Annotated in this window: 210 protein-coding genes, 1 tRNA gene and 1 pseudogene (1 of these 212 only partly in view); 130 read left to right on the plus strand and 82 right to left on the minus strand. The window is 72.4% G+C overall.

Annotated elements, in window-relative coordinates; all coding sequences use genetic code 11:
* The first annotated feature begins 172 nt into the window (after positions 1–172).
* The 4 genes from ACZ51I_RS15095 (at position 173) to hutH (ending at position 4478) form a co-directional block, all read left to right on the plus strand.
* Complete coding sequence (locus ACZ51I_RS15095) at positions 173–961, plus strand: enoyl-CoA hydratase/isomerase family protein (RefSeq protein ID WP_468875671.1); 789 nt, start codon at positions 173–175, stop codon at positions 959–961.
* A gap of 108 nt (positions 962–1069) precedes the next feature.
* A complete protein-coding gene (locus ACZ51I_RS15100; RefSeq protein ID WP_468875673.1) occupies positions 1070–2332 on the plus strand; it encodes a GGDEF domain-containing protein in 1263 nt (420 codons plus the stop codon).
* An 83-nt stretch (positions 2333–2415) separates the two neighbouring features.
* Positions 2416–2856, plus strand: a complete 441-nt coding sequence (locus ACZ51I_RS15105) for a hypothetical protein (RefSeq protein WP_468875675.1) — start codon at positions 2416–2418, stop codon at positions 2854–2856.
* Positions 2857–2936: 80 nt separating this feature from the next.
* Positions 2937–4478 (plus strand): histidine ammonia-lyase, encoded by a 1542-nt coding sequence (hutH, locus tag ACZ51I_RS15110; protein WP_468876817.1) that lies wholly within the window; start codon positions 2937–2939, stop codon positions 4476–4478.
* Between the two features lie 65 nt (positions 4479–4543).
* Here hutH and ACZ51I_RS15115 read toward each other — a convergent pair whose 3' ends face one another.
* Positions 4544–4813 (minus strand): hypothetical protein, encoded by a 270-nt coding sequence (locus ACZ51I_RS15115; protein WP_468875677.1) that lies wholly within the window; start codon positions 4811–4813, stop codon positions 4544–4546.
* A gap of 111 nt (positions 4814–4924) precedes the next feature.
* Between ACZ51I_RS15115 and ACZ51I_RS15120 the strand changes: the two genes are divergently transcribed.
* Together ACZ51I_RS15120 and ACZ51I_RS15125 are read left to right on the plus strand one after the other, a co-directional pair.
* Positions 4925–5263 carry a hypothetical protein gene (locus ACZ51I_RS15120; protein ID WP_468875679.1) on the plus strand — a complete coding sequence of 113 codons (339 nt, stop codon included), beginning with the start codon at positions 4925–4927 and terminating at the stop codon, positions 5261–5263.
* Between the two features lie 236 nt (positions 5264–5499).
* Positions 5500–6768, plus strand: a complete 1269-nt coding sequence (locus ACZ51I_RS15125) for a L,D-transpeptidase (RefSeq protein WP_468875681.1) — start codon at positions 5500–5502, stop codon at positions 6766–6768.
* A 58-nt stretch (positions 6769–6826) separates the two neighbouring features.
* On the opposite strand, the gene ACZ51I_RS15130 is transcribed toward ACZ51I_RS15125, so the two are convergent.
* Positions 6827–7699: a helix-turn-helix domain-containing protein gene (locus tag ACZ51I_RS15130; protein WP_468875683.1), complete on the minus strand. Its 873-nt coding sequence runs from the start codon at positions 7697–7699 to the stop codon at positions 6827–6829.
* A 128-nt stretch (positions 7700–7827) separates the two neighbouring features.
* Here ACZ51I_RS15130 and ACZ51I_RS15135 point away from each other — a divergent pair, with 128 nt between their 5' ends.
* On the plus strand, positions 7828–8880 hold the full coding sequence (locus ACZ51I_RS15135) for an NAD(P)-dependent alcohol dehydrogenase (RefSeq protein ID WP_468875685.1): 1053 nt from the start codon (positions 7828–7830) through the stop codon (positions 8878–8880).
* A 94-nt stretch (positions 8881–8974) separates the two neighbouring features.
* Positions 8975–9334, plus strand: coding sequence for a DUF1330 domain-containing protein (locus tag ACZ51I_RS15140; RefSeq protein ID WP_468875687.1), 360 nt, complete (start codon positions 8975–8977; stop codon positions 9332–9334).
* 15 nt (positions 9335–9349) lie between these two features.
* On the opposite strand, the gene msrA is transcribed toward ACZ51I_RS15140, so the two are convergent.
* Positions 9350–10012, minus strand: coding sequence for a peptide-methionine (S)-S-oxide reductase MsrA (gene msrA, locus ACZ51I_RS15145; RefSeq protein WP_468876819.1), 663 nt, complete (start codon positions 10010–10012; stop codon positions 9350–9352).
* 71 nt (positions 10013–10083) lie between these two features.
* On the minus strand, positions 10084–11193 hold the full coding sequence (locus ACZ51I_RS15150; RefSeq protein WP_468875689.1) for a hypothetical protein: 1110 nt from the start codon (positions 11191–11193) through the stop codon (positions 10084–10086).
* Between the two features lie 72 nt (positions 11194–11265).
* On the opposite strand from ACZ51I_RS15150, the gene ACZ51I_RS15155 reads away from it, so the two are divergent.
* Positions 11266–12420 carry a cystathionine gamma-synthase gene (locus ACZ51I_RS15155; protein WP_468875690.1) on the plus strand — a complete coding sequence of 385 codons (1155 nt, stop codon included), beginning with the start codon at positions 11266–11268 and terminating at the stop codon, positions 12418–12420.
* A gap of 211 nt (positions 12421–12631) precedes the next feature.
* On the opposite strand, the gene ACZ51I_RS15160 is transcribed toward ACZ51I_RS15155, so the two are convergent.
* The 3 genes from ACZ51I_RS15160 to ACZ51I_RS15170 are packed head-to-tail and all read right to left on the minus strand — an operon-like array spanning position 12632 to position 13903.
* On the minus strand, positions 12632–12883 hold the full coding sequence (locus ACZ51I_RS15160; protein WP_468875692.1) for a hypothetical protein: 252 nt from the start codon (positions 12881–12883) through the stop codon (positions 12632–12634).
* Positions 12880–13350, minus strand: coding sequence for a sigma factor-like helix-turn-helix DNA-binding protein (locus ACZ51I_RS15165; RefSeq protein WP_468875694.1), 471 nt, complete (start codon positions 13348–13350; stop codon positions 12880–12882). The genes ACZ51I_RS15160 and ACZ51I_RS15165 overlap by 4 nt, the downstream gene beginning before the upstream one ends.
* Before the next feature lie 31 nt (positions 13351–13381).
* Positions 13382–13903 (minus strand): MarR family winged helix-turn-helix transcriptional regulator, encoded by a 522-nt coding sequence (locus tag ACZ51I_RS15170; RefSeq protein WP_468875696.1) that lies wholly within the window; start codon positions 13901–13903, stop codon positions 13382–13384.
* Positions 13904–14052: 149 nt separating this feature from the next.
* Between ACZ51I_RS15170 and ilvA the strand changes: the two genes are divergently transcribed.
* From ilvA to ACZ51I_RS15185, 3 genes are all read left to right on the plus strand, one after another.
* Positions 14053–15282, plus strand: a complete 1230-nt coding sequence (gene ilvA / locus ACZ51I_RS15175; protein WP_468875698.1) for a threonine ammonia-lyase — start codon at positions 14053–14055, stop codon at positions 15280–15282.
* A gap of 126 nt (positions 15283–15408) precedes the next feature.
* Positions 15409–16425: an ATP-binding cassette domain-containing protein gene (locus ACZ51I_RS15180; protein ID WP_468875700.1), complete on the plus strand. Its 1017-nt coding sequence runs from the start codon at positions 15409–15411 to the stop codon at positions 16423–16425.
* Positions 16422–17276: an ABC transporter permease gene (locus ACZ51I_RS15185; RefSeq protein WP_468875702.1), complete on the plus strand. Its 855-nt coding sequence runs from the start codon at positions 16422–16424 to the stop codon at positions 17274–17276. The genes ACZ51I_RS15180 and ACZ51I_RS15185 overlap by 4 nt, the downstream gene beginning before the upstream one ends.
* A 103-nt stretch (positions 17277–17379) precedes the next feature.
* On the opposite strand, the gene greA is transcribed toward ACZ51I_RS15185, so the two are convergent.
* Positions 17380–17877 carry a transcription elongation factor GreA gene (gene greA / locus ACZ51I_RS15190; RefSeq protein ID WP_190155071.1) on the minus strand — a complete coding sequence of 166 codons (498 nt, stop codon included), beginning with the start codon at positions 17875–17877 and terminating at the stop codon, positions 17380–17382.
* A 190-nt stretch (positions 17878–18067) separates the two neighbouring features.
* The gene (locus ACZ51I_RS15195) at positions 18068–18469 is read right to left on the minus strand and encodes a DUF4307 domain-containing protein (RefSeq protein WP_468875705.1); all 402 of its coding nucleotides are present in this window, start codon (positions 18467–18469) and stop codon (positions 18068–18070) included.
* A 98-nt stretch (positions 18470–18567) separates the two neighbouring features.
* On the opposite strand from ACZ51I_RS15195, the gene mca reads away from it, so the two are divergent.
* The 4 genes from mca to ACZ51I_RS15215 all read left to right on the plus strand — a co-directional run bounded on the left by mca (position 18568) and on the right by ACZ51I_RS15215 (position 22573).
* On the plus strand, positions 18568–19449 hold the full coding sequence (mca, locus tag ACZ51I_RS15200) for a mycothiol conjugate amidase Mca (protein WP_468875707.1): 882 nt from the start codon (positions 18568–18570) through the stop codon (positions 19447–19449).
* Positions 19442–19684, plus strand: a complete 243-nt coding sequence (locus ACZ51I_RS15205; RefSeq protein WP_468875709.1) for a hypothetical protein — start codon at positions 19442–19444, stop codon at positions 19682–19684. The genes mca and ACZ51I_RS15205 overlap by 8 nt, the downstream gene beginning before the upstream one ends.
* Positions 19685–20019: 335 nt before the next feature.
* Positions 20020–20403 carry a rodlin gene (locus tag ACZ51I_RS15210; RefSeq protein WP_468875711.1) on the plus strand — a complete coding sequence of 128 codons (384 nt, stop codon included), beginning with the start codon at positions 20020–20022 and terminating at the stop codon, positions 20401–20403.
* Between the two features lie 142 nt (positions 20404–20545).
* Positions 20546–22573, plus strand: a complete 2028-nt coding sequence (locus tag ACZ51I_RS15215) for a thioredoxin domain-containing protein (protein WP_468875713.1) — start codon at positions 20546–20548, stop codon at positions 22571–22573.
* Positions 22574–22621: 48 nt separating this feature from the next.
* Here the strand turns inward: ACZ51I_RS15215 and ACZ51I_RS15220 are convergent, their stop codons facing one another.
* Positions 22622–23668 carry an LCP family protein gene (locus ACZ51I_RS15220; protein WP_468875715.1) on the minus strand — a complete coding sequence of 349 codons (1047 nt, stop codon included), beginning with the start codon at positions 23666–23668 and terminating at the stop codon, positions 22622–22624.
* A 151-nt stretch (positions 23669–23819) separates the two neighbouring features.
* Here ACZ51I_RS15220 and ACZ51I_RS15225 point away from each other — a divergent pair, with 151 nt between their 5' ends.
* Entirely contained in the window at positions 23820–24023 is a 204-nt protein-coding gene (locus tag ACZ51I_RS15225) for a hypothetical protein (RefSeq protein WP_468875717.1), read from the plus strand.
* A 193-nt stretch (positions 24024–24216) separates the two neighbouring features.
* Complete coding sequence (locus ACZ51I_RS15230; RefSeq protein WP_468875719.1) at positions 24217–24450, plus strand: chaplin; 234 nt, start codon at positions 24217–24219, stop codon at positions 24448–24450.
* Between the two features lie 81 nt (positions 24451–24531).
* On the opposite strand, the gene ACZ51I_RS15235 is transcribed toward ACZ51I_RS15230, so the two are convergent.
* Positions 24532–25989, minus strand: coding sequence for a carboxylate--amine ligase (locus ACZ51I_RS15235; RefSeq protein ID WP_468875721.1), 1458 nt, complete (start codon positions 25987–25989; stop codon positions 24532–24534).
* 306 nt (positions 25990–26295) lie between these two features.
* Here ACZ51I_RS15235 and ACZ51I_RS15240 point away from each other — a divergent pair, with 306 nt between their 5' ends.
* Entirely contained in the window at positions 26296–27729 is a 1434-nt protein-coding gene (locus ACZ51I_RS15240; RefSeq protein ID WP_468875723.1) for a glycoside hydrolase family 26 protein, read from the plus strand.
* Positions 27730–27761: 32 nt separating this feature from the next.
* On the opposite strand, the gene ACZ51I_RS15245 is transcribed toward ACZ51I_RS15240, so the two are convergent.
* Genes ACZ51I_RS15245 through ACZ51I_RS15280 form a run of 8 tightly spaced genes read right to left on the minus strand, consistent with a single transcriptional unit; the run spans position 27762 to position 37277 of the window.
* Complete coding sequence (locus ACZ51I_RS15245) at positions 27762–28910, minus strand: GNAT family N-acetyltransferase (RefSeq protein ID WP_468875725.1); 1149 nt, start codon at positions 28908–28910, stop codon at positions 27762–27764.
* Positions 28907–29623, minus strand: a complete 717-nt coding sequence (locus ACZ51I_RS15250; RefSeq protein WP_468875727.1) for a YveK family protein — start codon at positions 29621–29623, stop codon at positions 28907–28909. The genes ACZ51I_RS15245 and ACZ51I_RS15250 overlap by 4 nt, the downstream gene beginning before the upstream one ends.
* On the minus strand, positions 29620–30765 hold the full coding sequence (locus tag ACZ51I_RS15255) for a glycosyltransferase (protein WP_468875729.1): 1146 nt from the start codon (positions 30763–30765) through the stop codon (positions 29620–29622). The genes ACZ51I_RS15250 and ACZ51I_RS15255 overlap by 4 nt, the downstream gene beginning before the upstream one ends.
* Positions 30762–31490: a polysaccharide deacetylase family protein gene (locus ACZ51I_RS15260; protein ID WP_468875731.1), complete on the minus strand. Its 729-nt coding sequence runs from the start codon at positions 31488–31490 to the stop codon at positions 30762–30764. The genes ACZ51I_RS15255 and ACZ51I_RS15260 overlap by 4 nt, the downstream gene beginning before the upstream one ends.
* Positions 31459–33288 carry a lipid II flippase MurJ gene (locus ACZ51I_RS15265; RefSeq protein ID WP_468876821.1) on the minus strand — a complete coding sequence of 610 codons (1830 nt, stop codon included), beginning with the start codon at positions 33286–33288 and terminating at the stop codon, positions 31459–31461. Before ACZ51I_RS15265 ends, ACZ51I_RS15260 begins: the two co-directional genes overlap by 32 nt.
* Before the next feature lie 34 nt (positions 33289–33322).
* Entirely contained in the window at positions 33323–34654 is a 1332-nt protein-coding gene (locus tag ACZ51I_RS15270; RefSeq protein ID WP_468875733.1) for an O-antigen ligase family protein, read from the minus strand.
* Positions 34655–34656: 2 nt separating this feature from the next.
* A complete protein-coding gene (locus ACZ51I_RS15275) occupies positions 34657–36114 on the minus strand; it encodes an exopolysaccharide biosynthesis polyprenyl glycosylphosphotransferase (protein ID WP_468875735.1) in 1458 nt (485 codons plus the stop codon).
* Positions 36111–37277 (minus strand): glycosyltransferase family 4 protein, encoded by a 1167-nt coding sequence (locus tag ACZ51I_RS15280; RefSeq protein WP_468875737.1) that lies wholly within the window; start codon positions 37275–37277, stop codon positions 36111–36113. Before ACZ51I_RS15280 ends, ACZ51I_RS15275 begins: the two co-directional genes overlap by 4 nt.
* 950 nt (positions 37278–38227) lie before the next feature.
* On the opposite strand from ACZ51I_RS15280, the gene ACZ51I_RS15285 reads away from it, so the two are divergent.
* The 3 genes from ACZ51I_RS15285 to ACZ51I_RS15295 all read left to right on the plus strand — a co-directional run bounded on the left by ACZ51I_RS15285 (position 38228) and on the right by ACZ51I_RS15295 (position 39866).
* Positions 38228–38494, plus strand: a complete 267-nt coding sequence (locus ACZ51I_RS15285) for a hypothetical protein (protein WP_468875739.1) — start codon at positions 38228–38230, stop codon at positions 38492–38494.
* Positions 38495–38805: 311 nt separating this feature from the next.
* Positions 38806–39282 (plus strand): hypothetical protein, encoded by a 477-nt coding sequence (locus ACZ51I_RS15290; RefSeq protein ID WP_468875741.1) that lies wholly within the window; start codon positions 38806–38808, stop codon positions 39280–39282.
* A gap of 293 nt (positions 39283–39575) precedes the next feature.
* A complete protein-coding gene (locus ACZ51I_RS15295) occupies positions 39576–39866 on the plus strand; it encodes a chaplin (protein WP_468875743.1) in 291 nt (96 codons plus the stop codon).
* A gap of 78 nt (positions 39867–39944) precedes the next feature.
* Here the strand turns inward: ACZ51I_RS15295 and ACZ51I_RS15300 are convergent, their stop codons facing one another.
* Both ACZ51I_RS15300 and ACZ51I_RS15305 read right to left on the minus strand, forming a co-directional pair.
* Complete coding sequence (locus ACZ51I_RS15300; protein WP_468875745.1) at positions 39945–40811, minus strand: tyrosinase family protein; 867 nt, start codon at positions 40809–40811, stop codon at positions 39945–39947.
* The gene (locus tag ACZ51I_RS15305; protein WP_468875747.1) at positions 40795–41211 is read right to left on the minus strand and encodes a tyrosinase family oxidase copper chaperone; all 417 of its coding nucleotides are present in this window, start codon (positions 41209–41211) and stop codon (positions 40795–40797) included. Before ACZ51I_RS15305 ends, ACZ51I_RS15300 begins: the two co-directional genes overlap by 17 nt.
* 172 nt (positions 41212–41383) lie before the next feature.
* On the opposite strand from ACZ51I_RS15305, the gene ACZ51I_RS15310 reads away from it, so the two are divergent.
* The 3 genes from ACZ51I_RS15310 to ACZ51I_RS15320 are packed head-to-tail and all read left to right on the plus strand — an operon-like array spanning position 41384 to position 43599.
* Positions 41384–41887 (plus strand): DUF5949 family protein, encoded by a 504-nt coding sequence (locus ACZ51I_RS15310; protein WP_468875749.1) that lies wholly within the window; start codon positions 41384–41386, stop codon positions 41885–41887.
* 22 nt (positions 41888–41909) lie between these two features.
* Positions 41910–42554 (plus strand): vitamin K epoxide reductase family protein, encoded by a 645-nt coding sequence (locus ACZ51I_RS15315; protein ID WP_468876823.1) that lies wholly within the window; start codon positions 41910–41912, stop codon positions 42552–42554.
* Between the two features lies 1 nt (position 42555).
* Positions 42556–43599, plus strand: coding sequence for a glycoside hydrolase family 26 protein (locus ACZ51I_RS15320; protein ID WP_468875751.1), 1044 nt, complete (start codon positions 42556–42558; stop codon positions 43597–43599).
* Here ACZ51I_RS15320 and ACZ51I_RS15325 read toward each other — a convergent pair.
* Positions 43585–44187: a TetR/AcrR family transcriptional regulator gene (locus ACZ51I_RS15325; RefSeq protein ID WP_468875753.1), complete on the minus strand. Its 603-nt coding sequence runs from the start codon at positions 44185–44187 to the stop codon at positions 43585–43587. The two genes, ACZ51I_RS15320 and ACZ51I_RS15325, sit on opposite strands and share 15 nt — an antisense overlap.
* Positions 44188–44204: 17 nt before the next feature.
* Positions 44205–44891 (minus strand): PAQR family membrane homeostasis protein TrhA, encoded by a 687-nt coding sequence (gene trhA / locus ACZ51I_RS15330; protein WP_468875755.1) that lies wholly within the window; start codon positions 44889–44891, stop codon positions 44205–44207.
* Positions 44892–45087: 196 nt separating this feature from the next.
* Between trhA and ACZ51I_RS15335 the strand changes: the two genes are divergently transcribed.
* A complete protein-coding gene (locus ACZ51I_RS15335; protein ID WP_468875757.1) occupies positions 45088–46908 on the plus strand; it encodes a phosphoenolpyruvate carboxykinase (GTP) in 1821 nt (606 codons plus the stop codon).
* A gap of 240 nt (positions 46909–47148) precedes the next feature.
* On the opposite strand, the gene ACZ51I_RS15340 is transcribed toward ACZ51I_RS15335, so the two are convergent.
* The gene (locus ACZ51I_RS15340; RefSeq protein ID WP_468875759.1) at positions 47149–47541 is read right to left on the minus strand and encodes an SCO4983 family protein; all 393 of its coding nucleotides are present in this window, start codon (positions 47539–47541) and stop codon (positions 47149–47151) included.
* A gap of 130 nt (positions 47542–47671) precedes the next feature.
* Positions 47672–48883, minus strand: coding sequence for a pyridoxal phosphate-dependent aminotransferase (locus ACZ51I_RS15345; protein ID WP_468875761.1), 1212 nt, complete (start codon positions 48881–48883; stop codon positions 47672–47674).
* A gap of 137 nt (positions 48884–49020) precedes the next feature.
* Between ACZ51I_RS15345 and ACZ51I_RS15350 the strand changes: the two genes are divergently transcribed.
* Complete coding sequence (locus ACZ51I_RS15350) at positions 49021–49506, plus strand: hypothetical protein (RefSeq protein ID WP_468875763.1); 486 nt, start codon at positions 49021–49023, stop codon at positions 49504–49506.
* 111 nt (positions 49507–49617) lie between these two features.
* Positions 49618–51042 carry a polyprenol phosphomannose-dependent alpha 1,6 mannosyltransferase MptB gene (mptB, locus tag ACZ51I_RS15355; protein ID WP_468875765.1) on the plus strand — a complete coding sequence of 475 codons (1425 nt, stop codon included), beginning with the start codon at positions 49618–49620 and terminating at the stop codon, positions 51040–51042.
* Positions 51043–51095: 53 nt separating this feature from the next.
* On the opposite strand, the gene ACZ51I_RS15360 is transcribed toward mptB, so the two are convergent.
* Together ACZ51I_RS15360 and ACZ51I_RS15365 are read right to left on the minus strand one after the other, a co-directional pair.
* A complete protein-coding gene (locus ACZ51I_RS15360; RefSeq protein WP_468875767.1) occupies positions 51096–52673 on the minus strand; it encodes an N-acyl-D-amino-acid deacylase family protein in 1578 nt (525 codons plus the stop codon).
* 21 nt (positions 52674–52694) lie between these two features.
* Positions 52695–53960 (minus strand): alanine racemase, encoded by a 1266-nt coding sequence (locus ACZ51I_RS15365; RefSeq protein WP_468875769.1) that lies wholly within the window; start codon positions 53958–53960, stop codon positions 52695–52697.
* Between the two features lie 192 nt (positions 53961–54152).
* On the opposite strand from ACZ51I_RS15365, the gene ACZ51I_RS15370 reads away from it, so the two are divergent.
* From ACZ51I_RS15370 to ACZ51I_RS15380, 3 genes are read left to right on the plus strand one after another with little or no spacing between them, the layout of a single operon-like run.
* On the plus strand, positions 54153–55184 hold the full coding sequence (locus ACZ51I_RS15370; protein WP_468876825.1) for a sugar kinase: 1032 nt from the start codon (positions 54153–54155) through the stop codon (positions 55182–55184).
* Positions 55181–55954: an IclR family transcriptional regulator gene (locus tag ACZ51I_RS15375; protein ID WP_468875771.1), complete on the plus strand. Its 774-nt coding sequence runs from the start codon at positions 55181–55183 to the stop codon at positions 55952–55954. Before ACZ51I_RS15370 ends, ACZ51I_RS15375 begins: the two co-directional genes overlap by 4 nt.
* The gene (locus ACZ51I_RS15380; RefSeq protein WP_468875773.1) at positions 55951–56361 is read left to right on the plus strand and encodes a RidA family protein; all 411 of its coding nucleotides are present in this window, start codon (positions 55951–55953) and stop codon (positions 56359–56361) included. Before ACZ51I_RS15375 ends, ACZ51I_RS15380 begins: the two co-directional genes overlap by 4 nt.
* Positions 56362–56418: 57 nt before the next feature.
* Here ACZ51I_RS15380 and ACZ51I_RS15385 read toward each other — a convergent pair whose 3' ends face one another.
* Positions 56419–57771, minus strand: coding sequence for a M14 family metallopeptidase (locus tag ACZ51I_RS15385; protein ID WP_468875775.1), 1353 nt, complete (start codon positions 57769–57771; stop codon positions 56419–56421).
* Positions 57772–57991: 220 nt separating this feature from the next.
* Here ACZ51I_RS15385 and ACZ51I_RS15390 point away from each other — a divergent pair, with 220 nt between their 5' ends.
* Positions 57992–59305, plus strand: coding sequence for a serine/threonine-protein kinase (locus ACZ51I_RS15390; RefSeq protein ID WP_468876827.1), 1314 nt, complete (start codon positions 57992–57994; stop codon positions 59303–59305).
* 58 nt (positions 59306–59363) lie between these two features.
* Here the strand turns inward: ACZ51I_RS15390 and ACZ51I_RS15395 are convergent, their stop codons facing one another.
* Positions 59364–61085, minus strand: coding sequence for a chitinase (locus tag ACZ51I_RS15395; protein ID WP_468875777.1), 1722 nt, complete (start codon positions 61083–61085; stop codon positions 59364–59366).
* 341 nt (positions 61086–61426) lie between these two features.
* Here ACZ51I_RS15395 and ACZ51I_RS15400 point away from each other — a divergent pair, with 341 nt between their 5' ends.
* The 12 genes from ACZ51I_RS15400 to ACZ51I_RS15455 all read left to right on the plus strand — a co-directional run bounded on the left by ACZ51I_RS15400 (position 61427) and on the right by ACZ51I_RS15455 (position 70897).
* Positions 61427–62326, plus strand: coding sequence for a hypothetical protein (locus ACZ51I_RS15400; RefSeq protein WP_468875779.1), 900 nt, complete (start codon positions 61427–61429; stop codon positions 62324–62326).
* Positions 62327–62411: 85 nt separating this feature from the next.
* Positions 62412–63131, plus strand: coding sequence for a Flp pilus assembly protein CpaB (gene cpaB, locus ACZ51I_RS15405; protein WP_468875781.1), 720 nt, complete (start codon positions 62412–62414; stop codon positions 63129–63131).
* A gap of 7 nt (positions 63132–63138) precedes the next feature.
* Positions 63139–64395, plus strand: coding sequence for an AAA family ATPase (locus ACZ51I_RS15410; protein ID WP_468875783.1), 1257 nt, complete (start codon positions 63139–63141; stop codon positions 64393–64395).
* A 3-nt stretch (positions 64396–64398) separates the two neighbouring features.
* Positions 64399–64764, plus strand: coding sequence for a TadE/TadG family type IV pilus assembly protein (locus ACZ51I_RS15415; protein WP_468875785.1), 366 nt, complete (start codon positions 64399–64401; stop codon positions 64762–64764).
* Positions 64761–65153 carry a TadE/TadG family type IV pilus assembly protein gene (locus tag ACZ51I_RS15420; protein ID WP_468875787.1) on the plus strand — a complete coding sequence of 131 codons (393 nt, stop codon included), beginning with the start codon at positions 64761–64763 and terminating at the stop codon, positions 65151–65153. Before ACZ51I_RS15415 ends, ACZ51I_RS15420 begins: the two co-directional genes overlap by 4 nt.
* A complete protein-coding gene (locus ACZ51I_RS15425; protein ID WP_468875789.1) occupies positions 65150–66493 on the plus strand; it encodes a CpaF family protein in 1344 nt (447 codons plus the stop codon). Before ACZ51I_RS15420 ends, ACZ51I_RS15425 begins: the two co-directional genes overlap by 4 nt.
* Positions 66494–66747: 254 nt before the next feature.
* Entirely contained in the window at positions 66748–67695 is a 948-nt protein-coding gene (locus ACZ51I_RS15430; protein WP_468875791.1) for a type II secretion system F family protein, read from the plus strand.
* A gap of 13 nt (positions 67696–67708) precedes the next feature.
* Positions 67709–68596: a DUF5936 domain-containing protein gene (locus tag ACZ51I_RS15435; RefSeq protein WP_468876829.1), complete on the plus strand. Its 888-nt coding sequence runs from the start codon at positions 67709–67711 to the stop codon at positions 68594–68596.
* Between the two features lie 195 nt (positions 68597–68791).
* Positions 68792–69004: a Flp family type IVb pilin gene (locus ACZ51I_RS15440; RefSeq protein WP_468875793.1), complete on the plus strand. Its 213-nt coding sequence runs from the start codon at positions 68792–68794 to the stop codon at positions 69002–69004.
* Positions 69005–69015: 11 nt separating this feature from the next.
* Positions 69016–69675, plus strand: a complete 660-nt coding sequence (locus ACZ51I_RS15445) for a pilus assembly protein TadG-related protein (protein WP_468875795.1) — start codon at positions 69016–69018, stop codon at positions 69673–69675.
* Positions 69676–69688: 13 nt separating this feature from the next.
* Entirely contained in the window at positions 69689–70261 is a 573-nt protein-coding gene (locus ACZ51I_RS15450) for a hypothetical protein (protein ID WP_468875797.1), read from the plus strand.
* Positions 70262–70270: 9 nt separating this feature from the next.
* The gene (locus ACZ51I_RS15455; protein WP_468875799.1) at positions 70271–70897 is read left to right on the plus strand and encodes an OmpA family protein; all 627 of its coding nucleotides are present in this window, start codon (positions 70271–70273) and stop codon (positions 70895–70897) included.
* Here the strand turns inward: ACZ51I_RS15455 and ACZ51I_RS15460 are convergent.
* The gene (locus ACZ51I_RS15460; protein WP_468875801.1) at positions 70894–71814 is read right to left on the minus strand and encodes a hypothetical protein; all 921 of its coding nucleotides are present in this window, start codon (positions 71812–71814) and stop codon (positions 70894–70896) included. The genes ACZ51I_RS15455 and ACZ51I_RS15460 overlap by 4 nt on opposite strands.
* Before the next feature lie 122 nt (positions 71815–71936).
* On the opposite strand from ACZ51I_RS15460, the gene ACZ51I_RS15465 reads away from it, so the two are divergent.
* On the plus strand, positions 71937–72386 hold the full coding sequence (locus ACZ51I_RS15465; protein ID WP_468875803.1) for a hypothetical protein: 450 nt from the start codon (positions 71937–71939) through the stop codon (positions 72384–72386).
* Positions 72387–72416: 30 nt separating this feature from the next.
* Positions 72417–73517: a mannosyltransferase family protein gene (locus ACZ51I_RS15470; RefSeq protein WP_468875805.1), complete on the plus strand. Its 1101-nt coding sequence runs from the start codon at positions 72417–72419 to the stop codon at positions 73515–73517.
* Here ACZ51I_RS15470 and ACZ51I_RS15475 read toward each other — a convergent pair.
* The gene (locus ACZ51I_RS15475) at positions 73489–73860 is read right to left on the minus strand and encodes a DUF192 domain-containing protein (RefSeq protein WP_468875807.1); all 372 of its coding nucleotides are present in this window, start codon (positions 73858–73860) and stop codon (positions 73489–73491) included. The genes ACZ51I_RS15470 and ACZ51I_RS15475 overlap by 29 nt on opposite strands.
* A gap of 40 nt (positions 73861–73900) precedes the next feature.
* On the opposite strand from ACZ51I_RS15475, the gene ACZ51I_RS15480 reads away from it, so the two are divergent.
* Both ACZ51I_RS15480 and ACZ51I_RS15485 read left to right on the plus strand, forming a co-directional pair.
* Positions 73901–74638 (plus strand): prepilin peptidase, encoded by a 738-nt coding sequence (locus ACZ51I_RS15480; protein ID WP_468876831.1) that lies wholly within the window; start codon positions 73901–73903, stop codon positions 74636–74638.
* 25 nt (positions 74639–74663) lie between these two features.
* The gene (locus ACZ51I_RS15485) at positions 74664–76163 is read left to right on the plus strand and encodes a DUF2079 domain-containing protein (RefSeq protein ID WP_468875809.1); all 1500 of its coding nucleotides are present in this window, start codon (positions 74664–74666) and stop codon (positions 76161–76163) included.
* 378 nt (positions 76164–76541) lie between these two features.
* Here the strand turns inward: ACZ51I_RS15485 and mgrA are convergent, their stop codons facing one another.
* The gene (mgrA, locus tag ACZ51I_RS15490) at positions 76542–77579 is read right to left on the minus strand and encodes an L-glyceraldehyde 3-phosphate reductase (protein ID WP_468875811.1); all 1038 of its coding nucleotides are present in this window, start codon (positions 77577–77579) and stop codon (positions 76542–76544) included.
* A 110-nt stretch (positions 77580–77689) separates the two neighbouring features.
* On the opposite strand from mgrA, the gene ACZ51I_RS15495 reads away from it, so the two are divergent.
* From ACZ51I_RS15495 to ACZ51I_RS15515, 5 genes are all read left to right on the plus strand, one after another.
* Entirely contained in the window at positions 77690–78451 is a 762-nt protein-coding gene (locus ACZ51I_RS15495; RefSeq protein ID WP_468875813.1) for an isoprenyl transferase, read from the plus strand.
* Positions 78452–78770: 319 nt separating this feature from the next.
* On the plus strand, positions 78771–80096 hold the full coding sequence (locus ACZ51I_RS15500; RefSeq protein WP_468875815.1) for a PhoH family protein: 1326 nt from the start codon (positions 78771–78773) through the stop codon (positions 80094–80096).
* A gap of 378 nt (positions 80097–80474) precedes the next feature.
* A complete protein-coding gene (locus ACZ51I_RS15505) occupies positions 80475–81191 on the plus strand; it encodes an aggregation-promoting factor C-terminal-like domain-containing protein (protein WP_468875817.1) in 717 nt (238 codons plus the stop codon).
* Between the two features lie 125 nt (positions 81192–81316).
* Positions 81317–82747 carry an AI-2E family transporter gene (locus ACZ51I_RS15510; RefSeq protein ID WP_468875819.1) on the plus strand — a complete coding sequence of 477 codons (1431 nt, stop codon included), beginning with the start codon at positions 81317–81319 and terminating at the stop codon, positions 82745–82747.
* Positions 82744–83418 carry a hypothetical protein gene (locus tag ACZ51I_RS15515; RefSeq protein ID WP_468875821.1) on the plus strand — a complete coding sequence of 225 codons (675 nt, stop codon included), beginning with the start codon at positions 82744–82746 and terminating at the stop codon, positions 83416–83418. The genes ACZ51I_RS15510 and ACZ51I_RS15515 overlap by 4 nt, the downstream gene beginning before the upstream one ends.
* Positions 83419–83470: 52 nt before the next feature.
* Here ACZ51I_RS15515 and ACZ51I_RS15520 read toward each other — a convergent pair whose 3' ends face one another.
* Both ACZ51I_RS15520 and ACZ51I_RS15525 read right to left on the minus strand, forming a co-directional pair.
* Positions 83471–84004 (minus strand): alkyl hydroperoxide reductase, encoded by a 534-nt coding sequence (locus tag ACZ51I_RS15520; protein ID WP_030222466.1) that lies wholly within the window; start codon positions 84002–84004, stop codon positions 83471–83473.
* A 12-nt stretch (positions 84005–84016) separates the two neighbouring features.
* The gene (locus tag ACZ51I_RS15525; RefSeq protein WP_468875824.1) at positions 84017–84571 is read right to left on the minus strand and encodes a peroxiredoxin; all 555 of its coding nucleotides are present in this window, start codon (positions 84569–84571) and stop codon (positions 84017–84019) included.
* A 133-nt stretch (positions 84572–84704) separates the two neighbouring features.
* Here ACZ51I_RS15525 and ACZ51I_RS15530 point away from each other — a divergent pair, with 133 nt between their 5' ends.
* Positions 84705–85679, plus strand: coding sequence for a hydrogen peroxide-inducible genes activator (locus ACZ51I_RS15530; protein WP_468875826.1), 975 nt, complete (start codon positions 84705–84707; stop codon positions 85677–85679).
* Between the two features lie 137 nt (positions 85680–85816).
* Here ACZ51I_RS15530 and ACZ51I_RS15535 read toward each other — a convergent pair whose 3' ends face one another.
* Genes ACZ51I_RS15535 through ACZ51I_RS15545 form a run of 3 tightly spaced genes read right to left on the minus strand, consistent with a single transcriptional unit; the run spans position 85817 to position 89390 of the window.
* Positions 85817–88189, minus strand: coding sequence for an FtsX-like permease family protein (locus tag ACZ51I_RS15535; RefSeq protein WP_468875828.1), 2373 nt, complete (start codon positions 88187–88189; stop codon positions 85817–85819).
* Positions 88186–88869, minus strand: a complete 684-nt coding sequence (locus tag ACZ51I_RS15540; protein WP_468875830.1) for an ABC transporter ATP-binding protein — start codon at positions 88867–88869, stop codon at positions 88186–88188. The genes ACZ51I_RS15535 and ACZ51I_RS15540 overlap by 4 nt, the downstream gene beginning before the upstream one ends.
* Positions 88866–89390 (minus strand): PadR family transcriptional regulator, encoded by a 525-nt coding sequence (locus ACZ51I_RS15545; RefSeq protein WP_468875832.1) that lies wholly within the window; start codon positions 89388–89390, stop codon positions 88866–88868. The genes ACZ51I_RS15540 and ACZ51I_RS15545 overlap by 4 nt, the downstream gene beginning before the upstream one ends.
* A gap of 289 nt (positions 89391–89679) precedes the next feature.
* On the opposite strand from ACZ51I_RS15545, the gene ACZ51I_RS15550 reads away from it, so the two are divergent.
* Positions 89680–91899 carry a transglycosylase domain-containing protein gene (locus tag ACZ51I_RS15550; protein WP_468875834.1) on the plus strand — a complete coding sequence of 740 codons (2220 nt, stop codon included), beginning with the start codon at positions 89680–89682 and terminating at the stop codon, positions 91897–91899.
* Positions 91900–92025: 126 nt separating this feature from the next.
* On the opposite strand, the gene ACZ51I_RS15555 is transcribed toward ACZ51I_RS15550, so the two are convergent.
* The 3 genes from ACZ51I_RS15555 to ACZ51I_RS15565 all read right to left on the minus strand — a co-directional run bounded on the left by ACZ51I_RS15555 (position 92026) and on the right by ACZ51I_RS15565 (position 96573).
* Positions 92026–94077 (minus strand): SpoIIE family protein phosphatase, encoded by a 2052-nt coding sequence (locus ACZ51I_RS15555; protein ID WP_468875836.1) that lies wholly within the window; start codon positions 94075–94077, stop codon positions 92026–92028.
* 311 nt (positions 94078–94388) lie between these two features.
* Positions 94389–95054: a cytidylyl-2-hydroxypropylphosphonate hydrolase gene (gene fomD / locus ACZ51I_RS15560; RefSeq protein WP_468875838.1), complete on the minus strand. Its 666-nt coding sequence runs from the start codon at positions 95052–95054 to the stop codon at positions 94389–94391.
* A gap of 118 nt (positions 95055–95172) precedes the next feature.
* Positions 95173–96573: a class II fumarate hydratase gene (locus tag ACZ51I_RS15565; RefSeq protein ID WP_468875840.1), complete on the minus strand. Its 1401-nt coding sequence runs from the start codon at positions 96571–96573 to the stop codon at positions 95173–95175.
* A 107-nt stretch (positions 96574–96680) separates the two neighbouring features.
* Here ACZ51I_RS15565 and ACZ51I_RS15570 point away from each other — a divergent pair, with 107 nt between their 5' ends.
* On the plus strand, positions 96681–98210 hold the full coding sequence (locus ACZ51I_RS15570) for a ricin-type beta-trefoil lectin domain protein (RefSeq protein ID WP_468875842.1): 1530 nt from the start codon (positions 96681–96683) through the stop codon (positions 98208–98210).
* A 71-nt stretch (positions 98211–98281) separates the two neighbouring features.
* Here the strand turns inward: ACZ51I_RS15570 and ACZ51I_RS15575 are convergent, their stop codons facing one another.
* The 3 genes from ACZ51I_RS15575 to ACZ51I_RS15585 all read right to left on the minus strand — a co-directional run bounded on the left by ACZ51I_RS15575 (position 98282) and on the right by ACZ51I_RS15585 (position 101499).
* Positions 98282–98923 (minus strand): lipoprotein, encoded by a 642-nt coding sequence (locus ACZ51I_RS15575; protein WP_468875844.1) that lies wholly within the window; start codon positions 98921–98923, stop codon positions 98282–98284.
* Positions 98924–98957: 34 nt separating this feature from the next.
* Entirely contained in the window at positions 98958–99587 is a 630-nt protein-coding gene (locus ACZ51I_RS15580; RefSeq protein WP_468875846.1) for an HAD family acid phosphatase, read from the minus strand.
* A 238-nt stretch (positions 99588–99825) separates the two neighbouring features.
* Positions 99826–101499: a fumarate hydratase gene (locus tag ACZ51I_RS15585; RefSeq protein WP_468875848.1), complete on the minus strand. Its 1674-nt coding sequence runs from the start codon at positions 101497–101499 to the stop codon at positions 99826–99828.
* Positions 101500–101872: 373 nt separating this feature from the next.
* On the opposite strand from ACZ51I_RS15585, the gene ACZ51I_RS15590 reads away from it, so the two are divergent.
* Together ACZ51I_RS15590 and ACZ51I_RS15595 are read left to right on the plus strand one after the other, a co-directional pair.
* Positions 101873–102592, plus strand: a complete 720-nt coding sequence (locus tag ACZ51I_RS15590; protein ID WP_468875850.1) for a DUF1707 SHOCT-like domain-containing protein — start codon at positions 101873–101875, stop codon at positions 102590–102592.
* Between the two features lie 145 nt (positions 102593–102737).
* Entirely contained in the window at positions 102738–103109 is a 372-nt protein-coding gene (locus ACZ51I_RS15595; protein ID WP_030692804.1) for a WhiB family transcriptional regulator, read from the plus strand.
* A 93-nt stretch (positions 103110–103202) separates the two neighbouring features.
* On the opposite strand, the gene glpX is transcribed toward ACZ51I_RS15595, so the two are convergent.
* Positions 103203–104237: a class II fructose-bisphosphatase gene (gene glpX / locus ACZ51I_RS15600; RefSeq protein ID WP_468875853.1), complete on the minus strand. Its 1035-nt coding sequence runs from the start codon at positions 104235–104237 to the stop codon at positions 103203–103205.
* A 117-nt stretch (positions 104238–104354) separates the two neighbouring features.
* Here glpX and ACZ51I_RS15605 point away from each other — a divergent pair, with 117 nt between their 5' ends.
* Positions 104355–104888, plus strand: a complete 534-nt coding sequence (locus tag ACZ51I_RS15605) for a DUF4245 domain-containing protein (RefSeq protein ID WP_468875855.1) — start codon at positions 104355–104357, stop codon at positions 104886–104888.
* Between the two features lie 63 nt (positions 104889–104951).
* Here the strand turns inward: ACZ51I_RS15605 and ACZ51I_RS15610 are convergent, their stop codons facing one another.
* From ACZ51I_RS15610 to ACZ51I_RS15625, 4 genes are all read right to left on the minus strand, one after another.
* On the minus strand, positions 104952–105542 hold the full coding sequence (locus ACZ51I_RS15610) for a malonic semialdehyde reductase (RefSeq protein WP_468875857.1): 591 nt from the start codon (positions 105540–105542) through the stop codon (positions 104952–104954).
* A 171-nt stretch (positions 105543–105713) separates the two neighbouring features.
* The gene (locus ACZ51I_RS15615; protein ID WP_468875859.1) at positions 105714–105974 is read right to left on the minus strand and encodes an exodeoxyribonuclease VII small subunit; all 261 of its coding nucleotides are present in this window, start codon (positions 105972–105974) and stop codon (positions 105714–105716) included.
* Between the two features lie 53 nt (positions 105975–106027).
* Complete coding sequence (gene xseA, locus ACZ51I_RS15620; RefSeq protein WP_468875861.1) at positions 106028–107245, minus strand: exodeoxyribonuclease VII large subunit; 1218 nt, start codon at positions 107243–107245, stop codon at positions 106028–106030.
* Positions 107246–107317: 72 nt separating this feature from the next.
* Positions 107318–108670 carry an APC family permease gene (locus tag ACZ51I_RS15625; protein WP_468875863.1) on the minus strand — a complete coding sequence of 451 codons (1353 nt, stop codon included), beginning with the start codon at positions 108668–108670 and terminating at the stop codon, positions 107318–107320.
* Positions 108671–108724: 54 nt separating this feature from the next.
* On the opposite strand from ACZ51I_RS15625, the gene ACZ51I_RS15630 reads away from it, so the two are divergent.
* Both ACZ51I_RS15630 and ppgK read left to right on the plus strand, forming a co-directional pair.
* Positions 108725–109768 carry a 4-hydroxy-3-methylbut-2-enyl diphosphate reductase gene (locus tag ACZ51I_RS15630; protein ID WP_468875865.1) on the plus strand — a complete coding sequence of 348 codons (1044 nt, stop codon included), beginning with the start codon at positions 108725–108727 and terminating at the stop codon, positions 109766–109768.
* Between the two features lie 49 nt (positions 109769–109817).
* Positions 109818–110561, plus strand: coding sequence for a polyphosphate--glucose phosphotransferase (gene ppgK, locus ACZ51I_RS15635; RefSeq protein ID WP_468875867.1), 744 nt, complete (start codon positions 109818–109820; stop codon positions 110559–110561).
* A 16-nt stretch (positions 110562–110577) separates the two neighbouring features.
* On the opposite strand, the gene ACZ51I_RS15640 is transcribed toward ppgK, so the two are convergent.
* Positions 110578–111306, minus strand: coding sequence for a DUF6542 domain-containing protein (locus ACZ51I_RS15640; RefSeq protein WP_468875870.1), 729 nt, complete (start codon positions 111304–111306; stop codon positions 110578–110580).
* Between the two features lie 161 nt (positions 111307–111467).
* Here ACZ51I_RS15640 and ychF point away from each other — a divergent pair, with 161 nt between their 5' ends.
* Positions 111468–112556, plus strand: a complete 1089-nt coding sequence (gene ychF / locus ACZ51I_RS15645; RefSeq protein ID WP_468875872.1) for a redox-regulated ATPase YchF — start codon at positions 111468–111470, stop codon at positions 112554–112556.
* Between the two features lie 123 nt (positions 112557–112679).
* On the opposite strand, the gene ACZ51I_RS15650 is transcribed toward ychF, so the two are convergent.
* A complete protein-coding gene (locus ACZ51I_RS15650) occupies positions 112680–113003 on the minus strand; it encodes a hypothetical protein (protein ID WP_468875874.1) in 324 nt (107 codons plus the stop codon).
* A gap of 234 nt (positions 113004–113237) precedes the next feature.
* On the opposite strand from ACZ51I_RS15650, the gene ACZ51I_RS15655 reads away from it, so the two are divergent.
* Together ACZ51I_RS15655 and ACZ51I_RS15660 are read left to right on the plus strand one after the other, a co-directional pair.
* Positions 113238–115883: an AfsR/SARP family transcriptional regulator gene (locus tag ACZ51I_RS15655; RefSeq protein WP_468875876.1), complete on the plus strand. Its 2646-nt coding sequence runs from the start codon at positions 113238–113240 to the stop codon at positions 115881–115883.
* Positions 115884–116012: 129 nt separating this feature from the next.
* A complete protein-coding gene (locus ACZ51I_RS15660) occupies positions 116013–116780 on the plus strand; it encodes a DUF4232 domain-containing protein (RefSeq protein WP_468875878.1) in 768 nt (255 codons plus the stop codon).
* Positions 116781–116903: 123 nt separating this feature from the next.
* Here ACZ51I_RS15660 and ACZ51I_RS15665 read toward each other — a convergent pair whose 3' ends face one another.
* Positions 116904–118028, minus strand: a complete 1125-nt coding sequence (locus tag ACZ51I_RS15665; protein WP_468875880.1) for a threonine synthase — start codon at positions 118026–118028, stop codon at positions 116904–116906.
* Between the two features lie 182 nt (positions 118029–118210).
* Here ACZ51I_RS15665 and ACZ51I_RS15670 point away from each other — a divergent pair, with 182 nt between their 5' ends.
* Both ACZ51I_RS15670 and ACZ51I_RS15675 read left to right on the plus strand, forming a co-directional pair.
* Positions 118211–119785, plus strand: a complete 1575-nt coding sequence (locus tag ACZ51I_RS15670; protein ID WP_468875882.1) for a S8 family peptidase — start codon at positions 118211–118213, stop codon at positions 119783–119785.
* A gap of 113 nt (positions 119786–119898) precedes the next feature.
* Entirely contained in the window at positions 119899–121080 is a 1182-nt protein-coding gene (locus tag ACZ51I_RS15675) for a DUF4190 domain-containing protein (protein WP_468875884.1), read from the plus strand.
* A 186-nt stretch (positions 121081–121266) separates the two neighbouring features.
* On the opposite strand, the gene ACZ51I_RS15680 is transcribed toward ACZ51I_RS15675, so the two are convergent.
* Positions 121267–122601: a glycoside hydrolase family 18 protein gene (locus ACZ51I_RS15680; RefSeq protein WP_468875886.1), complete on the minus strand. Its 1335-nt coding sequence runs from the start codon at positions 122599–122601 to the stop codon at positions 121267–121269.
* Positions 122602–122811: 210 nt separating this feature from the next.
* On the opposite strand from ACZ51I_RS15680, the gene ACZ51I_RS15685 reads away from it, so the two are divergent.
* From ACZ51I_RS15685 to ACZ51I_RS15705, 5 genes are all read left to right on the plus strand, one after another.
* Entirely contained in the window at positions 122812–123564 is a 753-nt protein-coding gene (locus ACZ51I_RS15685) for a GntR family transcriptional regulator (protein ID WP_041131058.1), read from the plus strand.
* A 533-nt stretch (positions 123565–124097) separates the two neighbouring features.
* Entirely contained in the window at positions 124098–124277 is a 180-nt protein-coding gene (locus tag ACZ51I_RS15690; RefSeq protein ID WP_468875889.1) for an SPOR domain-containing protein, read from the plus strand.
* Between the two features lie 65 nt (positions 124278–124342).
* Positions 124343–124825: a (deoxy)nucleoside triphosphate pyrophosphohydrolase gene (locus ACZ51I_RS15695; protein ID WP_468875891.1), complete on the plus strand. Its 483-nt coding sequence runs from the start codon at positions 124343–124345 to the stop codon at positions 124823–124825.
* 143 nt (positions 124826–124968) lie between these two features.
* Positions 124969–125391, plus strand: coding sequence for an ATP-binding protein (locus ACZ51I_RS15700; RefSeq protein WP_468875893.1), 423 nt, complete (start codon positions 124969–124971; stop codon positions 125389–125391).
* Between the two features lie 144 nt (positions 125392–125535).
* Positions 125536–128106: a SpoIIE family protein phosphatase gene (locus ACZ51I_RS15705; protein ID WP_468875895.1), complete on the plus strand. Its 2571-nt coding sequence runs from the start codon at positions 125536–125538 to the stop codon at positions 128104–128106.
* A gap of 35 nt (positions 128107–128141) precedes the next feature.
* Here the strand turns inward: ACZ51I_RS15705 and ACZ51I_RS15710 are convergent, their stop codons facing one another.
* Together ACZ51I_RS15710 and ACZ51I_RS15715 are read right to left on the minus strand one after the other, a co-directional pair.
* Complete coding sequence (locus tag ACZ51I_RS15710) at positions 128142–128852, minus strand: PspA/IM30 family protein (RefSeq protein WP_468875897.1); 711 nt, start codon at positions 128850–128852, stop codon at positions 128142–128144.
* 44 nt (positions 128853–128896) lie between these two features.
* On the minus strand, positions 128897–131014 hold the full coding sequence (locus tag ACZ51I_RS15715) for a TPM domain-containing protein (RefSeq protein ID WP_468875899.1): 2118 nt from the start codon (positions 131012–131014) through the stop codon (positions 128897–128899).
* Between the two features lie 140 nt (positions 131015–131154).
* Between ACZ51I_RS15715 and ACZ51I_RS15720 the strand changes: the two genes are divergently transcribed.
* The gene (locus ACZ51I_RS15720) at positions 131155–132174 is read left to right on the plus strand and encodes a glycoside hydrolase family 18 protein (RefSeq protein WP_468875901.1); all 1020 of its coding nucleotides are present in this window, start codon (positions 131155–131157) and stop codon (positions 132172–132174) included.
* Between the two features lie 89 nt (positions 132175–132263).
* Positions 132264–133040 (plus strand): transglutaminase domain-containing protein, encoded by a 777-nt coding sequence (locus tag ACZ51I_RS15725; RefSeq protein WP_468875903.1) that lies wholly within the window; start codon positions 132264–132266, stop codon positions 133038–133040.
* On the opposite strand, the pseudogene ACZ51I_RS15730 reads toward ACZ51I_RS15725, so the two are convergent.
* Both ACZ51I_RS15730 and ACZ51I_RS15735 read right to left on the minus strand, forming a co-directional pair.
* A pseudogene (locus ACZ51I_RS15730) lies at positions 132959–133240 on the minus strand (fumarate reductase/succinate dehydrogenase flavoprotein subunit); the annotation flags it as partial. The gene ACZ51I_RS15725 and the pseudogene ACZ51I_RS15730 overlap by 82 nt on opposite strands.
* A gap of 14 nt (positions 133241–133254) precedes the next feature.
* On the minus strand, positions 133255–133482 hold the full coding sequence (locus ACZ51I_RS15735) for a hypothetical protein (protein WP_468875905.1): 228 nt from the start codon (positions 133480–133482) through the stop codon (positions 133255–133257).
* Between the two features lie 248 nt (positions 133483–133730).
* Here ACZ51I_RS15735 and ACZ51I_RS15740 point away from each other — a divergent pair, with 248 nt between their 5' ends.
* From ACZ51I_RS15740 to ACZ51I_RS15800, 13 genes are all read left to right on the plus strand, one after another.
* Positions 133731–136145 carry an ABC transporter family substrate-binding protein gene (locus ACZ51I_RS15740; protein ID WP_468875907.1) on the plus strand — a complete coding sequence of 805 codons (2415 nt, stop codon included), beginning with the start codon at positions 133731–133733 and terminating at the stop codon, positions 136143–136145.
* Positions 136146–136417: 272 nt separating this feature from the next.
* Complete coding sequence (typA, locus tag ACZ51I_RS15745; protein WP_468875909.1) at positions 136418–138319, plus strand: translational GTPase TypA; 1902 nt, start codon at positions 136418–136420, stop codon at positions 138317–138319.
* Positions 138320–138797: 478 nt separating this feature from the next.
* Positions 138798–140438 (plus strand): peptide ABC transporter substrate-binding protein, encoded by a 1641-nt coding sequence (locus ACZ51I_RS15750; protein ID WP_468875911.1) that lies wholly within the window; start codon positions 138798–138800, stop codon positions 140436–140438.
* 170 nt (positions 140439–140608) lie between these two features.
* Positions 140609–141541 (plus strand): ABC transporter permease, encoded by a 933-nt coding sequence (locus ACZ51I_RS15755; protein WP_468876833.1) that lies wholly within the window; start codon positions 140609–140611, stop codon positions 141539–141541.
* On the plus strand, positions 141534–142487 hold the full coding sequence (locus ACZ51I_RS15760; RefSeq protein WP_468875913.1) for an ABC transporter permease: 954 nt from the start codon (positions 141534–141536) through the stop codon (positions 142485–142487). Before ACZ51I_RS15755 ends, ACZ51I_RS15760 begins: the two co-directional genes overlap by 8 nt.
* A 14-nt stretch (positions 142488–142501) precedes the next feature.
* Complete coding sequence (locus ACZ51I_RS15765; protein WP_468875915.1) at positions 142502–143560, plus strand: ABC transporter ATP-binding protein; 1059 nt, start codon at positions 142502–142504, stop codon at positions 143558–143560.
* Complete coding sequence (locus ACZ51I_RS15770; RefSeq protein WP_468875917.1) at positions 143553–144641, plus strand: ABC transporter ATP-binding protein; 1089 nt, start codon at positions 143553–143555, stop codon at positions 144639–144641. The genes ACZ51I_RS15765 and ACZ51I_RS15770 overlap by 8 nt, the downstream gene beginning before the upstream one ends.
* Before the next feature lie 194 nt (positions 144642–144835).
* Positions 144836–146464, plus strand: coding sequence for a peptide ABC transporter substrate-binding protein (locus ACZ51I_RS15775; RefSeq protein WP_468875919.1), 1629 nt, complete (start codon positions 144836–144838; stop codon positions 146462–146464).
* Positions 146465–146558: 94 nt separating this feature from the next.
* A complete protein-coding gene (locus ACZ51I_RS15780; protein WP_468875921.1) occupies positions 146559–147482 on the plus strand; it encodes an ABC transporter permease in 924 nt (307 codons plus the stop codon).
* On the plus strand, positions 147475–148470 hold the full coding sequence (locus ACZ51I_RS15785; RefSeq protein ID WP_468875923.1) for an ABC transporter permease: 996 nt from the start codon (positions 147475–147477) through the stop codon (positions 148468–148470). The genes ACZ51I_RS15780 and ACZ51I_RS15785 overlap by 8 nt, the downstream gene beginning before the upstream one ends.
* 6 nt (positions 148471–148476) lie before the next feature.
* Positions 148477–149460, plus strand: coding sequence for an ABC transporter ATP-binding protein (locus ACZ51I_RS15790; protein WP_468875925.1), 984 nt, complete (start codon positions 148477–148479; stop codon positions 149458–149460).
* Positions 149453–150505, plus strand: coding sequence for an ABC transporter ATP-binding protein (locus tag ACZ51I_RS15795; protein WP_468875927.1), 1053 nt, complete (start codon positions 149453–149455; stop codon positions 150503–150505). Before ACZ51I_RS15790 ends, ACZ51I_RS15795 begins: the two co-directional genes overlap by 8 nt.
* Positions 150506–150695: 190 nt before the next feature.
* Positions 150696–151634, plus strand: coding sequence for a hypothetical protein (locus ACZ51I_RS15800; RefSeq protein ID WP_468875929.1), 939 nt, complete (start codon positions 150696–150698; stop codon positions 151632–151634).
* Positions 151635–151647: 13 nt separating this feature from the next.
* Here the strand turns inward: ACZ51I_RS15800 and ACZ51I_RS15805 are convergent, their stop codons facing one another.
* Positions 151648–153807: a S9 family peptidase gene (locus tag ACZ51I_RS15805; protein ID WP_468875931.1), complete on the minus strand. Its 2160-nt coding sequence runs from the start codon at positions 153805–153807 to the stop codon at positions 151648–151650.
* A gap of 177 nt (positions 153808–153984) precedes the next feature.
* Here ACZ51I_RS15805 and ACZ51I_RS15810 point away from each other — a divergent pair, with 177 nt between their 5' ends.
* The 4 genes from ACZ51I_RS15810 (at position 153985) to ACZ51I_RS15825 (ending at position 157836) form a co-directional block, all read left to right on the plus strand.
* Positions 153985–154179 carry a hypothetical protein gene (locus ACZ51I_RS15810; RefSeq protein WP_468875933.1) on the plus strand — a complete coding sequence of 65 codons (195 nt, stop codon included), beginning with the start codon at positions 153985–153987 and terminating at the stop codon, positions 154177–154179.
* A 35-nt stretch (positions 154180–154214) separates the two neighbouring features.
* Positions 154215–155105: an N-acetyl-1-D-myo-inositol-2-amino-2-deoxy-alpha-D-glucopyranoside deacetylase gene (gene mshB / locus ACZ51I_RS15815; RefSeq protein ID WP_468875935.1), complete on the plus strand. Its 891-nt coding sequence runs from the start codon at positions 154215–154217 to the stop codon at positions 155103–155105.
* Positions 155102–155473 (plus strand): DUF6113 family protein, encoded by a 372-nt coding sequence (locus tag ACZ51I_RS15820; RefSeq protein ID WP_468875937.1) that lies wholly within the window; start codon positions 155102–155104, stop codon positions 155471–155473. The genes mshB and ACZ51I_RS15820 overlap by 4 nt, the downstream gene beginning before the upstream one ends.
* Before the next feature lie 176 nt (positions 155474–155649).
* Positions 155650–157836 (plus strand): peptidoglycan binding domain-containing protein, encoded by a 2187-nt coding sequence (locus ACZ51I_RS15825; RefSeq protein ID WP_468875939.1) that lies wholly within the window; start codon positions 155650–155652, stop codon positions 157834–157836.
* 79 nt (positions 157837–157915) lie between these two features.
* Here the strand turns inward: ACZ51I_RS15825 and ACZ51I_RS15830 are convergent, their stop codons facing one another.
* The gene (locus ACZ51I_RS15830; RefSeq protein WP_468875941.1) at positions 157916–158140 is read right to left on the minus strand and encodes a hypothetical protein; all 225 of its coding nucleotides are present in this window, start codon (positions 158138–158140) and stop codon (positions 157916–157918) included.
* A gap of 288 nt (positions 158141–158428) precedes the next feature.
* Positions 158429–158791 (minus strand): DUF1304 domain-containing protein, encoded by a 363-nt coding sequence (locus ACZ51I_RS15835; RefSeq protein WP_468875943.1) that lies wholly within the window; start codon positions 158789–158791, stop codon positions 158429–158431.
* Positions 158792–159211: 420 nt separating this feature from the next.
* Here ACZ51I_RS15835 and ACZ51I_RS15840 point away from each other — a divergent pair.
* Positions 159212–159286 (plus strand) — tRNA-Ala (locus tag ACZ51I_RS15840).
* Positions 159287–159418: 132 nt separating this feature from the next.
* Here ACZ51I_RS15840 and ACZ51I_RS15845 read toward each other — a convergent pair.
* A complete protein-coding gene (locus ACZ51I_RS15845; RefSeq protein WP_468875945.1) occupies positions 159419–160297 on the minus strand; it encodes an NAD(P)-dependent oxidoreductase in 879 nt (292 codons plus the stop codon).
* A gap of 107 nt (positions 160298–160404) precedes the next feature.
* On the opposite strand from ACZ51I_RS15845, the gene ACZ51I_RS15850 reads away from it, so the two are divergent.
* Positions 160405–160974, plus strand: coding sequence for a TetR/AcrR family transcriptional regulator (locus ACZ51I_RS15850; protein ID WP_468875947.1), 570 nt, complete (start codon positions 160405–160407; stop codon positions 160972–160974).
* 255 nt (positions 160975–161229) lie between these two features.
* Here the strand turns inward: ACZ51I_RS15850 and ACZ51I_RS15855 are convergent, their stop codons facing one another.
* Together ACZ51I_RS15855 and ACZ51I_RS15860 are read right to left on the minus strand one after the other, a co-directional pair.
* Positions 161230–162156 (minus strand): transglutaminase family protein, encoded by a 927-nt coding sequence (locus tag ACZ51I_RS15855; protein WP_468875949.1) that lies wholly within the window; start codon positions 162154–162156, stop codon positions 161230–161232.
* A complete protein-coding gene (locus ACZ51I_RS15860; protein WP_468875951.1) occupies positions 162153–163154 on the minus strand; it encodes a GNAT family N-acetyltransferase in 1002 nt (333 codons plus the stop codon). The genes ACZ51I_RS15855 and ACZ51I_RS15860 overlap by 4 nt, the downstream gene beginning before the upstream one ends.
* Positions 163155–163266: 112 nt before the next feature.
* Here ACZ51I_RS15860 and fdxA point away from each other — a divergent pair, with 112 nt between their 5' ends.
* Together fdxA and dapC are read left to right on the plus strand one after the other, a co-directional pair.
* Positions 163267–163587 carry a ferredoxin gene (fdxA, locus tag ACZ51I_RS15865; RefSeq protein ID WP_015035968.1) on the plus strand — a complete coding sequence of 107 codons (321 nt, stop codon included), beginning with the start codon at positions 163267–163269 and terminating at the stop codon, positions 163585–163587.
* 82 nt (positions 163588–163669) lie between these two features.
* Complete coding sequence (gene dapC / locus ACZ51I_RS15870; protein WP_468875954.1) at positions 163670–164767, plus strand: succinyldiaminopimelate transaminase; 1098 nt, start codon at positions 163670–163672, stop codon at positions 164765–164767.
* 62 nt (positions 164768–164829) lie between these two features.
* Here the strand turns inward: dapC and ACZ51I_RS15875 are convergent, their stop codons facing one another.
* On the minus strand, positions 164830–165276 hold the full coding sequence (locus tag ACZ51I_RS15875) for an ATP-binding protein (RefSeq protein ID WP_468875956.1): 447 nt from the start codon (positions 165274–165276) through the stop codon (positions 164830–164832).
* A gap of 429 nt (positions 165277–165705) precedes the next feature.
* Positions 165706–166647: a VldE C-terminal domain-containing protein gene (locus tag ACZ51I_RS15880; RefSeq protein WP_468875958.1), complete on the minus strand. Its 942-nt coding sequence runs from the start codon at positions 166645–166647 to the stop codon at positions 165706–165708.
* A 37-nt stretch (positions 166648–166684) separates the two neighbouring features.
* On the opposite strand from ACZ51I_RS15880, the gene dapE reads away from it, so the two are divergent.
* A complete protein-coding gene (dapE, locus tag ACZ51I_RS15885) occupies positions 166685–167788 on the plus strand; it encodes a succinyl-diaminopimelate desuccinylase (protein WP_468875960.1) in 1104 nt (367 codons plus the stop codon).
* 75 nt (positions 167789–167863) lie between these two features.
* Positions 167864–168613, plus strand: a complete 750-nt coding sequence (locus tag ACZ51I_RS15890; protein WP_468875962.1) for an LOG family protein — start codon at positions 167864–167866, stop codon at positions 168611–168613.
* Between the two features lie 49 nt (positions 168614–168662).
* Here ACZ51I_RS15890 and folP read toward each other — a convergent pair whose 3' ends face one another.
* Positions 168663–169523: a dihydropteroate synthase gene (gene folP / locus ACZ51I_RS15895; RefSeq protein ID WP_468875964.1), complete on the minus strand. Its 861-nt coding sequence runs from the start codon at positions 169521–169523 to the stop codon at positions 168663–168665.
* Positions 169524–169626: 103 nt separating this feature from the next.
* Here folP and ACZ51I_RS15900 point away from each other — a divergent pair, with 103 nt between their 5' ends.
* Complete coding sequence (locus ACZ51I_RS15900) at positions 169627–169956, plus strand: hypothetical protein (RefSeq protein WP_468875966.1); 330 nt, start codon at positions 169627–169629, stop codon at positions 169954–169956.
* Positions 169953–170537, plus strand: coding sequence for a DNA-3-methyladenine glycosylase I (locus ACZ51I_RS15905; protein ID WP_468875968.1), 585 nt, complete (start codon positions 169953–169955; stop codon positions 170535–170537). Before ACZ51I_RS15900 ends, ACZ51I_RS15905 begins: the two co-directional genes overlap by 4 nt.
* Before the next feature lie 180 nt (positions 170538–170717).
* Here the strand turns inward: ACZ51I_RS15905 and chcB are convergent, their stop codons facing one another.
* Positions 170718–171521 carry a 2-cyclohexenylcarbonyl CoA isomerase gene (gene chcB, locus ACZ51I_RS15910; protein WP_468875970.1) on the minus strand — a complete coding sequence of 268 codons (804 nt, stop codon included), beginning with the start codon at positions 171519–171521 and terminating at the stop codon, positions 170718–170720.
* 312 nt (positions 171522–171833) lie between these two features.
* On the opposite strand from chcB, the gene ACZ51I_RS15915 reads away from it, so the two are divergent.
* Positions 171834–172001, plus strand: coding sequence for a DUF3117 domain-containing protein (locus ACZ51I_RS15915; RefSeq protein ID WP_009997451.1), 168 nt, complete (start codon positions 171834–171836; stop codon positions 171999–172001).
* A gap of 92 nt (positions 172002–172093) precedes the next feature.
* Here the strand turns inward: ACZ51I_RS15915 and ACZ51I_RS15920 are convergent, their stop codons facing one another.
* Positions 172094–172759: an O-methyltransferase gene (locus tag ACZ51I_RS15920; protein ID WP_468875972.1), complete on the minus strand. Its 666-nt coding sequence runs from the start codon at positions 172757–172759 to the stop codon at positions 172094–172096.
* A gap of 141 nt (positions 172760–172900) precedes the next feature.
* On the opposite strand from ACZ51I_RS15920, the gene sigE reads away from it, so the two are divergent.
* From sigE to ACZ51I_RS15945, 5 genes are all read left to right on the plus strand, one after another.
* Positions 172901–173659 (plus strand): RNA polymerase sigma factor SigE, encoded by a 759-nt coding sequence (gene sigE, locus ACZ51I_RS15925; RefSeq protein WP_468875974.1) that lies wholly within the window; start codon positions 172901–172903, stop codon positions 173657–173659.
* On the plus strand, positions 173656–174597 hold the full coding sequence (locus tag ACZ51I_RS15930) for an anti-sigma factor family protein (protein ID WP_468875976.1): 942 nt from the start codon (positions 173656–173658) through the stop codon (positions 174595–174597). Before sigE ends, ACZ51I_RS15930 begins: the two co-directional genes overlap by 4 nt.
* A 75-nt stretch (positions 174598–174672) precedes the next feature.
* Positions 174673–176439, plus strand: coding sequence for a S1C family serine protease (locus tag ACZ51I_RS15935; RefSeq protein ID WP_468875978.1), 1767 nt, complete (start codon positions 174673–174675; stop codon positions 176437–176439).
* Positions 176440–176527: 88 nt separating this feature from the next.
* Positions 176528–176962 carry a sec-independent translocase gene (locus ACZ51I_RS15940; protein WP_468875980.1) on the plus strand — a complete coding sequence of 145 codons (435 nt, stop codon included), beginning with the start codon at positions 176528–176530 and terminating at the stop codon, positions 176960–176962.
* 74 nt (positions 176963–177036) lie between these two features.
* Complete coding sequence (locus ACZ51I_RS15945; RefSeq protein ID WP_468875982.1) at positions 177037–177642, plus strand: hypothetical protein; 606 nt, start codon at positions 177037–177039, stop codon at positions 177640–177642.
* A 64-nt stretch (positions 177643–177706) separates the two neighbouring features.
* Here the strand turns inward: ACZ51I_RS15945 and ACZ51I_RS15950 are convergent, their stop codons facing one another.
* From ACZ51I_RS15950 to ACZ51I_RS15960, 3 genes are read right to left on the minus strand one after another with little or no spacing between them, the layout of a single operon-like run.
* Positions 177707–178840, minus strand: coding sequence for an Mrp/NBP35 family ATP-binding protein (locus ACZ51I_RS15950; protein ID WP_468875984.1), 1134 nt, complete (start codon positions 178838–178840; stop codon positions 177707–177709).
* Between the two features lie 44 nt (positions 178841–178884).
* Positions 178885–179448, minus strand: coding sequence for a DUF1003 domain-containing protein (locus tag ACZ51I_RS15955; RefSeq protein ID WP_468875986.1), 564 nt, complete (start codon positions 179446–179448; stop codon positions 178885–178887).
* Positions 179438–180709: a magnesium transporter MgtE N-terminal domain-containing protein gene (locus ACZ51I_RS15960; protein WP_468875988.1), complete on the minus strand. Its 1272-nt coding sequence runs from the start codon at positions 180707–180709 to the stop codon at positions 179438–179440. Before ACZ51I_RS15960 ends, ACZ51I_RS15955 begins: the two co-directional genes overlap by 11 nt.
* Before the next feature lie 290 nt (positions 180710–180999).
* Here ACZ51I_RS15960 and ACZ51I_RS15965 point away from each other — a divergent pair, with 290 nt between their 5' ends.
* On the plus strand, positions 181000–181758 hold the full coding sequence (locus tag ACZ51I_RS15965; protein ID WP_468875990.1) for a hypothetical protein: 759 nt from the start codon (positions 181000–181002) through the stop codon (positions 181756–181758).
* Here ACZ51I_RS15965 and ACZ51I_RS15970 read toward each other — a convergent pair.
* Both ACZ51I_RS15970 and ACZ51I_RS15975 read right to left on the minus strand, forming a co-directional pair.
* Positions 181755–182261, minus strand: a complete 507-nt coding sequence (locus ACZ51I_RS15970) for a hypothetical protein (protein WP_468875992.1) — start codon at positions 182259–182261, stop codon at positions 181755–181757. The genes ACZ51I_RS15965 and ACZ51I_RS15970 overlap by 4 nt on opposite strands.
* 25 nt (positions 182262–182286) lie before the next feature.
* Positions 182287–183414 carry a magnesium and cobalt transport protein CorA gene (locus tag ACZ51I_RS15975; protein ID WP_468875994.1) on the minus strand — a complete coding sequence of 376 codons (1128 nt, stop codon included), beginning with the start codon at positions 183412–183414 and terminating at the stop codon, positions 182287–182289.
* A 420-nt stretch (positions 183415–183834) separates the two neighbouring features.
* Here ACZ51I_RS15975 and ACZ51I_RS15980 point away from each other — a divergent pair, with 420 nt between their 5' ends.
* The 4 genes from ACZ51I_RS15980 (at position 183835) to ACZ51I_RS15995 (ending at position 187173) form a co-directional block, all read left to right on the plus strand.
* Positions 183835–184419: a suppressor of fused domain protein gene (locus ACZ51I_RS15980; RefSeq protein WP_468875996.1), complete on the plus strand. Its 585-nt coding sequence runs from the start codon at positions 183835–183837 to the stop codon at positions 184417–184419.
* Between the two features lie 237 nt (positions 184420–184656).
* Complete coding sequence (locus ACZ51I_RS15985) at positions 184657–185295, plus strand: DUF6758 family protein (protein ID WP_468875998.1); 639 nt, start codon at positions 184657–184659, stop codon at positions 185293–185295.
* A gap of 130 nt (positions 185296–185425) precedes the next feature.
* A complete protein-coding gene (locus tag ACZ51I_RS15990; RefSeq protein WP_468876835.1) occupies positions 185426–186289 on the plus strand; it encodes a PHP domain-containing protein in 864 nt (287 codons plus the stop codon).
* 278 nt (positions 186290–186567) lie between these two features.
* A complete protein-coding gene (locus ACZ51I_RS15995; protein WP_468876000.1) occupies positions 186568–187173 on the plus strand; it encodes a MarC family protein in 606 nt (201 codons plus the stop codon).
* Between the two features lie 101 nt (positions 187174–187274).
* Here ACZ51I_RS15995 and ACZ51I_RS16000 read toward each other — a convergent pair whose 3' ends face one another.
* Positions 187275–187427 carry a hypothetical protein gene (locus ACZ51I_RS16000; protein WP_190154918.1) on the minus strand — a complete coding sequence of 51 codons (153 nt, stop codon included), beginning with the start codon at positions 187425–187427 and terminating at the stop codon, positions 187275–187277.
* A 175-nt stretch (positions 187428–187602) separates the two neighbouring features.
* Between ACZ51I_RS16000 and ACZ51I_RS16005 the strand changes: the two genes are divergently transcribed.
* Positions 187603–188532: an NYN domain-containing protein gene (locus tag ACZ51I_RS16005; protein WP_468876003.1), complete on the plus strand. Its 930-nt coding sequence runs from the start codon at positions 187603–187605 to the stop codon at positions 188530–188532.
* Here the strand turns inward: ACZ51I_RS16005 and ACZ51I_RS16010 are convergent.
* On the minus strand, positions 188516–189418 hold the full coding sequence (locus ACZ51I_RS16010) for an alpha/beta hydrolase (protein ID WP_468876005.1): 903 nt from the start codon (positions 189416–189418) through the stop codon (positions 188516–188518). The two genes, ACZ51I_RS16005 and ACZ51I_RS16010, sit on opposite strands and share 17 nt — an antisense overlap.
* A gap of 89 nt (positions 189419–189507) precedes the next feature.
* Positions 189508–192111: a DEAD/DEAH box helicase gene (locus tag ACZ51I_RS16015; RefSeq protein WP_468876007.1), complete on the minus strand. Its 2604-nt coding sequence runs from the start codon at positions 192109–192111 to the stop codon at positions 189508–189510.
* A 486-nt stretch (positions 192112–192597) separates the two neighbouring features.
* Here ACZ51I_RS16015 and ACZ51I_RS16020 point away from each other — a divergent pair, with 486 nt between their 5' ends.
* Positions 192598–193320 carry a ferritin-like fold-containing protein gene (locus ACZ51I_RS16020; RefSeq protein ID WP_468876009.1) on the plus strand — a complete coding sequence of 241 codons (723 nt, stop codon included), beginning with the start codon at positions 192598–192600 and terminating at the stop codon, positions 193318–193320.
* Between the two features lie 70 nt (positions 193321–193390).
* Here ACZ51I_RS16020 and ACZ51I_RS16025 read toward each other — a convergent pair whose 3' ends face one another.
* The 4 genes from ACZ51I_RS16025 to ACZ51I_RS16040 all read right to left on the minus strand — a co-directional run bounded on the left by ACZ51I_RS16025 (position 193391) and on the right by ACZ51I_RS16040 (position 195227).
* Positions 193391–193660, minus strand: a complete 270-nt coding sequence (locus tag ACZ51I_RS16025) for a hypothetical protein (RefSeq protein ID WP_468876011.1) — start codon at positions 193658–193660, stop codon at positions 193391–193393.
* A gap of 167 nt (positions 193661–193827) precedes the next feature.
* Positions 193828–194055 carry a DUF3107 domain-containing protein gene (locus ACZ51I_RS16030; protein ID WP_468876013.1) on the minus strand — a complete coding sequence of 76 codons (228 nt, stop codon included), beginning with the start codon at positions 194053–194055 and terminating at the stop codon, positions 193828–193830.
* 132 nt (positions 194056–194187) lie between these two features.
* Positions 194188–194847, minus strand: a complete 660-nt coding sequence (locus ACZ51I_RS16035) for a TetR/AcrR family transcriptional regulator (RefSeq protein WP_073809023.1) — start codon at positions 194845–194847, stop codon at positions 194188–194190.
* Between the two features lie 164 nt (positions 194848–195011).
* Positions 195012–195227: a hypothetical protein gene (locus ACZ51I_RS16040; protein WP_468876015.1), complete on the minus strand. Its 216-nt coding sequence runs from the start codon at positions 195225–195227 to the stop codon at positions 195012–195014.
* Positions 195228–195367: 140 nt separating this feature from the next.
* Here ACZ51I_RS16040 and ACZ51I_RS16045 point away from each other — a divergent pair, with 140 nt between their 5' ends.
* The 12 genes from ACZ51I_RS16045 to moeZ all read left to right on the plus strand — a co-directional run bounded on the left by ACZ51I_RS16045 (position 195368) and on the right by moeZ (position 209808).
* Entirely contained in the window at positions 195368–196333 is a 966-nt protein-coding gene (locus ACZ51I_RS16045) for an alpha/beta fold hydrolase (RefSeq protein ID WP_468876017.1), read from the plus strand.
* A gap of 8 nt (positions 196334–196341) precedes the next feature.
* A complete protein-coding gene (locus ACZ51I_RS16050) occupies positions 196342–197658 on the plus strand; it encodes a DUF3152 domain-containing protein (protein ID WP_468876019.1) in 1317 nt (438 codons plus the stop codon).
* A 101-nt stretch (positions 197659–197759) separates the two neighbouring features.
* Positions 197760–197855: an Ms4533A family Cys-rich leader peptide gene (locus ACZ51I_RS16055; RefSeq protein ID WP_468876021.1), complete on the plus strand. Its 96-nt coding sequence runs from the start codon at positions 197760–197762 to the stop codon at positions 197853–197855.
* A 154-nt stretch (positions 197856–198009) separates the two neighbouring features.
* Positions 198010–199737, plus strand: a complete 1728-nt coding sequence (locus ACZ51I_RS16060; RefSeq protein WP_468876023.1) for an ABC transporter substrate-binding protein — start codon at positions 198010–198012, stop codon at positions 199735–199737.
* On the plus strand, positions 199734–200711 hold the full coding sequence (locus tag ACZ51I_RS16065) for an ABC transporter permease (RefSeq protein WP_468876025.1): 978 nt from the start codon (positions 199734–199736) through the stop codon (positions 200709–200711). Before ACZ51I_RS16060 ends, ACZ51I_RS16065 begins: the two co-directional genes overlap by 4 nt.
* The gene (locus ACZ51I_RS16070; protein WP_468876027.1) at positions 200708–201697 is read left to right on the plus strand and encodes an ABC transporter permease; all 990 of its coding nucleotides are present in this window, start codon (positions 200708–200710) and stop codon (positions 201695–201697) included. Before ACZ51I_RS16065 ends, ACZ51I_RS16070 begins: the two co-directional genes overlap by 4 nt.
* Positions 201694–203358 carry an ABC transporter ATP-binding protein gene (locus ACZ51I_RS16075; RefSeq protein WP_468876029.1) on the plus strand — a complete coding sequence of 555 codons (1665 nt, stop codon included), beginning with the start codon at positions 201694–201696 and terminating at the stop codon, positions 203356–203358. The genes ACZ51I_RS16070 and ACZ51I_RS16075 overlap by 4 nt, the downstream gene beginning before the upstream one ends.
* 190 nt (positions 203359–203548) lie before the next feature.
* A complete protein-coding gene (locus ACZ51I_RS16080; RefSeq protein WP_468876031.1) occupies positions 203549–205177 on the plus strand; it encodes a glycosyltransferase in 1629 nt (542 codons plus the stop codon).
* On the plus strand, positions 205170–206708 hold the full coding sequence (locus tag ACZ51I_RS16085; RefSeq protein ID WP_468876032.1) for a hypothetical protein: 1539 nt from the start codon (positions 205170–205172) through the stop codon (positions 206706–206708). The genes ACZ51I_RS16080 and ACZ51I_RS16085 overlap by 8 nt, the downstream gene beginning before the upstream one ends.
* 142 nt (positions 206709–206850) lie before the next feature.
* The gene (locus ACZ51I_RS16090) at positions 206851–207822 is read left to right on the plus strand and encodes an NAD-dependent epimerase/dehydratase family protein (RefSeq protein WP_468876034.1); all 972 of its coding nucleotides are present in this window, start codon (positions 206851–206853) and stop codon (positions 207820–207822) included.
* Positions 207810–208556 (plus strand): spherulation-specific family 4 protein, encoded by a 747-nt coding sequence (locus tag ACZ51I_RS16095; protein WP_468876036.1) that lies wholly within the window; start codon positions 207810–207812, stop codon positions 208554–208556. The genes ACZ51I_RS16090 and ACZ51I_RS16095 overlap by 13 nt, the downstream gene beginning before the upstream one ends.
* 73 nt (positions 208557–208629) lie before the next feature.
* Complete coding sequence (gene moeZ, locus ACZ51I_RS16100) at positions 208630–209808, plus strand: adenylyltransferase/sulfurtransferase MoeZ (RefSeq protein WP_468876038.1); 1179 nt, start codon at positions 208630–208632, stop codon at positions 209806–209808.
* 63 nt (positions 209809–209871) lie between these two features.
* On the opposite strand, the gene ACZ51I_RS16105 is transcribed toward moeZ, so the two are convergent.
* Together ACZ51I_RS16105 and ACZ51I_RS16110 are read right to left on the minus strand one after the other, a co-directional pair.
* Positions 209872–211449: an alpha/beta hydrolase gene (locus tag ACZ51I_RS16105; RefSeq protein ID WP_468876040.1), complete on the minus strand. Its 1578-nt coding sequence runs from the start codon at positions 211447–211449 to the stop codon at positions 209872–209874.
* 61 nt (positions 211450–211510) lie between these two features.
* Positions 211511–214150 (minus strand): lysylphosphatidylglycerol synthase transmembrane domain-containing protein, encoded by a 2640-nt coding sequence (locus ACZ51I_RS16110; RefSeq protein ID WP_468876042.1) that lies wholly within the window; start codon positions 214148–214150, stop codon positions 211511–211513.
* Between the two features lie 159 nt (positions 214151–214309).
* On the opposite strand from ACZ51I_RS16110, the gene ACZ51I_RS16115 reads away from it, so the two are divergent.
* From ACZ51I_RS16115 to nudC, 6 genes are all read left to right on the plus strand, one after another.
* Entirely contained in the window at positions 214310–214675 is a 366-nt protein-coding gene (locus ACZ51I_RS16115; RefSeq protein ID WP_468876044.1) for an MGMT family protein, read from the plus strand.
* Positions 214676–214878: 203 nt separating this feature from the next.
* Positions 214879–218349: an ATP-dependent helicase gene (locus tag ACZ51I_RS16120; protein ID WP_468876046.1), complete on the plus strand. Its 3471-nt coding sequence runs from the start codon at positions 214879–214881 to the stop codon at positions 218347–218349.
* Positions 218350–218434: 85 nt separating this feature from the next.
* Positions 218435–219265 (plus strand): hypothetical protein, encoded by an 831-nt coding sequence (locus ACZ51I_RS16125; protein ID WP_468876048.1) that lies wholly within the window; start codon positions 218435–218437, stop codon positions 219263–219265.
* A 60-nt stretch (positions 219266–219325) separates the two neighbouring features.
* Positions 219326–222805, plus strand: coding sequence for a UvrD-helicase domain-containing protein (locus tag ACZ51I_RS16130; RefSeq protein WP_468876050.1), 3480 nt, complete (start codon positions 219326–219328; stop codon positions 222803–222805).
* Between the two features lie 9 nt (positions 222806–222814).
* Positions 222815–224233, plus strand: a complete 1419-nt coding sequence (locus ACZ51I_RS16135; protein ID WP_468876052.1) for a dipeptidase — start codon at positions 222815–222817, stop codon at positions 224231–224233.
* A gap of 35 nt (positions 224234–224268) precedes the next feature.
* Entirely contained in the window at positions 224269–225237 is a 969-nt protein-coding gene (gene nudC, locus ACZ51I_RS16140) for an NAD(+) diphosphatase (RefSeq protein WP_468876054.1), read from the plus strand.
* A 64-nt stretch (positions 225238–225301) separates the two neighbouring features.
* On the opposite strand, the gene ACZ51I_RS16145 is transcribed toward nudC, so the two are convergent.
* Positions 225302–225544: a mycoredoxin gene (locus ACZ51I_RS16145; RefSeq protein WP_030688646.1), complete on the minus strand. Its 243-nt coding sequence runs from the start codon at positions 225542–225544 to the stop codon at positions 225302–225304.
* 146 nt (positions 225545–225690) lie between these two features.
* Here ACZ51I_RS16145 and ACZ51I_RS16150 point away from each other — a divergent pair, with 146 nt between their 5' ends.
* Positions 225691–226410: the 5' end (the start) of an ATP-dependent DNA helicase UvrD2 gene (locus ACZ51I_RS16150; RefSeq protein ID WP_468876057.1), read on the plus strand. The gene runs 1461 nt beyond the window's last position; only the first 720 of its 2181 coding nucleotides appear in the window; its start codon is at positions 225691–225693; the stop codon falls past the right edge of the window.

A 226410-nucleotide genomic window follows, 5' to 3' on the forward strand; every position in this document is an offset into this window, starting at 1 on the left:
GGAGGCAAAGAGACGACAAGCGCCGTTTTGTGGCTCACCGGTGGGGAGGGGTTCCTGTTTTTGGGGTTGTTTTTTTACAACCCCTTCCCCTTTCCCCCCCCAGGCCCTAGGATCTCCCGGTGAACGTCTGTTAACAGCCGTTAACAGGTCCGAACCGGGAGGGTGTGCGGTCATGTCCGAGCAGCGCTTTGGTGAGTTCGTGGTGATCCGGAAGGACGGTCACGTCGCGGAGCTGGTCCTCGACCGGCCCAAGGCCATGAACGCCGTCTCCTCCGAGATGGCCCGCTCCATCGGCGCCGCCTGCGACGCCCTCGCCGCCGACCCCGAGGTCCGCGTCACCGTCCTGACCTCCTCGAACGACCGCGCCTTCTGCGTCGGCGCCGACCTGAAGGAGCGCAACTCCTTCACCGACGCCGAGCTCGTCCGCCAGCGTCCCACCGCCCGCGCCGCCTACACGGGCGTCCTGGAGCTGCCGATGCCGACCGTCGCCGCCGTGCACGGCTTCGCCCTCGGCGGCGGCTTCGAGCTGGCGCTCGCCTGTGACGTCATCGTCGCCGACGCGACCGCCGTCGTCGGCCTCCCCGAGGTCTCCGTGGGCGTGATCCCGGGCGGCGGCGGTACGCAGCTGCTCCCGCGGCGGGTGGGCGCGGCGCGCGCCGCCGAGCTGGTCTTCACCGCCCGCCGGGTGGAGGCGGCCGAGGCGCGCGAGCTCGGCCTCGTCGACCTCCTGGAGGAGGACGCGCGGACGGCGGCCCTGGAGCTCGCCGGGCGGATCGCGGCGAACTCCCCGGTCGGCCTGCGCGCCGCCAAGAAGGCGATGCGGCTCGGTCAGGGCCTGGACCTGCGGGCGGGCCTGGAGGTCGAGGACGCGGCCTGGCGTTCGGTGGCCTTCTCCGGGGACCGGGCGGAGGGCGTGGCGGCCTTCAACGAGAAGCGGAAGCCGAACTGGCCGGGCGAGTAGGTCTTCGGAGCCGGTTCCACGCGCGTGATTTTTGCCATTTTGTATCAAATGTGACTTACCGTGACGTCTCGAAAGGGAAAACGGATCAAACCTCCCTAAGCTGGAGGAATGGGTGAGGACGTGCGGCTGCGGGCCGTAGTGGCGCTGGCGCAGGGGATGGCGGCGGCGCACGCTCCGCGCGAGTTCTGGCGGGCCGCGGCGCTCGGGGCCTGCGAGGGGCTCGCCGGGAGCTTCGCCGCCCTGTCCGTCTGGGAGCGGGACCACGGCCGTCTCAAGGTCCTGGTGAACGCCGGGAGGCGGGCCGCGGGCGAGGAGGAGTTCCCGGACTCGGAGACGTACCCGGTGCACCAGTTCCCCGAGATCACCGAGTTCCTGCACGAGCAGTGGGCGGGCGGCGGCGAGCCGGACGCCTGGGTGGAGACCGCCACCGACGCCCTCCCGACCGGCCGGGTGATGGGGCTGCGGCGACGGGGGCGCGGCTGCTGCGTGGTCGCTCCGATCGTGCTGCACGGGCGTGCGTGGGGCGAGCTGTATGTGGCCCGCCCGCCGGAGGCGAAACCTTTCACCCGCGCGGACGCCGGTTTCGCGACCGTCCTGGCGGCGGTCGTCGCCGCCGGCATCGCCCAGGCCGAGCGCCTGGAGGAGGTCCGCAAACTGGCCTTCACCGACCCGCTGACGGGCCTGGCCAACCGGCGGGCCGTCGACACCCGTCTGGACGAGGCGATCGAGCGCTACCGGGCGGACGGCTCCGTGGTGAGCCTCATGGTCTGCGACCTGAACGGCCTCAAGCACGTGAACGACACCCACGGCCACGCGGTCGGCGACCGCCTCCTCGAACGCTTCGGCTCGGTCCTCTCCCGCTGCGGCGCCATGCTCCCCGGCGCCCTCGCGGCCCGCCTGGGCGGCGACGAGTTCTGCCTCCTCACCGTCGGCCCGACGGCGGACGAGGTCGTCGCGGTCGCGGAGGAGCTGTGCGTACGGGCGGCGGAGCTGGAGCTCGGCGAGGGCGTCGCCTGCGGGGTCGCGTCCACCGGCGACCCCATCGGGCCGCTCAAGTCGGCCCGCCGTCTCTTCCGGCTCGCCGACGCCGCCCAGTACCAGGCCAAGGCCGCCCGTTCGAGGAAACCCGTCGTCGCGGGCCGCGACGGCACGGTCATCCGCCTCGCGGACGCGCCCCCCGGGGCCCGTGACCGCCGCCGCTTCCGCGACGCGCCCCCCATGGAGCCGCCGGAGCCGGCGGCGGTGGATCCGGGGCCGCCGGACCCGGCCCCGGTGGATCCGGGCCCCGGGGCCCGGCCCGTGGAGCCCCCGGGCGAGGCGCCGACGGAGACGGCCCTCCGTCCCGGGGATCCCCCGCAGGCGGACCGGTGAGGCGGGGCCGGCGCCCTGCTACTCACCGGACATGAGTACCCGCGCCCTGTCCGGGCCCGGAGGTGGGGCGGAAGACTCGCCGCATGGAACAGAACGCAGGACGCCACTCCGGACAGCACACGCGGCCGACGAGGCGGGCACTCCCACTCCTCCTCCTGACGGCCCTTCTCGCCGCCGGGGCCTGGGCCGCCTGGCTGGGCTGGGACCAGCACCGCGACGAGCACCCCGACGGATCGGTGAGCGGCCCGTACGAGACCTGGCAGGTGGTGGGCCTTGCGCTGACCCTGCTCGTGCCGGTGTGCTGGGCGGCGGCCCGGCGGCAGGCCCCCGCGGCCGTGCTCGGCACCACGGCCGGCCTGACCGCCGCCGCCTTCCTGGACTGGTCGGACGACGCCAGTGGCCTCTTCGTGATCGGGGCGGGCCTGGTCATGGCGGGCACCCTGGCGGCCACCTCCGCCGTCTCCCTTCTGACCGCCCTCGTGACGGGATCCCTCGGCAGGGGCGGAACGGCCGGCGCCCGGTAAGGGACAACCCTCCGTCGGGCCGGTGACGAAGTCCCCTAGTGACATGTCGGTCTTCAATCCGTAGGGTGCTGAATATGGATATGCAGACAGTCGTCCTCGGCACGTCCGGCACGACCCCGCAGGACGTCATCGACGTCGCCCGCCACGGCGCCCGCGTCGAGCTGTCGACCGAGGCCGTGCGCGCCCTCGCCGCCGCCCGGGAGATCGTCGACGCGCTCGCCGCCAAGCCCGAGCCCGTGTACGGGGTCTCCACCGGCTTCGGCGCGCTCGCCACCCGGCACATCAGCCAGGAGCTCCGCGCCCAGCTCCAGCGCAACATCGTCCGCTCGCACGCCGCCGGCATGGGCCCGCGCGTCGAGCGCGAGGTCGTGCGCGCCCTGATGTTCCTCCGGCTCAAGACCGTCGCCTCCGGGCACACCGGCGTCCGCCCCGAGGTCGCCCAGACCATGGCCGACGTGCTCAACGCCGGTATCACCCCGGTCGTCCACGAGTACGGCTCGCTCGGCTGCTCCGGCGACCTCGCCCCGCTCTCCCACTGCGCCCTCGCGCTCATGGGCGAGGGCGACGCCGAGGGTCCCGACGGCGTGGTCAAGCCCGCCGGAGAGCTCCTCGCCGCCGCCGGCATCGCCCCCGTCGAGCTCAAGGAGAAGGAGGGTCTCGCCCTCCTCAACGGCACCGACGGCATGCTCGGCATGCTGATCATGGCCCTCGCCGACCTCGACACCCTCTACAAGTCGGCCGACATCACCGCCGCCCTCTCCCTCGAAGCCCTCCTCGGCACCGAGAAGGTCCTCGAACCCGAGCTGCACGCCATCCGCCCGCACCCCGGCCAGGCCGCCTCCGCCGCCAACATGCTGGCCGTGCTCAAGGGCTCCGGCCTCACCGGTCACGCCCAGGCGGGCGAGGCCCCCCGCGTCCAGGACGCCTACTCGGTGCGCTGCGCCCCGCAGGTCGCCGGCGCGGGCCGCGACACCCTGGCCCACGCCCGGCTCGTCGCCGAGCGCGAGCTCGCCGCCGCCGTCGACAACCCGGTCGTGCTGCCCAGCGGCGAGGTCCGCTCCAACGGCAACTTCCACGGCGCCCCCGTCGCGTACGTCCTCGACTTCCTCGCGATCGCCGCCGCCGACCTCGGCTCCATCGCCGAGCGCCGCACCGACCGGCTCCTCGACAAGAACCGCTCGCACGGCCTCCCGCCGTTCCTCGCGGAGGACGCCGGCGTCGACTCGGGCCTGATGATCGCCCAGTACACGCAGGCCGCCCTGGTCAGCGAGATGAAGCGGCTCGCCGTCCCGGCCTCCGCCGACTCCATCCCCTCCTCCGCGATGCAGGAGGACCACGTCTCCATGGGCTGGTCCGCCGCCCGCAAGCTGCGCACCGCGATCGGCAACCTCAACCGCATCATCGCGGTCGAGATGTACGCCGCCACCCGCGGCATCGAGCTCCGCGAGGGCCTGACCCCGGCGCCCGCCTCGCAGGCCGCCATCGACGCCCTGCGCGCGGCCGGCGTCGAGGGCCCCGGCCCGGACCGGTTCCTCGCCCCCGACCTGGCGGCCGCCGACGCCTTTGTACGCGAAGGGAAGCTGGTCGCCGCCGTGGAGCCGGTCACCGGTCCGCTGGCGTAACGACGAGAGGTACGAAAGGGCCGCCCCCGACCGCCGGGGCGGCCCTTCGCCGTACGCCTGCCGCGTCAGAAGGCGCGGCCCCGGCGCCGCATCGCCAGCGCCACGAAACCCGCCCCGACCCCCAGGAACCCCGTACCGCCGAGCACATACGGCGTGGCGTCCCCGCCCCCCGTCTCGGCCAGGCGCCCGTCGTCCGTGAGCGGCCCTTCCCGGGTCACCCCGATCCGCGCCCCGCCCTGCTGGTCGGTGGCGTTCGCGGACGGCACGAACCACAGGGCGCACAGCAGCGTCCCCGCGACGGTGGCGGTCAGCAGTGGGCGTCGGGCGGCGGGCACGGAAATTTCGATCCCCCTTGCGGAAACCGCGAATTGGTCGGTGCGCCGATGCTACGGAACACAGCGGGTCGCGGGAAAGCCGAGGGCCCCCGGCCCCCTACGCTCCGAGTCATGAGTACTTCTGAGACCACACGCTATGTCCGTCTTCGCGTCGATGTCGTCCTGGAGATCGACGGACCCGCCGAGCTGACCGAGGCCGCCGAAGCCCGGATCGACACCGACGAGTTCATGCCCGAGGAGGAGCGGGCGCACGCGCGCGAGGCGGCGCGCGAGGACAGCGCCGAGGCGCTCGCCTACCTCGTCGAGCCCTTCGAGCTGATCCGCGACGTCCCCGGGATCGAGATGGTCCAGGCGTCCTGGAGCAGCGAGGAGATCGAATACGACCCCGATGCGCTGGAGTGGGACCTCGGCGAGGAAGATGGGGACGAGGAAGACGACGACCAGCCGTAAGGCGGGCCTCCGCACGGTTCGCGGGCCCCGGGACGCCGTCCCGGGGCCTTCTCGCGGCCGGCCGTGGCCCGTCACGGTTTTTCGCGGCATCCCGGGAACCGGACACCCGGCCACGCGCGTGTGGACGAGTGGTGTTCCCCGTGGATCAGTGGCATTGCCCACAAACCCTCCGGGTACGGAACCGGACGGGGCGTCATGGGCGTTCATAAGAAGAAGTTGGCAGGGAACCGGCGACGATGGAGAAGCGTGTGATGACGGTCGGCAAGCGCCGCAGGAGCCTGGCGGCCGCGGCCGCGGTGCTCAGCGGCGTACTGATGCTCTCGGCGTGCGACGACGGGGACAAGGACGGCAGTGCCTCCGGGTCCGCGACGCCGCAGTCACAGGCCCAGGTCGACGAGGCGGCCGCGCAGAAGACCTCCAAGGCGCAGATCACGATCTCGCCGAAGAACGGCGCCCAGAACGCCTCCATCAACAACGACGCCAAGGTCACCGTGACCGAGGGCAAGCTCACCGAGGTCACCATGACCTCGGCCGAGGGTGCCGCGGTCAAGGGCGAGATAGCGGCCGACGGGCTCAGCTGGAAGCCGAGCGAGCAGCTCAAGCGGGCCACGGTCTACAAGATCGCCGCTACCGCCACCGACGCGGAGGGCCTGGCGGCGCACGAGAACTCCTCGTTCACCACCGTCTCGCAGGCCAACAGCTTCATCGCCAACTACACGCCCGAGGCGGGCTCGACCGTCGGCGTCGGCATGCCGGTCTCGATCAACTTCAACAAGGCGATCAGCGACAAGAAGGCCGTCCAGAGCGGCATCACGGTCTCCTCCAGCTCCGGCCAGGAGGTCGTGGGGCACTGGTTCAATTCGACGCGTCTCGACTTCCGCCCCGACGCGTACTGGACCGAGGGCTCGACCGTCACGCTGAAGCTGGACCTCGACGGCGTCGAGGGCGCGGACGGCGTCTTCGGCGTCCAGCAGAAGACCGTCACCTTCACGATCGGCCGCAACCAGGTCTCCATCGTCGACGCCGCCGCCAAGACCATGAAGGTCCAGCAGGACGGCAAGACGATCAAGACCATCCCGATCTCCGCCGGCTCCCCGGAGAACACCACCTACAACGGTCAGATGGTGATCTCCGAGAAGTTCAAGGAGACCCGGATGAACGGCGCCACCGTCGGCTTCACCGACGACGACGGCAAGGGCGAGTACGACATCAAGGACGTGCCGCACGCCATGCGCCTGTCCAGCTCCGGCACCTTCATCCACGGCAACTACTGGGGCGCGCGGTCGATCTTCGGCAGCGTGAACACCAGCCACGGCTGCGTCGGCCTCGCCGACGTGAAGGGCGCCGGCGACCCGAACCAGATGGCCGCCTGGTTCTTCGACCACTCGCTCATCGGCGACGTCGTGGTGGTCAAGAACTCCAACGACAAGACGATCAAGCCGGACAACGGCCTCAACGGCTGGAACATGAGCTGGTCGGAGTGGAAGGCCGGCTCGGCCGTCTGACCCAGGCGCAGAAAGCAGAGGCCCCCTCCCGCCCGGGAGGGGGCCTTCGCGTCACCCCTTACGGCTGTTCCCGTACGTCGACGGTCTCGTCCACACCCCACTGCGCGAGCAGCCGCAGCGCGTCCGCCGAGGGCGTCCCCGGCTCCGCGTGGTACGTCACGAGCACCAGGTCCGGATCGCCGCCGGACACCTTCAGCGTCTCGTACGCCAGCGTCATCTCGCCCACCAGCGGATGCCTCAGCCGCTTCGTCCCGTGCCCCTTGTCGGCCACCGTGTGCGCCGCCCACAGCGAGCGGAACTCCTCGCTCTTCACCGACAGCTCGCCCACCAGCGCGAGCAGCTGCGGATCGTCCGGGTAGCAGCCCGCGTACAACCGCAGCACGCTCACGACCTCGGTCGCCTTGCACTCCCAGTCGAGGTAGAGGGACCGCGCGTTCGGGTCGAGGAACACCATCCGGGCCATGTTCCGCTCGTGCGGCTCCCAGGCGGCGAAGTCGCCGAGCAGCGCCCGCGCCATCCGGTTCCAGGCCAGCAGGTCCAGACGGCGGCCGAGGACCATGGCCGGCACGGTGTCCATCGAGTCGATGAGCTGGGTGATCCCCGGCCGGACCTGCTGCGGACGCGCGATCGCCGCCCGCTGCCGCTTCTTCACCGTCGGCTTCGCCAGATGCGTCAGATGCGCCCGCTCGGTGTCGCTCAGCCGCAGGGCGCGCGCGATGGAGTCCAGCACCTCCATGGAGACGTTCCGCCCGTTGCCCTGCTCGAGCCGGGTGTAGTACGCCACGGACACCCCGGCCAGCTGCGCGAGCTCCTCGCGGCGAAGGCCCGGCACCCGCCGGTGCCGCCCGAACTCGGGCAGACCGACGTCCTGCGGCTTCAGCCGGGCCCGGCGGGAGCGCAGGAATTCACTGAGTTCGCCACTGAGGTCCATACCGCCCCATTATCGCCGCCGGGCCGTGCGGACGGACGTACGTTCCTGACCCTGCCAGTGGTAGGCACGCCGGACGTAGGCAGAACAGGTGGCTGGGTGACGCCGCCGCCCTCCGGCAGGCTTGACCCATGACCACGAACGTGACCACCGTCCCCGCGTACGCCGCACCCGCCGCCAACGCCCCGCTGGAGCGCACCACCGTGCCGCGCCGGCCCGTCGGCGAGCACGACGTCCTCATCGAGATCAAGTACGCCGGAATCTGCCACTCCGACATCCACCAGGCCACCAACGGCTGGGGCGAGGGCATCTTCCCGATGGTCCCCGGCCACGAGATCGCCGGAATCGTCGCCGAGGTCGGCCCCGGCGTGACGAAGTTCCAGGCGGGCGACCGCGTCGGCGTCGGCTGCTTCGTCGACTCCTGCCGGGAGTGCGAGTACTGCCGGCGCGGTCTCGAGCAGTACTGCGTCAACGGCATGACGGGCACGTACAACGCGCTCGACAAGAACGGCGAGCCGACCTACGGCGGCTACTCCACCCACATCGTCGTCGACGAGAACTACACCCTGCGCATCCCCGAGGGCATCGGCCTCGACGAGGCCGCCCCGCTGCTCTGCGCCGGCATCACCCTCTACTCCCCGCTCGCCCACTGGCAGGCCGGCCCCGGCAAGAAGGTCGCGATCGTCGGCCTCGGCGGCCTCGGTCACATGGGCGTCAAGATCGCCCACGCGCTCGGCGCCGAGGTGACCGTCCTCAGCCAGTCGCTGCGGAAGCAGGAGGACGGCCTCGAGCTGGGCGCCGACCACTTCCACGCGACCAGTGACCCGGAGACCTTCACGAAGCTCGCCGGCACCTTCGACCTGGTGATCTCCACGGTCTCGGCGCCGCTCGACTTCGACGCCTACCTGAGCCTGGTCAAGACGGACGGCGCCCTGGTGAACGTCGGCGCCCCCGAGGAGCCCGTCAAGGTCGGCCTCTTCTCCCTCATCGGCGGCCGCAAGACCCTCGCCGGCTCGATGATCGGCGGCATCGCCGAGACCCAGGAGATGCTGGACTTCTGCGCCGAGCACGGCCTGGGCGCCGAGATCGAACTGATCCGCGCGGACCAGATCAACGAGGCGTACGAGCGGGTCGTGAAGAGCGACGTCCGCTACCGCTTCGTGATCGACACGGCGACCATCTGACGCACCACGGCGGCCGACGCGGCCGACGCACGCGGCCGGGGCATGACCTCCGGGGTAATCGACCCCGGAGGTCATGCCCCGGCACGCTGTCATCATGACCGCATACGCCATCGGAAACCTGCACCCGAAGCCCGTCCTCGACGAGGAGATCTTCGTCTACATGGAGCGGATCCAGGCCACCCTCGACCCCTTCGGCGGCCGCTTCCTCGTCCACGGCGCCCCGGCCCGCGAGGTCCGCGAGGGCAGTTGGCCGGGCGCCCTCGTGATCATCGGCTTCCCGACGTACGAGAACGCCCGCGCCTGGTACGACTCCGAGCCGTACCAGGCACTGATCCCCCTCCGCACCCGGCACATGGCCGGAGACATCCTCCTGATCGAAGGGACCCCGGACGGGTACGACCCGGCGGCGACGGCGGCCCGGCTGCGGGCCGCGGCGAACGGGCCCGCGGACTGACGCCCGACCCCGCCCCTACTCCGCCTTCGCGACGCCGATCGGGCAGGACAGGCCCGTACCGCCGATGCCGCAGTAGCCCGCCGGGTTCTTGTCCAGGTACTGCTGGTGGTAGGCCTCGGCCGGGTAGAAGGGGCGGGTCTCGTCGGCCGGGAGGACGTGGGTGGTGATCTCGCCGTAGCCGGAGCCCGTCAGGACCTTCTGGTAGGCCGCGCGCGAGGCCTCGGCCCGCTCCGCCTGGGCGGGGGAGTGGGTGTAGATCGCCGAGCGGTACTGCGTCCCGACGTCATTGCCCTGACGGAAGCCCTGCGTCGGGTCGTGGGACTCCCAGAAGAGCTTCAGGAGCGACTCGTACGAGACCTTCGACGGGTCGAAGACGACGCGGACGACCTCGGTGTGCCCGGTGAGCCCGGAGCAGACCTCCTCGTACGACGGGTTCGGCGTGAAGCCGCCCTGGTAGCCCACCAGGGTCGTCCACACGCCCTCGGTCTGCCAGAACTTGCGCTCGGCCCCCCAGAAACAGCCCAGCGCGAAGTCGGCGACCTCCAGGCCCTCCGGGTACGGGCCGAGGAGCGGATTGCCGAGGACGGTGTGCCGCTCGGGCACGGAGAACTCCGGCTCGGGACGGCCACGCAGGGCCTGGTCGGGAGTGGGGAGGACGGGGGTGCGGGACAGGAACATGCTGCATCTCTCCTCGACGGTCGGCAGCAGCGTCAACATGCCGGCGCCGCACCTGATTCCCCGGGCGCCCGTCAGCGCGGCAGCGTCGCCGGCGTGCCGCCGTTCGCCTCGTAGCCCGCCACCGCCAGGTTCCGGAAGACCGTGTACTCCGCCGCCGGGTCGCCGCTCAGCGTCCACGGGACCGCGCCCACGTGCCCGTCGACCCGCACCAGCTGGTGCATCGCCTCCGCCCAGCGCTGCGAGCGCACCAGGAACCAGACGAGCAGATGGCGGACGTGCGCCAGCATCGGGTCGTCGGGGCGGGCCGAGTGGACCGCGTACAGCGCGCCGTCCACCGCCTTCGACACCACCGCCGTACGCCAGAAGTCCTGCACGAGCACCACGTCCGGCACGTGCTCGAACACCGCGAACAGCGGCAGCGCGGCCAGCAGCGAACCCCGCGGGGCGCGCGCCGCGGCCGTCGTCGCGAAGTGGTCGGCCTCCTCGCGCGAACCGTGCCACTTCTCGCACCAGTAGTGCAGCGCCGCCAGATGCGCCCCCATGTGCTCCGGCGCCCGGTCGATCACCTCCGCCCACACCTGGTCGAACCGCTCGTGGCCGTACCCGAGTCCACGCGCCACCGCGAGCCGCGAGACGTACGGCACCGGGTCGCCCGGGGCGAGCAGCGCCGCCTCCTCCGTGACCTTCAGCGCCTCCTCCAGGATGATCCGGAAGTCGTCCGTCCCGGCCGCCGAGGACCGCCACGCCTGCTGCACCAGGAACTCGGCGTGCACCGCCGCCCCGCCCGCGTCCTCCGGCGCCTCCGCCCGCCAGCTCCGCAGCCACGCGCCGCCGACGCCCGGCCGCTCCTGGAGTTCGAGGGAGGCCGCGCCCGCGAACGCCTGGACGCGCTGCCAGCGCACCTCGCCCTCCTTGCCGGTGGCGGCCAGCAGCCGCGAGGCCGCCCGCCAGTCCTGCGTGGCCTGGACGACGTCGAGGACGTGCAGGAGCTCGTCGTCGGCGCCCGGCAGCCGCACGTCCAGCTCCTCCTGCCGCACGAAGCCGTACGCCTCCGGGTCCGCCGCGTCCGGCGCCCCCGGCGCGACCTGCCGGATCCCACCGCCGCCCCGCCGGCGCAGCACGTAGGGACCGAGGACGCCGAACAGCAGGCCGAGCGCGATCAGGAACCAGAGAATCTCCATGTGTCCATTGTCCAGGACACCGGATGAGACGATCGAGGCGGCGGGAGGCGTACGGGACTACGCTCCTGACCCATGAGCGACCAGCACTCCCATCAGAGCTTCGAGACCCGCGCGATCCATGCGGGCAACACCGCCGACCCGCTGACCGGCGCGGTCGTCCCGCCCATCTACCAGGTGTCCACCTACAAGCAGGACGGCGTGGGCGGGCTGCGCGGCGGTTACGAGTACAGCCGCAGCGCCAACCCCACCCGTACCGCCCTGGAGGAGAACCTCGCGGCCCTGGAAGGCGGCCGCCGCGGTCTCGCCTTCGCCTCGGGTCTCGCCGCCGAGGACTGCCTGCTGCGCACGCTCCTCGCGCCCGGCGACCACGTGGTCATCCCGAACGACGCCTACGGCGGCACCTTCCGGCTCTTCGCCAAGGTCGTGGAGCGCTGGGGCGTGGACTTCTCCGTCGCGAACACCTCCGACATCGACTCGGTGCGCGACGCGGTCAACGACCGTACGAAGCTGATCTGGGTCGAGACCCCGTCGAACCCGCTGCTCGGCATCACCGACATCGAGGCCGTCGCCGGCGTCGCCCGCCAGGCCGGCGTGAAGCTCGTCGTCGACAACACCTTCGCCTCGCCCTACCTCCAGCAGCCGCTGGCGCTCGGCGCGGACGTCGTCGTGCACTCGCTCACCAAGTACATGGGCGGCCACTCCGACGTCGTCGGCGGCGCCCTGGTGACCGCGGACGAGGCGCTCGGCGAGGAACTCGCCTACCACCAGAACGCGATGGGCGCGGTCGCCGGGCCGTTCGACTCCTGGATCGTCCTGCGCGGCATCAAGACCCTCGCCGTGCGCATGGACCGGCACGGCGAGAACGCCGAGAAGATCGCCGAGATGCTGACCCAGCACCCGAAGGTCACCCAGGTCCTCTACCCGGGCCTCCCGGAGCACCCCGGGCACGAGATCGCGGCCAAGCAGATGCGGTCGTTCGGCGGCATGATCTCCTTCCGCGTCCAGGGCGGCGAGGACGCGGCGGTCGAGGTCTGCAACCGCGCGCAGCTCTTCACCCTCGGTGAGTCGCTGGGCGGCGTCGAGTCCCTCATCGAGCACCCGGGCCGGATGACCCACGCCTCCGTCGCGGGCTCCCTCCTCGAGGTCCCGGCCGACCTGGTCCGCCTCTCGGTGGGCATCGAGAACGTCGAGGACCTGCTCGCCGACCTGCGCCAGGCGCTGGGCTAGGGCGTGTTTCGAAAGTCCCGTCTGCGCGGCGGCGCCTGGCACGCACGCTCGCCGCGTTGTCGGGACCGCCCTCGTACGCCCCGTACGAGGGCGACCCTCCGCCTTGCGATCGCACGCACCAGACACCGCCGCGCCCGCCCTCCGGGCGGACGACGCCACTTTCGAAACACGCCCCAGCGGAACCTCTGGTGACGGCCGGGACGTCCGGCCGTCACCAGCCTTCCAGCGGCGGGGTCGTCTCCGCCGGGGGGACCTCCCACGGGCGGGTCAGCGACGCCCACACCACGAAGGCGAGCACGGCGACCGTGCCGAGGGCCCAGAGCACCCGCCGGATCCGCCGCGCGTGCCGGAGCCGACGGGCCCCGCGCGCGGCCGCCCGCAGCGCGAGATCGCCGGGGACCGGTGGATGCGGGGTGTCGAGCAGCCGCCGGACCGCCGTCTCCTTGTCCTCGTACCGGCTCACGCGGCGGCCCCGGCGGCGCCCCGGGCGGCCGCTCTCAGCGTGGCGACCGCACGGGCGCACACGGCCCGGACGCGGGACTCGGACAGGCCGAGCAGGGCCGCGACCTGCTCCTCCGCCACCCCCTCGTACAGCCGCAGGACGACGACGAGCCGCTCCTGCGGGGAGAGCGCGGCAAGCACCCCGCCCTGCCCGCCGTGGTGCCGCCAGGCGGTGCGCGCGAAGCGTGCGGCGAGGTCGCGGCGCGCGAGGTCGTACGGATCCTCGTCGCGCAGCCGGTCCCACAGGGCGTACGTGTGGGCGAGGGCGGCGGTCAGCAGGGCCTGGGCGCACGGGTTGTGGGCGCGGGTCTCGGCGGTGAGCAGCGTCGCGGCGTGCAGCAGCCGGCCCGCCGCCCCGGCCACGAACGCCTCGAACTCCCGGGTGCGGTGGGCGTGTTGGGCGCCCCGGCCGCGCTGCTGCTCTCGCACCTCCTCATCTGAGGACAGCGCGGGTGCGGGGTCAAGAGGTCTGCGCGGACTCCGTCCCGGCCGGTGCGTGGCCCGCGTGCGCCGACTGGCGTGCGGACAGGGCGGTGTTGAAGCGGGTGAGCAGCGTGCAGAACGACTCCCGCTCGGCCGGCGTCCAGCCCTCCGTGACCTCGGCCATCAGCTGGCGGCGCGAGGAGCGGACCTCCTCCAGGCGCGCGAGACCGCGGGGCGAGAGCTGGAGGACGACCGCCCGCCCGTCCTCCGGGTGCGAGGTCCGCTTCACCAGGCCGGTGTCGACGAGCGGGGCGACCTGGCGGGTCACCGTGGAGGAGTCGATGCCCATGCCCGCCGCGAGCGCCTTCACCCCCATCGCGCCTTCCTGGTCGAGGCGGTTGAGGAGCAGATAGGCCGCGCGGTCCATGGAGTTGCGCAGCTGGCCGGTGCCGCCGAGGCGGGTCTGCTCGGCGCGGCGGGCGAAGACGGCCACCTGGTGCTGGAGGGCATCGAGGAGACCGGGGTCGAGCGCAGTCGTCATGTCCTGAGAATTGGGCATGGCTGTGGGTCTCTCTCGTGCGGGGGTGGTCGGTCGGTGGGGGACAGAGTACGCGGCCCCGCCGGGGTCCGTACCGGCGCTGCGCAAACCCGTTCGGCGGCCCCTCCGCCGGGCGGTCACGGGGCCCGTGAGCTGCGAGACTTGCTGTCATGAGCTTCCGTACGCCAGACCCCTTGCACCGGTTGATGCTCGACGACGTGCGAGGGGCGCAGAAGATGCTGGCCGGGGTGGCCAGGATGACGGCGCTGGAGGGCAGTCGCCATCTGTCCTCGCTGGTGGGAGCCCCGGTCCACCTCAAGTGCGAGAACCTCCAGCGGACGGGTTCCTTCAAACTGCGCGGGGCGTACGTACGGATCTCGGGGCTGCGGCCCGAGCAGCGGGCGGCGGGCGTCGTCGCGGCCTCCGCAGGCAACCACGCGCAGGGCGTCGCGCTCGCCTCGAAGCTGCTCGGCGTGCACGCCACCGTCTTCATGCCGGTCGGCGCCCCGCTGCCCAAGGTCGCGGCGACCCGCGAGTACGGCGCCGAGGTCCGGATGCACGGCCACGTCGTCGACGAGACCCTCGCGGCGGCGGAGGAGTACGCCCGGGAGACCGGCGCGGTCTTCATCCACCCCTTCGACCACCCCGACATCATCGCCGGGCAGGGCACGGTCGGCCTGGAGATCCTGGAGCAGTGCCCGGAGGTGCGGACGATCCTCGTCGGCATCGGCGGCGGCGGGCTCGCGGCCGGCATCGGGCTCGCGGTGAAGTCGCTGCGCCCGGACGTCAAGGTGATCGGCGTCCAGGCGGAGGGCGCCGCCGCCTACCCGCCCTCGCTGGCCGCCGGGCACCCGGTGGTGATCGACGCGCCGGTGACGATGGCGGACGGGATCAAGGTCGGGCGGCCCGGCGACGTGCCGTTCGCCGTGATCCAGGAGTACGTCGACGAGGTCCGTACGGTCTCCGAGGACGCGCTCTCCTCGGCGCTGCTGCTCTGCCTGGAGCGGGCGAAGCTGGTGGTCGAACCGGCCGGCGCTAGCCCGGTGGCCGCCCTCCTCACCGACCCGGCGTCCTTTCGCGGGCCGGTGGTGGCGGTCCTCTCCGGCGGGAACGTCGACCCGCTGCTGCTCCAGCGGATCCTGCGGCACGGCATGGCCGCCGCGGGCCGCTACCTGAGCCTGCGCCTGCGCGTCACGGACCGGCCGGGGGCGCTCGCGACCCTGCTCGCCGTCCTGACGGTGGTCGACGCGAACGTCCTGGACGTGGGTCACGTGCGGACCGATCCGCGCCTCGGCCTGACGGAGGCGGAGGTCGAGCTGCACCTGGAGACGAAGGGCCCGGAGCACTGCCGGGAGGTGGCGGACGCGCTGCGGGACGCCGGGTACACGGTGCTCGGCTGACACCCGCGGCGAACCGCCCGGCCCACACCCTCGCCGTGTGGCCCAGGTCACGGATTCACCGGGCGGGAGCCGCCGCGGACTCCTAGGATCGGTAGGAAACGCCCGAATCTCCCGGGGAGTATCCACATGCCAGGCGCGATATACGCCGAGGGTCTGGTGAAGACCTTCGGCGACGTACGAGCTCTGGACGGGGTCGACCTGGACGTGCCGGAAGGCACCGTCCTCGGTCTGCTCGGCCCGAACGGCGCGGGGAAGACGACCGCCGTGCGGGTCCTGACGACGCTGATCAAGCCCGACAGCGGCCGGGCCCTCGTCGCCGGGATCGACGTCCTCAAGCACCCCAACGAGGTCCGCCGCTCGATCGGCCTCTCCGGCCAGTTCGCGGCCGTCGACGAGTACCTCACGGGCCGCGAGAACCTCCAGATGGTCGGCAGGCTCTACCAGATGAAGGCGAAGGCCGCGAAGGAGCGGGCGGGCGAGCTGCTCGAACGGTTCCACCTCGCCGACGCCGCCGACCGGCCGGCCAAGACGTACTCGGGCGGCATGCGCCGCCGCCTCGACCTCGCCGCCGCGCTCGTCGTCTCCCCGCCGGTCATGTTCATGGACGAGCCGACCACCGGTCTGGACCCGCGCAACCGGCAGGAGCTCTGGGACGTCATCAAGGAGCTCGTCGCGGGCGGTACGACCCTGCTCCTCACCACCCAGTACCTGGAGGAGGCCGACCACCTCGCCCACGACATCTGCGTCGTCGACCACGGCCGGGTCATCGCGCGCGGCACCTCCGACCAGCTCAAGGCCCGGACGGGCGGCGAGCGCGTCGAGGTCGTCGTGCACGAGCCGGAGATGATCACCGGCGCCCGCGACGTCCTCGCCCGCTACGGCATCGCGGGGACCGGCCACGGCGAGGTGTCCGTCGAGAACCACACCCGCAAGCTCACCGTCCCCGTCGCCGGCGGCGCCAAGCTGCTCGCCGAGGTCATCCGCGACCTGGACGCGGTCGGCGTCGAGATCGACGACATCGGCCTGCGCCGCCCGACCCTCGACGACGTCTTCATCTCCCTGACCGGCCACGCGGCCGACCGGGGCGAGGAGGACGAGCAGGCGGCCGGGGGCAGGACGAGCCGGAAGGAGGCCGTGAAGTGACCACCACCCTGGGGCCGGCCGACCGGCTCACCGCCCCGCGCCCGCGCGGGGGGATCGTCCAGTCCGTCAGCGACTCGCTCGTGATCGCCCGCCGCAACCTGATCAGGATGTCCAGGATCCCCGAGATGATCATCTTCGGGCTGATCCAGCCGATCATGTTCGTGGTGCTGTTCAGCTACGTCTTCGGCGGCTCGATGCAGATCGGCGATTCGACCTCGCCGAACGTCTACCGCGAGTTCCTGATGGCCGGCATCTTCGCCCAGACCGTCACCTTCGCCACGGCCGGGGCGGGCGCGGGCATCGCCGACGACATGCACAAAGGCCTGATCGACCGCTTCCGCTCCCTGCCGATGGCCCGCGGCGCGGTCCTCACCGGGCGCACGCTGGCCGACCTGGTCCAGACGACGCTGACCCTCGTCGTCCTCGCGATCGTCGCCCTCCTCGTCGGCTGGCGCATCCACGAGGGCGTCCCGAAGGCGCTGGGCGCCTTCCTCCTCCTGCTGCTCCTCGGCTACGCCTTCTCCTGGATCGGGGCGCTGATCGGCCTCTCGGTCCGTACCCCCGAGGCGGCGACCTCGGGCGGCCTGATCTGGCTCTTCCCGGTCACGTTCATCTCGATCGCGTTCGTGGACTCCAGCAAGCTGCCCTCCTGGCTCCAGCCCATCGCCGAGTGGAACCCGTTCAGCGCGACGGTCCAGGCCTGCCGGGAACTCTTCGGCAACCCCGGTGTCTCGACCTCCGACGCCTGGCCGATGCAGCACCCGGTGTGGGCCTCGTTCCTCTGGTCGGTCCTGATCATCGCGGTCTTCCGGACGCTGTCGGTCCGCAAGTACCGCTCGGCGACGGCCTGAGCCCGACCCTCCGGGCTGCCTGCCGGGCCTCCGGGTACGACGAAGGGCCGACCCCTGGTGGGGTCGGCCCTTCGTTCGGGAAGCGCGGCTCGGGAAGCGCGGCTCAGCCGGTGTACGGCTTGGCGCTGAGGATCTTCACCGTGGCCTTCTTGCCGTTCGGCAGCTCGTACTCCGCGTCCTCGCCGACCTTCTTGCCGTTGACGCCGACGCCGAGCGGCGACTGCGGCGAGTACGTCTCGATGTCGTCGCTCGCGTACTCGCGGGAGGCGAGCAGGAAGTCCAGCGTGTCGTCCTCGTCGCCGTCGAAGGCGATCGTGACGACCATGCCGGGCGCGACGACGCCCTCTTCGGCCGGGGCCTCGCCGACCTTGGCGTGCTCCAGGAGCTGAGTGAGCTGGCGGACGCGGAGCTCCTGCTTGCCCTGCTCCTCCTTGGCCGCGTGGTACCCGCCGTTCTCGCGCAGGTCGCCCTCTTCGCGCGCCGCCGCGATCTTGGCGGCGATCTCGGTACGCGCGGGACCAGTCAGGTACTCAAGCTCGTCCTTGAGCTTGGTGTACGCCTCCTGGGTGAGCCAGGTGACGTTGTCGCTGGTCTGGGTCACGGGTGCTCCTCGTAGGTACTGGGAATACAAAGCATCGCCCTACACGGGAAAGCGGTGCGGTCCCGGGCGGGCGAAACCACGAGCCTAACAATGAGTGGCGAAAAGCGGGAGGACAAAAACCATCAAGATGGCGTCTTCCCAGGTCACGACAGTGACTCGCCGGGACTCGACACCCCGTCCCTACCCACCGCTACCGCGCCGTACACCCGATGAGCTGGGCACTCGTCGCGCGGGCGGTCGTACGGAGCGAGAAGACGCGGTCCACCCGGGTCGCCGGGTCGTCGATCCGGACGTCCTTGCGGGCCACCTCGGCCCCGTCCTCGGAGAGCGAGCGCAGCGTGCAGACGCCCTTGACGCCCGCGTCCTTGCGGATCTCCAGGTGCACCTGGACCTCGTCGGCGCTCACCACGTCGAATTTGATCATCTCGGCGCTGATCTTGCTCTCGACGACGTAGTGCCAGCCGAACCAGCCCATCAGACCGAGGAAGAGGACCCCGAGCACCGCACCGGTGATCTTGAGCTTGCGGTCGGCCCGCTCGTCCGCCGAGCGCCCGTAGCGCCCCTCGGGCAGCTGCTCTCGCACCGCGCTCATGGGGGATCCTCTCGAAGCCGGGGGTGGCGGAATTTTCCCTCCCCCGATTCCGTCACTATAGAGACCACCCTCCGCGTCGAATCACTGAGGATCGAGTCTTGACTGAGCAGCTGCGATTGATGGCCGTTCACGCCCACCCCGACGACGAGTCGAGCAAGGGTGCGGCCACGATGGCCAAGTACGTGTCCGAGGGGGTGGACGTCATGGTGGTGACGTGCACGGGCGGCGAGCGCGGCTCGGTCCTGAACCCCCAGCTCCAGGGTGACCCCTACATCGAGGCCAACATCCACGAGGTGCGCCGCAAGGAGATGGACGAGGCCCGCGAGATCCTCGGCGTCTCCCAGCACTGGCTGGGATTCGTCGACTCGGGCCTGCCCGAGGGTGACCCGCTGCCGCCGCTCCCCGAGGGCTGCTTCGCCCTGCAGGACGTCGACACGGCGGCCGGGGCGCTGGTCCGCGAGATCCGCTCCTTCCGTCCGCAGGTCATCACGACCTACGACGAGAACGGCGGGTACCCGCACCCCGACCACATCATGACCCACAAGATCACGATGGTGGCCTTCGACGGCGCGACCGACACCGATAAGTACCCGGAGGCCGAGTTCGGCCCGGTCTGGCAGCCCCTGAAGCTCTACTACAACCAGGGCTTCAACCGCCCCCGCACGACCGCCCTCCACGAGGCGCTCCTCGCCCGCGGCCTGGAGTCCCCGTACGGGGAGTGGCTGGAGCGCTGGAAGGAGTTCGAGCGCAAGGAGCGGACCCTGACCACGTTCGTCCCCTGCTCCGAGTTCTTCGAGATCCGCGACAAGGCCCTGATCGCCCACCGCACCCAGATCGACCCCGACGGCGGCTGGTTCCGGGTCCCGATGGAGATCCAGAAGGAGGTCTGGCCGACGGAGGAGTACGAGCTCAGCAAGGCGCTGGTCCCGACCTCCCTCCCCGAGGAAGATCTCTTCGCGGGCATCCGCGACAATGCCTGACATGAGCGCACACCTGGCACTGACCCAGCTTGTCCCCTTCGCCGCCGAAGAGCTGGACAAGAACAAGGTGACCCCCGGCATCCTCGGCTTCGTCGTCTTCGCGGTCCTGGCCGTGGCGGTCTGGATGCTGATGAAGTCGATGAACCGCCACATGGGCAAGGTCTCCTTCGAGGAGGCCCCGGACCCGGCGGCCCCCGCGGCCGCGAAGCCCGGCAGCGCGGCGGCGGGGGAGTAGCGGTACGCCCCACTCCACTCTCAGGGCCCCGGGATCTCCCGGGGCCCTGAGTCGTACCCGGGCGGAGTGGGGCGAGCTTCCGCTGCCGCGAACACGCGTGCTGAGCGAGGCGCGCCGGCGCGGGGGGATCGGAGCGGTGGACCCGTCTCCCGCCCGGGCCCCGCAGGGGTTGGCGCCGTACCGAACGTATGCCCTTCGAGATCACGTCCGATGGCGTTCATCTGCCGAATAGCGCATCCGGGTGATCAGCCGGAACCAATCCATTCTCCGGCAGTTGATCAGCGTGCTTCGGTAACGGAGCAGTCCAGGGCCCTCCAGCTCAAGAAGGAAATCTCGTGATCAAGAAGGTTCTCGCCACTGCGGCAGTTGCGGCCTCCGTCGTCGGTATGTCGGCTGCTACGGCGTCTGCGGCGGCCGACGACGGCAACGGTGCCAACGTCATCGGCAACAAGTCGCAGCAGACGATCGGCAGCACGTCCACCGGCGGCTACATGAGCCCGAACTTCGGCCTCATCAACGGTGGCGTCCTGCACTGCTTCGACATCCAGGACCTCACCGCTCAGATCCCGGTCGGTATCGCCGCGATCGCCGTCGACGACGTCCTGAGCCAGAAGCAGAACCAGACGTGCACCCAGAACTCGGTTGAGCAGCAGGACAGCGAGATCCTGTCGGACCTCGTCGACCTCCTGGCCGACAACGGCAACACCGACGTCAACTGACGTCAGCTTCGTCGCCGAGCGGCCCCGCCCTTTCGCAGCTCCACTGCGAAGGGCGGGGCCGCTCCGCTTTACCGGAGCCCCGCTCGTGCGACGCCCCCGTGGCGCACGGACGGGGCTCTCCCGTGTGCGCGAGGATGGAAGCATGCCGAACAGACTGGCCCATGAGACGTCCCCCTACCTCCTGCAGCACGCCGACAACCCGGTCGACTGGTGGCCATGGTCGGCCGAGGCCTTCGAGGAGGCCCGGCGCCGCGACGTCCCCGTGCTGCTCAGCGTCGGGTACAGCTCCTGCCACTGGTGCCACGTCATGGCGCACGAGTCCTTCGAGGACGACACCACCGCGGCCCTGGTCAACGAGCACTTCGTCGCCGTCAAGGTCGACCGCGAGGAGCGCCCCGACGTCGACGCGGTCTACATGGAGGCCGTCCAGGCCGCGACCGGCCAGGGCGGCTGGCCGATGACCGTCTTCCTCACCCCGGACGCGGCCCCCTTCTACTTCGGTACGTACTTCCCGCCCGAGCCCCGCCACGGCATGCCGTCCTTCCCGGAGGTCCTCGAAGGCGTCCGGACCGCCTGGGCCGACCGCCGCGGCGAGGTCGACGAGGTCGCGGGCCGCATCGTGAAGGACCTCGCGGGCCGCTCCCTCGCCTACGGCGGCGACGGCGTCCCCGGCGAGGAGGAACTGGCCGGCTCCCTCCTCGCCCTCACCCGCGAGTACGACGCGACCCACGGCGGCTTCGGAGGCGCCCCGAAGTTCCCGCCGTCGATGGTCCTGGAGTTCCTGCTCCGCCACCACGCCCGTACGGGCTCCGAGGGCGCCCTCCAGATGGCCGCCGACACCTGCGAGGCGATGGCCCGCGGCGGCATCTACGACCAGCTCGGCGGCGGCTTCGCCCGCTACTCCGTCGACCGCGCCTGGGTCGTCCCGCACTTCGAGAAGATGCTCTACGACAACGCCCTGCTCTGCCGGGTCTACGCCCACCTGTGGAAGGCCACCGGCAGCGACCTGGCCCGCCGGGTCGCCCTGGAGACGGCCGACTTCCTGGTGCGGGAGCTGCGGACCCCCGAGGGCGGTTTCGCGTCCGCGCTCGACGCCGACTCCGACGACGGCACCGGCAAGCACGTCGAGGGCGTCTACTACGTGTGGACCCCCGCACAGCTGGCCGAGGTCCTCGGCGCGGAGGACGCCGCCCTCGCCGCCGCCCACTACGGCGTCACCGAGGACGGCACCTTCGAGCACGGCAGCTCCGTCCTTCAGCTCCCGCGCGAGGCGGACCCGGCCGACGCCGACCGGATCGCGTCGATCGCGGCACGGCTCCTCGCCGCGCGCGAGGAGCGCGAGCGCCCCGGACGGGACGACAAGGTCGTGGCCGCCTGGAACGGCCTCGCGATCGCCGCCCTCGCCGAGACCGGCGCCCTCTTCGACCGTCCCGACCTCGTCGAGCGCGCGACCGAGGCCGCGGACCTCCTCGTCCGCGTCCACATGGACGAGTCGGCCCGCCTCGCCCGGACGTCAAAGGACGGCCGGGCCGGGACCAACGCGGGCGTCCTGGAGGACTACGCCGACGTCGCCGAGGGGTTCCTCGCCCTCGCCGCCGTCACCGGCGAGGGCGCCTGGCTGGAGTTCGCCGGCTTCCTCCTGGACATCGTCCTCGACCGCTTCACCACCGAGGGCGGCGCGCTGTACGACACGGCCCACGACGCCGAGACCCTCATCCGGCGGCCCCAGGACCCCACCGACAACGCCACCCCGTCCGGCTGGACCGCGGCCGCCGGAGCGCTCCTCTCCTACGCGGCGCACACCGGGTCCGAGGCCCACCGCGCCGCCGCCGAGGGAGCCCTCGGCGTGGTCAAGGCCCTCGGCCCGCGCGCGCCCCGGTTCATCGGCTGGGGCCTGGCCGTCGCCGAGGCCCTCCTCGACGGGCCCCGTGAGATCGCCGTGGCCGGCCCCGCCGGTGACGACCTGGCCCGCGCCCTGCACCGCACCGCCCTGCGGGCGCCCGCGCCCGGTGCGGTCGTCGCCTTCGGCACCCCGGAGAGCGACGAGTTCCCGCTGCTCAGGGGCCGCCCGCTGGTGAACGGGGGAGCGGCCGCCTACGTCTGCCGGCACTTCACCTGCGACGCGCCGACGACGGACCCGGCCGAGCTGGCACGCAAACTCGGCCGCTGACGGCGGGCCGGTGCCGGTGCCGGACCGGCCCGGCACCGGCCCAGCGGGCTACGCGCAGACGAGCGAAGCGCCGCCGGCGGGCCGGTACTCGGCAGTGGGGATCTCACTGGACGGGACGGGGCGGGCCGGCGGCAGCGGCTCGTCCGCGCGCAGCCGTGCGAACACCTCCTCGGCGTGCGCCACGTTCCAGGCGACGGTGGACCCGGCACCCTGGACGGTCTCGAAGCGGAGTACGGGCACGGTCGCGAACTCCATACGGTCCGGGGTGAGGTTCCGCAGGCGCGCGGCGAGGGACATCAGGTCCAGGGTGGACAGCCCGCGCGCCTCCGCCGCCGCACTCCCGCGCAGTACCGAGGCGAACGTCAGCAGCCTCACCGGGTTCCCCAGCAGGTCCGAGCGCACCTTCCGCAGGGTGTTGAGGACGAACTGCTGCTGCTTGCGGATCCGCCCGAAGTCCATCTGGCCGTCGGCGCGCCGGGAGCGCACGTACTGGAGTGCCTCTCCGCCGCCGACGTGCGTGGTGCCCGGCGCGAGGTCGACGCCGGTGTACGTGTCCCTCAGCGGCTCCTTGACGCAGATCGGCACGCCGCCGTCGAACTGGTCCACGGCGTCCATGAAGCGACGGAAGTCGATCTCCAGATAGCGGTGCACGGGGAGCCGCGTCGTCCTTTCGACGATCTCCATCGCGTACGACGGCCCGCCTTCGGCCCAGGCACTGTTGATCTTCGCCGCATGGGCGTCGTGCAGCGCGCCCGACCGCCGGTCCCGGTGGCCGGCGGGGAACTCGGTGAGCGAGTCGCGCGGCAGCCCCAGCACGCTGACCCGCCTGTTGTCGGCGGAGACGTGCACCAGCATCATCACGTCGGTGCAGCCGCACTCCTTGCCGCCGAGCCGGTACGTCTCCTTCTCCCGGGCAGTGACGTCCTTCCGGGTGTCGAGACCGAGCACCAGGATGTTGAGCCCCCGGCTCGGGGACGGCAGGGTGGGGGAGGGCAGGGCGGCGGGGGCGGCGACGAGCGCCCCGGAACCGAGGGCGACGAGCGCCGCGGTGGCGACCGCGAGTCGCCGCGGGTGCGTGAATTTCCTGACGGACACGGGCGTACACCACCGAAGCTCGGGAATAGGGACCCGCACAATAAGTCGATTCCCGTCGCACGCAGGTTCGCGACGCGACATCGACCGATCTCATCACTCCCCTGGGGTGTCTGTGGAATGATGCGGGAACCACACCGGATGGGAGGGGAAGATGGCGCCCGATCCCGGGAAATGGGAGCGGATGGCCTTCATTCCGAAGAGCCGTTATGTGAGGGACCCGCCGCCCGCCGACCGAGACCCGTTCCCCCTGTACTCCTCGCTGGTGCAGCACTGGTCGCGGGCGGGCCGTACGGTGCCGGGCGTCCCCGATCACGAGTGGGAGCGGCTGATCAGGACCCCGATCTGGCCGCGCTGAGCCGGAACGGCGTCCGGCGCAATTCGGTGAATGCGATGGAGTGAATGCCGTCGGTCCGATGATCTGCTCGGTCTCCTTCCAGGGCAGGATGCCCGGCGAGGTGAGCCGCGGAAGCCGGGGACCGGAAATACGCGGCCCCGCGTGATCACGAAATCCGTGAACAGTCTTCCGCCGCAGAAAGGATCCAGACGAAATGAAGTGCAAGAAGGCTGCGGCCGTCGTCGCCGGAATCATCATGACCATGGGTGCGGCGTCGCCCGCCTTCGCGGACGCGGAGGCGCAGGGCGCGGCCGTCGGTGCGGCGGGCATCCTTTCCGGGAACGTCGTCCAGGTTCCGATCCACGCGCCGTTCAACGTCTGTGGCAACTCCGTCAGCGTCATCGGCCTGCTGAACCCGACCTTCGGCAACGTCTGCGTCAACGCCTGACGCCCCTGCCCCTCGCGGGGGCGCGACCTGAGGGGCCGGACCCGAAAGGCGCCCATCACGCCTGCCGGGCCCGGCCCTTCGTCATGCCTCCGTCACGACGCCGGGCGTCCGGACACGGCCCGCACGTTCCTCGGTCAGCGCGGCGCCGCCGGTTTCGTCGCGCGGCACGTCTCCCCGGAGGTGGGTACGGGCCGCCGGCGGGGACGGCGGTGCGGTCGCGGGGCCGGTGGCGGGCCGGAGGTCTTCGGACCGGCCGGGGTGACGGAGCGCCGGGAGTCCCTTGCGCAGGGCGTGGCGGATCCAGGCCCAGGTCATGGCCAGGCCGGGCGCGGGGTCGTCGGCGGCGAACCAGGCCGTCTCGACGCGCCGCGTCGGGTTGCCGGGCTCCGCGACCGGTACCGCGTCCGTCTCCGTACCGCCTTCGACGCCGTACCGCCCACCGCCCTCGATGCCACGTTCGGCGTCGGGGCGGCGGCGCGGGGAGGTGAACAGGGCCACCGCCGCGTAGTTCTCCACCACGTAGCGCCGCCCGAACGCGGGGGAGAGGGACGGGACCCGGCGCCCGGTCAGATCCAGATGCATCGCGCGGACGACGTCGAGTCCGTCGCGGTCCGCGAACAGCCGGAACTGGGCGCCGGGGCGCGGGTTGAAGTCGATCAGGTGGTACGTGTCCGTCGACCGGTCGAGCCGGAAGTCGAGGTCGACCACGCCCCGGTGACCGAGCGCGGCGAGCAGTTCGCGGGCGATGCGCTCGACGGTGGGATTCGGCGTCCACCGGCCGACCGCCGTGAGCCCGGCCCCGTGCGGCCACGAGCGCTCCTTGAGCCCGGTCGCGGCGGCGGAACAGCGGCCGGTGGAGTCCGCGTACCCGTGGAAGAACCAGTCCAGGTTCCGCCCCGCCGGCAGCAGTCGCTGGAGCAGCAGCCGGCTGCCCGCCTGTGGGGTACGCGCGTACAGCGCGCGCACCTCGGCGAGTGAACGCACGATCGACGTACTGCGCAACCGGCTTCCGGCCGGGAGCAGCCAGGGGCGGCTCCACTTGGCGACGACCGGCAGCCCGAGCGACCACGCCATGGTGGCCGCCTCGTCGGCGTCGGCGGGGATCTCGGTTCGGGGGTGGGGAAGCTCCAGGGCCCGGCAGGTCTCGGCGAGGGCCGCCTTGTCGGCCACCCGCACGAGCCGCTCGGGCGTCTGGTCGGGCAGCAGGTACCGGCCCGCGAGTTCGGCGCGGTGCTCGGCCAGCGCGAGCGCGGTCCTGTCGTCCATGGGGACCAGGAGCGCGGGACCGGAACCGTAGAGCTCCTCGGGCAGGGTCAGCAGAAGGCGGGCGAGCTCGGCGGGGGAAGGGGCGTCGGGGCTCGGACGGACGTGGCGGACGTAGCGCGAGCGGGTGACGGGGCCGGCGGGCGATGCGATCACCGCGTGGACCGGAATGCCGGCCCGCCCCAGGGACCGGGCGGCGCCGAGCGTGCCGTGATGAAAGGGGTTCCGGTCGAGCCGTACGAGGAGCGCGGGGACGCTGGTGTCAAAACTCGGCACGGCAAGTCCTCGTCTCAGGTGCCCCAAGTGGGCGATGAAAGCCACCAATGGACTACGGATCAGATTGTCGGCGCGTTCACGGTCGGCTTATTAGGAATACTTTCTGAACATCAGATTGACGGCTCATCAAGTGGCGCGGGACGAGTAGGAGTAGTCATGGCCATCGGCAGACGGAAAGTATCGAGAACGTGGTGGGGGGTGTTCAGTGCGGGCCTCCTCGCCTCGGGTTCGGTCGTGTTGTCCTCTCCGGCTCACGCCGTCGAACCCCTAACGACCGGGGCCCCCGAACCGACTCTGTCCAGCGCGATGGGCGCGTTCCTGGAATCGGGCCCCGTCGGGGTCAGCCGCATCGCTCAGCTGGAGCGGTGGCTCGGCGGCAGGGAGCTGCGGGTCGGGCACACGTATCTCCCCGGCGACCTCTGGTCGAACATCGAGGGGCCCCCGGGGTTCCTGGACGCCTGGGCGGACTGGCGCAACGAGCGGGAGGACCGGCTGTTCGTCCTGAACGTGCCCATGCTGGAGCGCAACGAGGCGAGGGTCTCCGACCACGAGGTCGGCAGGCAGCTCCGGCTCGGCGCCGCGGGGTACTACGACCACCACTTCAGGGCGCTGGCCGAACGGCTGGTCGACCTGGAGGCGAAGGACACCGTCATCGTCCTCGGGTGGGAGATGAACGGCACCACGTACACCCATCGGTGCGCACCGGACCCGGCGGCGTGGAAGAAGTACTGGAACCGGATCGTCACCGCGATGCGTTCCGTCCCCGGCCAGGAGTTCCGCTTCGACTTCAGCCCGAGCCGGGGCAGGGACGCCGTTCCGTGGACGGAATGCTATCCGGGTGACGATGTGGTCGACATCATCGGAATGGACTCCTACGACCAGCCGTCGGGGTCCAGTTTCGACGGCCACGTCAATGAGCCGTACGGGTTGCGCAAGCAGGTGGAATTCGCGGCCGAGCACGGAAAGCAGATCTCGTACCCGGAATGGGGGCTCTTCCGGAACGGGGACAACGCCGAGTACATGCGGCGCATGATCGACTGGATGAAGCAGCACAAGCCGCTGTACCACACGATCACCGACTACTGCCCGCACGGTGTCTGGCAGTGCGACGACAATCCGAAGGCGTCGCAGGTGTTCCGGCAGATGCTGTACGGCGCCGAACCCGAGGTGCCGGAGCTGCCCGAGGTGCCGCCGAAGCCGGAAGTGCCCCCGAAGCCGGAGGTTCCGCCGAAGCCCGAGGTCCCGCCGAAGCCGGAAGTGCCTCCGAAGCCGGAAGTGCCTCCGAAGCCGGAGGTTCCGCCGAAGCCGGAAGTGCCCCCGAAGCCGGAGGTCCCGCCGAAGCCTGAGCCGAAGCCGGAGGTTCCGCCGAAGCCTGAGCCGAAGCCCGAGGTTCCCCCGAAGCCTGAGCCGAAGCCGGAGGTCCCGCCGAAGCCCGAGCCGAAGCCCGAGGTCCCGCCGAAGCCTGAGCCGAAGCCCGAGGTCCCGCCGAAGCCTGAGCCGAAGCCGGAGGTCCCGCCCAAGCCCGAAGTGCCGCCGAAGCCTGAGCCCAAGCCCGAGAAGGACTGCTGGAGCATCAACCTCGGCTCCTGGGTGGAGAGCTGGATCGGCGGGCCGATCTGCATCGACAAGGGCGGCTCGAAGGACGCGATCGACGACATCCTCGGGGACGTCGACATCAACGACGTCGACGCCACCGAGCCCTGGGAGGAGATCATGGACAGCGAGACCTGGCCCTTCTGATCAGCCGAGGGTCACCGCGGCGGCGGAGGAGTTCACACTCCGCCGCCGCCCGGCCGCCCGCGCAGGCGTCCGACCGCCCGCCCCACCCACGCCCGCTCGCGCGCCCACCGCGCCAGCCGGCGCCGCCCGTCCGCAGCGCCCGCCCGCAGCCACAGCAACGGAGCCGCGACCCGGCCGGACAGCATCAGCCGCTGGTTCGGCACGGTCTCCGGACGCCAGTGCCGCTTGTACGGCTCCGTGCCCCGCAGCATGCTCAGCGTCGCGCGCCCGCTCGCGCTGGTCTCGCGCGCCCCGTGCCGCAGCAGCATCGTCGCCACATCGACCTTCCGGGCCCGCAGCACCGGATCCGCACCGTACAGATAACCGCCCGCCAGGCGCGGTGACATCAGGGTGAGGTCGGCCGCGACCACGTCCCCGGCCAGCCGGAACTCGGTCACCCGCGCGTCCCCGCATTCGACCATCGGCCGGACCGCCCGCGCGAGATGCTGCGCGAACCGGTCGCTGGTGTGCTCGGCGGTCACCCCCCTGCCCTCCCACTGGAGCTGGTGGAGCCGCAGCAGCCGTTCCAGCGCCGCCGGCACCTCCGCGCCGGTCACGACCCGCTCGTCGATACCGAGCGCGTCGAGCTTGCGCAGCTTGGCCCGCACCCGCTGGGCCTTGGCCGACGGGATCCGCTGGAGCAGGTCGTCCATCGGGACCGCCGGCAGCTCCAGACAGAGGGAGTCGGCGAGCCGCCTGCGGGGACCGCGCCAGTGGCCGAAGACCTGCTCGGCCGCCGCCCCCGGCCGCACCTCGCGCAGATCGATCACCGCTCCGCGCGCCACCCGGGCCAGCGCCCCGGTCAGCGCGGGGACCGCGTCCGGGCGGGAGTCGTCCAGGAGGACGTCGGTGAAGTCCGTGATCGCGCCGCCGAGCTGGGTCAGGACCGGCAGCGGGCCTCGGGCGCGCATCAGGGGCGCGGCCGCGACCAGTTCGCCGCCCTCCCGTCGTACGAGCACCACGCGCAGCGCGCCGGGCCTGCCGTACGACACCCACCACGAGTGCAGCCACGCGTGGGACTGGAACGGGGTCGCCGTCGAGCAGCGGGCGTACAGCGATCCCCACCGGTCCGCGAGTCCGCCGAACTCCGCGTCGTCCCGGCAGATCTCGGCCCGCAGGCCGCCCGCGCCCGCCGTACTCACACCGTCTCCGGTTCCGGCCGGTGCTGTGCGACCGCCGGGGCGGGTACGGCGGCGGGCTGCCGCGAGTGCCGCGCTTCGGCGCGTGTGGCGCGCCCCGGTCGGACCAGGAGCGCCAGACCGCCCAGCAGACCGCCCGCGCAGCCGCCGACGAGCGCCGAGAGCGGCGCGGACGGGGAGACCGGCGCGGAGGGCTTGGTCGCCCGGGAGAACTGCACCACCTTCACCCCCGTGCTCCCCGCGACGTGCGAGCTGTTGAGGATCAGTGCGCGGGCCACCCCGTCGGCCATGGCCACCGCCCCGGCCGGCTTGGCCGCCCGTGCCGTGATGGAGATCATCGGCGCGTCCGGGCTGGTGGCCGCCTGCACGCTGGAACGCAGGGTCTGTGCGGAGACCCCGGCCCACACCTGGGCGTCGCCGGTCACCGCGATGTCGGTGGCGACCCGCCCGTACGCCTGGGCGAAGCCGAGGGCCGCGGCCGGGTCCGACTTCCCGGCCGGCACCACGATGACGTAGCTCGTCGCCGCGTACTCCGGAGTCTTCAGCGCTCCGTAACCGCCGCCGAGGACGACGCCCGCCAGCACGGAGGCCGGCAGCGCCCACCAGCGGCGCGGGGTCCGCAGAGCCGTCGGGAGGGGGAGACGGCGCGACGGCGGCGGGCCGGGGTTCGCGGAGCCGGGAGAGTTCGCCGAGCGTGAGGAGCGTGAGGGGTTCATGGGGTGTCTCGCTTCGCGGGGAGAGGGGTGCCGTGAACGGCCTGTTCGTAGAGGGACATCAACTGCCGCGCACTCCGGGCGATGTCGTAACGGGACGCCGCGAGGGGAGCCGGGAGCCGGGTGAGCCGGGCGTCCCGGATACCGTGCAGCGCCGAGACGAGCTCGACGACCGACCCGCCGATCCGGCGGGCGCCCGGGGCCGCGTCGGGCGGCAGGTCGTCGATCGCCGGGCACGCCACGTACAGCACCGGCAGTCCGGCGGCCAGGGCCTCGACGACCGCCAGGCCGAACGACTCGTCGGGGGAGGTGGACACGAAGACGTCCATCGCGGCGAGCAGCGACGGCAGACCGGGCCCCTCGGCTCCCTCCGGCGCCGGGTCCTCGCAGGCTCCCGCGAACAGCACCCGGTCGGCGGCCCCGCACGCACGGGCCAGCGCCGTCAGCCGCGCGCGCTCCTCGCCCTCGCCGACGAGGAGCAGCCGCGCCTCCGGCACCGACGCCACGGCCCGTACGAGAAGGTCGAATCGTTTCGCGGGCGCGAGTCGCCCCACCCCGCCGACGACGAACGCGTCCTCGGGCAGACCGAGCAGCGTCCTGGCGAGCCGTCGGCGGTCCTCGGTGTAGCCGAAGCGGGCCGACTCGATGCCGTTGGGCACGACGCGGATACGGGACGGGGCCACTCCCCACTCCTCCAGTCGGCGCGCGACGCTGGGGGAGACGGCGACGGTGGCGGTGCCCAGGCGCTCGCCGGCCAGATAGAGGGCGCGGGTACCGGCGGACAGCGGGCGGCCCTCGATCTGCGTGTCGCCCAGCGAGTGCTCGGTGGCCAGGACCGTACGGACCCCGGCGACGCGGGCGGCGAGTCTGCCGTACAGGTTCGCCCGGTACAGATGGGTGTGGACGAGGTCGTACCGGCCCCTGCGGATCAGGCGGGTGAGGCGGGGCAGCGCGCCGAGGTCACGGTTGCCGGTCATGCCGAGGTGGGTGACGGGGGTGCCGTCGGCCTCGATGCCGTGGGCGACCGCGCCCGGGTTGGTGAGCGTGACGACCTCGGCGCGGACCGGCAGATGACGCAGCAGCAGCCTCAGCTGCTGTTCCGCGCCGCCGATGCCGAGACCGGTGATGACGTGCAGGACCTTCATGAGGCGTCCGCCCCGACCAGCCGCTGCGAGAAGGTCGGAAGATCGGCGGGGCGACGGCGGCGCAGCGGGTGCAGGACACGCTTGGCGGTGAGACGCCAGGCGGCGTCCCGCTCGTCGATGTGGATGCGCGGCAGCGCGTGCGTGCTGGTCAGCGGTCCGGGGTCGATGGCGCAGGCGTGGCGGTAGCCGGCGGCCCGTACGGCGCGGATCGTGCGGGCGTCGACATGGCCGTACGGGTAGCAGAACCCTTCCACGGTCGTCCCGGTGAGGTCCTCCAGGAGCGCGCGGCTGCGGCGGGTCTCGTCGGCGAGGGCCGCGTCGTCGGCGGCGGGCAGCGAGACGTGCCGCAGGCCGTGGGAGCCGATCTCCATGCCGGCCTCGGCGGCGCGCAGGATGCCGTCCTCGTCCAGCAGCGGCTTGCGCGGGCCGTCCCCGTCCCAGGTGTTCGCGCCGCCGAGGCGGCCCGGCAGAACGTAGACGGTGGCCGTGAACCGGTGGTGGCGCAGCAGCGGCACCGCCGATTCGAGGAAGTCCGCGTACCCGTCGTCGAAGGTGAGTCCGACCAGCCCCTTCGCGCGGCCCGCGGCTGTGGCGGCGAGCAGCTCCCGTACCGAGACACCGCGCAGACCCCGGTCGCTCAGCCAGTGCAGCTGCCTGGCGAAACGCACCGGGGAGACGGTGACCCGGTACGGATCACTCGGCGTGTCCGCGATCGAGTGGTACATCACCACCCAGGGGGGCGGCTTCGGCAGCAGACGACGAATCGCGGCGGTGCGGGGCGCCAAGGCAGCGGGCATGGGCGAGCCTTCTTGATGCGACGGGGGTGAGGGGGGGAATCTCGGGCGCGCGGGGCGTGCAGGCGGTGACGAGCAGGAAGACGGATGCGGTGACCACGCTCGCGACGGCGAGGGAGAGGAGCGTCGGGCTCACGAAGGCCGCGCAGAGCCAGCCGGCGGCGGTGGCCCAGGCGGCGGCCGTGGCCAGCCGCAGAAGCCCCTCGCCGAGGTAGCGGATGCGGACCGGGATGGACTGGCGGCGGGCGCCGAGCAGCATCATGACGGCGGTGAGCGTGATGCCCAGCGCGTTGGCCGCGGCGATGCCGACCGCGCCCCAGAGCCGGGCGCCGGGGATTCCGGCGAGGGCGGTCACGGCGAGCCCGGTGGCCATGGCGGCGGCCGGGTACCAGAGCGGTCGCGCGGCGGAGAAGTAGCAGCGGACGAGGGTGCCGACCAGGGTCTGGCCGAGCAGCCCGAGGGCGTAGACGCGCATGACGGCGGCGGTGGCGTCGGTGTCGGCCTGGTCGAACGCCCCGCGCTGGAAGAGGATTTCGACGATCTGGGGAGCGGAGGCGATCACGATCGATGCGCCGACGAGTACGACGACGGTGGCCAGCAGCAGGTCGCGCTCGACCCGCCGGCGGGCGCCCTCGGCGTCGCCCGCGGCCATGGCGCGGGCGACGACGGGGAAGCTGACCGTGCACAGCATCAGGGAGAGGATCATCGGCATCTGCGCGATCTTCTGCGCGTAGTTCAGATGCGAGATGGCGCCCGCTGGAAGGGGTGAGGCGAGGAACCGCTCGACGAGGACCTGGGACTGGCGGAAGAGCGTGAAGGCGATGACGGGCGCGATGAGCCCGAGGGCGAGCAGCCGTCCGTCACCGGAGAGCGTCGTCGCCGCGGTGTCCTTCGGCGCCGGTGCCGCCATCGGCTCCGGCTGGTGGCGCAACTTCCGGACCAAGTAGGGGGATTGGACCAGCACCATCAGCAGACCGCCGACGGCGACCCCGGCGGCCGCCGACCGGACGCCGAAGGGCTCGCGGAGCACCACGACCGTGCCGATGATGCCGATGTTGTACGCGACGTAGATGGCGGCCGGCGGCAGGAAGCTGCCGTGGGCGCGCAGCGCGGCGGAACAGTAGCCGGCGAGCGCGAAGGTCAGTACGCAGGTCGCGGTCAGCCGGGTGCAGTCGACGGCCAGCCGGGGGTCGGCGAGACCGGGCGCGAGGGCGGCGACCAGGAGCGGCGCGGTGAGGACCAGAAGCCCGGCGACGGCGCTCACGGTGAGTGCGAGCCGGGGCAGGGTGGAGCGTACGAGGGAGAGGACGGGGTCACCGGCGAGGGCGCCGCTCCGCCGTGCGAGGGCCCGACTGAACGCGGGCACCAGGATCAGCGCCATCGCGTCCTCGATGAGCAGCGTCGAGGCGAACTCCGGCACCGTCCAGGCCACCAGGAAGGCGTCCGTCTCGGCGCCCGCGCCGAAGAAGCGAGCCAGGATCTGGTCCCGCACGAGCCCGAGCGCCGCGCCGGCCGCGGTGAGCCCCGCGGTCACGGCGGCGGCCCGCGCGAGGAACCGGCCGGAGGACGCCTGCGGGCGGCGCCGCCGGCGCCCCCGGCCGCCGGTGAAGCGCGCGCGGGGGGCCGGTGATGAGGAGGCCGGCGGGTGGCCTCCGCGGTCGGCCCCGGGCGGTCCCGGAGCCGGAGAAGGCGCCGGGGCCTGAGACGGCACCGGAGGCGGAACCGTCACCCCGTCCGTCGGGTGCGGCTCCCCGGCCCAGGGGTCACGCACGCTTCACCTCCGCCAGGGACCACCAGGCCGCCAGGCCGAGGACGATCGACATCAGGACCGTGGAGGGGCCGCCGATGTCCGCGTAGAAGAAGTCGATGAGCTGCCAGGACAGCAGGCCCACCGCCACCAGCGCACAGTCCGTGCTCCGCGAGCGCCGCCACAGCGCCCCCGCGAGCAGTGCCACCCAGCTGCCCGCCAGGGCCAGCAGCCCCACAAGGCCCTGCTCGCTCAGCACCAGCAGGTACATGTTGTGCGGGGAGAGCAGGGGCTGACGCCGGAAGCCGGCGCCCGCTCCCGCCGTGTCGCTGCCCGAGGACAGCGCCAGCGAGGCGTGGGAGTCGCGGTACTGCGGGAAGCCCTTCAGCCCCACCCCCGTCACCGGCTCCGAACGCCACATCCGCCCCGCCGCCGCCCACATCGTGTAACGGTCCGTCACCGACTGGTCCGGTGCGTCCGTCACCTGCGTGATGCTGGCGAGCCGCTCCTCCACCATGGAAGACCCGACGCCGAGACCGCCGACGAGGACCACGGCCAGCGCGCCCACCACCAGCGTCACCCGGCCGGCGCGGCGGATCCCCGACAGCACGAGCTGGAGCGCACACGTCAGCACCGTCGCGATCCACGCGCCCCGGCTGAACGACACCACCAGCGGCACGCACAGCAGTCCGGCGCAGACGACCGCCGCCGTCCGCGTCCGGCCGCCGCCGCCCAGCGCGATCCCGGTGACGACGACGAGTCCGTACGACACGACCGTCGCCATGCCCATCACGTCGGTAGGGCCGAACGTCCCGACCGCCCGGATGTCCTCCCCCATGTACGAGGCGCCCGTGCCGGTCAGGTACTGGACCACGCCGACCCCGCCCTGGACCAGGGCCAGAGCGACCAGCGCCCACGCGACGAGCGCGAAGTCCCGCCGGTCACGGATCATCAGCAGCACGGCTGCCGGGACGAGCACGAAGACCTGTACGTAACGGGCGACGCCCGGCAGGCTCGCGGCCGGGTCGCTCGACGTGATCGCCGACAGGCAGATCCCGAGGACCGGCAGCCCGAGCACGACGGCCGCGCCCCGGGTCAGCGGCCGTGCCCCGCCGCGTACCACCCGTACCAGGCAGATGAGCACGAGCAGCCCCGAGGCCGCGTCGGCGAGCGTGCCCGAACCACCCGTGCCGTCCGTGCCGCCCGGGGGCGGGACGAGCAGCAGGGCGATCACCGCGAGGACCGGGGACAGCGTCCCCGCCCGCCGGAGTCGGTCGCGCGTCTGCCGGCCTGCCGCCACCGGCCCGGGCGCGGGTGCCGGCACGCATACCGGTACGGCCGTCGTCATCATCAGCTCCCCGCGGGCCGGACGAGGCCGGCCGCGGTCCGCAGCAGAATGCGGACGTCCTGCCAGAACGACCAGTGGTCGATGTAGTGGTTGTCGAACCGGCAGCGGTCCTCGATCGAGGTGTCCCCGCGCAGTCCGTGCACCTGCGCCAGACCGGTCAGCCCCACCGGCATCCGGTGGCGGTCGGCGTACCCGGCGTGGATCTTGCTGAACTGGGCCACGAAATAGGGGCGTTCGGGCCTCGGGCCGACCAGGCTCATGTCCCCGCGCAGTACGTTCCACAGCTGCGGCAGCTCGTCCAGCGACGTCCGCCGCAGGAAGCCGCCGACCGCGCTCATCCGCCGGTCGTTGGCGACGTTCCACCGCGTCGCCGATTCGGCCTCGTCGGCAGGGCGCAGCGTACGGAACTTCAGCAGCGTGAACAGCCGCCCGTGCTGCCCCACCCGCTCCTGGCGGAACAGCACGCCGGGCCCGTCCGAGAGCCGTACCGCCACCGCGCACAGCAGCAGCACGGGCAGCGCGAGCACCAGCGCCGGACCGGCCAGGGCCACGTCGAGGACGCGCTTCGCGGTCAGCCCGCTCCGCTCGGCCGGCGGGACCAGCCGACGGCAGCCGTACCCCCACAGGTGCTCGCCCATCGGCCCGCCGTGCCGCTGCTCGCCCACCCGCCAGGTGGTGCACCCGTAGTGCTGGAAGAGCATCACCAGCTCCGGGTCGTCGGTCAGGAACACCGCGTCGAGGACGGTGTTCTGGATGACGGCGCGGTGGATCTCCTCCGTGGTGGTCAGTACCGGCAGCCCCATCTCCCCGGCAGGCTGCGGCGAGTCGCCGTTCTGCCGGGCGCCGACGATCCCGACGGGCCGGATCCCGTACTCCGGATGCTGCCCGAGTGCGGCCGAGAACCGCCGCGCGGCGGCCGGCCCGCCGACGACCAGTGCGGACCTCGGATGCACCCGCGCCGTCCGCCGCCTGCGGGCGTGCACCGCGCCGCGGAGCAGGGACACGGCGACGAGCTGGGTGGCGAACGCGGAACAGAGCGCGGCCGGACCGATCGCGAGAGCCGGGGTGTACGCGGCGACCGCGGCGGCCGCGGCACACCACGCGACGCCCACCCGGGCGGCCAGCGCGGGCAGCTCGTCCAGGACGGAGGCGAGGGGCCCGGGCCGGTACAGTCCGGCACGGCAGTTGAGTACGAGCACGACCCCGACGACCAGCAGGAGCAGCCGGACCGCGCGGTGCGGCTCGGCGAGCGGACCGGCCGCGAGCAGCACGGCCAGAGCGTCGGACGCCACCAACGGGGCGGCGGCGAACCGGGTGCGGGCGGACCGGCGCGGCGGCAGCGCGAGCCGGTCCGCCGCGCCGCGCCGCGGTGCGAGGGAGGCGAGTCCGGGAGCGTGGCCCCGGCTCGCCGGGGGCCAGGGGCCCGGTGCGGGAGGGACGCTGGTGCTTTCCGTGGTCACGGCGAAATCGGCTCCCTGTGCTCGGTGCACCGCACTCCGGCCAGGTCGCGGTACACGTCCGCGACGGCAGCGCCGGTGCGCCGCACATCGAATCTGCTGAGTACGTGTTCGTGGGCCTGGCGGCCCAGCGACCGCCGCAGCTCCGGCCGGCCGAGAAGGCGGCCGACGGCGGCGGCGAGGGCGGCCGGGTCCCCGGGCGGGACCAGGCACAGGGCTTCGTGGCCCGGGGGCAGGCTCTCGCGCGCCCCGTCCACGTCGCTGACGACCACCGGACGGCCGCTCGCCATCGCCTCAAGGGGCGCCAGGGCCATGCCCTCCCAACGGGACGGCAGTACGACGAGGTCGGCCGCCCGGTACCAAGGGGTGGTGTCGTCGACGGCACCGGTGAAGCGCACCGACGGGGGAGCCGCCGCCCGCAGTCGCTCGCCGTCCGGTCCGTCGCCGACCAGGACGAGACGGGCCGTGGGGGCCTGGGCGAGGACGGCGGGCCAGGCGGCGAGCAGGGTGTCCTGCCCCTTCTGCCGGCAGAGCCGGCCCACGCAGACGACGACGGGTCCGTCACCGGACCGGCCGGGCCCGAGGGTGCGGGCGGCGGCGTCGGCGGAGGCGTCCGCGAACCTGGCCACGTCCACACCGTTGTGGATGACGGACCAGGAGGCGCATACGCCGGCCTCCTCGCCGGTGCGGCGCTCGGCCTCGCTGACGCAGATGATGCGCTGGGTCCAGCGCGCCGCCCGGCGTTCCCAGCGCCGGGCCAGCGCGGCGACCGTGCCTTCGACCGCTTCGAAGGACCAGGCGTGCGGCTGGTACACCGTCGGCAGGGAACCGCGCAGCGCCAGCCGGGCGCACAGCCCCGCCTTGGCGCTGTGGGCATGGACCAGGTCCGGGCGGGCGGTGCGGACCAGCCGGGCGAGGCCGAGCGTCTCGCGGACCAGCCGGGGGCCGGGGTCGCGCCCGGCCCGCCACGCGTACACGTCGGCCCCCTCGGCGCGGACGGCCGCGGCGAGGGTCGTGCCGGGCGGGCAGGCGACGGTGACGCGCATCCCGGCGCGGAGCTGGTCGCGGACCAGGTCCGCGACGACACGGGCGACGCCACCGTCCCCGGGCTGGACCGCGTGCAGGACGGAAAGGGGGGAGGAGTCCGGTTCTCGTGGAGGCGGCATGTCAGCGTCCGGCGTCCGTGCGGAGGGGAAGCGCCCCGTGCCGGGTGGCGCCGGACGGGGCACGCGGCACGCCGCGGCGCACAGCAGGAACCGCTGAATTCCGCATACAGGTTCTCCGCTTTGATGAGAGAAACAAGGAAACACCCGTGAAGATCGGGGAAGGGGAAGCTTTCGACCGTGCGAAAAGGGTGTCCGCGCGGTTGGACCATGAGCGACGTCGGGGAACGTTATAACGCTGATTCCGGGCGATAGTAAGCATGAGATGCTCACCCAGACTAACTTTCGTATCCGGGCGACCGGTTCCTCGTCGGGCGTGTTGAGTCATTCCCGGCTCGCTCGCGCGAATACCCCTCTGATGGCCCATAGATAGGCTGAACGTCACCCATTCGGGAGAGCAACCGAAGAATGTGAACCGCGTTCTCGAAGGAGCCGGGCCGATCCGGTCGCACCGCCGGCCTTCCGGCCCCGGTGGTCGGCGATCGACCGAGGAGCGCTTCCCCTCGGCATCCGCCTGTGTCAACGTCTGATCCCCCCGCCCCGCGGATCGCGGTCTCCCCAAGGCCGGTGCGTCGCCCCTCCGGGTGGGCGCGCCGGCCTTCCGCTCGCTCGGACGCACCTTCGTGCGCCGCCCGGTGCAACGGCGCAGGCGCCTGGGAGTGGCAGATCGGAGAGGTGGATTCACCCGAACGAATGCGTGGCGTTCAGTAGTTCTCCCGTTGCGGAGAGCTATAACCGCAGGCCCCGGCGTCCGGGTGACGGCGTTCGGGTATCCGATCGGCAAATAGGACTGGACCCTTCCTTCGGGTGCAGTGTCGTCCCCCCGGGTTTCCGCGGGCCGTGCCCCTCGTTACAGAAGCGGCAGGACGCGCGGGGCTCGACCAACTCCCCTGCGCGGAAGGTGACTTGTCTGCGCAGCAGACGCATCGACGCTTAGAGGAAGGACTCACTCCATGAAGCCCATCAAGGTCGCCGCGATCATCGCCGGTTCCGTCATGGCCCTGGGGGCCGCCGCGCCCGCCATGGCCATGGGGCCGGCGGAGCTTCCCACCAGCCTGGACGGGGGGATCGACGCGCTCTCCCACGACGGCCTGGAGACGGACGCGCTGGGCAGCGCCAGGGACGGTTCCCCGGTCAAGACCGTGGGCGAGGTCGCCGGGCAGGTGAAGGAGACCGGTAAGACGGCGTCGCTTCTGGGCGGCCTCCCGCTGGGCGGCTGACGGGTCACAGCGTGACACCGCCGTGCTGACGGGCGCCGTCGCCGTCAGCGCCTCCTCGATCCTCGGTGGAGCGGTCGTCCGTCGTGCCGGACGCTCCGGACGCCTGCGCCGACCCCTCGGCCTGACCACCAGTCAGCCCGCCCCTCCCTCTCAGCGGTGAGGACCGTCGGCGTTGCTGCACGCAGGCGAAATTTCGCTACGTTCTCGCCGGAGAGAGCGTTCGCAGGACACAGCTCCACCTCACCATCACCACCCTCCGAAGGGCACACGCAGTCATGAACCTGCGATCACAAGCCGGCATGGGAATCCTCATGACGGCTCTCGCCTCCGCGGCCATGGCCGCCCCCGCTTCCGCTGCCGAGGCCCCGGTCGTCGTCCCGCTCCAGGGTTTGGAGCCGGCGATTCCGATGGACGCGCCCACCGTGGCCACCGGAGTTCCGCTGCCCGCGCCGGGCGCCCCCACCGTCTTCCACGAGGGGCGCTCGCAGACCGTGCCGGACATCGCCGTCCCGCAGGTCCCGCTCTCCACCACCCTCCCGAAGACCGTCCTCGCCACCCCCCTCCCCGAGGTCGTCGAGGGAAGCCGGCCGGGCACGGCTCTGCTCACCAGCCCGGCCTCGCCCCTGGAGACGGCCACCCCCGCGGCCGGGGTCGGCAACCCGGTCGGCCTGCCGCGCGGCGACAGGTTCGGGATCCCGGACCTGACGACGCCGGACGCCGGCATCGACACCCCCGCGGCGAACGGGGTACTGGGCCCCCAGCTGGGCCTGGCGCAGCCGACGGCCTGACAGGCGCTTCTTCGTACGACCAATGGACCGGCGGGTGAAGACACGATTCTTCCCCGCTACCCGAGGGGTCGTTGGTCGTTACAACAGGAGGCTTGTCGCATGGCCGCGGCCCGCGGGTGCGGAGGTTCGGCCCGTCGTATCCGACGGCGGACGGATCACCGGTCTGCGGGCCATCACCTCTTCATCTCGTCCCATCCGGCCTAAAGGCCGTTACCCACACGCCTTTTCGGCGTTGTACGGGACCGTGCGGCCGTGATTCTCGCGGTCGACCTTCCACGTCCAAGGAGTTCTTGATGTCTCGCATCGCGAAGGCTGCCGCTGTCCTCGCCGGCACGGGTGCCGTTGCCCTCAGCGGAGCCGGCATGGCCGTCGCCCACTCGGGCGCCGAGGGCGTCGCCGCCGCCAACGCCGGTATCCTCACCGGCAACGTCATCCAGGTCCCGGCCCACGTGCCGATCAACCTGTGCGGCAACACCGTCACCGCCATCGGTCTGATGAACCCGGCGTTCGGCAACACCTGCGCGAACGTCGACGGTCACCACGGCCACGACCGCGGCCACGACGACGGCGGCTACGGCGGCTGATCCCCTGCCCCACGGAGCGGCCCCCCGGCACATCCGCCGGAGGGCCGCTTTCCTGTCTGAGGCGCCCGGCCGGGCGCCTCAGACGTACCGGTAGATCGCGCTGTGGTCGAGCATCTGCGCCGGGGTGACGCCCCACGGGCCCATCCGCTCGTCGCGCGCCGCGATCCGGCCGTACTGGGAGTCGCCTGGCGGCGGCGGCTGCGCCGGCAGGTAGCCGGCGCGCGGGTTGCGCTGCTGCCAGCGTGACCAGAGCAGGTCGACGAAGGAGTGGTGGAGCCAGAAGACCGGGTCGTTGACCGAGGCGCCGCCCAGCATCAGGCCGCCGACCCAGCGGTGCACCCGGTTGTGGATCCGGAAGCGCTCGTTGCCCCGTCCCCGGGCCCAGCCCTCCAGGCGGTTGCGGAAACCGGAGGCGCTCGTGGAGTTCCAGGGCGCCGCGTCGTACACCGTCTGGCGCATCACCTCGGCGACCTCCGCCGCGGTGGGGAGCGTGATCGGATCGCGGGGGCGCCCGAAGTCCCTGGTGAGAAAGTCGGTTTCGGTCATCGCGTGGGTGATGGTCCAGCGCCCGCCCGCGTGGGCGAAGGGCCCGGTCATCACCTGGAGGTCGCCGCGCCGGCCGTTGCCGCCCATGAAGTCGTCGTTCCACAGGGAGGCGGCCGGGGTGTTGTCGCGGGTCCAGTCCCAGTACGGCACGGTGACCGTCGGGTCGATCCGGCGCAGCGCTCGTTCGAACTCCAGCAGGAACTTGCGGTGCCACGGAAGGAAACTGGGTGCCATGTGGGCCACGCGCAGGCGGCCGTCGCCGTCGGACGTGTAGTAGTCGATGTGGGTGCGGACGAAGTCGTCGTACTTCCCGCTGCGCTTCAGCTCCAGGACGGCGGCGATGAACTTCTTCCGCTCGGCGCTGGTCAAGTCGCGCTGGTTCTTACGCGTGTAGGCCACGCGGACTCCCTCCCGGGTGGACGCCGTGAGCGGCGGCGAAGCGGGTCAGCGGCGCGGACCCGAGCTCGTCCACAGCCGCGCGCGTGGCCGCCAGCGGCGTCGGATACGTCTGGTAGTGATCGATGGGGGTGAGATAGCCGCCGTCCGCACAGCGCATCAGGTGCAGCGGCCGGTCGTCGACGAGGACCTCGATCCCGTCGGCGGACGTCGGCCGCCCCTGGATGCGGCGGCCCCGGTACATCTCGTCGAACGTCTCGCCGGGCGGCGCGCCGGCGACGGGCGCTCCGCCCGCCGCTCCGCCCCGGGGCGTCAGGGCGATACGGTCGAGCGCGGCACCGGTGAAGGCGGCGACGGCCAGGGTGAAAAGGGACCGCAGTGCGAGGCGGCGCGGGACGGTCATGAATGATCTCCTGATGGTCCGGAGGCCCCGCCAGAGGCGGAGGGAAATGCCCTGAGGGATCAACGAGGAAAACGCTGATGCGTTGTGGTGGAAATCGCAGACGGGTGAATGTCGGCCGATCGGGTGAATGAGGTGCGGGGTGGTGGGCGTGCGACCACTAGCATCCGGACCCATGACTTCTTCGAATGTCGTTTCCGAGGCGCGCAGCGCCTCCCCTCTGGGTAGCCTCGCGACCGTCTTCTGGACCACCGGTCCCACCGAGGAGAAGGCGGCCGCCGCCTATCTGATGGTCTATTCGCTCGGCGACGGGAGTGACGGTCCCGAGGCGGGTGCGGAAGCGATGCGGGCCGCCGTGGAGGGCATGGGCCTGACCGTCGGCGGGCCGGTGGTCGACGCGTCCCAGGAGTCCGGTGTCGATGCCCACCTCCTCGTCGAGGCTCAGCAGGCGGTCCTCACCCTGCCGTTCCTCAAGGTGCAGTGTTCGGTGCCGGCGGAGTGGGAGGCGGCCGCCCACAAGCTCGGGCACGCCTACCTGGTCTGCTCCGTCCGCCCCTGGCCCGAGGCCGCGCCCAGCAAGCCGATCTCGGAGGAGCAGCTGCGCGCCTTCTTCTCCGGCGAGGATCCCCTGGCGGGCGGGGCGCACGTGGTGCTGCCGATCCGGCGCCTGCAGGGCTGAGCGCGTGACGGGCGGCGGCGACATGGCGACGGTGGACGTCCAGGGCGTACCGGGGCAGCGGGGGCCCGCGCGGGACGACGGGACGCACGGATCGGCCGGGGCGGGCCTGGCCCTCGCCTGGACGCTGGTGATCACCGGTGCGGCCGGGGCGCTCGCCGCCTGGGTCATCACACTCGACAAGTTCAAGCTCCTCGAGGACCCGAGCTTCCAGCCCGGGTGCAGCCTGAACCCGGTCGTGTCCTGCGGCAACATCATGAAGAGCGAGCAGGCGGCGGTGTTCGGCTTCCCGAACCCGATGCTCGGGCTGGTCACGTACGCCGTCGTCGTCGCCGTCGGTGCCGGGCTGCTCGCCGGTGCCCGCTACCGGGGCTGGTTCTGGCTCGGCCTCAACGCCGGGATGCTCTTCGGGGTCGGCTTCTGCACCTGGCTGATGTACCAGTCGCTGTACGAGATCAACGCGCTCTGCCTGTGGTGCTGCCTGGCCTGGACGGCCACCATCCTCATGTTCTGGTACGTCACCGCGCACAACGTCCGGGAGCGGATCCTGCCCGCCCCGGCGGGGCTGCGGACCTTCCTCGGCGAGTTCACCTTCGCCCTGCCCGTCCTTCACATCGGGATCATCGGGATGCTGATCCTGACCCGGTGGTGGGACTTCTGGACGAGCTGACGTGAGCCGACTCCCCGGCTGGTTCTCCTGGCCGCGGGCCGCACTGACCGTGCTGCTCGCGGCCGTTGTCGTCCTCCTCCTGGTGCCCGACCGGTTCGTGCCGGGCGGTCGGCACACCGGGGAGCGGACCGAGCCAGGGACGGAGCCGCTGACGGGCGTCCCCTCCGGGTTCTTCACCGGCTCCGACGAGGCCGGGGTGCGCCGGATCGCCCAGGTGCAGGCCTGGCTCGGCGGTGACTCCCTGACCGTCGGCCACACCTACCTGCCGGGCGACCGCTGGTCCAACATCGAGGGGCATCCGGCACTCTTCGGGCCGTGGGCGCGCTGGAAGGCCGAGCGCCCGGGGCGGCTCTTCGTGCTGAACGTGCCGCTGCTCGACCGGAACGAGGCCGAGCTGCCGGACGCCGAGGTGCGGGCCGGGCTGCGGCGGGGCGCGGACGGCGCGTACGACGCCCACTTCCGGACCCTGGGGGAGCGGCTCGTGGCGCACGGGCTCGGAGACGCGGTCCTGGTGCTGGGCTGGGAGATGAACGGCACCACGTACAGCCATCGCTGCGGCCCGGACCCGACGGCCTGGAAGGCGTACTGGCGGCGGGTGGTGGGGACGCTGCGGGGGGTGTCCGGGCAGCGGTTCCGCTTCGACTTCACCCCCAGCCGGGGGCTCGACGCGATCGCCTGGCCGCACTGCTACCCGGGCGACGACGTCGTCGACATCATCGGCATGGACGCCTACGACCAGCCCGCCGGGCGCTCCTTCGAGGAGCAGGTCGACGAGGAGTACGGGCTCGCGCACCAGGTGCGGTTCGCGGCGGCGCACGGCAAGCCCGTCTCGTACCCGGAGTGGGGGCTCTTCAGGAACGGGGACAACCCGGCGTACGTACGGGGGATGCTGGAGTGGTTCGCGGCGCACCGGCCGGTGTACCAGACCGTCACCGACTACTGCCCGCACGGGGTGTGGGAGTGCGCCGACAATCCGGAGTCGGCGCGGATCGTCCGGGGCGCGCTGGGACCGGGCGGGGCCCCGGGGGCGTCAGGCCGGCGGTGAGGGGGTCAGGCCGCTCTTGAGGGTGTCGACCGTGCGGTTCAGGAGGGCGGGCAGGTCGTCGGCGCGGCCGCGCTCCGCCCAGTACACGGTCGTCTCGCGCAGCGCGCCGAGGGCCGCCGCCGTGAAGATCCGCACCTCCAGGTCGTCCGCCTCCCGGCCGGTGCGGTCGGCGATCGCGCGGGCGAGGCGGCGGCCGGTCGCTGCGGTGGTCTCGGTGAGCCGGGCGCGCACGGCGGGGATCTCCACCATGAGACGGGCGCGCAGCAGGGTCTCCTCGGGCTCCTCGGCGAGGGCGGTGCGGACGGCTTCGAGGACGACGGCGCGGAGTGATTCGAGGGGTTCCTCGGCGGCGGGGCGGGCGCGCATCCGGGCTTCGAGGACGTCGTCGTTCTCGTCGGTGAGGAGGATGTCCTCCCGGACCGGGAAGTAGCGGACGACGGTGGAGGGGGAGACCTCGGCGGCCTCGGCGATCCGTTCGGTGGTGGTGGCGTCCCAGCCCTGCGCGGCGGCGAGTCGGTAGGTGGCCTTCCGGATCGCGGCGCGGGTCTTCGCCTTCTTGCGTTCGCGGAGGCCGGGGCGTTCGTGCATGGTTCTCATCGTCCAGGTCAGGAGTGCTGGTACGCCACCAGCGAGATGCCGACGTAGTGGGCGACGAAGGCCGCGAGGGTCAGGGAGTGGAAGACCTCGTGGAAGCCGAACCAGCGGGGGGACGGGTTCGGGCGCTTGATGCCGTAGACGACGCCGCCCGCGCTGTAGAGCAGTCCGCCGACGATGACGAGGACGAGGACGGCGACGCCGCCCGCGCGCATGAAGTCGGGCAGGAAGAAGACGGCGGCCCAGCCCATCGCGATGTAGCAGGGGGTGTACAGCCAGCGAGGGGCGCCGACCCAGAAGACGCGGAAGGCGATACCGGCGGCCGCCGCCGCCCAGACCGCCCACATGAGCGGCTTCGCCGTGGAGTCGGGGAGCAGCAGCAGGGTGAGCGGGGTGTAGGTGCCGGCGATGATCAGGAAGATGTTGGCGTGGTCGAGGCGCCGCAGCACGGCCTCGCCGCGCGGGCCCCAGTCGCCGCGGTGGTAGAGCGCGCTGATGCCGAAGAGCAGGCAGGCGGTGAGGACGTACACGCCGCAGGCCATGCGCGCGGGGGGCGAGTCGGCGAGGACGACGAGGACGAGCCCCGCGACGACCACGGCGGGGAACATGCCCGCGTGCAGCCATCCCCTGAGCCGGGGCTTCGTCGGGAGCGGCAGGGCGCGCTCGGTCGGGGGCACTTCCGGCGTGGCTGCAGTCATGGACGGAATCCTAGCTACGCGCCCGCAGGCGGCGGATATGAGTGGCGATGCTCACATGTGCACCCCCCTGGACATATGGGCGGAACCATCGGATGATCAAATGAGTGCGGTCGGCACCGGATGAGCAGCTACGAAGCATCCGGGTCGCGGCCCCCACGGGGCAGACATCTAAAAAACCCCTCATCAAGGAGCAATCGTGGCGCGCGACAACGCGGCTCCCACCGTCCCCACCCAGCACCAGGAGCTCGTCTCCTGGGTGAACGAGATCGCCGAGATCACCCAGCCGGACAACATCGTCTGGTGCGACGGCTCCGAGGCCGAGTACGAGCGTCTGTGCGAGGAGCTCGTCGGCAAGGGGACGTTCAAGAAGCTCGACCCGGTCAAGCGCCCGAACTCCTACTACGCCGCCTCCGACCCGTCCGACGTCGCGCGCGTCGAGGACCGGACCTTCATCTGCTCCGAGAAGGAGGAGGACGCGGGCCCGACCAACCACTGGAAGGCCCCGGCCGAGATGAAGGAGCTCTTCGCGGGCTCCGAGGGCATCTTCCGCGGCTCCATGCGCGGCCGCACCATGTACGTCGTGCCCTTCTGCATGGGCCCCGTCGGCTCCCCGCTCTCCGCCATCGGCGTCGAGATCACCGACTCCGCGTACGTCGCCGTCTCGATGCGCACCATGACCCGCATGGGACAGGCCGTCCTCGACGAGCTCGGCACCGACGGCTTCTTCGTCAAGGCCGTCCACACCCTCGGCGCGCCCCTGGAAGAGGGCCAGGAGGACGTGCCGTGGCCGTGCAACTCCACCAAGTACATCTCGCACTTCCCCGAGACCCGCGAGATCTGGTCGTACGGCTCGGGCTACGGCGGCAACGCCCTCCTCGGCAAGAAGTGCTACGCGCTCCGCATCGCCTCCGTCATGGCGCGTGACGAGGGCTGGCTCGCCGAGCACATGCTCATCCTCAAGCTCACGCCGCCGCAGGGCGAGGCCAAGTACGTCGCCGCCGCCTTCCCGTCCGCGTGCGGCAAGACCAACCTCGCGATGCTGGAGCCCACGATCTCCGGCTGGACCGTCGAGACCATCGGCGACGACATCGCCTGGATGCGCTTCGGCGAGGACGGCCGCCTCTACGCGATCAACCCCGAGGCCGGTTTCTTCGGCGTCGCTCCCGGCACCGGCGAGCACACCAACGCCAACGCCATGAAGACCCTCTGGGGCAACTCCGTCTTCACGAACGTCGCGCTCACCGACGACGGCGACGTGTGGTGGGAGGGCATGACCGAGGAGGCCCCGGCCCACCTCACGGACTGGAAGGGCAACGACTGGACGCCCGCGTCCGAGACGCCCGCCGCCCACCCCAACGCCCGCTTCACCGTCCCCGCCGGACAGTGCCCGACCATCGCGCCGGAGTGGGAGGACCCGAAGGGCGTGCCGATCTCGGCGATCCTCTTCGGCGGCCGCCGCGCCTCCGCCGTCCCGCTGGTCACCGAGTCCTTCGACTGGAACCACGGCGTCTTCCTCGGGGCCAACGTCGCCTCCGAGAAGACCGCCGCCGCCGAGGGCAAGGTCGGCGAGCTGCGCCGCGACCCCTTCGCCATGCTGCCGTTCTGCGGCTACAACATGGGCGACTACATGGCCCACTGGGTCAAGGTCGGCGCGAACGCGGACCAGGCGAAGCTGCCGAAGATCTACTACGTGAACTGGTTCCGCAAGAACGACGCCGGCAAGTTCGTCTGGCCCGGCTTCGGCGAGAACAGCCGCGTCCTGAAGTGGATCGTCGAGCGCCTCGACGGCAAGGCCGAGGGCGTCGAGACCCCGATCGGCATCCTGCCGACCGTCGAGTCCCTCGACACCGACGGCCTGGACCTGCCGGCCGAGGACCTGGAGTTCCTCCTCAAGGTCGACCGTGACGTGTGGCGCGAAGAAGCCGCCCTCGTCCCCGACCACCTGAACACCTTCGGCGACCACACGCCGAAGGAGCTGTGGGACCAGTACCACGCGCTCGTGGAGCGTCTGGGCTAGTCCCTCCCCGACTCGTGGTGGGCTGCCCCGAAACACCGCCCTGACCAGTGGGGTCACGACGGTCCATCACGACGCAACCGGCCCCGGAGCCCCCTCAGGCTCCGGGGCCGGCGCATGTCCGCCGGTGTGGGTCTCCTGGCGGATCGCCTCCGCGTCCCGCAGGGCGGCGGCGATCGCCGTCATCTCCGTCCGGTGGGTGGCTCCCGGTCCGCGCGGTTCGTGCCGCGCGGACCGGGGCCGTCAGGGGGCGGCGACCAGGGGTTCCCCGGCCAGCGCCGCGGTGTGCGCGTCCATGCGCTCGGCGGCGAGGATCGCGGCGGCCGTGTCGGCCCGGGAGGCGGCGACGACCAGCGCGCGGCCCGCCAGGGCGTGCGCCCTGCGGTGCAGGTCCTGCGCGGGCGAACCGCTCAGTCCGGCGTGCCGCGCGGGGGGTGCGCCGCGCAGCCGCGCCACCTGCCGGGCGATGAGCTCGCCGGCCTCCGTGTCGCCCAGCTCGTCGGTGACGGCGAGCAGGGCGGCGAGGTGTCCGGCGAGCTGGATGTCCAGCTCCTCCTCGCGGGAGCGGTGCGGGTACGCGTCCGGGGCGTCGTCGGCCATCCGGTGGACCGACTTGGTGCGGATCGGTTCGTACATGGGGATGGCCTCCTGAGGTGCTGCTCTGAAGGCCAGCCTAGCTTAGATCGGGTCTAAAGTTGAGTGTCGTCCGGACTCCGGGATTCTGGTTCGGCGGGCTCAGGGGCTCGGGGCCGGCCGGCTCCGGGCCTCAGGGCTGGCTGTAGCCGTCCAGGAACCGCCCGATCCGGGTCACCGCGTCCGCCAGGTCCGCCGCAGCCGGCAGCGTGACGATCCGGAAGTGGTCGGGCTCGTGCCAGTTGAAGCCCGTCCCGTGCACGACCATGATCTTCTCGGCCCGCAGCAGGTCCAGGACCATCTGCCGGTCGTCCTTGATCTTGTAGACGTTCGGGTCGAGGCGCGGGAAGAGGTACAGCGCGCCCTTCGGCTTCACACACGTCACGCCCGGGATCTGCGTCAGCAGCTCGTACGCCGTGTCCCGCTGCTCCAGGAGCCGCCCGCCCGGCAGCACCAGGTCCTCGATCGACTGCCGGCCCTGGAGCGCGGCGGCCACCGCGTGCTGCGCCGGCATGTTCGCGCAGAGGCGCATGTTGGCCAGGATCGTGAGGCCCTCGATGTACGACGACGCGTGGTGCTTTGGACCGCAGACCGCGAGCCAGCCGGACCGGAAACCGGCCACCCGGTAGTTCTTGCTCATCCCGTTGAAGGTGAGGACGAGGAGGTCGGGGGCGATCGCGGCGGTCGGGGTGTGCGTGGTGCCGTCGTAGAGGATCTTGTCGTAGATCTCGTCCGAGCAGACGACCAGGTCGTGGCGGCGGGCGATCTCCGTCAGCGAGCGGAGCATCTCGTCGTCGTAGACGGCGCCCGTCGGGTTGTTCGGGTTGATGATCACGATCGCCTTGGTGCGGTCGGTGATCTTCCGCTCGATGTCCGCGAGATCCGGCATCCAGTCCGACTGCTCGTCGCAGCGGTAGTGCACGGCCGTACCGCCCGCCAGCGAGACCGAGGCCGTCCACAGCGGGTAGTCGGGGGCCGGGACGAGGACCTCGTCGCCGTCGTCGAGCAGCGCCTGCATCGACATCTGGATCAGCTCCGAGACGCCGTTGCCGAGGTAGATGTCCTCGATCGAGAGCGGGATCCCCTTGGTCTCGTAGTGGCTCATCACCGCGCGGCGGGCCGAGAGGAGCCCCTTCGCGTCGCCGTAGCCGTGCGCCTCGGAGAGGTTGCGGAGCACGTCCTCGAGGATGGCGGGCGGACACTCGAAGCCGAAGGCGGCCGGATTGCCCGTGTTCAGCTTGAGGATGCGATGACCCGCGGCCTCAAGCCGCATCGCCTCTTCGAGCACCGGACCCCGGATTTCGTAACAGACGTTGGCGAGCTTCGTGGACTGGATCACCTGCATGACGAGAGCTTACGGCGGGGCCGGGTGCGACGCGGAGTGTTTTGGGACACGTCGGACAGAGCGGCGCACGGAGCCGGGTGTCCCCGGGGTGTGACCCGGATCGCATCGGCCCTGTCGTGCTCCCTACAATCCGGGCCATGAGCCACCACCACCCCGGAGCCGCCGGACCCCGGCGCGCCCGCCGCCGCCACGCCCCCGCGCGCCGGGGCCGCGGAACCGTGTGGCTGCTCGCCGGGGGCGGCGTCACCGTCCTCGGACTCGCCGCCGCGCTGCTCGGCGGCGGCCTCGGCAAGGGCGGCGGTACGCGCTCCCCCGCCGACGGCCGCCCCGACGGACCGCCCGCCCTGATCCAGGCCGATCCGACGGACGGACCGTCGGGAGCCTCGGGGGACGCGGGGGCCTCCGGCTCGTCGGGGGGTGCCACGTCCGTGCCGGGCGGCGGTACGACCTCGCCTGCCGCGCCCTCGGCGAAGACGACGGCCACCACTGCTCCGTCCGTGGCCGCCACCGCCCCGGACACCTCGCCTACGGCCGCGTCGCCGTCCGCCGCAGCCCCGTCCCCGGTCGGCGACCGGCAGGGGAAACCGGGGAAGGGGCGGGGAGCGGGCAAGCGGCTGAGGTGACGGGGGCGGGCCGGCCGACCGCCGGTGGCCGCCGTCACCGCGCCGGCGCCGGCGCCGGGCTTTCGGGCTCGGCTCCGGGGACTCCGGGCCGTCGGGATAGGTTGGCCCGTCATGTGGGCTTTCAGTGCCTCCGGATGCCGGTGGCTGGGTGCGGGCGGGGCGCTCGCCGTCGCCGTGGGCGGGTACGCGGGCGGCACCCTGCCGGTCCTCGGCGGCGGGCCGCTGTGGGAGCCGCGCGGCTCCGCGATCACCGTCGCAGGTGCCGTCCTCGCGTACCTCGGCCTGACCCTGCTCGTCGCCGCCTGGTGGCGGTACGGCGTCCTCCTCGCCCGCGGCCTGCGGGACGGGGTGCTCGCGACCCTCGCCTGCTGGACCGCGCCGCTGCTCCTCGCCCCGCCGCTGCACAGCGCCGACGTCTACAGCTACGTCGCCCAGGGCGCGATGGTCCTCGAAGGCCACGACGTGTACGCGTCCGGGCCCTCCGTCCTCGGCCCCGGTGACCTGGGGGCGGACGCGGCGGCGAGCGTCGGCGGGAACTGGACCGACACCCCCGCCCCGTACGGACCGGTCTTCCTGCTCCTCGCTGCGGCGGTCGTGAAGGCGACCGGCGGGGCGGTCGTGCCCGCCGTTCTCGGCCTGCGGCTCATCGCCCTCGGCGCGCTCGCCCTGATCGTCTGGGCCGTCCGCGGGCTCGGGGGCGGGCCCGGCGGCCGTGACGGAGGGCTCTGGCTGGCCGCGCTCAACCCGCTGCTCCTGATCCACGTCGTCGGCGGCATGCACAACGACGGGCTGATGATCGGGCTCATGCTCGGCGGGGTCCTGCTCGCCCGGCGCGGGCGGTGGGTGCTCGGCAGCGTCCTCGTCGGCCTCGCGATGATGGTGAAGTCCCCGGCGGCGGTGGCCCTGCTCTTCATCGGAGTGATGATCGCGCGCGGGGGCGGCGTACGGGGCGCGGTGAAGGGGCTCGTGCTGCCGGGGGTCGTCGCGGGGGCGGTGGCGGCGGGGGCCTCGGTGCTGGCCGGAACGGGGTTCGGGTGGCTGCGGACGCAGAGCGTCGCCGCGGCCATCCACACGCCGCTGTCCCTGACGAGCGACCTCGGGCTGGGCCTCGGGCTGCTCTTCGGCGGCGAGGCCGAGCCCGTGAAGGGTGTCGTGCAGAAGCTCGGTCTGCTGCTCGCCCTGGCCGTCATCGCGGTGCTCGTGTGGCGGGCGTACCGGGGCCGCGTCGACCCCGTCCTCGGTCTGGGGCTCTCGCTGGTCGCGCTCGTCGTGCTGTCGCCGATGGTCCAGCCCTGGTACCTGCTGTGGGGGACGGTCGTCGTCGCGGGGGTCGCCTGGCGGAGCCGGGCGGGTCAGATCCTCGCCGTGCTGTCGACGGCGCTCGTCTACGAGACGCAGCCTTCCGGCCACACCCCTTGGTACGGCTTCGTGCTCGCGGGTGCGGTGCTGGTGGTGGGGGCTGTGTGGGTGCGGCGCGAGCCGTGGGCGGCCGCCGGAACTCCGGCGGGCGCCGCTCCCGTGCGCGCCGGGCGGTAGTCACCCAGGACGCGTCCTCAGGGGCGGCGGCTTCCTCAGGGGTGGCGGCTTCCTCAGGGGTGGCGGCGGACCGACCTGCCCGCCAGCACGTCCGTGCGCCGGCCGTCCTCCATCACGAACCTGCCGTCGATCAGGACGTGCGGGATGCCCGTCGGGAGGGTGCGGGGGTTCTCGTACGTCGCGCCCGACGCGACCGTCGCCGGGTCGAAGAGGACCAGGTCCGCCACGTACCCCTCGCGCACCAGGCCCCGGTCCGGGAGGCGCAGGCGGGCCGCGGGGCGGGAGGTGAGGTGGGCGACGCACTCCTCCAGGGAGAGGACGCCGAGCTCGCGCACGTACCGCCCCAGGTACTCCGGGAACGTGCCGTACGCGCGCGGATGCGGCTTGAGGCCCTGGAGGATGCCGTCCGAGCCGCCCGTGTGCACCCGGTGGCGCATGATCGTCCGGACGTTCTCCTCGTGGCCCACGTGCTGGAGGATCGTCGTGCCCAGCCGGTCCTCCAGGAGGAGCCGGCGGGCGGTGGCCCAGCCGTCGACGCGGCGCCCCACGAACGGGGTCAGGGCGGGTTCGGTGACGCCCGAGATCTCGATCGTGGCCCAGTCGACCGGCACCCCGTGGCAGCCGTCCGAGCCGAACTCCTCCAGGTGGCGCCGGATCCGTTCCGCCGTCGCGTCGTCGCGGAGGCGGGCCAGGGCGGTGTCCGGGCCGCCCTCGCCCGCCCAGCTCGGGAGCAGTGCGAGCAGGGTCGTACTGCCCGGGGTGTACGGGTACGAGTCGAGGCTGATGTCGGCGCCCGCGTCGAGCGCCTCGTCGAGGAGGGCGAGCAGCTCCGGGGCCCTGCCCTCGTTCACGCCGAAGTTCATGGTGGCGTGGGCGAGGTGCAGGGCGCAGCCCGCCTCCCGGGCGAGCGTCACCATCTCCTCGTACGCGCGCAGAGCCCCCGCCCCGTACGAGCGGTGGTGCGGGCAGTAGTAGCCGCCGTACTCCGCGACGACCCGGCACAGCTCGGTGAGCTCGGAGTCCGGCGCGTACATGCCGGGGGTGTAGGTGAGGCCGGAGGACATGCCGACCGCGCCCTGTTCGAGGCCCTCCGCGACGAGCCGGCGCATCCGGTTCAGCTCGGACTCCGTCGCCGGGCGGTCCGCCCAGCCCATCGCGTACATGCGGACGGTGCCCTGGGGGACGAGGTACGCGGCGTTCACGGCGATTCCCCGGTCCAGCCGGTCCAGGTACTCGCCGACCGTGCGCCAGTCGAGGTCCACGTCGGAGCCGTCGCCGTTCCAGCCGGTGATCGCCCGGCGCACCTCCGCGAGCGTGCGGTCGTCGACGGGGGCGTACGACAGGCCGTCCTGGCCCAGGACCTCGAGGGTCACGCCCTGCGCGGCCTTCGCGCTGTGGTCCGGGTCGCGGAGCAGTGCGAGGTCGCTGTGGGCGTGCATGTCGATGAAGCCGGGGGAGAGGGCGAGGCCCTCGGCGTCCACGACGCGGCGGGCCGTGGGGCGCTGGCAGCCGGCGGCCGCCGCCTCCTTGACGATCGAGACGATCCGGCCGCCCTCGATCGCCACGTCCGCCCGGTAGGAGTCGCCGCCGCTGCCGTCGACGACCTCCGCGTCACGGAAGACGAGATCCATGTCGCTGCCCCCTGTCGCCGATCAGAAGAACGTGCGGATGTGGTCGACCACCGTGCCGTCCGCCTCGACGACCGGGATCAGCTGCCACTTGTCGAAGATCGTGCAGGGGTGGGACAGGCCCATCCCCACCCAGTCGCCGACCTCCAGGTCCGCGCCCGGTCCGGTGGCGAGCCAGGCGTGCTGGTCGGAGAGGCCCGTGACGGTGATGCCCCCGGCGGCGCGGATCTCACCCGTGCGGGCGTCGCGGACCACCTGTGCCTCGGGGAGGTGCAGGTCGTGGGCGGCGTCCCGCTTGCCCGCGTTGGTGAAGGCCTGCTCGGCGGTGGGGCGGGAGACGACCTGTGACCAGAGCCGGAACGCGGGCTGGAGCGCGCCCTCCTCGGGGATCCGGTTGAAGGGGGTGCGGGTGCGGTACTGGCCGTCGTCGTGGGAGACGTACGCGCCGGAGCGCAGCAGCTTCAGGACGGGGAGGGAGAGGGCGGGGATCTCCGCGAAGACCTCGGCGACCACGTCGAACCACTCGCTGCCGCCCGCGCTGACGACGATCTCGCCGACGGACGGGTCGAAGCGGCCGGCCTTGTCGAAGTCGGAGGCGAGCCCGACGAGGCGGTGCAGCCACTCGCGTACCCGCTCGGCGTCGGCCCCGGGCATCGTGCCCTCGTACCCGGCGACGCCGACGAGCCGCAGGGTGGGGACGGCCGCGACCGCGTCGGCGACGGCGGCGCACTCCGCCCCGGTCCGTACGCCCGTACGTCCGGTCGCGCCGGCGGCCAGCTCCACGACCACGTCCACGGGACGGCCCGCGCCCGCCGCGCGCAGGGCCTCGTCCATCAGCTCGACGCCGCGCACGGAGTCGACGTAGCAGACGAGGCGGAAGTCCGGATCGGCGTCGAGCTCGGCGGCGAGCCAGCGCAGGGCGACGGCGTCGACCAGCTCGTTGGCCAGGAAGATCCGGGCGATGCCGTGGGCGCGGTAGACGCGGGCATGGTGGGGGACGGCGGCCGTGATGCCCCAGGCGCCGTGCTCCAGCTGCCGGTCGAAGAGCTGGGGGGCCATGGAGGTCTTGCCGTGCGGGGCGAAGGCGAGGCCGTGGCGCTCGGAGTACGTCTCCAGGAGGCGCAGGTTGTGCTCGACGGACTCGGCGGAGAGGGCGAGGACGGGGGTCGTGTAACCGCCGGTGAAGAGGTTGCGCCGCTGGGCCGAGAGCTCGCCGACGGTCAGGCCCTCGGCGTCCGGCGGCAGGGCCTTGAAGCGGTGGTCGACGCGCTCGTTCGCCAGGTCGGGCATGACTCTCCTCATCATCGGCGTTGCACTCTGCGCAACAGTCATTGCACATACTGCTCAACGCTGTCTAACATCCGGGCCCAGGGCGGGTCAACGGACCCGGTCGACGGACCCGTACGAGTCTGAGGGAGCCCGAGAGTGAGCGCACCCGCGCCCGTGCACGCGGCCCCCGACGTCGTCTGCCTCGGCGAGTCCATGGTCACCTTCCTGCCCTCCCGGCCGGGCCGCCTCGCCGACGTCCCCTCCTTCACCCGGGCGATCGGCGGTGCCGAGTCCAACGTCGCCTGCGCCCTCGCAGCCGCCGGCCACCGCGTCCGCTGGGTCGGCCGCGTCGGCCGTGACGGCTTCGGCGACCACCTCGTCGCCACCATCGGCGGCCACGGGGTGGACGTCACCGCCGTCGGGCGCGACCCGCACCGGCCGACCGGGGTCTACTTCCGCACCGACGAGGACCGGGCCACCGACGCCCACGAGGTCGTCTACTACCGGGCCGGCTCCGCCGCCTCCGCCATGTCGCCCGCCACCGTCCCGTACGACTCCGTCGCCGGCGCCCGGATCCTCCACCTCACCGGCATCACCGCCGCCCTCTCCGCGGACTGCCTCGCCCTGCTGCGGGAGCTCACCGCCCCGCGCCCCGGGCGCCCGCTCGTCTCCTTCGACGTCAACCACCGGCCGGGGCTGTGGCGGGACGACACGGCCCCCGAGGTGCTGCGTGAACTCGCCCACCGCGCGGACGTCGTCTTCGTCGGCGCCGACGAGGCGGAGCGGTTGTGGGGGGTGGCCGATCCGGCCGCGATCCGGGCGGTCCTGGCGGAGCCGGCGGTGTTGGTGGTGAAGCGGGGCAAGGAGGATGCGGTGGCGTTCGAGCACGGCGCGGCCACCTCCCCCACCCCGCTCGGCGGCACCACCCCAGGCACCCGCGCAACCACCCCCGACACCGTCACCCACACCCGCGCCCCCCGCGTCACCGTCGTGTCCCCCGTCGGCGCCGGGGACGCCTTCGCCGCCGGGTTCCTCTCCGGCACCCTCCGCGGACTGGGCACGACCGCGCGGCTCCGGCACGGGCACCTCATGGCCGCCGCCGCCCTCACCGTGCCCGGCGACCTGGCGCGGCCGCCCCGCCGCGCCCGCGCCGACCGGCTGGCCGCGCTCGACGCCGCCGCCTGGGGCACACTTCACCTCGGCCCCGGCTGGACGGGGGACGACCAGGAGGTACGTACGCCATGAGCCAGACCGTCGACCGGGCGCTCAGCATCCTGCCGCTGCTCGCCCAGGGACCCGCCGACCTCGGGCAGGTCGCCGAGCGGCTCGGCGTCCACAAGTCCACGGCCCTGCGCCTGCTGCGCACCCTCCACGAGCACGGTCTCGTCCACCGGCAGCAGGACCAGCGCTACCGCCTCGGCGCCCGCCTCTTCGCGCTCGCGCAGGAGGCCGTGGAGAACCTCGACGTCCGCGAGATCGCCCACCCCCACCTCGCCGCCCTCAACGAGCGGATCGGGCACACGGTCCACCTCGCGGTCTACGAGGAGGGCGAGGTCGTCTACATCGACAAGGTCGAGAGCCGCTACCCGGTCCGCATGTACTCGCGCATCGGCAAGCCCGTCGCGATCACCGTCGCCGCCGTCGCCAAGCTGCTCCTCGCCGACCTGCCCGAGCCCGAACGGCGCGCCGTCGCCGCGAAGCTCGACTACCCCCCGTACACACCCCGTTCGACCCCGAACGCCGCCGCCTTCCTCAAGGAGCTGGCGACCGTACGCGAACAGGGGTGGGCCACCGACCTCGGCGGCCACGAGGAGTCCATCAACTGTGTCGGCGCCCCGATCCGCGGTGCCGACGGGCGGGTCGTCGCCGCCATGTCGGTCTCGGCGCCCAACGTGGTCGTCACCGCCGGGGAACTCCTCACCCTCCTCCCGCAGGTGCGTGACACCGCGGACGCCATCAGCCGCGAGTACTCCGGCACCGCCCCCACGAAGGAATCCGAGGACACCACCGCATGAGCGAGAAGACCGCGATCACCCCCGCCACCCACACCGCCCCGCCCGCGAAGTTCTCGCACGGCGTGCGGAAGGGCGACATCCTCCAGGTCGCCGGCCAGGTCGGCTTCCTCCCGGCCGTCGGGGGCCAGGCCCCCAGGGTCGCGGGCCCGACCCTGCGCGAGCAGACCCTCCAGACCTTCGCGAACGTCAAGGCGATCCTGGAGGAGGGCGGCGCGAGCTGGGACGACGTGATGATGATGCGCGTCTACCTCACCGACGTGGACCACTTCGCGGAGATGAACGAGATCTACGACCAGTACTTCGAGGACCAGAACCTCAAGGCCCCCGCCTCCGCCCGCACCACCGTCTACGTCGGCCTCCCGCCCGGCCTCCTCATCGAGATCGACGCCCTCGCCGTACTCGGCTGAGCGGGACGGGGAGGTGCCCCGGCCGCCGGGCCGGGGCGCCCCCTCACCTACGGAGCGTCAGGCCGCGCAGTACTGAGCCTGCTTGCCGATCGAGCGGTACATGCAGTCGGCGTTCTCCAGGAGCTGGAGGACGGCGTCGCGGTTGCGGCTCGTCTCGCGCTCGATGACCTCGTCGGGCGGGTAGAAGCCGCCGCCGCCCGACGACGGGTACATCTCGAAGGTGTACGCGAAGATCTTCTGCGTACCCCACAGGTAGTCGTCGATCGAGCCGTCCGTGATGTACAGGTCGCTGGACTGCTCCGGCGTGTAGCCGTTGCTCGCGGCCATCCGCCCGCCGACGGTCGCGAAGGCGTCGCGGTCGTCCTGGGTCATGCCGGTGGTGGTGTTGGCCGTGGTCCAGCCGAAGGGCCAGAGGACCAGCTCGCTGTACGTGTGGAAGTCGATGGCGGCCCGGATCTGCTGCTTGCCGCCGACCACCCGGGAGCGGACGAAGTCGGCGACGACCTTCACCTCGGGGGCCGATTCGGGGGCCGTGCCCCGGTAGGTCTCGGAGCTCTTGGAGCCCGAGGAGCCGCCGCAGCAGCCCCACTTGTAGTCCCAGTTCCGGTTCAGGTCCGTGCCGATGTACGAGGAACCGGAGTTGGGCTGCCGGTTCTTGCGCCAGCTGCGGTACGAGCCGCTCGCGATGTCGTACTCGCCGCCGTCCGGGTTGAGGTCCGGGACGATCCAGATCTCGCGGCTGTTCACCATGCTCGTGATCCGGGCGTCCGTGCCGTATCCCGCGCCGAGCTCGCGCAGCAGGTAGAGCGCCATCTCGACGGTGAGGTGCTCGCGGGCGTGCTGGTGGTGGGTGAAGAGGACCTCGGGCTCGGCCTCGTCCGTGCCGACGTTGTCGCTGATCTTGATGGCGATGATGTCGCGGCCCTGGTACGTCTTCCCGATGACCTGCTTCTTCATGAGCGACGGGTAGGCCGCGAGGCGCTGGTCGATCTCCGCGTTCATCTCCGCGTAGTTGTGGTACTTCGCGTCGGCGGAGGGGAAGTCGAGCGGGCCGGCCGCCGTGCCGCCGCCGGTGCCGCGGTCCGGCGGGCCGGGCAGCGCCACCGGCCGGTAGCCGAGCGCCTTGAGCCGGGCGAGCTGTTCGGTGTTGGCGCTGACGACGACCGAGCGGGCGTCGACCTCGTCGATCGAGACGCCGGTGGCGGTCAGCGCGGTGCGGGCGGCCGGGGTGGAGGGTCCGGCGATCTCGTACTGCCGGATCACCTCTTCGGCGCCCGAGGCGATCCGGGCGGCGGTCGGCGCCGGGTCGGCCCCGGCGGGCGTGGTGAGAGCGGAGAGGGGCGCCGCGAGGGCGAACGCCACGAGGGCCGCGAGGGTGGCGGACCTTCTGCCGCGGGTGGGACGTCGCATGCTGTCTCCTGGGTGGGGAGTGTGGGGGAGTGCGACCGATTCGTGCGGGTGTCCGGGCACTTGGTGGTCCGAGTGCGTGCGTGTCCGGGCACTTGGCTGTCCGGCCCACATGGTCCGGCGATGTCATGGACGGGTCAAGGTAGCGAGTTCGGCCATACTGTCCCGCGTGGGGACCCTCATCGGTAGATACGTCATCGAGCACAAGCTAGGCGAAGGCGGCATGGGCACCGTCTATCTGGCCCGGTCGCGCGGCGGGCGTGCCGTCGCCGTCAAGGTGGCGCGGCCGGCACTCGCCTCCGACCCGTCCTTCCGCGCCCGCTTCCGCGCCGAGGTCGCGGCGGCCCGGCAGGTCGGCGGCTTCCACACCGCGCAGGTCGTCGACGCCGACCCCGAGGCGGAGGCCCCCTGGCTCGCCACCGCCTACATCCCGGGGCCCACCCTCTCCGGACTCCTCACCGCCCAGGGCCCCATGGACGAGGCGGGGCTGCGCTCGCTCGGGGCCGCGCTCGCCGAGGCCCTGGAGGCGATCCACGCCTGCGGGCTCGTCCACCGCGACCTCAAGCCCGGCAACATCGTCATGGCCTCCGACGGGCCCCGCGTCCTCGACTTCGGGATCGCCCGCGCCGTGGAGTCGACCCGGCTCACCGCCACCGGCAACGCCTTCGGCACCCCCGGCTACCTCGCCCCCGAACAGGCCCTCGGCGAGGAGGTGACCGGCGCCGCCGACGTCTTCGCGCTGGGCGCCGTCCTCGTCGCCGCCGCCGGCGGGCGGCCCTTCGGGGACGGGACGCCGATGGGTCTCATGTACCGGTCGGTCCACGAGGCCCCCGACCTCGGCGCCGTACCGGAGCCGCTGCGCGCGCTCGTGGGGCGCTGCCTCGCCAAGAACCCGGCGGAACGGCCGACGCCGGAGGCCCTGCTGGACGAGCTGACGACGGGTCGCCCGGGGGCGGGGGTGACGCCGTCGGTGCCGGCGGGAGTGCCGGACCCTCGGGTGACGCCTGGCGATGCGGTGGCGGCGCTTTCGGCGGGGCCGGTGGACGTGGTGCCGGTGGGGCAGCCCGTGGACGCGGTTGCGGGGCCGGTGTCCGTGGCTCCGGTCGGGCCGGTGGCTCCGGTCGGGCCGGTGGACGCGGTTCCGGCGGGTGTCCAGGACGCCGTGCCCGCTCCCGTATTCGTACCCGCTCCCGTACCCCTCCCCGTACCGCATCCGGCCACCCTCTACGTACCGCCGCCGCCCCTCATGCCGCCTCCGCCCGCGCCGGACTTCGCCGCCGCCGACCGGAACTCCGGCGTCGCCGTCGACGGCAGTGGTGTGTCGCTGCACTTCTTCGGCGAGGAGGCCGACTTCCTCTGGAGCGAGATCGGGGCCGTACGGTACGAGCGCGTGCGCCGCGACCGGGTGCTGCGCGTCACCGTCACCCTCTACGACGGCTCGGCCTACGACTGCGAGGTCGACGGCCGCCGGGCCGCCCGGGTCGACGAGTGGATCCGGATGCTCGACCCCGTGCTGCGCCACTACCTCCCCGCGTGAGGAGACGACGCGGCGCCGCCGGGGGACCGGCGGCGCCGCGCCGTCACCTCGGGTTCCGCTACGGCAGGTTGTGCACGTGCGGGCCCACCGCGTTCGACCAGGCGTTGCCGGCCGTCGCGTCCCAGTTGGTCGACCAGGTCATGGCGCCGCGCAGCGACGGCCACGTCTGGGCGGGCTTGAAGGTGCCGCAGCCGGTGCCCCTGGTCAGGCAGTCGAGCGCGTTCTTCACGGTCTGCGGGTCGACGTAGCCGCTGCCCGCGCCCCGCGTGGAGGCGGGGACGCCCAGGCCGACCTGGGACGGCGCGAGGCCGCCCTGGAGCTGGATGCAGGCGAGCGCGGTGAGGAAGTCCACCGAGCCCTGGCTGTAGACCTTGCCGTCGCAGCCGAGCATGGAACCGCTGTTGTAGTACTGGGTGTTGACGACCGTGAGGATGTCCTTCACGGCGAGCGCGGTCTTGAAGTACTCCGAGCTCGTGTTCTGCATGTCGATGGTCTGCGGGGCCATCGTCAGGACCATGGAGGAGCCCGCCTTGGCGGAGAGCTGGCGCAGCGCCTTGGTGAGGTACGTGGCGTTGACGCCGTGCTCCAGGTCGATGTCGATCCCGTTGAAGCCGTACTCCCGCATCAGGGCGTACGCGCTGTCGGCGAAGGCCGTCGCGGTGGCGTCGCTGTTGATGGTGACGTTGCCCTTCTCGCCGCCGACCGAGAGGATCACGGACTTGCCGGCCGCCTTCTTGGCGGCGATGTCGGCCTTGAAGTCGGCGACCGAGGCGTAGCCGACGGCCGGGTCGAGGGTGAAGGTGATCTGGCCGGGCGTGGCCGTCGAGTCGGCGAACGAGACCGCGATGATGTCGTACGCCGCCTGGACGTCCCGCAGCTTCTGCTTGGCGGCGCCGTTGTCGAAGTTCTGCCAGTAGCCGGTGACGGCGTGCTTCGGCACGGCCGGGCCGGGGCCCGGATCGGTCGCCTTGGCGGTGCGGGCGGACACGGCGGCGGACTTCGCGGACTCGCCGGCGGAGTTCGTCGCGGAGACCTGGAACTGGTACGCGGTGTCGGCGGTGAGCCCCGTGACGGTGGCCGAAGTACCGCTCACAGTCTGCGGGTTGGCGCCGTCCCGGTACACCTTGTAGCCCGTGGCGCCGTTGACCGCGCCCCAGCTCAGGGCGACGGAGTTCGTGGTCACCGTACCGGCGGCGAGACCGGCCGGGGTGGACGGGACGACCGGGTCGGGGTCCTGGCCGCCGCCCCCGTCGGGCCCGAAGACGCTGACGTCGTCGACGAGGTAGGGGGAGGTGCCGTACCAGCCGTGGGTGTAGATCTCGACGGAGGTGGTGCTCGCGCCGGTGGTGAACGTGGTGGTCAGCTGCTTCCAGGAGGGACTGTCGGGCGTCCAGGTGGAGACGGTGCCGGTGCCGGTCCCGGTGTTGTTCGCACCGAGGTAGGCGTAACCGCCCTGGACCCAGGCGCTCAGCGTGTACGTCGCGTTGGGCTTCACGGTCACGGTCTGCACGCACTTGGCGTTGTCGAGACCGGCGGGGGTGGCCCTGAGCGCGCCGGCCCCGGTGCGGACCGGGGAGGAGACGGCGGCGCCGCTCCCGGCGGAGCAGGACCAGTTGGCGAGGCCGTTCTCGAATCCGGCGTTCTTGGCGACGTTGACGTCCGCCGCCTGCGCGGTGCCGGCTCCGCCGACGAGGACGAGCCCGGAGCCGACGGCGAGCGCGAGGGCTCCGGCGAGCCGGCGCCGTCCGTGCGGGCGGGTGGTGGTGCGGTCCACGTGCATCCTCCGGTGGGGGAGTTGGGGAGGTGGAGGTGCCGTACGTCGGCATACGTCATCGCGTGTCGTCGTACGGAGGGGTGCGGGGAGTGCGGGCGGTGGCCACCGCTGTCGGAACAAGTTGGTCCAGACCAATCCCGTTGTCAATACCTCTGGCGGTGAACGGTGTTCGGCCGGACCCCGGAGGGCCGCAACAAATGGAGGCGGCTTGGCGGATTGTGTGTTCACCACCCCGGGGGACGTGGATAAGGTGCAGAGGCGGCCGCACCCTGCGGTGACGCCGCGAACGCGGTAAGTGATCCGCGGCCCCCGGGGCGCCGGAGGCCGGAGGGGACGGGGGGCCCGACGTGCCGACAGCGATCGCCGTCACCAGTGCCGACCTGGTGCTGCCGCCGACCGACCCCGGGACCCCGCAGGCCGCCGTGCTCCCGCCCGCCGGGACCCGCCCGCTCGACGCCTCCCTCGCGGACATGCAGCAGCTCCTCGCCCGGTACGGACACGTGGTCGTCGTCTGCCCCACCGGCGCACCGGCCGCCGTCGAACACCGCCTGCGCGCCGTCCGCGCCCTCCTGGAGAGCGACCGGATCGCCCTGGTCAGGACCGACCTGCCGCCGCTCGGCGCGGCCGTCCTCGTCCGCCAGCTGCGGCAGCTCGCCGGCTGCGACTTCAGCCCCGGAGTCCTCGCCTCCGCCGCCCGGCTGCTCGCCCACTACATCTACGCCGGCGCCGTCCTCGGCTCCGTCTCCCGGCTCGACCGCGTCCCCGTCAGCCTCGGCTCCCACCTCAAGGGCTGGCTCCCCGGAGCCCACTTCGCCGTCCTCGCCGGACCCACCCCGCAGATGGTGCGGGTCGGCACCGGGGAGAACCACCTCGCCGGACCGGAGTTCACCACCGAACTCCTCCTCGCCCGGGGCCAGCTCCAGACCGACTGGCCGACCACCGACCTCGTACCCCGGTGGCGGATCCCCGGGCCCGTGCACGAGGTGCCGCTGCCCGCGTCGTCGCCCGGCTGGTGGGGCACCGGCAAGCTCGTCGAGTTCGCCGCTTACCTGCCCGACCTGTCCGTCCTCTACCAGCTCGTCTCCTCCGTACGGCGCGAGACCTGCCACTGGTGCGGGATGGAACTCATCGGCGACCGCTGCGGCTTCTGCGCCGCTCCGTTGCCCCCGGCCGCCCCGCCACCACCCGACCCGGGCGCCCGCGCCCTCGGGCCCGGGGCCCGCTCCGCCCGCGCCGCGCTGCCATGAGCGGCCCCGCGCACCGCCCCACGCCGCCCCCGACCGCCCGCTCCCGTCCGCCCGGACCCACGTCACCGACCGAGGAAGTACGGCCATGAACTCCCGCCAGCGCCGCGGCGTGATCCTGCTGCTGCTCTCCGTCCTGTGCGCCCTCGGCGCCTTCGCCGGCGTCCTCGCCGTCATCAGCGACGTGAACTCCAAGGTCGGCCCGGAGACCACGGCGTACCGGCTCAAGGACGACGTGGCTCCCTACAGGCCCCTGAAGGCGGGCGACTTCGAGAAGATCTCCATGCCCAAGCGGTGGCTCTCCTCGACCGCCGTCACCGACCTCCGCCAGATCGAGGGCAGGATCGCCGTCACCGAACTCAAGGCCGGCTCGCTCCTCCAGACCGACATGATCGTCGAACGGCCCCAGCTCGAGCCGGGCGAGCAGGAGATCGCCATCATGGTCGACGCCGCCACCGGCGTCGCCGGAAAGATCAACACGGGTGCCACCGTCAACATCTACGCGACCTTCGCCGGCGAGAAGAAGGGCGACCCCGACCAGTCCCGGATGATCGTCGCCGGCGCCCGCGTCCTCGACGTCGGCAGGCTCACCCCGGTCTCCGACCGTTCCGACCGCGCGGACCGGGCCACCTCGACCGTCCCCATCACCTTCGCGCTCTCCACCCTCGACACCCAGCGCGTCGCGTACGCCGAGTCCTTCGCCGAGCACGTACGCCTCGCCCTCGTCGCCCCGGCCGCCGACGGCTCCCAGGGCGGCTCCCCGGCCGACAAGGGCGACCGCACCTACACGCTCGACAAGGACAAGTGAGGCCGGTATGACCACCAGGATCCTGCCGGCCGTCGGCGACCCCGACGCGGCCCGGTCCGTCAGCACGCTGCTCAGCCAGCTCCCCGACGCCGATCCCGCCCAGCCGGTCACCGACTCCACCCAGCTCGTCGACACCCTCGCGCGCCTCGCCGCCGCCTCCCTCGACGAACTCCCCGAGGTCGTCCTCGTCCACGAGCGGATCGGACCCGTCCCCGCACTCGAACTCGTCCGCGAGGTCGCCCTCCGCTTCCCCGCCGTCGGGGTCGTCCTCATCACCGCCGACGCCAGCCCCGTCCTCTTCTCCGCCGCCATGGACTCCGGCGCCCGAGGCCTCGTCACCCTGCCCCTCGGGTACGAGGAACTCGCCAGCCGCGTCCAGGCCGCCGCCCAGTGGTCCCTGGGCGTCCGCCGCCACCTCGGCGCCGGCGCCGAGCGGATCACCGGCCCCGGCGGCACCGTCGTCACCGTCAGCGGCGCCAAGGGCGGCGTCGGCACCACCGTCACCGCCGTCCACCTCGCCCTCGCCGCCCGCGCCTCCGGACGCAGCGTCGCCCTCGTCGACATGGACCTCCAGAGCGGCGACATCGCCTCCTACCTCGACGTCCAGTTCCGGCGCTCCGTCGCCGACCTCGCCGCCATCACCGACATCTCGCCCCGGGTCCTCCAGGACGCCGTCTACGTCCACGAGACCGGCCTGTCGCTGCTCCTGGCCCCGGGGGAGGGCGAGCGCGGCGAGGAGGTCACCGACCGCGCCGCCCGGCAGGTCGTCAGCGCCCTGCGCGGCCGGCACGAGGTCGTCGTCGTCGACTGCGGCTCCCGGCTCGACAGCGCGAACGCCGCCGCGATCGAGATGGCCGACACCGCCCTCCTCGTCACCACCCCGGACGTGGTCGCGGTCCGGGCCGCCAAGAGGACCGTACGGATGTGGGAACGGCTCCAGGTCCGCAAGGCCGAGGAGACCGTCACCCTCGTCAACCGCCACCACCGCTCCACGGAGATCCAGCCTCCCCTCGTCCAGAAGATCACCGGCACCCGGATCGCGGGCATCGCCGTCCCGGCGAGCTTCAAGGAGCTCTCGGCCGTCGTCGACGCGGGCCGCCTCCACGAACTCGACGCCAAGTCGACGGTCAAGCAGGCGCTGTGGGCCCTGGCCGGCGAACTGGGCCTGGTCGGCGCGCCCGCCGCCGAAGCCCCCGGCAAGCAGCTCGCGCGCACGGGGGACCGGGGCTCCCTGGGCCTCCGACGCCGCACCGGAGGACGCTGACCGATGCGGACGTACCGGGACGACGACAGGGGGCAGGTGGCGGTGGAGTTCCTCGGCATGGTGCCGCTGATCCTGCTCACGCTGGCCCTGCTCTGGCAGGTCGTCCTGGTCGGCTACACGTACACGCTGGCGGGGAACGCGGCGGACGAGGCGGCGCGGGCGTGCGCGGTGGGAGACGACGGGCCCGCCGCCGCCGGCCGCCACATCGACGGCGCCTGGAGCGCCTCCGGAGGGGTCTGCCAGAGGGGTGGAGGCATGGTCCACGTCGAAGTCAGCGTCGAGGTTCCGGCCCTCGTCCCGGGCTTCGGGGGTCTGTTTCCGGTCACGGCCGAAGCGGGCGCGGTGGACGAGGAGGTCTCGAGCCCATGACGAACCCCCCACAGGGCAGGCTCCGCGACCGCGGCCAGGCCGCCATCGAGTACCTCGGCTTCCTCCCCCTCCTGCTCCTCGTCGGGCTCGCCGGGCTCCAGCTCGGCATCGCCGCGTACACCGCCCAGCAGGCGGGGACGGCGGCGCGGGCGGCGGCCCGGGCGGAGAGCAGCGACGACGAGGACGTTCCCGACGCCCAGACGGCGGCCAGTGCCGCCGTGAGCGGCTGGATCCACCCGGAGGTCCGGCCGCCCAGCGTGGGGGCGGGCGAGGTCACCGTCACCGTCACGGTCCCCGTCCCCTCCGTCGTCCCCTTCTGGGACTTCGACCCCGTCGTGAAGACCGCCACCATGCCCATGCCCGAGACCGACGAGGAGGACCTGCCATGAGCCTGCGCGCCCGGATCAGCGCCCCCGAGGAGAAGGCCACGGGCGGAGGCCGGGAGGACGGACATCTCGTCGCCGCCTTCCGGGCCAAGCTCCTCGAGGAGATCGACCTCACCGAGATGTCCGCGCTCGCGGCCGCCGAGCGGCGCGCCCGCCTGGAGCGCGTCCTCGGCCACATCATCAGCCGCGAGGGCCCCGTCCTCTCCACCGCCGAGCGGGCCCAGCTGATCCGCCGCGTCGTCGACGAGGCCCTCGGGCTCGGCGTACTCGAACCGCTCCTCGAAGACGCCTCCATCACCGAGATCATGGTCAACGGCCCCGACCAGATCTTCATCGAGCGCGGCGGCCGCGTCGAACTGCTCCCGCTCCGCTTCGCCTCCCACGAGCAGCTGATGCAGACCATCGAGCGGATCGTCTCCACCGTCAACCGGCGCGTCGACGAGTCGAACCCAATGGTCGACGCCCGGCTCCCCTCCGGCGAACGCGTCAACGTCATCATCCCGCCGCTCTCCCTCACCGGCGCGACCCTCACCATCCGCCGCTTCCCCCGCGCGTACACGCTCCACGAGATGATCGGCCTCGGCTCCCTCGACGAGCAGATGCTGCTCCTGCTCTCCGGGCTCGTGCAGGCCAAGTTCAACCTGATCGTCTCCGGCGCCACCGGCACCGGGAAGACCACCCTCCTCAACGCCCTCTCCGGCCTCGTCCCGGACGGCGAGCGGATCATCACCATCGAGGACTCGGCCGAACTCCAGCTCCAGCAGTCGCACGTCATCCGCCTGGAGGCCCGGCCGCCGAACATCGAGGGCCGCGGAGCCATCTCCATCCGCGACCTCGTCCGCAACTCCCTGCGCATGCGCCCCGACCGCATCATCGTCGGCGAGGTCCGCGGCGGCGAGACCCTCGACATGCTCCAGGCGATGTCCACGGGCCACGACGGCTCGCTCGCCACCGTCCACGCCAACTCCGCCGAGGACGCCCTGATGCGGCTCCAGACCCTCGCCTCGATGTCCGAGGTCAAGGTGCCGTTCGAGGCCCTCCGCGACCAGATCAACAGCGCGGTCGACGTCCTCGTCCAGCTCACCCGGCACCCGGACGGCACCCGCCGCGTCACCGAGATCTCGGTCCTGGCCTCGCACGGCCGGGAACGCTTCCTGCTCGCCACGGTCTGCCGCTTCGAGGCGCAGCCGGTCGCGGCGGACGGACGGGTGTACGGGCGGTTCACGTACCACCCGCTGCCCCGGCGCGTCGCCGAACGCCTCTACCTGGCGGGCCAGCCCATCCCGCAGGCCTTCGGGGTGGCGACGACGGACGCGCACCTGGCCACCCGAGAGGCGGAGTGAGTGATGACCGATGCCCGGCTGCCCGACGGAGGCGCAGTGACGACGACCGACCCGACGTGGCGACCGGGGGAACGGTGATGACGGTGATGACGAAGGACCCGACGTGGCGACCGGGGGAGCGGTGATGACGGTGATGACGGTGGTGACGACGACGGAACCGACCATGACGGTCATCACGACCACCGACCCGACGTGGCGACCGGGGGAGCAGCGATGACGCGGACCGACCCCACCCGGTCGACCGGGGCACGGCCATGACCATCGACCCGTTCTGGCTGACCGTGGGCGTGGCGCTGCTCGCCTGTGTCCTGGGCGTCGTCGGCGTCCAGGTGTACGCGAGCGGGGCCCGCCGTCACGCCGCTCTCGTCGCCCGTCTCGACGAGAGCGGCGAGCCGGAGGCCGTGACCGGCCGCCGCAGACGACGCTTCCGGGGCGTCGACCGGCGTGTACGGAAGACCGCCCTCGGCCGGAGACTGGAGCTGCGGATCGCGGCGACGGGCCTCGACATCACGCCGGGCGAGTTCACGGTGGCTCTCGCGGCGACGGTGGCGGTGCTCTGGGTGGTGGGGCAGTCGGTGCTGTCCCCGTTCTTCGGCCCGATCTGCGGGCTCCTCGGCGTCTGGGTCGCGATGGGCTTCCTCAACTGGCAGCGGCAGAAACGCATCGAGCGGTTCATCAACCAGCTCCCCGAGCTCTCCCGCATCCTGGCGAACGCCACCCAGGCCGGACTCGCCCTCCGCATGGCCCTGAGTCTCGCGGCCGACGAGCTGGAGGCGCCGGCGGGCGACGAACTGGAGAAGGTGGCGCAGCAGTTGGCCGTCGGCACGTCCCTCGACGACGCCCTGGGGGAGCTGGCCGAGCGCCTCCCCTCCCGTGAACTCGTCGTCCTCGTCACCACGCTCGTCCTCGCGAACCGGGCCGGCGGCACGGTCGTCTCCTCCCTGCGGAACCTCACCGAGACGCTGGAGGAGCGCAAGGAGACCCGGCGCGAGGTCCGCACCCAGCTCTCCCAGGTGAGCATGACGGCGTACTCGGTCCCGGTGATCGGGGTGGGCTCGCTGCTGCTCATCGAGAACATGCAGCCGGGTGCGCTCGACCGGATGACCGGCTCGGGGATCGGACAGTTCGCCGTCGTCGCCGCGTTCGTCCTGTACGTGGTGGGCTTCGCCGCGATCCGCCGCTTCTCGAAGATCGACGTATAAGGGGCCCCGCGTGATGGACCTCCTCCTCGCCCTCCTCGCGGGCCTCGCCGTCGCCGGCTTCGCGTACGGCCTCCGGCTCTACCGGGCCGACGCCCGGCTGCCCGACGACCTCAGACTCGCGCTGGAGGTCGGGGCCACCCGTACGGGCGCGGTCGACTCGGCCGTCGACCGGCTGGGCATGCGATGGTCGCCGGCCGTGCTCCGGCTCATGGGCCCGAAGCGGGTCAACGCGGTCCGCCGCCGGATCGACCTCGCCGGAAACCCCGGGGGCCTCACCATCGACCGGTACGGGGCGAGGCGGGCGGTCTACGGCTTCCTGGGCGGCCTCGGGGGCCTGGTGATGCTGAGCAAGGGCTCGTACGTGACCGCCCTGCTGCTGCTGGCCTTCGGCGCGTTCTGGACGGAGGTCGGCATCTGGTCGGCGGTCCGCATCCGCAAGGACCAGATCGAACGCACGCTGCCGGACTTCCTGGACGTCCTCGCGGTCGTCGTCTCGGCGGGCCTCGGCTTCCGCCAGGCGCTGGAACGGGTCGCCGAGAAGTACGAGGGGCCGTGGGCAGACGAACTCCGCATCACCCTGCGCCAGATGGACATGGGCGTCAGCCGCCGCCAGGCCTTCGACGAACTCCGCCGCCGCAACGACTCGGAGCAGGTCGCCCAGTTCGTCACGGCCCTTCAGCAGGGCGAGGAACTGGGCGCGCCGATCGTGGACACGCTGATACAGATCGCCAACGACATGCGGCGCACGGACGCGCAGAACGCACGGCGGAAGGCCGCGAAGGCGGTCCCGAAGGCGACGATGGTGATCACGACACTGATGGTCCCGGCGACGATGATCCTGCTCGGCGCGGGGCTGTTCCTGGGCACGGGAACGGACTTCGGGTCGGTGACTGGGGAGTGAAGTGCGGTGACATATTCGGGGGAAAGGACTTCGCGGGCGCAACCCGATGTGCCAGAGTGCGGACTGAGTGTGAGGGGGTGGAGTCGATGGGCCACCTGCGTCATCAGGCCCACCCGACGACGGGCCCCTGTCCGCCGACCCGACTGTCGGCGTACGGTGCCCATGCGCAGGCGTCTGAACGCGGAGGGGACCACGATGAACGACGCGATGCTGAAGGCCCTGACGAAGGCCAAGCTGGCTGTGACCGCGAGGCTGTTGCGGGGCGACCGTGGGCAGACGGCGGTGGAGTATCTGGGGATCATTGTGGTGGTGGTGGCGATCGTGATCGCGATCACCGGCACGGACATCGGAAAGTCGATCAAGGATGCCATCACGCAGAAGATCGCCGATCTCACCGGGGGCGAGTAGAGGAGGCCCGATTGCGCGGTGACGCCGGGCAGGCATTTCCTGCCTACGTCGCTGTCATCGCGGGCTTACTGTTCCTTGGGTTCGTCTACTTGGCAGTCGGACAGGCCGCTGCAACCCGCAACGGTGCCCAGACTGCTGCGGACGCGGCGGCACTTGCGGCTGCCCAAGACGCCCGGGATCAGCTCCATGAAGGATGGCTCGCGGTGGTCCGTGACCCTGCGCAGTGGGACGGTTTCCTTCAGGGCACGGAATACGACTTTAGCGCCGCGTGTGATCGGGCTGCTGACTTCGCAGCAAGAAACGGCGCACAGATCGACGACGGTCGCTGCAAACCTCTCACTTCGGGAAGAGAAGGGTTCAGCGTCACGGTGCGTACGGCGGGAACTGTCGGTCGATCCATCGTCCCGGGAACGGAGAGGCGGCACGCCACTGCCTCCGCAAAGGCTGTGGTCGACCCGAACTGCATCTTCCTTCCACCGGAAGGACAGGCGCCAGAGGAACCCGATGAGGAACCTGGCCCCTCGGAACCGAGTGAGGAGCCGCCGCCGGAACCTGAGCCGATCACCGGCCTTACCTGTGATGGCATTGCCTGGACGATCGACCTCAAGGACCCGAAGCTTCCGAGCGCCACCGATCTCTTCACCGTTCGACTGGTTGGCGACGACGAGTAAAGGAATCACGCTCATGAACGTTCCGTCCGCACGGAAAGGGGTGGCCTCCCTCGCGGTCCTCTCGATGGCTCTGCTCGCGGTCGGCTGCGGCGCCGAGGACAAGCCGAAGGCGGACAAGCCGGTCTCGGCGACTACGGCCCCTCAGAAGACCCGAGCGACGCCAGGGCAGCAAGGCACGGAGGCGCCGGTGGAATCCCTGGCTGTCGTCCGAGGACAGAAGGGGTTGGAGTTCACGGTCAGTTCCGTAGATCGAGACGCGGGGGGATTCCTCACCCTCAAGGGGCAGTTGAAGAACACATCCGAATCGGCAGCGGCTATCTCGTCTCAGACGAGCGGGGACGAGACGGAGGTTATGAAGCATGGCAGCTCTTTCGGAGGCGCCACGCTTATCGACGCCGTGGGTAAGAAGCGCTACTACGTGCTCCGTGACACGGATGGTCGGCCTCTGACCACTACGGGGCTCAGCGTGCTCTCGCCGAAGGCGACTGCCGACGTCTTCATGCAATTCCCCGCACCCCCCGCCAACACCACCGAAGTCTCCCTCCAGCTCCCCACCTTCGAACCCGCCACCCTCAAGCTCTCCTGAGGCGACGCCATGACGACGACGACAAACCGCCGCCTCGCCACCCTCGTGCTCGTGTGCGTGGCCCTTGGGCCGTTCGCTGGGCCCGTGGCCCATGCCGATGACGGGCCCGGGTCCGCCGGCTCCGCCTCGCCCGCTCCCGTCATCGACGCGAACTCGCCGAACCTGATGCTTCCCGACGGCGCCACCCTCGCCCCCGCCAAGGTGCTCGACATCAAGCAGATCGTCGAGGAGGAGGGCGGGCAGCAGCGGCGGCAGGACACCAACGTGGACGTGACGTTCGCCCTGCAGGCCGAGGTGCTGTTCCCGAAGAACAGCGCCAAGCTCTCGCCCGACGCCACCGCCCGTATCGCCGCCGTCGCCGCCGAGATCGACAAGATGGGGTCCGGGCGGGTGCGGGTCTTCGGGTTCACCGACAACCTGGGGACGTACGAGCACGGGCTCAAGCTGTCGAAGGAGAGGGCCGTGGCCGTGCAGCAGGTGCTCGCGCGGGTCCTCGACCCCGGGACGACCTTCGACATCCGCGGGTACAGCGAGGACTACCCGATCGCCGACAACCGCACCGAGGAGGGCCGGAAGAAGAACCGCCGCGTCGAGATCTCCTTCCCCCGCACCTCTCCCACCGCCCCCGCACCCTAGAGAGCCAGCGCCGCCCGAATCGTCGCCGTCATGCGGTCCGGGTGGCGGAAGACCTCCCCGGCCGTGAAGCGCAGGACGCGGCGGATCTCCGGGCAGGACTGGAGCGCGTTGAAGCGGGCGACGTCCCGTTCGTGGGCGCGACGGGTGCCGTGGTAGGCGTGGCCCTCGATCTCCACCGCCAGGCCCGCCGCCCGGAAGAGGAAGTCCGGGCGCAGGGGCCGGCCGTCCGCCGCGAGGACCCTCGGCTGTGACTCGGGGGTCCACCCCGCGTCCCCCATCCGCAGTCTCGCGACCGTCTCCGCCGGGGAGCCCGACGCCGGCTCGGTCAGCCGGAGCCAGGTCCGGGCGCGGGCCGCTCCCCGCCGGGGCGCCGCGAGTTCGGCGGCGAGGTCGTCGTGCCGGACGAGGGCCTCGCGTCGTACCCCCTCGACCGCCCGCCCGGCGAGCGCCGAGTCCGCGACGACCACCGCCGCCTCGCGGGTGCCGGCGGCCCGCATGAGGTCGGCGACGGTGCGCGCGGGGGTCGTCGTCCGCAGTCCCCGTCGTGTCGACCGGTCCCCGTCCGTGAGGAAGGCGGTGGTGTGGATCCGTATCCGGTCACCGCGTGCCGACCTGGCCGGCGGTGGTGCGGTGAAGTCGAGGAGCTCCGGTGGGGACGTCCCGCCCAGCATTTCGATGCGGTGCAGCCGCGCCGCCGTCCCGTGGCTGCACACCAGTTCCGGGCGCAGGAACTGGAGGGCCGCCGCCCTCAGCCGCCAGTCCACCTCCCTTCCCGGGGCCGCCCAGGCGCCCCGGCAGATCCGCTGCCAGCCGTCGCGGCGCAGCCGGCCGGCCAGCCGGCCCGGCGGCCAGCCCGCCGCGACCGCCCAGACCGTCAGAAGGACCCCGCCCCTGGCGAGGATCGCCAACTCGTACATACGCCCAACGATCCACGGAAGAGGGACACTTCGCACCCCCTGTGGAAAACCTGGCGAAAGACGTCGCCAGGAAAGCGCAAACAGGGCGAGACGTACGCACGGAGCGGGAGCATCCTGGGGAGATGGCGGCGACCCCGAACGCGCCCCTCAGCGCGACCTCCCATCCGACCCCCACCCCGACTTCGAACACGACTTCCCCCCCGACCCCCGGTGTCCAACTGGTCAGTGACCTCGTCACCCGCGTCCCCGAGTTCCGGAGCGCCTACGAGACCCACGTCTTCCATCAGGGCGGCGTCCATCCCCACGTGTTCTTCTGGGACGTCGTCCAGCACACCGTCCGCTCCTTCCTCGGCGAGGTCCCCGGGGCCGCGTCACCCGGCCGGCCCCACTGGCGCCGCACGCTCGACTTCCTGGAGGAGCAGAGCGCGCGGGGGATCCTCGGAGTCGACGAGGTCATCGTCACGTCCTTCCTCGGCGACCTGCCCTCGCCCCAGGAGCCCGGCCACGCCATCGTCCAGCAGCTCGGTCCCGTGATGGCCGCGAAGTTCGTCCGCATAAGGCCCCTCGGCTGACCCCTCCGTACGCCCCGGGATAATCGGGCCATGCCCCTGGCCAGACCCGACCGCCCCACCCTCGCCGCCCTCGGTGGTTACGCCGCCGTCCGGCTGGTCGGCCTCGTGGCCCTCGCGGTCGCCGCCGCCGGGGCCGGCAAGGACGGGCTGCACCGGCTCAACGGGCGCTGGGACTCCGTCTGGTACGTGCGTATCGCCGAGCACGGGTACGGGTACCAGGTCACCCTGCCGAACGGTGACGTCCACTCCGACCTGGCCTTCTTCCCTCTCCTCCCGGCCCTGGAGCGCGGCCTGTCCGCCGTCCTTCCCGTCGACGCGGCCACCGCCGGGCTCCTCGTCTCCTGGACCGCCGGGCTCGCCGCCGCCTGGGGGATCCACCGGTGCGGGGCGCAGGCCTTCGGGCCCAGGGCCGGCATCGTGCTCGCCGTCCTCTGGGGTGTGTACCCGACCGCGTTCGTCCAGTCGATGGCGTACACGGAGACGCTGTTCACCGCCCTCGCCGCCTGGTCGCTGTACGCGGTCATGCGCGGGCGCTGGATCCTCGCCGGTGTGCTGTGCGCGGTCGCCGGGCTCACCCGGCCGACGGCCGTCGCGCTGATCGCCGCCCTCGGCGTCACGGCCCTCGTCACCCTCGTACGGAAGAGAAGGCTGCGCTGGTCGACCGTCGCGGGAGTGGCCGTCGCCCCGCTGGGCTGGCTCGCGTACGTCGCCTACGTCGGGGTCCGCCAGGGGAGCCCGACCGCCTACTTCGACGTGCAGGCCGCCTGGGGCAACTCCATCGACGGCGGTGTCGCCCTCGCCCTGTTCATCGCCGGCCTGCCCTGGCCCGCCGCCCTCGGACTGGGCGCGGCGCTCGCGCTGCTCGGCTGGCTGCTCGCCCTGTGCGTCCGGCAGCGGCAGCCGCTGCCACTGCTCGTCCACACGATCGGCGTCGTGTTCGTCTCCCTCGTCGGCGCCGCCTACTTCGGCTCCCGGCCCCGCCTGATGATGCCCGCGTTCGGGCTGCTGCTCCCGCCCGCCGTGGCCCTCGCGCGCGTACGGACGCGCACCGTCGTGCCCGTCCTCTCCGGCCTCGCGCTCGCCTCCGGCGCCTACGGGGCGTTCACCCTGCTCGGTTCGGGGCCCCCGTGACCTTCACGCGCACGCGTACTCCCGGGTCCAGCCCCCACCCCGCCATCGCGCCCGCCTCCGCCTCCAGGACGTGCCGGCCGCGCGGCCGCACCATGCCGAGCCGGCCCGGCCGCATCGTCACCACGGACCGGACCGTGAACGAGCCGTCCAGATAGGCCACGTCGATCGGGAACCGCATGCCGAAGGTGTGCACGCTGTTCGTCCGCACGATGAGCAGCGCCCCCGCGATCCCGTCCCGGCCGAGGAGCCCGCGCCGGCGCGCCCGGTACGAGGCCGCCACCTCCAGCGGGATCTCCAGAGCGGCCACCGCCAGAATCCCCGCCCCGTCCACCCATTTCGCCATGCGGCAGACCGTAGCGGTACGGGCCCCTAAGGTCTCGTCCGTGTACGTCACGCTGATCGCCGTCGCCGCCCTGTGGGGGGCCGCCGCCGGGCTGCTCGTGCCCCGGGCCGCGTACCGGCTCTCCGTCGGACCGGAGGAGCCGTGGCGCGCCCGCTGCCCCGCCGGGCACCTCCTCCTCGGGCCCGGGCGCGGCTGGCTCGGCGCCCCCGGCCGGCAGGCCTGCGCGACCACCCCGAGCCCGTTCGTCGCACCGCTGCTCACCGCCCTCGCCTGCGCCGCGCTCGCCGCCGCGACCGGCGGGCCCCGGCCCGAGCTCGCGGTCTGGCTGCTCGCCGCGCCCTTCGCCGTCCTCCTCGCCACCATCGACGCGCGCGTGCACCGGCTGCCGGACGGCCTCACCCTGCCGCTCGCCGCCGCCGTCCCGCTGCTCCTCGGGGGCGCCGAACTCCTCCCGTACGACGCCGGATCCTGGATCCACGCACTGCTCGGCGGGCTCGTACTCGGCGGGGCCTATCTGGTGCTGTTCCTGATCAACCCCAGCGGGCTCGGCTTCGGCGACGTGAAGCTGGCGGTCCCGCTGGGCGCCGCCCTCGGCTGGTACGGCTGGGGCGTGCTGTTCGCCGGCGCCTTCGCGGGCTTCCTCCTCGGCGCGTTGTACGGCCTCGGTCTCGTCCTGCTGCGGCGGGCCGGCCGGTCCTCGGCGATCCCCTTCGGACCGTTCATGCTCGGCGGCGGGCTGCTCGGCCTTCTCCTCGGCGCGTTCACCGCCGTTCCCTGAAAGCCCGCCCCTAGCATCGCCGCACATGCGGACCATCACGAGCGAACCACCCGTAAGCGACGAAATCCCCGTATCTCCCCCAGCCCCCTGGTACCGCCGCCCCGCGCTCATCCCCTGGCTCTGGGCCGCCGGGCTCCTCCTCCTCTACGCGACCGTCGCCGTCCGCCGCCACCAGCTGCTGCGCACCACCGGCTACGACCTCGGCATCTTCGAGCAGGCCGTCCGCGCCTACGCCGAACTCCGGGCGCCCGTCGCCCCCTTGCGCGGCGAGGGCTTCCACCTGCTCGGCGACCACTTCCACCCCCTGCTCGCCGTCCTCACCCCCTTCTACCGGGTCTGGCCCTCCCCGCTCTGCCTGCTCCTCGCCCAGTCCGCGCTGCTCGCCCTCGCCGTCGTCCCCCTCGCCCGCCGGGCCGGTGACGTCCTCGGTCCCGCGGCCGCCCACACCGTCGCCGCCGCGTACGGGCTGAGCTGGGGCATCGCCTCCGCCGCCGCCTTCGACTTCCACGAGGTCGCGCTCGCCGTCCCGCTGCTCTCCTTCTCCCTCGAAGCGCTCGCCCGGCGGCGCTGGAGCCAGGCCGTCGCCTGGGCGGCGCCGCTGCTGCTCGTCAAGGAGGACCTGGGCTTCACCCTCGCCGCCGTCGGCGCGTACATCGCCCTCAAAGGCTCCCGCCGCCTCGGCCTCGCCACCGCGGCGGCCGGCGTCCTCGGCTCGCTCATCGAGGTCGAGGTGCTGCTCCCGGCCTTCAACCCCGGCGGCGGTTACGCCCACGGCGGCAACCTCGCCGACGCGCAGGGCTCCCTGCTCTCCACCCTCGCGCACGCCCCGCTCGACGTGCTCCGCCCCGAGGCCAAGGCGGTCACCCTGATCCTGGTCTTCGCCCCGTCCGCGCTGCTCGCGCTCCGCTCGCCGCTCGCCCTGATCGCGGTCCCCACCCTCGGCTGGCGGCTGCTCTCCGAGAACGCCTTCCACTGGGGAACTGCCTTCCACTACAGCGCGATCCTCATGCCGGTCGTCCTCGCCGGTCTCGTCGACGTCCTGAGCCGGAAGTCCGCCGACCGGCGCGAGCTGCGGGCCGTGCTCGCGACCGTCCTCGCCGTGACCGTCGTCCTGCTCCCGTCCTTCCCGCTGGCCCAGCTCGCCCAGCGGGCCACCTGGCGCACCACCCCGCACATCGAGGCGGCCCGCGCGCTGCTCGCCCGCATCCCCGACGGCGCCACCGTCGCCGCCTCCAACCGGCTCGCGCCGCAGCTCACCGCGCGCTGCACGGTCGTCCTCTTCCCGACGTTCCCGGTGGGCGGCGAGCTCCACCCCTCCGAGGTCCCGGCCATCCCGGCGCCGACCGCCGCGTGGATCGTCCACGACGAGCAGGCGCCCGAGGCGTGGCCGTACCCCTCGGGCCACTGGCCCTACCCCCCGGAGCGGCAGCTGGCCGAGCTGGAGGCCGCGACCCGTACGTACGGCTACGAGGTCGTGGCCCGGCGGGATGGCATCACCCTGCTGCACCGCAGGGCCGACGGCTGATCCGCCGGAAGTCACCGCAGGGCCGACGGCCGATCCCCTGGAAGTCACCGCGGGACCGACGGGCGGACCCGCGGAAAGCCGCCCGCGCGACCTCTCCCGTCAACGCCGCGCCCGTCGGGGCCGGTCCCTCTTCGGAGGGACGGAACCCCGCCGCCACGCCGGGGCGCAAACCCGCCACACACCCCCGGAGCCCTTGTGCCGCTTGGGATCCGGCCGATCCGACACGCTTCGTTCGGCGTACCTGGCGCGCAACACGACTAACGAAGGGTTATGGTGGAAACCCCCCCTCGGGCCGGTCCGTATCCCCCCCACGGACCGGCCCGTTTTTTCTTTCCCGCGAGGCCCACGAGCTTTCCCGCGAGGCGGCAACGAGGGCGGTCAGCCCCGGCCGGCCCAGATGTTCGTCCCGGCGGTGTCCACCGCGAAGGAGTCGATCTCCTTGAGCTCCTCATCGGACAGCGGCGGCCCGTGCAGCGCGGCCACGTTCTCCTCCAGCTGGGCGACGCTGGACGCGCCGATCAGTGCCGAGGTCATCCGCTCGTCCCGGAGCACCCACGACAGCGCGAGCTGGGCGAGGGACTGCCCGCGCCGCTCGGCGATCTCCGCGAGACCGCGCAGGCGACGCAGCACCTCGTCGGAGAGCAGGCCGGGGTCGAGGGACTTGCCCTGGGTGGCCCGCGAGCCCGCCGGGACGCCCTTCAGGTACTTGTTGGTGAGCAGCCCCTGGGCCAGGGGGACGAAGGAGATGCAGCCCATGCCGGCCTCCTCCAGGGTGTCGAGGAGGCCGTCCTCCTCGGTCCAGCGGTTGATCATGGAGTACGAGGGCTGGTGGATCAGGGCCGGGACGCCCATCTCGCGCAGGATCCGGGCCGCCTCGGCGGTCTGCTCGCTCGTGTAGGAGGAGACGCCGACGTACAGCGCCTTGCCCTGCTGGACGGCGGAGGCCAGGGCCCCCATCGTCTCCTCCAGCGGGGTGTGCGGGTCGAAGCGGTGCGAGTAGAAGATGTCGACGTAGTCGAGGCCCATCCGGTTCAGGGAGGCGTCGAGCGAGGACAGCAGGTACTTGCGGGAGCCCCACTCGCCGTACGGACCGGGGTGCATCAGGTAGCCGGCCTTGGTGGAGACGATCAGCTCGTCCCGGTAGGGCGCGAAGTCCTGGGCGAAGAGCTTGCCGAAGTTCAGCTCGGCGGAGCCGGGCGGCGGCCCGTAGTTGTTCGCCAGGTCGAAGTGGGTGACGCCCAGGTCGAAGGCGCGGCGCAGGATCGCGCGCTGGTTGTCGAGCGCGCGGTCGTCGCCGAAGTTGTGCCAGAGGCCGAGGGAGATCGCCGGGAGCTTCAGGCCGCTGCGGCCCGAACGGCGGTACTCCATGGAGTCGTAACGGTCGGCGGAGGCGCGGTAGAGGGGGGAATCAGTCACGTATCTCTGCTTATCACGGACTTGTGACAGTCCCGGGCTGGGAGCCCGTCGCCGGTGCGCAGTAGTGTGGCGGCTTCGGGGGCCGACGCTGCATGGAGGGGTAAAGAACAGTGAACCTGCGCGACCTGGTGTACGGGCTCTACGCACGCCGGGTGGAAGGCCGCCTCGACCATGCCCAGGTGCCCAAGCACATCGGGGTCATCCTCGACGGGAACCGTCGCTGGGCGAAGGCGTCCGGCGGGACGCCCGAGCAGGGACACAAGGCCGGCGCGGACAAGATCCAGGAGCTGCTCGGCTGGTGTGCCGAGACGGACGTCGAGGTCGTCACGCTCTGGATGCTCTCCACGGACAACCTGAACCGCCCCGAGGAGCAGCTCGTCCCGCTGCTCGGCATCATCGAGAACGCGGTGCGTTCGCTGGCCGCCGACGGCCGCTGGCGGGTCCACCACGTGGGCACGATGGACCTGCTGCCCTCCCGTACCCAGACGGTGCTGAAGGAGGCCGAGCAGGCCACCCACGGCAACACGGGGATACTCGTGAACGTGGCGGTGGGCTACGGCGGCCGGCAGGAGATCGCGGACGCCGTCCGCTCGCTGCTCCTGGAACACGCGGAGCGGGGGACGAGCTTCGAGGAGCTCGCCGAGATCGTCGACGTCGAGCACATCTCCGAGCACCTCTACACGCGCGGGCAGCCCGACCCCGACCTCGTGATCCGTACGAGCGGTGAGCAGCGTCTGTCCGGGTTCATGCTGTGGCAGAGCGCCCATTCGGAGTACTACTTCTGCGAGGTCCACTGGCCGGCGTTCCGGAAGGTCGACTTCCTGCGGGCGCTGCGGGACTACGCGGCCCGGCACCGGCGCTACGGGGCCTGACCCTCCCCCCAGACCTGCCCGAGATCCCACCCGGACATCTCCGGTCGGAACCGATCACCTCATGTTCATGAACACGTCGTCATATGCCATGGCATGGCTGTGGCTGTTCGAGGGCATATCCCTGGTGAAGTGAGCGGCACGGAGACCGCCACCCGGGAGGCCCCTTGCACCAGGACGACCGTGCGGGACACGTACGGGAGAAGCGGAGGGCCGTGGTTCGGCCCGCGCAGCGCGGCCTGAGCCCGGTCCCATTCCGCAGCGACACCGGTTCCGTCGCACCCCGACCTCACAGGGGTCTTCAGAGGGGGTCTGTCCTTCCGTGGTGACCAGCACGAAGCGCCGCCTTTCCGACCGGCGCACCTATGTTCTCGACACCAGCGTCCTGCTGGCCGACCCCAAAGCCGTCACGCGCTTCGAGGAGCACGAGGTGGTGCTCCCGATCGTCGTGGTGACGGAGCTGGAGGCCAAGCGGCACCATCCGGAACTCGGCTACTTCGCCCGGCAGGCGCTGCGCCTGCTCGACGACTTCCGGGTCCGGTACGGACGCCTCGACGCCCCGCTCCCCATCGGGGACCTGGGCGGCACCCTGCGTGTCGAACTCAACCATTCCGACCCCGGCGTCCTGCCCGCCGGCTACAGGTTGGGGGACAACGACTCACGGATCCTCGCGGTCGCGCGCAACCTCCAGGCGGAGGGGTACGACGTCACGGTCGTCTCCAAGGACCTGCCGCTGCGCATCAAGGCCTCCTCGGTCGGGCTCCTCGCCGAGGAGTACCGCGCCGAGCTCGCCATCACGGAGAACAACGGCTGGACCGGGATGTCCGAGCTCGCGCTCTCCGGGGAGCAGGTGGACCTGCTCTTCGACCAGGACTCGCTGTACGTCCCGGAGGCCGCCGAGCTTCCGGTCCACACCGGTCTGGTGCTCCAGTCCGAGCGCGGCAAGGCGCTCGGCCGGGTCACCGCCGAGGGGAACGTACGGCTCGTCAGGGGCGACCGGGAGGCCTTCGGGCTCCGCGGCCGCAGCGCGGAGCAGCGGATCGCGCTCGACCTGCTGCTCGATCCGGACGTCGGCATCATCTCCATGGGCGGCCGGGCCGGCACGGGCAAGTCGGCGCTCGCCCTCTGCGCCGGCCTGGAGGCCGTCCTGGAGCGCCGGCAGCACCAGAAGGTGATGGTCTTCCGCCCGTTGTACGCGGTCGGCGGCCAGGAGCTGGGGTACCTGCCGGGCAGCGAGGCCGAGAAGATGAGCCCGTGGGCGCAGGCGGTCTTCGACACGCTGTCCTCGGTCGCCGGCCGGGAGGTGATCGAGGAGGTGCTCGGCCGCGGGATGCTGGAGGTCCTGCCGCTCACCCACATCCGGGGCCGCTCGCTCCACGACGCCTTCGTCATCGTGGACGAGGCCCAGTCCCTCGAGCGGAACGTCCTGTTGACCGTTCTGTCCCGGATCGGGGCGAATTCACGGGTCGTCCTGACCCATGACGTCGCCCAGCGCGACAACCTCCGGGTCGGCCGGTACGACGGAGTCGTCGCCGTGGTCGAGAAACTGAAGGGGCATCCGCTCTTCGCCCACGTCACCCTCACCCGCTCGGAGCGCTCCCCGATCGCCGCGCTCGTGACCGAGATGCTGGAGGACGTTCAGATCTGACCGATTCGTACCCGTCCGTACGGGTAAGGAAGTTGGCGCCGCCCGGCAAAGCGCACGAGCTTAGCCGGGCGGCGCTCCGCTGTCCCCCGGATCCGTCAAAACACCTGCGGCTGTCGGGGTGTGAGCTTTCACACGCAGCACAGAATTGCCTTGCGGTATCGCCGTCCGGCAGAGTCTTGCTTCCGTCAGGCCCCGCATACGGCACACGTGCACCCTCAGGGGTGCGCACCGCACCACACAACTCCACAGCCGCTGACCGTATGCCGCCCACAGCACCACGGGCCCGTGTCTTCTGTGACCCCGTACGTCGGAGACCAGTGCCAGGGGCAAGATTTCGCCCGCGTGGTCACCTGTGCGGGCGTGCTGGAAGGAAACCGTGTGAGCCGGATCTCGGTCCGGGGATTCGCGGTGGCTTCGGCCACTGCGGTCACCACCGTCGGCGCCGTTGTCGGCGTCGCCTCGGGCAACGCCGCCCAGGCCACCTCCGACGACAACTTCGAGGCCACCGCGGCCGACACCACGCTGCTCGCGGACATTCCCGCGGGAGAGCAGGCCCAGGTACAGGTCTCGTCCCTCTCGGAGCAGGCGGACGTCCAGGCCGCCGCCGCCGACGCCTCCCTGAAGAAGTCCGCGGAGGAGGCGGCCCGCATCCGTGCCGCCAAGGACGCCGAGGCCAAGAAGGAGGCGGCCGAGAAGGCCGCCGCCGAGGAGAAGGCCGAGAAGGAGCGCAAGGAGGCGGAGAAGGAGCGCGCGAGCCGCTCCGCCGTCCGCGACGCCACGTCCTTCGCCGCGCAGGGCTCCTACAGCATCGCCGAGGTCCAGGCGATGGCCCGGCAGATGATGCCGTCCGACCAGTTCCAGTGCTTCAGCAACATCGTGGACCACGAGTCCGGCTGGAACTACCGCGCGACCAACCCGTCTTCGGGCGCGTACGGCCTCGTGCAGGCCCTCCCGGGCTACAAGATGGCCTCCGCCGGCGCCGACTGGCAGACCAACCCCGCCACCCAGATCAAGTGGGGCGTCAACTACATGGACAGCCGCTACGGCAGCCCGTGCGGCGCCTGGTCCTTCTGGCAGGCCAACCGCTGGTACTAGCCCGCGTGCTCAACCTCCGGAAGCCCCTCACCGTCCTAGGTGAGGGGCTTCCGGCGTGTAGGTTCGAAGGCCCACGGGCTCCCGGGGGAGCGAGTGAGAGAGTCGGCGGGGGGAAGAGGGAAGAGATGTCCAGAGTGCCGAGATGGCTGAACCAGCTGGGCGAGAGCCTGAGCCGGATGGGTGAACGCCTCGACGAGCGCCGTGCCGAGGCGGAACGGGACGATCCGCTCGGACCCTCGTACGGAACCTCTCCCACCCCCCATGAAACCCCGGCCCCCGCCGTCACGGGGCGCCCGGACGTCGACCCGGACACCGCCGCGCCCCTCCCGGACTCCGATGCCTCCGCCGAGCCCGCCTCCGTCCCCGCGCCGCCCTCGTACGCCCCGGCCGTCGCCGCGCGCCCCGACCCCGTCGCCGCCATCCCCTGGGGGATGCGCGTGGCCGCCGAGGCGAGTTGGCGGCTGCTCGTCCTCGCCGGCACGGTCTGGGTGCTGATGAAGGTGATCAGCTCCGTGCAGCTGGTCGTCCTCGCCTTCGTCGCCGCGCTCCTCGTCACCGCCCTGCTCCAGCCCACCGTGGCCATGCTGCGCCGCAAGGGCCTGCCCCGCGGGCTCGCCACCGTCGTCACCGCCGTCTCCGGCTTCGTCGTCATGGGCCTGGTCGGCTGGTTCGTGGTCTGGCAGGTCATGGACAACATCGACAACCTGTCCGACCAGATCAAGGACGGCATCGAGGAACTCAAGCGAGGGCTCCTCAACAGCCCGTTCCACGTCACCGAGCAGCAGATCAACGTCATCGCGAAGAACCTGAGCGATTCCGTCGGCGCCAACGCCGAACAGATCACCCAGGTCGGACTCCAGGGCGTCACCGTCGTCGTCGAGGCGATGACCGGCATCCTGCTCGCCATGTTCTCGACGCTCTTCCTGCTCTACGACGGGAGGAAGGTCTGGGAGTGGACGCTCAAGCTGGTGCCCGCCCAGGCCCGGCCGGGCGTCGCCGGCGCCGGCCCGCGCGCCTGGCGCACCCTCACCGCCTATGTGCGCGGCACCGTCCTCGTCGCCCTCATCGACGCCGTCTTCATCGGCCTCGGCCTCTGGTTCCTCGACGTGCCGATGGCGGTGCCCCTGGCCGTCTTCATCTTCCTCTTCGCCTTCATCCCGCTGGTCGGCGCCGTCGTCTCCGGCGCCCTCGCCGTCGTGGTCGCCCTCGTCACCAACGGCCTCTTCACCGCCCTGATGGTGCTCGTCGTCGTCCTCGCCGTGCAGCAGATCGAGGGCCACGTCCTCCAGCCCTTCATCCTCGGCCGCGCGGTGCGGGTCCACCCGCTGGCCGTCGTCCTCGCCGTCGCGGCGGGCGGCCTGACCGCCGGCATCGGCGGCGCCGTCGTCGCCGTCCCGCTGGTCGCCGTCGCCAACACGGTCGTCGGCTACCTGCGCGCGTACACCACCGAACAGGCCCTGCGCAGCACACCGGAACCGCGCGGGGCGACCGCGTTCGAAGTGGCCCCGACCCCGGCACCGGGCTCGGCGGCCGACAAGGGGGAGAGACATACGTGATTTCCGAGCCGGAACTGGACGGCGGGGACGTCTTCGTCACCGCCGAGGTCCTCACCGAGGCCCCGCCGCCGCGCCCGCCCCGGGCCCGCCGCCCCTGGCTGTGGGCGCTCGGCGGCGCGGTGCTCGCCTCGGCGGTGTGGGGCGGGGGGCTCTACGCGTACGGGCAGAAGGAGGATCCGGGGCCGGATCTGGGCGGGTACCCCTCGCAGGTGAAGCTCTGCGAGCGGGCGAAGCTGAAGGCGCTCGGCGAGATCCTCGGCAAGCGCAGCGAGGACGGCATCGGGCCAGAGATGGACGATCCGGCCGTGTACGAGGCCTCCTGCTCGCTCACCTTCGGTGATCCGGACGCCGGGTACAGCGCCTCCCTCACGTACACCCTGCACAAGGTGACGGACCCCGGCCACGAGTTCGCGGCGCGGGCGAAGTACTTCGACCTTTCCACGCCCATCAGCGGTCTCGGGGAGCAGGCCTTCTTCAACGACTACGGTGGCGAGGGCGGGGAGCTCCGGGTCCTCGACGGCCAGGTCGAGATCACGCTGAGCATCTCCCAGCAGCACAACACCGACGCGCAGGGCAACCCGCTCGGAGAGGCGAAGCCGGTCGACCTCTCCGGGATCGACGTCCCGATGACCCAGGACATGCTGGCCCTCATGGCAGAGCTCAAGAAGTGACGGAAGGGCCCCGGGGCGCACAGCCCCGGGGCCCTTCTCGTACGGCGACGCCCTACTCGGCGAGGACCGCTTCCGCGTCGAGGGTGACGCCGACCGCCTGGATCACCGCGGCGATCTTCACGGCCTCCTGGATCGTGGCGCGGTCGACACCGGCCTGGCGCAGGACCTGCTCGTGCGAGTCCAGGCACTGGCCGCAGCCGTTGATCGCGGAGACGGCCAGCGACCACAGCTCGAAGTCGACCTTCTCGACGCCCGGGTTGCCGATGACGTTCATCCGCAGGCCGGCGCGCATCGTCCCGTACTCGGGGTCCGACAGCAGGTGTCGGGTCCGGTAGAAGACGTTGTTCATCGCCATGATCGCGGCGGCGGACTTGGCGGCCTGGTACGCCTCGGGCTTCAGGTTGGCCTGGGCCTCGGGCTCCAGCTCCTTGAGCACCTTCGGCGAGCGCGAGGCGATCGCGCAGGCGAGGACGGTGCCCCACAGCTGCTGCTGCGGGAGGTCGCTGTTGCCGATGACCGAACCGAGGTTTAGCTTCAGGTCCTTGGCGAAGTCCGGTATGGCGGACTTCAGTTCGTCGAGAGCCATGTCAGACCGTCCTTACTCGCCCGCGAGGAGAGCGGCAGCGTCGAGGGTGTTCTCGCCCTTGTTCCAGTTGCACGGGCACAGCTCGTCGGTCTGCAGGGCGTCGAGGACCCGCAGGACCTCCTTGGGGTTACGGCCGACGGAGCCGGCGGTCACCATGACGAACTGGATCTCGTTGTTCGGGTCGACGATGAAGACGGCGCGCTGGGCGAAGCCGTCCTCGCCCCGGACGCCGCAGTCGCTCATGAGCTCGTGCTTCGAGTCGGCCAGCATCGGGAAGGGCAGGTCACGCAGGTCGGCGTGGTCCTTGCGCCAGGCGTGGTGGACGAACTCGGAGTCGCCGGAGACACCGAGGATCTGGGCGTCGCGGTCGGCGAACTCGTCGTTCAGCTTGCCGAACGCGGCGATCTCGGTCGGGCAGACGAAGGTGAAGTCCTTCGGCCAGAAGAACACCACGCGCCACTTGCCCTCGTAGGCCTTGTGGTCGATCTGCTCGAACTCCTTGCCGCTCTCCAGCGACACGCAGGCGGTCAGGTCATAGGTGGGGAACTGGTCGCCGACAGTGAGCACGCGCTCTCCTTGCAGTGTGGAAGGGTCCCTTTTGGGGTCTTCCGTGAGGGGTTGGACGGCTCACAGCATGGCACGGAGTGCATTGATCAGTGAAATAGCTAGAGTGGGTCGTGTTGATCGAAGGTGGTTATCAGTGGCATCCCCGTACAGCACCCCCCACGGCCCGCACCGAGGCAAGCAGCCGAGCCTCTCCCAGCTCAGAGCGTTCGCGGCGGTCGCCGAGCATCTGCACTTCCGCGATGCGGCGGCCGCCATCGGGATGAGCCAGCCCGCTCTCTCGGGCGCGGTTTCGGCTCTCGAAGAGGCACTCGGTGTCCAGCTCCTCGAGCGTACGACGCGGAAGGTGCTGCTCTCGCCCGCGGGGGAGCGGCTCGCGGCCCGCGCGCGGACGGTCCTCGACGCGGTGGCGGAGCTGATGGAGGAGGCGGAGGCGGCCCAGGCGCCCTTCACCGGCGTCCTGCGGCTCGGCGTGATCCCCACCGTCGCGCCCTACCTGCTCCCGACCGTCCTGCGGCTGGTCCACCGCCGCTACCCCGAGCTCGACCTCCAGGTCCACGAGGAGCAGACCTCCTCGCTCCTGGAGGGGCTCGCGGCCGGCCGGCTCGACCTGCTGCTGCTCGCCGTGCCGCTCGGGGTGCCCGGCGTCACCGAACTCCCCCTCTTCGACGAGGACTTCGTCCTGGTCACCCCCGAGGGGCACCCGCTGGCCGGGCGGGACGACATCCCGCGCGAGGCCCTCAAGGAACTCCGGCTGCTGCTCCTCGACGAGGGGCACTGCCTGCGTGACCAGGCCCTCGACATCTGCCGGGAGGCCGGGCGCACCGACGGTGCCGAGGTCACCACCACCGCCGCCGGGCTCGCCACGCTCGTCCAGCTCGTCGCCGGCGGCCTCGGGGTGACCCTGCTGCCGCGCACCGCCGTGACCGTCGAGACCGCCCGTAACCCCGCCCTGTGCACCGGGCGGTTCACCGCACCGGCGCCCTCGCGGCGGATCGCCCTCGCGATGCGGACGTCCGCGGCCCGGCACGCCGAGTTCGAGGAACTGGCGGAGGCCCTGCGCGGGGCCATGGCGGAGCTTCCGGTACGGGGGCTGAGCGCGGGGGCCTGACCTCGTACGACTGGTCCCGCACGGGTGATCGCGTACGAGTGTTCCCGTGGGGGTGATCCCGTACGGGTGAGGGCGGCGGCTCCTGGCGCCCCCCGACGCCAGGAGCCGACGCCCCCCTCGTACACACGAACGGCGGGTTACTCCGTCCGCAGCCCGTCCGCGCGCATCAGCCGCCACAGCAGCGGCATGCTCAGCAGGGTCACGGCCCCGATCAGTCCGAGGCCGACCCCGACGACGGGCAGGAACGCCCACCAGTCGTCGACCTGTTGCCCGCCCGTCTTCAGCAGGACGACCCCGAGGCCGAGGCCGCCCGCCACGGCGAGGGCGAGGCCGAGGAGGATCGGCACCGCCGTCTGCCAGAGGACGGACCAGGCCAGGGTCGAGCGCCGGGTGCCGAAGGCGACGAGCGAGGAGAGCAGCCGCTTGCGGTCCCTGAGCTGTTCCAGGGTCGCGACCAGCAGCGAGGCCGCCACGAGCAGCATTGTCAGGGTGGAGCCGACGAGGATGCCGGTGCGGACGCTGGAGAACGCCGCGTCACGCTCGGTGTCCTTCAGGGTCCGCACCCAGGAGGTCGGATCGATGGCGTCCGCCGTGTTCCGTACGTGGTCCGCGGCGTCGGGCACGGCCGGGTCGAGCCGGACCATGGCCAGCGCGTCGGGCTCGTCGAGCAGACCGGCGTCGATCGCCGACGGGGTGGCCAGGACGCCGTACTGGTACATGCCCGTCGGGTCCGGGCGCGAGTCCACGACCCGGGCCGTCGTGGGGATCCGCCACTGCGGCAGCGGTGCGCCCCGCGGGCGCTTCGGCGCGCTCGGACGCGGATGCGGGTCGCGCAGGGCGACCGTGGCGCCGGGCCGTGCCGTCCCGGTGACGAGGGAGTCGTCCGGATTGCCCTGCGCGCCGTGCGCGAGGAAGACGAAGACGTCGCCGTCCGTGCAGGAGGGGAGCGTCGCGAACTCGCGGAGGGAGGCGCAGTCGCCGACCCGGAGGGAGGTCGTGGGAGCGAACTCCTCGCCGCCCTTCAGAGGACCGGGCCGCCACACCCGCGACTCGACGACGCCGATCACCCCGGTGACGCCCTCGGCCCGCGCGATGCGGTCGATCATCCCGCGGGCCTCGTCGCCCGTTTTGGCGTCGGTGCCGATCGCGATCTGGGCGCGGGAGGTGTCCTCGCCGCTGAACTGGGTGAAGTCGTTCTCCATCGCCTGGAACAGCATCTGGAGCGCGATCGCCCCGGTCGCCGCGACGACGATGCCGCTGACCGCGCGGGCCGCCGTGCCGCTGCTCAACTGGAGCCTGCGGACCGCGAGCTGCCAGGCCACCGGGCCCGCGTGCAGCCGCTTGACGCCTGCCTCGACGAGCCACGGCAGGAGCGCCGTGAGGCCGATCAGGGTGAGCGTGGTGCCGGTCACGATGCCCACGGTGTCGATGCTGGTCTCGGTCACCTGGATGTCCCCGATCAGCGGGGCGAGGAAGGCCGCGCCGGCCGCGAGGAACAGCAGCCGCCACCACAGCCGGCGGCGGCGCGGGGCGGAGACCCGGACGACGCCGAGCGGTTCGATCACCACGCCGCGCAGCGCGAAGAGGGTCACGACGACCGAGGAGGCCGGGACGACGGCGAGGATGAGCACGGCGAGCGCCGTCATCGGCACGACATCGCCGGGGTAGGCGTTGACGTCCCAGATGGTGAACGTCCCGGCGAACTGCCGGGCGACGGCGAAGAGTCCGAGGCCCACGAGGAGCCCGAGCAACGCGCTCGCGAGGGACTCGCCGGCCGCGATCCGCCGGGTGGTGGCGGTGTCCGCGCCGATCAGCCGGAGCGCCGCGAGCCGCCGGTCGCGCTGCTCGCCGCCGAAGCGGACGGCGGTCGCGATGAAGACGAGCACCGGCAGGAGCAGGACGACACAGGCGACGACGACCAGGAGCAGCAGGAACGCGTTCATCGGCTCTCCGGGCACCGACCAGCCGAAGCGCGTCCCGCGCCCGTCGAGGTTCTCCGGGTTCAGGAAGTCGACGTGGGCGACGTACCGGAGTTCGGCCGGGCCGATGAGTCCGGCGGGCCCGATCGTCCCGGCGACCTTGTAGGGGAGCCGCTCCCGGAGCAGGGCGCCCTCGGGGGAGCCGAGCAGCCTCCCGAGCGCGGGGGAGACCAGCATCTCGCCGGCCCGGGGGAACGAGGGCGCGCCCGGCGGCACCGGGGGCGCTTCGCCCTCGGGGCGCAGCAGCATGCCGCTGACGACGTCGTCCCGGTAGACGGTGGTGCGGCTGAGGTGGAGAAAGGAGTCGGGGCGGGGCGAGGTGACCTGTTCGCTGCCGTCGACGGCGCGGACCGCCTCTCGTACCTCCCGCTGGAAGAGCATGTTCGGGAAGGAGGCGGCGAGCAGCAGCAGGGCCACGCCGAAGCCGACTCCGGTCGCGGTCAGCACGGTGCGGAGCAGGCCGGAGCGGCCGCCGGTGACCGCGAACCGGGCGCCGAGCGTCAGGTCGCGGGCCCAGGTGCCGAGGCTCATGCCGCCCACTCCGAGTCCCGGACCGAGCCGTCCCGTACGACGACCTCGCGGTCGGAGTACGCGGCGACCCGGGCCTCGTGGGTGACGAGGACGACGGCGGCGCCGGTGTCCCGGGAGGCGTCGGTGAGGAGCCGCATGACCCGCTCGCCGTTGAGGGAGTCGAGCGCGCCGGTCGGCTCGTCCGCGAAGATCACGCGCGGGGCGGTGACGAGGGCGCGGGCGACGGCGACGCGCTGGCCCTGGCCGCCGGATATCTCGCCGGGGCGCTTGCCCGCGATGGAGTCGACCTCCAGGCGGGCGAGCCACTCGGTGGCCCTGGCCTCGGCGGACTTCCGATTCTCGCCGCCGAGGCGGAGCGGGAGGGCGACGTTCTCGGCGCAGGTCAGTTCGGGGACGAGCTGGCCGAACTGGAAGACGAAGCCGAAGTCGGTGCGGCGCAGGGAACTGCGCGCGCCGTCGGAGAGCGCGGTGAGCTCGCGGCCGTCGTAGGTGATGGTGCCGGCGTCGGGGCGCACGATTCCGGCCAGGCAGTGGAGGAGCGTCGACTTGCCGGAGCCGGAGGGGCCCATGACGGCGACGACCTCGCCGGCCCGGAGGGCGAAGTCGGCGCCCGCGAGCGCCGGGGTGGGGCCGTAGGCCTTGTCCAGGCCGGTGGCGCGCAGGAGCGGGGCGGAGGTCATCGGCGCACCTCCGCGGCGAGCGCGTCGAGACGGGCGGCGGTCAGTTCCAGCCAGCGCAGATCCGCTTCCAGGTGGAAGAGGGCATGGTCGCAGATGAGCTGGTCGGCGAGGTCGCCGTCCCGCTTGCGCCGGGTGAGTTCGCGCATCAGGCGCAGGTGCTCGGCGCGCTGGGAGTCGAGGAGCTCGGCGGCCCCGCGGCCGGTGAGCAGGGCCAGGACGACCTTGGTGTAGAGCGTGGACTGGAGGTACGGCTCCGGCTTCTCCGGGGTGGCGAGCCACTGGGCGACATCGGTGATGCCGGCCTCGGTGATGGCGTACCGCTTCCGCTCCGGGCCGCCGCCGGCCTCGATGCCGTCGACGACGACCAGGCCGTTCTTCAGGAGCCGGGACATGGTCGAGTAGACCTGGCCGTAGTGGAGCGGCCGGTCCTGGCCGAACTTCTCGTCGAAGGCGCGCTTGAGGTCGTAGCCGTGGCGCGGTCCGGACTCCAGGAGCCCGAGCAAGGTGTGACCGATGGACATGCGGCTCACTGTACACCGGATGTATACGCACGATGTATAGCCAGGAGTGGGGAGGTCGCTCGGTGCTCGGCGGCTCTGTGCTCACGAAGCGGAACGATTCCCTCACGCAACCATCCGGCCCGCCCGAGCGTCGGTTCCTCTGGGCGTGGGTGCTGATTCTCACGTCCCGAAAAGACGTGATCGGTTGTCCTTTGTCCGCCTCGTCGGTGTTAGCTTGCTGAGCTGATCCGGCGCGGACGGGCTCAGACCGAGGGCGACGGGACACACGACGAGCGGAGCGACGGGACACATGGGCCGACCGGACAAGGGCAAGGCGAAGAAGCACGGCATACGCCGCCTCTTCACCTGGAAGAAGCTCCTGGGCACGATCTTCGTGTTCGCGCTGCTCGGCATGGGCGCCCTGTACGTGGTCTACCTGCTGGTCCCGGTGCCGTCGGCCAACGCCGAGGCGACGATGCAGAGCAACATCTACAAGTACTCCGACGGCAAGGTCCTCGCCCGCACCGGCAAGATCAACCGCGAGATCGTCGGGCTCGAGAAGATCCCCCTGAAGGTCCAGAAGGCGTTCGTCGCCGCCGAGAACAAGACCTTCTACAAGGACAACGGCGTCGACATCAAGGGCACCACCCGCGCCGCCTGGAACACCGTCACCGGCAAGGGCAAGCAGGGTGGCTCGACCATCACCCAGCAGTACGTCAAGAACTTCTACCTGAGCCAGGACCAGACGGCCACGCGCAAGCTCAAGGAAATGGTCATAGCCGTCAAGGTCGACCGCCAGATGAGCAAGAGCGACATCCTCGCCGGGTACATGAACACGAGCTACTACGGCCGCTCCGCCTACGGTGTCCAGGCCGCCGCCCGCTCGTACTACGGCGTCGACGCCACCCAGCTCACCACCGCGCAGGGCGCCTACCTCGCCTCCCTGCTCCAGGCGCCCAACCAGTACGACTGGACCTCCGCCACCACCACCGGCCGCAAGCTCGTCGAGGACCGCTGGAACTACGTCCTCGACAACATGGTCGGCGAGGGCTGGCTCAGCGCGTCGGAGCGTGCCGGCATGAAGTTCCCCGTCCCGCAGAAGCCCAAGCCGTCCCCCGGCATGGAGGGCCAGACCGGCTACATCGTCGAGGCCGCCAACCAGGAGCTGATGCGCCAGGGCGTCAGCGAGGAGGACATCAAGGCCGGCGGCTGGACGATCACCCTCAACATCGACGAGAAGAAGCAGAAGGACCTCGTCAAGGCGGTCGACAAGCAGCTGGAGTCCAAGCTCGACCGCGAGGGTGACAAGAAGCAGGCCACCGTCCAGGCCGGCGCCACCTCCGTCGACCCGAAGACCGGCGCGGTCGTCGCGATGTACGGCGGCGTCGGCGCCACCCAGCACTGGATGTCCAACGCGACCCGCCGCGACTACCAGCCCGCCTCCACCTTCAAGCCGATCGTCCTCGCCTCCGCCGTCGACAACCACGCGCTCACCCAGGACGGCCGCGAGATAGGCCTCGGCACCATCTACGACGGCACCAGCCGGCGGCCGGTCGTCGGCAGCCCCGTCGCGTTCGCGCCGGAGAACGAGGACGACCACAGCTACGGCCCCGTCACCGTCCAGAAGGCCACCAACAGCTCGATCAACTCGGTCTACGCCCAGATGATCGTCGACGTCACCCCGGCCAAGGCCAAGAGGACCGCCCTCGCCCTCGGCATGAAGGACGGCCCCGACTTCCCCGAGACCCCCGCCATCTCCCTCGGCACCATGGGCGCCTCGACCATGGACATGGCCGGCGTCTACGCCACGCTCGACAACCACGGCCGGAAGGTCACCCCGACCCTCGTGAAGACCGCCACGCACACGGACCGCACGGTCCAGGGCGCGAAGGCGATCGGCGAGCAGGTCATCAGCCGCGAGGCCGCCGACACCGCCACCCAGGCCATGACGGGCGTCGTGCAGAACGGCTCCGGCTTCCGCGCCGCGGGCGACTACGAGGCCGCCGGTAAGACCGGCACCTCCGAGAACAACCGTTCCGCCTGGTTCGTGGGCTACACCCCCGAACTCGTCACCGCCGTCGGCCTCTTCGGCGAGGACGCCAAGGGCAACCAGGTCACCCTCACCGACACCATCAACCTCGGCCGGGCCAACGGCGGCCGCACGCCGGCCCAGATCTGGGGCGACTACACCGAGCGCGCGCTGAACGGCGGCTCGGACGCGAGCTTCGACCTGGAGATTGACGGCACCGCCCCGGACGACACCGCGCCGGAGCCCACCCGGACCACCGAGTCCCCGGAGACCGAGGAGCCGACCGAGAAGCCGACCACGGCCTCCCCGGACCCGACGGCCCCGCCGACCTCGACGGCCACCACGCCCCCGCAGCCGACGCACGACCCCGTCACCACGCCGCCGGAGCCCACCGACGAGCCGACGGAGACCGAGGAGCCGACGACCCCGCCGACCTCGATCCAGCCGCCGGACGGCGACGTCGATCCCGGCGTGAACAGCACGACGCGCCCGCCCCGCTGACGACACGACCGAAGGCCGGACCCCTTGAGCACGGGGGGTCCGGCCTTCGTCGTACGCCAGGGCCGTCCTGCGTACGTGGGTCCGGCCTTCCGTCGTACGGTACGGACCCGGCTCGTACGTACGGACTCAGCTACGGGTCGCCAGCTCGAACCAGACCACCTTGCCGCCCGAGAGCCGGGTCGCCCCCCACCGCCGGGCCAGCCGGTTCACCAGGAAGAGCCCGCGCCCGCCCTCGTCCGTGTCGCGCGCCCGCCGCTGCCGGGGCAGCTGCGGGGAGTCGTCGCCGACCTCGCAGCGCAGCACGTCGGTCCGGAGCAGCCGCAGGGTCACCGGCCGTTCCGCGTACCGCACGGCGTTCGTCACGACCTCGCTGACAAGCAGCTCGACCGAGTCCGTCAGCTCCTCCAGGTCCCAGCGGGCGAGCGCCCGCCGGGCCAGCCGCCGGGCCCGCCCCGGAGCCGCGTCCTCCGGCTCCAGGAACCAGTACGCGACATCGCTCGGCGCGATCCCGTCGAACCGGGCCGCGAGCAGCGCGATGTCGTCGTCCCGGTCGCCCGGACCCAGCATGTCGAGGACGTCGTCGCAGAGCGCCTCCAGGGGCGGCGAGTGGTCCGGGCCCGTCAGCTGCGCGGTCGCCGCGAGGCGCTCCCGCAGCTGCTCGATCCCCGTCCACACGTCCCGCAGCCGGGACTCGACGAGACCGTCCGTGTAGAGCAGGAGCGTCGCGCCGGCCGGGGCGTCCAGCTCGACCGCCTCGAAGTCCACCCCGCCGACCCCGATCGGGGCGCCGGGCGGCACCCGCAGCACCTCGGCGCGGCCGCCCAGGTGGAGCAGTATCGGCGGCGGATGGCCCGCGTTGGCGACGGTGATCCGGTGCGAGACCGGGTCGTACACCGCGTACATGCAGGTCGCCATCCGGTTCTCGCCGAGCCGCTGCGCCTGCTCGTCCAGGTGGTGCAGGACCTCCTGCGGAGGCAGGTCGAGACCGGCCAGGGTCTGCGCCGTGGTGCGCAGCTGACCCATGATCGCCGCCGAGGTCATGGAGTGGCCCATGACGTCGCCGACCACCAGCGCGACCCTGCTGCCGGGCAACGGGATCGCGTCGTACCAGTCGCCGCCGACCCGCGCCGTCTCGGCCGCCGGCAGGTAACGCGAGGCCAGCCTGACGCCGGTCGGCTGCGGCAGCGAGTCCGGCAGCATCGTCCGCTGGAGCTCGTCCGCGATGTACGCCTCGCGGCCGTACAGCACGGCCTTGTCGATGCCGAGCGCGGTGTGCGTGGCCAACTGCGCCGCCACGAGCAGGTCGTTCGGCTCGAACCCGGCCCGCTCGGGGCGCCGCAGGAACACGGCGGCACCGATCACCCGGCGCCGGCCGCGCAACGGCGCGAGGATCGCGCGCAGTCCGCCGGGCAGCGGGTGCTCGGGGCCGAGCAGTTCGCCCAGCGCCGTCTTCGCGGCCGCGGAGTCGCCGAAGACCGGCCGTACCCCGCGCAGCACTTCGGCGAGCGCCCCGCCGTTCCGTACCTCACAGAGTTCGGCCGCGGGGGTCGGATCCGGATCGGGTACGAGGACGAGCTCCTCGCCCTCCACGTCGCTTAACCGCAGCCGGTCGGTGCGGCGCAGCCGCAGCACGAAGGGCGCCACCGGGCGCTCGTCGCCCACCGGGAGCGGGTCGCGGAGGTAGACCAGGATCTCGTCGGAGAAGGTCGGCACGGTGGCCCGGCACAGGCCGAGGACGATCTCGTCCAGGTCGATGCCGCGCGCGATGCGCCGGGTCGCGGCCCCGACGAACCGCAGCCGGTCGCCCTCGCGCCGCGCCGAGGTGTCGCCGCCGTGGCTCCCGCCTCCGGGACGTTGGGGGGACACCGCGACCGCCATGGCACCGGACGCACCGGGGTGGCCGGTGGAGACGAGCCGGTGGTCCGTGCCGCCGGTACCGCCCGGGGCGTTCGGGTGGTCACCGCCGTCGGAGGCGAGCGGGTGGTCCGTGCCCCCGGGGGCGGCCGGGCCGGGGGGCCGCGGGGGCACGTCCGGGCCCGGGGGCGCGGGGGAGCCGCCCGGCTGGGCGGGCACGTCGGAGGGCAGGCCGGCCGCCGCCTCCTGGCGAGGGCGCGCGCGTTCCTGCGGCCGGGCAGCCAGGGGCTGCCGGCCTTCGTGGGAGGTGGGCTGCTCCGTCACGCGTGGGATTCCGTCCGTCCGGGCCGGTGGTGCGATGCACTCGCTCTTCTCGCCGATGCCGCGCCTTCGGCAGGGGTAAACCCCTCGTATGCAGCGGATGTGGACGTTCCGCGAGTCACGGCAACGGCAGGGGTGGGAACACCCGGGCGCACGTCCGGCAATGCTCTCCCCCTCGTGGATGACTTCTGGTCAGGTCCTGTGCTGCGCTGCGTCCTTGACGTGCTGATCGGTGGTTCTGACGTGGTGTTCGTTCCGTCTCTGCCGTGCGGAGGACGATCCTACGTTTGAACCCCGGGGGCGCATCAAGGGTCTCACGGCGCCGTGTGCGCCGGAGTGCGGTCCCAGTCCGCCGGCAGCACCGGAACCCGCCAACCAGGATCGGGCCGCCAGTGCTCCCAGCCGTCCGAGAACGGCGCCCCCCACGCCTTGATCCGCTCCACCGCGCGCTCCCCGGCCGCCCGCACCCGGGCGGCCTGCGCCGGGCTCATCAGACCGGACCGCTGGGCCTGCGCGAACTCGTCCTCGTCCCGCCACAGCCAGCTGCGGTCGGGGTAGACGGAGATGTCGAGGAAATGGTCCTCGGAGTCGAAGCCGCCGGACCACCGGACCCGCGGCTCCTCGAGGTTCACGTACCAGCTGCGGAAGCGCCAGCCGCGCTCCCAGAACAGCCACACCGACCACGGCTCGCCGGGCCGCGCCAGCTTCAGGACCCCGCTGCCGAACCACCGGGCGCGCTCGGTGGTGCGCGGGGCGGTGTAGCGGGTGGCGAGCGGCTCCTGGTGGACGGGTGTGCCGTCGGCGAGGACGGGCCGGACGCACTCGGTGCCGGGCGCCATCCAGACCGCGAGCAGTTCGGGCGTGTCCTGGACGACCGTCACCGGCCGGCAGATGTGCACCGCGCCGGTGCCGTTGCCGCGGTAGCGCCAGAGGATGTGATCCCCCGGCGCCCAGTGCTGAGAGCCGCCCGATCCTGTCATGCGCAGATCTTAGGGGCGCGCTCCCACCGCCGCTGCGGCGCAGATCACGGCGGGGTCGGCTACCGGCCGGTCACCAGGGCCAGGCACGCCGGGGCCACCAGGGACCCGTGACCCCGGGTCACGGGTGCGTCATGCGCAGCACGTCGAGCGCCTCGTCCAGCTGCTCCACCGTGAGGTCGCCCCGCTCGACGTAGCCGGACTCGAGGACCACCTCGCGGATGGTCTTCCGCTCGGCGAGGGACTTCTTCGCGACCTTGGCGGCCTCCTCGTAGCCGATGTACTTGTTCAGCGGGGTGACGACGGACGGCGAGGACTCGGCGTACTCGCGGGCCCGTTCCACGTTCGCCGTGATGCCGTCGACCGTGCGGTCGGCGAGCAGCCGGGAGGCGTTGGCGAGGAGCCGTACGGACTCCAGGAGGTTCTTGGCCATCACGGGCAGCATCACGTTGAGCTCGAAGTTCCCGGCCGCGCCCGCCACCGCCACCGTGGTGTCGTTTCCGGTCACTTGCGCGGCGACCATCAGGACCGCCTCGGGGATCACCGGGTTCACCTTGCCCGGCATGATCGAGGAGCCGGGCTGGAGGTCGGGGAGGTTGATCTCGGCGAGGCCGGTGCGCGGGCCGCTGGCCATCCAGCGGAGGTCGTTGGCGATCTTGGTGAGGGAGACGGCGATGGTCCGGAGCTGGCCGGACGTCTCCACCAGGCCGTCGCGGGCGCCCTGAGCCTCGAAGTGGTCGCGGGCCTCCGTCAGCGGCAGCCCGGTCGCGCGGGCGACCTCCGCGATGACGGCCGCCGAGAAGCCCGCCGGGGTGTTGATGCCGGTGCCCACCGCCGTACCGCCGAGGGGGAGTTCGGCGAGCCGGGGGAGGGCGGCGCGCAGCCGCTCGGCACCGTACCTGACCTGGGCCGCGTAACCGCCGAACTCCTGGCCCAGGGTGACCGGGGTGGCGTCCATCAGATGCGTACGACCGGACTTCACGACCGACGCGAATTCGGCCGATTTTCGCTCCAGGGCGGCGGCCAGGTGGTCGAGGGCCGGGATCAGGTCGCGGGTGACGGCACCGGTGGCCGCGATGTGGATGGAGGAGGGGAAGACGTCGTTCGAGGACTGCGAGGCGTTGACGTGGTCGTTGGGGTGGACCTCGCGGCCCTCGGGGAGCCGCTCGGTGGCGAGGGTGGCGATCACCTCGTTGGTGTTCATGTTGGACGAGGTGCCCGAGCCGGTCTGGAAGACGTCCACGGGGAAGTGCTCGTCCCAGCGCCCCTCGGCGACCTCCTCCGCCGCCGCGACGATCGCCTCCGCCCGGTCCTCGTCGATCACCCCGAGCTCGGCGTTCACCTTGGCCGCCGCGGCCTTGACGCGGGCCAGGGCCTCGATGTGGGCGCGCTCCAGGCGCTGGCCCGAGACCGGGAAGTTCTCCACCGCCCGCTGGGTCTGGGCCCGCCACTTGGCGTGCGCGGGGACCCGCACCTCGCCCATGGAGTCGTGCTCGATGCGGTATCCGTCGTCGTTGCCCATGGTTGGTCAACCTCCTCAAAAAGATGAGCACTTGTCTTGTTCGATGTATTCCCAAGGCGCGTACCGGCCAGTAAAAACCGTGGGTAACCCCACTTCCAGGAGGCGCAGTGAAGCGCACCAGGTACCGACTCCGCTGGCCCGTCGCGGCCGTCGCCGCCGCCGCGGCGGCCCTCGGCAGCATGACCGCCGCCGCCCCCGCCGGCGCGGCCGACACGAGCACCACGGCCGGAATCACCTCCGTACCCCTCTCCCCCGAACTGGAGGCCATCCGGGCCGCCGAGGCCACCAGGATCTACAGCAGCCCCGAGGAGCGTCCGCTCGCCCAGCGCAGGACCGGCCTGATCTCACTCGGCGACAGCGAGATCTCCGGCGAGGGCGTCGGCACGTACGAGTCACCCACCAACGGGCCCACCAACTGGTGCCACCGCTCCCCGGACGCCGCCATCCACCGCACCGGGATCCCCGCGGACCTCACCTTCAACGTGTCCTGCTCCGGCGCCTACACCGGCAACATCCGGATCGGCGGCTCCAAGCAGTACGCCGACGAGCTCGTCCAGAGCGACAACCTCGCGATCAAGGCCCGCAACACCCGCATCAAGATGGTCCTGCTCGTCGCCGGTGCCAACGACGACCTGCAGTTCGGGCCCGTCATGACCGACTGCGTCCAGCGGTACGTGCTCAGCCAGGGCCCCTGCGAGCCCAAGTACGCCCCCGGCTGGCAGGCCCGCGTCGACGGACTCGTCCCCAAGGTCGAGCAGACCGTCCGCGACCTCAAGACCGTCATGCGCGACGCCGGCTACGCCGACGGCGACTACAAGCTCGTCGTCATGGGCTACCCCAGCCCGATCGGCCCCGACTTCCACGACAACCCGAACTTCTCCGGCAAGCTGGCCTGCGGCGGCATGGGCTACGACTCCGACACCAAGTGGGGCCGCAACACGGCCGTCCCCGCCTTCGAACGCGGCATGCGCACGGTCGCCGCCGACACCGGGGCCGTCTACCTCGACAACTCGCGGCTCTTCAACGGCCACGAGGTCTGCATGGAGGACACCTGGGCCCGGGGCCTCTACATCGACCTCTCCAAGCCCGGCGGCCTCGACGAGAACTCCGTACGCCAGTCCTTCCACCCCAACAAGAGCGGCCACGGCGCCTTCGCGTCCTGCCTGACCCAGCTCTACAACTCGGGTCTGCGCGAGGCGAGCTGCGCCGACGTCGACTCCTCCGGCGCCCCGGCCCTCTTCCCGCTCGCCTGGGACGACGCGTACAAGCCGCTGAAGAACCAGGCGACCGGCAACTGCGTCGACGTCGACGCGTCCGAGTCCGCCAACGGGACCGCCGTCCTCGGCTGGGACTGCCACGGCGGCCGCAACCAGGGCTGGTGGTACGACTCCGCCCGGCGGACCGTCCACACCCAGCTCACCCAGGACCGCTGCCTGGACGTGCCCGGCGCCGCGTACCAGGCCGGCAAGGCGCTCATCATCTGGAACTGCAGCGGAGCCGCCAACCAGAAGTTCGTCCGTGACGGCGCCACCATCCGCCCCGCCGCCGCGGCCGGGCTCTGCCTCACCCAGGGCGCGGCGAAGGAGCCGATCCGGCTCCAGAACTGCGACGGCTCCGCGAACCAGAAGTTCGTGTAGGAGCCCCCGTGAACGCCGCGGCCCCTCGTCCGGTGCGGGACGGGGGGCCGCGGTCGTGTCTCCAGCTCTCCTCAGAGCGCCTTCGTCGTGCTCTTCGCCAGCTCGTAGGCGGGGAGCATCGCGCGGTGCTCGTCGGTGTCGAGCCCGCCGAGATGGACGATGACCGTCCCCTTCGGAGTGGCGACGGCGAACGCCCGCTCCTCCTTGGACTCCTCCATCAGCTTGTCGTGGACCGTGTAGGTCACCTCGGTCGCGGGCAGCGCGCCCGCCTTCGTCTCCCGGTAGGAGACGCCCGACGTACCCTTCTCCGCCTTCACGAAGCCTTCGAGAGCCACGCGCGCCGGGCCCTTCACGGCCGTCCACACCCGCAGATAGCCGATGTTCCCGGACGGCTTGGCGTCGACCTCGCAGCGGACGGTGGCGGGCCCCTGCCGGGTGAGCGCGGCGAACTCCGGGTCCTCGGGATCCTTGACCGCCTTCGGCTCCCAGGCTTCCGGGAGCGCGAAGGAGACGGGCAGCACGCAGGCCGTCCCGGGACCGCCGAGCGTGGCGGCGGCCCTGACGGCGGGGGCGGTGCCCTTCTCCGTGGCAGCCGGGGCGGCCGGCCCCGCCGGGGCGTCCGGCGCCGGGGTCGTCCCGCAGGCGGTCAGCACCCCGGCCGCCACCAGGGCGGCGGGGACGGCCGTGCGTATCGGACGTGTTCTCTCTGGCATGGCGCCATGATCCCCGACCCGGCGGGTTCCGCGCTCAGGAGAGCTTGCCGCCGTAGTCCGGGAGCTTGAAGGCGCGCTCGGCGTGACCGCCGACGAGGTCGGTCGTGTTGTTCCCGATGTTCGCGATGATCGTGTAGCCCTTGGCCTCGATCTCGGCGCGCTTCTCGGTCTTGTACGCGGAGACCTCGGCGAACAGGTCGGGGAGCGAGCGCACGTACAGCCCGTCGACCGGGTAGCCGGCCTTCTTCAGGTTCCAGTCGGTCAGGGAGTGGATGATCCCGGGCCGGGCGGTGACGAAGAAAACGGCCACCCCGCGCGCGTGGGCGTCGCGGACGAGCGCGCGCACGTCGGCGACGGCCGGGGTCGGCAGCTCCCAGAACGGGTGGAAGTCCGTCTCCAGGGAGCTGTTGTCGATGTCGAGGACGAGGGCCTGCTTCTCGCGGCCGGCGTCCTCGGCGCGCGCCTCGATGTACGGACGGGCCTCGGCGACGACCGCCGCCACGTCGCGGCGCCAGGTCGCGTAGTCGACGTCCGCGGCGGCGGCGGCCGACGTGGCGTGGGTGTCCGGGGCGGCGGCGGAGGCGGCGGGCGCGGGCCCGGCGACGAGGAGGGCCGTCAGACCGAGGGCGGTGGTGGCCGTGGCGGCGGCTTTGGCGGAGGGCATGGGGGGCTCCCGGGAGTGGTCGACCGGCTCAGTGGTTGACATGCTCGCGCCCCATACTGACCAGTAGGCGACCAGAGGGCTACCGGTCGGTAGCGACTTTCTGAGCGAAGACCGACGCGGGCGCCCGAAACGCCGGGAAACGCCGGAGCCCCCGGCCCGCACACGGACCAGGGGCTCCGGAAAAGCCGCGACGCTCGGGCGAGGCCGGGGCCGCGCACCGGGATGTGCGTGTGAGCCGCTACGACAGCTGCGACCCCTGACGCACCGGGATGTGCGTGAAGGTCGGCTCGGGGGCCGGGTTCTGGAAGAAGTCGTTGCCCTTGTCGTCGACGACGATGAAGGCCGGGAAGTCCTCGACCTCGATCTTCCAGACCGCCTCCATGCCGAGCTCCTCGTACTCGACGACCTCGACCTTCTTGATGCAGTCCTGCGCGAGCCGGGCCGCCGGGCCACCGATCGAGCCCAGGTAGAAGCCGCCGTGCGCGCCGCACGCGTCGGTGACCTGCTTGCTCCTGTTGCCCTTGGCCAGCATGACCTTCGAGCCGCCCGCCGCCTGGAACTGCTCCACGTACGAGTCCATGCGGCCGGCCGTCGTCGGGCCGAAGGAGCCGGAGGCGTAGCCCTCGGGGGTCTTCGCGGGTCCCGCGTAGTAGACCGGGTGGTCCTTCAGGTACTGCGGCATCTCCTCGCCCGCGTCCAGCCGCTCCTTGATCTTGGCGTGCGCGATGTCGCGCGCCACGACCAGCGGACCGCTGAGGGACAGCCGGGTCTTGACCGGGTACTTGGTCAGCTCGGCGAGGATCTCGTCCATCGGCTGGTTGAGGTCGATCCTGACGACGTCCTCGTCCGCGGAGAGGTGCTCCTCGGTCGTCTCCGGCAGGAAGCGCGCCGGGTCGGTCTCCAGCTGCTCCAGGAAGACGCCCTCGGCCGTGATCTTCGCGACGGCCTGGCGGTCGGCCGAGCAGGAGACGGCGATCGCGACGGGCAGCGAGGCGCCGTGGCGGGGGAGGCGGACGACGCGGACGTCGTGGCAGAAGTACTTGCCGCCGAACTGCGCGCCGATGCCGATCTTCTGCGTCAGCTCGAAGACCTTCTCCTCCAGCTCCTTGTCGCGGAAGCCGTGACCGGTCTCGGCCGAGCCCTCGGTGGGCAGCTCGTCCAGGTAGTGCGCGGAGGCGTACTTCGCGGTCTTGAGCGCGAACTCGGCGCTCGTGCCGCCGACGACGATCGCGAGGTGGTACGGCGGGCAGGCGGCCGTGCCGAGCGAGCGGATCTTCTCCTCCAGGAACTTCATCATGGAGGCCTCGTTCAGGACCGCCTTGGTCTCCTGGTAGAGGAAGGACTTGTTGGCCGAGCCGCCGCCCTTGGCCATGAAGAGGAACTTGTACGCGCCGCCGTCGGTCGCGTACAGCTCGATCTGCGCGGGCAGGTTCGAGCCGGTGTTCTTCTCCTCCCACATGGTGACCGGGGCCATCTGCGAGTAGCGCAGGTTCAGCTTGGTGTAGGCGTCGTAGATGCCCTTGGACAGGGCCTCCTCGTCGCGGCCGGAGGTCAGCACGTTCTGGCCGCGCTTGCCCATGACGATCGCGGTGCCGGTGTCCTGGCACATGGGAAGCACGCCGGCGGCGGCGATGTTCGCGTTCTTGAGGAGGTCGAGCGCGACGAACTTGTCGTTGCCCGACGCCTCCGGGTCGTCGATGATCCGGCGCAGCTGGGCCAGGTGGGCCGGGCGCAGGAAGTGCTGGATGTCGTGGATGGCCTCGGCGGCCAGCTTGCGCAGCGCCTCCGGCTCGACCTTGAGGAACGTACGCCCGTCGGCCTCGAAGGTGGAGACACCTTCGGAGGTCACCAGGCGGTAGGGCGTGGTGTCCTCTCCCAGGGGGAGCAGATCGGAGTACGCAAACTCAGGCATGACGGCGGCCATTCCTCACTCGGCAGACAGCAGCGCCGCCTCCATTGGCGGCGCGCCCTCCAGCGTATGACGCGGGGGCGGCGGCGATCCTGTGAGGTAAGGCTCACTAGGGCCCGGGACCGCACCGGAATGGCGTGCTTCCACCCGACCTGGCGACGCCGACCCGCCGACCCGCCGCTCCGCCGACCTGGGGCCCGCGACCCGGCGACCCGCCGACCGGCCGGCCCCGGCGCGTGCCCGGTTCGGCAGCGGCCACCGCAACTCGCTCCCGATCCACCTCCGATCCACCTCCGATCCGCCCCCGATCCCCTAGGGGAGGGACCAGGGTCTCTCCCTCTGGTTGCGATCTGTCGCGCGTCGCTAGGCTGGCTCCGTGGACCTCGAAAAGCAGCCCGAACCCGAGAAGCAGCCGCAGCCGCAGCGGCAGGCCGTCCCCGCGGAGCCCGCGTTCGCCGAGCCCGTTCTCGCCGATCCGCGGGGTTCGCTGCGGGCCTCGGACGCCGACCGGGACCGGATCGCGGACATCCTCAGGGACGCCCTGGCCGAGGGGCGGCTCGACCCCGAGGAGCACTCGGACCGGATCGACGCGGTCTACCGGGCCAAGACCGTCGGCGAGCTGGAGCCGATCGTGCGCGACCTACCGGGCGCCCGCACGGGCCGGGAGTCCGAGCCGGCCTTCGCCTACGGCCCCGAAGACCCCGAGGGCCCCGCGGACAACCTCGTCGCGATCTTCTCCAGCACGACCCGCAAGGGCCGCTGGCGGGTGAGCCGCCGGACGAACGCCTTCGCGCTCTTCGGGAACATCGAGGTGGACCTGACCGAGGCGATCTTCGCCCAGCGGCTGACCACGATCAACGCCACCTCCATCTTCGGCAACGTCGAGGTGCGGGTCCCGGAGAACATCAGCCTGCGCGGCAGCGGCAGCGGCATCTTCGGGAACTTCGAGGTCGTGACCCTGGAAGGGGTCGACCCGCAGGCGCCGGTCGTCGTCGTCAACGGCTACTCGGTCTTCGGGAACGTCGAGGCGAGACCCAAGCGCGGCAAGTGGATCACCGACCTCCAGGGCAGGCTCCGCAAGCACCTCGGTCACTGACGCCCAAGAGCCCCTGAAGTGACCGGAATTCGCCCTCGGGTATCCGCAGTCCGGAACGGCGGGGCACGCAGTGCATAGGCGCGCGCACAGCGGGTAGGGCTGGTGCATCGCCGCTCGCTCGCGAAGCCGTCGTCAGGAGTAGACCGTGCTGCAACTGCCGCATCAGCCCCTCCAGGTCGCCGCCGTACCCCCTCAGCGCGCCCCTGCCCGGGAGGACGAGGCCGGGCCTTGGCACGCGGAGGCGGTGTGCCGCCGGGACGAGGCCGGGCTCTTCTTCGCCCCCTCCAAGGAGCCGACCGCCGCACGGCTCGCCCGCGAGGAGGCGGCCAAGCGGGTCTGCGCACGCTGTCCCGTGATGGTCGAGTGCCGCGAGCACGCACTGCTCCAGCCCGAGCCGTACGGGGTGTGGGGCGGGCTCACGGCGGCGGAGCGCCGCGTGGTCCTCGCCCGGCGCCGGCGGCGTGAGGTGGAGCTGCGGAAAGCGGCCGCGACCGAGCGGATCGCCCAGGCGGGCTGACGGCATCACGGAGACCTTCCCCCGGTCCGTACGAGAAGGGGCGCCCCCACCGCACATGGGGGCGCCCCTCTTCGTACCGTGACCGCGCGGGCGTTACTTCGCCCGGTCGAAGTCGATCTTGCTGTACGCGCGCAGCTTCGAGAGCCGGTGCGTCGAGTCGATCTGGCGGATCGTCCCGGACTTCGAGCGCATGACCAGCGACTGCGTGGTCGCCGTCTCGGCGCGGTAGCGCACCCCGCGCAGCAGCTCGCCGTCGGTGATGCCGGTCGCGACGAAGAACACGTTGTCGCCGCCGACCAGGTCGTTCGTGGAGAGCACGCGGTCCAGGTCGTGGCCCGCGTCCAGCGCCTTCTGGCGTTCGGCGTCGTCCTTCGGCCACAGCTTGCCCTGGATCACACCGCCGAGGCACTTGATGGCGCAGGCGGAGATGATGCCCTCGGGCGTGCCGCCGATGCCCATGAGCATGTCGACGCCGGTGCCCTCGCGGACGGCCATGATCGAACCGGCGACGTCGCCGTCCGAGATGAACTTGATCCGGGCGCCGGTCTCGCGGATCTCCTTGACGATGCCCTCGTGGCGGGGGCGGTCCAGGATGACGACCGTGATGTCCTCGGGCGATGAGTTCTTCGCCTTGGCGACCCGGCGGATGTTGACCGAGACGGGGGCGTTGATGTCGACGAAGTCGGCGGCCTCGGGGCCGGTGACCAGCTTGTCCATGTAGAAGACCGCGGACGGGTCGAACATGCTGCCGCGGTCGGCGGCGGCCAGGACGGCGATCGCGTTCGGCATGCCCTTGGCGTTGAGCGTGGTGCCGTCGATCGGGTCCACGGCGATGTCGACCTCGGCGCCGGTGCCGTCGCCGACCCGCTCGCCGTTGAAGAGCATCGGGGCTTCGTCCTTCTCGCCCTCGCCGATGACGACGACGCCGTTCATCGAGACGGTGGAGATCAGGGTCCGCATGGCGTTGACCGCCGCCCCGTCCGCGCCGATCTTGTCGCCGCGGCCGACCCAGCGGCCGGCGGCCATGGCGGCGGCCTCGGTGACGCGGACCAGCTCCAGGGCGAGGTTGCGGTCGGGGGCCTCGGGGGAAACGACAAGCTCGGGCGGAAGGTGGTGGTGCTCGGTCATCGGAACGCACCTTTCTGTACGGCGACGGCCGGATAAAAGAGGGTGCTGCGACTCTATCGGTACGTCGACATAATGAGCAGAGGGGCCCACGTATGAGCACGACACCGTGATGCGACCATGGTGGGCGTGGCAGGTATGCGAGGCAGGCAGACGGTACGCGGGATGTTCCAGTCCCTCGGGGTGATCATGGTCGCCGCGGGTGTGATGTATCTCTTCATTCCGCACGATGAGAACGCCGATCCGGTCAAGGTGAAGGACTACCGGGTCGAGCTCCTCACGGCCCAGCGGGCGGCGCCGTATCCGGTGCTGGCCCCCGAGGGCCTCGGCGAGGGCTGGAGGGCCACGGTCGTCTCGTACCAGCGCGAGAAGGCCGACGCCTGGCAGCTCGGCTTCCTCTCGCCGGACACCCAGTACGTGGCGGTCAACCAGTCGACGGCGGAGCCGCGGAAGTTCGTGCCCGAGGTGACCCTGAAGGCGAAGAACACCGGGAAGACCGAGACGGTGGCCGGCCGGGTCTGGCAGCGCTGGGAGGGCCCGAAGTACGACGCGCTCGTCCGCACGGAGAACGGCGCGACGACCGTGGTGGCCGGCACGGCCTCCTTCGAGCGGCTCGCCGAGATGGCCGGCTCGCTCCAGTCGAAGAAGCTCTGAAGCGCCGGAAGCAAGGGGAAGGGCCCCGCACTCCACGAGTGCGGGGCCCTTCTCGCGTACCACTCAGACGGTGGTGACGACCTCGTCGTACGACAGGCGCGGGGAGCGCGGGAACCAGGCGTCCTCGCCCGGCTTGCCGATGTTGACGACCATCAGCGGGGTGTGGTCGTCGTCCAGGAACTCCTTCTGGACGCCGGCGAAGTCCAGGCCGGTCATCGGACCGGCGGCCAGGCCGGCGGCACGGACGCCCACGATGAAGTACGCGGCCTGGAGGGCGGCGTTCAGCAGCGCGGAGCCCTCGCGGACCGGGCGCTCGGCGAAGAACATGTCCTTGGCCTGCGGGAAGTGCGGGAGCAGGGCCGGGAGCTCCTCGTGGAACTCGTTGTCGGCGGAGAGGATCGCGACCAGCGGGGCGGCGGCGGTCTTGGCCCGGTTGCCCTCGGCCATGTGCTTCACCAGGCGCTCGCGGGCCTCGGGGGAGCGGACCAGGGTGATGCGCAGCGGGGTCTGGTTGAAGGCGGTCGGGCCGTACTTCACCAGGTCGTAGATCGCCTGCACCTGCTCGTCGGTCACCGGCTCGTCGGTGAACGTGTTGGCGGTGCGGGCCTCGCGGAAGAGGAGGTCCTGGGCGACGGCGTCAAGGGCGAGAGACATACTGCGTACCTTCCGGACTGCAAAAGGGGGGTCGCTCGTACGGGGTCAAGCGATGTCCCGACAGTACGCCGCTGATTGGTGAAAGTTCAACTAATCCATCCGGATAGTGATCCGCTTCACTGCCGAGCCCGCACCAGGGTGCGGGACCCCATGAGGCGCGTCGCGTCGGCGCTACTCCTCGCCGGCCTCCCCGTCCCCCTCCCCCTCCGCCGCGCGTTCGGCCGCCAGCGAGGCGTCGAGGCGGGCCCGCGCCCCCTCCAGACGGCGCCGGCACACCTTCGCCAGCTCCTCGCCCCGCTCCCAGAGCGCGAGCGACTCCTCCAGGGACGTCCCGCCCGCCTCGAGGCGCCGCACGACCTCGATCAGCTCGTCCCGCGCCTGCTCGTAGCCGAGGGCCGCCTCTTCGGCGCTCGTGTCCGTACCCGCTGCCATCTCCCGCTCCATCCTTCGAATCCGCTCTTGCTGAATGCCGTGGCAGGTCCCGCTCAGACGGGATCGGCCACGCGGCGCACCGTGAACTCGCCCTCGGCGACCCTGGCCCGAAGATCCTCGCCCTCGGTGACCTCCCCGGGGGAGCGGACCACCGCCCCGTCCGCGCGCTGCAGCACCGCGTACCCCCGCTCCATCGTCGCCGCCGGCGACAGCGCCCGGACCCGCGCCCGCGTGTGCGAGAGCTCCGAGTCCGCCCGGTCGAGCAGGTGCCCGAGGACCCGCCTGCTCCGGGCGAGGAGCGCCGCGATCTCCTCCTCGCGAACCTCGACCATGCGCTGCGGATGCTCCATGACGGGCCTCGCGAGCGCGTGCGCCAGGCCCCGCTCCTCCCGCTCCAGGAGGCCGCGCACGGTCCGCAGCGCCCGGTCCCGCAGCCCGCGCACCCGGTCCAGCTCCTCGCCGACGTCCGGGACGACCTTCTTCGCCGCGTCCGTCGGCGTCGAGGCGCGCAGGTCCGCCACCAGGTCGAGCAGCGGCGAGTCCGGCTCGTGCCCGATCGCGGACACCACCGGCGTACGGCAGTCGGCCACCGCCCGGACCAGCTGCTCGTCCGAGAACGGCAGCAGGTCCTCGACGCTGCCGCCGCCCCTGGCCACGATGATCACGTCCACGTCCTCGTGCGCGTCCAGCTCCTTGACCGCCTGGACGACCTGCGGCACCGCCTTCACGCCCTGCACCGCGACGTTCCGCACCTCGAAGCGGACGGCGGGCCAGCGACGGCGCGCGTTCTCGAGGACGTCCCGCTCGGCCGCCGAGGCGCGCCCGCAGACCAGGCCCACGAGGTGCGGCAGGAACGGCAGCGGCTTCTTCCGGTCGAGCGCGAACAGCCCCTCCGAGGCCAGGCTCCGCTTCAGCTGCTCCAGGCGCGCGAGCAGCTCGCCGATCCCGACCGGCTTGATCTCCACGGCCCGCAGCGACAGCTGCCCGCGCGGCGCGTACCACTCGGGCTTCGCGTGCACGACGACCCGGGCGCCCTCCGAGACGACGTCCGCGACCGCGTCGAAGACCTGGCGGTAGCAGGTGACGCCGATGGAGATGTCGTACGAGGGATCCCGCAGCGTCAGGAAGACGACCCCGGCGCCGGGGCGCCGCGAGAGCTGCGTGATCTGCCCCTCGACCCAGATCGCCCCGAGCCGGTCGATCCACCCCCCGATCAGCCGGGAGACCTCACCGACGGGAAGCGGCGCTTCTGCGGACGTAGTCAGACCCATGGACCGAGCGTAACCGCGAGGTAGGACAACGTCAGCGGCGCGTGACGCCCGCACCGGGCGCGCCGGACGGCCTCACGCGCGCGTGGACGGCCGCGTCGCGCCCTGGACGGCGAGGACGACGAGGCCCACGCCCAGCCACACCACCCCCACCACCTGTGCGGCGGCCGAGGCCTCGACGATCACCGCGACCAGGATCGCCGCGCCGACCACCGGCAGGACGACGTGCTTCAGCCAGTGCGGCGGCCCCTCCGCCCGCCGTACGGCGAACCAGCCCACCACGCTCGCGTGCAGCAGGATGAAGGCGGTGAGCGCGCCGACGTCGACCACCGACACCAGGTGGTCGAGGCCGTCGTCCCGGCGCGCCGCCCACAGCGCCGCGATCATCGTGACGGTCGCCGCCACGAGCAGCGCCACCCGCGGGACGCCGCCGTCGGTGCGGGCGAGCAGATGCGGAAGGCGCCGGTCGCGGCCCATCGCGAACAGCAGCCTGCCGCCCGCCGCCTGCCCCGCGAGCGCCGCGAAGGCAGCGCCGATCGCCTTGGAGACGGCCACCAGATCGTGCAGCCAGCCCCCGACGGAGTCGTCCACGGCGTCGTAGAAGGTCGAGCCCTGCTTGGCCGGGTCGGCGGCGAGCTCGGCCGAGGAGAGCGGCTCGAGGAGCGCCACCAGCCAGGTCTGGGCCACGAACAGGACGCCCGCGAGCGCCAGGCAGAACAGCACCGCCCGCGCCACCTTCGCCGAGCCGCCCGTGACCTCCTCCGCGAAGGAGGCGATGGCGTCGAACCCCAGGTAGGACAGGACGGCCACCGACACCGCGCCCACCACCGCGGCGAGCGAGAACGAGACGTCGCCGGTGAGCGGTGACCACCAGTCGCGCAGCGCCCCGTCCCGTACGAGCGTCACCACCGCCGACACGATGAACACCAGGAGGACCACGATCTCCATCGCGAGCACCGCGAAGCCGACCCGGGCCGCCGCCCGCACGCCCCACAGGTTCAGCAGGGTGGTGACCACCACCGCGATCCCGGTCCACACCCACCGGTCCACGTCGGGGACCAGCGCCTCCATCGCGATGCCCGCGAAGAGGTAGGCGACGGCCGGGATCAGCAGGTAGTCGAGCATCGCCATCCACCCGGCGATGAATCCCGGCCCTTCGCCGAGGCCCTTGCGCGCGTACGTGAAGACCGAACCGGCCTGCGGCGCGACCCGCACCATCTGGGCGTAGCTGAACGCGGTGAACGCCATGGCGACGGTGGCCACGACGTACACCAGTGCGACGGCCCCGTGCGACTTCGCGTCGAGCGTGCCGAAGACGCCGACCGGCGCCATGGGGGCGATGAACAGCAGTCCGTACACGACAAGGTCACGGAATCCGAGATTCCGTCGGAGCCCCTCGTGGTCCGCCGCCTGCGTCTCCTGAGCCATGGCGCCAGTTTCGGCCACGGCGCCGCTCCAACCGCTCACCGACGCGGCCTTACGATGGGACGCATGACTGCAACGCCCGCGCCGACGCCCGATTCCGCCTCCGCGACGAACCGCCCGAAGCGTGTCCTGCTCGCCGCTCCCCGCGGCTACTGCGCGGGCGTGGACCGTGCCGTGATCGCCGTGGAAAAGGCCCTCGAGCAGTACGGGGCCCCGATCTACGTCCGGCACGAGATCGTCCACAACAAGTACGTTGTCCAGACCCTGGAGCGGAAGGGCGCGATCTTCGTCGACCAGGCGACCGAGGTGCCGCCCGGCAACATCGTGATGTTCTCCGCGCACGGCGTCGCCCCCACCGTCCACGAGGAGGCCCGCGAGGGCCGGCTCGCGACCATCGACGCCACCTGCCCGCTCGTCACCAAGGTCCACAAGGAAGCCGTCCGCTTCGCCAAGGAGGACTTCGACATCCTCCTCATCGGCCACGAGGGCCACGAGGAGGTCATCGGCACCTCCGGCGAGGCGCCCGACCACATCCAGCTGGTCGACGGCCCCGAGGACGTGGCCAAGGTCGAGGTCCGCGACCCCTCCCGGGTCGTCTGGCTCTCCCAGACCACGCTCTCGGTCGACGAGACGATGGAGACGGTCGACGCGCTGAAGGAGAAGTTCCCCCAGCTGATCTCCCCGCCGTCCGACGACATCTGCTACGCCACGCAGAACCGCCAGACCGCCATCAAGGAGCTCGCCGGCCAGGCCGAGCTGGTGATCGTCGTCGGCTCGAAGAACTCCTCCAACTCGATCCGCATGGTCGAGGTCGCCAAGCAGGCCGGTGTCCCCGCCGCGTACCTGGTCGACTTCGCCAGCGAGATCGACGAGGCCTGGCTGGAGGGCGTGACCAGCGTCGGCCTCTCCTCCGGCGCCTCCGTCCCGGACGTCCTGGTGCAGGAGGTCCTGGAGTGGCTCGCCGAGCGCGGCTACGCGGACGTGGAGATCGTCAAGACGGCCGACGAGTCCCTGACCTTCTCGCTGCCCAAGGAGCTCCGCAACAAGGACCTGCGCGCCGAGGCGCAGAAGCTCGCGGCCGCCGCGCCGGTCAAGGAGTAACACGGCGGTCAAGGAGTAACGCGGCGCGCCAGCCTTTACGGTGGGGTCCATGAACGTCTTCGGAGTGGACATCGGCGGCTCGGGCATCAAGGGCGCTCCCGTGGACTTGGAGCGCGGCGTGCTCACCGAGGAGCGCCACAAGGTACTGACCCCACAGCCCGCCACACCCGACGGTGTGGCGGGCTGCGTCGCGGAGGTCGTGGAGCATTTCGGCTGGACGGGGCCGGTGGGGGTGACCTTCCCCGGCGTCGTGACCGGATCGACGATTCGTACGGCCGCCAACGTCGACAAGTCGTGGATCGGCGTCGACGCCGGCACTCTCCTCGGCGACCGCCTCGGCGGGCTCCCGGTGACCGTCCTGAACGACGCGGACGCGGCCGGAGTCGCGGAGATGACCTTCGGCGCGGGCCGGGGCCGCAAGGGCACGGTGATCCTGCTGACCCTCGGCACCGGCATCGGCTCCGCCCTCTTCGTCGACGGCCGCCTCGTCCCGAACACCGAGCTCGGCCACCTGGAACTCAAGGGCCACGACGCGGAGACCCGCGCCTCGACGAAGGCCAAGGAGGACGAGGACCTCACCTGGGAGCACTGGGCGACCCGGCGCCTGAGCAAGTACCTCGCCCATGTGGAGATGCTCTTCTCGCCGGAGCTGTTCATCATCGGCGGCGGCGTCAGCCGCAAGGCGGACAAGTTCCTGCCCCTGATCGAGGGCATCCGCGCGGAGATCGTCCCGGCGGAGCTCCAGAACAACGCGGGGATCGTGGGGGCGGGAATGGCGGCGGGGGCGGGCTGAGGGGGCAGGGGCCGGGTTACGCGACGGGCCGGCGCCCGGCGGCGGGGGCCCGCCCGCCCGGCTTCTCACCCGCACCGACACCGGCCCCGGCGCCGGAAGCCGTTCGGGCGGTGGGGCGCTGATGGCGGCGCCCCATGTCCCGCACCTTGCGGACGCTCGTGATGAGACCGGCGACGAGGGTGCCGCCGTAGAGCCAGCCGGCGTGCACGGCGAGGGCGGTGACGACGGCCATGGCCTGGCCGCCGAAGCCGCCCGTGCCGCCGGCGATGGGGACGACCCCGACGGCGAAGGCGATGGGGACGCTGATCGGGGCGGTGACCAGGTCGGCGGTGCGGACCCAGAGCGCGGTGAGGGCGCTGACGGGCAGGAAGAGCAGCCCGTAGACGGCGGGGGAGCCGTCGAGGAGCAGCTGGTCGAGGAGACCGAGGACCAGCATGGCGGCCGAGGCGAAGAGCCCGGCGCCGAGGCCGGTGAGGCGCGGCGAGGGCAGCCGGCGCAGAGCGAGGACGACCGGCGGCACGGGCCGGCGGCCGGCGGGCCGCCGGGGAGCGCGCCCGGCAGGGGCGCCGGGGGCGCCCGCCACGGCCCGCTCCACGCGCGCGCGGCCCGGCGCGCGCCCGGCTCTGCCGGTCACGCGGTAGACGGCCGCGCCCTCCACGAGCGCACCGGGCGGTGCGACCGGCGGCGTGGCGGGGTTCTGGGGCCTTCGGCGGCCTTGCGGCTGACTTGTCCTGGGCTGCTCCACCCCACCAACGTAGGTCGGAAGAGGGCGGGAACCGGGTCCGGGACACGCCCTTTGGGTGACCTTGCCCCCGAGAACGACCGAAGGTCGGCGTCACTGGCCGGTTCGGCCCGCCCGTAAACTGGGGGATCGGCCCCCCGTCCACACTTCAGGAAGTCGCCACCGTGTCGCTCACGATCGGAATCGTCGGTCTGCCGAATGTCGGCAAGTCGACCCTGTTCAACGCCCTGACCAAGAACGACGTGCTGGCGGCCAACTACCCGTTCGCCACGATCGAGCCCAACGTCGGTGTCGTCGGTGTTCCCGACGCCCGCCTGACCAAGCTCGCGGAGATCTTCAACTCCCAGCGCATCCTCCCGGCGACCGTCGACTTCGTCGACATCGCGGGCATCGTGCGCGGCGCGAGCGAGGGCGAGGGCCTGGGCAACAAGTTCCTCGCGAACATCCGCGAGTCGGACGCGATCTGCCAGGTCATCCGCGCCTTCAAGGACGAGAACGTCGTCCACGTCGACGGCAAGGTCTCGCCGAAGGACGACATCGAGACGATCAACACGGAGCTGATCCTCGCGGACCTCCAGACGATCGAGAAGGTCCTGCCGCGCCTCCAGAAGGAGTCGCGGATCAAGAAGGACGTGGCGCCGAAGGTGGCCGCCGTCGAGGCCGCCCAGGCCATCCTGGAGAAGGGCGACACGCTCTTCTCGCAGGGCATCGTCCAGGGCTCGGAGAAGGCGGAGCTCCTGCACGACCTCCACCTCCTCACCACCAAGCCGTTCCTGTACGTCTTCAACGTGGACGAGGACGAGCTCACGGACGACGCCTTCAAGGCCGAGCAGAGCGCCCTGGTGGCCCCGGCCGAGGCGATCTTCCTCAACGCCAAGCTGGAGCAGGACCTCGCCGAGCTCGACGAGGAGGACGCCATGGAGCTCCTCCAGTCCGTCGGCGCCGAGGAGCCCGGCCTCGCCACCCTCGCCCGCGTCGGTTTCGCGACCCTCGGCCTCCAGACCTACCTGACGGCCGGCCCGAAGGAATCCCGCGCCTGGACGATCAAGCAGGGCGCGACCGCCCCCGAGGCGGCCGGTGTGATCCACACCGACTTCCAGAAGGGCTTCATCAAGGCCGAGGTCATCTCCTTCGCCGACCTCGTCGCCACGGGCTCGGTGGCCGAGGCCCGCGCGGCCGGCAAGGCCCGCATGGAGGGCAAGGAGTACGTCATGCAGGACGGCGACGTGGTGGAGTTCCGCTTCAACGTGTGATCGGTGATTACTGCGGGCTGGGGTCGTTCCTCAAGATCGCAGGCGGCAAGGGGTCGGCTCTTTCGGGAGTCGGCCCCTTGCCGCTTCCCGCGCTGTGTAGGTGCTGGATCGCCTGATGTGTCGTCACCTGGGCGAGGAGCCCTGGGCGGCGGGCAGTTCGAGCATCGGCTCGAAGGAGGACTCCTCCTCGCCGGGCACGTACGGGAGGAAGCCGTCGGGGACGGTGCGGGCGGCAGCGACAAGGAGCCGGTCCAGTACTTCCTGCTCGGTGGCCGGGGGGAGCCGAAGGGCGGCGAGCAGGCGGTCGCGGACGGCGGGACGGTCCGGGTGGCCCTCGAGGTGGTCGGCGCTGAGGGCCGGGGGCCGGAAGCCGGCCAGGGCGTCATGCCACGAAGGGAGGACGACGGCGAGGGTCAGGGCCTCGGCGAGCGACTCGGCACCCGCCACTGACAGCCCGGCACGGCCGGTCCGGACGGCGGTGGTTCCATGCGCCGAACGTTCCGCCTCACTGTGTGGCGGGTGACAGCGGATGGCCTGCAGGCGGTGCCAGTCGGGTCCGGCCGGGCGGGGCCCGTAGCTCGACCTCGTAGCCGCCCTGGGGGCCGGCTCGGCGGGGGTGGGTGGCTCTCCCACGTATCCTCGGTTCCTTGGCACGGGGAGAGGGATCGCGGAGGTATACAGGTGGAGTTCCGGCTGCTCGGCTCCGTCGCGTTGGTGGCGGAGGGCGGGGACGTAGCCTTGGGGCCCGCCAAGCGGTCCAGTCTGCTCGCCATGCTCCTGCTGCGGCCCAACAGCGCCGTGAACGTCAGTCAGTTGATCGACGCCCTGTGGGAGGAGGAGCCGCCCACGCACGCCAAGACCGTCCTCCAGGGGCACGTCTCGCGGCTGCGGGCGCTGCTCGCCGAGCACGGGGCCGAGGCGTACGGGGTCGAGCTCGCCACCCAGGGTTCGGCGTACGTGCTGCGGATGCCCGAATCGCTCGTGGACGCCCACCGTTTCGAGGAGCTCGTCGGGCTCGCCGGGGTGCAGCGCCGGCCCGCCGACGCGGTGCGGATGCTGCGGGAGGCGCTGTCGTACTGGCAGGGGCCGGCGCTCACCGGGACCGTGCACAGCAGGCTTCTCGAAGCCGCCGCCGGAGGCCTGGAGGAGATGCGTCTCGCGTCCGTGGAGGCGCTGGCGGAGGCGTACGGGCAGCTCGGCGAGCACGGCAGGGCCGCCGCCGTCCTGCGTACCGAGGCCGTCGCCCACCCGCTGCGCGAGTCCCTGGCCGCCGCGCTGATGCTGGCGCTCGCCCGTTCCGGCCGCCAGTCCGACGCGATCGACTGGTACCACCGGACGCGGCGGCTGCTCGCCGAGGAGCTCGGCGTCGACCCCGGGGAGACCCTCAGCGAGGCGTACGCGACGCTGCTCCGCTCCGCCGAGCCCCTTCCCGTGCCCCGCCCCGCCGTCGAGGCCAAGGCCCCCGTGCCCGAAAGCCTCCCACGGGCACCGCGCGGCTTCACCGGGCGTGGCGCCGAGCTGGCCGCGCTCGACCGCGCCGTCCGCGCCGGTGACGGCCCGGTGTGCCTGGTCACCGGCCCCGCGGGCGTCGGCAAGACCGCCTTCGCCGTCCACTGGGCCTACGAGCGGCGCGCCGACTTCCCCGACGGGCGGCTCTTCGCCGACCTGCGCGGCTTCAGCGACACCGCGGCGCCCGAGACGGCCGCCGTCCTGCGGGAGTTCCTGCTCGCCCTCGGCGTCCCGCCGCCCCGGATCCCGGAGACCGTCGACGCGCGCGGCGCGCTCTTCCGCTCCCTCACCGGCGGGCGCCGGCTGCTCGTCGTCCTCGACAACGCCCGCTCCTCCGAACAGGTCCGGCCGCTGCTCCCCGGCGGCGCCCCCTGCACGACGCTCGTCACCAGCCGCGACCGGCTCGGCGGGCTCATCGCCTCCGACGCCGCCCGTCCCGTGCCGCTCGGACACCTGCAGCCGGCCGCCTCGGCCGCCCTGCTCACCACCGTGCTCGGCGAGGAGCGGGTCACCGCCGAACCGGCCGCCGCCGCCCGCCTCGCCCGGCTCTGCGACGGCCTGCCGCTCGCCCTCCGGGTGACGGCGGCCCGGCTGGCCGAGCGGCCGCAGTGGACGCTCGACGCGATGGTCGGCGAACTCGCCGACGAACAGGGCAGGCTGGCGCTGCTCGACGTGGAGGACCGGGGCGTCTCCGCCGCGCTGCGCCTGACGGTGCAGCAGCTGCCGGAGTCCGCCGCCCGGCTGTTCCGCGCGATCGGCCTGCACACCGGCTCCGACCTGGACCGGTTCGCGGCGGGCGCGCTCGCCGGGACGACCCCCGGGCAGGCCTCCGCCGATCTCGACCGGCTCGCCGCCGCGCACCTGCTCACCGAGGCCGTCCCCGGCCGCTGGACGCCGCACGACCTGGTACGGCTCTACGCCCGCCAGCTCGCCCCGCAGGCCGACCCCGAGGGGCTGCCCCGGCTCCTCGACCACTACCTGTACACCGGCCTCGCCGCCGACGCCGCCGCGGAGCCCGGCTCGCAGCCCTGCTACTCGCTGCCCGCCGACGCCCGACGGCCCGCCGCGACGCGGGAGTTCGAGGACCGTACGGCGGCGCTCGACTGGTACGCGGCCGAGCGGCCGGCCCTGGAGGGGGCTGTCGCCGCCGCTGCCGCCCTGGGGATGCACGACCGGGCCTGGCGGCTCGCGCTCGTGCAGTGGCCGCTGATGCTCATGCGGATCGGGGACGGCTGGACACCGCTCCTGGAAGCCGGGCTCGCCTCCGCCGAGGCGGTCGGCGACCTCGACGCGCAGTCACGCACGCGTGCCCTGCTCGGGTGGATCCTGCACGAGGAGGAGCGGAACGCCGAAGCCCTCGTCCACCTGGAGAAGGCGCCCGGCCTGGCCGCACGGGCCGGTGACACGATCAGCGAGGCGATCGCCTACGTCAACTACGCGGCCGTCCTGGACGCGAGCGGAGAGCACGAGCGGGCCGGGCTGCTCATGCTGCACGCCGTCTCGCTCGCCGACCGCGCCGGACACCCCTCCACCCAGGTGCTGACGCTCCAGCACCTGGCGGGCCACTGCCTCAAGGCGGAGGAGTACGAGGCGGCGCTCGCGCACACCCTTCGCGCCGGGGAACTGGTCGCACCCGACGCCGTCGTCGTACGGGCGCAGCTGCAGATCACCCGGGGTGAGGCGCTGGTCGGCACCGGCCGCCTCGAAGAGGCCGCCGACCAGCTGGAACGGGCGATCGTCGCGGCCGAGGCAGCCGGCTTCACCGAGGGTTCGGCGCGGGCGGCGGCGCAGCTCGCGCGGCTGTCAGCGGATCGTTAGCGGTACGCAAGCGGGACGGCAGCGGGGACCGGGAAGCTGGATACAGCACCGGGGAGAGCACGACGGTGCAGCGAGGCACGTGCACCGAGCGCGTGCGTCGACCGACCGCGTCAACGGGGGAGAACCACCATGCGCAACCACCGCAGGAACACCGTCCTGGCCGCCGCCGCCATCGCCGCCCTCTCGCTGGGCCTGACCGCCTGCGGCGGCGGGGACGGGGCCACGGGCGCCAAGGACGCGGGGAGCGCGAGCTCCTCCCGGTCCGCCGCCGGTACGGCGGACAACGGCACGGGCGGCGCGGCCACCGCGGACCAGTCCGCCGCGAAGAGCGGCTCGGGCTCCACGGGCGGCTCGTCCACGGGAGGCTCGGCGGCCACCGGCTCCACCACCGGCGGCTCGAAGGCCGGTTCCACCACCGGAGGCACCGGAGGCACCGGAGGCACCGGAGGTACGTCCTCCGCCAAGACCCCCGCCTGCGCCTTCGGCGACATCAAGGTGACGGCGGCGAAGGCGGACGAGGTCCCGACCGAGCACATCACCCTCACCGCCACCAACACCTCCGGCCGCTCGTGCACCCTGCTCGAGTACCCGCTCATCGCCTTCGGCCCGATCCAGACCGCCAAGGACATCCCGGCCGTCGCCAAGAGCAAGCCGGCCACGCCGATCGTCGTGAAGCCCGGCGCGCCCGCCTACGCGAACGTGCGGATCGCGCTCGGTGGCGTCCACGAGGACAACAAGGTCGTGAAGGAGTTCAACGTGAACCTCTTCTCCGCGGAGGGCCCGGCCGAGGGCAGCATCGTCGTCAAGGCCCCGGCGGGCGGCCTCGCGGTCGACGAGTCCGCCGCGAAGACGGGCTACTGGACGTACGAGCTCCGCAACGGCGCCGACGAGTTCTGATCCGGGGACGCCCCGAGCCTCACGGGGCGGCCCTCTGATCCGGAGGATCGCCCCGCCGCTCGCGGGGCGATCCTCCGGTACGTGGCCGCCCCCGGCCCTCTGACAGGTGGCCGCCCCCGCGGCTCACGGGACCAGCCCCGTCTTCGCGCCCGCGCCGCACAGCGGCACCACCGTGAGGCCGGGCCGGGGCGGGGCCGCGCTCACCGCCGCCCAGCAGGCCACGCCGGTCGCCTCGACGAAGAGGCCCCGCCGGGCCAGGTCCCGCTGGGCGGTGCGGATCTGGTTTTCCGTCACCGTCAGGAACGTGCCGCCCGTCGCGCGGACCGCCCGCAGGATCTGGCGGGCGCGGGGCGGCGCCGGGATCGCGATGCCCTCGGCGAGGGTGGGGCGCGCGGCGGCCGGCGCGGTCAGGTCCTCCGCGCCCGCGTGGAAGGCCCCGGCCAGCGGGGACACGGCCTCCGCCTGGACGGCGACGAGCGCGGGGCGGGTGTCGGTGAGGCCGTGGCGGTGCAGCTCGTCGAGGGCGAGGGCGGCGCCGAGGAGCAGGGTGCCGTTGCCGACGGGGACGACGATCGTGTCCGGGAGGCGTCCGCCGAGCTCCTCCCACAGCTCGTAGACGTAGGTCTTGGTGCCGTGCAGGAAGTACGGGTTGTACACGTGGGAGGCGTAGAAGACGCCGGGACCGTCGGCGGCCTCGCGCGCCGCGCGGGCCGTCGCCTCCCGGTCGCCGGGCACCTCGACGACCCGGGCCCCGTGCGCCCGGATCTGCTCCAGCTTCTTCGGGGACGTGCCCTCCGGTACGTACACGACGCAGTCGAGCCCGGCCCGCGCGCTGTACGCCGCGATCGCCGTCCCCGCGTTGCCGCTGCTGTCGGCGACGACCGTGCGCGGCTCCAGGCGGCGGGCGTGCGCGGCGAGCATCACGGCGCCCCGGTCCTTGAAGGACAGCGTCGGCATGAGGAAGTCGAGTTTGGCCGAGACCGGGGCGGTGGCCGAGGTCGTGAGGGGGACGAGCGGGGTACGGCCCTCGCCGAGGCTCACCTCGGGCCCGTACGGGAGCGGAGGCAGCGCTTCCTCGTAACGCCACAAGGAATTCACACGTGAGGTGAGTGACGGGAGAGGAACCGGCGCGCTCTCGAAGGCGAGGTCCCAGGGCCCCCGGCACTTCGGACAACACCAGGTGAGGGCGTCGGTGGGGGACTGGATCCGGCAGCGGGGGCACTCGTAGGCGGTCATGAACCGCAGCATGTCAGTTGGATGGCAAGGGTGTTGCGGGGCGGTGAGAGCCCTTGCCTGATTCCTATGGATCGGTCAATCTTTCGCTCGGCAGCCGGACGTGTGAGACGGCGCGGGCCTCCCGAGTCGTGTTGACGTGTCCATGCTGTGTTCGTGTCGTGCTCCTGCCTTACCCCACGAGGAGGACCCCCCACATGTCAGTGACGCGTACACCACGTCGCCGGACGGCCACCGCCGCGGCCATCGCCGTCGCCGCCCTCGCCCTCGGCTCCCTCACCGCCCTCCCGGCGGCCGCCGCGCCCCCCGCCCCCGAAGGCGTCATCGAGAACGCCGGGGCCGAAGGCACCGTCCCCGGCAGCTACATCGTCACCCTCGACGAGTCCGCGCAGGCCGAGACCGCCAAGGGCCGGGCCGTGGCCGCCAAGTTCGGCGCGAAGATCAAGCGCACGTACACCGCCGCGATCAACGGCTACTCCGTCGAGCTCTCCGAGGCCCAGGCGCGGAAGCTCGCCGCCGACCCGGCCGTGAAGTCCGTCGTCCAGAACCGCGTCTTCCACGTCGACGGCGCCCAGCCCTCCCCGCCCTCCTGGGGCCTGGACCGGATCGACCAGAAGGCCCTTCCGCTGAACCAGAGCTACACCTACCCGGACACCGCGGGCCAGGGCGTCACGGCGTACATCATCGACACCGGCGTACGCATCACCCACACCGACTTCGGCGGCCGCGCCTCCTACGGCTACGACGCCATCGACAACGACAACACCGCCCAGGACGGCCACGGCCACGGCACCCACGTCGCCGGAACGGTCGGAGGCACCTCCTACGGCGTCGCCAAGAAGGCGAAGATCGTCGGCGTCCGCGTCCTCGACAACTCCGGCTCCGGCACCACCGAGCAGGTCGTCGCGGGCATCGACTGGGTCACGCGCAACGCCGTCAAGCCGGCCGTCGCCAACATGAGCCTCGGGGGCGGCGTCGACAGCGCCCTCGACCAGGCCGTCCGCAACTCGATCGCCTCCGGCGTCACCTACGCGGTCGCGGCCGGCAACGAGACCGACAACGCCGCCAACCACTCGCCCGCGCGCGTGGCCGAGGCCATCACGGTCGGCGCCACCACGTCGAGCGACGCCAAGGCCAGCTACTCCAACTACGGCAGCGGCCTGGACCTCTTCGCCCCGGGCTCCTCCATCACCTCGTCCTGGGGAACCGGCGACACCGCTACCAACACCATCTCCGGTACGTCGATGGCGACCCCGCACGTCGCCGGCGCCGCCGCCCTCTACCTGGCGGCCAACCCGACGGCGACCCCGGCACAGGTCTCCACGGCCCTCGTGACCGCCGCCACCCCGAACGTCGTCACCAGCCCCGGCACCGGCTCCCCGAACCGGCTGCTGTACGTCGGCGGAGGCACCACCCCGCCGCCCACCGGGCCGAAGTTCGAGAACACCACGGACTACGCGATCAACGACAACGCGACCGTCGAGTCCCCGGTCACCGTCAGCGGCGTCACGGGCAACGCCCCCGCCGCCCTCCAGGTGCCGGTGAACATCGTCCACACCTACATCGGCGACCTCCAGGTCCAGCTGATCGCCCCCGACGGCTCGGCGTACACGCTGAAGGCCTTCGGCACCGGCGGCAGCGCGGACAACATCAACACCACGTACACCGTGAACGCCTCCTCGGAGGTCGCCAACGGCACGTGGAAGCTGCGGGTCACGGACAACGCGTCCATCGACACCGGGAAGATCGACTCCTGGGCCCTGCAGTTCTGACCCGGTCCACGCCTGAACAAGGGGGGCGGTCGCCTACGGGCGGCCGCCCCTTACGTACGATGCGCGACCGATCGTTTGTTCGCGTCGCCCGTCCGCAACAGGAGCCCGTACCCGTGGAGCCGAGCCAGCCGACACCGCCCCCGCCGCCGCCCACGGGCGGCCCGCAGCCCGGTGGATGGCCCGCCCCGGGCCCGTACACCTCCCCGGGGATGCCCTACACGGCCGGCCCCTACGCCGGGGGCCCGCCCGGCGCACCGGGAGCCGTCCCCTACGGGCAGCCGCCGCGGCGCTCCACCAACGGTCTCGCCATCGGCTCCCTGGTCTCCGGCATCGTCTGCTGCCTCCCGCCCCTCGGACTGATCCTCGGCCTCGCCGCCCTCCCGCAGATCAGGAAGAAGGAGCAGGCGGGCAAGGGGCTCGCGATCGCCGGCATCGTCCTCTCCGCCGTCAGCACCCTGCTGCTCGCCACCGGCCTCGCGACCGGCGGCTTCAGCTCGGCCTGGAACGGCTTCAAGAAGGGCGTGGACGAGGCCTCCCGCTCCCAGTCGGCCTACGAGCTGCGCAAGGGACAGTGCTTCACCGACGGCAGCCAGGGAGAGGAGTACGCGACGGACGTCAGGGTCGTCGACTGCGCCGGCCCGCACGACGGCGAGGTCAGCGGCGGCTTCCAGGTCACCGGCGTCGCCGAGTGGCCCGGCGACGACGCGATCGAGTCCCTCGCGGAGCAGCGCTGCGAGCCGATCAACGCGGCGTACGCGATGGACACCTGGGCGATCCCCCGGGACGTCGGGCTCTCCTACTACCAGCCCAGCAGCCAGAGCTGGCGCCTCGGCGACCGCACGGTGACCTGCGCGCTCGCCCGTGACAAGAAGCCGTTCTCGGGCTCGCTGCGCTCCGACTCGACCCGTCTGACCCTCGACCAGGAGCACTTCCTGCTGAGCGTCAACCCGATCGAGACGGTCGTCTACCGGGAGCCGGAGGAGGACGCGGACGAGGACTTCGCGGCCAACAAGGCGTGGGCCGGGGAGCTGCTGGCCGCGATCGACGAGGCACGCGCGGGTATCAAGGACCACGACTGGCCCGGCACGTCCAAGGCCTCGCTCGCGGCGCTCGGCAAGGAGCTGGACGCGGCCTCGAAGCGGTGGGGCAGGCTGGCCGGCGCGGCCGACGCGGACGCCTACTGGGAGGCGTACGACTCCGCCTGGGACGCGCTCCCCGAGGACCTGGGCGCCGAGGCGCGGACCGCGCTCGGCCTGACGGACACGCCGCCGGCGGGCGAGGGCACCTCGGCCTGAGCCCGGCCGGTACGAGAACGGGGCCGGGTCTCCCTCGTCGGGAGGCCCGGCCCCGTCGCGTGCGGACCGGAGCCGGTGGACCGGGGACGGCGGCCCGTGACCGACCGCCGTTCCGGAACACCGTGAGCGGCGGGGCACCGGTCCGCGGCTCTCGGACCCGGCCTTCGGCGGGCCGGGAAGGGGGTGTCAGCGCCGGGTGAGACCCCGGTCGACGGCGGTGATCAGCTCGCCGTCCGGGGTGTCCCCGTCGAGGGACCAGACCATCGCGCCGCCGAGCCCGCGCTGCCGCACGTAGGACGCCTTGGTGCGCAGTACGGTCGGGTCGTCGTACGTCCACAGGGTGGTGCCGTCGAAGAGCCAGGCGTGGCCGTTCCGATGGCCTCGATACAGCGTGTACGTCCCCGACTCCGCCAGCTTCTTCAGGTACTTGTAGTCCTCGGAGCCGGCCGTCCAGGTCGCGGGGGCGGGGCCGGTCGCCCGCTGCCCGAGCCCGTCGCCGCCGCCGGTCACCCCGGTCCAGCCCTGGCCGTAGAAGGGCATGCCGACCACGAGCTTCCGGGCGGGGGCGCCGCGCCGCAGCCAGGCCGTGACGGTCTGGTCGACGCTGAAGTCGTTCCTGGCGTAGAGCGCGGACTGCTGGGCGGTCGTCCTCTCGCCGGAGACGTGGAAGTCGTAGCCCTGGAGGTTGACGAAGTCGAGGTCCCGCATGATCTTCGCGACGTCGAAGCCGGCGTCGATCTTGGCGGGGGCGGTGGGCACGTACGCGCTGAGGTCGTAGTGCTTCCGCCGCGGCAGAGAGCGGCCGTAGGCGTCGAGCTGCGTGCGGAACTCCCGTACGAGCTCGGTGAAGTTCGGCTTGTCCTCGGGGCTGATCACGTTCCCGGGGGCGCCGTCGGAGCCCGGCCACTCCCAGTCCAGGTCGACGCCGTCGAAGAGCCCGGCGGCGGCTCCGGCGCCCCCGCGGGCGCCGTCGACGGGGAGGTTGCCCTTGATGTACGTGTCGACGCAGGAGGCGACGAGGGTCTTGCGTCCGGCGTCGGTGCGCACGGCGTCGGAGAAGTGCGCGGAGCCGCTCCAGCCGCCCAGGGAGATCATGATCTTGAGGCCGGGGTTCTGCGCCTTGAGCTCGCGCAGTTCGTTGAAGTTCCCGGCAAGGCGCTGGTCGGCGGTGTCACCGACGCCGTCCACGGAGTTCGCGGCGTCGACGGGGCGGACGTAGTCGGCCCAGGGGTCCGAGCCCGGGGCGTTGCCCATGAGGCACTTGCCGTCCGGGCCGACCACGCCGAAGGCGTAGTTGATGTGGCTCAGCCTGGCGGCGGTTCCGCTCGTCCGGAGGTCCTTGACCTGGAAGTTCCGGCCGTAGATGCCCCATTGGGTGAAGTATCCGATCCGCTTGAGCGCGGGCGGGTGCGCGTGGGTGTGCGCGGTCGCGTCGGCGGCGGGCGCCAGCGCGGCGAGGAGGCCGAGGGCGGTCGCGGCGGCGGCGCCGAAGGTCAGCTTGGTCAGGGCTCGGGGGCGCATGGGCTCGTTCCTGTGCGAGGCGGGATGGAGCGTGCGGCAGGAACCTATTGGTCTGGACCAATAGGGGTCAAGGGGTCGGGTGGCATCGCTCCGGGGTGACCGTTGGTAGCCAAACCGTCATCACTTCGAGTGAAACTTTGGCCCATGCTTGCGGATCGCGACAGTCGGTTGCCAGGGTGTAGCTGTCAGTCAACCTGAGGGGAGTGTCCAGTGACGTTCGGTGAGCAGCCCGCCTATCTGCGCGTGGCGAGCGATCTGCGGGAGAAGATCGCCAACGGCTCGCTTCCGCCGCATACCCGCCTCCCCTCGCAGGCGCGCATCCGCGAGGAGTACGGGGTGTCGGACACCGTCGCGCTGGAGGCTCGCAAGGTACTCATGGCCGAGGGGCTCGTGGAGGGGCGTTCGGGTTCGGGGACCTATGTGCGTGAGCGGCCCGTGCCGCGGCGGATCGCCCGCTCCGGTTACCGTCCCGCGTCCGGCGCCAGCCCCTTCCGCCAGGAGCAGGCCGCCGAAGGGGCCCGCGGCACCTGGGAGTCGCGCAGCGAGCAGGAGCCGGCGAGCGCCGAGGTGGCCGAGCGGCTCGGCATCGAGCCGGGGGAGCGGGTGATGCGCACGCGGTACGTGTACCGGGACGGAGGTGAGCCCATGATGGTCTCCACCTCCTGGGAACCCCTCGCCGTCACGGGTCGGACGCCCGTCATGCTGCCCGAGGAGGGCCCCCTCGGCGGCTGCGGCGTCGTCGAGCGCATGGCGGCCATCGACGTGGTCGTGGACAACGTGGTGGAGGAGGTGGGGGCCCGGCCCGGCCTCGCCGAGGAACTCCTGGCCCTCGGCGGCGTACCGGGGCACGTGGTCATGGTCGTCGAGCGGACCTACTACGCCTCGGGCCGCGCCGTCGAGACGGCCGATGTCGTCGTCCCCGCCGACCGCTACCGCATCGCGTACCACCTGCCGGTGCGCTGAGGTGCGGTGACCGTTCAACGGGGCCGGGTGTGCGGGGGATGGGACCGTGGGGCGATGGGGCGTCAGCTCGTATAGCCGCCCGACGATCGCGCGCCGTCGGCCGCCGCCACTTCTAACTGCCCCGGCCCAGCGCGGTGAACGGCCCCGGCGTCGAGGTCGGCGACGTCGCCGACGAGCCGGCCCCGCACCCGCGCGGAGCGCGAGACGGTCCACGAGCTGCCGGGCATCGCCGACTGTCCGGTGCGTCCGGCCCCGTCCGTGACGCGGGCGTCCGGCGGGAGACTGCCCGTCCCCGCCAACTCTCCGCATCCGCGAGGCGAGGGTCGCCGCGGAAGACCGCCCGCCCCCGCCGACTCTCCGCCGGCGCCCGGGGCGTGCCCTTCGGCCGCCCTCCGGCGGTTACCGGCCGATCCGTGCCTCTTTGTGAGAACCCATATCCGCTGTGTGAAGGTCAGGCGTAAGCTCCGGCATATGCGCATTGCGGTTTCCCGGAGATCCTTAACGGTGCCCGGACCGGCGGAGGGAGAAGCCTGATGACCGACAACGGCCCCGTCCTTTCCTGGCTCGTCATACGGCAGGACGACAACGGCAACCGCTACCGGGTGGGCCGGTACGCCACCAGGGACGAAGCCCAGAAGATCGCGGACAGTCTCGACGACCGCGGCCACCAGCAGCTCTACTCGGTCGAGCGCATCGGCAGCCCCGCCCTCTGACCCCGGCGGGCACCGACTGTGCCGACCCCGGCGGGCGCCGACCGGGTCGGGCTACGCTCGCGCCCATGACGGAACGCACCACCGACCCCGCCACGCCTCACCAGCCCCACCGCGACGCCGGCCCCGGCCAGGAGGCCGGCGTCGTGGTCGTCGCGGGAGCCCTGTACGACCGGGGGCGGCTGCTCGCCGCGCGACGCAGCGCCCCAGCCGAACTGGCCGGCCGCTGGGAACTGCCCGGCGGCAAGCTCGAACCGGGCGAGAGCCCGGAGGAAGCCCTGGTCCGCGAGCTCCGGGAGGAACTCGGGGTGGAGGTGGAGCCGGGTGAACGCATCCCCGGCGAGTGGCCGCTGAAGCCCGGGTACGTCCTGCGGGTGTGGACCGCCCGGCTGCTCTCCGGTGAACCGCGCCCCCTGGAGGACCACGACGAACTCCGTTGGCTCTCCCGGCACGAGCTGGACTCGGTCGACTGGCTCGACCAGGACCGTCCCGCCGTCGCCGAGGCCGGGCTGAGACTGCCGGCGACCCTCGCCGACGGAGCGTGCGACTGACTCCCTACGCCGTTCGTGCCACCGTGCGCCCGCAGACGCGCCCGGCGGGATATCCCGCCCCAAATAGCGGGTATGTCCAGAATGACCCCTCGGGAGGGGGCGGGGATCTTCCTGCTGACGCACGGCTGGGGAAGTGATCGGGTGTGATCGACACCGACGGCGACCGCGCGGAGTGGAACTTCCCCGCGGAGGCGAACGTCGTGCGTACAGCTCGGCACGCGGTGCGCGAGACCCTGCGGGCCTGGGAGCTCGACAAGACCCTCGGCGATGTCACCGTCCTGCTGGTCAGCGAGCTGGTGACCAACTCCCTGCGGTACGCCTCCGGCCCCATCGGGGTCCGTCTCGTCCGCCCCCGATCCGAGGAAGCCGACCGGACGCAGCCGCCGGCGCTCCTGGTGGAGGTCTCCGATCCGCTTCCGGATCCACCGACCGAGCGGGCCCCCGGGCCGGAGGACGAAGGGGGCCGCGGCCTCGCTCTCGTGGCCTGTTCCGCCCGCCGCTGGGGAACCCGTAGAGGAAGGACGGGCAAAACCGTATGGTTCGAGCTGGCTCTCCCTGGTGAGTAAACAGGGTGGGACAACGATCACCGGTACTCGGCCAGGGCCGAACGAGACCACCCTGTGATCGTGAACGTCGTGCCGTCGGGGCCTGCCGTATTGAATACTGCGGGCATGGCCGGTCCGGTGCGGTGAGCTGGAGGGGACGGTCGCGTGAGCGAGATACCTGAGACGGCGAGCGGCGGCGTCGTGTGGCAGAGCAGCCCGCCCGGCTCCATCTATGACTACATCAGGGTGGCGTCGTTCTCGATCGGGCCCGACGGCCTCGTCGAGCAGTGGAGCCGACGGGCCGTGGACCTCTTCGGGGTCACCGCCGAGGAGGCCAGGGGCAAGGACCCCGTCGAGGCCTTCATGCCCGCCGACCTGCGCGAGCGCGGCCACCGACGGGTCAAGGAGATACTCGACGGCAAGGAGTGGACGGGCCTCGTCCCGTTCCGCATGCCCGGCGAGGACCGGCCCCGGGGCATCGCCGAGATGTACGTCATGCCGAGCGAGACCCAGACCGGGGAACGGGCCGCGCTGTGCATCGTCGTCGACGTCCGCGCCCTGCGACGCATCGAGACCGACCTCGCCGCTTCCCAGGCGATATTCGGCCAATCCCCCTTCGGTTTCCTTCTCTTCGGCACCGACCTCACCGTGAAGCGGGCCAACCGGCGCTTCGCCACCGTCTTCGGCGGCGAGGCCGACGACCACCGGGGCCGGACCGTCCACGACTACCTGGGCCGCGCCGAGGCCGACCGGATGACCGCCGCCCTCCGGCGGGTTCTGGAGACCGGCGAGTCCGTCACCGACTTCCAGATCGTCGGCGCCGCCCCCGGCGCCAGGGACCGCCGCCACTGGTCCATCAACCTCTACCGCGTGCACAGCGGCTCCGGCCGCCCGATCGGCGTCGCGGGGCTCGGCATCGACGTCACCCGCCGCCACAACGCGGCCAGGGAAGCCGCCAACGCCCGCCGCAACCTCGCCCTCCTGAACGAGGCCGGCGCCCGCATCGGCAACTCCCTCGACCTGGAGGCCACCGCCCGCGAACTCCTCGACGTCGCCGTCCCCGGCTTCTGCGACCTCGCCTCCGTCGACCTCTACCAGGGCCTCCTCACCGGCGACGAGGCCCCGCCCGGCCGGTGGGGGAACTCCCACGACGTCGGCTACGGGGCGGGCAGCGCCGAACTCCGCAGGGTCGCCGTCACCAGCGCCGTCTCCGACACCCCCCTCAGGACCGACGAGGGGCACGGCCCGGGAAGCGGCTGTTGCGGACCCGCCCCCATCGATGTCGGCGCCGTCCACCGCTACCCCTTCAACTCGCCCTGCGCCGGCGCCCTGCGCACCGGACGCCTCCGGACGGTCCCCGGCTCCGACGGAGACCTCGTCCAGTCCACCCTGGTCGTCCCGATGGTCGCCCACGACACCGTCGTCGGCCTCGTCCAGTTCTCCCGCGCCAAGGGCAGCGAACCCTTCGGGGAGCGCGACCGGGCCCTCGCCGTCGAACTCGCCGCCCGCGCCGCCGTCTGCATCGACAACGCGCGCCTCTACCGCCGCGAGCACGAGCGGGCCCTGATCCTCCAGCGCAGCCTGCTCCCGCCCGGTGACCCCGAGGCCGCGGGACTCGACATCGCCTGCCGCTACCTCCCCGGCACGGCCGCCACCGAGGTCGGCGGCGACTGGTTCGACGTCATCGAACTTCCCGGCCACCGCACCGCCCTCGTCATCGGTGACGTCATGGGCCGCGGCCTGCGCGCCGCCGTCGCCATGGGCGAACTCCGCACCGCCGTCCGCACCCTCGCCCAGCTCGACCTGGAACCCGCCGAGGTCCTCTCCCACCTCGACGAGATCGCCCGCGGCCTGGGCGCCCCCATCGGCGCACAGCAGTCCCGCACCCACAAGAACCGGGGCCCCGAACTCTCCGAGGTCTACCTCGCCACCTGCGTCTACGCCGTCTACGACCCGGTCACCCGCCGCTGCACCTTCGCCAACGCCGGGCACCTCCCGCCGGTGCTCGTCGAACCCGGCGAGGAGGCCCTGCTCCTCGACGTGCCCCCCGGTATGCCGCTCGGCGTCGGCGGGGAACCCTTCGAGGAGGTCGAGGTCGAACTGCCCGAGGGCGCCCTCCTCGCCCTCTACACCGACGGGCTCGTCGAGTCCCGCGACCACCCCCTGGACGAAGGCCTCCATGCCTTCCGGCGCGCCCTCACCGACCCGGCGCCCCCGCTGGAGGACGTCTGCGACCGGGTCCTCACCAGCCTGAACACCGGACACGGCGAAGACGACATCGCCCTGCTCATGGCCAGGATCCAGGGACTGCCCAGCGAGGCCGTCGGCGACTGGCGGCTGCCCCGGGAACCCCGCTCGGTCGGCCGCGCCCGCGAACTCGCCCGCGTCCAGCTCGCGGCCTGGGACCTCGAACCGCTCGTCGACACCGTCGAACTCCTCGTCAGCGAACTGGTCACCAACGCCCTGCGCTACGGCGAGGGGGACATCCGGCTGCGCCTGCTGCGCGACCGCACCCTCGTCTGCGAGGTCTGGGACGCCGGCCTGGTCCAGCCGCGGCGCCGCAGGGCCCGGGACACCGACGAGGGCGGCCGCGGCCTCCAGCTCGTCGGGCTCCTCTCGTCCTCCTGGGGCTCGCGCCGCACCCCGCGCGGCAAGACCGTCTGGTTCGAACTGGACCTGCCGGACGGCGAAGGGGCGGCGGAACCCACGGTGGAACAGCTCCTCAGCATGTTCTGAGACGCACCCCGTCACGGCCCCGAGAAGCCGCCGGATCAGGCCTTGAGCGCGGCCAGCCGGGCCTCGATCTCGGCGCTGTCGCCGAGCGCGTCCAACTGCTCGAACTGCGCGTCCAGCGAGGAGGCGGCGAGCTCCTGCTCGCCCAGCGCCCGGGCCTCCTCCCGGCGCACCTTGTCCTCGAAGCGGCTGAGCTCGCTCGTCGGATCGAGCACGTCGACGCTCTTCACCGCGTCCGTCATCCTGTTCTGCGCCCGGGCCGACGCGGCGCGGGCCACCAGCTCGTCGCGCTTCGCCCGCAGCTCGCCCAGCTTCGCCTTCATCCGGTCCAGACCCGTCCTGAGCTTCGCCACCACATCGCTCTGCGCGGCGATCGTCGGCTCCGCCGTCCGCGCCTCCTTCTCCGACTGCAGCTGGCGGCCCAGCGCCACCTTCGCCAGGTTGTCGAAGCGGTCCGCCTCCGCCGTCCGCCCGCCGCTCCGCAGCTCGTCCGCCTTCCGGCTCGCGGCGAGCGCCTTACCGCCCCACTCCTTCGCCGCCTCCACGTCCTCCTGATGGTCCTGTTCCATCAGCCGGAGGTTGCCGATGGTCGCCGCCACCGCCTCCTCCGCCTCCGCGATGTTGTCCGCGTAGTCGCGGATCAGCTGGTCCAGCATCTTCTGCGGATCCTCCGCCTGGTCGAGGAGGGCGTTGATGTTCGCCTTCGCCAGCTGGGTGACCCGGCCGAGGACGGTCTGCTTGCTGCTCATGGCTCTTCTCCTTGAAAGGGACAGAAGCGAGAGGACGGCCGTCCTCAGAAACGGCCCCCGCCGCCCAGCCGGCCGCGCGTGCCGCTGCCGCCGAAGCTGCCGGGCCCGCCGCCGAAACCTCCGCCCCCGAAACCCCCGCCTCCGCCACCCGCACGTCCACCGAACCCCTCGGGTCCGCCTCCCCTTCCACCACCGAACAGTCCGCCGAGGATGATGCCGCCGAGCACCGCACCGCCGAGCCCGCCGCCACCGCTTCCTCCCACCCCTGTCACACCGCCCAGGCCGTTCGGGTTCCCATACGTGCGGACGTCCTGCTCCGCGAGGTCCTGGGCGCGCCGAGCCAGCGCGTCCGCCTGCCGCGCCTCCACCAGCGCCGCCTGCGGGTCCTCGGCGGCGGCCGGCGACCGCGCCTTCTCCCAGCGTCGCTGGGCCTCGGCGAGGCGCGTACGGGCCTCGCTGCCCACCGCGCCCCGGTGCGTGGTGATGTAGTCGGAGGCCGCCCCGATCGCCGAACGGGCCGTCAGCATCACCTGATCGAGGAGCGCGCGGGCGCGCCGCGCATCCGACTCGCGCTCCCGTGCGCCCTCCAGCGTCTCGTCGAGCGCCGTGTCGGCCTCCTCGACCCGGCGCAGCGCGTCGATCGGGTCGTACCGCCCGGCGTCCACACCGCGCCGCACCTCCGCGAGCACCGAGTCGGCGCGGGCGATCCGCCCCTGGAGATCGGCCGTGGACACCCCCTCGGCGATCCCCCGCAACAGCCCACGGGCCTCCGCCAGGTCCGCGTCGGTCTCCACGAGCGCGCCCGGCAGCTTCCCCACGGCCTCGGCCAGTTCCCGCGCCCGCCGGTCCACTGCCTCGATCAGCCGGGCCGCCTGGTCCACGGCGCCCTCGGCGGCCCGGATGTGCACCGCCGCCCCGCCGTTGTCACCGGCGTCGATCTGCTGCCGGGCCTGGTTGACGTGGGTCGTCGCGAACACGAGCCGGTCCTTCGCCTGCTCGACGTCACCGCCCACCGGCGCGGCGGCCGTCTCGGCGTAGCGCTCGCGCATCGCCGTCAGCGCCGCCTCCGCCGTCCCGATCCGCCCGGTCTGCTCACGGAAGGCCGCCTCGACCGTGGCCAGCGCCTCGGGGGCCGAGCGCTCCAGGGCCCGGAGCCGGTCGAAGTCCTCCGTCTCGGCGTCGAGACGCGCGTTGGCCTCGGCGCAGCGGCGGAGGATCTCGTCCAGCATGCCGCGGCGGGTCGCGTCGTCCTCGGGGAAGGAGTCGTCGAGCTTCTGCCGCAGCCGGAACGAGGCCGTCAGCTGCTCCGCGGCGAAATCGACCGCCTCGGTGAAGGGGCGTACCGCCTCGTCGCCGAACTGGGCGGACGCGAAGCCGAGTTCCTCCTGGCTGGTGCGGACGGCGTCGTCGGTGGCGACCAGCGTCCTGCGGGCCGCTCCGTCGAGTTCGGCCAGGGTCGGCGGCGCGGTCTCCTTCGGCGGGACCCAGCCCTGGCCGCCCCGAGGGGTGGTGCGGGTCTCGGTCCGGCGCCGCCGTCTGGTGTACGCGTAGGCCGCCACGGCCCCCGCGCCGCCGACGAGGACCACGGGCAGGACGAGATCGGTGGCCGAGGTGCCGTCGTCGGCGGCGCCGGGGTCGGCGGGCCCGGGGGTGAGCGTCGGGGCGGGGACGGGCCGGCCGGCCAGGACGGCGCCGTAGCCGTTCGCCGCGCCGACGGCGGCACCGGCCCAGTCGTTCCGCCGCAGGGCCGGTTCGATGGCGGTCCGCGCGACCTCGTCGAGCTGGGCCTGGGTGAAGCGGGAGCCGGGGTCGGCGGAATAGCCGTACTGCCGGTCGTGGGTGGCGACGGCGAGCAGGACGTCGTCGAGCCCGAGCGTGTTGCGCTCGGCGGTGGCGTCGGCCCAGCTCTGGCCCGAGCGGCCGGAGAAGTCCCGTACGTAGACGACGAAGAGCTGGACGCGCCGGTCGTCGTAGAGCCGGTCGAGGGCCTGGACCACGGAGGCGCGGCGGTCGTCGCCGAGGGCGCCCACCCGGTCGGTGATCTGCCCCTCCCGGGACAGGACGACGGGGTCGTCGGCGTGGGCACCGTGTACGGCGGGCACGAGGAGCCACCACGCCGCCACCAGCACCGCGAGAAGGGCTCGGGCGGCTATTCGCGTCACAAAGGGGAGGTTATGTCCGTGTATGCGGGCCCGCGACCGGACCCCCGCCGTCCGGAAACGGTCCGTCTCGCCAGAACGTCACTGTCAGTAGCCACCGCTACGGTGGTTTCCAGTGACGCGACGGCTCTTGGGGGGCTCGGGTGGACGGACGGTTGAGGCGTGTGTGGAGGCGGGGACGCTGGTGGGTCCTCGGCCTCGTCCTGCTGCTCGTGGTGCCCCCGCTCTTCGGGGCCCTGGCGCTGCGCGTCAGTTACACCGGCGACCTGAGGGACGACGCGAGGACCCGAGGCAAGGACGCCTTCTGGATCGGGCACGCCTGGGTCGACGGACGGAAGAAGGACGCCGACCTCACGGCCCTCGCCGCCCGTCTGAAGGGCACCGGCATACGCGATCTGTACGTGCACGCCGGCCCCCTGGAGCACGACGGCACCCTGCCGGCGGCGAAGTACCCGCGCGCGAAGTGGCTGATCGAGGGCGTGCACCGCGCGATACCCGGGATACGGGTCCAGGCCTGGCTGGGCGACGTCCTCGCCAGCGAGGGGCCCGTGGGGCTGCGCCTGGAGGACGCCGGGTCCCGCCGCGCCGTGGTGGGTTCGGCCCGGCAGATCCTCGACGCCGGCTTCGACGGGGTCCACTTCGATCTGGAGCCGCTGCACTCCGACGACGGGGACTACCTCTCGCTCCTCGACGACCTCGGGAGGCTGACCCGGGCCCGGAAGGTCCCGCTGTCGGTCGCCGCCCACCAGATCGACCCGCTGCCCGGCGCCCACACGGCCCTGGGTTCGGCCGGCGGGAGCGAGAAGTGGTGGTCGCAGGAGTTCTTCGGCGAGGTCGCCCGGCGCGTGGACCAGATCGCCGTCATGTCGTACGACTCCTGGATGCCGCTGGAGAGCCTCTACGGCGGGTACGTCGCCCAGCAGACGGCCCTCGCCCTCGAAGTGACCCCCGAGACCACCGACCTGCTCATGGGCCTTCCCTTCTTCCACGAGGACGACCTCGGTCACCACGAGGACGCGGAGACGGTCGCCGCGGCGGTCAAGGGCGCGAGACTCGGCCTCGGCCGCACCGACCCCGGGCGCGAGCGGTTCGGCCTGGCCCTGTACGTCGACTTCGCCGCACGGGAGGAGGACTGGACGGCCTACCGGGCGGGCTGGCTCTGAGCGAGCGGACCCCGGGCGCCGGGGCGGGACCTGGCGGAGGAGGATGGTGCCGGGCGGCCGCGGCCGGTCGCCGGCGAGGGGGGTACGTCATGACCAGCCGTCTGCTGATGCCGGTCCGCGCGCGTGACGAGCACGCGCGAGCGCGGGAGGTCCCCGGGTCCACCCGGTCCACCCCGATCCTGGACCTGGAGCATCCGCTCGTGACCGCGCTCGTGGCCCGGGTGCTGCGCGAGTCCGAGGCGCGGGGAGCGGTCACCGACCGTGCCCGGCTCCAGGTGGCGCACGGCGTCCTCGTCACCGCCGTGCGGCCGGTGTACTCCGTCGAGGACCGGCGCCGGGTGTCGCGGACGCTGCGGCTCGGGCGCGGCTCGTGCAGCCAGCGGATGGCGGTCCTGGAGGCGGTGGCCCGGTCCCTCGGCGTGGGGACCCGGGTGCGCGGCCTGCTCGTCGACGGCGCCTTCTGGTACCCGAGGTTCCCGAAGCTCCGCCCGTTCGTCCCGGAGGAGGTGCTCCTGGCCTGGCCGGAGTTCCGGCTCGAAGAGGCGGCCGGCGGCGTCTGGGTGCCGATCGCCGAGCTGTTCACCCGACTCGGCCCGGCCGGCTCCGCCGGGCGCGACGGCGGGTTCACCAACTCCGGCGCCGAGACGCTCTTCGAGGCCCTCGCCCGGACCACCGTCGACTGGGACGCCCCGGCCGCGTGCGCCGGATCGGCTCCCTGTGACCTGTCCGCCCACCTCCGTACGGATCTCGGCCGCTTCTCCTCGCGCGACGAGCTGTTCGACCGTCACGGGCAGACCCTGTGCCGCCCCGCCCGCACCCTCGCCGAGCCGGTCCTCGGCCGCTGGAGCGCGGGCACGGCGGCCTGAAGCATGCCTGAGCATGCGTGAGCAGGCCTCAAGCAGCCGAGCAGGTTCACCGGGCGCCACGACCGTTCCATCGCCGGACGGTCCCCGCGGGTGTGCCCGCCCCGGGACTCGGTGTGCTCCAGGGCGGCCCGCGCGACGCACTCGCCGACCAGGAGCATGTTCCGCAGGTCGAGTGCGAGGTGCCGGCCGGGGTTGAACCGGTCGCCGCTCCGTCTTACGGCGCCTGGCGGTCGCGAGCGCCCAGTCCCTCGTCGTCCGTGTCCCTACACAGCCCGCTGTCGTACGGCGTGTCGGGGATGGTCACCAGACTCTCGGCGCGGCCGGCGGCCGGTGTGGGAGGCGCGCTCCGCTCCGCCACGACGCGGCGCTCCAGCTCCGCGACCGCGAGCTCCAGGTCCCGCAGGCGACGCTTGACGGCCGCCAGATCGTCCTGAACGGACATGGGTCGCCCTCACTTCCGCGAGCGGCTTCGGCAGGAGTGTCGCGCGTCGCATCCCGCTTGGGAAGCCATGTGCACGGGTTTGCACCCGTCCGGAGCGCCCGGTCCCGTCGGGGTTGAGCCGCACGAGTGGCGTTCGCCGGTCGTGCCGCCGTGTCGCCGTGGCCGAATCCGCTCCGTCCTTTTCAGTGTATGAGCAATAGGTCTGATCATCTCCTAATGGAATAAATCTGGACGAAGGGGTACAAGTCATGTCCCAGATCGGCGCCCCTCGCGGGAGGACATGCTCCAGGAGCCCGCGCTCCCGCACGCTCCGCTCCGTCGCCACCCTCACCAGCGCGGTCCTCGCCGTCACCGTCCTCGCCGGCTGCAGCTCCGGCGACGAGGCCGACGAAGCCCCCGCCGCCGCCCAGGACAACGCGCCCGCGCCCCGCGAACGGGTCGCCGACGGCGGCACCCTTCGCTGGGCCGTCGACGCGCTGCCCACCACGCTCAACACCTTCCAGGCCGACGCCGACGGCACCACCTCCCGCATCGCCGGAGCCGTCCTCCCCTCCCTCTACACGCTCGACGAGCGGGGCCGGCCACAGCGGAACCCCGACTACCTGGAATCCGCGCAGGTCATCGAGACCGAGCCCAAGCAGGTCGTCCTCTACAAGCTCAACCAGCAGGCGGTGTGGAGCGACGGACGCGAGATCGGTGCCCCCGACTTCGTGGCCCAGTGGCGAGCCCTGAGCGGCCGCGACACCGCGTACTGGACCGCCCGGAACTCCGGCTACGAGCGGATCGAGAAGATCGAGCGGGGCAAGAACGACCTGGAGGTGCGGGTCACCTTCGCCAAGCCCTACGCCGACTGGCAGTCCCTCTTCACGCCCCTCTACCCCAAGCAGGTGATGGGCTCTCCGAACTCCTTCAACGACGGGGCGCGCGCCACCCTCAAGGCCACCGCAGGACCGTTCCTGCTGCAGGGGATCGACCGGGAGGGCGGCGATGTCACCCTCGCCCGCAACCCCCGCTGGTGGGGCCAGCCCGCCAAGCTCGACACCGTCGTCCTCAAGGCCGTGCCCCGGGCCGACCGGGCGGCCGCGCTCGCCGCGGGCAGCCTCGACCTGGCCGAGATCGACCGGTCCGTGGCCGAGCGGATCTCCCTCGCGGTCCGGGACGCCCGCGCCGGCCGGAACGGCGCCCAGGCCGCCCTCGCCCACGGCCCCGGTTCCGCGATCACCCCCGCCAAGGCCCTGAGGTCCTGGGCCCTCGCCCACGGCTCCGACGACGAGAAGGCGGCGGAGGTCAAGGCCGCCCGCCGGCAGAACCAGGAGGCGATCGCCCGGTACGCCCGTGCCCAGGACGCCCTGGCGAAGTACGTGGTCCGCAAGTCCCTGGAGCCCGCCTACACCCAGCTCTCGCTGAACGGCGAGTCCGGCCCGCTGGCCGATGAGCGGGTACGGCGCGCGGTGGCCCGCGCCATCAACCGCCAGGAGCTGGCCGAATCCGTACTGGGGCCCCTCGGCCTCCCCGCCAAGCCCCCCGGCAGCCACCTCGCCCTCGCGGGGCAGGCGGCGTACGCGGACAGCAGCGACGCGCTCGGCGGCCAGGACACCGCAGAGGCGCAGGCGCTCCTCGCCGACGCGGGCTGGGTCCCGGGCGGCGCGCTCCGCAAGCCCGCCGGCACCAAGGCCGGCAGCGAGGCGGAGACCAAGGAGCAGGAGAAGAAGGAGCAGGAGAAGAAGGAGGAAGGGGAGAAGGAGGCGGAGAAGAAGTCCGAGGGCTCCACCGACGCCAAGAAGAAGGGGAGCGACACCGCCTCCGACGAGGGCCTCTACATCGTCGGCGACGACAAGCCCGGCGACCGCCGCGCCCTCCCCGCCCCCGTGATCGGCGCGAACGGCCCCGAGAACGGCACCAACGTCCTCGCCCCGGCCCCCGCCGCCGCCCGCGAGAGCGCCGCGCTCCTCGCCCGCGCCGAGGCGCTCGACACCGGCGCGGGCTCGGCCGCCCGGGCCGGCGCCCGGTCCGCCGCCAAGCCGGACCAGGGGATGGCCGGCGCCTACGCCCCGCGCGGCACCGCCGCCCCCGTGACGGCGCCCGACGCCGCCAAGGCCCTCGGCAAGGACGGCAAGGCGCTCAGCCTCCGCTTCGTCCTGCCCTCGGGGCCCGGCTCCGAGTCGCTGCGGGCGGTCGGGGACCGGATCGTCCGGATGCTCGACGCGGTCGGGATCCGTACCGCGGTCACCAAGGTGTCCGACGACAGCTTCTTCAAGGACCACATCGCCTCGGGCGACTACGACCTGGCCCTCTACTCCTGGCCGGCCTCCGCCTTCCCGGCGACCGACGCCCGCCCGATCTTCGCCAAGCCCGAGCCGGCCTCGGACGGCTCGCTCCTGGTCGAGCAGAACTACTCCCGGGTCGGCACCGACCGCATCGACCAGCTGTTCGACCAGGCGGCGGGGACGCTCGACGAGGAGGAGGCCCGCGAGCTGGTCCGTCAGGCCGACGCCCGGATCTGGGCCGCGGCCGGTTCCATCCCCCTCTACCAGCGCCCGCAGCTCGTCGCCGCCAGGGCCGATCTGGTGAACGCCGGGGCCTGGGGGCTCGCCGCTCCTCGCTACCAGGACATCGGCTTCAAGAAGCCCGAATCCTCCAAGGGTGCCGAACGAAACCGCTGAAACCTCCGAAACCGCAGGTCACAACCTCAGAACCAGCTCAAGTACCTTGCCCGCCGGTGATCCCGGCGGGCAGGATCGCGTCGGCCCCTTGACCCGGTCGCACGACCTCCCCCACACCCTTGTGAACCACCGGTAAGACCTCTTGGATCTTGGCCGGGGAAGCCCCTCGCGTGGCAGCCCCGTACCATAGGACATAGCCGTGGCGCGTCCGCCCGGCGGGCGTACGAGGAACTGACGCCGCATCCCACGATCCGAGAGAAGCGCAAGCACCCATGCCCACGCGCCACGACATCCGTAACGTCGCCATCGTCGCCCACGTCGACCACGGCAAGACGACCATCGTCGACGCCATGCTCAAGCAGGCCGGTGCCTTCGCCGCCCACCAGCAGCTCGACGACCGCATGATGGACTCGAACGACCTGGAGCGTGAGAAGGGCATCACGATCCTCGCCAAGAACACGGCGGTGAAGTATCACCCCAAGGACGGCGGGGCCCCGATCACGATCAACATCATCGACACCCCCGGTCACGCCGACTTCGGTGGCGAGGTCGAGCGCGGTCTGTCGATGGTGGACGCGGTCGTCCTCCTCGTCGACGCCTCCGAGGGCCCGCTCCCGCAGACCCGCTTCGTGCTGCGCAAGGCCCTCCAGGCCCGGATGCCCGTCATCCTCTGCATCAACAAGACGGACCGCCCGGACTCCCGGATCGACGAGGTCGTCAACGAGACGTACGACCTCTTCCTGGACCTGGACGCGGACGAGGACCAGATCGAGTTCCCGATCGTCTACGCCTGCGGCCGTGACGGCATCGCCTCGCTGACCAAGCCCGAGGACGGCACCGTCCCCGCCGACAGCGACAGCCTGGAGCCGTTCTTCTCCACCATCCTGGAGCACGTCCCGGCCCCGTCGTACGAGGAGGACGCGCCGCTCCAGGCCCACGTCACCAACCTCGACGCCGACAACTTCCTCGGCCGCATCGCGCTGCTCCGCGTCGAGCAGGGCGAGCTGCGCAAGGGCCAGACGGTCGCGTGGATCAAGCGGGACGGCTCCATCTCCAACGTCCGCATCACCGAACTGATGATGACCGAGGCGCTCACCCGCAAGCCGGCCGAGGTCGCCGGCCCCGGTGACATCTGCGCCGTCGCCGGTATCCCGGACATCATGATCGGCGAGACCCTGGCCGACCCGGAGAACCCGATCGCGCTGCCGCTGATCACGGTCGACCAGCCGGCCATCTCGATGACCATCGGCACCAACACCTCGCCGCTCGTCGGCCGCGGTGGCACCGGCAAGGGCGCGGACGCCAAGTCCGCCGTCAAGGACCGCAAGGTCACCGCGCGCCAGGTGAAGGACCGCCTGGACCGCGAGCTCATCGGTAACGTCTCGCTCCGCGTCCTGGAGACCGAGCGTCCGGACGCCTGGGAGGTCCAGGGCCGTGGTGAGCTCGCCCTCGCCATCCTGGTCGAGCAGATGCGCCGCGAGGGCTTCGAGCTGACCATCGGCAAGCCGCAGGTCGTCACCAAGATGGTCGACGGCAAGGTGCACGAGCCCGTCGAGCGCCTCACGGTCGACGTCCCCGAGGAGCACATGGGCGCGGTCACGCAGCTCATGGGTGTCCGCAAGGGCCGCATGGACAACATGTCGAACCACGGCTCCGGCTGGGTCCGCATGGAGTTCGTCGTTCCGTCGCGTGGCCTCATCGGCTTCCGTACGGAGTTCCTCACCAACACCCGCGGTACGGGTATCGCGCACTCGATCCACGAGGGTCACGAGCCGTGGTTCGGCACCCTGACGACCCGCAACAACGGTTCGCTGGTCGCCGACCGCGCGGGCGCGGTCACCGCCTTCGCGATGACCAACCTCCAGGAGCGCGGCGTCCTCTTCGTGGACCCGGGCACCGAGGTCTACGAGGGCATGATCGTCGGCGAGAACTCCCGCTCCGACGACATGGACGTGAACATCACCAAGGAGAAGAAGCTCACCAACATGCGCTCCTCCTCCGCCGACTCCTTCGAGGCGATCGTCCCGCCGCGGAAGCTCTCCCTGGAGCAGTCCCTGGAGTTCTGCCGCGACGACGAGTGCGTCGAGGTCACCCCGGAGGCCGTGCGCATCCGCAAGGTCGTCCTGGACCAGAAGGAGCGCGGCCGTTCCGCTTCCCGCGCCAAGAACGGCTGAGCAAGGTCGCATACGGCCGGGTACGGCGGGGTAGGTCACGGTCCTGTGATCTACGCCGCTCTCGGCTGATGTGACGTCAGCACCGGAGCCCGGGCCCCCACAGACGCTGTGGGGGCCCGGGCTTTTCGTCAAGTTCCGTCAACTTCATTTCGGAGGCGAGCTGTCCGCATATCGGCGATCGCTCTCCGGTACGTGTGTTAACGGTCCGTTTCGCGGGTGTCTGTCTGTGCTCAGTTTGTCCGGATTTCGGTCATCCGGACCTTGGCGATGTTGTCAAAACGAGACCACTTAAGTGTGGTTTACAGCCCGGACGTACTTAATAGTTGGCTCCATTGAGCTCGGGTCAATGGGTCACGCACTGTGGGGAGTGCCGACTCACGAGCACACTCGGGGCACTTGAGTACAAAGCCGTCAGGGGTGTCGGCGAACTCGGAGTGCCCTTCTTGTAGTGACAAAGTGGACTCATGAGGAGGAACCCATGCGCGGTGCCAAGAGCGCCAAGTGGGTAACGGGCGCGATCATCGTTGCCCTTGCTGCGACCGCCTGTGGCGGGGGTAAGAGCGGTACCGGCGACGACGCCAAGGGCGCTGTTGACCCGAACGGAATCTTCTCCATCGAGCTGGGTGAGCCTGAGAAGCCCCTGCTCACCGGCGACACGATGGAGTCCAACGGCTCCGCCGTCATGGCGGGCCTGTTCTCGACCCTGGTCGACTACAAGGCCGACGGCTCCCTGGAGATGATCAACGCCGAGTCGGTCACCACGACGGACTCGAAGACCTGGACCGTCAAGCTCAAGCCGGGCTGGACCTTCCACGACGGCACCCCGGTGACCTCCAAGTCCTACGTGGACGCGTGGAACTGGAACGCCAGCCTGAAGAACGCCCAGGGCCTCGCGTCCTGGTTCGCGGACATCAAGGGCTACGACAAGGTCCACCCGGACGCCGAGGGCGCGAAGCAGACCGCCGACAAGCTCGAGGGTCTGAAGGTCGTCGACGAGAACACCTTCACGATCGAGCTCTCGAAGGCCGTTCCGTACTTCGGCCACAAGCTCGCCTACATCGTCTTCGCCCCGCTCCCGGCGTCCTTCTACAAGGACCCGGTCGCCGGCGGCCAGAAGCCGGTCGGCAACGGTCCCTACAAGTTCAAGAGCTGGGACCACAAGAAGAAGATCGAGATCACCCGGTTCGACGGCTACAAGGGCCCGAACAAGGCGAAGAACGGCGGTGTGGTCTTCAAGAACTACACCACCCTCGAGGCCGCGTACGAGGACCTGAAGTCCGGCAACGTCGACGTCCTGCGTCAGCTCGCGCCGAAGGACCTCCCGGTCTACCGCCAGGACCTCGGCGACCGCGCCGTGGACCAGCCGTACTCCGCGATCCAGACCGTCGCCGTCGCCTTCTACTCCGACCAGTGGAAGAAGCCGAAGCTGGTCGACCCGCGCGTCATCCAGGGTCTGTCCATGGCGATCGACCGCGCCACCATCACCAAGACGGTGCTGAACGGCACGCGTGAGCCCGCGACCGGCTGGGTCGCGAAGGGTGTCCTGGGCTTCCAGGAGGACGGTGGCGCCGGCGTCACCAAGTTCGACCCCGCCAAGGCCAAGGAGCTCATCAAGGCCGGCGGTGGCGTCCCGAACAACAAGATCTCCATCCAGTACAACGCCGACGGTGGCCACAAGGAGTGGGTGGACGCGGTCTGCAACTCCATCCAGCAGTCCACCGGTGTCCAGTGCGTCGGCGACGGCAAGCCGGACTTCCAGGCCGACCTGACCGCTCGTAAGACCAAGCAGGTCAAGTCGCTCTACCGCTCCGGCTGGGTGCTCGACTACCCGGTGAACGCCAACTTCATCTCGGACCTGTTCCGCACGGGTGCGGGCGGCAACCAGGGCGACTTCTCCAACAAGGAGCTGGACGCCAAGATCGCCAAGGCCGACTCCGCCAAGACGCTCGACGAGTCCGTCAAGGCGTACCAGGCGATCGAGAAGGACCTCAAGAACTACATGCCGTCCATCCCGCTCTGGTACTACAAGGTCAACGCGGGCTACTCCGAGAAGGTTTCGGGCGTGGCCTACGGTCAGGACGGCGACCCGATCCTGACCGGCGTCGAGGTCAAGAAGTAATCACCCAAGCGTAGTCCGCACGCCGTCACGGGACTGACGGAACGTCAGTCCCGTCTCGGTGCCTTACGCAGCGGCTGGGGGGCCCTTCCACGACATCAGCGTGCCCGGATCCGGGCATGTCGTCGGGGGAGGGCCCGTCGGTTGCGCTGTCACATCTCAACGGAGGCATGATGGGGCGTTATGTCGCACGACGACTGCTCCAGATGATCCCGGTATTCCTCGGGACAACCCTGCTGATCTTCCTCATGGTGCACAGCCTGCCCGGTGACCCCGTGCTGGCGATGTTCGGCGACAAGGGCGCCGACCCGGCGACGCTCGCCGCGAAGCGCCACGAGCTGGGTCTCGACAGGCCGCAGTGGGAGCAGTACGTCACGTACATGTGGGACATGATCTGGCACCAGGACTTCGGTACCCAGCTCCGGAACGGTCGACCGGTCACCGAAGTGCTCGGAGACGCGTTCCCCATCACCCTTCAGCTGGCGGCCCTCGCATTCGCCATCGAGATGGTCTTCGGCATCGGCCTGGGCATCATCGGCGGTCTGCGCGCCGGCCGCCTGGCCGACAACCTGATCCTGATCTTCACCCTGCTGATCATCTCGATCCCGGTCTTCGTCCTCGGCTACATCATCAAGATGGTGTTCGCCTTCAACCTGGGCTGGATCGCACCGAACGTCAGCACCGAGCCGGTGCTCAGCGAGATGATCGCCCCCGCCATTGTGCTCGGCGGTCTCTCCCTCGCCTATGTGGCCCGGCTCACGCGTACGTCCATGGCGGAGAACCTGCGCGCCGACTACATGCGCACGGCCGTCGCGAAGGGCCTGCCGAAGCGCCGCGTCATCGGCGTCCACCTGATGCGCAACTCGATGATCCCCGTCGTCACCTTCCTCGGCACCGACATCGGCGCCCTCATGGGCGGCGCGGTCGTCACCGAGGCGATCTTCAACATCCACGGAATCGGCGGTGTCATCGCCGACTCGATCTCTCGGCGCGAGGGTTCGACCCTGGTGGGCCTCGTCACCATCCTGGTGATCGTCTACCTCGTCACCAGCCTGCTCATCGACCTGCTGTACGCGGTCCTGGACCCGAGGATCCGGTATGCCTGACGTGACCAAGACCGCAGCCGCGGCCGTCGAGGACGCCATCGCCCCGCCTCTGGTGGACTCGGGGCCGGCGCCGACGCAGGAGAAGGCCCGCAGCCTCTGGGGCGACGCCTGGGCCGACCTGCGCCGCAACCCGTACTTCATCGTCTCGTCGGTGCTGATCGCGCTGCTGCTGCTGATCTCGGCGTGGCCGACCCTCTTCACCAGCGCGTCGCCGACCGCGGGTGACCTGGTCCACCACTTCCTGAGCAAGCCCGAGCTGAGCAAGATCGGCTCGCCCGAGTGGCTGGGCTACGACGGCCAGGGCCGCTCGGTCTACGCCCGGCTGATCCACGGCACCCGTGCCTCGGTCACCGTCGGCATCGCCGTCACCGCGATCGTCACGATCGTCGGCGGCGTCATGGGCATGATCTCGGGCTACTTCGGCGGCTGGGTCGACGCGGTGCTCTCCCGGGTCACCGACGTCTTCTTCGGCATCCCGTTCCTGCTCGGTGCCATGGTCGTCCTGCAGGCCTTCATCGACCGGACCGTCTGGGTCGTCGTCTTCGCCCTCGCGTTCCTCGGCTGGACCCAGATCACCCGCGTCATGCGCGGTGCCGTGATCACGGTCAAGCAGGCCGACTACGTCCACGCGGCGAAGGCCCTCGGCGCCGGTACCACCCGGATCCTGTTCAAGCACATCCTGCCGAACGCCATGGCCCCGGTGATCGTCGTCGCGACCATCGCGCTCGGTGGTTACATCTCGGCCGAGGCGACCCTGTCCTTCCTCGGTCTGGGCCTCGCCGCCCCGACCGTCTCGTGGGGTGTCGACATCTCCGCGGGTGTCGCCCAGATCCGAGTGGCCCCGCACGTCCTGCTCTGGCCCTCGATCATGCTGAGCATCACCGTTCTGGCGTTCATCATGCTCGGCGAAGCCGTCCGCAACGCCCTCGACCCCAAGCTGCGCTGAGGAGGGCGTAACAGATGAGCACCATCGACAAGACCGCGGCCGTCCCCGCGCCGCGCGACGGCTCCGACCACACGGGTCCGCTGCTCGAAGTCCGTGACCTGCACGTCGAGTTCCACACCCGTGACGGTGTGGCCAAGGCGGTCAACGGCGTCAACTACTCGGTGAACGCCGGCGAGACCCTCGCCGTCCTCGGCGAGTCCGGCTCCGGCAAGTCCGTCACCGCCCAGGCCGTCATGGGCATCCTCGACATGCCGCCCGGCAAGATCCCGCAGGGCGAGATCCTGTTCCGGGGCCAGGACATGCTGAAGATGTCCGAGGAGGAGCGGCGGAAGATCCGCGGCCGGAAGATCGCGATGATCTTCCAGGACGCGCTGTCCTCCCTCAACCCGGTCCTCACCGTCGGCTACCAGCTCGGCGAGATGTTCCGCGTGCACCACGGCCTCTCCAAGAAGGACGCCAAGGTCAAGGCCGTCGAGCTGATGGACAAGGTCAAGATCCCCGCCGCCAAGGCGCGGGTCTCCGACTACCCCCACCAGTTCTCCGGCGGTATGCGCCAGCGCATCATGATCGCCATGGCGCTCGCCCTGGAGCCGGACCTGATCATCGCCGACGAGCCCACCACGGCTCTCGACGTGACCGTCCAGGCCCAGGTCATGGACCTCCTCGCGGAGCTCCAGCAGGAATACAACATGGGCCTGATCCTGATCACCCACGACCTCGGCGTCGTCGCCGACGTCGCGGACAAGATCGCCGTGATGTACGCCGGCCGGATCGTCGAGCAGGCGCCGGTGCACGAGCTGTACAAGCGCCCGGCCCACCCGTACACCCGGGGTCTGCTGGACTCGATCCCGCGCCTGGACCAGAAGGGCCAGGAGCTCTACGCGATCAAGGGCCTGCCGCCCAACCTGCTCAAGGTGCCGACCGGCTGCGCCTTCAACCCGCGCTGCCCGAAGGCCGACGACATCTGTCGCACGGAGATCCCGGCCCTGGTGCCGGTCACCGAGCAGGACGGCGCGGACCTCCCGGGCCGTAAGAGCGCCTGCCACTTCTGGAAGGAGACGATCCATGGCTGACCTCAGCAAGACCGACGAGGCCGTGGCCGCCGCCCTCGACGCCCCTGTGGGCCGCGGCGAGCCGATCCTCCAGGTGCGTGGCCTGAAGAAGCACTTCCCGCTGACGCAGGGCATCCTCTTCAAGAAGCAGGTCGGCGCGGTCAAGGCCGTGGACGGGGTCTCCTTCGACCTCTACCAGGGCGAGACCCTCGGCATCGTGGGCGAGTCCGGCTGTGGCAAGTCCACGGTCGCCAAGCTCCTGATGAACCTGGAGCGGGCCACCGCCGGCGAGGTCTTCTACAAGGGCCAGGACATCACCAAGCTGTCCGGGCGCGCGCTGAAGGCGGTCCGCCGCAACATCCAGATGGTGTTCCAGGACCCGTACACCTCGCTGAACCCGCGCATGACGGTCGGCGACATCATCGGCGAGCCCTTCGACATCCACCCCGAGGTGGCCCCGAAGGGCGACCGGCGCCGCAAGGTGCAGGAGCTGCTCGACGTCGTCGGCCTGAACCCGGAGTACATCAACCGGTACCCGCACCAGTTCTCCGGCGGACAGCGCCAGCGCATCGGCATCGCCCGCGGCCTCGCGCTCAACCCGGAGATCATCATCTGCGACGAGCCGGTCTCGGCCCTGGACGTCTCCGTCCAGGCGCAGGTCATCAACCTGATGGGGAAGCTCCAGGACGAGTTCAACCTCTCCTACCTCTTCATCGCGCACGACCTTTCGATCGTCCGGCACATCTCGGACCGCGTCGGCGTCATGTACCTCGGCAAGATGGCCGAGATCGGTACGGACGAGGAGATCTACGAGCACCCGACGCACCCGTACACGCAGGCGCTGCTCTCCGCGGTGCCGGTGCCGGACCCGGAGGCCCGCGCGCACCGCGAGCGGATCATCCTCACCGGTGACGTCCCCTCGCCGGCCAACCCGCCGTCGGGTTGCAGCTTCCGCACCCGCTGCTGGAAGGCGCAGGAGAAGTGCGCCCAGGAGACGCCGGTCCTCGCGGTCCCGGAGCGCTTCCAGGGCGAGGACACCCCGGCCGCCCACTCCTCGGCGTGCCACTTCGCCGAGGAGAAGCAGGTCGTTCCGGTGCTCTGACGCACTGACACGCCGTCTGATCCGGCCCTGAGCCCCGAGAGGCCCCCGTCACCCGCAAGGGTGCCGGGGGCCTCTCGCGTTGCCGACGTCCCCGTGGCCACGGGGACCCGGACAGCGGTCGCCGAGATGCGCCCCTGTCCGGCTTGCGGTGATATGGGGGCCTAAGTCTCGGCAAGAGTATTGGGAGGCACTCCATGCGCGGAGCCACGCACGCCAAGTGGGCCGCACTGGCCACCGCCGTCGCGCTCGCGGCGACGGCCTGTGGCGGCGGTGACGACAGCGGCGGTGGCGGAGGGGCCGACGGCATCGTGAGTTCCTCGTGGGGCGACCCGCAGAACCCCCTGGAGCCCGCCAACACCAACGAGGTCCAGGGCGGCAAGGTCCTCTCCATGATCTTCCGGGGGCTCAAGCAGTACGACCCGAAGACCGGCGAGGCCAAGGACATGCTCGCCGAGAAGATCGACACCACCGACTCGCAGAACTTCACCATCACGGTCAAGAACGGCTGGACCTTCTCCAACGGCGAGAAGGTCACCGCGAAGTCCTTCGTCGACGCCTGGAACTACGCCGCCCACCTCAAGAACAACCAGAAGAACGCCTACTTCTTCGGCCAGATCGAGGGCTACGACAAGGTCCACCCCGAGAAGGGCGAGCCCACCGCCGAGACGATGTCCGGCCTCAAGGTGACGGGCCCCCAGACCTTCACGGTCAAGCTCACCCAGAAGTTCTCCACCTGGCCCATCACCCTCGGTTACGCGGCCTTCTCGCCGCTCCCGCAGGCCTTCTACACCGACCACGCCGGCTGGCTCTCGAAGCCCGTCGGCAACGGCCCGTACACCATCGACTCGTACTCCAAGGGCTCCCAGATGGCCCTCAAGCGCTGGGACGGCTACCCCGGCCCCGACAAGGCCCAGAACGGCGGCATCACCCTCAAGGTCTACACCGACAACAACACCGCCTACACGGACCTGACGGCAGGCAACCTCGACCTCGTCGACGACGTGCCCGCGTCCCAGCTCAAGAACGTCCAGGCGGACCTCGGCGACCGGTACATCAACGTCCCCGCCGGCATCATCCAGACCCTCTCGTTCCCGTTCTACGACCCGAACTGGAACAAGCCGGGTCAGGAGAAGCTCCGCCAGGGCCTGTCCATGGCGATCGACCGCGCCCAGATCACCGACACGATCTTCCAGAAGACCCGCACGCCCGCCGTCGACTGGACCTCGCCGGTCCTCGGCGAGGAGGGCGGCTACAAGGACGTCTGCGGCGACTTCTGCAAGTACGACGCGGCCCAGGCCAAGAAGCTCGTCGCCGAGGGCGGCGGCATCCCCGGCGGCACCATGAAGGTCTCGTACAACGCCGACACCGGCTCCCACAAGGAGTGGGTGGACGCCGTCTGCAACTCCATCAACCGCGCCCTGGGCGACAACAAGGCCTGCGTGGGCAACCCGGTCGGCACCTTCGCCGACTACCGCAACCAGGTCACCCAGTCGAAGATGCAGGGGCCGTTCCGGGCCGGCTGGCAGATGGACTACCCGCTCATCCAGAACTTCCTCCAGCCGCTGTACTACACCAACGCCTCGTCCAACGACGGCAAGTACTCCAGCCCCGAGTTCGACAAGCTGGTCAACGAGGCCAACGCCGAGGCCGACACGACGAAGGCCGTCGGGCTCTTCCAGCAGGCCGAGGAAGTCCTCCGGGACGACATGGGCGCCATCCCGCTCTGGTACCAGAACGGCAGCGCCGGCTACTCGGAACGGGTCACCGACGTCGCCCTGAACCCGTTCAGCGTCCCCGTCTACGACCAGATCAAGGTCAAGTGACGTCGTAGGGCCTGTCTGCGGCGTACGGCCCGGCCGGCGGACCTCCGCCCCGGGCCGTACGCCTTCCCCTCCCCGCCAATCCCCGGAGCCTGGCATGGGTCGATATGTGATCCGGCGGCTGCTGCAGATGATCCCGGTCTTCTTCGGCGCCACGCTGTTGATCTTCCTGATGGTGAACGTGATGGGCGACCCCGTCGCCGGGCTGTGCGGCGACCGCGCCTGCGACCCGGCGACCGCCGCCCAGCTGAAGAAGGAGTTCGGCCTCGACAAGCCGGTCTGGCAGCAATACCTGACCTACATGGGCAACGTCTTCACGGGGGACTTCGGCACCGCCTTCAACGGCCAGCCCGTCACCGAACTGATGGCCGACGCCTTCCCGGTGACGCTCCGGCTCACGATCGTCGCGATCCTCTTCGAGATCGTCATCGGCATCACCCTCGGCGTCGTCACCGGTCTCAAGCGCGGCCGCCCCGTCGACACCTCCGTCCTGCTGCTGACCCTGGTCGTCCTCTCCATCCCGACCTTCGTCACCGGCCTGCTCATCCAGCTCCTCCTGGGCGTCAAATGGGGCTGGATCAAGCCGGCCGTCTCACCCGAGGCGACCTTCGGCGAGCTCATCGTCCCCGGCCTCGTCCTCGCCTCCGTCTCCCTCGCGTACGTCACCCGCCTCACCCGGACCTCGATCGCCGAGAACAAGCGCGCCGACTACGTCCGCACCGCCGTCGCCAAGGGCCTGCCCCGCCGCCGGGTCATCACCCGCCACCTGCTGCGCAACAGCCTCATCCCCGTGGTGACGTTCATCGGCGCCGACATCGGCGCCCTCATGGGCGGGGCCATCGTCACCGAACGGATCTTCAACATCCACGGCGTCGGCTTCCAGCTCTACAACGGCATCGTCCGCCAGAGCACCCAGACCGTCGTCGGCTTCGTGACCATCCTCGTCCTGGTGTTCCTGCTGGCCAACCTCCTGGTCGACCTCCTGTACGCCGTCCTTGACCCGAGGATCCGCTATGCCTGAGCCGCTTGAGCCCCTTGAGTCGTACGAGAACGGCCGGGCGATCGCCCCGACCGGCGCCGGCGGCGCGTCCGATCTCGCGACGGCCGAAGCGGAGTCCCTGGAGAAGACACCCGGCGGCCCCCAGGGCACCGGCCCCGACAGGAAGCCCCGCTCCCTCTGGTCCGACGCCTGGCGCGACCTGCGCCGCAACCCCGTCTTCATCATCTCCGGGCTCGTCATCCTCTTCCTGGTCGTCATCTCCATCTGGCCCTCGCTGATCGCCTCCGGAGACCCGCTCGACTGCGACCTGGCCAAGGCTCAGGAAGGCTCCCAGCCCGGCCATCCCTTCGGCTTCAACGGCCAGGGCTGCGACGTCTACACCCGAACGGTCTACGGAGCACGCACCTCCGTCACCGTCGGCGTCTGCGCCACCCTCGGCGTCGCCGTCCTCGGCAGCGTCCTCGGCGGCCTCGCCGGCTTCTTCGGCGGAGCCTGGGACGGCTTCCTCTCCCGCATCACCGACGTCTTCTTCGCCATCCCCGTCGTGCTCGGCGGCCTCGTGCTCCTGTCCGTGGTCACCAACAACACCGTCTGGCCCGTCATCGGCTTCATGGTGCTCCTCGGCTGGCCGCAGCTCTCCCGCATCGCGCGCGGCTCGGTCATCACCGCCAAACAGAACGACTACGTCCAGGCCGCCCGCGCCCTCGGCGCGTCCAACTCCCGGATGCTGCTCCGGCACATCACGCCCAACGCCGTCGCCCCCGTGATCGTCGTCGCCACCATCGCGCTCGGTACGTACATCGCACTCGAGGCGACCCTGTCGTACCTCGGCGTCGGCCTGAAGCCGCCGACGGTCTCCTGGGGCATCGACATCTCCTCGGCGTCGCAGTACATCCGCAACGCGCCCCACATGCTGCTCTGGCCCGCCGGCGCGCTCGCGATCACCGTGCTCGCGTTCATCATGCTCGGCGACGCGGTGCGCGACGCCCTCGACCCGAAGCTGAGGTAGGGATCCATGCTGCTCGAAGTGCGTGACCTGCACGTGGAGTTCCACACCCGGGACGGGGTGGCCAAGGCGGTCAACGGCGTCAACTACTCCGTCGACGCGGGGGAGACCCTCGCCGTCCTCGGCGAGTCCGGCTCCGGCAAGTCCGTCACCGCCCAGGCCGTCATGGGCATCCTCGACATCCCGCCGGGGAAGATCAGCAGCGGCGAGATCCTCTTCCAGGGCCAGGACCTCCTGAAGCTCAAGGAGGAGGAACGGCGCAAGGTCCGCGGCGCCAAGATGGCGATGATCTTCCAGGACGCGCTGTCCTCCCTCAACCCCGTCATCAGCGTCGGCGACCAGCTCGGCGAGATGTTCCAGGTCCACCGGGGGATGTCGCGCAAGGACGCCAAGGCCAAGGCCGTCGAGCTGATGGACCGGGTCCGCATCCCCGCCGCCAAGGAGCGCGTCGGCCAGTACCCCCACCAGTTCTCCGGCGGCATGCGCCAGCGCATCATGATCGCGATGGCGCTCGCCCTCGAACCCGAACTGATCATCGCCGACGAGCCGACCACCGCCCTCGACGTCACCGTCCAGGCCCAGGTCATGGACCTCCTCGCCGAACTCCAGCGCGAGCTCCACATGGGGCTCATCCTCATCACCCACGACCTCGGCGTCGTCGCGGACGTCGCCGACAAGATCGCCGTCATGTACGCGGGCCGCATCGTCGAACAGGCACCCGTCCACGAGATCTACAAGGCCCCCGCCCACCCCTACACCCGGGGCCTGCTCGACTCCATCCCGCGCCTGGACCAGAAGGGCCAGGAGCTCTACGCGATCAAGGGCCTCCCGCCCAACCTGCTCGCCATCCCGCCCGGCTGCGCCTTCAACCCGCGCTGCCCCCTCGCCCGCGACCGGTGCAGGACCGACGAGCCCCCGCTGTACGACGTGACCGAGTCCCCGGTGCCGCGCGCCAGCGCCTGCCACTTCTGGAAGGAGTGCCTCCATGGCTGACGCGGCCGAGGCGATTCTCGAAGTCCGGGACCTCCACAAGCACTACCCGCTGACCCAGGGCATCCTCTTCAAGAAGCAGGTCGGCGCCGTCAAGGCCGTCGACGGCGTCGACTTCGACCTCGCGGCCGGCGAGACCCTCGGCATCGTCGGCGAATCCGGCTGCGGCAAGTCCACCGTCGCCAAGATGCTCGTCAACCTGGAACGGCCGACCTCCGGGACCATCCGCTACAAGGGCGAGGACATCACCACGCTCTCCCCGCGCGCGCTCAAGGCCGTCCGCCGCAACATCCAGATGGTCTTCCAGGACCCGTACACCTCGCTCAACCCCCGTATGACCGTCGGCGACATCATCGGCGAGCCGTACGAGATCCATCCCGAGGTCGCGCCCAAGGGCGACCGGCGCCGCAAGGTCCAGGACCTCCTGGACGTCGTCGGCCTCAACCCCGAGTACATCAACCGCTACCCGCACCAGTTCTCCGGCGGTCAGCGCCAGCGCATCGGCATCGCCCGCGGCCTCGCCCTCCAGCCCGAGATCATCGTCGCCGACGAGCCGGTCTCCGCGCTCGACGTCTCCGTCCAGGCGCAGGTCATCAACCTCCTCGACAACCTCCAGACCGAGTTCTCCCTCTCGTACGTCTTCATCGCCCACGACCTGTCGATCGTCCGGCACATCTCCGACCGCGTCGGCGTCATGTACCTCGGCCGGATCGTCGAGATCGGCACCGACGCCCAGATCTACGACCACCCCACCCACCCCTACACCCAGGCGCTGCTCTCCGCCGTCCCCGTCCCCGACCCCGAGGCGCGTGCCCACCGCGAGCGCATCATCCTCACCGGCGACGTCCCCTCCCCGGCCAACATCCCCTCCGGCTGCCGCTTTCGCACCCGCTGCTGGAAGGCCCAGGAACGCTGTGCCCTCGAGGTCCCGCTCCTCGCCGTCCCGGCTGTCTTCCGCCTCACGGACAGCCCCGCGAAACACGACTCGGCCTGCCACTTCGCGGAGGAGAAGCAGGTGGTGCCGCCGGAGGACCGCCAAGAGCAGTAACACACAGGCAACTTGACGGAATCGGATCCGATATACGGACATTGGATATTGGAGACCGTACGGCCGTGCGGGTGCCGTGAGCCGGCCGGGGCGCCTTGTCGCCCCGGCCGGCTGCCCGTGGCCTTCCCTTGCCGCCCCGTTCACACGGAACCGCTTGTTTCGGCGGGTCGCGACCGTGAGTATCGGGTCCGTGACTGTGACACGACCGGCACGTCTCACCGGGGCCGCGCTCTGCGCGGCGCTCGCCCTCATCGCCGCCGTGTGGATCCTCGAGGACCTCGCCGCGCTCGGCTCACCCGCCGACCTCGCGTGGTACTGGGCAGGGGACCACCACTTCCTCGTCCGGGGGCGGTCCACCACCTCCCTGCTCGACCCCGTGCTCCTCGCCGCCTACGCCGCCACCGCCGTCGCCGCCCTCCGCTCGCGGCACGCGGCCTCCGTCCTCGCCGCCGCCGGCGCGGTCACCCTCGCCCTGCGCCTCCCCGGCCTGTGGGCGCCCGGGAGCGGCGCCCTCGTCACCGCCCTCCTCGAACTGGCCCTCGGCGCCGGACTCGTCCTCACCGCAGCCGTCGGCCGCCGCCCGGCGGACGCCCCGTACGAGCAGGGGCCCGGCCGCCCCCGTACCGGCCCCGCCGTCACCGCCGGGATCCTCCTCGCCGCCGCCGCGCTCTTCCTGACCCTCTGGGAGCTGCACTGGGCCGGCGAACTGCCCCCGGACGTCACCGTCGACCGGCTCACCGGCGGCCGCTCCGTCGTCAAACCCGCCCTCGCGCCGCCGCCGGGCTGGCTGTCGGTGATCACCGCCGGGCTGTACGCCACGGCCGCCGTCTCCTGCCTCGTACGGGCCCGCCACGCCCGCGCCTTCGGGCTCCTCGCCGCCCTGCTCCTCGCGGCGGGCGGCCTCGGCGGGGTCGCCCGTGCCGTCCGCCACGAGACCCTCACCCACCTCGGCGACCTCCCCATCCCGGCCACGGCGGACGTCCTCACCTCCGTCTACGAGCTGCTCGCCGGCGTCACGGTGCTCGTCCTCCTGGCCGGGCGCGGAGCCTCCGCCGCCGCGCCCGGCCCGTACCCGGCGGCCGGGGTACGGCCCCCGGCCCCGCCCCACCCGCCGCCGCCCGGCTGGTGACGCGGCGCCTGCCCTACCGCGCGATGCCCAGCGACCGCTTCAGGAAGTCCACCTGGAGCAGCAGCAGGTTCTCCGCCACCCGCTCTTGCGGCGTCATGTGCGTCACCCCGGACAGCGGCAGCACCTCGTGCGGCCGGCCCGCCGCCAGCAGCGCCGACGAGAGCCGCAGCGCGTGCCCCACCACCACGTTGTCGTCCGCGAGCCCGTGCACGATCATCATCGGCCGGACCGGCACCTCCGGCGCGGACAGCCCGTCGTCGGTCAGCAGCGAATGCGCCGCGTACACCTCCGGGTCGTCCTGCGGGGTGCCGAGGTACCGCTCCGAGTAGTGCGTGTCGTACAGCCGCCAGTCCGTCACTGGTGCCCCCGCCACGGCCGCGTGGAAGACGTCCGGCCGCTGGAGCACCGCCCGCGCGGCCAGATAGCCGCCGTACGACCAGCCGCGGATCGCCACCCGCTCCAGATCCAGCGGGTAACTCCCGGCGAGCGCCCGCAACGCCTCCACCTGGTCGTCGAGCGCCGGCGCGAAGTCCCGCACGATCGCCTTCTCCCAGGCTGGGGAGCGGCCCGGCATGCCCCGCCCGTCCGCCACCACCACCGCGAAACCCTGGTCGGCGAACCACTGCGAGGTCAGGTGCGGATTGTGCGCCGCGAGCACCCGCTGCCCGTGCGGGCCGCCGTACGGATCCATCAGGACCGGCAGCGGCCCGTCCCCCTCCTCGTACCCCGAGGGCAGCAGCACCGCGCAAGGGATCCGGCGCGGCCCCGCCTCCGTCAGCCGCACCCGCGCGGAGATCACCGGCCGCTGCGCGTACGAGGCCACCACCGTGACCCGTTCGCCGTCCCGCAGCACCCGCGCCACGCTCCCCGGCTCCTCCGGCCGCGCCGACACCAGGACGGTCACCGCCCCCGAGCGCACCGCGCCGTGCACCCCGGCGCCCCCGGAGATCCGCTCCGCGCCCGCGTCCGTGACCCGGTACACATGGATCTCGCCGGTCTCCGGCTCCGCCGCCGCCTCACCCGCCGAGGCCGACACCAGGACGTCGTCCGCCCCGATGTCGAGCACCGCCCGTACGTGCAGCTCCGGACCCGTCCACGCCTCCTCCCCGACCGCGAGGACCCGGGCCCCGCCCTCGTCCGTGACCCGCACGAGCTCGCCCCCCGGCCCCCACGCCGGCACCCCGCGGTGCAGCTCCAGCCACGCCGGGTCCGCCTCCGCCCGTACGGTCGCGGTCGTCCCCGACTCCGCGTCCACCGCGAGGAACAGCTGCTCCCGCTGGTCCCGCGCCTGCACGAGCAGCAGCGGCGCCCCCGCCGCAGACCAGTGCACCCGCGCCAGATACGGGTACCGCTCCCGGTCCCACACCACCTCCGTACGGGACCCGTCGAGGCCCACCAGGAACAGCCGCACCTCCGCGTTGGCCGTTCCCGCCGCCGGGTACCCCACCCGCTGCGGCTCCCGCTCCGGGTGCGCCGGGTCCGCGATCCACCAGCGCCGCACCGCCCGGTCGTCCGCCCGCGCGACGAGCAGCCGGTCCGAGGCGGGCGACCACCAGTAGCCGCGCTCCCGGCCCATCTCCTCCGAGGCGATGAATTCGGCCAATCCGTACGAGACGTGCTCGCCCTCCGGGACGGCCAGCGGGCGGTCGCCCGCACCGTCCGCGCCGACCACCCGCAGGGAGCCCTCCGCCACGTACGCGACGAGCCGGCCGTCCGGCGAGGGACGCGGGTCGATCACCGGGCCCGGCACCGGAAGCTCCCGCGCCGTCCCCGCCCGCAGCTCCGCCGTGAACAGCCGACCCGACAGCGCGAACGCCGCCAACTCCACGGCCCCGTCCACGGCGTACGCCACGATCCCCGCCGAGTCCTCCCGGCTCCGCTCCCGGCGCGCCCGCTCCTGCGGCGACAACTCCTCCTCCGCGCCTCCGAGCAGCGCCGCCGGGTCGGCGGCCACCCGCTCCCCGGGCTCGCCGTCCACGGGCAGGTCGAGCACCCAGAGCCGGTGCGAACGGTCCGCTCCCGAACCGGATCTGACGAAGACCACGCGTTCCCCGTCCGGCGAGACCGAGAAACCGCGCGGAACCCCCAGGGTGAACCGCTGCGTACGGGCGTGCTGGCGGGGGAAGGAGAGCCCTGCCGAGGGCGTGGCCGACTGCTGCGAAGACAAGGTCATGCGGCTGAAACTAGCGCCGTGCGCCCCCCTCGTGCCTCCGTCCGCCGATCGATGCGGCCGCACGGATAGTTATGATCCGTAGCGCTAGGTGGGTATGCATCGGACTGACATGCCCTCTGGCACATGCTGATCGACCGAACCACTCGAATATCCGACCGAAGGTGGAGGTGAACCGCCGTGGCACTCTCGATCTCCGTGGTGGTGCTGCTGGCGATCGTCGTCTTCCTGCTGATCCGGAAATCCGGGCTGAAGGCTGGACATGCGGCGGTCTGCGCGCTCCTGGGCTTCTACCTGGCGAGCTCCTCGATCGCCCCGTCCATCAGCACCTTCACCACGAACGTGGCGGGCATGATCGGCGGCATCAAGTTCTGATCCCGCACCCGGCCTGACCTCGTAGGGTGGGGGGCATGTCCGATCTCCCCGCCCGCCGTCTGCTGCTCGTGCACGCGCACCCGGACGACGAGTCGATCAACAACGGCGTCACCATGGCCAGGTACGCGGCCGAGGGCGCCCTCGTCACCCTGGTCACGTGCACGCTCGGCGAGGAGGGCGAGGTCATCCCGCCCGGCCTCGCCCACCTGGCCCCCGACCGGGAGGACCGGCTCGGCCCGCACCGCGTCGGCGAACTCGCCGCCGCGATGGCCGAGCTGGGCGTCACCGACCACCGCTTCCTCGGCGGTCCCGGACGCTTCCGCGACTCCGGAATGATGGGCGCCGAGCAGAACAAGCGCGCCAACGCCTTCTGGAACACCGACGTCGACACCGCCGCGCCCCACCTCGTCGAGGTCATCCGCGAGACCCGCCCGCAGGTCATGATCACCTACGACCCCGACGGCGGCTACGGCCACCCCGACCACATCCAGGCCCACCGGGTCGCCACCCGCGCCGCCGAACTCGCCGCCGACCCGGACTACCGCCCCGACCTCGGCCCGGCCCACACGATCGCCAAGATCTACTGGAACCGCGTCCCCCGGCCCGTCGCCGAGGCCGCGTTCGCCAGGCTCCACGCCGAGGGCTCCGCCTTCCCGGCGACCGCCGAAATCGACGACGTCCCCGGCGTCGTCGACGAGGACCGCATCACCGCCGAGATCGCCGCCGACTCCGCGTACGCCGCCCGCAAGAGCGCCGCGATGGCCGCGCACGCCACCCAAGTCGCCGTCGACGGTCCCTTCTTCGCCCTCTCCAACGACCTCGGCCAGCCGATCTTCACCACCGAGTACTACGAACTCGTCCAGGGCACCTCCGGCGCCCCCGAGGGCGAGCGCGAGACGGACCTCTTCGCGGGGGTGACCCCGTGAGCACCACCGCCCCCGCGCCCTCCCCGGGAGCCAGGTACGCCTGGTACGGCGCCCTGCTCCTCCTCGGCGCCCTCGTCGGCGTCGCCGGAGCCCTCGTCCAAGCCGCCTGGCTCCCCGGCGGCCTGTTCCTCGCCCTCCTCGCCTCCGCCGGCCTCTTCTACGGAGGGCTCCGCGCCACCGGCACCCAGGCCGGCGTCGCCTCCGCCGGCGGCGGCTGGCTCGTCGCCGTCATCCTGCTCAGCCTCGGACGCCCCGAAGGTGACGGGGTGTTCGGCGGAGGCGTCGGCGAGCTCCTCTTCCTCTTCGGAGGCATGGCGATCGCTGTGATGTGCGCCACCCTCCCCCGACTGCCCCGACCGGCCCCTTGAACAGGACGACTTGAGACCACAGACGTCCTGACTTCGGCCGGAATGCCCGTCGTCCGGCGCCCTGGGGTCGGGTATGAGGCGGCGGCGTTCAGTATGGTGGTGCGCGCCGCCGAACCGCCCGGGTCAACACGAGCATCAGCAAGAGCGGGCGGTGGAGCCAACCGGGAGATCCTGCTTTGAGTCGTGAAACTGGTCGAGAGACTGACAGTTCGTCCTCCGGCGCCCAGGCGCGCGGGGGAGCCGCGTACCCCTCGGGTACCCCGCCGTACGGATCCCGCCAGTATCCGTCGCTCCACCCCACGCAGGACGCGCCGGAGGAGTCCGCCGCCGTGCCCGCACCGCCGGAGGAGCCCAAGACCGAGACGACGCTGACGACCCGGATCCGGATCAACATCCCGGGTTCGCGTCCGATCCCGCCCGTCGTGGTCCGCAAGACGGTCAACGAGACGTCCACCCCGGACACCGAGCCGGAGCCCGCGCCCGTCGCGGAGCCGGAACCGGAGCCCGCGCCGGTGGCCGCGCCCGTCGCGGAGCCCGCGCGGGAGGCGCCGCAGGCGAAGGAGACGAGCGACTGGTTCGCCCCCCGCAAGGCGGCGGCCCCCGCGCCCAACCCGGCTCCCGCGCCTGCCCCGGCGGCCAAGCCCGCCCCCGCGTCCGCCGGACCGGACGCCCCGGGCACGGGCTTCGCCGGCTCCGCGACCTCGGGCGTCCCGACGGTGGGCACCACCCCGTCGAGCCGCCCGGTCACGGCGTCCGCGCAGACCCCGCCCCCGGGCAACCCGCTGTACGAGAGCGGCGCCCCGGCCGGCGGCACACCGACGTACGAAGGGACGCCGGCCGCCGGCACCCCGAGGTACGACGGGACGCCTTCGGGCGGTACGCCGCGGTACGACGGGACCCCTTCGGGCGGTACGCCCCGGTACGAGGCCACGCCCGCCGCCGGTACGCCGATGTACACCGGCACCCCGCCCGCGGGCACCCCCGCGTACCGCGGCCCGGCCGGCCCGGATGCCCAGGGCACCCGGGGACCCCGGCGGAACCCGGCGGCGCCGAACGGCCCCACCACGGGCCCGGTCACCGGCACCGCCTCCCTCGGCGGCCCCGCCGCCGGTCCCTTCGGCGGCGCCCAGGGCGCGGCCTCCCCGTTCGCCGCCAACGGCTCCGCCGGCGGTGCGCCCCGCATGTCCGACGACACCGCCATCCTGACGCCGCAGCAGCCCGCCCCGAACCCCGGACGGGGCACGGCGGGCGACAGCGGCGCCCACATCTCCGGGGACACGCTCACGAGCGGCATCCCCGTGGTCCCGCCGACGGCGGCGCGCCCGAACCTGACCCCGCGCATCGAGGAGCACGCGACCCCGGCCCCCGCGCCGGCGCCGCGCCCCGCACCGGCGGCGAACCGCGCTCCGGCGAAGAAGGGCCGCTCCAAGCTGGTGCTCCTCGCCGCCGGACTCCTCGGCCTGGCCGGCGTCGCCTACGGCGCGGGCCTGCTCCTCAACCACTCCGAGGTCCCCAAGGGCACGACGGTGCTGGGCGTGGACATCGGCGGCGGCACGAAGGCAGAGGCCGTCGACAAGCTGGACGCGGTCTTCGGCAAGCGCGCCACCGCCCCGCTCCAGCTCGGCGTCGGCGGCAAGAGGGTCGAGCTGGCCCCGGACAAGGCGGGACTGGCGCTCGACAGCCAGGAGACCGTCCGTGCGGCGGCCGGCAGCGACTACAACCCGGTGTCGGTCATCGGCTCCCTCTTCGGCGGAGAGCGGGTGGCGAGGCCGGTGTTCCCGGTCGACAAGGAGAAGCTCGCCGTAGCCCTGACCGACCTGGCGGGCTCGTCGGCCTCGGCGACGGAGGGCACGATCCTCTTCGCCCCGAACAAGGTGACCCCCGTCGAGGGCAAGCCCGGCAAGAGCCTGGACGTCCAGCGCTCGATGATCTCGGTCCAGGACGCCTTCCGCGCCCAGGTCGAGACGGGCCAGGGCAAGCTGGTCGAGCTGCCGGTCACGACCCGCCGGCCGAGCATCACCAAGGCCGAGCTCGACCGGGCGATGAAGGAGTTCGCGACGCCCGCCATGTCCGGCCTGATCAGGATCCAGGCGGGCGGCAGGCACATCGACTTCGGTCCGGCGCGGTCGCTGCCGCAGATCCTCTCGATGAAGGCCGTCGACGGCCGACTGGTCGAGGTCTACGACAAGAAGGCGATCGACCGGCTCCTCGACGGCGCGTTCGACGGCGTCATGATCACCAAGGGTGACGGCAGCAAGCACCAGGTCTCCGCCGACGACGTGGCCTTCGCGATGCGCGACGCCCTGAGGGGCAAGACCCTCGCGGAGCGCACGAAGACGATCGACCTCTCCGGCGAGGGCTGACAGCCCCCGCCCCGGCCCGCGAGCCCCCGTCCTGACCCAGGGCGGGGGCTCGCGGGCATCGCGGACACGTCCGGGGAGTTCACCACTCGCCCCCGTACCGCTCCTTCCGGGCCCGCAGCCAGGTCTCGATCTCCCGCGTCTCGGCGGGGGTCGCGGCCCGCAGGTCGTCCGCCCGGACCGTCGCCACGAAGTGCGTGAACCGCACCCGCCGCTGGACACCGTCCACGCCGATGACCTTGCCCGGTCCGTAGACGTCGGTACCGGTGTGGGCGACGAAGCTGCCCGTCCCGTGAGGGGTTCCCATCGCACGCCTTTCGTTCTGTGTGCTGCTCCGGTCACACAGTGCCGCGTCTCCCGCCGGCCTCGGGAGGGGGACGCGCGGGACGACGCGATCTGCACACCAGGGCGCATGGGGAGGGGGCGCCGATGGCCCCGTCCGTGACTCCCAGGTCCCGCACGGTCCCGCCCTCGTTCGGAGAGGCGCAGGTTCCGGTGCGACAACTCTCCGAGGGCGGCCCGACCCGGCTCAGCGGCTGACGGCCGTCTGTGGCCGGGGCTCGGGCCCCGCTGGTCACTCTTGGGGCAGGTGGGGTCAGTGGGCGACGAGGACGGCGGAGAGTGCGAGCGCGCCGGGCAGGGCCTGGGCGAAGAGGATGCGGCGGTTGGCGGTGGCGGCGCCGTAGATCCCGGCGATGACGACGCAGGACAGGAAGAAGACCTGTGCGCGGAAGCCGGTCGGGTCGTCGGCGATGAGGCCCCAGACCAGGCCGGCGGCGAGGAAACCGTTGTAGAGACCCTGGTTGGCGGCCATGGGGGCGGTGGCACGGGCCATCTCGGCGTCGAAGCCGGAGAAGCCGCGGCCGGTCTCCTTCTCCCAGAGGAACATCTCCATCACCAGGATGTAGGCGTGCAGCAGGGCGACGAGGGCGACGAGGATGTCTGCGGTCAGGGGCATGGGCGCATTCTGCCGCCGGATGGCCGGGGAGTGCGAGCGGCGCGAGGCGCCATGGAGAAACCCGCGACTACTCGCGGTAACTGGCGGGCGAAGGGCATACCGCGCCCGCCACCCGCTCTACGGCGGGACTCGGATGGCCGCCCTCCGAGAGGTTTTCCGCGGCTTCCGGTGATGGGTCGCGGGTGGGCGTAGTTCGTCGCGCACCGACGCCGGAGGCGCGCTCGACGCACCGCCGGAAGGTGCGACTCTCGGAAAGAGGGCGGCCACACCAGAAGCCCGCCGGACACGTGCACCCGCTGTTCCGCTTCAATCGGACCGCGACTCACACGATCGGTTCCGTCAGTGCCCCCGGTGCTGTTCCGGGCGCGACGGAAAACGGCTCGTCGTCCTGAGGGGGCTCGCCTAGACTCCCGGGCAAGGGCGGGGTCGTAGCACAGAGGTAATGCGCCGCGATGGCATCTCGGAGGACGCCGGTTCGAATCCGGTCGCCCCGCCCCCTTTTCCTCACCTCGTACCCCACCAGTCGGCAGGCAGCGCCGGCGGCTCCAGCATGGCCCTCTCTTCGTCGGTCGGATCACCTCTGCTGATCATGTGCCGCAGGGTGAATCGCTCGACGGGCCGGCGCGGTCACGCCTTGGCCTCCGTCATCAGCTTCACCAGGCTGGAGAAGCTGTCCGCGGCATGGCCCGCGTCCATGCCGCGCCGGAAGAGGTCGGCGACCGTGGCCGGAAGGGTGGTGTCGACGCCCGCGTCGGCATTGGTGTGCAGGACGTGTTCGACGCTGGCCATCCCCATGGCCAGGCGGTCCACGTCGCCCACGTGTCGGCCGGCGTCGATGCGCTCGGAGTAGAAGCCGAAGAATCCCGGCAGCGAGTTCGCGGTCTCCACGGCGTGCGGCAGGATGTCCGTCGCCGTGAGGCCGTTGGCGTTGGCGAGAGCGATGGCCTGCCAGTAGCTCAGCATGGAGGTCCAGAACATGACCATGCCGATCTGGTACATGAGCGCGGCAAGTCCGGGGTCCTCCCCCCGATGGTCGGTCCGTCCCGTGATGACTTCGAGCGCGGGCCGGTGCCGGTCGAAGACCTGACGCGGCCCGCTGTAGAAGGTCGAGGACTCGGCCTTCCCGATCCCGGAGGGCGGCACGGTGACGCCGCCGGTCAACTGGACGGCGCCCCGCTCGGCTGCCCAACGGGCCGCGATCCGGGCCTTTTCCGGTGTGTCCGAGCTGAGGTTCACCAGGGTTCGACCGGTCAGCACGGCCGAGGCGGGCTCTAGCGTGGCGTACATGGCGTCGTAGTCCGTGAGGCTGAGGATCACCAACTCGTTGGAGGCGAGGGCCTCCTCCACGTTCGGCGCGAGCACCGCCCCGCGGGCGACCAGGGCGTCTGCGCGCGACGAGGTGCGGTTCCAGACGGTGACGTCGTACCCCCGGTCGAGGAAGGCGCCGACCATGGCCTGCCCCATGGGGCCAAGGCCGATGACGGTGACCTGCTTGGTGCTGCTCATGATGAGATCTCCACTCTCACTAAATCGATCGCTCTATTTAGAGCGTGGCGAGAAGGTACCACGCTCCAGAACGAACGCTCTAGCCACTCGGCCGCTACGGTGGCTGCATGACCAGCACAAGGGACCGGATCGTCGTCGCCGCATCACGCCTCCTGCAGCGGCAGGGTTACGTCGGCACGGGAATCAAGCAGATCGCCCAGGAGGCGCAGGCCACCCTCGGTTCCGTCTACCACTTCTTCCCGGGCGGCAAGGAGGCCGTCGCCGTCGCCGCGATCAAGCACAGCACCGAGGAGTTCGCGACGCTTCTGCGGAAGGCGCTGGACAGCGACGACGACCCCGCGGAGGCTGTGATGGCCTGTGCCCGACGACTCGCCGACGAACTGCGCGAGTCGGGCTGGATCGACGGCTGCCCCGTCACGGCAGCGGCCCTGGAGACACTCGGCACCGACTCGGAGATCCAGCAGGCATGCGCCGACGCGCTGCGCGGCTGGGAGCAGTTGGTCCGCGACAAGCTGCTGGGCTGCGGTTTCCCCTCCGAAAGCGCCCGGGAACTGGCGACCACCGTCATCTCCACCCTGGAAGGAGCCGAAGTCACCGCCCAGGTCAACCGCAGCGAGGAACCACTCCAGATGGCAGGCCGGCAACTCGCCCGCCTCGTACGCTCGTACGAGGTCTGAGACGCGCCCGGCGGATCAGGACCGGGCAGGCCCTGGCCACAGCCGGCCGACGGTGGACGTCGAACGGAGAGACACGCCCCAGGGCGTGTTTCGAAAGTCCCGCCTGCGCGGCGGCGCCTGGCACGCACGCTCGCCGCGTTGTCGGGATCGCCCTCGTACGCCCCGTACGAGGGCGACCCTCCGCCTTGCGATCGCACGCACCAGACACCGCCGCGCCCGCCCTCCGGGCGGACGACGCCACTTTCGAAACACGCCCTAGTTGAGCCGCGCCCTCGCCGCCTGGGCCCGGCGGCGGATCGTCGTCGCCGACTCCGGGTCCACCGCGTCCATCACCCGCGCGTACGCCTCCATCTCCACCGCCCCCGTGAGGAAGTCCCCGCGCCGGACGAGCAGCTCGGCCCGCTCGTAGCGGAGTCTCGCCGGGTGGGAGGGGAGCAGCAGGGCGAGTTCCACCGCCCACAGGGCGACGTCGGCGCGCTCGGGACGGGGGGCAGCCCAGGCGCGGATGTTGTTGAGGACGCGCAGCACGATCGCGCCGGGTTCGGCCGGCCGGAGCATCGAGCGGTCGAGGGCCTCGCCCGTCGCGCTCGCCACCAGGAGCTCGGCGTCCGCGCCCGTCATGGCCCGTCCGCCCGCGAACGGGTCGGCGAGGTTCAGGTCGGCCGGGTCGCCGAAGCCGACGACGAAGTGGCCGGGGAGGCCGAGTCCGTACACGGGGGCGCCGGCCCGGCGGGCGACCTCCATCCAGACGACGGAGAGCAGGATGGGCAGGCCCCGGCGGCGCCGGAGCACCTCGTGCAGGAGCGAGGACTCCAGACGCTGGTAGTCGGCGGGCACGCCCTCGAAGCCCTCGTGCCGGCCGAGGAGCCCGGCGAGTTCGGTGGCCCAGTCGCCGGTGACGCGGGTGGCGTACGGGACGAGGCCGGCGAGGCGGTCGAGCTCGATCTCAGCCTCGTCGAGGTCGCGACGGGTCACGGCGGGGTCGGCCACCGCGCCGATCAGCAGACAGAGCCGGGCGAGGTCGGGCCGCTCGGCCCGCGCCTCCTCGGCGAACTCCCGCCGCCAGTCGACCGGCCCCGCCTCGCCGAAGGCACCTTCCGGTCCGTCCTCCGGATCCCGGCCCTCCCGTCCGTCCGCCGGCCCGTCCCCCGGCCCCTCCGGTGGTGGTACGTCCTCCGTCACGCCTCGGCCCATCGGTAGTGGTGGTAGTGGTGGTGGGGCGCGAAGCCCATGCCGTCGTACAGCGCCCGCGCGCCGTCGTTGTCCGCCTCCACCTGGAGCCAGGCCGCCGACGCGCCCTCGTCGAGCGCGCGCCGGGCGAGCGCGGTCATGACGGACGTCGCCAGGCCCCGGCGCCGCCGGTCGGGGTCGACCTCGACCGCCATGAAGCCGGCCCAGCGGCCGTCGACCACACAGCGTCCGATCGCCGCCGGTACGTCACCCGTGCCCGCGACGGACGCGAACCACACACTCGGTCCTGAGGAGAGGACGGACCGGACGGCCGGGCTCGCCTCCTCGAAGCGCTGGTAGCGACGCAGCCAGGCCTCGTCGACCGTCCGGGAGAGGCGTACGGCGGAGATGTCGGCGTCCAGGTCGCCGATCGGGGCGAGCGCCCCGATCCGCACCTCGGCGGACACCTCGCGCCGCCAGCCGTGCCGGTCGAGGGCCGCGCACAGCAGCTCCTGGGTGCCCTCGGCGCCGGTGGCGGCCTGGACGTACGCGGGGAGGCCACGGGCCGCGTACCACGCGCGCGCGTGCGTCAGGGCCTCGGCGAGGGGCAGTCCCGGATCGCCGAGCGGGAGGACGGAGTTGGCGCGGCGCGTGAACCCGTCGGCCGCCCGCAGCGTCCACTCGCCGAGGGCTTCGCTCTCGACCGGCTGCCACGCGCGCGCGGTGGCGCGGGCCAGCTCGGCGAAGGTGGCCGAGGGGCCGCGGCGCCGGGCCGGGGCGGCCGGGACGACCTTCCCCGCGGCCAGGGCGGATTCCGCGATCCGGACGCTCTCGCCGCTCTTTCGTGTGATCAGCAGCACACCGGCATCCCATGATGTGAGAACCCCGACCGCGTCGGTGAACCGCGCGCCTGCTTCGGCCGCGTCCGTCACGTACCGAACGGAGACACGTTTCCCCACGTCAGCGCTGGTGATTCGCACCTCAAGGCGCCCCGCGCCGATGATTTCCACAGCTTCTCCGCCCCTCCTGTTCGGATCGCCCCCAAGAACGGAGATACTAGGTGCGGGCATCGACGACGCCGCGCTCCCGCGCAGACCAGCCCTATCGAGGAGGAACGACAGCGTGACCTACGTCATCGCGCAGCCTTGTGTCGACGTCAAGGACAAGGCGTGCATCGAGGAGTGCCCCGTCGACTGCATCTACGAGGGCAAGCGGTCCTTGTACATCCACCCGGACGAATGCGTCGACTGCGGGGCCTGTGAGCCGGTCTGCCCGGTCGAGGCGATCTTCTACGAGGACGACACCCCGGAGGAGTGGAAGGACTACTACAAGGCGAACGTCGAGTTCTTCGACGAGCTCGGTTCGCCCGGTGGTGCCTCCAAGCTCGGCGAGATCGAGCGCGACCACCCCTTCATCGCCGCCCTGCCGCCGCAGAACGGCTGATCGTCCGCCCTCGGTCCCGTACGGCCTCGCCGCTGTACGGGGCCGAAGCGTTTTCCGTACGTACGAGGAAGTGAGCCAACCCGTGAGCGCAGTCTCTTCGCGCCTTCCCGTCTTCCCCTGGGACAAGCTGGAGCCGTACAAGAAGACGGCCCTGGCGCACCCGGACGGCATCGTGGACCTGTCCGTCGGTACGCCCGTGGACCCGGTCCCCGCGCTGATCCAGGAGGCCCTGGTCGCGGCGGCGGACTCGCCGGGCTATCCCACGGTGTGGGGGACGAAGGAGCTGCGGGACGCGCTCACCGGCTGGTGCGGGCGACGCCTCGGCGCGGTGGACTTCGCCCACGAGAACGTGCTGCCGGTGGTCGGCTCCAAGGAGCTGGTGGCCTGGCTGCCGACGCAGCTGGGGCTCGGCGCGGGCGACGTGGTCGCCTACCCACGGCTCGCGTACCCGACGTACGAGGCGGGGGCGCGGCTCTGCGGCGCGACGCCCGTCGTCTACGACGACCCGATCGCGGACCTGGACCCGGCCGCGGTCAGGCTGCTGTGGCTCAACTCCCCGTCCAACCCGACCGGCAAGGTCCTCGCGAAGGACGAGCTGACCCGGATCGTGGCCTGGGCGCGTGAGCACGGCATCCTCGTCTTCTCCGACGAGTGCTACCTGGAGCTCGGCTGGGAGGCCGACCCGGTCTCGGTCCTGCACCCGGACGTCTGCGGGGGGACGTACGAGGGGATCGTCGCGGTCCACTCGTTGTCCAAGCGCTCCAACCTGGCCGGTTACCGCGCGGCGTTCGTCGCGGGCGACGCGGCCGTCCTGGGCGAGCTGCTCCAGATCCGCAAGCACGGCGGCATGATGACGGCGGCGCCGGTGCAGGCGGCGACGGTGGCGGCGCTCGGCGACGACGCGCACGTGGCCGAGCAGCGGGAGCGGTACGCGGCCCGCCGGGCGGCGCTGCGGGCGGCCCTGGAGGCGCACGGCTTCCGGATCGAGCACAGCGAGGCGAGCCTGTACCTGTGGGCGACGCGGGACGAGCCGTGCTGGGAGACGGTGGCGTACCTGGCGGAGAAGGGCGTCCTGGTGGCGCCCGGCGACTTCTACGGCGAGGCCGGGGAGCGGTTCGTGCGGGTGGCGTTCACGGCGACGGACGAGCGGGTCGAGGCCGCGGTCAAGCGCCTGGGCTGAGCAAGCGGCGGAGGGCCCGGGGAGCGCGTGCTCCCCGGGCCCTCCGTGCGTTCCCGCGCGGGTCAGGCGACGGGCAGGCCGCCGAGGGCCTGGCCGGTCGGCAGGCCGCCCACGCCGCCGCCCAGGGCGCCGCCGGTGGGGGCCTCGGTGCTCTCGGCCGCGGCACCGGCGGTCTGGCCGACGACCTCGCCCGTGTTGCCGACGACCTTCTGGGCGACGGGGGTGGCGGCCTTGCCGGCCTTGTCGACGGTCTTGCCGGCGGCCGGGGCGGCGGTGTCGACGGCCTTGTCGCCGGCCTTGTCGACCACACCGTTCGCGGTCTGCGAGGCGCTGTCGACGGTGCTCCCCGCGGCGGCAGCGTCCAGAGCGGTCACGCCGCCGAGGGCGCCGGTCGGCGCCAGGCTGTGGTCCAGAGCGCTCGCGGAGCCGGCCGCACCGACCACGGGGGCTGCTCCGGCCGCGACGATGAGGGCGGCACGGGCGATCCGGCGGGTCAGGGAGAGGGACATGGTGCTCCTTCGACGGAGAGGACGATTACGCGGTGACAACCGGCCTGGGGGCGGGTGAGGTTGCGGCGGTCGAAGGTAAAGAGTTGGCAATGCGTCGTATTGTCGGGCGGGGAGGAAAACGGACGAACGTCCCATGCCGGGAAGCCCTGCGGAACCGTCACTTCCCTTGTGGCGCAAGGGGAGGGAGGGGCGGGGTGATGAGGGGGGAAAGCGGCTCGAAGACCGCTCGAATTCCGTCCGCCGCGCGTCCGGGCCGTGCCACGGACGGGTGAAGGATCAAACGCGCGCTCGGTCGCGGGTCCCGCCGAACGGACCGCCGAGATCAGCCGCTCCTCGGCTTCCCGCCGAACGGACCGCTGGGACGAGCCGCTCCTCGGCTTCCCGCCGAACGGACCGCTGGGACGAGCCGCTCCTCGGCTTCCCGCCCCGTTACTGAGCGAGCCGCATACGGACGGATTCGCCGGTCGTGGTGGCCTCGGCGCCCGAGGACCGCGACCAGCCTCCGCCCGCCTCGCCCGCGCGCCACACCCGGTCCCCGAACGAGACCTCCGTGATGCGCAGGGCGTCCGCGCGGGCCACCGCCCACTGGGCCAGCTCCCAGCCGCGGCGCTCGTCCGAGCCGGCGCCCGGCGCGCTCCCCGCGCCCCTCGCCGCGCGGACCGGCACCACGAGCACCGGCGGCTCCGAGGCCGAGCGGCCCGCGCTCGGGCCGCCCGTCACCGCCTCCGGCGCCGCCTTCTCGCCGAAGGCCCGTACCAGCTCGCGGCGCACCTGCTCCGGATCGCCCGGCCGGCCCTTCACCACGCTCGCCGTACACGTCAGCGCCGCCGGCGAGCGGCCCGTCAGCGCGGCCGAGAGGAGTGTGGCGTCCGGCTCGTGCTTCGCGTACGCCTGCGGGAAGCCGCTCCGCTGCACCTTCTGCGCCGCCACCGTCAGCGGCATCCGCGAGTACCCCGGGACCTTCTGCAGGCCCTCGTAGAACTTCCCCGACGCGTACACCGGGTCCATGATCTGCGCCGGCGACCCCCAGCCCTGCGAGGGCCGCTGCTGGAAGAGACCCAGCGAGTCCCGGTCGCCGTGCTCGATGTTCCGCAGCGCCGACTCCTGCAGCGCGGTCGCGAGCGCGATCGTCACGGCCCGCTCCGGCAGCCCCCGCGTGGTGCCCACCGCCGAGATCGTCGCCGCGTTGGACGCCTGCTCCGGAGTGAACTCGTACCGGTTGTCCCCGCTGCCCACACTGCACCGGGGTGCGCCCTTGCTGCCCGTCATCTGGTGGACGGCCACGTACGAGGCGAGGCCGAGGAGCACGGCGAAGGCGGCCGCGGAACGGGCGAGGCGACCGCGACGGCGGGGGCGGGTGGGCTCGGACACGGGCCCACCGTACTGGAGGCCGCGTTAGGGTCGGCACATGGCAGACATCACCCCGCTCGACGGCCCCCTCGACCTCTCCCTGGACGGAGCCGCGCTCACCGCCGCCCTCGTCGACTTCCCGTCCGTCAGCGGGACCGAGCAGCCGCTCGCGGACGCGATCGAGCAGGCCCTGCGCCTCCTGCCGCACCTCACCGTCCACCGGTACGGCAACAACGTCGTCGCCCGGACGAACCTCGGCCGCGACGAGCGCGTCGTCCTCGCCGGCCACATCGACACCGTGCCGATCGCCGACAACGTGCCCTCGCGGCTCGACGAGGACGGCATCCTCTGGGGCTGCGGCACCTCCGACATGAAGTCCGGCGTCGCCGTCCAGCTGCGGATCGCCGCCACCGTCCCCGAGCCGAACCGCGACCTCACCTTCGTCTTCTACGACAACGAGGAGGTCGCCGCCGACCTCAACGGCCTCGGCAAGATCGCCGCCGCGCACCCCGCCTGGCTGGAAGGCGACTTCGCCGTCCTCCTCGAACCCTCCGACGGCCAGGTCGAGGGCGGCTGCCAGGGCACCCTGCGCGTCATCCTGCACACGGCCGGCGAGCGCGCCCACTCCGCGCGCTCCTGGATGGGCTCCAACGCCATCCACACCGCCGCGCCGATCCTCGCCCGTCTCGCCGCCTACGAGCCGCGCAAGCCGGTCATCGACGGCCTCCAGTACCACGAGGGTCTCAACGCCGTACGGATCGAGGGCGGCGTCGCCACCAACGTCATCCCCGACGCCTGCGCCGTCACCGTCAACTACCGGTACGCCCCCGACCGCTCCCCGGCCGAGGCGCTGGCGTACGTCCGCGAGTTCTTCGAGGGCTGCGACATCGCCGAGTTCGTCGTCGACGACGAGAGCCCCGGCGCCCTGCCCGGCCTCTCCCACCCCGCGGCCGAGGCCTTCATGAAGGCCGTCGGAGGCAGCGCGCAGCCCAAGTTCGGCTGGACCGACGTCGCCCGCTTCAGCGCGCTCGGGGTGCCCGCCGTCAACTACGGTCCGGGCGACCCGATCTACGCGCACAAGCGGGACGAGCACGTCCCGGTCGACCGGATCCACCACTGCGAGGCACGGCTCCGCGACTGGCTGACCGCCCGTCTCCCGTAATTTCGCATTTCGTCACCTCCGTGGTCCTACGCTGGCCGGACGAGAAGATCGTCGGTTCGACGGAGGGAGCAGGTCATGGGGATCCCCGAAGGGGAGACGAAGCCGGAGGAGCAGCGGCTCGGGCCGGTGCTCAGGCGCAGGGACCAGGTCCAGCCGGGCACCACGGACCAGAGGCTGCTCGACACCGAGGGCGACTCGGAATGGGTGCACACCGACCCCTGGCGGGTCATGCGCATCCAGTCCGAGTTCGTCGAGGGCTTCGGCGCCCTCGCCGAACTGCCCAGCGCGATCAGCGTCTTCGGCTCTGCCCGCACGAAGCCGCACTCGCCGGAGTACGAGGCGGGCGTACGGATCGGCCGGGCGCTCGTCGAGGCCGGTTTCGCGGTCATCACGGGCGGCGGTCCGGGCGCCATGGAGGCGGCCAACAAGGGGGCGAGGGAGGCCAACGGCGTCTCGGTGGGCCTCGGCATCGAGCTCCCCTTCGAGCAGGGGCTCAACCCGCACGTCGACATCGGCGTGAACTTCCGCTACTTCTTCGTCCGCAAGACGATGTTCGTGAAGTACGCACAGGGGTTCGTCGTCCTGCCCGGCGGCCTCGGCACGCTGGACGAGCTCTTCGAGGCCCTCACGCTGGTCCAGACCCGCAAGGTCACCCGCTTCCCGATCGTGCTCTTCGGTACGGAGTACTGGAAGGGTCTCGTCGACTGGCTGCGCGACTCGGTCGTCGCGGGCGGCAAGGCCTCGGAGCGTGACCTCCTCCTCTTCCACGTCACGGACGACGTGGAAGAGGCGGTGGCCCTGGTGACGAAGGAGACCGGCAAGTAGGCCGTCCCCGGGAGGGGCGCCGGTTTTTCCGGCGGCCCCTCCCGCCGTCCTAGGCCAGCCCCCGACGGGCCACGGCCGGCGGGCGGTGGCCGGCGATGGACGCCACCATGTCCAGGACCTGCCGGGTCTCGGCGACCTCGTGCACCCGGTACACCTGGGCACCCAGCCACGCGGAGACGGCCGTGGTGGCCAGGGTCCCGAGGACCCGCTCCTTCACGGGCCGGTCGAGCGTCTCGCCGACGAAGTCCTTGTTGGACAGGGAGACCAGCACCGGCCACCCCGTGTCCGTCATCTCGCCGAGCCGCCGCGTCGCCTCCAGGCTGTGCCGGGTGTTCTTTCCGAAGTCGTGGCCGGGGTCGATCATGATGCCGTCCCGCCGCACGCCGAGCGAGACAGCGCGCTCCGCGAGCCCGACCGTGACCCGCAGGATGTCGGCCATCACGTCCTCGTACTCGACCCGGTGCGGCCGGGTCCGCGGCTCCGCGCCGCCCGCATGGGTGCAGACGAGGCCCGCGCCGAACTTCGCGGCGACCTCCGCGAGCCGCGGGTCGACGCCACCCCACGCGTCGTTCAGGAGGTCCGCCCCGGCCTCGCAGACCGCCTCGCCGACATCCGCCCGCCAGGTGTCGACGCTGATCACCACGTCGGGATGGCGCCTGCGGACCTCGGCGACGAAACCGACCGTGCGCCGCGCCTCCTCCTCCGCCGTCACCTCCTCGCCGGGGCCGGCCTTGACCCCGCCGATGTCGATGATCGCAGCCCCCTCCGCCACCGCCTGCTCGACCCGGGCGAGCGCCGGCTCGTCCCGGAAGGTCGCGCCCTGGTCGTAGAAGGAGTCCGGCGTCCGGTTCACGATCGCCATGATCACCGGCTCGTGCGGCCCGAATTCACGCCGTCCCAAGCGCAGCATCCCTTTTGTCCTCCCTCGCGTCCGTTCGCCTGCGACCCTAACCGTCGGTGGCGCATGGCACGATCGGCGCGGGACGTTTTCCACTCCGGGGAGAGGCGCGCAGGTGTTCTGGTTTCTGCTCATCACGATGGTCGTGGTCGTGGCCGCGGTGACCCTCGCCGTGGTCGGCGGCGGCGACGGCGAGGTGCTGCCCGAGGTGGCGCCCGAGCAGCTCGTCGACCCCCTCCCGGCCGCACGGCCGGTGGACCGCGCCGACGTCGAGGCGCTCCGCCTCCCCGTCGCCGCCCGCGGCTACCGGATGGCCGACGTGGACGACGTCCTCGTCCGCCTCGGCGCCGAGCTCGCTGAGCGCGACGCCCGGATCGCCGAGCTGGAGGAGGCGCTCGCGGGCGCCGCCGCCGGTGACACGGGCGCGGAGGGCGGCGAGCAGTGACGGGCGAGGCGATCCCGGGGCCCGACGGGCGGCTGCGCTGCCCCTGGGGCCTGTCGGCCGAGGACTACGTGGCGTACCACGACGAGGAGTGGGGCCGCCCGGTCCACGGCGACGACGCCCTCTTCGAGCGGCTCTGTCTGGAGGCCTTCCAGTCGGGCCTGTCGTGGATCACGATCCTGCGCCGCCGCGAGGGCTTCCGCCGTGCCTTCGCCGGCTTCGAGATCGCGTCCGTAGCGGCCTTCGGCGACGCGGACCGGGAGCGGCTCCTCGCCGACGAGGGCATCATCCGCAACCGCGCCAAGGTCGACGCGACCCTGGCGAACGCGAAGCTGCTCGCCGGCTGGTCGCCGGGCGAACTGGACGCCCTGATCTGGTCCTACGCCCCCGACCCGGCGACCCGCCCGACCCCGCGCACCCTCGCCGAGGTCCCGGCGGTCACCGACGAGTCGACGGCCCTCTCGAAGGCCCTCAAGAAACGCGGCCTCCGCTTCATCGGCCCGACGACGGCATACGCCCTCATGCAGGCCTGTGGCCTGGTGGACGACCACGTGAAGGGCTGCGTGGCCCGGGGCGACGGGTAACCGCCCGGGACCCCGCGCCGGCGGTGCCGGTCAGAAGACGTGGACGCGCGGGACGTCGTCCCGGTGGGCGAGGGAACGGATGCGGTTGTCCCCACGGAACCCCCCAGGTATGTGCGTACGAGTGGTGAGCGAGTCCTACAGAGCCGCTCACCGCCCCGTACGACGGGGTTCCGCCCCTGCTCAGCGGCCCAGGTACTTCGGCTTCTCCTTGGCGATGAAGGCGCGGACCGCGATCGTGTGGTCCTCCGAGGCGCCCGCCAGGGCCTGGAGCTCCTCCTCCTTGCCGAGGGCCTCGGTGAGGGAGTGGTCGGCGCCGTAGGCGAGGGACTCCTTCAGGGCCGCGTAGGCCACCGTCGGGCCGGCCGCGAGGGTGCGGGCCACCTTCTCCGCCTCGGCGGCCAGGTCGGCGGCCGGGACCAGACGGTTCACGATGCCGAGTTCGTACGCCTCCTGGGCGCCGATCGAGCGCGGGAAGAGCAGCAGGTCCGAGGCCCGGCTCGCGCCGATCAGCCGCGGCAGCGTCCACGACACGCCCGAGTCGGCGGCGAGCGCCACGCCCGCGAAGGAGGTGTTGAAGGAGGCCGTGTCGGCGACCACCCGGTAGTCCGCCGCGAGCGCGAAGCCGAAGCCGGCCCCGGCGGCGACGCCGTTCACGCCCGCGACGACCGGCTTCCGCATGCCGGTGAGCGCCCGCACGATCGGGTTGTAGTGGTCACGGACCGTGTTCATGGTCTCGCGCGTGCCGGACTCCTGGTCCGCCGTGAGCAGCCCCACGTGTTCCTTCAGGTCCTGGCCCACACAGAACGCCCGGTCGCCGGCCGCCGTGAGCAGCACCGCCCGTACGGCGGGGTCGGCCGCGGCCGTCTCAGCGGCGTCCCGGAGGGCGACTTTCGCGGCAACGTTCATCGCGTTCATCGCCTCGGGCCGGTTGAGCGTGATGGTGGCGAGCCCGTCGCTCACCTCGTACAGCACCGTGTCGGCCATCGGGATCCCTTCGCCTCTTTGCGTGGTTGACCAGCACAGCATGGCGGAGATCACCCGTGCCGCCCATGTGAGCTGCGTCAAAGAAGGGAAGGGGTCCGTCCGGCGAGGAGCGGCGAAGTATCGCAGGCCGATCGCCGAAATGTGGGGTTTTGCGGGAGCGCGTTGCGCAAGCGATGCCAAGCGATGTTGGTCATCGGGTCCTGCCATGCGGGATAATGACCTGGAAGCAATGTGTTCGAAGCCGGTGACGCGTGCTCCACATCATGGAGCTGCCCGGCTGACAATGAGCTGGTTTCAGGAAGGGGAACAAGCATGGCGGCCATGAAGCCGCGGACGGGTGACGGCCCGCTCGAGGTGACCAAGGAGGGGCGGGGCATCGTCATGCGCGTTCCGCTCGAAGGCGGCGGTCGGCTTGTCGTCGAGCTGACCCCGGACGAGGCCGAGGCGCTGGGTGACGCCCTCAAGAAGGTTGTCGGCTGACCCTCTTCTCCCGAGATTCCCCACCGCTGCCCCGGTACGGTCCGCCGTGCCGGGGCAGCGGTGTCTCCGGCCATGCGCCCCGGCCTCGGCCGTCAGCCGCGGCGTACCGCGCAGAGCAGGCCGTCGCCCACCGGCAGCAGGGAGGGGATGAGCTCCTGGCTCTCCCGCACCGCGCGCAGCAGCTCACGGAGCCGCTGGACCTCCGCCGGCTGGGCCCCCGAATCGACCGTGCGGCCGTCCGCGAAGACCCCCTCGAAGCAGACGAGACCCCCCGGTCGCAGCAGGCGCAACGATTCAGCGAGGTAGTCCAGGTACTCGAGCCGGTCACCGTCGCAGAACACGAGGTCGTACCCGCCGTCCGCGAGCCGGGGCAGTACGTCCAGGGCGCGGCCGGGGATGAAACGGGCCCGGTTGCCGGCGAAGCCCGCCGCCCGGAACGCCGTCTTCGCGACCTGCTGCCGCTCCGGCTGCAGGTCCACCGTCGTCAGGACGCCGTCCGGCCGCATCCCGAGCAGCAGATAGATGCCGGACACGCCCGTGCCGGTACCGATCTCCGCCACCGCCTTGGCGTCCGCCGTCGCGGCGAGCAGGCGCAGCGCCCCACCGGTGCCCGGCGACACCGAGGGCAGCCCTGTCTCCCGGGCCCGCTCACGAGCCCAGCGCAGAGCTTCGTCCTCGGCGACGAAGGCGTCGGCGAACGACCAGCTCGTCTGCCGGTTGGCGGTAATGGCCCTCTCCTGTCCCCGTAGTTGACGCAACGGTGACTGTATCCGCTGTCAGCGGGAACCCGCAGATGGGACCGTGCGTTCACCAGGGGTAGGACGCGACCGAGGCAGCCGGGCGAGCCGGTGCCAAATTCGCGTAAAGATTCTTATCCGGAGCTAACGGGCGAGGTGGCTATGGTAGGGGCTCCGCTGGACACCACCAGAGCCGACAGGGGAGGTGCGGCTGCTCCTGTGGATCGGGGAGGAGTGCTTCGGCGTCTTCTCAGGTCGGCGGGTGAGCCGAAATCCGTGACCGACACCGCTGACCGTTTCCGCACCACCGACTCCGCTCCCACCACGGCGACCTTCGCATCGGATGCGGAATCGCAGGCGTGGACCCCTCCCACCTGGGAGGAGATCGTCAGCACGCACAGCGGTCGGGTCTACCGCCTCGCCTACCGCCTGACGGGCAACCAGCACGACGCCGAGGACCTCACCCAGGAGGTCTTCGTCCGCGTCTTCCGTTCGCTGTCGACGTACACCCCGGGCACCTTCGAGGGCTGGCTGCACCGCATCACCACCAACCTCTTCCTCGACATGGTCCGGCGCAAGCAGCGCATCCGTTTCGACGCGCTCGCCGACGACGCCGCCGAGCGGCTCCCCAGCCGGGAGCCCTCGCCGCAGCAGGTGTTCAACGACACGCACTTCGACGCCGACGTGCAGCAGGCCCTCGACACCCTCGCGCCCGAGTTCCGAGCGGCGGTCGTCCTCTGTGACATCGAGGGACTGTCGTACGAGGAGATCGCCGCGACCCTCGGAGTGAAGCTCGGCACCGTCCGCAGCCGCATCCACCGCGGCCGCTCCCACCTGCGCAAGGCCCTCAAGCACCGCTCGCCCGAGGCCCGGGCGGAGCGTGCGCTCGCTTCCGTCGGATGGGAGGCACGGACAGCGTGAGCGGCACACGTCCCACGTCACCGACTCCCGCGGAGCACCACCTCGGGGACCGGCTGGCCGCGCTCGTCGACGGCGAGCTCGGCCACGACGCCCGCGAGCGGGTCCTCGCCCACCTCGCGACCTGCGCCCGCTGCAAGGCCGAGGCCGACGCCCAGCGCAAGCTGAAGAGCGTCTTCGCCTCGGCGGCTCCCCCCTCGCCCTCGGAGGGCTTCCTCGCCCGTCTCCAGGGCCTCCCCGGGGGGCAGGACGGGTCGGGAGGAGGGCCCGGCGGACCGCGCGGTCCCCTCGAAGGGTTCCTCGGCACGGGTGGAGTGAAGTCCGACGGCTTCGCCACCGCCGCCGTCGTCACCCCGCATCCCGACGCCCCCGGAACGGGCTTCCGCATCCACGAGGTCGGCCACCGGCCGTCCGGGACCTCCGGACGCGGCCGGCGCTTCGCCTTCGCCGCGGCCAGCGCCGTCTCGTTCGCGGCGATCGCCCTCGGCGGCTCGGTGCCCCTCGAAGCCTCCGTGAGCGCGAGCGCGCGCGGCGGCCAGGGCACAGGCAGCGCCGTCACCCCGCTGCGCGCCACCGCGACCGGCGGCGGCGCGGGCAGCAGCACCGGGACCGGGCGCGGCACGCGCTCCGGCGAGCGCGCGGGCGCCCAGTCCGTCGACGCCACCGAGCCGCTCGCCGCGGTCACCCCGGCCGCCGTCCCGCAGGGACCGGTCGCGGTCGCCGCACAGGGCACGGTCCCGTCGGGCGCGGTCCCGCCGGACGCGGTCCGCTCCACCGCCGCCCCGCTGGTGGCGGTACGGCTCCGGAGCGCGGCCCCGCAGTCCCTCCTCGCCCTCTCGCCGTTCATACGGCCGACGGGTCCGGCCCTCCAGCTGGCCTTCGCCCCCGGGCCCAGCCCGATGGCGAGCCCGACGACCGGACCGCTCGGCTCCCACCGCTGACCCGCGACCTGGTTGAATCCAGGGGCACGGGCGCCCGACCCAGGGCGCGGACGGGTCAGCGGTTGCGGGGAGAACATGAACAACGGGAAGCCGAACTGGTGGAGCCGGCCGTCGAGCACACCGGAGGCGGCGCGGATACCCACGCCGCCCCCGGCCGACGAGGCCGCCACGGCCGCCGGCCGTGCGGTGACCGAAGCCGGTGCCGCAGCCGACAGCCGTGCCGTGACCGAGGCCGGCGACGGTGACTTTCCCCTGCCCGCGCCCCACCCCACCCCGGGGCAGGAGCCGGCCGGCGTGACGGCCACCGAGCCGGCGCCCGAACCCCAGGCGCCCGCGCCTCCGGCGTCGGACGTCGTGTCCGCGCCCCCCGTCGGGTTGACGAAGGCCGCGCCCGCGCCGGAGCCCGTCGCCGTACCCGCCGCGGGACCGGCTCCCGAGGAGACTCCCGCGCCGGTCGGGGCGCCCGCCCCGCAGGCGCGACAGCCCCTGCACGCGCCCGACGAGTACCGCACGCCGCCGTACGGCGAGCCGGGACCGTGGGCGCCCGCGCCGCCCGTGCAGCGCCCGCCCGCCGCCGTACCGCCGCAGGCGCACCACCAGCCGCAGCCCCATCCGCAGCCGCACGCCCACCCCCAGCCGCCGCACGGCACTGCCGCGCCCTGGGTGCAGTACGACCCCTGGGGGGCCGCCGGGACCGGCGTCCCGCCGCTGCCCGCCAAGAGGTCCCGGAAGGGGCTCGCGGTCGCGGGCGCGCTCGTCTTCGCCCTGGTCACCGGCGTCATCGGCGGAGGGATCGGCGCCTACGTCGAGCGGAACGGCGGGATCACCACCGTCGAGCTGCCGCAGGCCGAGGCCGGGGACACCGGCCGTGCCCCGGACAGCGTCGCCGGGATCGCCGCCAGCGCCCTGCCCGGCGTGGTCACCCTGCACGTCAAGGGCAACGGCTCGTCCGGCACCGGCACCGGCTTCGTCCTCGACACCAAGGGCCACATCCTCACCAACAACCACGTCGTCGACGGGGCCGCGTCCTCCGAGGACATCTCGGTCACCTTCTCCAGCGGCGAGACGGCCCGCGCCAGGCTCATCGGCAAGGACACCGGCTACGACCTGGCCGTCGTCCAGGTCACCGGCGTGTCCGGCCTCAAGGCCCTGCCGCTCGGGAACTCCGACAACGTCCGCGTCGGCGACCCCGTCGTCGCCATCGGCGCCCCCTTCGACCTCTCCAACACCGTGACCTCCGGGATCATCAGCGCCAAGGAGCGCCCGATCACCGCCGGCGGCGAGAAGGGCGACGGCACCGACATCAGCTACGTCGACGCGCTCCAGACCGACGCCCCCATCAACCCCGGCAACTCCGGCGGCCCGCTGCTCGACTCCAAGGCCCAGGTCATCGGCATCAACAGCGCGATCCGGGCCGCCGGCGGCGGGTCCGGCGAGGGAGAGGGCGAGGGCGCGAGCCAGCCCGGTTCCATCGGTCTCGGCTTCGCCATACCGATCAACCAGGGCAAGCGCGTCGCCGAGGAGCTCATCAACACCGGGAAGGCCACCCACCCCGTCATCGGTGTGAGCCTCGACATGCAGTTCAACGGCGACGGCGCCCGGGTCGGCGAGAAGGGCAAGGACGGCTCCGCCTCCGTCACCCCCGGCGGCCCGGCCGCCAAGGCGGGGCTCCGGCCCGGGGACGTCATCACCAAGGTCGACGGCCAGCGCGTGCACAACGGCGAGGAGCTCATCGTGAAGATCCGGGCCCACCGCCCCGGCGACGAACTGGCGCTCACCCTGACCCGGGACGGCAAAGAGCTGACAAAGACGTTGACGCTCGGATCCTCACAGGGCACCTGAGCGCCATGTGGCGGACACCACGAGGTACCCGTCCGGCAGCTTCGGCGGGTACCGTGGACCGGGCCCTGGACCGTGAAGGAGCTACTAGGTGTTCAGCGACATAGGCGCACTCGAGCTGGTGACGCTCGTGGTCCTCGCCGTGCTCGTCTTCGGGCCGGACAAGCTCCCGAAGGTGATCCAGGACGTCTCGCGCTTCATCCGGAAGGTCCGCGAGTTCTCCGACAGCGCGAAGCAGGACATCCGCAGCGAGCTGGGGCCGGAGTTCAAGGACTTCGAGTTCGAGGACCTCAACCCGAAGACGTTCCTCCGCAAGCAGTTGGAGACCAACGAGGACCTCAAGGACCTCAAGGAACTGCGCGGCACGTTCGACCTCAAGAAGGAGATGAACGAGGTCGCCGACGCCGTCCACGGCCGGGAGAGCACACCCGCTCCCGCCGCGGTCAACGGCTCCCCGGACCTGCTGAAGAAGCAGGACAAGCCGGACACCGGGGAGCGTCCTCCGTACGACTCCGACGCCACCTGACGACGGCCTGTCACCGCCCCGCTCCTCCCCGGTGGCTATCCTCGCTCTGTTGACGGAACGAGGAGGCGGCCGAGATGAAGACGACGAGTCGGGTGGAAGCCGATGGCTTTCTGCGCGCACCCTTCGCCTGGTACGGGCTCGACGAGGCGTTCACCGGCCCGCGCCGGCTGATGCAGGTCGGCACGGCGGCGGACGGCACCGTGCAGCACGGCTCCATGGGCCACGGTGACGAGCCGTCGATAAAGTCCGAGGCGAACGGCGCGGAGAAGGAGCGTTTCGCCGTCGTCGTGACGGTCGCCGCGAACCCCGTCCGCCGCACCGGGGACGGCACGGGCGTCCTGGACGCCACCACGGTCTCCTCCGCCGCCTGGCTGGCCGGCTCCGGGCTCCTGGCCCACACCTGGCCCGCCTCGCTCGACCACGCGTTGCGGGACCACTGGCTGGACCAGCAGACGGAGACGGCGTTCGAGCTGGCCGACGACCTCGACGGGCCGGCCTGGTCCACCCTGTCGCTGCCCGTCGACGGCGTGCCCGTCTCCTTCCATTACCGGGAGACCGAGTTCGGGTGGGTCCTCGCGGGCTCCGCCGGGGACGTGCACATCGGGGCGTACGGGCGGGGGATGAGCGCGTACGGGCTGGGGTTCTCGCGGGTGAAGGACCTGACCGCGTACGGCGCCTGAAGACGACGAAGGGCGCCCCCACCAAGGGGGCGCCCTTCGTCATGCCGTACCGGACCGGGCGGTCTCAGAACTTGTTGCGCGGCGTGATGCCCAGGCTCATGCCCGACAGGCCCCGCTGGCGGCCACCGAGCTTGCCGGCGATCGCGCGGAGGGCCGCGCCCGCCGGGGAGTCGGGGTCGGAGAGGACGACCGGCCTGCCGTCGTCGCCGCCCTCGCGGAGCCGTACGTCGATCGGGATCGAGCCGAGGACCGGGACCGTCGTGCCCGTGGTCTGGGTCAGGCCGTCCGCGACCTTCTGGCCGCCGCCCGTGCCGAACACGTCGACCATCTCGTCGCAGTGCGGGCACGGCAGACCCGCCATGTTCTCGACGACGCCGACGATCTTCTGGTGCGTCTGGACGGCGATCGAGCCGGCCCGCTCGGCGACCTCCGCCGCCGCCTGCTGCGGGGTCGTGACGACGAGGATCTCCGCGTTCGGCACGAGCTGCGCGACCGAGATCGCGATGTCACCGGTGCCCGGCGGAAGGTCGAGCAGGAGGACGTCCAGGTCGCCCCAGTACACGTCCGCGAGGAACTGCTGGAGCGCGCGGTGCAGCATCGGGCCGCGCCACACCACCGGCGCGTTGCCCGGGGTGAACATGCCGATGGAGATGACCTTCACGCCGTTCGCCGACGGCGGCATGATCATGTTCTCGACCTGGGTCGGACGGCCGTCCACGCCCAGCATCCGCGGCACGCTGTGCCCGTAGATGTCGGCGTCGACGACACCGACCTTCAGACCGTCGGCGGCCATCGCCGCCGCCAGGTTCACGGTCACGGAGGACTTGCCGACACCGCCCTTGCCGGACGCCACCGCGTACACCCGGGTCAGCGAGCCCGGCTTCGCGAAGGGGACCTCGCGCTCGGCGCTCGTGCCGCGCAGCGCCGCCGCCAGCTCCTTGCGCTGCTCGTCGCTCATCACGTCCAGCGAGACGTCGACGCCGGTGACACCCTCGACACCGGAGACGGCCTCGGTCACCCGCTGGGTGATGGTCTCGCGCATCGGGCAGCCGGAGACGGTCAGGTAGACCGTGACGGCGACCTTGCCGTCCGGTTCGATCTCCACCGACTTGACCATGCCGAGCTCAGTGATCGGCTTGTTGATCTCAGGGTCGTTCACCGTCGCCAGTGCTGCGAGCACCGCGTCTTCCGTAGCCATACCGACGATGGTACGGCGCCGACCACGGGCCCATGAAAGGGCTGTCAACGGTCGGGTACGTCACTTCCCCGGTCCTCGCCGGACGGGAATAGATCCCGGCGCTCCTCCAGCTCCTTGATCAGGTCCTGGAGCTCCGAGCGGATCCAGTCGCGGGTCGCGACCTCGCCGAGGCCCATCCGCAGCGCCGCGATCTCCCGGGTCAGGTACTCGGTGTCCGCGATCGACCGCTCGTTCTGCTTCCGGTCCTGTTCGAGGTTGACCCGGTCCCGGTCGTCCTGCCGGTTCTGGGCGAGCAGGATCAGCGGCGCCGCGTACGAGGCCTGCAGGGACAGCGCGAGCGTCAGGAAGATGAACGGGTACTCGTCGAACTTCAGCGGCCCCGGCGCGAAGATGTTCCACAGCACCCAGACGACGATCGTCAGGGTCATCCAGACCAGGAACCTGCCCGTCCCCAGGAAGCGGGCGATCCGCTCCGAGAGCCGCCCGAAGGCCTCGGGGTCGTACTCCGGAAGCAGCCGGGACCGCCGCTCGCGCGGCAGGTCGAGCCGGATGCGGGGCACGGACCGCTCCCGCTCGCGCTCCCGGTCCTGCGTGCGCTCAGCCGCCATGCCCCGCCCCCTCCTCGTGGAACTCGGTCTCCCGCCAGTCGTCCGGCAGCAGGTGGTCGAGCACGTCGTCGACGGTGACCGCGCCGAGCAGCGAGCCGCCCTCGTCCACCACGGGCGCCGCGACCATGTTGTACGCGGCGAGATAGCTGGTCACCGCCGGCAGCGGGGTGTCCGGGCCGAGCGGCGGCAGATCGCTGTCCACGAGCGAGCTGACCAGCGTGAACGGCGGGTCGCGCAGCAGCCGCTGGAAGTGCACCGTGCCCAGGTACTTGCCGGTCGGCGTCTCGTCCGGCGGCCGGCACACGTACACCTGCGCGGCGAGCGCCGGGGACAGGTCCTGCTGGCGGACCCGGGCCAGCGCGTCCGCGACGGTCGCGTCCGGGCGCAGCACGATCGGCTCGGTCGTCATCAGACCGCCCGCCGTCCGCTCCTCGTACGCCAGGAGCCGCCGCACGTCGGCCGCGTCGTCCGGCTGCATCAGCGTGAGCAGCCGCTCCTGGTCCTCCTCGGGCAGCTCGGACAGGAGGTCGGCGGCGTCGTCCGGGTCCATCGCCTCCAGGACGTCGGCGGCGCGCTCCTCCTTCAGCTTGCCCAGGATCTCGACCTGGTCGTCCTCCGGCAGCTCTTCGAGGACGTCGGCGAGCCGGTCGTCGTCGAGGGCGGCGGCGACCTCGGCGCGCCGCTTGGGCGAGAGGTGGTGCAGGGCGTTGGCGAGGTCGGCGGGGCGCAGCTTCTCGAAGGTGGCGAGCAGGCTCTCGGCGCCCTGCCCGTGCTCCTCCAGGGAGAAGCCGGTCACGGCCGACCACTCGACGGTCAGCGTCTCGCCCTTGCGGCGCAGCGCCCCGCCCTTGCCGCGCCGGACGAAGACCTTGTCGATCTCCCAGTCGCGGCGGGCGGGCAGCTGCTGGATGGCGACGTCGAGGACGGTGACCTCCTCGCCCGACTCGACCAGCGTCACCCGCCGGTCGAGGAGTTCGCCGAGGACGAGCCGCTCGGTGGGGCGCTGCTCGAAACGCCGCATGTTGACGACGCCGGTGGTGATGACCTGGCCGGAGGCGACTCCGGTGATCCGGGTCATGGGGACGAAGACCCTGCGGCGGCTCAGCACCTCCACGACCATGCCGAGCAGCCGGGGCGGCCTGCGCCCGACGCGGAGCATGGCCACGAGGTCGCTGACGCGGCCGACCTGGTCGCCGACCGGGTCGAAGACGGGGACTCCGGCGAGATGGGAGACGAAGATCCGGGGGGCGCCTGCCGCCATGCCACGCGCCTCCTGGGTGCCGCACGATTCGAGTCGTCGCAGAGCTGTGCCGGTCATGGCAGAGCTTTGCCTGGTTCAGGCTAGCCCGTGGCGTTCCGCGCCGCCCCGGCAGTGCCTCCGTACGGCTGCCTGCGGGGCCCGCCACCTGTCCCGGGTACGCTGCGGTCTGCCGTTCCCCCCATCGGCCCCGGCACCGGACCCGGCCCTTCCGCCCGGCCGGGACGCGGCCGCCCCCGGCATCCCCGTACGGGCCGCGCCCGTCGCCCCCCACGACACGAGAGGCAGCGCAGATGACCGTTCGTACCCCGTCATCGCGTATCCGCAGGGCGGTCACGCCCCTGGCGCTCTGCGCCGGACTGACGGTGGGACTCACGGCCTGCGCCGCCGACCCGGACGAGGGGACGAACGGCGTGGGGAGACTCTCCGCGCCCGAGATCGAGCGCAAGGCGCAGACCACGGCGGACGCCGCGAAGGCCGTACGGCTGTCCGGCACCCTGGTCAGCAAGGGCGACACCTTCAAGCTGAACATGCGCCTCAAGCAGGACGGCGCCACCGGCTCGGTGACGACGAAGAACAGCACCTTCGAGCTGCTCCGGGTCGGCGACGCGCTCTACCTCAAGGCGGACGCGGGCTTCTGGGCCCACGACTCCAAGGGGGGCGACACGCCGTCGGAGGCCGACTCCGAGGCCGCCGACACGCTCGACGACAAGTACGTGAAGGTCCCGCAGGGAGACCCCTCGTACAAGCAGCTGCGCGGCTTCACCGACATGGGGACGCTCCTCGACGGGCTGATCGGCCTGCACGGGGAGAAGGTCAAGGGCGACCGCGATCAGATCGGCGGCGTCCGCACGGTCAAGGTCAAGGGCGGCGCCGACGGCGAGGGCGGCACGCTCGACGTGGCCCTGGACGGCGAGCCGTACCCCGTGCAGTTCGCGCGGGGCGGGGGAGCGGGTGTCGTGGTGCTCTCGGAGTGGGACAAGGACTTCCCGCTCACGGAGCCGTCGAAGGAGGAGACCCTCGACTACGGCAGGCAGCTGCCGCGTACCTAACGCTTCCGCTTGCGGAAGAGCAGCTTCGGCAGCGCGGCCGGGACGGGACGGCGGGTGTTCGCCGACGTCGGCAGCGGTACGGCGGCCAGGGAGCCGTCCGGCAGCTCCGTGGTCGAGGACGTCGGATCGAGCCGCACGACCCGGCACTCGCGCGCCCAGCGCCCCGGCATGGCCTCGCCGTCGGGGGCGTTGAGCCGCTTGCCCTTCAGCTCGGCGACCGCCGCCTCCCACTCCTCCGTCCCGGGGGAGAGTTCGCGGACCGCGGCGGTCCAGGCGACGAGCCGGCCGCCCTTGTCCTTGCTGCGGACGGTCACCTCGGCCGTACCGCCGTCGACGAGACCCGGCAGCGGCTGCTCGCCGGGGCCGTCCCCGACGACGTGCGCGGCGCCGTCGTGCCAGACGTGCCAGAGCGCGCGGGCGGGCCCCGTGCCGCGCACCCACACGAGGCCGGACTTCTTGGTGGCCTCCTCGACGAGGGCGGGCCCGAGCAACTCTTCTGTCATGGCCCGAAGCCTAGCGGGCGGGCTCCTACAGCCAGCCGTTGCGCTTGAGCGTGCGGTGGATGGTGAAGCAGACCGCGATGATGCCGGTGAGCACCATCGGGTAGCCGTACTTCCAGTGCAGCTCGGGCATGTGGTCGAAGTTCATGCCGTACACGCCGCAGACCGCCGTGGGGACGGCGACGATCGCCGCCCACGAGGTGATCTTGCGCATGTCCTCGTTCTGCGCGACGGTCGCCTGCGCCAGGTTGGCCTGGAGGATCGAGTTGAGGAGCTCGTCGAAGCCGACGACCTGCTCCTGGACGCGGGCGAGGTGGTCGGCGACGTCCCGGAAGTACTTCTGGATGTCGGGGTCGACCAGTCGCATCGGCCGCTCGCTCAGCAGCTGCATCGGGCGCAGCAGCGGGGTGACCGCCCGCTTGAACTCCAGTACCTCGCGCTTGAGCTGGTAGATCCGGCCGGTGTCGGCGCCGCGCGTGGAGCCCTTCGCGGGCGGCGAGAAGACGTCGATCTCGATCTGGTCGATGTCGAGTTCGACCGAGTCGGCGACCGCGATGTAGCCGTCGACGACGTGGTCGGCGATGGCGTGCAGGACCGCGGACGGGCCTTTGGCGAGGAGCTCCGGCTCGCCCTGGAGGCGGTGGCGGAGGTTCCGCAGGGAGCCCTGGCCGCCGTGCCGGACGGTGATGACGAAGTCGGGACCGGTGAAGACCATCACCTCGCCGGTCTCCACGACCTCGCTGGTGGCGGTGAGCGCGGCGTGCTCGACGTAGTGGATGGTCTTGAAGACGGTGAAGAGGGTGTCGTCGTACCGCTCCAGCTTGGGCCGCTGGTGGGCGTGGACGGCGTCCTCGACGGCGAGCGGGTGCAGCCCGAACTCGGCGGCGATACCGGCGAATTCGGCCTCGGTCGGCTCGTGCAGCCCGATCCAGGCGAAGCCGCCGCTCTCCCGCACCTGGTGCATCGCGCCGCGCGGCGTGAGGCACTCGCGGTCGTCGACCCGCCGCCCGTCGCGGTAGACGGCGCAGTCGACCACGGCGGTGGAGGCCGAGTGGTCGCGGGTGGGGTCGTACGAGGTGTACGTGGTGGGGGTCTTGCGCAGGGAGTGCCGCAGGCTCGGGCGGACGGCGGCGGTCAGGTCACGGATCATCGACATGGGCGTGCTCCTTCACGGATCGGCCGTCGGCGCGAAGCGTGGCGCAGCCCGGAATGGGGACGGGGAGGTACGTCGTCCACAAAGCGGGCGGCACCCGAGGGGCGCGGTGACGGCGGTCGCTACAGACAGGGGAAAGCGAAGGATGCTCTTCCGTCGAGCGAGATGCCGGAGAGGCGGGTCCGTGCCGGACCCGGACGTCACCGGAGGGAGCGCACCGGGCGGGGGTGCGGAGCGGCGGAAGAGCGGCTGGTACTGCCCGACCGACTTCGGTCCATCGCAGTCCCACCTCCTCCGGCCGGTCCCCTGTCGGGGATGACGTGTGACGAGCAGTCGGGAATCCCGACCAGTGGCCAACACTATCAGCCGACAGAGGGTCAATCCCTTCCTTTGCCCGTTCCATACGCGATCTATGCTCCCCACATGGGAGAAGTTCTTGCACTGGTCGAGGCCCGGCTGCGGACGGCGCTCGGCGAACCGGACGCGCGGGCCGCGGTGACCTTCCTCGGCACGGACCGGATCGAGGTGCTGCGCTTCGTCGACGGCGACCTCGTGCGGTACGCGACCCTCGGGATGTCCGCGCAGCCGATGGCCGATCCGACCTCCGCGCTCGCCGACCCGGTGAAGGGGCCGCGCGCGGAGCTCGTCCTCACCGTACGGGGCGGGCTCGCCGACACCGACAAGGTGCTGCGCCCGCTCGCGGTCCTCGCCGCCACCCCGCAGGTCGAGGGCGTGATCGTGGCTCCGGGTGCCTCGCTCGACGTCGGCGACCCGCTCTGGCCCGGCGCGTCCTTCAGCTCGGTGCTGGTCGCCGAGTCGGGCGGACTGGTGGAGGACCTGGAGCTCGACGCGCCGATGGACCCCGTCCGCTTCCTGCCGCTGCTGCCGATGACGTCGAACGAGGCGGCGTGGAAGCGGGTGCACGGGGCGCAGGCCCTGGAGGAGCGCTGGCTGGCACAGGGGACGGACCTGCGCGATCCGCTGCGCAGGTCCGTGAGCCTGGACTGAGACCGCCGGACAGGTCCTGGTCGGCGAAGACGCCGACGCCGTCCTCCGTGGCGTGCTGCGGGGCCGGCTCCTCGGCCTCGGCGGTGAGGGCGGTGCGGCGGACCCGGACGATCAGGGCGCCGAGGACCGCCGCCACGCCGGCCATCACGAATGCCCGGGGCGCAGGGGCGGGCCGGACGGGTGATCGTTCGTGGGCGTCCTTGACGCGGGGCGGAAGAGCTAGGACCGTTGAGCCCTATGAGGGGCGAACCCAGTTGTCCGAAGTGCGGTGGCCGGGTCAGGGCGCCCGGACTCTTCGCCGACTCCTGGCAGTGTGACGTGCACGGCTCGGTGCACCCGCTCCAGCCCGTGATCCCGCCCAGCGTCGAGGGCCTCGGGGTCGTGGTGCACCGCTCCCAGGTCCCGGTGTGGATGCCGTGGCCCCTGCCCGTCGGCTGGCTCTTCACCGGCGTCGCGTACGCCGGGGACGACCGCAGCGGCGGACGCGCGACGGCCGTCGCCTGCTCGGGGCCCGGCCCGCTCGGCGGGATCGGCGAGCTGCTCCTGGTCGCCGAGGAACTCGGCGTCGGACTCGGCGCGCGGTACGCCGGCATCGACGGACTCGATCCCGGCTCCGGCATGGCCATCGACAAACCCGCCCAGGCGAAGGTGCTCGCCGCCGGGCGGCCGACCCCGCTCTGGCACGTCAGCGGCGCCCCGCAGGACCGCGCGGTCTTCGCGGGCGAGGCGCGCGGCCTGTGGCTGTGGGCGATCGTCTGGCCCGAGCAGTCCGGCCTCCTGATGTACGACGAACTCGTCCTGACGGACCTGCGCGACGCGGGAGCCGAGGTCGACCTGCTGCCCTGCGGTGCGCTCACCCCGAGGCTGCTCGGCTAGGGGGATCCGGGCCCGCGCTGCCGAGCCGGGACCCGCGCTGCGCCCGGTGACGTTCCGTACGGGCGTGTTCGATTCGCCCGTTATGCTGGAGCGTCCCCTCGTCCGTGCCGAGTCCCAGGAGTACCGCGTCGTGCGCATCGATCTGCACACCCACTCCACGGCCTCCGACGGTACGGACTCCCCGGCCGAGCTCGTCCGGAACGCGGCCGCCGCCGGTCTCGACGTCGTCGCGCTCACGGACCACGACACCACCCGCGGCCACGCCGAGGCGATCGCCGCCCTGCCCGAGGGGCTGACCCTCGTCACCGGGGCCGAGCTCTCCTGCCGGATGGACGGCATCGGGCTGCACATGCTCGCGTACCTCTTCGACCCTGCCGAGCCGGCGCTCCTCGCCGAGCGCGAGCTCGTCCGCGACGACCGGGTGCCGCGCGCCCGCGGCATGGTCGGCAAGCTCCAGGAGCTCGGCGTCCCGGTCACCTGGGAGCAGGTCGCCCGGATCGCCGGCGACGGCTCCGTGGGCCGCCCGCACGTCGCCGAGGCGCTCGTCGAGCTCGGGGTCGTACCGGACGTGTCCGGCGCGTTCACGCCCGAGTGGCTCGCCGACGGCGGCCGGGCGTACGTCGAGAAGCACGAGCTCGACCCGGTCGACGCGATCCGCCTCGTCAAGGCGGCCGGCGGGGTCACCGTCTTCGCGCACCCGCTCGCCGTCAAACGCGGCCAGGTGCTGTCCGAGGCCGCGATAGCCCGGCTCGCCGAGGCCGGACTCGACGGCATCGAGGTCGACCACATGGACCACGACGAGGCGACGCGGGCCCGGCTGCGCGGGCTCGCGAAGGAGCTGGGTCTGCTGACCACGGGCTCCAGCGACTACCACGGCAGCCGCAAGACCTGCCGCCTCGGCGAGTACACCACCGACCCCGAGATCTACGGCGAGATCACCCGCCGCGCGGCGGGCGCCTTCCCGGTCCCGGGTGCGGGGGGATCCGCCGCCTGAGGCCTCCCCGGCGGACCGGGGCCGGTATCCGGCCCTGACCCCCGGGCCCGCTGCGCGGGCCGTTCGGGGCGGTCCGTGCCGTGCTGCGTCCCGGTTCGCCGGCGTGGCCGCGCGGCCCGACCCGACTCCGCTCTCAGGCCGCCCCACTTCCTGGTCCGCCCCCGTACGGCTCCGCACCGTGCGCGGGTGGCTTCTTCGTTGCCCTGTCGCCGGAATCCCGCATTCCGGCCCGTACGGGTACACCCCACCGTTCCACCTCTCCCACAAGGCACCCCACCGTGTTCGACGTCGCCGTCTTCGGCTCGCTGTTCCTGACCCTCTTCGTGATCATGGATCCCCCCGGGATCACCCCGATCTTCCTCGCCCTCACCTCCGGCCGTGCGGCCAAGGTGCAGCGCCGGATGGCCTGGCAGGCCGTCGCCGTCGCCTTCGGCGTCATCACCGTCTTCGGTCTCCTGGGCCAGCAGATCCTGGACTACCTGCACGTCTCCGTCCCCGCCCTGATGATCGCGGGCGGTCTGCTGCTGCTGCTCATCGCGCTCGACCTGCTCACCGGCAAGACCGACGAGCCCAAGCAGACCAAGGACGTCAACGTCGCCCTGGTCCCGCTGGGCATGCCGCTGCTCGCCGGGCCGGGCGCGATCGTCTCGGTGATCCTCGCCGTGCAGAACGCCGACAGCGTGGCCTCACAGGTCTCCGTCTGGACCGCCATCGCCGCCATGCACGTCGTGCTCTGGCTGACCATGCGGTACTCGCTGCTGATCATCCGGGTCATCAAGGACGGCGGCGTCGTCCTGGTGACCCGGCTCGCCGGCATGATGCTCTCCGCCATCGCGGTGCAGCAGATCATCAACGGCGTCACCCAGGTGATCCAGAACGCCTGAGCCGGCGCCCGGAACGCCCCCGGACACCACTGCGCCCCCGTACGGATTCCGCTCTTGCGAAGTCCGTGCGGGGGCGCGGTGCGTGGGGTGGACCCGGCCGGTTACGAGGCCGAGGTCTCTGCGGGGCGGATCCAGATGCGCTGGCCGACCGAGGCGGCCTGCTGCACGATCCGGTTGACGGAGGCGGCGTCCACGACGGTCCGGTCGACGGGCGTGCCGTCGATGTCGTCGAGTCGCAGGATTTCGAAGCGCACGGGCTTCTCCCTTCGTCTGAGTTGATCCTCCTGATGGAGAACTGCGTTACGTACGGGTCCAACGACGTGCACCCTGCAAACATTCCTTACGCTAAGGAAAATTTTCGGATGGCTAACTACCGGCAGGTGGGAGGGTGTGGCGACCGGGCCCGGAGCGGCGGACAATGAGCCCCGTATGAACGACGCAGACACCTCCCACGTGACCGATACCGAAGCCCGCCTGCACGCGCTCGACGCCCGCCTGGAGCGCACCAATGAGCTCCTGCAGCGGATGCTGGCCGAGGTGGCCAAGACCCCTTCTACCCACGCCATCTTCGTCGACGCGGGTTACGTCCATGCTGCGGCCGGGTTGCTGGTTGCGGGCACCGAGGACCGGCGCTCCTTCGACCTCGACGCCGAGGGGCTCATCGAGGCCTTCATCGACACCGCCCGCGCGATCTTCGCGGACAGCAGGCTGCTCCGGGTCTACTGGTACGACGGCGCCCGCCGCCGGATCCACACCTCCGAGCAGCAGGCCATCGCCGAGCTCCCCGACGTCAAGGTCCGCCTCGGCAACCTCAACGCCAACAACCAGCAGAAGGGCGTCGACTCCCTGATCCGCACCGACCTGGAGTCCCTCGCCCGGCACCGCGCCATCAGCGACGCCGCCCTCGTCGGCGGCGACGAGGACCTCGTCTCGGCCGTCGAGGCGGCCCAGGGCTACGGCGCCCGCGTCCACCTCTGGGGCATCGAGGCCGCCGAGGGACGCAACCAGGCCGAGGCGCTGCTCTGGGAGGTCGACAGCCAGCGCACCTTCGAGCTCGACTTCTGCCGCCCGTACGTCACCCGCCGCCCCGTCACCACGTACGAGAACGAGGGCGAGCCGCCGCCCTCCCGCGAGGAGGTGCGCTTCGTCGGCGCCCAGATCGCCGCGACCTGGCTCGCCGAACAGGGCCGGGACCGGCTCGCCGAGCTCCTGCCGGCCGCGCCCTATCTGCCGGGACCGGTCGACCAGGACCTGCTCGTCGAGGCGGAGCGCCTGCTCAGCCGCTCACTGCGCGGCCACGCCACGCTCCGGCGCTCGCTGCGCGACGGCTTCTGGCAGCACCTCAAGGCGCAGTACTGATCCCGGCGGGGGTACTTCCCGAGGCGGCGGCCGTGCGCTCCCAGAAGGCGGTGAGGCGGTCCGTCAGCTCCTGGGGGTGGGACACGTTGGGGGAGTGGCCGGCGCCCGCCACCACCGTGTGGAGCGCCCCGGCGCGGGCCGCCGCCGCCGCGAGGTCCGCCGGCGCCCAGACCATCTCGTCCGCCCCGTACGCGATGTGCAGCGGGACGCGCAGGGCGGCCAGCTCCTCCGTACCGTCCTGACGATCCAACAGCAATCTTCCCGCGCCCGCGAGTTGGGCGATGCGGGTGCGCATCCAACGCCGTCGGAGGAAGCCCGCGAGCTCCGGTGTGTCACCGGTGGCCGGCTCGTCGCCCCGGCTGTCCAGCCAGCACATCGCCTGCCACACCCGCTCCTTCGGCAGCACCGCGAGCGCGGCGCGCAGCACCCGCACCCGGATCCGCTGCGGACGGGCGACCCGGCCGGGGCCCGACGAGAGCAGGGTGAGCGAGCGGAAGGCGTCCGGCGCGAGGGCGGCGGCGGCGCGGGCCACCAGGCCGCCGAACGAGTGGCCGACCAGGTGCACGGGACCGTCCCCGAGCGCCGCGGCCTGTGCCACCGCGTCGAGCGCGAGCGCCCTGCGGCGGTAGGCGGCCCGGCCCCGGGGGCCCGGGGTGTCGTTCTGGCCGCGCCCGTCCACGGCGACCGCCCGGTACCCGGCCTCGCTCAGCGGGCCGAGCAGCGCGAGGAAGTCCTCCTTGCTGCCGGTGTACCCGGGCAGCAGCAGCACCGTGCCCCGCCGCTCGCCCGCGGGCTCCGTGTCGACCACGGCGAACCGGCCGCGCGCGGTCTCCAGGCGGCGGGCGCGGGTGCGGGGCGGCAGGACCAGGGAACGGGGCTTGCTCATATCTGGACTGTAACGGCGCCCGCCGGAGACGGCCGCGCGGCCCGGTCCCTGGGCAGGGACCGGGCCGCGCGGGCGGTACGGGACGGGGATCAGCCCTCGGGCTGAGCCACCGCCTTCTTGGTGGTGCGGCGGCGCGGAGCCTTGGGGGCCTCCTCGGCGACCGGGGCCTCGGCCTCGGCGGCCTTCTTGGTCGTACGGCGGCGGGCCGGAGCCTTCGGCTCGGTCTTCGGCGCGGAGGCCTCGGGAGCCTCGGCGGCGACCGCCTTCTTCGTCGTGCGGCGACGGGGAGCCTTGGGGGCCTCCTCGGCCACCGGCGCGACGGCGGTCTCAGTGGCCTCGGCGGTCTCGGCGACCGGTTCGGCCACGGCCTTCTTCGCCGTGCGGCGGCGCGGGGCGGCCTTCTTCGGGGCCTCCTCCGCCGGCGCCTCCTGCGGTGCCTCCGCCGCGACGGGCTCGGTGACCGGAGCGGTCGCCTGGGCGACGACGATGACCTCGGCGGTCGTCCCGGCGGCCACCGGGGAACCGGCGGGCCGCGTGGCCGCACGACGGCGGCGCGGGGCGGGCTGCTCCGCGACCGCAGCGGCGACCGGCTCGGGGGCCGGGGCCTCGGCCACCGGCGCCTCGGCGGTCACCGGCGAACCGGCGGGCCGACGGGCGGTGCGGCGACGGCGCGGACCGGGTACCTCGGCGACCGGGGTCTCGGCGACGGGCACCTCGACGACGGGCTCGGCCACCGGGGCGGCGGCGGGCGTGACGGCGGCCTCGGTCACCGGCTCCGCGACGGCCTTCTTGGCCGTGCGACGGCGCGGGGCCTTCTTCGGCTCCTCGGCGGCGACCGGGGCGGCCTCGGCGACCGGCGCCTCGACGTTCCGCTTGGCCATCAGGGCGACCGCGGCGGTCTCGGGCGTCTGGAACGACACGGTGTCCTCGACCGGCCGCGCCACCCGGGGACGGCGGCGGCGCGGGGCCGGAGCCGGGGCCGCGGGGGCCCGGTCGACCGGAGCGGCCGGCACGGCCTCCGGACGGGCGGCGCGAGCACGGCGACGGGGGGCCTTCGGTTCCTCGGCGACGGGGGCCTCGACGACGGGAGCCTTCTCGGCGGCAGGGGCCTCGGCGACCGGCGCCTCGACGGCGGCCGGGGCTTCGACGACGGGGGCCTTCTGGGCGGCAGGGGCCTCGGCGACCGGCGCCTCGACGGCGGCCGGGGCCTCGGCGGCCGGAGCCGTAGCGGGCGCCTGGGCAGTGGCCGTGACCGGCGCGGAACCCGGGGCGCCGACGCGGGTGCGACGGCGACGGCGGGGCGTGCGCGGGCCCGACTCGGTGGAGGTCTCCTCCGCCGCGGTCTCGACGGCCGCGGTCTCGACGGCCGGGGCCGCCGACACCGGGGCGTCGGCGGACTCGCCGCCGCCGCGGGTACGGCGACGCTGGCGCGGGGTCCGGGTGCGCTCCGGGCGCTCCTCGGTCTTCTCCGCCGCCTTCGGGGCGCGTCCGCGGCGTCCGCCGGGCTCGCCCAGGTCCTCGAGCTCCTCCGCGCCCAGACCCGCGCGGGTCCGCTCGGCGCGGGGCAGGACACCCTTGGTGCCCGCCGGGATGTCCAGCTCCTCGAAGAGGTGCGGGGACGAGGAGTACGTCTCGACCGGGTCGTGGAAGTCCAGGCCGAGCGCCTTGTTGATGAGCTGCCAGCGCGGGATGTCGTCCCAGTCGACCAGCGTCACGGCCGTGCCCTTCGCCCCGGCGCGGCCGGTGCGGCCCACGCGGTGGAGGAAGGTCTTCTCGTCCTCGGGGGACTGGTAGTTGATGACGTGGGTGACGCCCTCGACGTCGATGCCGCGCGCGGCGACGTCGGTGCAGACGAGCACGTCGACCTTGCCGTTGCGGAAGGCGCGCAGCGCCTGCTCGCGGGCGCCCTGCCCGAGGTCGCCGTGGACGGCGCCGGAGGCGAAGCCGCGCTTCTCCAGCTGCTCGGCGATGTCGGCCGCCGTGCGCTTGGTGCGGCAGAAGATCATCGCGAGCCCGCGGCCGTTGGCCTGCAGGATGCGGGAGACCAGCTCCGGCTTGTCCATGTTGTGCGCGCGGTAGACGTGCTGCTTGATGTTGGCGACGGTCACGCCCTCGCCGTCGGGCGAGGTGGCGCGGATGTGCGTCGGCTGCGACATGTAGCGGCGGGCCAGACCGATGACCGCGCCCGGCATGGTCGCCGAGAACAGCATGGTCTGCCGCTTCGCCGGAAGCATCTTCATGATCTTCTCGACGTCGGGCAGGAAGCCCAGGTCGAGCATCTCGTCGGCCTCGTCGAGGACGAGGACCTTCACGTGCGAGAGGTCGAGCTTGCGCTGGCCGGCCAGGTCGAGGAGACGGCCGGGGGTGCCGACGACGACGTCGACGCCCTTCTGCAGCGCCTCGACCTGCGGCTCGTACGCCCGGCCGCCGTAGATGGCGAGCACACGGACGTTGCGCACCTTGCCGGCGGTCAGCAGGTCGTTGGTGACCTGCTGGCACAGCTCGCGGGTGGGGACGACGACGAGCGCCTGCGGGGCGTCGGTCAGCTGCTCGGGCTTGGCGCGGCCGGCCTCGACGTCGGTCGGGACGGTGACGCGCTGCAGGATGGGGAGGCCGAAACCGAGGGTCTTGCCCGTGCCGGTCTTGGCCTGGCCGATGACGTCGCTGCCGGTGAGGGCGACCGGGAGGGTCATCTCCTGGATGGGGAAGGGGTTGACGATGCCGACGGCCTCAAGGGCTTCGGCCGTCTCGGGAAGGATTCCGAGGTCTCGGAAAGTCGTAGTCAGGGTGCTGCCTCTTCTGTGAGACGCGGCGCGAGGCGAACGAAGGGGGTCGTACCGTGCCGGGATCTTCCGGGGGGATCAGGGGAGATCACCGCCGGGTGGCGCGGGACCACTGCCGTCGCTCGAGCGTCGAACCGCTGAGGGTGACCCTTCCGCGGGTCCGCCGGAAGGGCTGTCGGGCCGGAGCCGATCGGGCCACCGACCGGGCATCCTCATTCATGAGTCGGCCCACCGAATACGTCCGAACACGCGAAAACATGTCCGCATACTCAGCAGGCGCCTTACCACTGTACCCCGGATTCGCGCATGTGTGTCGGGAGAAATCGCGATGAGTGCACGGTCACACTGACTGGCCAGGGCCTTACCGGGCCGCGCGAGCGGGCTATTGTGCGCTCCATGGAGACGCCTGACAACGCCACACCCACCGGGATCGCCGCCAAGGACTGGGCGGAGGCTTCCGCCGAGCCGCAGTACCGCGCCGCCGTGATCGACCTCCTCGGCGCCCTCGCCTACGGAGAGCTCGCTGCCTTCGAGCGGCTCGCCGAGGACGCCAAGCTGGCGCCGACCCTCGCGGACAAGGCGGAGCTGGCGAAGATGGCCTCGGCCGAGTTCCACCACTTCGAGCGGCTGCGGGACCGCCTCGCGGCCGTCGACGCCGAGCCGACCTCGGCCATGGAGCCCTTCGCGAAGGCGCTCGACGACTTCCACCGCCTGACCGCGCCGTCGGACTGGCTGGAGGGCCTGGTCAAGGCTTACGTGGGCGACTCGATCGCCAGTGACTTCTACCGGGAGGTCGCGGCCCGGCTCGACTCGGACACGCGCGCACTCGTCCTCGCGGTGCTCGACGACACCGGGCACGGCAACTTCGCGGTGGAGAAGGTCCGCGCGGCGATCGACGCCGATCCGCGCGTGGGCGGCCGGCTCGCGCTCTGGGCGCGCCGTCTGATGGGCGAGGCGCTCTCCCAGGCCCAGCGGGTGGTCGCCGAGCGCGACGCGCTCTCGACGATGCTGGTCGGCGGTGTGGCGGACGGCTTCGACCTGGCGGAGGTCGGCCGGATGTTCTCGCGGATCACCGAGGCGCACACCAAGCGCATGGCCGCCCTGGGCCTCGCGGCCTGAGGCGGTCCGCCGCGCGGCCCGGCGTGCCGGGCGGTCTCGCGGCCTGAGACGGTCCCGGCGGGTGCGCCGGTCAGACGGTGGCTGATCGGCGCAGTCTGCGTGAGGCCGGGCGGATCAGCAGCGAGAGCAGCACCGCCGCCACCGCCACCGCGCCGATCAGGGTGGCGAGGAAGTGACCCGGGCCGAGCGCCCCGTGCGTCACGAGGGCGCCGAAGACGCCGCCGAGCGTGCCCGTGGTGAGGACTCTGCCCCGTACGGGGAGGCGGTCGGCCAGCCGCTGGACCGCGGCCCAGGCCAGAGCGAAACCGAGCAGGGCGGAGCCGAGGACTTCCAAGAACACGGCGGATCACCTCGCGAGGGGTGCGGGGCGGGTGGTGCGGTCAACAGCCGTCCTACCCCCGGCGTACGGAACGCAATCCTCCCGTACCGCCTGACGTGGGAGTACAGGCATACGAAAGGCCCGGTGGACCGAAGCGGTCCACCGGGCCTTCCCGTCAGATCCGGGGCTCAGAGCGCGCCGAAACCCACGCGGCGCACGGCGGGCTCGCCGAGCTCCACGTACGCGATCTTCTCAGCCGGAACGAGGACCTTGCGGCCCTTCTCGTCCGAGAGGCTGAGCAGCGGTGCCTTGCCGGCCAGCGCGTCGGCCACCGCGCGCTCGACCTCCTCGGCGGACTGCCCGCTCTCCAGAACGATCTCCCGGGGTGCGTGCTGCACGCCGATCTTGACCTCCACGGCTATGTCCCTCCGAACGGTCAGCGTTGCGCGAATACCCGCGCCGTACGCTGCACACATTAGCCCGGTGAGGGGACCCGCACGGGTCAGCCGCCGCACGCCAGGAGCGAACAGCCTCCGGGAGCGAAGGGCTCAGTGGCCCTCGGCGCTCAGCTGGCCGTCCACCGGATGCAGCGGGAAACCCGCGATACCGCGCCAGGCGAGCGAGGTGAGCAGACCGACCGCCTTGTCGCGGGGGATGGCGGACTCGCTCGACAGCCAGTAGCGGGCCACCACCTGCGAGACCCCGCCGAGGCCGACGGCGAGCAGCATCGACTCGTCCTTCGACAGGCCGGTGTCCTCGGCGATCACATCGGAGATGGCCTCCGCGCACTGCAGGCTGACCCGGTCCACGCGCTCGCGTACGGCGGGCTCGTTCGTCAGGTCGGACTCGAAGACGAGGCGGAACGCGCCGCCCTCGTCCTCGACGTACGCGAAGTAGGCGTCCATCGTCGCCGCGACCCGGAGCTTGTTGTCCGTGGTGGAGGCCAGTGCCGTGCGCACGGCGAGCAGAAGGGACTCGCAGTGCTGGTCGAGCAGGGCGAGGTACAGCTCCAGCTTCCCGGGGAAGTGCTGGTACAGCACCGGCTTGCTGACGCCGGCCCGCTCGGCGATGTCGTCCATGGCGGCCGAGTGGTACCCCTGGGCGACGAAGACCTCCTGGGCCGCGCCGAGCAGCTGGTTCCGTCGGGCACGTCGCGGCAGGCGCGTGCCCCGAGGGCGTGCTGCCTCTGTCTGCTCGATGGCGCTCACGCGGCCTCCCACAAATCGATCCATGCGCGCTGTCGCGCCGCGCCGCCATCGTACTTTTGGGTAACGCGGCTGTGCTCGGTGCGACCGCAGAATTTCACGGACCGGACGCCCCGGTCGACAGTCGATTCAACATTAAACCGAACAAAACAGCGGGAGCCGTGTGCTCAGCGGTAGTCGTCCTCGTCAAGAGTGACGACACGCGCCTGTTCGGACGCGTCGGCCTCGTTCGCCGAGTCACGTTCGACATGCGTGGGCTCCTCGTCCTCCCGCTGCTGCAGTTCGGTGTGCTGCTCGGCAGCGTCGGCCTCCGGGATTTCCTCGTCCAGCACAACGTCCTCTTCCTCGATGAATGTGTCCGGGTCGCTCGGATCGACAGTCATGCGGTTCCTTCCGGGGTGCGGGTCGCGGTGCTCCCCATGGCCCTCCCTCCGAGCCTAGGAGCCAACGCGCCCCGCCGCATCACGCACCTGTGACCGCACCCACACCCGCCCGCGCGTGATCGTCTCGTAATATTGCGGCCATGTCCTCGACCGAGCTGCCGGAAACCCGGACCGTCGCCGCACCACCCGGGGCGCGGGCCCGCACCGTACGGGTCGCCGACGGCGAGGAGCTCCGCTCCGTCGCGCTGCCCGGACTCACCCTCACCGTGCGCGCGCGACCGGGGAACCGGCCCGGTCTGGCGCCCGCGCTGTACGTCCACGGCCTCGGCGGCTCCTCGCAGAACTGGTCCGCCCTCATGCCGCTGCTCGCGGACCTCGTCGACGGCGAGGCGGTCGACCTGCCCGGCTTCGGCGACTCCCCGCCGCCCGACGACGGCAACTACTCGGTCACCGGGCACGCCCGTGCCGTCATCCGGCTCCTGGACGCCGCCGGACGCGGACCGGTACACCTCCTCGGCAACTCGCTGGGCGGCGCCGTCGCCACCCGGGTCGCCGCCGTCCGGCCCGACCTGGTCCGCACCCTCACCCTGGTCTCCCCGGCCCTCCCCGAGCTGCGCGCCCAGCGCACCGCCTGGCCGACGGCGCTGCTCGCGGTGCCCGGCGCGGCCTCCTTCTTCGCGAGGCTCACCAAGGACTGGACGGCCGAGCAACGGGTCCGGGGCGTCCTCTCCCTCTGTTACGGGGATCCCGGCCTGGTCACCGACGAGGGCCTCCGGCACGCCGTCGAGGAGATGGAGCGGCGCCTGGAGCTCCCCTACTTCTGGGACGTCATGGCGCGCTCCTCGCGCGGCATCGTCGACGCCTACACCCTCGGCGGACAGCACGGGCTGTGGCGGCAGGCCGAACGGGTCCTGGCCCCCACCCTCCTCGTCTACGGCCGGCGCGACCGGCTCGTCTCGTACCGGATGGCCCGGAGGGCGGCCGCCGCCTTCCGGGCCTCGCGCCTGCTGACCCTTCCCGAGGCGGGGCACGTGGCGATGATGGAGTACCCGGAGACGGTCGCCCAGGCCGTCCGGGACCTGATCGCCGATCACGGCGGGAGCTGATCCGGGGCGTGGGACGACACAGTCGCAAGGGCGCAGCGCCCTCGGTGGCCGACACCGGACCGCAGCCGGTGGCCGAAGCGGTCCCGGAGGCGGTCCCGGCGGGGCCGCCGCCGGGGACGGGCCGCCGCCGCAGGACGACGACCAACAGCGGGGGTCAGGAGGGGACGCCGGATTACGGGACCCCGGCACAGGGCACGCCGAGGCCCCGGACTCCGGCGCAGGGGACCCCGCGCCACGGCACCCCCGCGCACGGCACCCCCGTGTTCGTCGGCGGGGCCCCCGACACCCCCGCGCACGGGACGCCCGCGCAGGGTGTCCCCGTCCACGGCACGTCCGTACGGGGCGGGCACCCGCAGCATGACGAGGCCTCGCGCCCCGGGGCCTACCGTCCCCGGCACGGCGCTTCCCGGACCGCCGTGCCCGAACAGGCCGGTCCCGGGGCGCTGTTCGTGCCCGCGCCCCGCCACGAGAGCGCCGACGAGGAGCCCGGGACGGAGGCTCCGGCCGGCGCGGGCGGTCTCGGGCGCACCCTCACCGGAGTCGCGGCCGCCGCCATCGCCACCGTCCTCGCCGTCGTCGTGGCCGGACAGGCCACCGAACGGGACGAGATCCCGGCCGCCACCCGCGCCGCCGGGCCGGCCGAGCGGCCCGCGGACGAGACCTCCGCCTCGCGCTCCGACGACCGGGTCGTCCCGGCGAAGCCGGTGCCCGTCGCCGTACCGCCGACGTACGAGCAGCTGATGACCCGGCAGTTCCCGATCGACCCGAAGCTGCAGGGATCGGGGGAGTTCGAGGCCGTGCCGGGCCTGCAGAAGGCGCCCGGCAAGGGGCGGCTGATCCGCTACCGGGTCGACGTCGAGAAGGGGGTCGGCCTCGATCCGAAGCTCTTCGCCGACGCCGTGCAGAAGACCCTCAACGACAAACGCAGTTGGGCCGGTCAGGGCGCGATGACCTTCGAACGGATCTCCAGCGGCGAGCCGGAGTTCGTGATCACCCTCGCCAGTCCGGGAACGACCGGCAAATGGTGCGCGAAGTCCGGGCTCGATACCACCGTCGACAACGTCTCCTGCGACTCGGCCTCCACGCAGCGCGTGATGATCAACGCCTTCCGCTGGGCGAAGGGCTCGGAGACCTTCGGGCCGAAGGCGATGTACGCCTATCGCCAGATGCTCATCAACCACGAGGTCGGGCACCGGCTCGGCCACGGGCACGTGAACTGCAGCACACCGGGTGCGCTGGCTCCCGTGATGCAGCAGCAGACGAAATCCCTGGACATCGACGGGATCAAGTGCCGCCCCAACCCGTGGGTGTACCCAACGAGTTGACGGTTGGTCCGATCGTGGGACGTCCGTATGCCAGGACGGGCGTCTCAAGGACGGGCGGATGCGCGTTGACATCGCTCACGCGTTCGTCCATATTTCTCGGCATGTCGCCCCGTCACGCCGTCTCCGACAGCGCCGCCCTTGAGCTGGCGCTCTTCGGCGTGACCGGACACACCGTCGCCGACATTCTCTGTAGCTGACGCAGCCCGAGCGCTCGTCGGCTTTCCGTTCTTCTCGCCGCGCCCGGGTTCTTCCTTCCCGCAGGCGCCGTCGCACCCCCTTTCGGGCTGATCTCCCGTGCCTGCGGAATTCGCTTGCCTTATCCCGCAATTCACCCCGAGAGGTCTACTTCCGATGCGCCCTTCGTCCGTCATCTCACGCCGCGTGGCAGCGGCCGCCGTCAGTGTCGTCCTGGCCTCGGGCGCCGCCGCCTGCGGTCCCGAGGACGCCGGCGCCAAGGGCGGTACTTCCGGCAGGGACGCGGGCGCGCCGCGGAAGGGCGGCACGCTCACCGTCCTCAACAACGAGGCCCAGAGCGACTTCGACCCGGCCCGCCTCTACACGTCCGGCGGCGGCAACGTCCCGTCCCTCGTCTTCCGCACGCTCACCACCCGCAACCGCGAGGCGGGCGCCGCCGGCACCCAGGTCGTCCCCGACCTCGCCACCGACACCGGCCGCCCCAACAAGGACGCCACCGAGTGGACGTACACGCTGAAGGAGGGCCTGAAGTTCGAGGACGGCACGGCCGTCACCAGCGCCGACATCAAGTACGGCATCGAGCGCTCCTTCGCGGCCGAGCTCTCCGGCGGCGCCCCCTACCTGCGGGACTGGCTGGTCGGCGGCGACACCTACCAGGGCCCCTACAAGGACAAGAAGGGCCTCGCCTCGATCGTCACCCCCGACGCGCGGACCATCGTCTTCAAGCTGAAGAAGCCCGAGGGCGAGTTCCCCTTCGTCGCCACCCAGACCCAGTTCGCCCCCGTCCCGAAGGCCAAGGACACCGGCGCCAGGTACGAGGAGCACCCGGTCTCCTCCGGCCCGTACAAGGTCGTCAAGAACGACAACGACGGCGAGCACCTCGTCCTGGAGCGCAACGAGCACTGGGACCCCGCGACCGACGACGAGCGCAAGGCCTACCCGGACAGGATCGACGTCAAGTCCGGGCTCGACGAGGCCGTCATCAACCAGCGCCTCGCCACCTCCACCGGCGCCGACTCCGCCGCCGTCACCACCGACACCAACCTCGGCCCCGCCGAACTGGCCCAGGTGGGCTCCGACAAGGCCCTCGCCGCCCGCGTCGGCACCGGCCACTTCGGCTTCACCAACTACATCGCCTTCAACCCGAAGGTGAAGCCCTTCGACAACCCGAAGGTCCGCCAGGCGATCTCGTACGCCGTCAACCGCACCAGCGTCGTCAACGCCGCCGGCGGCTCCGCCCTCGCCGAGCCCGCCACCACCTTCCTGCCCGAGCAGAAGGCCTTCGGCTTCACGCCGTACGACCACTTCCCGGCCGGGAGGACGGGCAACCCGGAGAAGGCCAGGGAGCTGCTCAAGGAGGCGGGCTACCCCCACGGGCTGACCGTCACCCTGCTGCACTCCACCGCCCAGAACCGCACCACCAGCCCCGAGATCGCCACCGCCGTCCAGGAGGCCCTCGGCAAGGCCGGCATCACCGTCGAGCTCGACGGCCAGGAGCCCAACTCCTTCAACGAGAAGCGCTGGAGCGTCAAGGACGCCCCCGGCTTCTTCCTCTCCCGCTGGGGCGCCGACTGGCCGGCCGGCGGACCGTTCCTGGCCCCGATCTTCGACGGGCGCCAGATCGTCACCAACGGCTCCAACTACAACCACGCGCAGCTCGACGACCCGGCGGTCAACAAGGAGATCGACGAGATCAACAAGCTGACCGACCTCAAGGCCGCCGCCGCCCGCTGGGGCGCCCTCGACAAGAAGATCGGCGAGCAGGCCCTCGACGTGCCGCTCTTCCACCCGGTCTACAAGCGGCTCGTCGGCAAGGACGTCAAGAACGTCGTCATCAGCGACTGGACCGGCGTCCTCGACATCTCGCAGGTCGCGGTCAAGTGACGTCCCTGACCGACGTGCCGGTGCCCGTGGCGGCCCTCCCCGCCACGGGCACCGCCCGGCAGGTGTGGCGGCGGCTGCGCAACCGCCCGGCCGCCCTCGCCTCCGCCGCCGTCCTCCTCCTGCTCGTCCTCCTCGCCCTCGCCGCGCCGCTGCTCGCCGCCCTGACCGGCCAGGACCCGCACACGTACCACGACGAACTCGTCGACTCGGCCCGCGGCGGGGTGCCGTACGGCGCCTTCGGCGGGGCGAGCGCCGAGCACTGGCTCGGCGTCGAACCCGGCACGGGCCGCGACCTGTTCGTGCGCCTGCTGTACGGCGCCCGGATCTCGCTGCTCGTCGCCCTCGGCGCCACCGTCGTCCAGGTCCTGGCCGGGCTGCTCATCGGCCTCGCCGCCGGACTCGGCAACCGCTGGGTCGACGGCGCCCTCGGCCGGATCACCGACGTCTTCCTCGCCCTGCCGTTCCTCGTCCTCGCCATCGCGCTCACCGCCGTCGTCCCCCGCGACTTCCCGCGCCCGCTGCTGCTCGTCCTGGTCATCGGGCTGCTCGGCTGGGCCGGCACCTCCCGGATCGTGCGCGCCCAGACCCTCACCCTCAAGAGCCTCGACTTCGTCGCCGCCTCCCGGCTCGCCGGCTCGGGACGGTGGCGGACCGCCCGGCGCGAACTGCTGCCCTCGCTCGCCGCGCCCGTCATCACCTACGCGGCGATCCTCGTCCCCACCAACATCGTGGTCGAGGCCTCGCTCTCCTTCCTCGGCGTGGGCGTCACCCCGCCCACCCCCTCCTGGGGGCAGATGCTGTCGACCGCGCAGACCTGGTTCCGTGCCGACCCGGCGTACGTACTGCTCCCGGCCGGACTCCTCTTCGTGACCGTGCTCGCCTTCACCGTCCTCGGCGACGCCCTCCGCTCCGCCCTCGACCCGCGCGAGGCCGGCCGGCTCGGCGTGGGCACGCGAAAGGAGACCTCCCGATGACCCGCTACGTCCTGAACCGGCTCGCGGGCGCGGCGCTCGTCCTCCTCGCCCTCTCCGTCCTCGTCTACGCCCTGTTCTACGTCGCGCCCGGCGACCCCGCCCGGCTCGCCTGCGGCGAACGCTGCAACCCGCAGCAGATCGCCCAGGTCCGCGAGCAACTCGGCCTGAACGAGAGCGTGTTCGCCCAGTACCTGCACTTCCTCCAGGGCGTGTTCGCCGGCCGGGACTACTCCACCGGCACCGGCGTCCTGCACTGCGAGGCGCCCTGCCTCGGCCTGTCGTACCAGACCGACCAGCAGGTCACCGAGCTCATCCTCGACCGGCTGCCCGCCACCGCCTCGCTCGCCCTCGGCGCCATGGTGATCTGGCTCGTCATCGGCATGGGCACCGGGCTGCTCTCCGCGCTCCGCCGCGGAAGGCCCACCGAGCGGATCCTCACCGTCCTCACCCTCGCCGGCACCGGCACGCCCGTCTTCATCCTGGGCCTGCTGCTCCTCATGGCGGTCTGCGCCTACCTCCAGTGGCTGCCCTTCCCGACCTATGTGCCGCTCGGCGAGGACCCCGAGCAGTGGGCCTGGAACATGCTCCTGCCCTGGCTCACCCTCGGCTTCTTCGAATCCGCCAAGTACGCGCGGCTCACCCGCAGCTCCACCCTGGAGACGCTCGCCGAGGACCACATCCGCACCTTCCGCGCCTACGGGGTGGGGGAGCGGTCCGTCGTCACCCGCCACGCGCTGCGCGGCGCCGTGCCGCCGGTCATCGCGCTCAGCGCCGTCGACCTCGGCACCATGTTCGGCGGGGCCGTGCTCACCGAGTCGCTCTTCGGCATCCCCGGGCTGGGCAAGACCCTGATCGACGGCGTCCGCCACGTCGACCTGCCGATCGTCGTGGGCATCGTGCTCCTCACCGGGGTCGCCGTGGTCCTCGCGAACGTCGTCGCCGACCTCCTCTACGCCCTCGCCGACCGAAGGGTCGCCCTGACATGACGCTCCCGAACCCCGTGCCCGGCACCACGACCCCGCTCGTGGAAGCCGACCGCCTCACCGTCGAGTTCCCCCGGGAGGCCGGGGCCGTACGGGCCGTCGACGGCCTCTCCTTCACCCTGGAGGCCGGCCGCGCGCTCGCCCTCGTCGGGGAGTCCGGCAGCGGCAAGTCCACCGTCGCAGGCGCCCTCCTCGGCCTCCACCGGGGCACGGGCGCGCGCGTGGGCGGAACCGTGCGGGTCGGCGGCATCGACATCGGCACCGCCGGCCCCGCCGAGCTGCGAAGGCTGCGGGGCGGGGTCGCCGCCATGGTCTTCCAGGACCCGCTGTCCGCCCTGGATCCCTACTACTCCGTCGGCGACCAGATCGCCGAGGTCTACCGGATCCACCATCCTGGATCCAGAAAGGCCGCCCGCGCCCGCGCCGTCGAGGTCCTCGACCGGGTCGGCATCCCCGACGCGTCCCGCCGCTCACGCTCCCGCCCGCACGAGTTCAGCGGCGGCATGCGGCAGCGTGCCCTCCTCGCCATGGCCCTCGCCTGCGAGCCGAAGCTCCTCGTCGCCGACGAACCCACCACCGCCCTCGACGTCACCGTGCAGGCCCAGATCCTCGACCTGCTGCACGAACTGCGGCGCGAGACCGGCACCGCGCTGCTCCTCGTCACCCACGACGTGGGCGTGGCCGCCGAGAGCGTCGACGAGGTGCTCGTCATGCGCGGCGGACGCGAGGTCGAACGCGGAACCGTCGCCGGGGTGCTCGGCGCGCCCTCGGAGCCGTACACCCGCGCGCTGCTCTCCGCCGTGCCCCGGCTCGACGGACCGGCGCGGACACCGGCCGCCGGGAAGAGCGAGATCCTTCTCGAAGCGAGCGGCCTGCGGCGGGAGTTCGGACGCGGCAAGGGCGCCGTGACCGCCGTCGACGACGTCTCCCTCACCGTCCGGGCGGGCGAGACCCTGGGCATCGTCGGGGAGTCCGGCAGCGGCAAGACCACCCTCGGCCGGATGCTCGTCCGGCTCCTCGACCCGAGCGGCGGCCGGCTCCGCTACCGGGGCACGGAGATCGGCGCCCTGCCGGAACGGGAGCTGCGCCCGTACCGCCGCGAGCTCCAGATGGTCTTCCAGGACCCGGTCGCCTCCCTCAACCCGCGCCGCTCCGTCGGCGAGTCCATCGCCGACCCGCTGCGCGTCGCCGGCGAGCGGGACGAGACCCGGATCCGGGGCCGCGTGCGGGAACTGCTCGACCGCGTGGGGCTCGACCCCGACCGGTACGGCGCCTACCCGCACGAGTTCAGCGGCGGCCAGCGCCAGCGCGTCGGCATCGCCCGCGCGCTCGCCGCCGAACCCCGCCTGATCGTCTGCGACGAACCCGTCTCGGCGCTCGACGTCACCACCCAGGCCCAGGTGACCGCGCTGCTCGCCGAACTCCAGGCCGAGCTCGGCCTCGGGCTCGTGTTCATCGCCCACGACCTCGCCGTCGTCCGGCAGGTCGGCGACCGGGTCGCCGTCATGCGCGCCGGCCGGATAGTGGAGCAGGGCACGGTCGCGGAGGTGTACGGCACGCCCCGCGACCCGTACACCCGGCAGCTGCTCGCCGCCGTCCCCTCGCTCGATCCGGTGCTCGCGGCGGAGCGCAGGGAAGGGCGCCGGGAGCCGGCCGCCGCCTGACTTTCCGTCACCGCCCGGCCGCTTAGCGCGACAGAACGCGACCGGGACGGGAAAGTTACGTGCATTCACCCCTTCCGGTGGTGCGACGGACAACCGTCCGTCGCACCACCGGTGTCTCCGCTTACGTTTTTCCCGCTGCGAGTCACCGGACCGACGGTGGCCGCCGTCAAGGGAGATCGGGGGTGCACGCGTGCGGATCGGACTGCTCACGGAGGGTGGCCACCCGTACGCCACGGGTGAGTCCGGACGCTGGTGCGCACGGCTCGTACGCGGGCTCGGGCAGCACCGGTTCGACCTCTACACCCTCGGCGGGACCGGCACCCCGCCGCCCCTCCCGCCGAACGCCCGCGTCGTCCGCGCCGCCGACCCCGGCGGCCTCGGCACGGCCGCCGCGCCGCACTGCGCCGGAGAACAACGCGCCGCCCGCCGGGCCTACGGCCGGCGCGAGCGGCGCCGCTTCACCGAGGCCTACCACCGGCTCGCCACCGGACTCTGCGCCGAGGACGACGAGACCTCCTTCGCCGACGGGCTCTACGCCCTCGCCGAACTCGCCCGCGAGCGCGGCGGACTGACCGGCGCGCTCCACTCCGACGACGCCGTCCGCGCCCTGGAGGCCGCCTGCCGCGCGCCCGGCGCACGCCGGGGTGCGGCGGCGGCGACACTCCCCGACCACCTCGCCTTCGCCGAGCACCTGGAGCGCGCCCTCCGCCCCCTCTCCCTCGACTGGTACGAGGAGGAGGCGCTCGGCGCGGCCGACCTCTGCCACGCCGCCGCCGGAGGCACCACCGCCCTCCCCGGCCTGCTGGCCAAACGCTTCTTCGGAACCCCGCTGCTCGTCACCGAGTACGGAGTACCCCTGCGCGCCCACTACCTCTCCGCGGCCGGCGCCGACCGCTCCGGCCCGCTGCGCGCCCTGCTCGCCGCCCTCCACGGCCGGCTCGCCGCCGAGATCTACCGGCAGGCCGCCCTCCTCACCCCCGGCAACGCCCACGCCCGCCGCTGGCAGGAGAAGTGCGGCGCCGACCGGGCCCGCATCCGCACCGTCCACCCGGGCATGGCCGCCGAGCGCTTCGCCGAGGTCGGCGAGGACGAGGAGAGCGGCGACCCCGCCACCCTCGTCTGGGTCGGCCGCGTCGAACCCGCCAAGGACCTCGTCGGCCTCCTCCACGCCTTCGCCGAGATCCGGGCCCGGCAGCCCGACGCCCGGCTGCGGATCGTCGCCGTGCCCCTCCGCGAACCGGGCGCCGGCGCCTACCTCACGTACTGCAAGGGGCTCGCGGCCCAGCTCTTCCCCGACGAGGCCTCCGGCGCACACGCCGTCGGCGAGAACCCCGTCACCTTCGAAGAGCTCGGCGGCCCGGAGGCGCCCACCCCGGAGGAGACCTACGCCTCCGGCGCGCTCGTCGTCCTGTCCAGCGTCGTCGAGGGCTTCCCCGCCGGCCTCGTCGAGGCGATGTTCTGCGCACGGGCCACCGTCTCCACCGACGTCGGCGCCGTCGTCGAGATCATCGGCGGCACCGGCCTCGTCGTCCCCCCGCGCAACCCCCGGGCGCTCGCCGACGCGTGCCTCGCGCTGCTCCGCGACCCCGAGCGCCGCCACCGGCTCGGCGCCGCCGCCCGCGCCCGCGCGCTCGAACTCTTCACGGTCGAACAGAACCTCGCCGCGTTCCGCGACATCTACCTCGAACTCCTCTCCCACGCCCCGGTGCGCCACCGCCCCGGGGACGGAGTCCCCTTCGCCCACCCGGCCGAGGCCCATGTGCCGGGCAGCTGGGCACCCAAGGCCGTGACCGCGGGGACAGGAGCCCCCGATGCCTGAAGGAGGCACCCCCATGCGCGGCTCCGCCGCCCCGACGAGCCCCGGAGCCTGGGACGCCCGCTCCGAAGCCCTCCTCGGCACCCCCGCCCTCACGGCGGCGGGCGCCCTGGACCTGCGCGGCCCCGCCCCCGAGGGCCCCGCCGAGGCCCCACCCGCCGGGATAGCCGCGGCCCCGGAGACGGCCCCCGCGCCCCCACGACCGGGCACGGCATGGGCGCCGGGCGAGGCGGGCTCGCCGGACCCGGAGCGAGCGGATCTCACTGACCCCGGAGACCTCGCGCGGCCGGCGGATCTCGAAGAGCCGGGAGATTTCGCGCAGCCCGCGGATCTCCAAGAGCCGGGAGGTTTCGCGCAGCCGGCGGGTCTCGAAGGGTCCGGAGACCGCACGGAGGAAGACCCGGCGGAAACCGAAGCCCCCACCGCCCCCGGCGCGGACGGCGCCACGCGCCCGACCACTCCGGTCGCCCCCGGCGCGGACGCCGCCACGCGCCCCCGGAGCCGTCGCGGGAACGCCGACCCCGTCAAGGTGCTCATGCACCGGCACCGGGACCTCTGCGAGCGGGCCGTCGACCCGCTGGAGATCGCCGCCGGCCTCGAAGCACAGGGGTTCACCGACCGGACCGCCGCGCGGTTCCGGCACCGGGACGTCTTCTCGCTCGCCGAGGAGCTCTACGCGCGCGTGCCCCGCGGCCAGGAGCCGCCCGCGCCCGCCGCGGAACCGGACCGGCCGAACGGCCCCTGGGCGCTCGCCACGCTCGCCCCCGGCGCGGTCGCCGCACTCGCCGGCCTCGGGCTCACCTTCAGCTACGGGACCGCCCGGCTCGCCGTCGGGACCGCGGGCGCGTTCGCCCTCGGCGGGGCGCTGCTGCTCGCCGTCCGGCGAGGCCCCTTCCGCGCCCCCGCCGGGGGGACCGTCCCCGCCGCCGCCCTCTGGACCCTCTGGCTCCTGGCGTACGCGGTCGGCGGCGACGGACTCCTGGAGGAGGTCCTCAGCGGCGGCCCCGACGGGCCCTGGACGCTCGACCCCACACCCCTCCTGGGGCTCGCCCTGGCCGTCGCCCCCGCCGCCTGGTGCGCCCACCTCTTCGCGAGCCGGGCCCGCCGGCGGATCGCCGACAGCCGCGGCCTCGCCGACTTCGCCGCCGTCACCCGGCCGCTGCTCCTCGGCACCCTCGCCCTCCAACTCCTCGCGCTCGCCGCCCTGCTCGCCCTCACCCGCTTCAGCTCCGGAGCCCTCGCCCTCGGGGCGCTCCTGCTGCTCGCCCGGCTCCTCACCGTCCACGGCTTCCCCGAGACGGCCGCCGCCGCCCTCGCCGCCGCCTGCGCCGCCGAGGCCCTCGCCCTCGCGAGCGTCCTCGCCGCGCGTGTCCCCCTCCCCGGCTTCGACGCGCTCGCCACCCCCGTGCGCGCCCTCGTCGAAGCCGGGGGCCCCGGGGCCGTACCCACCCTCGTCTGCGGCGCCGCCGCGCTCGGCCTGCTGGCCCACGCGACCGGCGCCCTCGCCCGGGCCTCCGCCCACGCCACCCCGTGAAGGCCCCCATGAAGACCCCGCACACCCGCGGAGCCGACGCCGCGGGCATGCCCCGTCACCTCTCTCGACACCTCGCAAGGAGACCGAAGACCATGACCCCTCAATCCCAAGGACCGGCCGGTCGGCACGTAGGGGCCGCGCGATGAGGGTTCTCCTGCTCGGAGCCAACGGCTTCATCGGCCGCTTCGTCGCCGATCGGCTGCTCGCCGACCCGGCGGTCCACCTCACCGCGCTCGGCCGGGGCGACGACGCCGACGTGCGCTTCGACCTCGCCTCCGGCAGCCCAGGCGCGCTCACCCGCTTCCTGGACGCCGTCCACCCCGGCGTCGTCGTCAACTGCGCCGGAGCCACCCGTGGCGGCGCCCGCGAGCTGACCCGGCACAACACCGTCGCCGTCGCCACCGTCTGCGAGGCCCTGCGCCGCAGCGGCTGCGGAGCCCGGCTCGTCCAGGTCGGCTGCGCCTCGGAGTACGGGCCGAGCCAGCCCGGCTCCTCCACGGCCGAGGACGCCGTCCCGCGCCCCGGCGGCCCGTACGGCGTGTCCAAGCTCGCCGCGACGGAACTCGTCCTGGGCTCCGGGCTCGACGCCGTCGTCCTGCGGGTCTTCTCGCCCGTCGGCCCCGGCACCCCCGCCGGCTCCCCGCTCGGCCGCCTCGCCGAGGCGATGCGCCGCGCGATGCAGGCCGGCGACGGCGAGCTCAAGCTCAGCGGCCTCGGCGTGCAGCGGGACTTCGTCGACGTACGGGACGTGGCGCGGGCCGTCCACGCGGCCTCCCTCTCCGCCGCCCAGGGCGTCGTCAACATCGGCACCGGCCGCGCCGTCCGGCTCCGTGACGCCGCCGCCGTCCTCGCCCGGGTGGCGGGTTACGCCGGCAACCTGCACGAGCTGGACGCCCCGCACGGCATCCCGCAGCGCCCGATGATCGGCGCCCCCCGCACCGAGGGGACCATCGCCGACCAGCTGGGCTCCGCCCCGTACCCGTACCCCGACGGCTGCGGACCCTGGCAGCAGGCCGACGTCCGCACCGCCCGCGACCGGCTCGGCTGGCGGCCCCGGATCAACCTGGAGGAGTCCCTCGCCGACATCTGGATGGAGGCGGCGTGTCGCATCTGACGACGACCACGGCCACCGGTGCCGTCCAGGCGCTCGGCTTCGGGGTCCCCGGCTACGCCCACCCGCTGCTCGCCCCCGTCGAGTGGGCCGAGCTGACCCGGCCCGGGACCCCGCTGCACTGGGCGGTGCTCAACGTGGCGGAGGGCCCCGGGAGCCGCCCCGACCCGCACTGCCTGGAGGCGGCCGGAAAGCTGCGGAACGCCGGGGTGAAGGTGCTCGGGCACCTGGACCTGGCGTACGGCTCGCGGCCCTTCGGGGAGCTCGTCTCCGACGCCCACCGCTTCCTCGACTGGTACCGGGTCGGCGGCTTCTACCTGGACCGGGCCCCCGCCGACCGGGCGGACCTGGCCGGGACCCGGCGGCTCACCGCGACCCTGGAGGCCGTCCTGGGCGGCGAGGCCCACCTCGTCCTCGGCCACGGCACCCACCCCCACCCGGGGTACGCCGAGGCCGCCGACCAGCTGGTGACCTTCGCCGGCTCCTGGGTGGACTACCGCTGGTCACAGGTGGCGGAGTGGACCGCCGAGTACACGGAGACGAAGTTCGTCCACCTCGTCCACGGCGTCCCCCGCACCCACCTGGACGAAGCCCTCCGGATCGCCCGCTGGCAGGGGGCCGGAACGATCTTCTTCACGGACCGCGCCGGGGGCCCGGGACAAAGTGCGCCATTTCACTCGCTGCCCGGCTACTGGGACGAAATCGTCTCGCGTATCGGAACGGGTGTCTCGGAATGAGAAGGGGCGTGGCAGTGTTACGGGGAGAACAACCGTACTGACATACCGACCCAGCTGTATTGATGAGGTCTCCGTGACGCTGCCACCCCTGGTCGAGCCCGCTGCCGAGCTCACCGTAGACGAGGTCCGCAGGTACTCCCGCCACCTGATCATCCCGGACGTCGGGATGGACGGGCAGAAGCGGCTGAAGAACGCCAAGGTGCTCTGTGTCGGTGCCGGGGGCCTCGGCTCCCCGGCGCTGATGTACCTGGCCGCCGCCGGCGTGGGCACGCTCGGCATCGTGGAGTTCGACGAGGTGGACGAGTCGAACCTCCAGCGCCAGATCATCCACAGCCAGGCCGACATCGGCCGGTCCAAGGCCGCGTCGGCGCGCGACAGCGTGCTCGGCATCAACCCGTACGTGAACGTGATCCTTCACGAGGAGCGGCTCGAGGCCGACAACGTGATGGACATCTTCAGCCAGTACGACCTGATCGTCGACGGCACGGACAACTTCGCCACGCGCTACCTGGTGAACGACGCCTGCGTGCTGCTGAACAAGCCGTACGTCTGGGGCTCGATCTACCGCTTCGACGGCCAGGCGTCCGTGTTCTGGTCCGAGTACGGCCCCTGCTACCGCTGCCTCTACCCGGAGCCCCCGCCGCCGGGCATGGTCCCGTCCTGCGCCGAGGGCGGCGTCCTGGGCGTGCTGTGCGCGTCCATCGGCTCCATCCAGGTCACCGAGGCGATCAAGGTCCTGGCCGGCGTGGGCGACCCGCTGGTCGGCCGCCTGATGATCTACGACGCCCTGGAGATGCAGTACCGCCAGGTCAAGGTCCGCAAGGACCCCGACTGCGCGGTCTGCGGCGAGAACCCGACCGTCACCGAGCTCATCGACTACGAGGCCTTCTGCGGCGTCGTGTCCGAGGAGGCCCAGGAGGCGGCGCTCGGCGCGACGATCACTCCCAAGCAGCTCAAGGAGTGGATCGACGCGGACGAGAAGATCGACATCATCGACGTCCGCGAGCCGAACGAGTACGAGATCGTCTCGATCCCCGGCGCGCGGCTCATCCCGAAGAACGAGTTCCTGATGGGCAACGCCCTCCAGGACCTCCCGCAGGACAAGCGGATCGTCCTGCACTGCAAGACGGGTGTCCGCAGTGCGGAGGTCCTCGCGGTCCTCAAGTCCGCGGGCTTCGCGGACGCGGTCCACGTCGGCGGCGGCGTGATCGGCTGGGTCCACCAGATCGAGCCCGAGAAGCCGGTCTACTAGGACGCACGGAAGGCCCCGGACCCGCCGACGCGGGTCCGGGGCCTTCCGTGTGCGCCGGGGCCGTCACTGCTTGCAGACCGTGCCCGAGGCGGGGACCTTGCCCTCCAGCAGGTACGCGTCCACCGCCTTCTTCACGCAGCCGCTGCCGCTGTTGTAGGCGCCGTGCCCCTCGCCCTCGTACGTCAGCTCCACGCCCACGCCCTTGCCGAGCGCCTCCACCATGGCCCGGGCACCCTCGTACGGCGTGGCCGGGTCGCCGGTGTTCCCGACGACGAGGACCGGCGCCGAGCCCGGCGCCGAGACGTCCGGGTGCTCCCAGCCGCCGGGGACCGGCCACTGTGAGCAGGAGGCCAGCGCCCAGCCCATGAAGTCGCCGAAGACGGGGGAGGCCTCGCGGAACCGGCCGAGCCGCTCCTTCGCCTGCCCCAGGGTGTAGCGCTCCTTGAAGTCCACGCAGTTGATGGCGGCGTTCGCGGCCTGGATGTTGCTGTACGAGCCGTTCTCGCCGCGCCCGTTCATCGAGTCGGACAGGGAGAGGAGCAGCGCCCCGTCCCCGCCGTCGGCCGCGTCGAGCCCCTGCTCCAGATACGGCCAGAACTCCTTCGAGTACAGGGCCTGCGCGATGCCGTTGGTGGCCTGCGTCTGGGTCAGCCGGCGGCTGCCGATCCCGGGGATCGGCTTCTTGTCGAGGGCCGCGAGGAGGTCCGTGATCCCCGTCTCGATCTCGGCGACGCTGCTGCCGGGCAGGGCGCACGCGTCGCCGCGGTCCACACAGTCCTGGGCGAAGTTGTCCAGGGCGAGCTGGAAGCCCTTCGCCTGCCCCAGGGCGCCCTCCTCGACGCCCGCGTCCGGGTCGACGACCGCGTCGAAGACGGCCCGGCCGACGTTCTTCGGGAACATGTGGGCGTAGACGCCGCCGAGTTCGGTGCCGTACGAGATGCCGAAGTAGTGCAGCTTCTCGTCGCCGAGGACCTGGCGCATCAGGTCCAGGTCCCGGGCCGCGTTCTCGGTGCCGACGTGCGGCAGGGCGGCGCCCGCGTCCCGCTCGCAGCCCTTCGCGTACCGCTTCTGCGCGTCGGACAGCGTCCGCTCCTCGGCGGTGTCGTCGGGCGTGAAGTCCAGGGCGTAGTAGGCGTCGAGCTCCTTGTCGGTGGCGCACTCGACGGGATCGCTGCGGCCGACCCCGCGCGGGTCGAAGGAGACCAGGTCGTAGCGGCCGCGCAGCGCCTCGTAGTCCTTGGCGAAACCGGGCAGACCGGTGATGCCGGAGCCGCCCGGCCCGCCGAAGTTGAAGACGAGCGAGCCGATCCGCCGGGAGGTGTCACGGGCCCTGGCCCGGATGAGAGCCAGCTCGATGGTCTCGCCCTCCGGCACGGACCAGTCCAGCGGCGTCTCGAGGAAGGAGCACTCCCAGACGGCGCCCCCGGGCAGCGGGGACGGCGCGGGCCCGCCGCCCTCGGCGGCGGACGGCGCCGGACACGGCGCCCAGGACAGCTTCTGCGCCGCGAGCGACGCGCGCCCGGCCGTGCCGCTCGGCTGCGCCGAGGCCGCCGTGTCGTCTCCCCCGTCCGAGCACCCGGCGGCGAGCAGCACGGTGGTGGCGGTCAGCAGGGCGGCGCGCTGGGCGGCGGAGATCGGCATAGGCCCATCGTGGGCCGGGGCCCCCGCCCCCGCGCGGGACAGGGGGCCAAAGGGGTGGCTGCTACAAGGCTTCGCGCCGCGTCAGCCAGTTGAAGCAGAGCCACCCCGGCAGCACCGGGATCCACAGCGTGAGCATGCGGTACAGGAGGACCGCCGGGGTCGCGACCTCCAGCGGCAGGTTCCCCACCGTCACCAGGCCGACGGTCAGGGCGCCCTCGACGGCGCCGACGCCGCCCGGCGTCGGCGCCGCGGAGCCGAGCGCGTTGCCCGCGAGGAAGACGACGGCCACGCTCGCGTAGCTGATCGACTGGTTGTCGTGGCCGAAGGCCCGGATCGAGGCGTCCAGGCAGAACACGAACGTGCCCGTGAGCAGCAGCATCCCGCTGATGCCGGTCAGCAGCTTCACCGGCCGCTGGAGCACGTCCAGCATGCGCGGCACCACGCCCGCGAAGAGCGAGCGCAGCCGGGTCGACACGAACTTGCGCATGAACGGGATCGCCGTCACCACCAGGACGAGCACCGCGACCGTGAGCAGTCCGGCGATGACCGTCCTCGACGGGGTGAAGGACTGCGACTTCTCCGTGCCCGTCAGATAGCCGAAGGAGAGCAGGAGCAGGATGTGCGCCCCGAGCCCGAAGAGCTGCGAGGCGCCGACGCTCGCCACCGCGAGCCCCGGCCGCACCCCCGCGCGCTGGAGGAAGCGGGTGTTCAGGGCGACGCCGCCGACCGCCGCCGGGGCGACGATCTTCACGAAGGAGCCGGCGACCTGCGCCACCACCGTCCGCCAGAACCCGACCCGCTCGGGCACGAAGCCCAGCAGGCTCATCGCCGCCGCGACGTAGCTCAGCGCCGAGAACAGCACCGCCGCCGCCACCCACCGCCAGTCCGCCTGGCTGATCGTCGACAGCGGGGTGCTGGCGATCTGCGAGAGCAGGTAGTACGCGGCGACCGCGCCCGCGATCAGGCTGACCAGGGTGCGCGGCTTGATCCGCTCCAGACGCACCGGCTCCACCGGGGCCTGCGGGCGGATCAGCAGCACCTGCTGCCGGATCTGGGCGAGCAGATCCTCTTCGCGGGCCTCGTCGAGAGCGGTGTCGAGTGCCCGCTTCTCGGCCTTCTTGTCCGCCTTCTTCTCGGCCTTCTCCGCCCGTACGGACTTCCTGTCCGCCGCCTCGGCCTTCGCGAGCTCCCGCTCGTGCTTGGCCGCCTCCGAGGCCGCGAGCACGGCCTCCCGCTCCCGGGCTGACCGCTCCCGCGCCAGCTTCCGGAGCGTCGCGCGGGTGGAGCGGCTCAGCGCGATCGGCTGGAGCAGCGGCAGGCAGTCGGCGACGCTGTCCGGGCCGAGCACCTCGACGGCCGCGGCGACCGCCCGCTCCGCGCCGACCCGCAGACCGAGGGTGGTGAGCAGCTGGGCGATGTCCATCCGCAGCACCAGGTCGCCGGCCGCGATCTCGCCGCCCCGCAGATCGGTGAGGATCACCTTGCCGGAACGATCCACCAGGATCGCGTCCCCGGTGAGCCGGCGGTGCGCGATCCGGCGCGACTGCAGCGCCCGGACCTGGCGCCAGGCACTGAGGACCAGCGCGTCGGTGATCTCGGCGTCGTCGAGCGAGTCCAGGCTCCGGCCGCCGGTGTGCTCGTACACGAGCATCACGGCGTCCGGGCCGAGCTCCGAGGTGGCGATCAGCTTCGGCGCGTTCGCCCCGGCGGCGATCGCCGCGTACGCGAGGAGCGCCTCCTGCTCCAGGGCCTGGCGCAGCGAGACGATCGAGCGGCGGGTGGTGATCGTCCGCAGGGTGATCCGCCGCCACGCGCGGTAGAAGAAGCCGTGCGCCTGCTGCTCCCGGTCGACGACGGTGACGTCGAGCGGCGGCCCGGCCTCCAGGGTCACGATGTACCGGCGGCCCCGGTCGCCGCTGTCCGCGGAGTCGGGCACGCCCTCGGCGCGCAGCGCGGTCACGGGCCGGAACCCGACCCGGCGCAGGCCGGCGAGGAGGGTCTGCCCGGTGGGCCGGACGTTCGGCGAGCCGACGGCGTACAGCGTGCCGTACGCCACCGTCCAGCCGATCAGCACGGTCAGGATGATCGAGAGCGCGGTGGTGTAGCCGGCCACCAGCATCGTGAACGCGTCGAGCAGCAGCACCGCCCAGAGCGACACCCGCCAGCGGGGCCTGCGGGCCATGCCGACGGCGGTCATGTACGCGATCACCGGCGCGAGGTAGTTGTGCACCGGGTCCGTCAGTCCGCCGCCGGACTGCGGCTGGGTCAGCGCGTCCTGGATCGTGCCGGGCGCGGCCTGGGCGACCCAGAGGTCGGTGGCGAGCGTGACGCCGTGCGCCAGGACGGCGGCGAGGACGCCGTCCGCGATACGCAGCCCGTCCCGCTTGATGAGCCGCTCGATGGCGAAGGCGACCGGCACGAGCAGGACGGCGATGGACGAGACGAGACCGGCGATCTTGACGAAGACGTCCGGGGCGCCGACCGCGCCCTTGTTGATGTCCTGCTCCAGACCCGAGGTCGTGGCGTGGGCGAAGGCGGCGACGGCGATGACGAGCCCGATGGCGAGCAGGCCGACGAGCAGCCGCATCAGGTCGGAGGGCCGGTGGACGCGGGCGGCGAGCAGCGGCTCGTCACCGGAGACCCGCTCGGGCACGTCGGGCTGCGCCCCCTCAGGAGGCTGCGTGTCCTGCCCCATCACCATGTCCGTCTCTGCCTGCGCGTCTTGTCGGTCTTGTTCTCGTATGTCGTGTTCTTGTGCGTGTCGCTCTTGATCTCGTATCACCAGTCACCGCCCGGACGATGGTGGCACGAAGAGCTCCCGCGCGGAGGCATCAGGGCCATGTCGGTGCGGTGAGGCAGGATGGGGCGGATGAGCGTGGAGGAGCCCGTGGGGGAGACCGGAGAACTGCCCGAGTACGCGGAGCGGGTGCTCGAGGTCGCCGACACCATCCCTCCCGGCCGCGTGATGACCTACGGGGACGTGGCCGAGTGGCTGGGTGAGGGCGGGCCGCGCCAGGTCGGCCGGGTCATGGCCCTGTACGGCGGGACGGCCCCGTGGTGGCGCGTCGTCCGCGCCGACGGCACGCTGCTGCCCGGCCACGAGCTGCGGGCCCTCGGCCACTACCGCGAGGAGGGCACCCCGCTGCGGGCGGCGGGCCCGGCGGCCGGGGGACACGTGCCGAGGATCGACATGCGCCGGGCCCGCTGGGACGGAACTCACACCTGAGGGCGCCGGCCCGGCGGACACGGGCGGGGAGACGGGCCCGCGGGGGTGGACGCGGTACGGAGTACGGCTCGTCGGCCGCCCGCTTCGCGTAACGTCGACGTCCGCGACTCGCGTGCCGGCCCCCCGGCCGGCTCCCGAGACGGCGGCCACGGAACACGGCCGCCTCACCCGCACCACCCCACCCACCAGGACCGGCGATCCACGTGAGCTCCTCCTCCACCACCCGGCGTACGCCGCCGCCCCAGGGACAGCCGTACCCGGGTCCGGGCCGGCAGCGGACCCCGGGCGCGTACCGACTGGTACGCACCACGCCGGCCCCGCTGGATCCCCCTCAGCTGGACGCAGTCCAGCGCGAAGTGGTTGACCACACCGGCGGACCTCTCCTCGTCCTCGCCGGACCCGGCACCGGAAAGACCACCACCCTGGTCGAGGCGGTCGCCGCCCGCATGGAGAACGGCGCCGACCCCGAGCGCCTCCTCGTCCTCACCTTCAGCCGCAAGGCCGCCGTCGAACTCCGCGACCGCATGGCCACCCGGCTCGGCGGCCGCCGCCCTCCCCAGGCCACCACCTTCCACTCGTACTGCTACGCCCTGATCCGCGCCCACCAGGACGCCGAGCTCTTCGCCGAACCGCTCCGGCTGCTCTCCGGGCCCGAGCAGGACCTCGCCGTCCGCGAACTGCTCGCCGGCCAGATCGACCTGGAGAAGGCGGGCCTCGGCCGGGTCCGCTGGCCCGACGAACTCCGCGCCTGCCTCACCACCCGGGGCTTCGCCGACGAGGTACGGGCCGTGCTCGCGCGCTCCCGCGAACTGGGCCTCGGGCCGGACGCGCTGGCCCGCTTCGCGGACCGGGTCGGACGCCCGGACTGGAAGGCTGCGGCCGGCTTCCTCGCCGAGTACCTCGACGTCCTCGACCTCCAGGGCGTCCTCGACTACGCCGAGCTCGTCCACCGGGCCGTCCCGCTCGCCCGGGACGCCCGCCTGCCCGCGTACGACGCGATCTACGTCGACGAGTACCAGGACACCGACCCGGCACAGGTCCGGCTCCTGCACGCGCTCGCGGGCGACGGCCGGAGCACGGTCGTCGCCTTCGGCGACCCCGACCAGTCCATCTACGCCTTCCGCGGCGCCGACGTGAACGGCATCCTCGACTTCCCCTCCTCCTTCGGCGGCGCCGAGGTCCGCGTCCTGCGCACCTCGCGGCGCGCGGGCAAGGAGCTGCTCGCGGCGACCCGGCTGCTCGCCCAGCGCATGCCGATGCCCCGGCTCCCCGCCGACAAGGTCCGCGCCCACCGCGAGCTCGCCCCGACGCGGGACGGGGGGCGGGCGGAGGCGTACACGTACCCCACGGCCTCGGCCGAGGCCGATAACATCGCCGACCTGCTGCGCCGCGCGCACCTGGAGGACGGCGTCCCCTGGCAGGACATGGCCGTCCTCACCCGCGCCGCCGCCACCCTCCCGTCCCTCCGCCGCGCCCTCACCTCGGCAGGCGTCCCGGTCGAAACGGACGCGGCGGACACCCCCCTCCGCCACGAACCGGCGGTGACGCCTCTGCTGGCGGCCCTGAGGGCGGTGGCGACTGCGGACCCCGTTGTGGGCATGCGTTCCGCCGGGACGGAACGGGTGGGCACAACCACCCACGGCGCCGCACAATCGGTGCCGGACGCCGCGCCCGCCGAGCCGGACGCCGCGCCCGCCGAGCCGGACGCCACGCCCGCCGAGCCGGACGCCGCGCCCGCCGAGCCGGACGCCGACGCGCCGGTCCCCCCCGCCGGCCCTTCGGCGCAGCCGGACGCCCGCCCCGGCTGGCTCCCGGTGGAGACCGCGCTGGAACTCCTCGCCTCACCCCTCGCAGGGGTGGACCCGGCGGACCTCCGCCGTCTGGGCCGCGCCCTGAGGGACGAGGAGCGCGCCGCCGGCAACAAGGTCCCGCCCCCCTCCGACGTCCTCCTCGCCCGCGCCCTCGCCGAACCCGAGCGCCTCGTCGCGCACGACCCCGCCTACGCGCGCGGTGCCCAGCGCCTCGGGCGGCTCCTCCAGGAGACCCGCGCGCTGCTGGACGCCGGCGGCACCGCCGAGGAGGCCCTCTGGGTGCTCTGGAACGGCACCCCCTGGCCCGGCCGCCTGGAGCGCGCCGCCCTGCGCGGCGGCCCCGCCGGGCGCAACGCCGACCGTGACCTCGATGCCGTCTGCGCCCTCTTCGAGACCGCAGCCCGCGCCGAGGAGCGCGTCGGCGGCCGGGGCGTCCTCAACTTCCTCGAAGAGCTCGACGCCCAGGACATCGCCGCCGACACCCTCACCCGCCGGCACACCCGCCCGGACGCCGTGCGCCTGATGACCGCCCACCGTTCCAAGGGCCTGGAGTGGAGCTTCGTCGTCGTCGCCGGCGTCCAGGAGGGGCTCTGGCCGGACCTGCGCCGCCGGGGCTCCCTCCTCGAAGCCGACCGCATCGGCCGCGACGGACTCGCCGAACCCCTCACCCCCGGCGCCCTCCTCGCCGAGGAGCGCCGGCTCTTCTACGTCGCCGCCACCCGCGCCCGTGACCGGCTCGTCGTCACCGCCGTGAAGGCCGCCGCCGAGGACGGGGACCAGCCGTCCCGGTTCCTCACCGAGCTCGGAGCCGAGCCGAAGGACGTCCCGGGCCGCCCCCGCCGCCCGCTCGCCGTCTCCGCGCTGGTCGCCGAGCTCCGCGCCACCACCGTCGACCCGGACGCCTCACCCGCGCTCCGCGAGGCCGCCGCCGACCGGCTCGCCCGGCTGGCGGCCCTCACCGACGACGAGGGCCAGCCCCTCGTCCCGGCCGCGCACCCGGACCGCTGGTGGGGCCTGTTCGAGCCGACGCACAGCCCGGAGCCGCTGCGGGACCGCGACCGCCCGGTGGCTCTGTCGCCGAGTTCCCTGGAGAACCTGGTCTCCACCTGCTCCCTCCAGTGGTTCCTGGGCCGGGAGGTCAAGGCGGCGGCCCCCGCGACCGCGGCCCAGGGCTTCGGGAACGTCGTCCACGTCCTCGCCGACGAGGTCGCCTCCGGGCGCACCCCGGCAGACCTCGACGTCCTCATGGCCCGGCTGGACTCCGTGTGGGACGCCCTCGCCTTCGACGCGCCCTGGAAGTCGGCGCAGGAGAAGCAGCACGCGCGCGTGGCCCTCGAACGCTTCCTGAGCTGGCACGTCATGGACCGCGGCGGCCGCACCCCCGCCGCCTCCGAGCACGGTTTCGACGTGACCCTGGAGGCGGGGGAGTACGAGGTCCGCATCCGGGGCTCCATGGACCGCGTCGAGACCGACGAGCACGGCCGCGCGTACGTCGTGGACTTCAAGACCGGCAAGTCCGCCCCCACCAAGGACGAGGTCGCCCACCATCCGCAGCTTGCCGTCTACCAGCTCGCCGTGCGCGAGGGCGCCCTCGACGAGGTCTTCGGCGACCGCCCGGAGCCGGGCGGCGCCGAGCTCGTGCAGCTGCGGCAGGCCGCCCCGAAGAAGGAGGGCGGCGACGCCCTGCCCAAGGTCCAGGCGCAGGAGGCGCTGACCGGCGAGTGGGTCGGCGAGCTGCTCGCCCACGCGGCGGGCCGGGTCCTCGACGAGCGGTTCACCCCGAGCACCGGCCAGCACTGCACGACCTGCGCCTTCCGGGCCTCGTGCAGCGCCCAGCCGGAAGGCCGACAGGTCGTCGACTGACGCACCGGCCCGGCGGCCCGGTCGCGGGCACGCGCGCGCGGGGCGACCCTGGTGGACAGGGGGCCGGGAACGCGAGGAGGCCCGCATGGCGTCCCACCGAAAGCTCCGCGCCGCGGCAGTCGTCTGCGCCGCCGTCGTCGTCACAGGGCCCGCACCGGTCGCGGCCCGGGCCGTGACCGCCGCCCCCGCGGTCACCGCTCAAGACGGCGCCGCCCCACCCCGCGCCCCGGCGCCCGCCCCCTCCCCGGACCCGTTCGCGGACCTCACCCCCGACGAGATCGCCGACCGCGCCGTCACCGCCACCCAGTCCGCGACCTCGCTTCGCATGACCGGCCGCGTCGTCAGCGACGGCCAGCCGCTCGACATCGACTTCGCCGTCAACGACAAGGGCGAGTGCACCGGCCTGATGAAGGTCAAGGGCGGCGGTGCGGAACTGCGGCGGCTCGACCGCGTCACCTACCTGAAGGGCGACGAGGCCTTCTGGCGGGCCTCCATGACCTCCCAGGGGATGCCCGAGGCGCAGATCGCGGCCACCATCGAACTGCTCAAGGACCGCTGGCTGAAGATCGCCCCGGGGCAGGAGGGCAGCGAGGACCTCGGCGGAGTCTGCGACCTGAAGTCGCTCCTCGCCGACCTGGACGAGGACAAGGAACAGCGCAGGGGGCTGACCCGGGGACCGGACGGCAAGGTCGACAAGACCCCCGTCGCGACCGTGGTGAAGAAGGAGGACGGCGAGACGACCACCGTGTCCGTCTCCCAGCAGGGCAAGCCGTACATCCTGAAGATGGTCAAGACGGGCGGTGACGAGCCCGGCTCGGTGGTGCTCTCCGACTACGACAAGCCGGTCCGCGTGAAGACCCCGCCGCCCGACCAGACGGTGGACCTCTCCAAGCTCGACCAGGGCACGCCCGCGTAGAACAGCAGGTCAGAGGCGTACGGGACCGGACTGTCGGTCGGTCCCGTTAGCCTCTTCGGAGTGACCGCACACCTCACCGACCCCGAGCAGCTCAAGGAGCTCCTCGGCATCCCCTTCACCCCGGAGCAGACGGCCTGCATCACCGCGCCGCTCGCCCCGCAGGTCGTCGTGGCCGGAGCCGGGTCCGGCAAGACGACGGTGATGGCCGCCCGCGTGGTCTGGCTGGTCGGCACGGGCCAGGTCGCCCCCGAGCAGGTCCTCGGTCTCACCTTCACCAACAAGGCGGCCGGTGAGCTCGCCGAGCGCGTCCGCACCGCCCTCGTCCGCGCCGGCGTCACCGACCCCGACGTCATCGGCCCCTCCCACCCGTCGCCCGGCCACCACCCCTCGACGACGGCGGTTCCCGCCGACCCCTATTACTTCCCGGGCGAGCCCCGCATCTCCACGTACCACGCCTTCGCCGGGCAGCTCCTCACCGACCACGGCCTCCGGATCGGTCTGGAGCCCACCTCCCGGCTCCTCGCCGACGCCACCCGCTACCAGCTCGCCGCCCGCGTGCTGCGCGAGGCCCCCGGCCCGTACCCCGCTCTCACCCGGTCCTTCCCGACCCTCATCACCGACCTGCTCGCCCTCGACGCCGAGCTCGCCGAGCACCTCGTGCCGCCCGAGCGGCTCCTCGCGTACGACTCCGAGCTCCTCACCGCCCTCGCCGGCGCCAAGCTCAGCAACGCCGACCTGCGCAAGGTGCCCGAGGCCGCCGCCGCCCGCCGCGAACTCCTCGACCTCGTCATCCGCTACCGCGCCGCCAAACGCTCCCGCGACCTGCTCGACTTCGGCGACCAGATCGCCCGCTCCGCCGAGCTCGCCACCACCCGGCCCGAGGTCGGCGCGATCCTGCGCGAGGAGTTCCGGGTCGTCCTGCTCGACGAGTACCAGGACACCTCCGTCGCCCAGCGCCTGCTCCTCGCCGGACTCTTCGGCCAGGGCCCGTCCGGCCGCGCCACCGGACACCCCGTGACCGCCGTCGGCGACCCCTGCCAGGCCATCTACGGCTGGCGCGGCGCCTCCGTCGCGAACCTGGACGACTTCCCCGAGCACTTCCCCCACGCGGACGGCAGCCTCGCGAGCCGCTACTCCCTCTCCGAGAACCGGCGCAGCGGCGGCCGCCTCCTGGACCTCGCCAACGGCCTCGCCGCCCCCCTGCGCGCCATGCACGCGGGCGTGGAGGCGCTGCGCCCCGCCCCGGGGGCCGAGGCCGACGGCAGCGTCCGCATCGCCCTCCTCCCCACCCACGCCGAGGAGATCGACTGGCTCGCCGACTCCCTCGCCCACCTCGTACGGACCGGCCGCGAGCCCGGCGAGATCGCCGTCCTGTGCCGTACCGCCACCGACTTCCCCGCCATCCACGCGGCCCTCGTCGCCCGAGACGTGCCCGTCGAGGTCGTCGGCCTCTCCGGCCTGCTCCACCTGCCCGAGATCGCCGACCTCGTCGCCGTCTGCGAGGTCCTCCAGGACCCGGGGGCCAACGCCGCCCTGGTCCGCCTCCTCACCGGCCCCCGCTGGCGCATCGGCCCCCGCGACCTCGCCCTCCTCGGCCGGCGCGCCCGCCTCCTGGTCCACCGAGGCGGCGACGAGACGGATCCGGAGCAGCGGCTCGCCGCCGCCGTCGAGGGCGTCGACCCGGCCGAGGTCGTCTCCCTCGCCGACGCGCTCGACACCTTCCTCGACTCCGGCGGCACCGACGACGGCCTGGCCTTCTCCGCCGACGCCCGGGTCCGCTTCGCGCGCCTCGCCGCCGAGCTGCGCGCCCTGCGCACCTCGCTCGCCGACCCCCTCATGGACGTGCTGCACCGGGTCCTCGCCGCCACCGGCCTGGAGGTCGAGCTCTCCGCCTCCCCGCACGCGCTCGCGGCCCGCCGCCGCGAGACCCTCGGCCACTTCCTCGACATCGCCGCCGGCTTCGCCTCCCTCGACGGCGAGGCCAGCCTCCTCGCCTTCCTCGGCTTCCTGCGCACGGCCGTCCAGTTCGAGAAGGGCCTCGACCACGCGCTGCCGGGCGGTGAGAACACCGTGAAGGTCCTCACCGCCCACAAGTCCAAGGGCCTCGAATGGGACGTCGTCGCCGTCCCCGGCCTGGTCGCGGGCCAGTTCCCCAGCGCCCGCGCCCGCGAGTCCTGGACCGCGCAGCCCCAGGTGCTCCCGCACGCCCTGCGCGGCGACGCGGCCACCCTGCCGGCGATCGACACCTGGGACGCCAGGTCCCTCACCTCCTTCAAGAACGAGATGCGGGACCACCAGCACACCGAGGAGCTCCGCCTCGGCTACGTCACCTTCACCCGCCCCCGCTCCCTGCTCCTCGGCTCCGCCCACTGGTGGGGCCCGGCCCAGAAGAAGCCCCGTGGCCCCTCGGACTTCCTCCAGGCCCTGTACGACCACTGCGCGGCGGGCCACGGAGAGATCGAGGCCTGGGCGGACGAACCGGAGAAGGACGCTCAGAACCCGACCCTGACGGACAGGAACACGGACCGGACCTGGCCCCTCCCGCTGAACGACGAGGCGCTGGCCCGAAGGAGGAAGGCGGCGGAACTGGTCCAGGAGCGGTTGTGGGCATACGTTCCGCAGGACGACGGGGAGGGCGGGCACAACCACCCGAGCACGGCGCCCGACCCCCAGGACCCGCACCCCCAGCACCCGCACCCCGAGGAACCCTGGCCCGACGAGGAGGAACCCGTCTGGGACGAGGAGGCCCTCCCCGAGGACCTCCACAAGGACGCGGTCCCGGCTCCCCGGGAGCCCGAGGCCCCGCCCTCGGAGCCGTACACCGAACTCACCCCCGAGGACGCGAAGGCCATCGCCTCCTGGGACAGAGACCTCACCGCCCTCACCGCCGAACTCCGCCGCGCCCGCGCGACCACGAGGGACGTCCTGCTCCCCGCGTACCTCTCCGCCTCCCAGGTCCTGCGCCTCGCCGCCGACCCCGACGGCTTCGCCCAGGAGCTGGCGCGGCCCATGCCGAAGGCGCCGCAGCCCGCGGCCCGCCGGGGCACCCGCTTCCACGCGTGGGTGGAGTCCCGTTTCGAGGAGCTCCCGCTGCCCCTCCTCGGCCCGGAGGAGCTGCCCGGCGGCGAGGACTTCGCGGGGGAGCCCGAGATCCTGGACGAGCGGGACCTCGACGAGCTCAAGGAGGCCTTCGCCCGCACCCCGTACGCCCACCGCACCCCGTACCGCGTCGAGGTCCCCGTGCACCTGTCGCTCGCGGGCCGGGTCGTCCGGGGCAGGATCGACGCCGTCTACCGGGACCCGGAGTCCGGGGCGTACGAGATCGTCGACTGGAAGACCAGCCGGGACCGCACCGCCGACCCGCTCCAGCTCGCGATCTACCGGCTCGCCTGGGCCGAGCAGCACGGCCTCGCGCCCGAGGAGGTGGCGGCCGCCTTCGTGTACGTCCGAACGGGTGAGGTCGTCCGTCCCGCCCGGCTGCCCGGCCGGGCCGAGCTGGAGGCCCTCCTGCTGGGTGGGGCACCTCAGGCCGCCGGATAGGCTCGGGGCATGAGCGAGACCCCGGACAGCGCCGTCCACACCGTACGGACGTATGTCGAGCAGCACCGTGCCGCCTTCCTCGGCGACCTGGCCGAGTGGCTGCGCATCCCCTCCGTGTCGGCCCAGCCGGACCGGGCGGGGGACGTACGGCGCAGCGCCGAGTGGCTCGCCGCCAAGCTCACGGAGACCGGCTTCACCACGGTCGAGGTCTGGGAGACCGACGGCGCCCCCGCCGTCTTCGCCGAGTGGCCCTCCGGGGACCCGGACGCCCCGACCGTCCTCGTCTACGGCCACCACGACGTGCAGCCCGCGGCCCGTGAGGACGGCTGGCACACGGACCCGTTCGAGCCGACGGTGGTCGACGGCCGGCTGTACGCGCGCGGGGCCGCCGACGACAAGGGGCAGGTGTTCTTCCACACCCTCGGCGTCCGCGCCCACCTCGCCGCCACCGGCCGCACCGCACCCGCCGTGAACCTCAAGCTGATCGTGGAGGGCGAGGAGGAGTCCGGCTCCCCGCACTTCCGCGACCTGGTGGAGGCGCACGCCGGGCGGCTCGCCGCCGACGCCGTGATCGTCTCCGACACCGGCATGTGGTCCGAGACCACTCCCACGGTCTGCACCGGCATGCGGGGGGTCGCGGACTGCGAGATCGAGCTGTACGGCCCCGACCAGGACATCCACTCGGGCTCCTTCGGCGGCGCCGTGCCGAACCCCGCCACGGTCGCCGGCCGGATCGTCGCCGCCCTCCACGACGAGCAGGAGCGCGTGGCGATCCCCGGCTTCTACGACGGCGTGACGGAACTCACGGACGCCGAGCGGGCCCTCGTCGCCGAGCTGCCCTTCGACGAGGCGGCCTGGCTGCGGACGGCCAAGTCCCACGGCACCCTCGGGGAGGCCGGCTTCACCACCCTGGAGCGGGTCTGGGCCCGGCCCACCGCGGAGGTCAACGGCATCGGCGGCGGCTACCAGGGCCCCGGCGGCAAGACGATCGTCCCCGCCTCCGCGCAGCTCAAGCTGTCGTTCCGGCTCGTCGCGGGCCAGGACCCGGCCAAGATCGAGCTCGCGGTACGGGACTGGCTCGCCGGACTCGTCCCCGCGGGCATCCGGTACGAGATCGTCTTCGGCGCCCCCACCCGCCCCTGCCTCACCCCCCTCGACCACCCCGCGCTCAAGGCCGTCGCCGGGGCCATGAGCAGGGCGTTCGACGGCGCCAAGGTCCGCTACACCCGCGAGGGCGGCTCCGGGCCGGCAGCCGACCTCCAGGACGTCCTGGGGGCGCCCGTGCTGTTCCTCGGCATCTCCGTCCCGTCCGACGGCTGGCACGCCCCCAACGAGAAGATCGAACTCGATCTCCTCATGAAGGGCGTCGAGACGACCGCGCACCTGTGGGGCGAGCTGCCCGCCGCCCTCCCCACCGCCGCGCGCTGAACCCACACACCGATCCGGGGGAGCTGGAAGCACCTGTGAGCACCTTGAAGAACGCGCCGAGCAGCCCGAAGCACGAGCCGGCGGACCGCCCGATCTCGCTCACCGCCCCGAGCGGCATCGACCGCGCCGCCCACCACCGTCTCGACGAGGCGTGGCTGGCGGCGGCCTGGAGCCACCCCACCACCCGGGTCTTCGTGGTCTCCAGCGGCCAGGTGCTGATCGACGACCGCCCCGACGGCACCACCGAGCTCGTGATGACCCCGGCCTTCGAGGCGCCCGTCACCGAGACCCACCGCTACTTCCTGGGCACGGACGCCGAGGGCGTCTCGTACTTCGCGCTCCAGAAGGACTCCCTGCCCGGCCGCATGGACCAGTCCGCGCGCCCGGCGGGGCTGCGCGAGGCGGGGCTGCTCCTCTCCCCTCGGGACGCCGGCCTCATGGTCCACGCCGTCGCCCTGGAGAACTGGCAGCGCCTCCACCGCTTCTGCTCGCGCTGCGGCGAGCGCACGGTCATCGCCGCCGCCGGTCACATCCGCCGCTGCCAGGCCTGCGGCGCCGAGCACTACCCGCGCACCGACCCCGCGGTGATCATGCTGGTCACCGACGACCAGGACCGGGCGCTGCTCGGCCGCCAGGTGCACTGGCCGGAGGGCCGTTTCTCGACCCTCGCCGGCTTCGTGGAGCCGGGCGAGTCCATCGAGGCGTCGGTGGCCCGCGAGGTCTTCGAGGAGGCGGGCGTCACGGTCGGCGAGGTCGAGTACATCGCCAGCCAGCCCTGGCCGTTCCCCTCCAGCCTGATGCTGGGCTTCTTCGCCCGCGCCACGTCCTCCGAGATCACGGTGGACGGCGAGGAGATCCACGAGGCCCGCTGGTTCTCCCGCGACGACCTGGCCGCCGCCTTCGAGTCCGGCGAGGTCCTGCCCCCGTACGGCATCTCGATCGCCTCGCGCCTGATCGAGCGCTGGTACGGCAAGCCGCTCCCGAGGCCCGGCGACGTGATCTGACCCCCCCATCCCACGACGAAGCCCCCGACCGTCCGGCCGGGGGCTCCGTCGTGCTGCGTCCGCCTCAGACGCCGATCTTCTGCTTGACCTGCGCGAGGCTCGGGTTCGTCAGGGTCGAACCGTCCGGGAAGAGCACGGTCGGCACGGTCTGGTTGCCGCCGTTGGCCTTCTCGACGAAGGCCGCCGAGTCGGGGTCCTGCTCGATGTTGATCTCCGTGTACGCGATGCCCTCGCGGTCCATCTGGCTCTTCAGCCGACGGCAGTAGCCGCACCACGTGGTGCTGTACATCGTCACAGTGCCCTGCATGGCCAGGCGCTCCTCTTGTTCGCGGACGGGTGCCGAGAGGGAGAACGTACGACCCCTCCGGGCCATTCCCGGAATTCGTATGACCGGAGTCTCCCGCCTGTGGATGAGGCGCCGCACCGGTCTCGCCGACCTGGCAGCATGGCGGGGTGACAGCAGCAACGCACTCCACTCTCTTCCCGCAGGTCCCGGAGACGGCCGACGCGGTGCTCGACGGGCTCGACCCCGAGCAGCGCGAGGTCGCCCTTGCCCTGAACGGCCCGGTGTGCGTCCTCGCGGGAGCCGGCACGGGCAAGACGCGGGCCATCACCCACCGCATCGCGTACGGGGTACGCGCGGGCATCCTCCAGCCCGCCAGCGTGCTGGCCGTCACCTTCACCAACCGCGCCGCGGGCGAGATGCGCGGTCGGCTCCGGCAGCTCGGCGCGGGTGGCGTCCAGGCCCGGACGTTCCACTCCGCGGCCCTCCGCCAGCTCCAGTTCTTCTGGCCGAAAGCAGTCGGTGGCGACCTGCCCCGGCTCCTGGAGCGGAAGGTCCAGCTGGTGGCCGAGGCCGCGGCCCGCTGCCGGATCCGGCTCGACCGGAACGAGCTCAGGGACGTGACCGGCGAGATCGAGTGGGCCAAGGTCACCCAGACCGTCCCCGCCGACTACCCGGCCGCCGTCGCCAAGTCCGTCAGGGACGCCCCCCGCGACCCGGCCGAGATCGGCCAGATCTATGCCATGTACGAGCAGCTGAAGCGTGACCGCGCGGTGATCGACTTCGAGGACGTGCTGCTGCTCACCGTCGGCATCCTCCAGGACCGGCACGACATCGCCGACCAGATCCGCCGCCAGTACCAGCACTTCGTGGTGGACGAGTACCAGGAC

The organism is Streptomyces sp. NPDC034084, assembly GCF_055575535.1.

Coding starts and splice junctions, on each gene's coding strand:
- ACZ51I_RS15095 (WP_468875671.1), top strand. CDS start 173: ATGTCCGAGCAGCGCTTTGGTGAGTTCGTGGTGATCCGGAAGGACGGT.
- ACZ51I_RS15100 (WP_468875673.1), top strand. CDS start 1,070: ATGGGTGAGGACGTGCGGCTGCGGGCCGTAGTGGCGCTGGCGCAGGGG.
- ACZ51I_RS15105 (WP_468875675.1), top strand. CDS start 2,416: ATGGAACAGAACGCAGGACGCCACTCCGGACAGCACACGCGGCCGACG.
- hutH (WP_468876817.1), top strand. CDS start 2,937: ATGCAGACAGTCGTCCTCGGCACGTCCGGCACGACCCCGCAGGACGTC.
- ACZ51I_RS15120 (WP_468875679.1), top strand. CDS start 4,925: ATGAGTACTTCTGAGACCACACGCTATGTCCGTCTTCGCGTCGATGTC.
- ACZ51I_RS15125 (WP_468875681.1), top strand. CDS start 5,500: ATGGAGAAGCGTGTGATGACGGTCGGCAAGCGCCGCAGGAGCCTGGCG.
- ACZ51I_RS15130 (WP_468875683.1), bottom strand. CDS start 7,699: ATGGACCTCAGTGGCGAACTCAGTGAATTCCTGCGCTCCCGCCGGGCC.
- ACZ51I_RS15135 (WP_468875685.1), top strand. CDS start 7,828: ATGACCACGAACGTGACCACCGTCCCCGCGTACGCCGCACCCGCCGCC.
- ACZ51I_RS15140 (WP_468875687.1), top strand. CDS start 8,975: ATGACCGCATACGCCATCGGAAACCTGCACCCGAAGCCCGTCCTCGAC.
- msrA (WP_468876819.1), bottom strand. CDS start 10,012: ATGTTCCTGTCCCGCACCCCCGTCCTCCCCACTCCCGACCAGGCCCTG.
- ACZ51I_RS15150 (WP_468875689.1), bottom strand. CDS start 11,193: ATGGAGATTCTCTGGTTCCTGATCGCGCTCGGCCTGCTGTTCGGCGTC.
- ACZ51I_RS15155 (WP_468875690.1), top strand. CDS start 11,266: ATGAGCGACCAGCACTCCCATCAGAGCTTCGAGACCCGCGCGATCCAT.
- ACZ51I_RS15170 (WP_468875696.1), bottom strand. CDS start 13,903: ATGCCCAATTCTCAGGACATGACGACTGCGCTCGACCCCGGTCTCCTC.
- ilvA (WP_468875698.1), top strand. CDS start 14,053: ATGAGCTTCCGTACGCCAGACCCCTTGCACCGGTTGATGCTCGACGAC.
- ACZ51I_RS15180 (WP_468875700.1), top strand. CDS start 15,409: ATGCCAGGCGCGATATACGCCGAGGGTCTGGTGAAGACCTTCGGCGAC.
- ACZ51I_RS15195 (WP_468875705.1), bottom strand. CDS start 18,469: ATGAGCGCGGTGCGAGAGCAGCTGCCCGAGGGGCGCTACGGGCGCTCG.
- ACZ51I_RS15205 (WP_468875709.1), top strand. CDS start 19,442: ATGCCTGACATGAGCGCACACCTGGCACTGACCCAGCTTGTCCCCTTC.
- ACZ51I_RS15215 (WP_468875713.1), top strand. CDS start 20,546: ATGCCGAACAGACTGGCCCATGAGACGTCCCCCTACCTCCTGCAGCAC.
- ACZ51I_RS15225 (WP_468875717.1), top strand. CDS start 23,820: ATGGCGCCCGATCCCGGGAAATGGGAGCGGATGGCCTTCATTCCGAAG.
- ACZ51I_RS15230 (WP_468875719.1), top strand. CDS start 24,217: ATGAAGTGCAAGAAGGCTGCGGCCGTCGTCGCCGGAATCATCATGACC.
- ACZ51I_RS15240 (WP_468875723.1), top strand. CDS start 26,296: ATGGGCGCGTTCCTGGAATCGGGCCCCGTCGGGGTCAGCCGCATCGCT.
- ACZ51I_RS15250 (WP_468875727.1), bottom strand. CDS start 29,623: ATGAACCCCTCACGCTCCTCACGCTCGGCGAACTCTCCCGGCTCCGCG.
- ACZ51I_RS15255 (WP_468875729.1), bottom strand. CDS start 30,765: ATGAAGGTCCTGCACGTCATCACCGGTCTCGGCATCGGCGGCGCGGAA.
- ACZ51I_RS15260 (WP_468875731.1), bottom strand. CDS start 31,490: ATGTACCACTCGATCGCGGACACGCCGAGTGATCCGTACCGGGTCACC.
- ACZ51I_RS15270 (WP_468875733.1), bottom strand. CDS start 34,654: ATGACGACGGCCGTACCGGTATGCGTGCCGGCACCCGCGCCCGGGCCG.
- ACZ51I_RS15280 (WP_468875737.1), bottom strand. CDS start 37,277: ATGCCGCCTCCACGAGAACCGGACTCCTCCCCCCTTTCCGTCCTGCAC.
- ACZ51I_RS15285 (WP_468875739.1), top strand. CDS start 38,228: ATGAAGCCCATCAAGGTCGCCGCGATCATCGCCGGTTCCGTCATGGCC.
- ACZ51I_RS15290 (WP_468875741.1), top strand. CDS start 38,806: ATGACGGCTCTCGCCTCCGCGGCCATGGCCGCCCCCGCTTCCGCTGCC.
- ACZ51I_RS15295 (WP_468875743.1), top strand. CDS start 39,576: ATGTCTCGCATCGCGAAGGCTGCCGCTGTCCTCGCCGGCACGGGTGCC.
- ACZ51I_RS15305 (WP_468875747.1), bottom strand. CDS start 41,211: ATGACCGTCCCGCGCCGCCTCGCACTGCGGTCCCTTTTCACCCTGGCC.
- ACZ51I_RS15310 (WP_468875749.1), top strand. CDS start 41,384: ATGACTTCTTCGAATGTCGTTTCCGAGGCGCGCAGCGCCTCCCCTCTG.
- ACZ51I_RS15315 (WP_468876823.1), top strand. CDS start 41,910: ATGGCGACGGTGGACGTCCAGGGCGTACCGGGGCAGCGGGGGCCCGCG.
- ACZ51I_RS15325 (WP_468875753.1), bottom strand. CDS start 44,187: ATGCACGAACGCCCCGGCCTCCGCGAACGCAAGAAGGCGAAGACCCGC.
- trhA (WP_468875755.1), bottom strand. CDS start 44,891: ATGACTGCAGCCACGCCGGAAGTGCCCCCGACCGAGCGCGCCCTGCCG.
- ACZ51I_RS15340 (WP_468875759.1), bottom strand. CDS start 47,541: ATGTACGAACCGATCCGCACCAAGTCGGTCCACCGGATGGCCGACGAC.
- ACZ51I_RS15345 (WP_468875761.1), bottom strand. CDS start 48,883: ATGCAGGTGATCCAGTCCACGAAGCTCGCCAACGTCTGTTACGAAATC.
- ACZ51I_RS15350 (WP_468875763.1), top strand. CDS start 49,021: ATGAGCCACCACCACCCCGGAGCCGCCGGACCCCGGCGCGCCCGCCGC.
- mptB (WP_468875765.1), top strand. CDS start 49,618: ATGTGGGCTTTCAGTGCCTCCGGATGCCGGTGGCTGGGTGCGGGCGGG.
- ACZ51I_RS15360 (WP_468875767.1), bottom strand. CDS start 52,673: ATGGATCTCGTCTTCCGTGACGCGGAGGTCGTCGACGGCAGCGGCGGC.
- ACZ51I_RS15365 (WP_468875769.1), bottom strand. CDS start 53,960: ATGCCCGACCTGGCGAACGAGCGCGTCGACCACCGCTTCAAGGCCCTG.
- ACZ51I_RS15370 (WP_468876825.1), top strand. CDS start 54,153: ATGGTCACCTTCCTGCCCTCCCGGCCGGGCCGCCTCGCCGACGTCCCC.
- ACZ51I_RS15375 (WP_468875771.1), top strand. CDS start 55,181: ATGAGCCAGACCGTCGACCGGGCGCTCAGCATCCTGCCGCTGCTCGCC.
- ACZ51I_RS15380 (WP_468875773.1), top strand. CDS start 55,951: ATGAGCGAGAAGACCGCGATCACCCCCGCCACCCACACCGCCCCGCCC.
- ACZ51I_RS15385 (WP_468875775.1), bottom strand. CDS start 57,771: ATGCGACGTCCCACCCGCGGCAGAAGGTCCGCCACCCTCGCGGCCCTC.
- ACZ51I_RS15390 (WP_468876827.1), top strand. CDS start 57,992: ATGGGCACCGTCTATCTGGCCCGGTCGCGCGGCGGGCGTGCCGTCGCC.
- ACZ51I_RS15395 (WP_468875777.1), bottom strand. CDS start 61,085: ATGCACGTGGACCGCACCACCACCCGCCCGCACGGACGGCGCCGGCTC.
- cpaB (WP_468875781.1), top strand. CDS start 62,412: ATGAACTCCCGCCAGCGCCGCGGCGTGATCCTGCTGCTGCTCTCCGTC.
- ACZ51I_RS15410 (WP_468875783.1), top strand. CDS start 63,139: ATGACCACCAGGATCCTGCCGGCCGTCGGCGACCCCGACGCGGCCCGG.
- ACZ51I_RS15415 (WP_468875785.1), top strand. CDS start 64,399: ATGCGGACGTACCGGGACGACGACAGGGGGCAGGTGGCGGTGGAGTTC.
- ACZ51I_RS15420 (WP_468875787.1), top strand. CDS start 64,761: ATGACGAACCCCCCACAGGGCAGGCTCCGCGACCGCGGCCAGGCCGCC.
- ACZ51I_RS15425 (WP_468875789.1), top strand. CDS start 65,150: ATGAGCCTGCGCGCCCGGATCAGCGCCCCCGAGGAGAAGGCCACGGGC.
- ACZ51I_RS15430 (WP_468875791.1), top strand. CDS start 66,748: ATGACCATCGACCCGTTCTGGCTGACCGTGGGCGTGGCGCTGCTCGCC.
- ACZ51I_RS15435 (WP_468876829.1), top strand. CDS start 67,709: ATGGACCTCCTCCTCGCCCTCCTCGCGGGCCTCGCCGTCGCCGGCTTC.
- ACZ51I_RS15440 (WP_468875793.1), top strand. CDS start 68,792: ATGAACGACGCGATGCTGAAGGCCCTGACGAAGGCCAAGCTGGCTGTG.
- ACZ51I_RS15450 (WP_468875797.1), top strand. CDS start 69,689: ATGAACGTTCCGTCCGCACGGAAAGGGGTGGCCTCCCTCGCGGTCCTC.
- ACZ51I_RS15455 (WP_468875799.1), top strand. CDS start 70,271: ATGACGACGACGACAAACCGCCGCCTCGCCACCCTCGTGCTCGTGTGC.
- ACZ51I_RS15460 (WP_468875801.1), bottom strand. CDS start 71,814: ATGTACGAGTTGGCGATCCTCGCCAGGGGCGGGGTCCTTCTGACGGTC.
- ACZ51I_RS15465 (WP_468875803.1), top strand. CDS start 71,937: ATGGCGGCGACCCCGAACGCGCCCCTCAGCGCGACCTCCCATCCGACC.
- ACZ51I_RS15470 (WP_468875805.1), top strand. CDS start 72,417: ATGCCCCTGGCCAGACCCGACCGCCCCACCCTCGCCGCCCTCGGTGGT.
- ACZ51I_RS15475 (WP_468875807.1), bottom strand. CDS start 73,860: ATGGCGAAATGGGTGGACGGGGCGGGGATTCTGGCGGTGGCCGCTCTG.
- ACZ51I_RS15485 (WP_468875809.1), top strand. CDS start 74,664: ATGCGGACCATCACGAGCGAACCACCCGTAAGCGACGAAATCCCCGTA.
- ACZ51I_RS15510 (WP_468875819.1), top strand. CDS start 81,317: ATGTCCAGAGTGCCGAGATGGCTGAACCAGCTGGGCGAGAGCCTGAGC.
- ACZ51I_RS15520 (WP_030222466.1), bottom strand. CDS start 84,004: ATGGCTCTCGACGAACTGAAGTCCGCCATACCGGACTTCGCCAAGGAC.
- ACZ51I_RS15535 (WP_468875828.1), bottom strand. CDS start 88,189: ATGAGCCTCGGCACCTGGGCCCGCGACCTGACGCTCGGCGCCCGGTTC.
- ACZ51I_RS15540 (WP_468875830.1), bottom strand. CDS start 88,869: ATGACCTCCGCCCCGCTCCTGCGCGCCACCGGCCTGGACAAGGCCTAC.
- ACZ51I_RS15545 (WP_468875832.1), bottom strand. CDS start 89,390: ATGTCCATCGGTCACACCTTGCTCGGGCTCCTGGAGTCCGGACCGCGC.
- ACZ51I_RS15550 (WP_468875834.1), top strand. CDS start 89,680: ATGGGCCGACCGGACAAGGGCAAGGCGAAGAAGCACGGCATACGCCGC.
- fomD (WP_468875838.1), bottom strand. CDS start 95,054: ATGACAGGATCGGGCGGCTCTCAGCACTGGGCGCCGGGGGATCACATC.
- ACZ51I_RS15565 (WP_468875840.1), bottom strand. CDS start 96,573: ATGGGCAACGACGACGGATACCGCATCGAGCACGACTCCATGGGCGAG.
- ACZ51I_RS15575 (WP_468875844.1), bottom strand. CDS start 98,923: ATGCCAGAGAGAACACGTCCGATACGCACGGCCGTCCCCGCCGCCCTG.
- ACZ51I_RS15580 (WP_468875846.1), bottom strand. CDS start 99,587: ATGCCCTCCGCCAAAGCCGCCGCCACGGCCACCACCGCCCTCGGTCTG.
- ACZ51I_RS15585 (WP_468875848.1), bottom strand. CDS start 101,499: ATGCCTGAGTTTGCGTACTCCGATCTGCTCCCCCTGGGAGAGGACACC.
- glpX (WP_468875853.1), bottom strand. CDS start 104,237: ATGACCGAGCACCACCACCTTCCGCCCGAGCTTGTCGTTTCCCCCGAG.
- ACZ51I_RS15605 (WP_468875855.1), top strand. CDS start 104,355: ATGGTGGGCGTGGCAGGTATGCGAGGCAGGCAGACGGTACGCGGGATG.
- ACZ51I_RS15610 (WP_468875857.1), bottom strand. CDS start 105,542: ATGTCTCTCGCCCTTGACGCCGTCGCCCAGGACCTCCTCTTCCGCGAG.
- ACZ51I_RS15615 (WP_468875859.1), bottom strand. CDS start 105,974: ATGGCAGCGGGTACGGACACGAGCGCCGAAGAGGCGGCCCTCGGCTAC.
- xseA (WP_468875861.1), bottom strand. CDS start 107,245: ATGGGTCTGACTACGTCCGCAGAAGCGCCGCTTCCCGTCGGTGAGGTC.
- ACZ51I_RS15625 (WP_468875863.1), bottom strand. CDS start 108,670: ATGGCTCAGGAGACGCAGGCGGCGGACCACGAGGGGCTCCGACGGAAT.
- ACZ51I_RS15630 (WP_468875865.1), top strand. CDS start 108,725: ATGGGACGCATGACTGCAACGCCCGCGCCGACGCCCGATTCCGCCTCC.
- ppgK (WP_468875867.1), top strand. CDS start 109,818: ATGAACGTCTTCGGAGTGGACATCGGCGGCTCGGGCATCAAGGGCGCT.
- ACZ51I_RS15660 (WP_468875878.1), top strand. CDS start 116,013: ATGCGCAACCACCGCAGGAACACCGTCCTGGCCGCCGCCGCCATCGCC.
- ACZ51I_RS15665 (WP_468875880.1), bottom strand. CDS start 118,028: ATGCTGCGGTTCATGACCGCCTACGAGTGCCCCCGCTGCCGGATCCAG.
- ACZ51I_RS15670 (WP_468875882.1), top strand. CDS start 118,211: ATGTCAGTGACGCGTACACCACGTCGCCGGACGGCCACCGCCGCGGCC.
- ACZ51I_RS15680 (WP_468875886.1), bottom strand. CDS start 122,601: ATGCGCCCCCGAGCCCTGACCAAGCTGACCTTCGGCGCCGCCGCCGCG.
- ACZ51I_RS15690 (WP_468875889.1), top strand. CDS start 124,098: ATGACCGACAACGGCCCCGTCCTTTCCTGGCTCGTCATACGGCAGGAC.
- ACZ51I_RS15695 (WP_468875891.1), top strand. CDS start 124,343: ATGACGGAACGCACCACCGACCCCGCCACGCCTCACCAGCCCCACCGC.
- ACZ51I_RS15710 (WP_468875897.1), bottom strand. CDS start 128,852: ATGAGCAGCAAGCAGACCGTCCTCGGCCGGGTCACCCAGCTGGCGAAG.
- ACZ51I_RS15725 (WP_468875903.1), top strand. CDS start 132,264: ATGACCAGCCGTCTGCTGATGCCGGTCCGCGCGCGTGACGAGCACGCG.
- ACZ51I_RS15735 (WP_468875905.1), bottom strand. CDS start 133,482: ATGTCCGTTCAGGACGATCTGGCGGCCGTCAAGCGTCGCCTGCGGGAC.
- ACZ51I_RS15740 (WP_468875907.1), top strand. CDS start 133,731: ATGTCCCAGATCGGCGCCCCTCGCGGGAGGACATGCTCCAGGAGCCCG.
- typA (WP_468875909.1), top strand. CDS start 136,418: ATGCCCACGCGCCACGACATCCGTAACGTCGCCATCGTCGCCCACGTC.
- ACZ51I_RS15750 (WP_468875911.1), top strand. CDS start 138,798: ATGCGCGGTGCCAAGAGCGCCAAGTGGGTAACGGGCGCGATCATCGTT.
- ACZ51I_RS15755 (WP_468876833.1), top strand. CDS start 140,609: ATGGGGCGTTATGTCGCACGACGACTGCTCCAGATGATCCCGGTATTC.
- ACZ51I_RS15760 (WP_468875913.1), top strand. CDS start 141,534: ATGCCTGACGTGACCAAGACCGCAGCCGCGGCCGTCGAGGACGCCATC.
- ACZ51I_RS15765 (WP_468875915.1), top strand. CDS start 142,502: ATGAGCACCATCGACAAGACCGCGGCCGTCCCCGCGCCGCGCGACGGC.
- ACZ51I_RS15770 (WP_468875917.1), top strand. CDS start 143,553: ATGGCTGACCTCAGCAAGACCGACGAGGCCGTGGCCGCCGCCCTCGAC.
- ACZ51I_RS15775 (WP_468875919.1), top strand. CDS start 144,836: ATGCGCGGAGCCACGCACGCCAAGTGGGCCGCACTGGCCACCGCCGTC.
- ACZ51I_RS15780 (WP_468875921.1), top strand. CDS start 146,559: ATGGGTCGATATGTGATCCGGCGGCTGCTGCAGATGATCCCGGTCTTC.
- ACZ51I_RS15785 (WP_468875923.1), top strand. CDS start 147,475: ATGCCTGAGCCGCTTGAGCCCCTTGAGTCGTACGAGAACGGCCGGGCG.
- ACZ51I_RS15790 (WP_468875925.1), top strand. CDS start 148,477: ATGCTGCTCGAAGTGCGTGACCTGCACGTGGAGTTCCACACCCGGGAC.
- ACZ51I_RS15795 (WP_468875927.1), top strand. CDS start 149,453: ATGGCTGACGCGGCCGAGGCGATTCTCGAAGTCCGGGACCTCCACAAG.
- ACZ51I_RS15805 (WP_468875931.1), bottom strand. CDS start 153,807: ATGACCTTGTCTTCGCAGCAGTCGGCCACGCCCTCGGCAGGGCTCTCC.
- mshB (WP_468875935.1), top strand. CDS start 154,215: ATGTCCGATCTCCCCGCCCGCCGTCTGCTGCTCGTGCACGCGCACCCG.
- ACZ51I_RS15830 (WP_468875941.1), bottom strand. CDS start 158,140: ATGGGAACCCCTCACGGGACGGGCAGCTTCGTCGCCCACACCGGTACC.
- ACZ51I_RS15835 (WP_468875943.1), bottom strand. CDS start 158,791: ATGCCCCTGACCGCAGACATCCTCGTCGCCCTCGTCGCCCTGCTGCAC.
- ACZ51I_RS15845 (WP_468875945.1), bottom strand. CDS start 160,297: ATGAGCAGCACCAAGCAGGTCACCGTCATCGGCCTTGGCCCCATGGGG.
- ACZ51I_RS15850 (WP_468875947.1), top strand. CDS start 160,405: ATGACCAGCACAAGGGACCGGATCGTCGTCGCCGCATCACGCCTCCTG.
- ACZ51I_RS15875 (WP_468875956.1), bottom strand. CDS start 165,276: ATGTCCCTCTCCCTGACCCGCCGGATCGCCCGTGCCGCCCTCATCGTC.
- dapE (WP_468875960.1), top strand. CDS start 166,685: ATGGCAGACATCACCCCGCTCGACGGCCCCCTCGACCTCTCCCTGGAC.
- ACZ51I_RS15890 (WP_468875962.1), top strand. CDS start 167,864: ATGGGGATCCCCGAAGGGGAGACGAAGCCGGAGGAGCAGCGGCTCGGG.
- folP (WP_468875964.1), bottom strand. CDS start 169,523: ATGCTGCGCTTGGGACGGCGTGAATTCGGGCCGCACGAGCCGGTGATC.
- chcB (WP_468875970.1), bottom strand. CDS start 171,521: ATGGCCGACACGGTGCTGTACGAGGTGAGCGACGGGCTCGCCACCATC.
- ACZ51I_RS15915 (WP_009997451.1), top strand. CDS start 171,834: ATGGCGGCCATGAAGCCGCGGACGGGTGACGGCCCGCTCGAGGTGACC.
- sigE (WP_468875974.1), top strand. CDS start 172,901: ATGGTAGGGGCTCCGCTGGACACCACCAGAGCCGACAGGGGAGGTGCG.
- ACZ51I_RS15935 (WP_468875978.1), top strand. CDS start 174,673: ATGAACAACGGGAAGCCGAACTGGTGGAGCCGGCCGTCGAGCACACCG.
- ACZ51I_RS15945 (WP_468875982.1), top strand. CDS start 177,037: ATGAAGACGACGAGTCGGGTGGAAGCCGATGGCTTTCTGCGCGCACCC.
- ACZ51I_RS15950 (WP_468875984.1), bottom strand. CDS start 178,840: ATGGCTACGGAAGACGCGGTGCTCGCAGCACTGGCGACGGTGAACGAC.
- ACZ51I_RS15955 (WP_468875986.1), bottom strand. CDS start 179,448: ATGGCGGCTGAGCGCACGCAGGACCGGGAGCGCGAGCGGGAGCGGTCC.
- ACZ51I_RS15960 (WP_468875988.1), bottom strand. CDS start 180,709: ATGGCGGCAGGCGCCCCCCGGATCTTCGTCTCCCATCTCGCCGGAGTC.
- ACZ51I_RS15965 (WP_468875990.1), top strand. CDS start 181,000: ATGACCGTTCGTACCCCGTCATCGCGTATCCGCAGGGCGGTCACGCCC.
- ACZ51I_RS15970 (WP_468875992.1), bottom strand. CDS start 182,261: ATGACAGAAGAGTTGCTCGGGCCCGCCCTCGTCGAGGAGGCCACCAAG.
- ACZ51I_RS15975 (WP_468875994.1), bottom strand. CDS start 183,414: ATGTCGATGATCCGTGACCTGACCGCCGCCGTCCGCCCGAGCCTGCGG.
- ACZ51I_RS15980 (WP_468875996.1), top strand. CDS start 183,835: ATGGGAGAAGTTCTTGCACTGGTCGAGGCCCGGCTGCGGACGGCGCTC.
- ACZ51I_RS15985 (WP_468875998.1), top strand. CDS start 184,657: ATGAGGGGCGAACCCAGTTGTCCGAAGTGCGGTGGCCGGGTCAGGGCG.
- ACZ51I_RS16005 (WP_468876003.1), top strand. CDS start 187,603: ATGAACGACGCAGACACCTCCCACGTGACCGATACCGAAGCCCGCCTG.
- ACZ51I_RS16010 (WP_468876005.1), bottom strand. CDS start 189,418: ATGAGCAAGCCCCGTTCCCTGGTCCTGCCGCCCCGCACCCGCGCCCGC.
- ACZ51I_RS16015 (WP_468876007.1), bottom strand. CDS start 192,111: ATGACCCTCCCGGTCGCCCTCACCGGCAGCGACGTCATCGGCCAGGCC.
- ACZ51I_RS16020 (WP_468876009.1), top strand. CDS start 192,598: ATGGAGACGCCTGACAACGCCACACCCACCGGGATCGCCGCCAAGGAC.
- ACZ51I_RS16040 (WP_468876015.1), bottom strand. CDS start 195,227: ATGACTGTCGATCCGAGCGACCCGGACACATTCATCGAGGAAGAGGAC.
- ACZ51I_RS16045 (WP_468876017.1), top strand. CDS start 195,368: ATGTCCTCGACCGAGCTGCCGGAAACCCGGACCGTCGCCGCACCACCC.
- ACZ51I_RS16055 (WP_468876021.1), top strand. CDS start 197,760: ATGTCGCCCCGTCACGCCGTCTCCGACAGCGCCGCCCTTGAGCTGGCG.
- ACZ51I_RS16060 (WP_468876023.1), top strand. CDS start 198,010: ATGCGCCCTTCGTCCGTCATCTCACGCCGCGTGGCAGCGGCCGCCGTC.
- ACZ51I_RS16070 (WP_468876027.1), top strand. CDS start 200,708: ATGACCCGCTACGTCCTGAACCGGCTCGCGGGCGCGGCGCTCGTCCTC.
- ACZ51I_RS16075 (WP_468876029.1), top strand. CDS start 201,694: ATGACGCTCCCGAACCCCGTGCCCGGCACCACGACCCCGCTCGTGGAA.
- ACZ51I_RS16085 (WP_468876032.1), top strand. CDS start 205,170: ATGCCTGAAGGAGGCACCCCCATGCGCGGCTCCGCCGCCCCGACGAGC.
- ACZ51I_RS16090 (WP_468876034.1), top strand. CDS start 206,851: ATGAGGGTTCTCCTGCTCGGAGCCAACGGCTTCATCGGCCGCTTCGTC.
- ACZ51I_RS16105 (WP_468876040.1), bottom strand. CDS start 211,449: ATGCCGATCTCCGCCGCCCAGCGCGCCGCCCTGCTGACCGCCACCACC.
- ACZ51I_RS16110 (WP_468876042.1), bottom strand. CDS start 214,150: ATGGTGATGGGGCAGGACACGCAGCCTCCTGAGGGGGCGCAGCCCGAC.
- ACZ51I_RS16115 (WP_468876044.1), top strand. CDS start 214,310: ATGGGGCGGATGAGCGTGGAGGAGCCCGTGGGGGAGACCGGAGAACTG.
- ACZ51I_RS16125 (WP_468876048.1), top strand. CDS start 218,435: ATGGCGTCCCACCGAAAGCTCCGCGCCGCGGCAGTCGTCTGCGCCGCC.
- ACZ51I_RS16135 (WP_468876052.1), top strand. CDS start 222,815: ATGAGCGAGACCCCGGACAGCGCCGTCCACACCGTACGGACGTATGTC.
- ACZ51I_RS16145 (WP_030688646.1), bottom strand. CDS start 225,544: ATGCAGGGCACTGTGACGATGTACAGCACCACGTGGTGCGGCTACTGC.